General features: G+C 75.1%; 151 protein-coding genes, 1 tRNA gene and 1 pseudogene (1 of these 153 only partly in view). 98 read left to right on the top strand and 55 right to left on the bottom strand.

The genetic code is table 11. From position 1 onward, the window contains the following. Window positions 1-405 precede the first annotated feature (405 nt). The gene (locus ACFSJS_RS18640; RefSeq protein WP_380901817.1) at window positions 406-1,251 is read left to right on the top strand and encodes a tetratricopeptide repeat protein; all 846 of its coding nucleotides are present in this window, start codon (window positions 406-408) and stop codon (window positions 1,249-1,251) included. A gap of 127 nt (window positions 1,252-1,378) precedes the next feature. On the opposite strand, the gene ACFSJS_RS18635 is transcribed toward ACFSJS_RS18640, so the two are convergent. Beyond that, window positions 1,379-2,704: a DUF1015 family protein gene (locus ACFSJS_RS18635; RefSeq protein WP_380901774.1), complete on the bottom strand. Its 1,326-nt coding sequence runs from the start codon at window positions 2,702-2,704 to the stop codon at window positions 1,379-1,381. An 84-nt stretch (window positions 2,705-2,788) separates the two neighbouring features. Between ACFSJS_RS18635 and ACFSJS_RS18630 the strand changes: the two genes are divergently transcribed. Further along, window positions 2,789-3,853, top strand: coding sequence for an HAD hydrolase-like protein (locus ACFSJS_RS18630; protein ID WP_380901772.1), 1,065 nt, complete (start codon window positions 2,789-2,791; stop codon window positions 3,851-3,853). Between the two features lie 27 nt (window positions 3,854-3,880). On the opposite strand, the gene ACFSJS_RS18625 is transcribed toward ACFSJS_RS18630, so the two are convergent. Further along, window positions 3,881-4,228: a sterol-binding protein gene (locus ACFSJS_RS18625; protein WP_380901770.1), complete on the bottom strand. Its 348-nt coding sequence runs from the start codon at window positions 4,226-4,228 to the stop codon at window positions 3,881-3,883. Window positions 4,229-4,298: 70 nt separating this feature from the next. Here ACFSJS_RS18625 and ACFSJS_RS18620 point away from each other — a divergent pair, with 70 nt between their 5' ends. From ACFSJS_RS18620 to ACFSJS_RS18600, 5 genes are all read left to right on the top strand, one after another. Next, window positions 4,299-4,634, top strand: coding sequence for a hypothetical protein (locus ACFSJS_RS18620; protein ID WP_380901768.1), 336 nt, complete (start codon window positions 4,299-4,301; stop codon window positions 4,632-4,634). Between the two features lie 7 nt (window positions 4,635-4,641). After that, complete coding sequence (locus ACFSJS_RS18615; RefSeq protein WP_380901766.1) at window positions 4,642-5,472, top strand: TlyA family RNA methyltransferase; 831 nt, start codon at window positions 4,642-4,644, stop codon at window positions 5,470-5,472. Continuing rightward, entirely contained in the window at window positions 5,469-6,440 is a 972-nt protein-coding gene (locus tag ACFSJS_RS18610) for an NAD kinase (protein WP_380901764.1), read from the top strand. Before ACFSJS_RS18615 ends, ACFSJS_RS18610 begins: the two co-directional genes overlap by 4 nt. 111 nt (window positions 6,441-6,551) lie before the next feature. Then, window positions 6,552-8,303, top strand: a complete 1,752-nt coding sequence (gene recN, locus ACFSJS_RS18605; protein ID WP_380901762.1) for a DNA repair protein RecN — start codon at window positions 6,552-6,554, stop codon at window positions 8,301-8,303. Window positions 8,304-8,540: 237 nt separating this feature from the next. Then, window positions 8,541-9,674 (top strand): glycosyltransferase family 4 protein, encoded by a 1,134-nt coding sequence (locus ACFSJS_RS18600; protein ID WP_380901760.1) that lies wholly within the window; start codon window positions 8,541-8,543, stop codon window positions 9,672-9,674. Between the two features lie 39 nt (window positions 9,675-9,713). On the opposite strand, the gene ACFSJS_RS18595 is transcribed toward ACFSJS_RS18600, so the two are convergent. Together ACFSJS_RS18595 and ACFSJS_RS18590 are read right to left on the bottom strand one after the other, a co-directional pair. Beyond that, window positions 9,714-10,754 (bottom strand): LacI family DNA-binding transcriptional regulator, encoded by a 1,041-nt coding sequence (locus tag ACFSJS_RS18595; protein ID WP_380901758.1) that lies wholly within the window; start codon window positions 10,752-10,754, stop codon window positions 9,714-9,716. 184 nt (window positions 10,755-10,938) lie between these two features. Then, window positions 10,939-12,750, bottom strand: coding sequence for a glycoside hydrolase family 15 protein (locus tag ACFSJS_RS18590; protein ID WP_380901756.1), 1,812 nt, complete (start codon window positions 12,748-12,750; stop codon window positions 10,939-10,941). Window positions 12,751-13,173: 423 nt separating this feature from the next. Between ACFSJS_RS18590 and ACFSJS_RS18585 the strand changes: the two genes are divergently transcribed. The 14 genes from ACFSJS_RS18585 (at window position 13,174) to der (ending at window position 29,311) form a co-directional block, all read left to right on the top strand. Continuing rightward, the gene (locus ACFSJS_RS18585; RefSeq protein WP_380901754.1) at window positions 13,174-14,838 is read left to right on the top strand and encodes a CTP synthase; all 1,665 of its coding nucleotides are present in this window, start codon (window positions 13,174-13,176) and stop codon (window positions 14,836-14,838) included. A 3-nt stretch (window positions 14,839-14,841) separates the two neighbouring features. Continuing rightward, window positions 14,842-15,504, top strand: a complete 663-nt coding sequence (locus ACFSJS_RS18580) for an NUDIX domain-containing protein (protein WP_380901752.1) — start codon at window positions 14,842-14,844, stop codon at window positions 15,502-15,504. 131 nt (window positions 15,505-15,635) lie between these two features. Beyond that, the gene (locus ACFSJS_RS18575) at window positions 15,636-17,819 is read left to right on the top strand and encodes a hypothetical protein (RefSeq protein ID WP_380901750.1); all 2,184 of its coding nucleotides are present in this window, start codon (window positions 15,636-15,638) and stop codon (window positions 17,817-17,819) included. 284 nt (window positions 17,820-18,103) lie between these two features. Next, window positions 18,104-19,219, top strand: coding sequence for an alanine dehydrogenase (ald, locus tag ACFSJS_RS18570; RefSeq protein ID WP_380901815.1), 1,116 nt, complete (start codon window positions 18,104-18,106; stop codon window positions 19,217-19,219). Between the two features lie 436 nt (window positions 19,220-19,655). Then, on the top strand, window positions 19,656-20,795 hold the full coding sequence (locus ACFSJS_RS18565; protein WP_380901748.1) for a ParA family protein: 1,140 nt from the start codon (window positions 19,656-19,658) through the stop codon (window positions 20,793-20,795). Continuing rightward, window positions 20,792-21,379: a hypothetical protein gene (locus ACFSJS_RS18560; protein WP_380901746.1), complete on the top strand. Its 588-nt coding sequence runs from the start codon at window positions 20,792-20,794 to the stop codon at window positions 21,377-21,379. Before ACFSJS_RS18565 ends, ACFSJS_RS18560 begins: the two co-directional genes overlap by 4 nt. Before the next feature lie 26 nt (window positions 21,380-21,405). Continuing rightward, window positions 21,406-22,476: a segregation and condensation protein A gene (locus ACFSJS_RS18555; protein ID WP_380901744.1), complete on the top strand. Its 1,071-nt coding sequence runs from the start codon at window positions 21,406-21,408 to the stop codon at window positions 22,474-22,476. After that, entirely contained in the window at window positions 22,473-23,201 is a 729-nt protein-coding gene (gene scpB, locus ACFSJS_RS18550) for an SMC-Scp complex subunit ScpB (protein WP_380901742.1), read from the top strand. Before ACFSJS_RS18555 ends, scpB begins: the two co-directional genes overlap by 4 nt. 22 nt (window positions 23,202-23,223) lie before the next feature. After that, entirely contained in the window at window positions 23,224-24,390 is a 1,167-nt protein-coding gene (locus tag ACFSJS_RS18545) for a pseudouridine synthase (RefSeq protein WP_380901813.1), read from the top strand. A gap of 285 nt (window positions 24,391-24,675) precedes the next feature. After that, on the top strand, window positions 24,676-25,038 hold the full coding sequence (gene aroH / locus ACFSJS_RS18540; RefSeq protein WP_380901740.1) for a chorismate mutase: 363 nt from the start codon (window positions 24,676-24,678) through the stop codon (window positions 25,036-25,038). Then, window positions 25,035-26,132, top strand: a complete 1,098-nt coding sequence (locus ACFSJS_RS18535; protein ID WP_380901738.1) for a prephenate dehydrogenase — start codon at window positions 25,035-25,037, stop codon at window positions 26,130-26,132. The genes aroH and ACFSJS_RS18535 overlap by 4 nt, the downstream gene beginning before the upstream one ends. A 135-nt stretch (window positions 26,133-26,267) precedes the next feature. Next, the gene (gene cmk / locus ACFSJS_RS18530; protein WP_380901736.1) at window positions 26,268-26,999 is read left to right on the top strand and encodes a (d)CMP kinase; all 732 of its coding nucleotides are present in this window, start codon (window positions 26,268-26,270) and stop codon (window positions 26,997-26,999) included. Between the two features lie 125 nt (window positions 27,000-27,124). Beyond that, entirely contained in the window at window positions 27,125-27,715 is a 591-nt protein-coding gene (locus ACFSJS_RS18525) for a lysophospholipid acyltransferase family protein (protein WP_380901811.1), read from the top strand. 129 nt (window positions 27,716-27,844) lie between these two features. Next, window positions 27,845-29,311, top strand: a complete 1,467-nt coding sequence (gene der, locus ACFSJS_RS18520; protein ID WP_380901734.1) for a ribosome biogenesis GTPase Der — start codon at window positions 27,845-27,847, stop codon at window positions 29,309-29,311. A gap of 123 nt (window positions 29,312-29,434) precedes the next feature. On the opposite strand, the gene ACFSJS_RS18515 is transcribed toward der, so the two are convergent. Together ACFSJS_RS18515 and ACFSJS_RS18510 are read right to left on the bottom strand one after the other, a co-directional pair. Beyond that, window positions 29,435-29,755, bottom strand: a complete 321-nt coding sequence (locus ACFSJS_RS18515) for a hypothetical protein (RefSeq protein ID WP_380901732.1) — start codon at window positions 29,753-29,755, stop codon at window positions 29,435-29,437. A 67-nt stretch (window positions 29,756-29,822) separates the two neighbouring features. After that, window positions 29,823-30,659 carry a hypothetical protein gene (locus ACFSJS_RS18510; protein ID WP_380901730.1) on the bottom strand — a complete coding sequence of 279 codons (837 nt, stop codon included), beginning with the start codon at window positions 30,657-30,659 and terminating at the stop codon, window positions 29,823-29,825. Between the two features lie 971 nt (window positions 30,660-31,630). On the opposite strand from ACFSJS_RS18510, the gene ACFSJS_RS18505 reads away from it, so the two are divergent. From ACFSJS_RS18505 to ACFSJS_RS18495, 3 genes are all read left to right on the top strand, one after another. Then, complete coding sequence (locus tag ACFSJS_RS18505) at window positions 31,631-32,911, top strand: glycosyltransferase family 4 protein (RefSeq protein WP_380901728.1); 1,281 nt, start codon at window positions 31,631-31,633, stop codon at window positions 32,909-32,911. Beyond that, complete coding sequence (locus ACFSJS_RS18500) at window positions 32,908-33,891, top strand: hypothetical protein (RefSeq protein ID WP_380901726.1); 984 nt, start codon at window positions 32,908-32,910, stop codon at window positions 33,889-33,891. Before ACFSJS_RS18505 ends, ACFSJS_RS18500 begins: the two co-directional genes overlap by 4 nt. 69 nt (window positions 33,892-33,960) lie before the next feature. Continuing rightward, complete coding sequence (locus ACFSJS_RS18495; protein ID WP_380901724.1) at window positions 33,961-34,941, top strand: helix-turn-helix transcriptional regulator; 981 nt, start codon at window positions 33,961-33,963, stop codon at window positions 34,939-34,941. A 33-nt stretch (window positions 34,942-34,974) separates the two neighbouring features. Here the strand turns inward: ACFSJS_RS18495 and ACFSJS_RS18490 are convergent, their stop codons facing one another. From ACFSJS_RS18490 to ACFSJS_RS18465, 6 genes are read right to left on the bottom strand one after another with little or no spacing between them, the layout of a single operon-like run. Further along, window positions 34,975-35,616 (bottom strand): SRPBCC family protein, encoded by a 642-nt coding sequence (locus ACFSJS_RS18490; protein ID WP_380901722.1) that lies wholly within the window; start codon window positions 35,614-35,616, stop codon window positions 34,975-34,977. Beyond that, window positions 35,609-36,295: a hypothetical protein gene (locus tag ACFSJS_RS18485; protein ID WP_380901720.1), complete on the bottom strand. Its 687-nt coding sequence runs from the start codon at window positions 36,293-36,295 to the stop codon at window positions 35,609-35,611. The genes ACFSJS_RS18490 and ACFSJS_RS18485 overlap by 8 nt, the downstream gene beginning before the upstream one ends. A gap of 1 nt (window position 36,296) precedes the next feature. Further along, window positions 36,297-36,554: a gas vesicle protein GvpG gene (locus ACFSJS_RS18480; protein ID WP_380901718.1), complete on the bottom strand. Its 258-nt coding sequence runs from the start codon at window positions 36,552-36,554 to the stop codon at window positions 36,297-36,299. Window positions 36,555-36,569: 15 nt separating this feature from the next. Next, complete coding sequence (locus tag ACFSJS_RS18475) at window positions 36,570-37,334, bottom strand: GvpL/GvpF family gas vesicle protein (protein WP_380901716.1); 765 nt, start codon at window positions 37,332-37,334, stop codon at window positions 36,570-36,572. Next, window positions 37,331-37,756, bottom strand: coding sequence for a gas vesicle protein GvpJ (gene gvpJ / locus ACFSJS_RS18470; protein WP_380901714.1), 426 nt, complete (start codon window positions 37,754-37,756; stop codon window positions 37,331-37,333). Before gvpJ ends, ACFSJS_RS18475 begins: the two co-directional genes overlap by 4 nt. A gap of 31 nt (window positions 37,757-37,787) precedes the next feature. Continuing rightward, window positions 37,788-38,111, bottom strand: coding sequence for a gas vesicle protein GvpO (locus tag ACFSJS_RS18465; RefSeq protein WP_380901712.1), 324 nt, complete (start codon window positions 38,109-38,111; stop codon window positions 37,788-37,790). Window positions 38,112-38,416: 305 nt separating this feature from the next. Here ACFSJS_RS18465 and ACFSJS_RS18460 point away from each other — a divergent pair, with 305 nt between their 5' ends. Continuing rightward, window positions 38,417-38,632, top strand: a complete 216-nt coding sequence (locus ACFSJS_RS18460) for a proteinase inhibitor I78 (protein WP_380901710.1) — start codon at window positions 38,417-38,419, stop codon at window positions 38,630-38,632. 141 nt (window positions 38,633-38,773) lie between these two features. On the opposite strand, the gene ACFSJS_RS18455 is transcribed toward ACFSJS_RS18460, so the two are convergent. Next, a complete protein-coding gene (locus tag ACFSJS_RS18455) occupies window positions 38,774-39,781 on the bottom strand; it encodes a phosphatase PAP2 family protein (RefSeq protein WP_380901708.1) in 1,008 nt (335 codons plus the stop codon). Window positions 39,782-40,705: 924 nt separating this feature from the next. On the opposite strand from ACFSJS_RS18455, the gene ACFSJS_RS18450 reads away from it, so the two are divergent. Both ACFSJS_RS18450 and ACFSJS_RS18445 read left to right on the top strand, forming a co-directional pair. Continuing rightward, on the top strand, window positions 40,706-42,472 hold the full coding sequence (locus tag ACFSJS_RS18450; protein WP_380901706.1) for an MFS transporter: 1,767 nt from the start codon (window positions 40,706-40,708) through the stop codon (window positions 42,470-42,472). A gap of 43 nt (window positions 42,473-42,515) precedes the next feature. Next, the gene (locus ACFSJS_RS18445; RefSeq protein ID WP_380901704.1) at window positions 42,516-43,703 is read left to right on the top strand and encodes an acyl-CoA dehydrogenase family protein; all 1,188 of its coding nucleotides are present in this window, start codon (window positions 42,516-42,518) and stop codon (window positions 43,701-43,703) included. A gap of 50 nt (window positions 43,704-43,753) precedes the next feature. On the opposite strand, the gene ACFSJS_RS18440 is transcribed toward ACFSJS_RS18445, so the two are convergent. Beyond that, a complete protein-coding gene (locus tag ACFSJS_RS18440; protein WP_380901702.1) occupies window positions 43,754-44,197 on the bottom strand; it encodes a cell division protein SepF in 444 nt (147 codons plus the stop codon). A gap of 308 nt (window positions 44,198-44,505) precedes the next feature. Between ACFSJS_RS18440 and ACFSJS_RS18435 the strand changes: the two genes are divergently transcribed. From ACFSJS_RS18435 to ACFSJS_RS18425, 3 genes are all read left to right on the top strand, one after another. Further along, window positions 44,506-45,738, top strand: coding sequence for a DUF5685 family protein (locus ACFSJS_RS18435; RefSeq protein ID WP_380901809.1), 1,233 nt, complete (start codon window positions 44,506-44,508; stop codon window positions 45,736-45,738). Window positions 45,739-45,945: 207 nt separating this feature from the next. After that, on the top strand, window positions 45,946-46,845 hold the full coding sequence (locus ACFSJS_RS18430; protein ID WP_380901700.1) for a S1 family peptidase: 900 nt from the start codon (window positions 45,946-45,948) through the stop codon (window positions 46,843-46,845). A gap of 245 nt (window positions 46,846-47,090) precedes the next feature. After that, window positions 47,091-48,158: a S1 family peptidase gene (locus tag ACFSJS_RS18425; RefSeq protein ID WP_380901698.1), complete on the top strand. Its 1,068-nt coding sequence runs from the start codon at window positions 47,091-47,093 to the stop codon at window positions 48,156-48,158. Between the two features lie 174 nt (window positions 48,159-48,332). Here the strand turns inward: ACFSJS_RS18425 and ACFSJS_RS18420 are convergent, their stop codons facing one another. Both ACFSJS_RS18420 and bdeA read right to left on the bottom strand, forming a co-directional pair. Beyond that, complete coding sequence (locus ACFSJS_RS18420) at window positions 48,333-49,361, bottom strand: aspartate-semialdehyde dehydrogenase (RefSeq protein ID WP_380901696.1); 1,029 nt, start codon at window positions 49,359-49,361, stop codon at window positions 48,333-48,335. 245 nt (window positions 49,362-49,606) lie between these two features. After that, on the bottom strand, window positions 49,607-50,554 hold the full coding sequence (bdeA, locus tag ACFSJS_RS18415; RefSeq protein WP_380901694.1) for a bis(hydroxyethyl) terephthalate hydrolase: 948 nt from the start codon (window positions 50,552-50,554) through the stop codon (window positions 49,607-49,609). A 238-nt stretch (window positions 50,555-50,792) separates the two neighbouring features. Here bdeA and ACFSJS_RS18410 point away from each other — a divergent pair, with 238 nt between their 5' ends. The 3 genes from ACFSJS_RS18410 to ACFSJS_RS18400 all read left to right on the top strand — a co-directional run bounded on the left by ACFSJS_RS18410 (window position 50,793) and on the right by ACFSJS_RS18400 (window position 54,146). Then, window positions 50,793-51,974, top strand: a complete 1,182-nt coding sequence (locus ACFSJS_RS18410) for an acyl-CoA dehydrogenase family protein (RefSeq protein WP_380901807.1) — start codon at window positions 50,793-50,795, stop codon at window positions 51,972-51,974. After that, on the top strand, window positions 51,971-53,104 hold the full coding sequence (locus ACFSJS_RS18405; RefSeq protein WP_380901692.1) for an acyl-CoA dehydrogenase family protein: 1,134 nt from the start codon (window positions 51,971-51,973) through the stop codon (window positions 53,102-53,104). The genes ACFSJS_RS18410 and ACFSJS_RS18405 overlap by 4 nt, the downstream gene beginning before the upstream one ends. Window positions 53,105-53,240: 136 nt before the next feature. Next, window positions 53,241-54,146 (top strand): esterase/lipase family protein, encoded by a 906-nt coding sequence (locus tag ACFSJS_RS18400; RefSeq protein ID WP_380901690.1) that lies wholly within the window; start codon window positions 53,241-53,243, stop codon window positions 54,144-54,146. 95 nt (window positions 54,147-54,241) lie between these two features. On the opposite strand, the gene ACFSJS_RS18395 is transcribed toward ACFSJS_RS18400, so the two are convergent. Beyond that, window positions 54,242-55,078, bottom strand: a complete 837-nt coding sequence (locus ACFSJS_RS18395) for an MOSC domain-containing protein (protein WP_380901688.1) — start codon at window positions 55,076-55,078, stop codon at window positions 54,242-54,244. An 89-nt stretch (window positions 55,079-55,167) separates the two neighbouring features. After that, a complete protein-coding gene (locus ACFSJS_RS18390; RefSeq protein ID WP_380901686.1) occupies window positions 55,168-55,989 on the bottom strand; it encodes a MerR family transcriptional regulator in 822 nt (273 codons plus the stop codon). A 123-nt stretch (window positions 55,990-56,112) separates the two neighbouring features. Between ACFSJS_RS18390 and ACFSJS_RS18385 the strand changes: the two are divergent. Then, window positions 56,113-56,619 (top strand): annotated as a pseudogene (locus ACFSJS_RS18385) (NUDIX hydrolase); the annotation flags it as partial. 47 nt (window positions 56,620-56,666) lie between these two features. Here the strand turns inward: ACFSJS_RS18385 and ACFSJS_RS18380 are convergent. After that, complete coding sequence (locus ACFSJS_RS18380) at window positions 56,667-57,488, bottom strand: dioxygenase family protein (RefSeq protein WP_380901684.1); 822 nt, start codon at window positions 57,486-57,488, stop codon at window positions 56,667-56,669. A gap of 86 nt (window positions 57,489-57,574) precedes the next feature. Further along, the gene (locus ACFSJS_RS18375) at window positions 57,575-58,132 is read right to left on the bottom strand and encodes a DoxX family protein (RefSeq protein ID WP_380901682.1); all 558 of its coding nucleotides are present in this window, start codon (window positions 58,130-58,132) and stop codon (window positions 57,575-57,577) included. 99 nt (window positions 58,133-58,231) lie between these two features. On the opposite strand from ACFSJS_RS18375, the gene ACFSJS_RS18370 reads away from it, so the two are divergent. The 4 genes from ACFSJS_RS18370 to ACFSJS_RS18355 all read left to right on the top strand — a co-directional run bounded on the left by ACFSJS_RS18370 (window position 58,232) and on the right by ACFSJS_RS18355 (window position 61,152). Further along, window positions 58,232-58,690: a MarR family winged helix-turn-helix transcriptional regulator gene (locus ACFSJS_RS18370; protein ID WP_380901680.1), complete on the top strand. Its 459-nt coding sequence runs from the start codon at window positions 58,232-58,234 to the stop codon at window positions 58,688-58,690. Between the two features lie 193 nt (window positions 58,691-58,883). Beyond that, window positions 58,884-60,131, top strand: coding sequence for a helix-turn-helix domain-containing protein (locus tag ACFSJS_RS18365; RefSeq protein WP_380901678.1), 1,248 nt, complete (start codon window positions 58,884-58,886; stop codon window positions 60,129-60,131). 115 nt (window positions 60,132-60,246) lie between these two features. Beyond that, window positions 60,247-60,627, top strand: coding sequence for a GntR family transcriptional regulator (locus tag ACFSJS_RS18360; protein WP_380901676.1), 381 nt, complete (start codon window positions 60,247-60,249; stop codon window positions 60,625-60,627). A gap of 261 nt (window positions 60,628-60,888) precedes the next feature. Next, window positions 60,889-61,152, top strand: coding sequence for a hypothetical protein (locus ACFSJS_RS18355; RefSeq protein WP_380901674.1), 264 nt, complete (start codon window positions 60,889-60,891; stop codon window positions 61,150-61,152). A gap of 115 nt (window positions 61,153-61,267) precedes the next feature. On the opposite strand, the gene ACFSJS_RS18350 is transcribed toward ACFSJS_RS18355, so the two are convergent. The 3 genes from ACFSJS_RS18350 to hmgA all read right to left on the bottom strand — a co-directional run bounded on the left by ACFSJS_RS18350 (window position 61,268) and on the right by hmgA (window position 64,848). Next, entirely contained in the window at window positions 61,268-62,572 is a 1,305-nt protein-coding gene (locus ACFSJS_RS18350; RefSeq protein WP_380901672.1) for a type ISP restriction/modification enzyme, read from the bottom strand. A gap of 73 nt (window positions 62,573-62,645) precedes the next feature. After that, window positions 62,646-63,395, bottom strand: coding sequence for a GntR family transcriptional regulator (locus ACFSJS_RS18345; RefSeq protein ID WP_380901670.1), 750 nt, complete (start codon window positions 63,393-63,395; stop codon window positions 62,646-62,648). Window positions 63,396-63,498: 103 nt separating this feature from the next. Further along, the gene (hmgA, locus tag ACFSJS_RS18340) at window positions 63,499-64,848 is read right to left on the bottom strand and encodes a homogentisate 1,2-dioxygenase (protein WP_380901668.1); all 1,350 of its coding nucleotides are present in this window, start codon (window positions 64,846-64,848) and stop codon (window positions 63,499-63,501) included. 212 nt (window positions 64,849-65,060) lie between these two features. On the opposite strand from hmgA, the gene ACFSJS_RS18335 reads away from it, so the two are divergent. The 3 genes from ACFSJS_RS18335 to ACFSJS_RS18325 all read left to right on the top strand — a co-directional run bounded on the left by ACFSJS_RS18335 (window position 65,061) and on the right by ACFSJS_RS18325 (window position 70,129). Next, the gene (locus ACFSJS_RS18335; RefSeq protein WP_380901666.1) at window positions 65,061-67,469 is read left to right on the top strand and encodes a molybdopterin oxidoreductase family protein; all 2,409 of its coding nucleotides are present in this window, start codon (window positions 65,061-65,063) and stop codon (window positions 67,467-67,469) included. Window positions 67,470-67,487: 18 nt separating this feature from the next. Then, on the top strand, window positions 67,488-68,906 hold the full coding sequence (locus ACFSJS_RS18330; RefSeq protein ID WP_380901664.1) for an aldehyde dehydrogenase family protein: 1,419 nt from the start codon (window positions 67,488-67,490) through the stop codon (window positions 68,904-68,906). Window positions 68,907-69,022: 116 nt separating this feature from the next. Continuing rightward, the gene (locus ACFSJS_RS18325; protein WP_380901662.1) at window positions 69,023-70,129 is read left to right on the top strand and encodes a zinc-binding dehydrogenase; all 1,107 of its coding nucleotides are present in this window, start codon (window positions 69,023-69,025) and stop codon (window positions 70,127-70,129) included. Window positions 70,130-70,169: 40 nt separating this feature from the next. Here the strand turns inward: ACFSJS_RS18325 and ACFSJS_RS18320 are convergent, their stop codons facing one another. Next, window positions 70,170-70,829, bottom strand: a complete 660-nt coding sequence (locus tag ACFSJS_RS18320; protein ID WP_380901660.1) for a TetR/AcrR family transcriptional regulator — start codon at window positions 70,827-70,829, stop codon at window positions 70,170-70,172. Window positions 70,830-70,896: 67 nt separating this feature from the next. Between ACFSJS_RS18320 and ACFSJS_RS18315 the strand changes: the two genes are divergently transcribed. Both ACFSJS_RS18315 and ACFSJS_RS18310 read left to right on the top strand, forming a co-directional pair. Continuing rightward, the gene (locus tag ACFSJS_RS18315; RefSeq protein ID WP_380901658.1) at window positions 70,897-72,048 is read left to right on the top strand and encodes an acyl-CoA dehydrogenase family protein; all 1,152 of its coding nucleotides are present in this window, start codon (window positions 70,897-70,899) and stop codon (window positions 72,046-72,048) included. 155 nt (window positions 72,049-72,203) lie between these two features. Continuing rightward, complete coding sequence (locus ACFSJS_RS18310; protein ID WP_380901655.1) at window positions 72,204-72,953, top strand: TetR/AcrR family transcriptional regulator; 750 nt, start codon at window positions 72,204-72,206, stop codon at window positions 72,951-72,953. A 50-nt stretch (window positions 72,954-73,003) separates the two neighbouring features. On the opposite strand, the gene ACFSJS_RS18305 is transcribed toward ACFSJS_RS18310, so the two are convergent. Both ACFSJS_RS18305 and ACFSJS_RS18300 read right to left on the bottom strand, forming a co-directional pair. After that, entirely contained in the window at window positions 73,004-73,468 is a 465-nt protein-coding gene (locus ACFSJS_RS18305; protein WP_380901653.1) for a MaoC family dehydratase, read from the bottom strand. A gap of 262 nt (window positions 73,469-73,730) precedes the next feature. Further along, window positions 73,731-74,246, bottom strand: a complete 516-nt coding sequence (locus ACFSJS_RS18300) for a hypothetical protein (RefSeq protein WP_380901651.1) — start codon at window positions 74,244-74,246, stop codon at window positions 73,731-73,733. Between the two features lie 201 nt (window positions 74,247-74,447). On the opposite strand from ACFSJS_RS18300, the gene ACFSJS_RS18295 reads away from it, so the two are divergent. The 3 genes from ACFSJS_RS18295 to ACFSJS_RS18285 are packed head-to-tail and all read left to right on the top strand — an operon-like array spanning window position 74,448 to window position 76,902. Then, a complete protein-coding gene (locus ACFSJS_RS18295) occupies window positions 74,448-75,218 on the top strand; it encodes an SDR family oxidoreductase (RefSeq protein WP_380901649.1) in 771 nt (256 codons plus the stop codon). A gap of 36 nt (window positions 75,219-75,254) precedes the next feature. Continuing rightward, a complete protein-coding gene (locus ACFSJS_RS18290; protein WP_380901647.1) occupies window positions 75,255-75,860 on the top strand; it encodes a TetR/AcrR family transcriptional regulator in 606 nt (201 codons plus the stop codon). A 49-nt stretch (window positions 75,861-75,909) separates the two neighbouring features. After that, on the top strand, window positions 75,910-76,902 hold the full coding sequence (locus ACFSJS_RS18285) for an NADPH:quinone oxidoreductase family protein (RefSeq protein ID WP_380901645.1): 993 nt from the start codon (window positions 75,910-75,912) through the stop codon (window positions 76,900-76,902). 57 nt (window positions 76,903-76,959) lie between these two features. On the opposite strand, the gene ACFSJS_RS18280 is transcribed toward ACFSJS_RS18285, so the two are convergent. After that, window positions 76,960-78,180 (bottom strand): acyl-CoA dehydrogenase family protein, encoded by a 1,221-nt coding sequence (locus tag ACFSJS_RS18280; protein WP_380901643.1) that lies wholly within the window; start codon window positions 78,178-78,180, stop codon window positions 76,960-76,962. A 6-nt stretch (window positions 78,181-78,186) separates the two neighbouring features. Beyond that, a complete protein-coding gene (locus tag ACFSJS_RS18275; RefSeq protein ID WP_380901641.1) occupies window positions 78,187-79,209 on the bottom strand; it encodes a phosphotransferase family protein in 1,023 nt (340 codons plus the stop codon). Window positions 79,210-79,339: 130 nt separating this feature from the next. Between ACFSJS_RS18275 and ACFSJS_RS18270 the strand changes: the two genes are divergently transcribed. Then, window positions 79,340-80,293 carry a hypothetical protein gene (locus ACFSJS_RS18270; protein ID WP_380901639.1) on the top strand — a complete coding sequence of 318 codons (954 nt, stop codon included), beginning with the start codon at window positions 79,340-79,342 and terminating at the stop codon, window positions 80,291-80,293. Window positions 80,294-80,327: 34 nt separating this feature from the next. Here ACFSJS_RS18270 and ACFSJS_RS18265 read toward each other — a convergent pair whose 3' ends face one another. Genes ACFSJS_RS18265 through ACFSJS_RS18250 form a run of 4 tightly spaced genes read right to left on the bottom strand, consistent with a single transcriptional unit; the run spans window position 80,328 to window position 82,119 of the window. Continuing rightward, entirely contained in the window at window positions 80,328-80,807 is a 480-nt protein-coding gene (locus tag ACFSJS_RS18265) for a gluconokinase (RefSeq protein WP_380901805.1), read from the bottom strand. 17 nt (window positions 80,808-80,824) lie between these two features. Next, complete coding sequence (locus ACFSJS_RS18260) at window positions 80,825-81,166, bottom strand: DUF202 domain-containing protein (RefSeq protein WP_380901637.1); 342 nt, start codon at window positions 81,164-81,166, stop codon at window positions 80,825-80,827. Further along, window positions 81,163-81,561 carry a YidH family protein gene (locus ACFSJS_RS18255; RefSeq protein ID WP_380901635.1) on the bottom strand — a complete coding sequence of 133 codons (399 nt, stop codon included), beginning with the start codon at window positions 81,559-81,561 and terminating at the stop codon, window positions 81,163-81,165. Before ACFSJS_RS18255 ends, ACFSJS_RS18260 begins: the two co-directional genes overlap by 4 nt. A gap of 9 nt (window positions 81,562-81,570) precedes the next feature. Next, the gene (locus tag ACFSJS_RS18250; RefSeq protein WP_380901633.1) at window positions 81,571-82,119 is read right to left on the bottom strand and encodes an NUDIX domain-containing protein; all 549 of its coding nucleotides are present in this window, start codon (window positions 82,117-82,119) and stop codon (window positions 81,571-81,573) included. A 96-nt stretch (window positions 82,120-82,215) separates the two neighbouring features. Between ACFSJS_RS18250 and ACFSJS_RS18245 the strand changes: the two genes are divergently transcribed. Beyond that, a complete protein-coding gene (locus tag ACFSJS_RS18245; protein ID WP_380901631.1) occupies window positions 82,216-83,871 on the top strand; it encodes an FAD-binding dehydrogenase in 1,656 nt (551 codons plus the stop codon). A gap of 112 nt (window positions 83,872-83,983) precedes the next feature. Here ACFSJS_RS18245 and ACFSJS_RS18240 read toward each other — a convergent pair. Continuing rightward, window positions 83,984-84,068: transfer RNA gene (locus ACFSJS_RS18240), tRNA-Leu, on the bottom strand. Window positions 84,069-84,170: 102 nt separating this feature from the next. Between ACFSJS_RS18240 and ACFSJS_RS18235 the strand changes: the two genes are divergently transcribed. The 3 genes from ACFSJS_RS18235 (at window position 84,171) to ACFSJS_RS18225 (ending at window position 87,014) form a co-directional block, all read left to right on the top strand. After that, the gene (locus ACFSJS_RS18235) at window positions 84,171-85,541 is read left to right on the top strand and encodes a M20/M25/M40 family metallo-hydrolase (RefSeq protein ID WP_380901629.1); all 1,371 of its coding nucleotides are present in this window, start codon (window positions 84,171-84,173) and stop codon (window positions 85,539-85,541) included. A 161-nt stretch (window positions 85,542-85,702) separates the two neighbouring features. Beyond that, window positions 85,703-85,936, top strand: coding sequence for a chaplin (locus ACFSJS_RS18230; RefSeq protein WP_380901627.1), 234 nt, complete (start codon window positions 85,703-85,705; stop codon window positions 85,934-85,936). Between the two features lie 166 nt (window positions 85,937-86,102). Beyond that, window positions 86,103-87,014, top strand: a complete 912-nt coding sequence (locus tag ACFSJS_RS18225; RefSeq protein WP_380901625.1) for a chaplin — start codon at window positions 86,103-86,105, stop codon at window positions 87,012-87,014. A 98-nt stretch (window positions 87,015-87,112) separates the two neighbouring features. Here the strand turns inward: ACFSJS_RS18225 and ACFSJS_RS18220 are convergent, their stop codons facing one another. Then, window positions 87,113-87,301: a DUF5703 family protein gene (locus ACFSJS_RS18220; protein ID WP_380901623.1), complete on the bottom strand. Its 189-nt coding sequence runs from the start codon at window positions 87,299-87,301 to the stop codon at window positions 87,113-87,115. Window positions 87,302-87,348: 47 nt separating this feature from the next. Here ACFSJS_RS18220 and ACFSJS_RS18215 point away from each other — a divergent pair, with 47 nt between their 5' ends. After that, window positions 87,349-88,029: a hypothetical protein gene (locus ACFSJS_RS18215; RefSeq protein WP_380901621.1), complete on the top strand. Its 681-nt coding sequence runs from the start codon at window positions 87,349-87,351 to the stop codon at window positions 88,027-88,029. A gap of 153 nt (window positions 88,030-88,182) precedes the next feature. On the opposite strand, the gene ACFSJS_RS18210 is transcribed toward ACFSJS_RS18215, so the two are convergent. Beyond that, entirely contained in the window at window positions 88,183-90,129 is a 1,947-nt protein-coding gene (locus tag ACFSJS_RS18210) for a helix-hairpin-helix domain-containing protein (RefSeq protein ID WP_380901803.1), read from the bottom strand. A gap of 122 nt (window positions 90,130-90,251) precedes the next feature. Further along, window positions 90,252-91,235 (bottom strand): aldo/keto reductase, encoded by a 984-nt coding sequence (locus ACFSJS_RS18205; RefSeq protein WP_380901619.1) that lies wholly within the window; start codon window positions 91,233-91,235, stop codon window positions 90,252-90,254. 75 nt (window positions 91,236-91,310) lie between these two features. On the opposite strand from ACFSJS_RS18205, the gene ACFSJS_RS18200 reads away from it, so the two are divergent. Together ACFSJS_RS18200 and ACFSJS_RS18195 are read left to right on the top strand one after the other, a co-directional pair. Next, window positions 91,311-92,360, top strand: coding sequence for an LLM class F420-dependent oxidoreductase (locus ACFSJS_RS18200; protein WP_380901617.1), 1,050 nt, complete (start codon window positions 91,311-91,313; stop codon window positions 92,358-92,360). Window positions 92,361-92,603: 243 nt separating this feature from the next. After that, the gene (locus ACFSJS_RS18195) at window positions 92,604-93,482 is read left to right on the top strand and encodes a ferritin-like domain-containing protein (protein WP_380901615.1); all 879 of its coding nucleotides are present in this window, start codon (window positions 92,604-92,606) and stop codon (window positions 93,480-93,482) included. On the opposite strand, the gene ACFSJS_RS18190 is transcribed toward ACFSJS_RS18195, so the two are convergent. Continuing rightward, entirely contained in the window at window positions 93,460-94,443 is a 984-nt protein-coding gene (locus ACFSJS_RS18190; protein WP_380901801.1) for a magnesium and cobalt transport protein CorA, read from the bottom strand. The genes ACFSJS_RS18195 and ACFSJS_RS18190 overlap by 23 nt on opposite strands. Window positions 94,444-94,546: 103 nt before the next feature. Between ACFSJS_RS18190 and ACFSJS_RS18185 the strand changes: the two genes are divergently transcribed. From ACFSJS_RS18185 to mshC, 4 genes are all read left to right on the top strand, one after another. Next, a complete protein-coding gene (locus tag ACFSJS_RS18185; protein WP_380901613.1) occupies window positions 94,547-95,251 on the top strand; it encodes a histidine phosphatase family protein in 705 nt (234 codons plus the stop codon). A 159-nt stretch (window positions 95,252-95,410) separates the two neighbouring features. Continuing rightward, the gene (locus ACFSJS_RS18180; protein WP_380901611.1) at window positions 95,411-96,001 is read left to right on the top strand and encodes a DUF3090 domain-containing protein; all 591 of its coding nucleotides are present in this window, start codon (window positions 95,411-95,413) and stop codon (window positions 95,999-96,001) included. Beyond that, window positions 95,965-96,888: an SCO1664 family protein gene (locus tag ACFSJS_RS18175; RefSeq protein WP_380901609.1), complete on the top strand. Its 924-nt coding sequence runs from the start codon at window positions 95,965-95,967 to the stop codon at window positions 96,886-96,888. Before ACFSJS_RS18180 ends, ACFSJS_RS18175 begins: the two co-directional genes overlap by 37 nt. 70 nt (window positions 96,889-96,958) lie before the next feature. Next, complete coding sequence (gene mshC / locus ACFSJS_RS18170) at window positions 96,959-98,188, top strand: cysteine--1-D-myo-inosityl 2-amino-2-deoxy-alpha-D-glucopyranoside ligase (protein ID WP_380901607.1); 1,230 nt, start codon at window positions 96,959-96,961, stop codon at window positions 98,186-98,188. Between the two features lie 142 nt (window positions 98,189-98,330). On the opposite strand, the gene ACFSJS_RS18165 is transcribed toward mshC, so the two are convergent. Continuing rightward, window positions 98,331-99,389: a PAC2 family protein gene (locus tag ACFSJS_RS18165; protein ID WP_380901605.1), complete on the bottom strand. Its 1,059-nt coding sequence runs from the start codon at window positions 99,387-99,389 to the stop codon at window positions 98,331-98,333. Between the two features lie 308 nt (window positions 99,390-99,697). On the opposite strand from ACFSJS_RS18165, the gene ACFSJS_RS18160 reads away from it, so the two are divergent. Then, window positions 99,698-100,696 carry an aldo/keto reductase gene (locus tag ACFSJS_RS18160; RefSeq protein ID WP_380901603.1) on the top strand — a complete coding sequence of 333 codons (999 nt, stop codon included), beginning with the start codon at window positions 99,698-99,700 and terminating at the stop codon, window positions 100,694-100,696. A gap of 32 nt (window positions 100,697-100,728) precedes the next feature. Here the strand turns inward: ACFSJS_RS18160 and ACFSJS_RS18155 are convergent, their stop codons facing one another. From ACFSJS_RS18155 to ACFSJS_RS18135, 5 genes are all read right to left on the bottom strand, one after another. Next, a complete protein-coding gene (locus ACFSJS_RS18155; RefSeq protein ID WP_380901601.1) occupies window positions 100,729-101,244 on the bottom strand; it encodes a DinB family protein in 516 nt (171 codons plus the stop codon). A gap of 174 nt (window positions 101,245-101,418) precedes the next feature. Then, the gene (locus tag ACFSJS_RS18150; protein ID WP_380901599.1) at window positions 101,419-103,041 is read right to left on the bottom strand and encodes a glycerol-3-phosphate dehydrogenase/oxidase; all 1,623 of its coding nucleotides are present in this window, start codon (window positions 103,039-103,041) and stop codon (window positions 101,419-101,421) included. 4 nt (window positions 103,042-103,045) lie between these two features. Beyond that, the gene (gene glpK / locus ACFSJS_RS18145; protein WP_380901597.1) at window positions 103,046-104,563 is read right to left on the bottom strand and encodes a glycerol kinase GlpK; all 1,518 of its coding nucleotides are present in this window, start codon (window positions 104,561-104,563) and stop codon (window positions 103,046-103,048) included. An 89-nt stretch (window positions 104,564-104,652) separates the two neighbouring features. After that, a complete protein-coding gene (locus ACFSJS_RS18140; RefSeq protein ID WP_380901595.1) occupies window positions 104,653-105,426 on the bottom strand; it encodes an MIP/aquaporin family protein in 774 nt (257 codons plus the stop codon). A gap of 355 nt (window positions 105,427-105,781) precedes the next feature. Next, entirely contained in the window at window positions 105,782-106,546 is a 765-nt protein-coding gene (locus ACFSJS_RS18135) for an IclR family transcriptional regulator (RefSeq protein WP_380901593.1), read from the bottom strand. A gap of 222 nt (window positions 106,547-106,768) precedes the next feature. Between ACFSJS_RS18135 and metH the strand changes: the two genes are divergently transcribed. From metH to ACFSJS_RS18115, 4 genes are all read left to right on the top strand, one after another. Continuing rightward, on the top strand, window positions 106,769-110,326 hold the full coding sequence (metH, locus tag ACFSJS_RS18130) for a methionine synthase (RefSeq protein ID WP_380901591.1): 3,558 nt from the start codon (window positions 106,769-106,771) through the stop codon (window positions 110,324-110,326). A gap of 97 nt (window positions 110,327-110,423) precedes the next feature. Beyond that, window positions 110,424-111,245, top strand: coding sequence for an HAD family hydrolase (locus tag ACFSJS_RS18125; RefSeq protein ID WP_380901589.1), 822 nt, complete (start codon window positions 110,424-110,426; stop codon window positions 111,243-111,245). 385 nt (window positions 111,246-111,630) lie between these two features. After that, window positions 111,631-113,229: an ABC transporter substrate-binding protein gene (locus tag ACFSJS_RS18120; RefSeq protein WP_380901587.1), complete on the top strand. Its 1,599-nt coding sequence runs from the start codon at window positions 111,631-111,633 to the stop codon at window positions 113,227-113,229. Window positions 113,230-113,328: 99 nt separating this feature from the next. Further along, window positions 113,329-114,918: an ABC transporter substrate-binding protein gene (locus ACFSJS_RS18115; RefSeq protein ID WP_380901585.1), complete on the top strand. Its 1,590-nt coding sequence runs from the start codon at window positions 113,329-113,331 to the stop codon at window positions 114,916-114,918. A gap of 81 nt (window positions 114,919-114,999) precedes the next feature. Here ACFSJS_RS18115 and ACFSJS_RS18110 read toward each other — a convergent pair whose 3' ends face one another. Further along, entirely contained in the window at window positions 115,000-115,674 is a 675-nt protein-coding gene (locus tag ACFSJS_RS18110) for a response regulator (RefSeq protein WP_380901583.1), read from the bottom strand. A gap of 8 nt (window positions 115,675-115,682) precedes the next feature. Continuing rightward, on the bottom strand, window positions 115,683-116,726 hold the full coding sequence (locus ACFSJS_RS18105) for a RecB family exonuclease (protein ID WP_380901581.1): 1,044 nt from the start codon (window positions 116,724-116,726) through the stop codon (window positions 115,683-115,685). A 136-nt stretch (window positions 116,727-116,862) separates the two neighbouring features. Between ACFSJS_RS18105 and ACFSJS_RS18100 the strand changes: the two genes are divergently transcribed. From ACFSJS_RS18100 to ACFSJS_RS18090, 3 genes are all read left to right on the top strand, one after another. Further along, entirely contained in the window at window positions 116,863-118,092 is a 1,230-nt protein-coding gene (locus ACFSJS_RS18100; RefSeq protein WP_380901579.1) for a site-2 protease family protein, read from the top strand. Between the two features lie 68 nt (window positions 118,093-118,160). Next, window positions 118,161-119,072 carry a tRNA (adenine-N1)-methyltransferase gene (locus tag ACFSJS_RS18095; RefSeq protein ID WP_380901577.1) on the top strand — a complete coding sequence of 304 codons (912 nt, stop codon included), beginning with the start codon at window positions 118,161-118,163 and terminating at the stop codon, window positions 119,070-119,072. Between the two features lie 326 nt (window positions 119,073-119,398). Further along, the gene (locus tag ACFSJS_RS18090; protein ID WP_380901575.1) at window positions 119,399-119,959 is read left to right on the top strand and encodes a hypothetical protein; all 561 of its coding nucleotides are present in this window, start codon (window positions 119,399-119,401) and stop codon (window positions 119,957-119,959) included. A gap of 37 nt (window positions 119,960-119,996) precedes the next feature. On the opposite strand, the gene ACFSJS_RS18085 is transcribed toward ACFSJS_RS18090, so the two are convergent. After that, window positions 119,997-120,311 (bottom strand): ferredoxin, encoded by a 315-nt coding sequence (locus tag ACFSJS_RS18085; RefSeq protein ID WP_380901573.1) that lies wholly within the window; start codon window positions 120,309-120,311, stop codon window positions 119,997-119,999. 277 nt (window positions 120,312-120,588) lie between these two features. On the opposite strand from ACFSJS_RS18085, the gene arc reads away from it, so the two are divergent. The 5 genes from arc to prcA all read left to right on the top strand — a co-directional run bounded on the left by arc (window position 120,589) and on the right by prcA (window position 126,278). Then, window positions 120,589-122,355 (top strand): proteasome ATPase, encoded by a 1,767-nt coding sequence (gene arc / locus ACFSJS_RS18080; protein ID WP_380901571.1) that lies wholly within the window; start codon window positions 120,589-120,591, stop codon window positions 122,353-122,355. Window positions 122,356-122,609: 254 nt separating this feature from the next. Next, window positions 122,610-124,121 carry a depupylase/deamidase Dop gene (dop, locus tag ACFSJS_RS18075; RefSeq protein WP_380901569.1) on the top strand — a complete coding sequence of 504 codons (1,512 nt, stop codon included), beginning with the start codon at window positions 122,610-122,612 and terminating at the stop codon, window positions 124,119-124,121. Window positions 124,122-124,310: 189 nt separating this feature from the next. Beyond that, window positions 124,311-124,529, top strand: a complete 219-nt coding sequence (locus tag ACFSJS_RS18070; RefSeq protein ID WP_380901567.1) for a ubiquitin-like protein Pup — start codon at window positions 124,311-124,313, stop codon at window positions 124,527-124,529. A 125-nt stretch (window positions 124,530-124,654) separates the two neighbouring features. Next, window positions 124,655-125,500 (top strand): proteasome subunit beta, encoded by an 846-nt coding sequence (prcB, locus tag ACFSJS_RS18065; RefSeq protein WP_380901565.1) that lies wholly within the window; start codon window positions 124,655-124,657, stop codon window positions 125,498-125,500. A gap of 22 nt (window positions 125,501-125,522) precedes the next feature. Beyond that, window positions 125,523-126,278: a proteasome subunit alpha gene (gene prcA, locus ACFSJS_RS18060; protein WP_380901563.1), complete on the top strand. Its 756-nt coding sequence runs from the start codon at window positions 125,523-125,525 to the stop codon at window positions 126,276-126,278. Between the two features lie 73 nt (window positions 126,279-126,351). Here the strand turns inward: prcA and ACFSJS_RS18055 are convergent, their stop codons facing one another. Next, window positions 126,352-127,413: a LacI family DNA-binding transcriptional regulator gene (locus tag ACFSJS_RS18055; RefSeq protein WP_380901561.1), complete on the bottom strand. Its 1,062-nt coding sequence runs from the start codon at window positions 127,411-127,413 to the stop codon at window positions 126,352-126,354. A gap of 145 nt (window positions 127,414-127,558) precedes the next feature. On the opposite strand from ACFSJS_RS18055, the gene ACFSJS_RS18050 reads away from it, so the two are divergent. The 12 genes from ACFSJS_RS18050 to ACFSJS_RS17995 all read left to right on the top strand — a co-directional run bounded on the left by ACFSJS_RS18050 (window position 127,559) and on the right by ACFSJS_RS17995 (window position 141,129). After that, complete coding sequence (locus tag ACFSJS_RS18050; protein WP_380901559.1) at window positions 127,559-128,824, top strand: MFS transporter; 1,266 nt, start codon at window positions 127,559-127,561, stop codon at window positions 128,822-128,824. Between the two features lie 157 nt (window positions 128,825-128,981). Next, complete coding sequence (pafA, locus tag ACFSJS_RS18045) at window positions 128,982-130,343, top strand: Pup--protein ligase (RefSeq protein WP_380901557.1); 1,362 nt, start codon at window positions 128,982-128,984, stop codon at window positions 130,341-130,343. A 196-nt stretch (window positions 130,344-130,539) separates the two neighbouring features. Further along, complete coding sequence (locus ACFSJS_RS18040) at window positions 130,540-131,562, top strand: FKBP-type peptidyl-prolyl cis-trans isomerase (protein ID WP_380901555.1); 1,023 nt, start codon at window positions 130,540-130,542, stop codon at window positions 131,560-131,562. A gap of 99 nt (window positions 131,563-131,661) precedes the next feature. Next, window positions 131,662-132,033, top strand: a complete 372-nt coding sequence (locus ACFSJS_RS18035) for an FKBP-type peptidyl-prolyl cis-trans isomerase (RefSeq protein WP_380901553.1) — start codon at window positions 131,662-131,664, stop codon at window positions 132,031-132,033. A gap of 121 nt (window positions 132,034-132,154) precedes the next feature. Further along, entirely contained in the window at window positions 132,155-133,141 is a 987-nt protein-coding gene (locus tag ACFSJS_RS18030; RefSeq protein ID WP_380901551.1) for a helix-turn-helix transcriptional regulator, read from the top strand. A gap of 15 nt (window positions 133,142-133,156) precedes the next feature. Then, a complete protein-coding gene (locus tag ACFSJS_RS18025; RefSeq protein WP_380901549.1) occupies window positions 133,157-134,119 on the top strand; it encodes a helix-turn-helix transcriptional regulator in 963 nt (320 codons plus the stop codon). Between the two features lie 79 nt (window positions 134,120-134,198). Then, a complete protein-coding gene (locus ACFSJS_RS18020) occupies window positions 134,199-134,402 on the top strand; it encodes a hypothetical protein (protein ID WP_380901547.1) in 204 nt (67 codons plus the stop codon). 265 nt (window positions 134,403-134,667) lie between these two features. Continuing rightward, window positions 134,668-134,952, top strand: a complete 285-nt coding sequence (gene tatA, locus ACFSJS_RS18015; RefSeq protein WP_380901545.1) for a Sec-independent protein translocase subunit TatA — start codon at window positions 134,668-134,670, stop codon at window positions 134,950-134,952. Between the two features lie 67 nt (window positions 134,953-135,019). Continuing rightward, entirely contained in the window at window positions 135,020-135,982 is a 963-nt protein-coding gene (tatC, locus tag ACFSJS_RS18010; protein ID WP_380901543.1) for a twin-arginine translocase subunit TatC, read from the top strand. Between the two features lie 16 nt (window positions 135,983-135,998). Further along, window positions 135,999-136,904, top strand: coding sequence for a diacylglycerol kinase (locus tag ACFSJS_RS18005; RefSeq protein WP_380901541.1), 906 nt, complete (start codon window positions 135,999-136,001; stop codon window positions 136,902-136,904). Between the two features lie 45 nt (window positions 136,905-136,949). Further along, on the top strand, window positions 136,950-139,757 hold the full coding sequence (locus ACFSJS_RS18000) for a DEAD/DEAH box helicase (RefSeq protein WP_380901539.1): 2,808 nt from the start codon (window positions 136,950-136,952) through the stop codon (window positions 139,755-139,757). Between the two features lie 211 nt (window positions 139,758-139,968). After that, on the top strand, window positions 139,969-141,129 hold the full coding sequence (locus ACFSJS_RS17995) for a phosphatidylinositol-specific phospholipase C1-like protein (RefSeq protein ID WP_380901537.1): 1,161 nt from the start codon (window positions 139,969-139,971) through the stop codon (window positions 141,127-141,129). Window position 141,130: 1 nt separating this feature from the next. Here the strand turns inward: ACFSJS_RS17995 and ACFSJS_RS17990 are convergent, their stop codons facing one another. Continuing rightward, window positions 141,131-141,973 carry a siderophore-interacting protein gene (locus ACFSJS_RS17990; protein WP_380901799.1) on the bottom strand — a complete coding sequence of 281 codons (843 nt, stop codon included), beginning with the start codon at window positions 141,971-141,973 and terminating at the stop codon, window positions 141,131-141,133. Window positions 141,974-142,096: 123 nt separating this feature from the next. Next, complete coding sequence (locus ACFSJS_RS17985; RefSeq protein WP_380901797.1) at window positions 142,097-143,005, bottom strand: 5'-3' exonuclease; 909 nt, start codon at window positions 143,003-143,005, stop codon at window positions 142,097-142,099. A 258-nt stretch (window positions 143,006-143,263) separates the two neighbouring features. On the opposite strand from ACFSJS_RS17985, the gene ACFSJS_RS17980 reads away from it, so the two are divergent. Further along, entirely contained in the window at window positions 143,264-144,019 is a 756-nt protein-coding gene (locus tag ACFSJS_RS17980) for a helical backbone metal receptor (protein ID WP_380901536.1), read from the top strand. On the opposite strand, the gene ACFSJS_RS17975 is transcribed toward ACFSJS_RS17980, so the two are convergent. After that, on the bottom strand, window positions 143,979-144,707 hold the full coding sequence (locus ACFSJS_RS17975; RefSeq protein ID WP_380901534.1) for a gamma-glutamyl-gamma-aminobutyrate hydrolase family protein: 729 nt from the start codon (window positions 144,705-144,707) through the stop codon (window positions 143,979-143,981). The two genes, ACFSJS_RS17980 and ACFSJS_RS17975, sit on opposite strands and share 41 nt — an antisense overlap. A gap of 31 nt (window positions 144,708-144,738) precedes the next feature. Continuing rightward, window positions 144,739-146,238, bottom strand: coding sequence for an ethanolamine permease (gene eat / locus ACFSJS_RS17970; protein WP_380901532.1), 1,500 nt, complete (start codon window positions 146,236-146,238; stop codon window positions 144,739-144,741). A gap of 351 nt (window positions 146,239-146,589) precedes the next feature. On the opposite strand from eat, the gene ACFSJS_RS17965 reads away from it, so the two are divergent. The 4 genes from ACFSJS_RS17965 (at window position 146,590) to ACFSJS_RS17950 (ending at window position 151,249) form a co-directional block, all read left to right on the top strand. After that, window positions 146,590-147,957, top strand: coding sequence for a glutamine synthetase family protein (locus ACFSJS_RS17965; RefSeq protein WP_380901530.1), 1,368 nt, complete (start codon window positions 146,590-146,592; stop codon window positions 147,955-147,957). Window positions 147,958-148,043: 86 nt separating this feature from the next. Next, the gene (locus ACFSJS_RS17960) at window positions 148,044-149,399 is read left to right on the top strand and encodes an aldehyde dehydrogenase family protein (protein ID WP_380901795.1); all 1,356 of its coding nucleotides are present in this window, start codon (window positions 148,044-148,046) and stop codon (window positions 149,397-149,399) included. A gap of 53 nt (window positions 149,400-149,452) precedes the next feature. Next, window positions 149,453-150,256, top strand: coding sequence for a 3-oxoacyl-ACP reductase (locus ACFSJS_RS17955; protein ID WP_380901793.1), 804 nt, complete (start codon window positions 149,453-149,455; stop codon window positions 150,254-150,256). An 81-nt stretch (window positions 150,257-150,337) separates the two neighbouring features. After that, window positions 150,338-151,249: a DUF2510 domain-containing protein gene (locus ACFSJS_RS17950; RefSeq protein WP_380901791.1), complete on the top strand. Its 912-nt coding sequence runs from the start codon at window positions 150,338-150,340 to the stop codon at window positions 151,247-151,249. 24 nt (window positions 151,250-151,273) lie between these two features. On the opposite strand, the gene ACFSJS_RS17945 is transcribed toward ACFSJS_RS17950, so the two are convergent. Beyond that, entirely contained in the window at window positions 151,274-152,488 is a 1,215-nt protein-coding gene (locus ACFSJS_RS17945; protein ID WP_380901528.1) for an amino acid deaminase/aldolase, read from the bottom strand. 250 nt (window positions 152,489-152,738) lie between these two features. Between ACFSJS_RS17945 and ACFSJS_RS17940 the strand changes: the two genes are divergently transcribed. The 3 genes from ACFSJS_RS17940 to ACFSJS_RS17930 are packed head-to-tail and all read left to right on the top strand — an operon-like array spanning window position 152,739 to window position 155,841. After that, window positions 152,739-153,770: a hypothetical protein gene (locus ACFSJS_RS17940; RefSeq protein ID WP_380901526.1), complete on the top strand. Its 1,032-nt coding sequence runs from the start codon at window positions 152,739-152,741 to the stop codon at window positions 153,768-153,770. Beyond that, the gene (gene mycP / locus ACFSJS_RS17935; RefSeq protein WP_380901524.1) at window positions 153,767-155,059 is read left to right on the top strand and encodes a type VII secretion-associated serine protease mycosin; all 1,293 of its coding nucleotides are present in this window, start codon (window positions 153,767-153,769) and stop codon (window positions 155,057-155,059) included. The genes ACFSJS_RS17940 and mycP overlap by 4 nt, the downstream gene beginning before the upstream one ends. Window positions 155,060-155,079: 20 nt before the next feature. Next, entirely contained in the window at window positions 155,080-155,841 is a 762-nt protein-coding gene (locus tag ACFSJS_RS17930) for an SseB family protein (RefSeq protein WP_380901522.1), read from the top strand. 19 nt (window positions 155,842-155,860) lie between these two features. On the opposite strand, the gene ACFSJS_RS17925 is transcribed toward ACFSJS_RS17930, so the two are convergent. Next, complete coding sequence (locus tag ACFSJS_RS17925; RefSeq protein ID WP_380901520.1) at window positions 155,861-156,256, bottom strand: DUF1844 domain-containing protein; 396 nt, start codon at window positions 156,254-156,256, stop codon at window positions 155,861-155,863. Between the two features lie 376 nt (window positions 156,257-156,632). On the opposite strand from ACFSJS_RS17925, the gene infC reads away from it, so the two are divergent. From infC to pheT, 7 genes are all read left to right on the top strand, one after another. Beyond that, window positions 156,633-157,247 carry a translation initiation factor IF-3 gene (infC, locus tag ACFSJS_RS17920; RefSeq protein WP_380901789.1) on the top strand — a complete coding sequence of 205 codons (615 nt, stop codon included), beginning with the start codon at window positions 156,633-156,635 and terminating at the stop codon, window positions 157,245-157,247. Between the two features lie 144 nt (window positions 157,248-157,391). Then, window positions 157,392-157,586, top strand: a complete 195-nt coding sequence (gene rpmI, locus ACFSJS_RS17915) for a 50S ribosomal protein L35 (RefSeq protein WP_380901518.1) — start codon at window positions 157,392-157,394, stop codon at window positions 157,584-157,586. A 139-nt stretch (window positions 157,587-157,725) separates the two neighbouring features. Further along, window positions 157,726-158,109, top strand: coding sequence for a 50S ribosomal protein L20 (rplT, locus tag ACFSJS_RS17910; protein WP_380901516.1), 384 nt, complete (start codon window positions 157,726-157,728; stop codon window positions 158,107-158,109). Window positions 158,110-158,273: 164 nt separating this feature from the next. Then, entirely contained in the window at window positions 158,274-159,134 is an 861-nt protein-coding gene (locus ACFSJS_RS17905) for a TrmH family RNA methyltransferase (protein WP_380901514.1), read from the top strand. A gap of 36 nt (window positions 159,135-159,170) precedes the next feature. Then, window positions 159,171-160,268 (top strand): sensor histidine kinase, encoded by a 1,098-nt coding sequence (locus tag ACFSJS_RS17900; protein WP_380901512.1) that lies wholly within the window; start codon window positions 159,171-159,173, stop codon window positions 160,266-160,268. Between the two features lie 184 nt (window positions 160,269-160,452). Beyond that, window positions 160,453-161,586 (top strand): phenylalanine--tRNA ligase subunit alpha, encoded by a 1,134-nt coding sequence (pheS, locus tag ACFSJS_RS17895; RefSeq protein WP_380901510.1) that lies wholly within the window; start codon window positions 160,453-160,455, stop codon window positions 161,584-161,586. Next, window positions 161,586-164,093, top strand: a complete 2,508-nt coding sequence (pheT, locus tag ACFSJS_RS17890; protein ID WP_380901508.1) for a phenylalanine--tRNA ligase subunit beta — start codon at window positions 161,586-161,588, stop codon at window positions 164,091-164,093. The genes pheS and pheT overlap by 1 nt, the downstream gene beginning before the upstream one ends. A 102-nt stretch (window positions 164,094-164,195) precedes the next feature. Here pheT and ACFSJS_RS17885 read toward each other — a convergent pair whose 3' ends face one another. Together ACFSJS_RS17885 and ACFSJS_RS17880 are read right to left on the bottom strand one after the other, a co-directional pair. Further along, complete coding sequence (locus ACFSJS_RS17885; RefSeq protein WP_380901506.1) at window positions 164,196-165,056, bottom strand: 3-hydroxybutyryl-CoA dehydrogenase; 861 nt, start codon at window positions 165,054-165,056, stop codon at window positions 164,196-164,198. Between the two features lie 153 nt (window positions 165,057-165,209). Continuing rightward, on the bottom strand, window positions 165,210-166,362 hold the 3' portion of the coding sequence (locus ACFSJS_RS17880) for a cellulose binding domain-containing protein (protein ID WP_380901504.1). 1,523 nt of this gene lie beyond the right edge of the window; 1,153 of the gene's 2,676 nt are visible here — the last part of the coding sequence; the start codon falls outside the window, past its right edge; its stop codon occupies window positions 165,210-165,212.

Raw genomic sequence — 166,362 nt, 5'->3', positions numbered from 1 at the left:
CGTGGGTTCCGCCGTGATGACGAGCGCGGTGAGCGCGGTGGGTTCCGTAGGGACGACCGCCGGGATGACCGGCCCGCTTACCGCCGTGACGACCGCAGGGACGAGCGGCCGGCCTACCGTCGCGATGACCGGCGTGACGACCGGGACGAGGGCAGGGAGCGCACCGACCGTCCGCGCGGGCCGCGCAGGGGCGACGACCGGAGCCGGCGCCCCTACGGTCAGGGCTTCGGCCGGGGACGTGACGACAGGGGCGGCTACCGCGGGAACCGTGACGGCGGTCGGTCCGGCCCCCGGCGCGACGACCGCGGGCGCGACCGCGGCCAGGAGCGCGAACCGCTGACGCGGCTGCCGATCCCCGAGGACGTCACCGGCGACGAGCTGGACAAGGACGTACGGCAGGAGCTGATGAGCCTGCCCAAGACGCTCGCCGTGGATGTCGCCAGGAATCTCGTCATGGTGGCGAAGGTGCTGGACGAGGACCCGGAGCAGGCCTACGGCTACGCGAAGGTCGCCCTGCGGCTGGCGTCCCGCGTCGCCGCCGTGCGTGAGGCAGCGGGGTTCGCCGCTTACGGTGTCGGCAAGTACGCCGAGGCGCTGGCCGAGTTCCGCGCGGCTCGCCGGATGACCGGCTCCTCTCACCTGTGGCCCGTGATGGCCGACTGCGAGCGCGGGCTGGGGCGTCCGGAGAAGGCCCTCGCCATGGCGGGCGAGCCCGAGGTGCAGAAGCTCGACAAGGCCGGCCAGGTGGAGATGCGGCTGGTCGCCGCCGGAGCGCGCCGTGACATGGGGCAGGTCGAGGCCGCCGTGGTCACCCTCCAGAGTCCCGAGCTGGCCTCGAACTCCGCGCAGCCCTGGACGGCGCGCCTGCGGTACGCGTACGCCGACGCGCTGCTCGCCGCGGGCCGTGAGGAGGAGGCCCGCGACTGGTTCGCCCGGGCTCTCGAGGCCGACCAGAGCGGGGCGACCGATGCCTCGGACCGACTGGCTCAGCTGGACGGGGTGGAGTTCGTGGACGCGCTCGACCCCGAGGCGGACGCCGTCCCCGCGGAGGACGAGGAGCCGGCGGGGAGGGCGGCCGAGGGCGATGCCCGGGAGGAGGGCCGGGAGACGCCCCCGCTCGACGAGGCGGCGGACCCCGCCGTGACCTCCGGTGGCGTTCCGGGCGGGTCCGGAGGGACCGTCGGACGTGAGGATGACTCCGACGGCTCCGACGGCTCCGACGCCGCGGGCGCTGCGGACGGCAATCGCTGAGGACGGTCGCCGCAGGCGGTCGCCGGCCGCCTGACGCGGGGTGACGTGGGACGAGGAGGGTGGTTCCGCCGGACACGGCGGAACCACCCTCCTCCGCTTTCCGGACCGGCGCCCGGCCGCCGGCCGTTCAGCTGCCGGGGCCCGCCGTCCCCCCGTCCGCCGGGCCGTCCTCCAGGGCGCGCAGCACCAGACCGGTGGCCGGCTTGGGCCCGAAGGACGTCGACTTGCGGGGCATGGTGACGCCCCTGCGGGCCAGCTCGCGGACGGTCTCCTCGGCGGCCGCGCGCATCAGCACCGCCGTCCCGCCCCGCCGCTCGGCCTGCTCCACGGCCGCGGCCGCGTCGTGGAGGTACCCGATCTCGGCGGGGTGGTCCGGAACGCGCCAGACGGAACCCAGCAGGGTGGAGTGCAGCACAGTGGCGTCCAGCCGCCGCCACAGCTCCGGCCGGTCGTCCCGGACGGTGCGGGCGAGCAGCGCCGGATCGGGGTCGTGGAGCAGGTGGAAGGCGCCGTCGCCGGCCAGTAGGAAGGCGTTGCCGGGCACGTTCTCCAGGGCTTCCAGGGCGCGCGGCAGGGGACCGTCGACCGGGCGGGCGCGGAAGGCGCCGTCCAGCCGGGCGAGGGCGCCGGACGGCGGCAGTCCGTACAGGACGCGGTGGATGGCCTGCACCCGCAGCGGATGGCGGGCGGTGTCGACCAGCAGCACCAGGCCGTGGTCCCAGAAGCCGCCGTTCCCCCCGGACCCGCCGTGCTCGGCCCTCAGCCGCAGGTAGGTGGCCCAGCGGTGGTGACCGTCGGCGATGAGCGCCTGGCGGCCGGAGAGGTCGCGGTCGGCCTCGGCGAGTTCGCCGGGGTCGGTGACCGCCCAGAGCCGATGGGAGAAGCCGTCCTCGGTGGTGGTGGAGAGCAGCGGGGGGCCGGCGGCGGCGCGCTCGACGACGGCGGTGGCGCCGGTCGCGGTGCCGTCGCCGCGGTAGGACAGCAGCAGCGGTTCGAGGTTGGCGGCGGTCGCGCGCATCAGGGCCGCGCGGTCCTCCACGACCTCCGGCATCACGTCCTCGTGCGGCAGGACGACGCCCTCCTCCGGCGGGCTCAGCCGCAGGGCGCCGATCAGGCCGCGTTGGAGGGCGTCGCCGCGGCGCTGCTCGTACACGTAGAGCGCCGGGCGGGGATCGCGGACGAGGACGCCCTCGGCCTGCCAGCGGCGCAGGGTGTCGGCGGCCTGGCGGTGGCGGACGGCGGGGTCGGCGGCCTCGGGGAGGATCAGCCGGACGATGTTGTGCGGATCGGCGGTCTGGAGGTGGTGCAGGCCGTCGGGCCGCACGACGACGTCGTACGGGGGCGAGGTCACGGCGGCCAGGCTGCCGACCCGGTCGGGGGCGTAGCGCAGGCCGCGGAAGGGGGCGAGGCGGAGGCCGCCGGAGGGGTGGTCGGGGCCCGGGGTACGCAGCATTGGTGCATGTTATGCCTCGGGTGCGGGGTGGGGGATGATCGGGGGGAAACCGGGGGCACGACCGGCGCGAGGAGCGGAGCGACGATGACGACGACAGGACCCCACCGCCCGATACGCACCCGGCCCGAGGGCTGCGGAAGCCCGCTGAGCGGGGTGTACGACACGGCGCTGCTGGACCTGGACGGGGTGGTCTACGCGGGCGGCGAGGCCGTGGAGCACGCCGTCGGGTCGCTCGCGGCGGCCCGGGAGGCCGGGATGCGGCTGGCGTACGTGACCAACAACGCCGCGCGCACCCCCGCCACCGTCGCCGGGCACCTGACGCGGCTGGGAGTGCCCGCCGGACCGGAGGAGGTGGTCACCTCGGCGCAGGCGGTGGCGCGGATGATCGCCGAGGAGCTGCCGCCGGGCTCGCGGGTGCTGTGCGTGGGCGGTGAGGGCCTGGTCGTGGCGTTGCGCGAGCGCGGTCTGGAGCCGGTGGAGTCGGCGGACGACGGTCCGGTGGCGGTCGTGCAGGGGTACGGCGGCCCGCAGATGCCCTGGGGGCGGCTGGCGGAGGCGGCCATCGCGGTGGGCCGCGGGCTGCCGTGGTTCGCCTCCAACACGGACCTGACCATCCCCAGCGGGCGCGGCATCGCCCCGGGCAACGGCGCGGCCGTCGAGGCGGTGCGGATCGCGACGCGGTGGATGCGCCCCGCGCCGGAGCCGAAGGTGGCGGGCAAGCCGCTGCCGCCGATGCACCGGGAGACGATCCTGCGCACGGGCGCGGAACGGCCGCTGGTGGTGGGGGACCGGCTGGACACCGACATCGAGGGCGCCCACGCGGGCGGGGTGGACTCGCTGCTGGTGCTCACCGGGGTGACGGACGCGGCGCAGCTGCTCCTGGCGCGCCCCGAGCACCGGCCGACGTACGTGGCGGCCGACCTGCGGGCGCTGCACCGGCCGCAGCCCGAGGTGGAGGGCGGCCGGGGCGGCGGGTTCGCGTGCGGCGGCTGGACGGCCGCGGTGCGCGGCGGCGCCCTGGTGCTGGAGGGCGGGGGAGCCGACCCGCTGGACGGGCTGCGGGCGCTGTGCGCCGCGGCGTGGACGGAGGCGGGGGCGGGCGTGTGCCGGGCCGGGGCGGACGAGGCGCTCCGCGCGCTCGGGCTGTGAGCGCGGGCGCCGAGGGCGGCGGACGGCTCACAGCAGCGAGCGCAGCCTCAGCAGATCCCGCAGCCCCGCCTCCAGCCGGATCCTGCCCCGGGCCCAGGCGCGGGGGAAGTCCAGCCGGCCGTCCACCAGGGAGACGAGGTCGTCACCGGTCATGACCAGCCTGACCTGGGCGCGCTCGGCGGGCGGCCCGGGGGTGGCGGTGACGTCCTCGATGCGGCCGTGCACGAGCCGCCCGGTGAAGGTGGTGTCCAGGTCGGTGAGGTGGCAGCTGACCGAGCGTTCCAGGGCCGCGGCCCCGCGCACGTCGTCGTTCGCCCGGGCGAGGTTCCCCGCCAGCCGCTCCAGGGCCTTCCGGCACTGCTCCGTGGTCGCCATCGCCCCTCGACGGTACCGCAGGGGAGCGCCCAGCGCCGCGGACGGCCCCGCGCAGGGTAGCGTCGGAGGCATGGACGAGCCGAGGTCCGGCGGGGCGCCGGAGACGGAGACGCGGGCGGCGGCGGAGCCCGGGGCGGAGGGCGCGGAGCCGGCGGCCGGTGCGCCGGGGCAGGAGGGGACCGGAGGGGAAGGCGGGCCCCGTCCCCTGGGACTGGCCGTGGCCCCGACCGGGCACGCCGGGGTCGACGCGCAGCTGCGGCGCCTGGCGGACGCCGACCACCTCGCCGTCTCGGGCCATCTGGGGGTGTACGAGGATGTGCACCGCGGTCTGCGCGACACCCTGACCGCGCTCGACCGGCGATCCGGGCCCCCCGCGCCCGGCGCACCGCACGACCCCGGGAGCTGAACCGCACGTGGCAGCGTCACGAAACCAGCGCGGCCGGCGCAGCCGGCTCGACGCCGAGCTGGTGCGCCGCAGGATGGCCCGCTCGCGCGAGCACGCCAGCCAGCTGATCTCCGCAGGGCGGGTGACCGTCGGCGGCACCACGGCGACCAAACCCGCCACCCAGGTGGAGACCGGCGCGGCCATCGTGGTGGCCGAGGACGCCGGCGACCCGGACTACGTCTCGCGCGGCGGCCACAAGCTGGCCGGCGCCCTGGCGGCGTTCACCCCGCGCGGCCTGGCCGTGGCGGGGCGGCGGGCGCTGGACGCGGGGGCCTCCACCGGCGGCTTCACCGACGTGCTGCTGCGCGCCGGTGCCGCGCAGGTCGTCGCGGTGGACGTGGGGTACGGGCAGCTGGCGTGGTCGCTGCAGAGCGACGAGCGGGTGGTGGTCAAGGACCGCACCAACGTCCGGGACCTGACTTTGGAGGACATCGGCGGGGAGCCGGTGGACCTCGTCGTGGGCGACCTGTCCTTCATTCCGCTCGGCCTGGTGCTGCCGGCCCTGGCCCGGTGCGCCGCCCCCGGCGCCGATCTGGTGCTGATGGTCAAGCCGCAGTTCGAGGTGGGTCGGGAGCGGCTGGGCAGCGGGGGGGTGGTGCGCAGCCCGCGGCTGCGCGCCGAAGCGGTCCGCACCGTCGCCGGCCAGGCGCTCGAACTGGGCCTCGGCGTGCTCGGCGTGACCGCCAGCCCCCTCCCGGGGCCCTCGGGTAACGTCGAGTACTTCCTGTGGCTGCGGGCCGGGGCCCCCGAGCTCGATCCAGCCGATGTCGACCGAGCCGTGGCGGAGGGTCCCCAGTGACGACACGGAGCACGCACAGCGCACAGACCGGGCCGGAGGGGGCGCGCCCCGCCGGCGCGTCCGGCACCGAGCGGACGGTCCTGCTGCTCACCCACACCGGGCGCCCCGCCGCGATCCGCAGCGCCGAACTCGTCGTCCAGGGGCTGCTGCGCAACGGCATCGGCGCCCGCGTCCCGGTGGACGAGGCGGCCGACCTGTCGCTGCCGCCGTCGGTGGAGACCGTCGAGGCGGCCGAGGAGGGCCACAGGGACGTGGTCGAGGGCTGCGAGCTGATCGTCGTCCTCGGCGGCGACGGGACGCTGCTGCGCGGCGCCGAGTTCGCCCGTGCCTCGGGTGTGCCGATGCTGGGCGTCAACCTCGGCCGGGTCGGCTTCCTCGCCGAGGCCGAGCGCGACGACCTGGACAAGGTGGTGCGCCGGGTCGTCGCGCGCTCCTACGAGGTCGAGGAGCGGATGACCCTGGACGTCCTCGTCCGCACCAACGGTGCCGTCGTGCACCGCGACTGGGCGCTGAACGAGGCGTCGGTGGAGAAGGCGGCCCGCGAGCGGATGCTGGAGGTCGTCGCCGAGGTCGACGGCCGCCCGGTCTCCCGCTTCGGCTGCGACGGCGTCGTGTGCGCCACGCCGACCGGTTCCACCGCCTACGCGTTCTCCGCCGGGGGCCCGGTGGTCTGGCCGGAGGTCGAGGCGCTGCTGATGGTGCCCATCAGCGCCCACGCGCTGTTCGCCAAGCCGCTGGTGACCACACCCGACTCGGTGCTGGCCGTCGAGGTGCAGCCGCAGACCCCGAACGGCGTCCTGTGGTGCGACGGGCGGCGCACCGTGGAGCTGCCCGCCGGCGCCCGGGTGGAGGTGCGGCGCGGTGAGGTGCCGGTGCGGCTGGCGCGGCTGCACCACGCCTCGTTCACCGACCGCCTGGTGGCCAAGTTCGCCCTGCCGGTGGCCGGTTGGCGCGGGGCGCCCCACTAGCGGTTCCGGGGCCCGGCCCCGGGGGCGGCGGACGGCGGGTGACCGGTGGGCGGGCGGCGGCCGGGTGCGCGGCCCCGGACCGCGAGTGGGGATCCGGTCGCGGAACCTCGTATGGTCGTATCCGTGTTGGAGGAGATGCGGATTCGGGCCCTGGGCGTGATCGATGACGCCGTCGTCGAGCTGTCCCCCGGCTTCACCGCGGTGACCGGTGAGACCGGCGCGGGCAAGACCATGGTCGTCACCAGCCTGGGGCTGCTGCTCGGCGGGCGTGCGGACGCCGCCCTGGTGCGGGTGGGGGCCAAGGCCGCCGTGGTGGAGGGCCGGATCCAGCTCCCGCCCGGCGCCCCCGCCCTGCGGCGGGCCGAGGAGGCCGGGGCGGAGCTGGACGACGGGGCGCTGCTGGTCAGCCGGACGATCTCGGCCGAGGGGCGCTCGCGCGCCCACGTCGGCGGCCGCGCGGCGCCCGTCGGGCTCCTGGGGGAGCTGGGCGAGGACCTGGTGGCCGTGCACGGGCAGACCGACCAGCAGGGGCTGCTGCGTCCGGCCCGCCAGCGCGAGGCGCTGGACCGGTACGCGGGCGAGGCGGTCTCCGCCCCCCTGGCGGAGTACACCGAGGCGTACCGGCGGCTGCGCGAGGTCCGTGCCCGCCTGGCGGAGCTGACCACCCGCGCCCGCGAGCGCGCCCAGGAGGCCGACCTGCTGCGCTTCGGCCTGGAGGAGATCGCCGCCGCCGAGCCGAGGCCGGGTGAGGACGCCGAACTGGCCGCCGAGGCCGAGCGCCTGGGCCACGCCGAGGCGCTGGCGTCGGCCGCGGCCACCGCCCACGGCGCGCTGGTCGGCGATCCGGCCGACCCCGAGGCCGTGGACGCCACCGCCCTGGTCGCCGGCGCCCAGCGGGCCCTGGAGGCCGTGCGCTCGCACGACCCGGCGCTGGCCGCCCTGGCCGACCGGCTGGGCGAGGTGGGCATCCTGCTCGCCGACGTCGCCGGCGAGCTGGCCGGCTACGCCGACGACCTGGACGCCGACCCGCTGCGGCTGGCCGCGGTCGAGGAGCGGCGGGCCGTGCTGGCCCACCTGACCCGCAAGTACGGCGAGGACGTCGACGCCGTGCTGGCGTGGGCCGAGGAGAGCGCCACCCGCCTGGGCGAGCTGGAGGGCGACGACGAGCGGATCGGCGCTCTGACCGCCGAACGCGACGAACTGCGGGCCCGTCTCTCCGGCCTCGCCCAGCGGCTGACGGACGCCCGGGCGGAGGCGGCCGAGCGGTTCGCCGAAGCGGTCACGGCCGAGCTGGCCGAGCTGGCCATGCCGCACGCCCGGGTCACCGTGGAGCTGCGGCAGCACGAGACCGCGGACGAGGACGCGGGGATCGAGGTCGGCGGGCGGCTGGTCACCTTCGGCCCGCACGGCGTGGACGACGTCGAGCTGCTGCTCGCCCCGCACCCGGGAGCCCCGCCCCGTCCGATCGCCAAGGGCGCCTCGGGCGGCGAGCTGTCGCGGGTGATGCTGGCGGTGGAGGTCGTCTTCGCGGGCACCGCTCCGGTGCCGACGTACCTCTTCGACGAGGTGGACGCGGGAGTCGGCGGCAAGGCGGCCGTCGAGGTCGGCCGGCGCCTGGCGCGGCTGGCGAAGTCGGCGCAGGTCGTGGTGGTCACCCACCTGCCGCAGGTCGCGGCGTTCGCCGACCGGCACCTGGTGGTGGAGAAGACCTCCGACGGCTCGGTGACGCGCAGCGGCGTCAAGACGCTCCGGGACGACGAGCGGGTGCGGGAGCTGTCCCGGATGCTGGCCGGGCAGGAGGACTCCGAGCTGGCCCGCGCCCACGCGGAGGAACTGCTGGAGGCGGCCCGGGCGGGCATCTGAGGGCGCCGGGTCCGGGCCCGGCGCCGGTGCGGCCCGGGGGTTGACCCGTACGGCGCGGAACGGCGTGGCGAGAGGGCCGCGGATGGCATCCTGGACCCGGCACACCGCACGTCCCGCACCGCACCGTGTGCCGCCACCCGCCGCCGCGCGCCGTGCGGCCCCGCACCGCCGGCCCGCGGGACCTCGCGGTCCGGGTCCCGGCCGCCCCCGAGTCCCGACCAGGAGCCCGACGCCCCCGTGAGCAGCCCGCAGGTACCGCAGCACGGCCGGCCGCCCCTGCACGTGGTGCAGGTGACCGGTGGCCGCAACGTCCGCGTCCTGGCCCATGTGCGCTCCCTGGCGGCCGGGATGACCGCGCGCGGGGTGCGGGTGACCGTCTGCGCCCCGCACGGCACCGACCGGGACCACGGCTTCACCGCCGCCGGCGCCCGCTTCGTCGCCCTCTCCGGCCGTACGGACGCCGAGACGGTCAGGGTGCTGCGCGCGGTGTGCGCGGACGCCGACGTGGTGCACGCCCACGGGCTGCGGGGCGGGGCGCCGGCCGCCCTGGCGCTGTGCGGGCGCGGGCGGGCGCCGCTGGTGGTCACCTGGCACGCCCGGGCGCAGGCGGCGGGTGTGCGGGGCCGCCTGGTGCGGCTGCTGGAGCGCAGGGTGGTGCGGTCGGCCCGGGTGGTGCTCGCCACCACCTCCGACCTGGTGGACCGGGCCCGCCGCCACGGCGCCCGCGACGCCCGGCTGACGCCCGTGTCGCTGGCCGTGCCGCCCACCGGCCCCCGCGGGGCCGCGGCCGGCGCGGAGGAGGACCGGGACAAGCTCCGCGCAGACCTCGGCGTCACCGGGCGGCCGCTGGTCCTGGCCGTCGGCCGCCTCGTGCCCCGCCGGGGCCACGCCACCTTGCTGACCGCCTCCCGCGCCTGGCGCCGGCTCGACCCGCCGCCGCTGCTGGCCGTCGTGGGGGAGGGGCCCGAGCGGCAGGCGCTGCAGCACCGCATCGAGGCCGAGGAGCTGCCGGTGCGGCTGCTGGGCCGGCGCGACGACGCGCCGGAACTGCTGGCCGCCGCCGACGTCGTGGTGCTGCCCGCCCGCTGGGAGGGCCGGGCGGCGGTGGCGCAGGAGGCGCTGCGGGCGGGGGTGCCGCTGGTGGCGACGGCGGTGGGCGGTCTGCCCGAACTGGTCGGCGAGGGGGCGCTGCTGGTGCCCTACGGCGACGCGGACGCGCTGGCGGAGGCGGTGACCGGGCTGCTGGCCGACCCCGGCCGGCGCCGTCGGCTGGCCGAGGCCGGGCGCGCGCAGGCGGCCACCTGGCCCAGTGAGGACGAGACGGTGGCCCAGACACTGGGCGTGTACGACGAGCTGGTGCCGGGGCGGTGACGGCCGCCGGCGGCGGTTCCGGGGCCGGGGCGGGCCGGTTCAGCCGGAGTCGCGCACGATCAGCCGGGCCGGGGTGACGACCGGGGCCGTCGGACCGTCGGGAGGGGTGCCGTCGGCCGGCAGCCCGAGCCGCCGCAGCAGCAGGCCCGCCATCATCCGGCCCATCTCCTGGACGTCCTGGCGCACGGTGGTCAGCGCCGGGTCGGCCCAGGCGGCCGGCTCCAGGTCGTCGTAGCCGACGACCGCGACGTCCTGCGGGACCCGGCGCCCCCGGGCGCGCAGCGTCCGCAGCGCGCCCGAGGCCATCAGGTCGCTGCCGGCGAACACCGCGTCCAGGTCGGGGGAGCGGTCCAGCAGTTCGGCCATGGCGCGCTCGCCGCCCTCGGCGGTGAAGTCGCCGTGGGCGACCAGTGCGGGGTCGGCCTCGGCGGCGCCCAGGGCGTCGAGGTAGCCGTCGAGCCGGTCCTGGGCGGAGGTCTGGTCCAGCGGGCCGGTGATGACGGCGATCCGCCGCCGCCCGCGCCGTAGCAGGTGCTCCACCGCCTGCCGGGCCCCGCCCCGGTTGTCGGTGTCCACGTACAGCAGGTCGGGGTCGTCCTCGGCGCCGGGCCAGCCCGGCCGTCCGCCGAAGACCGTCGGCAGGCCGGAGGCGGCGGCCATCGCCGGGAGCGGGTCGTCGCGGTGCAGGGAGAACATCAGGGCGCCGTCCACGTGCCCGCCCGCCAGGTAGCGGCCGATGCGGTCGTAGTCGGTGCGGCCCTCCAGCAGCAGGAGCAGCAGCTGCGTGTCGCAGGCGGACAGCTCGCGGCTGATGCCGCGCAGCTGCTGGGCGAAGAAGGGGTCGGAGAACACCCGGGTCTCCGGCTCGGCGATCACCACGGCGACCGCCCCCGTGCGGCGCGTGACCAGGCTGCGGGCCGCGCTGTTGGGGACGTAGCCGAGCTCGGCCACGGCCGCCTGGACCCGGTCGCGCAGGGCCTTGCGGACGCCCGCTCCCCCGTTGACCACGCGCGACACGGTGGCCCGGGACACCCCGGCGTGGGCGGCGACCGCTTCGAGGGTGGGTCTGGGACCGTGCACGGTGAAACTCCTTCTCTCGCGGAATCCCGACGCTACCCCCAACCGGGGACGGTGTGCAGAGCCGTTGGTGAGAGCGCTCTCCCCGCGGCCGCGCCCCGCTCGCGCGAAGGCCCGGCCCCGCCCCCGGCGGAGGGGGGCGGGGCCGGGCCGGTGGTCCGGGCCGGAGCGCCGGAGGGCCGGTGCCTCAGCCCCCGTAGGCGCCCGAGGCCGTCAGCCGCAGGGCGGTGTCGATCAGGGGCACGTGGCTGAAGGCCTGCGGGAAGTTCCCCACCTGCCGCTTCAGGCGGGGGTCCCACTCCTCCGCCAGCAGCCCCAGGTCGTTGCGGAGGGCCAGCAGCTTCTCGAAGAGGCGGCGCGCCTCGTCCACCCGGCCGATCATCGCCAGGTCGTCGGCCAGCCAGAACGAGCAGGCCAGGAACGCGCCCTCGTCGCCGGCCAGTCCGTCCAGGCCCGCGTCGTCGCCCGCGGTCGGGTACCGCAGCACGAAGCCGTCCGGCGTGGACAGCTCGCGCTGGATGGCCTCGATGGTGCCGATGACCCGCTTGTCGTCCGGCGGCAGGAAACCCACCTGCGGGATCAGCAGCAGCGCGGCGTCCAGCTCCTTCGACCCGTAGGACTGGGTGAAGGTGTTGCGCTCGGGGTCGTAGCCCTTCTCGCACACGTCGCGGTGGATGTCGTCGCGCAGCCGCTTCCAGCGCTCCAGCGGCCCGTCGGCCTCGCCGGACTCGATCAGGCGGATGGTGCGGTCCACCGCGGTCCAGGCCATCACCTTGGAGTGGACGAAGTGCCGGCGCGGGCCGCGCACCTCCCATATCCCCTCGTCGGGCTCCGTCCAGTGGTTCTCCAGGTAGGTGATGAGCTTGATCTGGAGGAGGCTGGCGTAGTCGTTGCGGGCCAGGCCGGTCATGTGGGCCAGGTGCAGGGCCTCGATGACCTCGCCGTAGACGTCGAGCTGGAGCTGGGAGGCGGCGCCGTTGCCGACCCGCACCGGCTTCGAGCCCTCGTACCCCGACAGCCAGGACAGCTCCGTCTCGCCCAGCTCGCGCTCACCGGCGATGCCGTACATGATCTGGAGGTTCTCCGGGTCGCCGGCGACCGCCCGCAGCAGCCACTCGCGCCAGGCCAGCGCCTCCTCCCGGTAGCCGGTGCGCAGCAGCGACGACAGCGTGATCGCCGCGTCCCGCAGCCAGGTGAAGCGGTAGTCCCAGTTGCGCACGCCGCCGATGTGCTCGGGCAGCGAGGTGGTGGGCGCGGCCACGATGCCGCCGGTGGGGGAGTAGGTGAGCGCCTTGAGGGTGATCAGGGAGCGGATGACCGCCTCCCGGTAGGGCCCGTGGTACGTGCACTGGGCCACCCAGCCGTGCCAGAACTCCTCGGTCGCCGCCAGCGCCGTCTCCGGCTCGGCCGGCGGCGGGGCCCCCTTGTGGGAGGCCTGCCAGCTGATGGTCATCGCCACCCGGTCCCCGGGCGCGACGGTGAAGTCGGCGTAGGTGGTCAGGTTCTCGCCGTAGGTCTCCGCGTCGGAGTCCACCCATACGGAGTCGGGGCCGGCGACGGCGACGGTGCGGCCGTCCACCTTGTGCACCCACGGCACCACCCAGCCGTAGGAGAACCGCATCCGCAGCGCCGAGCGCATGGGCACCCGTCCGCTGACGCCCTCCACGATGCGCACCAGCTGCGGGGCGTGGTGCTCGCGCGGCGGCATGAAATCGATCACACGTACGGTGCCGCGGGGGGTGTCCCACTCCGACTCCAGGACGAGGGAGTCGCCCCGGTAGCGGCGGCGGGTGGCGGTCGGCGGTTCCTGCCCGGCGGGGTACGCGGGCCCCAGCCGCCAGAAGCCGTTGTCCTCGGTGCCCAGGAGCCCGGCGAAGACGGCATGGGAGTCGAACCGGGGCAGGCACAGCCAGTCGACCGATCCGTCCCGGCAGACCAGGGCGGCGGTCTGCATGTCCCCGATGAGTGCGTAATCCTCGATGCGCCCGGCCACGAGCATCTCCAGTCGAACTGCGGTACGCCCCGTGGGACGTGCGGTGCGGTCTTTCCCTCTCGCCACGCGGCCGCCGCGCACGGCGGCATGCGGCCGCGCGCACGGGTCACGTGGATAGTCTGAGCAGGATACGACGCGGTCCGGTGTACCGCGCCGAGGTCACCATAGGGGGGAAACCCCTTCCGGGTGACCACTTCCGCGGGGATCGGCGGTCACGGAGGTGTCCGCGGAACCCCGCTCCGGCAACTGTGCCACGTCCGGCGCCCCGGCGGCGCCGCGCCTCCGCACCTCGGACGCGCCGCTGATACCCTGGTAGCCCGTGGAGCGGAGGGCACAACAACCCCCGAACCGCAGCGACGGCACCCCCGCCGGACGGCCGGGGCGCCCAAGCGCACGTCACCTCGCGACCACGGGAGCCCCCTCTTGGCCATGCCGCCCAAATCCATGACGACCAAGCACCTCTTCGTCACCGGGGGTGTCGCCTCCTCGCTCGGCAAGGGCCTGACCGCCTCCAGCCTGGGCGCGCTGCTCAAGGCGCGGGGGCTGCGGGTCACCATGCAGAAGCTCGACCCGTACCTCAACGTCGACCCCGGCACGATGAACCCCTTCCAGCACGGTGAGGTGTTCGTCACCAACGACGGCGCCGAGACGGACCTGGACATCGGCCACTACGAGCGCTTCCTCGACGTCGACCTCGACGGCTCGGCCAACGTCACCACCGGCCAGATCTACTCCACCGTCATCGCCAAGGAGCGGCGCGGCGAGTACCTGGGCGACACCGTGCAGGTCATCCCGCACATCACCAACGAGATCAAGCACCGCATCCGCCGGATGGCCACCGACGAGGTGGACGTGGTGATCACCGAGGTCGGCGGCACCGTCGGCGACATCGAGTCGCTGCCCTTCCTGGAGGCCGTGCGGCAGGTGCGGCACGAGGTCGGCCGCGACAACGTCTTCGTCGTCCACATCTCGCTGCTGCCCTACATCGGGCCCTCCGGCGAGCTGAAGACCAAGCCCACCCAGCACTCGGTGGCCGCCCTGCGCAACATCGGCATCCAGCCCGACGCGATCGTGCTGCGCGCCGACCGGGACGTGCCCGTCTCCATCAAGCGCAAGGTCTCGCTGATGTGCGACGTGGACGAGGAGGCGGTGGTGGCCTGCAAGGACGCCCCGTCCATCTACGACATCCCCAAGGTGGTGCACGGCGAGGGCCTGGACGCCTACGTGGTGCGCCGCCTGGGCCTGCCCTTCAGGGACGTGGACTGGACCCAGTGGGACGACCTGCTGCGCCGCGTCCACCAGCCCGAGCACGAGGTGACCGTCGCGCTGGTCGGCAAGTACATCGACCTGCCCGACGCCTACCTGTCGGTCACCGAGGCGCTGCGCGCGGGGGGCTTCGCCAACGACGCGCGGGTGAAGATCAAGTGGGTCACCTCCGACGACTGCCGGGTCCCCGGCGGCGCGCGGAGGCAGCTCGGCGACGTGGACGCGATCTGCATCCCGGGCGGCTTCGGCGAGCGCGGCGTGGAGGGCAAGGTGGCGGCGATCACCTACGCCCGCGAGAACGGCGTCCCGCTGCTGGGCCTGTGCCTGGGCCTGCAGTGCATCGTGATCGAGGCCGCCCGCAACCTGGCCGGCATCGAGGGCGCCAACTCCACCGAGTTCGACCAGGCCGCCCCCCACCCGGTGGTCTCCACCATGGAGGAGCAGCTCGACATCGTCGCCGGCGAGGGCGACATGGGCGGCACCATGCGGCTGGGCCTGTACCCGGCCAAGCTCGCCGAGGGCTCCATCGTCCGCGAGGTCTACGGCGGCGAGCCGTACATCGAGGAGCGCCACCGCCACCGCTACGAGGTCAACAACCACTACCGCGCCGAGCTGGAGAAGACCGGGCTGGTGTTCTCCGGCACCTCCCCGGACAACAAGCTGGTGGAGTTCGTGGAGTACCCGCGCGAGACCCACCCGTACCTGGTGGCCACCCAGGCCCACCCCGAACTGCGCTCCCGGCCGACCCGCCCGCACCCCCTCTTCGCCGGCCTGGTCAGGGCCGCCGTCGAGCGGCAGCGGAACGGCGCCGGACGCGGGGAGGCCTGAGCCGTGGCGGGAGCGGAGGGAAGGACGGAGCGGGGGCGTCTGCGGGACGTCCCCCAGGAGTGGACCATCACCGCCTCCGAGACGCCGTTCACGGGGAACAAGACCGGCGTGCGCACCGACCGGGTGGTGATGCCGGACGGCTCGGTCGTCAGCCGCGACTACCAGGTCCACCCCGGCTCGGTGGCCGTCCTGGCGCTGGACGAGCAGGACCGGGTGCTGGTCATCAGCCAGTACCGCCATCCGGTGCGGCACAAGCTGTGGGAGATCCCCGCCGGACTGCTCGACGTCCCCGGCGAGAACCCGCTGCACGCCGCGCAGCGGGAGCTGTACGAGGAGGCGCACGTCAGGGCCGAGGAGTGGCGGGTGCTGGCCGACGTGTACACCTCGCCCGGCGGCTCCGACGAGGCGGTGCGGATCTTCCTGGCCCGGGGGATCTCCGACGTGGAGGGCGAGCGCTTCGCCGCCGCCGAGGAGGAGGCGGACATGGAGGTGGCCCGTGTGCCGCTGGCCGAGCTGGTCCGCGGCGTCCTGGCGGGCGACCTGCACAACAACTGCCTGGTGACCGGCGTCCTGGCGCTGAGCGCCGCCCGCGCCGGCGGCCCGGAGGGGCTCGGGGCGCTGCGCCCGGCCGAGGCGCCCTGGCCCGCGCGGCCGTTCGAGGGCTGAGTGCGGTGCGGCCCCCGGGCGGATGACGTCCGGGGGCCGCACCGCGGTCCGGGCGGCCCGGCCCGTGCGCCCGCGGCGGCACCGGGCCGCCGCGCCCGGACGGGGCGGCCGGGGTGAACTACCCTCGTGCCGTGACGGATCAGGCGGTGCACACCGGCGGGCCGGCCCCCGCCGCCGACGCCGTGCCCGGAGCCGCCGCGGCGTACGGAGCGACCGAATCCACCGGCCCGGCCCGGTTCACCGGACGGCGGCGCGAACTGGACCGGCTGCGCGCGGAGATCGGGCGCGCCGGCCCGGACACCCTCTCCGGCCGGCCCGCACCCCGCTGCCGCGTCCTGCTCGTCGCGGGCCGCCCCGGCTCGGGGCGCACCGCGGTGGCCGAGGAACTGGCGCGGCAGGTGGCCGCCGACTATCCCGACGGCATCCTCCGCGCCCGGCTCACCGAGCCGGACGGCACCCCCGTCCCCGTCGAGCACACCGTCCGCGACCTGCTCGGCGCCCTCACCGGACCGGTGCCCGCCGTACCGGCCGGAGCGGGGGAGCAGGAGCTGACCGGGGCGCTGCGCGCCGCCCTGGCCGGCCGGCGCGCCCTGCTGCTCCTGGACGAGCCGGCCGACTCCGGCCGGCTGCCGGACCTCCTCCCCGACAACCGGGAGTGCCTGGTCCTGGCCGTCTCGCGGGGGCCGCTGAGCGGTGTGCCGGACGTACGGGCCTGCACGCTCGGCGGGCTCGACACCGCCTCGGCCGTCGCCCTGCTGGACCGGTGGGCCGGGGACACCCCCCGCGTCACCGTCGACCCGCGCGCCGCCGAGGCGCTGGCCGAGGCGTGCGGGGGGCGGCCCGCGGCCCTGGTCCTGGTGGGCGGCTGGCTGGCGGCCCACCCCGGCGCCTCCGTCGCCGAGGCGCTGCGGCGCTTCGAGGCCCTGCCCGACGAGCTTCCCGGCGCCGTGGACGACGACGCCGCCGACGCCGAGCCGGCCGGGGACGCGGACGACGCCTCGGGCCGTTTCCCCGGAGCGGCCCCCGGCTCGCTCGCCGGCTCGGCACCGGGCTCCGCACCGGACGCGGTCCGTGCCGCGGTGCCCCGCCCCCGCACACGCCCGGTGATCGCCGCCCGGCCGCTGGTGAGGGCGTTCCGGCTGGTCCACGACTCGCTGCCGCCCGCCGCGGCCCGCACCCTGCGCCTGCTGGCCCTCGCTCCCGGCGGGCTCGCCGACTCCCACACCGCGGCGGCCCTGGCCGGCTGCCCGCCCGAGAGCGCGGGGGCCGCCCTGGCGGGCTTCGCACGGCTCGGCCTGCTGAACGCCACCGCCGTCCCCGGGCTGTACACCGTCCCGCGCTGCCTGGCGCCGATGCTCGCGGCGGCGCTGGCGGACGGGGAGCGCCCCGCCGACGTGCGGCTGGCGCGGGCCAGGGTGCTGGAGCGCCTGGTGCGGCTGCTGGGGTCCTGCCGCGCTGCCGCCGAGCCCCCCGGCTCGCCGGTGCGCAAGAGGGCGGACGGACTGCCGCGCGCGCTGCGCTTCGCCACCTCCGCGGCCGCGGCGGCCTGGCTGGACACCCGGCTGCCCGCCCTGCGCGCCGCCGTCCGCACCGCCGTCGGCGACGGCGAGCTGGACACCCTGGCCCGGCGGCTGGCCGCGGCACTGGCCCGGGCCCTGGCCGTCCACCGCGGCCCCGAGGCGGCCGCCCCCGAGCTGTACCGGCTCTGCGAGCTCCTGCTGCCGGTCACCGAGCGGCGCGGGCTGCACGCCGAGCGCGCCGCGGCCCTGCTCGACCTCGGCGACCTCGACGCCGACGCCGGCCGCCCCCACCGGGCCCTGGTGCGCTACCGGGCCGCCCTGGAGGCCGCGCGCGCCGGCGACGGGGGCCCGGGCGGCGGGCGGGGGGAGGCCACGGCCGTGAGGGCCATGGAGTCCCTCGGCGACACCTACGGGCACCTGGGCGACGGACAGCGGGCGACCGACTGGTACGGGCGGGCCCTGGCCCTGTGCCAGACCCGCGGCGATCTGGCGGGCGAGGCCCGCCTGCACGGCCGGATCGGCGCCGAGCACCTGCGCGCGGGACGCTGGGAGGAGGCGCTGCGGGCGCTGCGGGCCGCGGCGGCGGCCTGCCGCCGGGCGCGGGACGTCCGGGCGTACGCCCGGGCCCTGGAGGAGGTCGCGGCCGTCCAGGAGCGCGCCGGGTGGACCGAGGACGCGCTGCGCACCCGGCGGGAGGCCCGTCGGTGGGCCTCCCGCGCGGAGGGCCGGGAGCCCGGTTCGCGGCCCGCGCCGGTCCGTCGGATGCTGGAGGAGGGGCCGGGGCCCGCGAGCTGAGCCGGGACGGCGGACGGGCCCGGCCCGCCCGCCGGGCCGGGCCCGTCCGGAACCGGATCGGGGACGGACCGGAAACACACCGGAAGCGAACCGGGGTGACCTACGAAACACTGGCGATCCAAGGAAAAGCTGGCCCTTTGCAAGGCTAGACAGCGTGAAATCCTTCATTAGACTGGCCGAGCTGCGGCTGTTCCGCTGCGTCCGGGCGTTTACCCGATGTACCGGTCCGGTGGGATACGCCCCGGTCCAACCCCGTAACCCCTCAGACAAGGACCGTGATCGACGTGAAGGTCGGCATCCCCCGCGAAGTCAAGAACAACGAGTTCCGCGTGGCCATCACCCCGGCCGGTGTGCACGAGCTCGTACGCAACGGCCACCAGGTCTACGTGGAGCGGAGCGCCGGAGAGGGCTCCGCCATCCCCGACCGGGAGTACACCGACGCCGGTGCCGTCATCCTGGACACGGCCGACGAGGTGTGGGCCACCGCCGATCTGCTGCTGAAGGTCAAGGAGCCCGTGGCCGAGGAGTACCACCGGCTGCGCAAGGACCAGACGCTGTTCACCTACCTCCACCTCGCCGCCTCCCGCGAGTGCACCGACGCGCTGCTGAACTCGGGCACCACCGCCATCGCCTACGAGACGGTGGAGACCGCCGACCGCGCCCTGCCCCTGCTGGCCCCCATGTCCGAGGTGGCGGGCCGGATCGCCCCGCAGGTCGGCGCGTACCACCTGATGCGCTCGGCCGGCGGCCGGGGCGTGCTGCCCGGCGGCGTGCCGGGCGTCGCGCCGAGCCGGGCGGTGGTCATCGGCGGCGGCGTCTCGGGCTGGAACGCCACCCAGATCGCCATCGGCATGGGCTTCCACGTCACCCTGCTCGACAAGGACGTGCGCAAGCTGCGCGAGGCCGACCGCATCTTCGGCACCCGGGTGCGGACGGTCACCTCCAACGCCTACGAGCTGGAGAAGGCCGTCCTGGACGCCGACCTGGTCGTCGGCGCGGTCCTGATCCCCGGCGCCCGGGCGCCGAAGCTGGTCACCAACGAGCTGGTGTCGCGGATGAAGCCGGGCAGCGTGCTGGTCGACATCGCGATCGACCAGGGCGGCTGCTTCGAGGACTCGCGGCCCACCACCCACGCCGAGCCGACCTTCACCGTCCACGACTCGGTCTTCTACTGCGTGGCCAACATGCCCGGCGCGGTGCCGAGCACCTCCACGTACGCGCTCACCAACGCCACGCTGCCGTACATCGTGGAACTGGCCAACCGCGGCTGGCGCGAGGCGCTGCGCCGTGACCCGGTGCTCGCACGCGGGCTCAACGTCCACGACGGAGAGGTCGTCTACGGGCCGGTCGCCGAGGCGCACGGACTGCCGATGAGGGACCCGGCCGCCCTGATCGGTTGACGATCGTGTTGACAAATCGTCACACGAACCGTCGACGATCGGTCAACCGTTCACGTCAACACCATTCGTCAACATGACCACTTGACGTCACCGCCGGCTCCGGGAGCGCCCCCGGAGCCGGCGGTGACGTGCGCGACGGGCCGGCACCCCTGGTCAAGCAGGTGCCAACTCGTGGCGATCGTCGCGCTTTGACCCTTTCGCGCCCCTGTTCGGGCTCCCCCGTGCGGCTGTTACGCCCTTGACAGACGGGTACTTGACCTCCGACACATCCCGCCGTCTGCGGCGGATTGTGTTGCTGCGGACCGCCGACACGCCATAGAGTCGCCAATCATCGGCATGGTGCCACGCTGACCTGTCTAGAAGTTTCCTGGTCACCAAGGAGGTAGGACGACTTGTGAATGAGTCGACATTTACTCCCGAGGGTGGTCGACCAGGGATGCCTTCGCGGGGCCAAGGCCCCTCGGGACTCAAGGCCGTCGGCTCCGTCGCTGTCCAGACTTTCGCAGCCCACCAGAACCAGGCGAGCATGACAGCCCACCAGAGCATGGACGGCCACCACGCGAACGCCACGGCCGCCGACCGCACGGGCGGCGCAACAGGCCGGCCGGACGACCACGCGGACCCCCACTACGACGGACTCCCCGAGGGGCACTTCTACGACCCCGACGCGGAGTACGAACCCGACCCCGAGTACGCGGCCACCCTCGCGCCCGACGCCGCCCGGCAGCGCCGCGAGCGCATCGGTCCGACCGGACGCCCGCTGCCGTACTTCCCGATCCCCGGACCGGTCACCGAGCACGGCCCGGCGAAGATCATCGCGATGTGCAACCAGAAGGGCGGGGTGGGCAAGACCACCTCGACCATCAACCTGGGGGCAGCGCTCGCCGAGTACGGACGCCGGGTGCTGCTGGTCGACTTCGACCCGCAGGGCGCCCTCTCGGTCGGGCTCGGCGTCAACCCGATGGAGCTGGACCTGACGGTCTACAACCTGCTCATGGAGCGGGGCATGTCGGCGGACGAGGTGCTGCTGAAGACCGCGGTGGCGGGCATGGACCTGCTGCCCAGCAACATCGACCTGTCCGCCGCCGAGGTGCAGCTCGTCAGCGAGGTCGCCCGGGAGTCGACGCTCCAGCGCGCCCTGGCGCCGCTGCTGCCCGACTACGACTTCATCGTCATCGACTGCCAGCCGTCCCTCGGCCTGCTCACCGTCAACGCGCTCACCGCCGCGCACAAGGTGATCGTGCCGCTGGAGTGCGAGTTCTTCGCGCTGCGCGGTGTGGCGCTGCTGACGGAGACGATCGAGAAGGTCCAGGAGCGGCTCAACCCGGAACTGCGGCTCGACGGCATCCTGGCGACGATGTACGACTCGCGCACCGTGCACAGCCGCGAGGTCCTCGCGCGCGTCGTCGAGGCGTTCGACGACAACGTGTACCACACGGTCATCGGGCGCACGGTCCGCTTCCCGGAGACCACGGTCGCCGGAGAACCGATCACCACCTACGCCTCCAACTCCGTCGGCGCCGCCGCCTACCGCCAGCTCGCCAGGGAGGTGCTCGCCCGGTGCCACGCCGAGTGAGTCTCCCGGCAGCCGACGAACTGTTCCGTTCCACCGGGGGGTCCCCGGTCCAGCCGTCGACCCCCCACCAGCACACCGGCGGCGACGCCGCCCCCGCGGCCCCCGCACCCGGCGGGCCGGGCCTCCCGGACGAGCACGCCCCGGCGGGCGGCGGCCCGGAGCGCGCGGCGGACGCCGCCCCGGCCGCGGCCGGCCGCGGCGGACGCGAGCCCCGTCCGGCCCAGGTGCCCGGCCAGGTTCCCGGACGCGTCGGGCAGGAGGCCGCGGAGCGGTCCGCCGCCGGCGGCTCCGCCACCCGCTGCCAGGCCGCCAGGGGCCGTCCGGCAGCGGCCGGCGCGCCCCGGCGCGGCCGGGCCGGGGCCCGCCGGCCCAGCGGACGCGAGCGCCACGACGAGAAGATCACGGTCTACGTCTCCGCGGAGGAGCTGATGGACCTCGAGCACGCCCGGCTGGTGCTCCGCGGCGAGCACGGCCTGGCCGTGGACCGCGGCCGGATCGTCCGCGAGGCGGTCGCGGTGGTCCTGGCCGACCTGGAGGCCCGCGGCGACGCGAGCATCCTCGTGCGCCGCCTGCGCGGGCACTGAACCGCGGGGCGGTAGCCTGCCCGGCGATGCCGACCGCCGACGAACCCGCGCCGAGCCCCCGCCCCCGCCGCCCCCTGGGCCGGGGGCCGGGGGCGGCGCCGTCCGTCCCGGCCGCACCGCCCGAGCCGGTCTCCGTCCCCGAGCCGGTCTCCGTCCCCGAGCCGGTCTCCGCGGCCGGAGCACCCCGGGAACCGGCCGGCGGCGTCGGGGACCCCCGGGCCGGGGAGACGGGAGGGGCCGCAGCGGACGGCGGTCCGCGGGAGGCCGGCGGGGAGCCGGGCGGCAGCCGCTTCACGGTCGTCCTGGACAACTTCGAGGGCCCCTTCGACCTCCTCCTCCAGCTGATCTCCAAGCACAGGCTGGACGTCACCGAGGTGGCGCTGTCGAAGGTCACCGACGAGTTCATGGCCCACATCCGCGCCATGGGGCCCGACTGGGACCTCGACCAGACCACCGAGTTCCTGGTCGTCGCCGCCACCCTGCTCGACCTCAAGGCGGCCCGGCTGCTGCCCGCCGCCGAGGTGGAGGACGAGGCCGACCTCGCGCTGCTGGAGGCACGCGACCTGCTCTTCGCCCGGCTGCTGCAGTACCGCGCGTACAAGCGGGCCGCCGCGGTCTTCGAGGAGTGCCTGGCCGCCGAGGACCGCCGCCACCCCCGCACGGTCGGCCTGGAGCCGCACCACGCCGAACTGCTGCCCGAGGTGGTCATCGGCATCGGTCCCGAGGGCTTCGCACGGCTCGCGGTCAGGGCGATGCAGCCCAGACCGGAACCGCAGGTGTACGTCGACCACATCCACGCCCCGCTGGTCAGCGTCCGCGAGCAGGCGCGGATCGTGGCGGCCCGGCTGCGGGAGACGGGCGAGGCGAGCTTCGCGGAGCTCACCGGGGACGCCCCCGACACCCTCACCGTCGTCGCCCGCTTCCTGGCCCTGCTGGAGCTGTACCGGGAGCGGGCCGTCGTCCTCGACCAGAGCGAGGCGCTGGGCACCCTCACCGTGCGCTGGGCCGGCGGCGAGGGGGCGGTTCCCCAGGTCACCGACGAGTTCGACGCGCACGACGGAGGGGGACGGACGCGAGGAGAGGACGCCAAGGGATGAGTGCGAACCCCCCGGACCCCGGGACCCCACCGGACGGGGCCGGAGCCGCCGCCCCCCACCCGCCGGCCGGCGCGTCCGCCGTCGCCGGGTTGGACCTCAAACCGGCCCTGGAGGCCGTCCTGATGGTCGTCGACGAGCCGGCCACCGAGGAGCACCTGGCCAAGGTCCTCCAGCGCCCCCGCCGGGCCGTCGCCGTGGCGCTGCGCGAGCTGTCCGAGGAGTACACCCGCCAGGGCCGCGGCTTCGACCTGCGGCTGGTCGCGGGCGGCTGGCGGTTCTACACCCGCCCCGAGTACGCCGACGCGGTCGAGGGCTTCGTCCTGGACGGCCGGCAGGCCCGGCTCACCCAGGCCGCGCTGGAGACCCTGGCCGTGGTCGCCTACCGGCAGCCGGTCAGCCGCTCGCGGGTCTCGGCCGTGCGCGGAGTGAACTGCGACGGGGTCATGCGCACCCTCCTCCAGCGGGGTCTGGTCGAGGAGGCGGGCACGGAACCCGAGACAGGTGCGATCCTGTACAGGACGACGAACTACTTCCTGGAGCGGATGGGCCTGCGCGGCCTGGACGAGCTTCCGGAGCTGGCGCCCTTCCTCCCCGAGGCGGACGCCGTCGAGGCCGAGAGCCAGGAGGGCGTGCCGTCGTTCGACGTCGACGACGACCACGGCGGCGACGGCCACGGTGGCAGCGGCGACCGGGCCGCCGGCGCCGGCGGCGGATCCCAGCCCTAGAGACAGTTAGACGGAAACCTTGATGCGAAGCAGCGGCAGGAACAGCAACCGGAACTACCGGGGCGCGGGCAACAGCCGCGACGACAGGCAGAAGCGCGCGGGCCGTCCCCGCCCCGAGGAGCGCACGTACGACGTGGGGGCCGGCGGGCAGGACCGGGCCGGCAAGCCCGGCAAGCCCGGCAAGCCCGGCAAGCCCAAGGGGGCCGCCGGGGGCAGGGCCGGAGCCAAGGCAGGCCCCAGGACGGGCCCCAAGGCAGGCCCCGGGACGGGCGCAGGCCCGAGGACGGGCTCCAAGGCAGGCCCGAGGACGGGCCCCAAGGCCGCCGGCGGCAGGGGCGCGGACCGCGGGGACAGCCGCGGGCGCCCCGCCCCGGCGCGCCCCCGCGAGTACGAGGCCCAGGTCGAGGAGCGCAACCGCGCCCGGCACGCCAAGCCGCCGCTGAAGCTCCCCAAGACCTTCGGGGAGCCGGAGGGCGAGCGGCTGCAGAAGGTCCTGGCCCGGGCCGGGATGGGGTCGCGCCGCGCCTGCGAGGAGCTGATCGACCAGCGCCGCGTGGAGGTCAACGGGAAGGTCGTCACCGAGCAGGGCCTGCGCGTGGACCCGGAGAAGGACGAGATCAAGGTCGACGGGCTGACGATCGCCACCCAGTCCTACCTCTTCTTCGCGCTCAACAAGCCCGCCGGCGTCGTCTCCTCCATGGAGGACCCCGAAGGCCGGCAGTGCCTGGGCGACTACGTGACCAACCGCGAGACCCGGCTGTTCCACGTCGGACGCCTGGACACCGAGACCGAGGGCCTGATCCTGCTCACCAACCACGGCGAGCTGGCCCACCGCCTCACCCACCCCCGCTACGGCGTGACGAAGACCTACCTGGCCGCCATCCAGGGCCCCATCCCGCGCGACCTGGGCAAGCAGCTCAAGGAGGGCGTGCAGCTGGAGGACGGCTACGCCCGGGCCGACCACTTCAAGGTGGTGGAGAACACCGGCAAGAACTACCTCGTCGAGGTCTCCCTCCACGAGGGTCGCAAGCACATCGTCCGCCGCATGCTCGCGGAGGCCGGCTTCCCGGTCGACAAGCTGGTCCGCACCCGCTTCGGCCCCATCGCCCTCGGCGACCAGAAGTCCGGCTGGCTGCGCCGCCTGACCAACACCGAGGTCGGCATGCTCATGCGGGAGGTCGGCCTCTAGGCCGCCGCCCGCCGCGGACGACCACCCGCCCCGGCCGCGGGGAACTCCCCGCGGCCGGGGCGGGCGGGGCGGCCGCCGGACCGGGCCCCGCCCACCTGCCCGGACCGCACCCCGTGCCCACCCGGCGCCACGCGGCCGCCCGCGGGACGGCAGGGGCGCCCGTCTCGCAGAACGGGCGGCGGACACGGCGGCCGTCCGGCGCATCTACGCTGGTGGGCAGCAGTCGTGACAGACCGGCGGCGCGCGGTCCAGGGACGCGGGCCGCGGACGCAGGGGAGCGAACAGGTGGCGGTACGAGCGGTGCGGGGCGCCGTCCAGTTGGACCGGGACGAGGCCGGCCACATGAACGAGAAGGTGGCGGAGCTGCTCACCGCCGTCCTGGAGCGCAACGCGCTGACGGCCGACGACCTGATCAGCGTCTGGTTCACCGCCACCCCCGACCTGCACAGCGACTTCCCGGCCGCCGCGGCCCGCAAGCTCGGCATCGTGGACGTGCCGCTGATCTGCGCGCAGGAGTTGGACGTCGCCGGCGCCATGCCGCGCGTGGTCCGCGTCCTCGCCCACATCGAGACCGACCTGGCCAGGTCCGAGGTCTCCCACGTCTACCTCGGCGCCGCCGCGGCCCTGCGCAAGGACATCGCGCAGTGAGGACGGCGCTGGTCATCGGCACCGGGCTGATCGGGACGTCCGTCGCGCTGGCCCTGTCCGGGCGCGGGGTACGGGTGCACCTGGAGGACCGCGACCCCGCCCAGGCCCGCACCGCCGCCGCCCTGGGCGCCGGCACCGACCGCGCCCCCGAGGACCGGGTGGACCTGGCCGTGGTGGCCGTGCCGCCCGCCCACATCCCCGCCACCGTCGCCGAGGCGCAGCGCCGGGGCGGCACCGGGTGCGCCCGGGGCTACATCGACGTCGGCAGCGTCAAGGGCGGGCCGCGCCGGAAGGCCGAGGCCCTGGGCTGCGACCCGGCCACCTACCTGGGCACCCACCCGATGTCCGGGCGGGAGACCTCCGGCCCGCTGGCCGCCACCGCCGACCTCTTCGAGGGGCGCCCCTGGGTGCTCACCCCCACCGCCGAGACCGACACCGAGGTGCTCAACCTGGCGCTGGAGCTGATCTCGCTGTGCCGGGCCGTGCCCGTGGTGATGGACGCCGACGCCCACGACCGGGCCGTCGCGCTGGTCTCGCACACCCCCCAGCTGCTGTCCAGCATGGTCGCCGCCCGCCTGGAGGGCGCGGACGAGACGGCCGTGCGGCTGTGCGGGCAGGGGATCCGCGACGTGACGCGGATCGCCGCCTCCGACCCGGGCATGTGGATCGACATCCTCTCCGCCAACCCCGGGCCCGTGGCCGACGTGCTGGCCGCCGTGGCCGAGGACCTCCAGGGGACGGTCCGGTCCCTGCGCGCGCTGCAGTCCGCCGACGACGCCGAGCGCACCGGGGGAGTGGCGGGCATCGAGGACGTGCTGCGCCGCGGCAACAGCGGCCGGGCCCGCATCCCGGGCAAGCACGGGCAGGCCCCCGCCGTGTACGAGACCGTCGCGGTGCTCATCGGCGACCGGCCCGGCGAGCTGGCCCGGATCTTCGCCGACGCCGGGCAGGCCGGGGTCAACATCGAGGACGTCCGCATCGAGCACGCCACCGGTCAGCAGGCCGGCCACGTCCAGCTCATGGTCGAGCCGAGCGCCGCCCCCGTCCTGACGGCGGCGCTGCGCGAGCGGGGCTGGGCCATCCGGCAGCAGTAGGGGGCGCCCGCCGGCGGTAGCCTGGTGCCGGGCGGGCGGCCGCCCGGCGGCCCCCGCGTCCGGCGTCCCGTGCGGCCGTCGCGCGCCCGCGACGACATCCGTGTTCCGAGCAGTACGAGAAAGGTGCCCGACACCGTGGCAGCAACCTCCCGGCAGGCGTCCTCCGTGTCCCCGGACGCCCCGGTTCCCGTCATCGTCGCCATCGACGGACCGTCCGGCACGGGCAAGTCGAGCACCTCGCGTGCCGTCGCGGCGAAGCTCGGCCTGAGCTACCTGGACACCGGCGCGCAGTACCGCGCGATCACCTGGTGGATGCTCACCCACGGCATCGACGTCGACGACGCCGCGGCCGTGGCCGCCGCCGCCGACCGCCCCGAGATCCTCTCCGGCACCGACCCGGCCGACCCCACCATCACCGTGGACGGCACGGACGCCTCCGGACCGATCCGCACCCAGGAGGTCACCGCCGCGGTCAGCGCCGTCAGCGCGGTCCCCGAGGTGCGCGCCCGGATCACCGAGCTCCAGCGCGCCATCGCCGCCGGCGCGCCCACCGGCATCGTCGTCGAGGGCCGGGACATCGGCACCACGGTCCTGCCCGACGCCGACCTGAAGGTCTTCCTGACGGCCTCGCCCGAGGCCCGCGCCGCCCGCCGCGGCGGCGAGCTGAAGGGCAACGGCGAGCAGGGCGTCGACCTGGAGGCCACCCGCGAGGCGCTGCTCCGGCGGGACGCCGCCGACTCCACCCGCAAGACCTCCCCGCTGAAGAAGGCGGACGACGCGGTCGAGGTGGACACCACCGAGCTCACCCTGGAGCAGGTCGTCGAGTGCGTCGTCACCCTGGTCGAAGAGAAGCAGCAGGCCAGGTGAGCGGAGCGGACGGAGGCACCGCGCGCGGACGCGGCGCTGCGCCCGGCGCCCGCGCCGGCTCCGGTGCGCCAAAGGCGCCCAGCGCGCGCGGCGCGGCGGTCGGGCGCCGCATCGGACTGGCCCTGATGCACGGGCTGTGGCGGCCCAGGGTGCTGGGCGCCTGGCGGGTCCCGGCCACCGGCCCGGTCATCCTCGCCGTCAACCACGCCCACGCCGTGGACGGTCCGATGCTGATGGGGACGGCGCCGCGCCCGGTGCACTTCCTGATCAAGAAGGAGGCGTTCACCGGGCCGCTCGACCCCTTCCTGCGCGGCATCGGCCAGATCGCGGTGGACCGGACCACGGCCGACCGCCGGGCGATCACCGGGGCGCTGGCGGTGCTGGAGCACGGCGGGGTGCTGGGGATCTTCCCCGAGGGCACCCGGGGCGAGGGCGACTTCGCCTCCCTGCGCTCGGGGCTGGCCTACTTCGCCGTGCGGTCGGGCGCGCCCGTGGTGCCTGTGGCGGTGCTGGGCACCGCCACGGCCCGCAGCCGGGCCGTCCCCGCACTGCCCCCGCTGCGCGGCCGCGTCGACGTCGTCTTCGGCGAGCCCTTCGCGGCGGGGGACGGCGGCGGCCGGCGGACCAGGGCGGCGCTGGACGAGGCGACGGTGCGCGTCGGGGAGCGGCTGGCGTCCCACCTGGCCGAGGCCCGGCGCGTCACCGGGCACGCTTAGGGGACACTGGAACCTTCGCACCCGTGCGCACGGCGCCCCGCGCCGGCCGCCCCGGCACCGCCGCGGGCCGGGGCGGCGCGGGGCGCCCCGCGGACACACCGACACACGGACACACGAGGACAGGACTTCATGAACGAGCAGGACCACACCGGCGACGGGCACGGGCACGGTGAGCTCGGCGACGCCGAGTACGCGGAGTTCATGGAGCTCGCCGCGCAGGAGGGGTTCGACGCCGAGGACGTCGAGGGGGCGCTGAGCGAGGCCGGGCACGGCCCGCTGCCGGTGCTGGCCGTCGTCGGCCGCCCCAACGTCGGCAAGTCGACCCTGGTCAACCGCATCCTCGGCCGCCGCGAGGCCGTCGTGGAGGACCGCCCGGGCGTCACCCGGGACCGGGTCACCTACGAGGCCGAGTGGGCGGGCCGCCGCTTCAAGGTGGTCGACACCGGCGGCTGGGAGCAGGACGTCCTGGGCATCGACGCCTCCGTGGCGGCCCAGGCGGAGTTCGCGATCGAGGCCGCCGACGCGGTGGTCTTCGTCGTGGACGCCACCGTGGGCGCGACCGACACCGACGAGGCCGTGGTGCGGCTGCTGCGCAAGTCGGGCAAGCCCGTGGTGCTGTGCGCCAACAAGGTGGACGGCCCCTCCGGCGAGGCCGACGCAGCCCTGCTGTGGTCGCTGGGCCTGGGCGAGCCGCACCCGGTCTCCGCCCTGCACGGCCGGGGCACCGGCGACCTGCTGGACGAGGTGCTGGAGGTGCTGCCCGAGGCCCCGCCGCAGACCTTCGGCACCGGCCCCGGCGGCCCCCGCCGCGTGGCGCTGATCGGCCGGCCGAACGTGGGCAAGTCCTCCCTGCTGAACAAGGTGGCGGGCGAGGAGCGGGTGGTCGTCAACGAGCTGGCGGGCACCACGCGCGACCCGGTCGACGAGCTGATCGAGCTCGGCGGGAAGACGTGGAAGTTCGTCGACACCGCCGGCATCCGGCGCCGGGTCCACCTGACCGAGGGCGCCGACTACTACGCCTCGCTGCGGACGGCCGCCGCGCTGGAGAAGGCCGAGGTCGCGGTCGTCCTCATCGACGTCAGCGAGCCGATCAGCGTGCAGGACACCCGCATCATCACGATGGCGGTCGACGCCGGGCGCGCGCTGGTCCTGGCCTTCAACAAGTGGGACACCCTCGACGAGGAGCGCCGCTACTACCTGGAGCGCGAGATCGAGACCGACCTCGGCCAGGTGAAGTGGGCGCCGCGGGTCAACGTCTCGGCGCGGACCGGCCGCCACATGGAGAAGCTGGTGCCGGCGATCGAGACGGCCCTGGCCGGCTGGGAGACCCGGGTGCCCACCGGGCGGCTCAACGCCTTCCTGGGCGAGCTGGTCGCCGCCCACCCGCACCCCGTCAGGGGCGGCAAGCAGCCGAGGATCCTCTTCGGCACGCAGGCGGGCACCCGCCCGCCGCGCTTCGTGCTGTTCGCCTCCGGCTTCCTGGAGGCGGGCTACCGCCGCTTCATCGAGCGGCGGCTGCGCGAGGAGTTCGACTTCGAGGGCACGCCGATCCACATCTCGGTGCGGGTGCGGGAGAAGCGCGGCCGCAAGAAGTAGCGGTGACGCAGCGGGAGGGGCGGTGCGGTCGTGGGATCACGACCGCACCGCCCCTCCCGCTGCGTGCCGCCGGGGCCGGCCGCTCCCGTGCCGCGCGGAGGCCGCGCCCCGGGGGGCGCGGCCTCACCGGCCGTAGGCGCGGCCGTCGCGCCGGGCGGGCGGCAGGACGGCCGGGAGCACGGCGGGGAGGGAGCCGCCGTGGTGTGTCCCGCTCCAGTGGGCGGTCCCGGTGCCGAAGCCCGTGAACCGCAGCTCCTCCTCGCCGGTCCGGTCCCCGGGGAGGGCCCGGAACAGCCGCCGGTACTCGGCGTACAGCGCGTCGTAGATCGGAGTGGCCGGGAAGCGGCCCTGACCCGACATGGGCTCGTGGGGGGCGCGCATCCCCGGGATCTGGCCCCGGTTGAGGTGCGCGTTGTGGTGGCGGGAAGGTTCGTAAGGCTGCACGTGAGTGCCAACGATCACGCCGCCCGGCGGATGCGGGCCCAGGTGGGGGAAACGGGAGCGCGGGTGCTCAGGAGGTGCCCGCCAGCGGCATGACGGCGCCCACCAGGACCCCGCTCGCGGCGGCCTTCTCCAGCGCCTCGCGGAGCAGGTCCTCGCGCGGCTGCTGGCCGATGGTGCCGGCCGGGGCCGCGTAGACGTGGACGGTGTGGGTGCGGTTGGCGGCCGTGCGCCACTCGTCGGTGACCGGCAGCGGCTGGTGCGCCTGCCACCAGGACGTCTGGCGGCCGCCGGCCGGCCCCGGCTGGAGGATGGCGTGGAGCTTCCCCACGGCGAGCAGAACGGACCAGCCGGCGATCGGCAGGGGGGCCCGGGAGACGTCGTTGACCGGGATGAAGCCCTGCTCGATGAGCAGGGGGAGGAACTCGTCCGACGTCCCCCGGGAGCCGGGACGGGCGATGGGGGCGGTGGGCTCGACCACGAGCGCGGGGTGGAGCTGGTCGCCGACGAGCACCTGGCCGCAGGTGACGCCCAGGACCGCCTGGCGGGGAGCGGTGGCGGGACCGGCGGGCGCGCCGGCCGGGGGACCGGCCGGCGCCGGGACGCCGAGGGGCGGCACGGGCACGCCGGCCCGTTCGCCGGTGCCGGTGATGGTGCGCACGGCGTCTTGGAGCTGCTCCTCCGAGACCTGGACGACCTGCGACGACAGGCAGCTCGCGTGGGCGAAGGCGAGGACGGCCGTCTCGTCGCCGACGAAGAGCACGGTGCTGGTGGGCTCCTGCTCCGGATCGCCGGGGGCGCGGCAGGAGGTGCAGTCGTAGCTGCCGGGGGCGCTGTCGCCGGCGATCAGCCGGGCGGCCTCCTCCTCGCCGATCTCGGCGCGGACGTCGTCGCTGACATCGAGCATGGGGGACAAGGGTGAACTCCTGGCGTTCGGTTCCGGTTCACATGCACAACGGGGGACCGGACCCCCGGTCACGCGCTGGGGGGAGTGAGGCAGCGTTCCAGGGGGCGTTAACAGGAACGTGCGCCGGTGCGTCCCACCATCCGCCCACAGGCCGCAGGACGGCCCGCGGGGCGGCCCGGCGCGGGCGTGCGGACCGCCGCGCGCCTCCGCCGACCGGGTGGGCGCCCGGCCCGCCCCTGGCGCGTTGGCGTCGGCGGAACGGCGGCCCGGACCTAGCGTGGAGCAGTGCCGCACACGTCTCCCCGCTCCCGCACCGGGCCCCGCCCGGCGCGCGCCGCGCCGTCCCCTCCCCGGCCCCGGACGGGGCGCCGAGGGGCCGGACGGGGACCGGAACCGGGCGCGGACGCGGTACGGTCCGTCGGCGCCGCCGGAGCGCATCGCACCGGCGCGCCCGAGGACACGGGGACCACCGAGGGGGCCCGACGGGCCTGCGGTGACCGGTGAGCGGGACCGCGGCCGGGGGCGCCCCCCGGTGCGGACGCCCGCACCACCGGTGACGCCGGTCCGCCGGGACCGCCGGCGGACGTCCCCGGCGACCACGCACTGACCCCAAGGGGCGCCGCCGCCCCGCCCGCCGTCCCGCCCGCCGTCCCGCCCGCCGGGGCGGCCGCGGGACGGCGGGCGGGACGGCGCGCGCACCGGCGAAGACGAACGGAGGACACGCCCGAGCTGCCCCACGCCCGGCCAGGGCCGCCCGGCTCCGGCCGGGACGGACCGGAACCGCCGCGGACGCACGGAGGGACCACCGAGTTCCCGGAGAACGCTCACGATGAGCGAACCGTTCGAGTACAAGGTGGTCAAGCGGCCCAACCGGCCGCGGCCGCCGGCGGTCCTACCGGAGGGAACGCGGAACTCCGGGATCCCGGCGACGGGGCGGCGCACCGGCGCGCCTCCGTGGAACATGGAGACGGATGCATATCTCTTTCCTGCTGCATCACGGGTACGGCATCGGTGGAACGATCCGCACCACGTTCAACCTGGCGTGCGCGCTCGCGGAGCAGCACGACGTCGAGATCGTCTCGGTGTTCCGGCACCGCGACCGCCCCGTCTTCGACCTGGCGCCCGGCGTGCGCCTGCGGCACCTGGTGGACCTGCGCAGACACAGCCCGGACTACGACGGGGACGACCCCGAACACGCCCGGCCCTCGCGGCTGTTCCCGCGCGCCGACGGCAACTACCGCAAGTACAGCGCGCTCACCGACCGCCGGATCGGCGAGCACCTGGCCGGCACCGACGCCGACGTCGTCATCGGGACCCGCCCGGGCCTCAACACGATGCTCGCCACCCGGACCAGGCCCGGCCCGGTCCGCTTGGGGCAGGAGCACCTGACGCTCGCCACCCACTCGCGCGCCCTGCGGCTGACCCTGCGCGGGGTCTACCCGCGCCTGGACGCCCTGACCACCGTCACCGAGGCCGACGCCCGCGACTACCGCCGCATGATGCGCCTGCCCGGCGTGCGGGTGCAGTCGGTGCCCAACGGCGTGCCGGCCCCCAAGGTGCCGCCCGCCGACGGCACCGGCAAATGGGTGGTGGCCGCCGGGCGGCTGGCCCCGGCCAAGCGCTACGACGTGCTGCTGAGAGCCTTCGCCAGGGTCGTCGAGGAGCGGCCCGACTGGCGGCTGAGGCTCTACGGCGGGGGGCGCGAGGAGGCGAGGCTGCGGGCCCTGGTCGAGGAGCTGGGCCTGTACAACCACGTGTTCCTCATGGGCCCCGCCCACCCCATCGAGGCCGAGTGGGTCAAGGGCTCGGTCGCCGCCGTCACCTCCAGCCTGGAGTCCTTCGGCATGACGATCGTGGAGGCGATGCGCTGCGGCCTGCCCGTGGTGGCCACCGCCTGCCCGCACGGACCGGGCGAGATCATCGCCGACGGGGTCGACGGGCGGCTGGTGCCCACCGGGGACGTCGGCGCCATCGCCGGTGCCCTGCTGGAACTGATCAACGACGACGACCTGAGGCAGCGGATGGGGCGGGCCGCGATCGCGGACGCCGCGCGCTACGACCCCGCGCGGATCGGCGAGATGTACTCGTCGCTCTGCGAGGAGCTCGTCGCACGCGGCGGACGGAGCGGCGTCGGACGGCTGCGCTCCTCCCTGCACCGCGCCCGGGGAGCCCTGCTCGGCGGCGCGTACGCCACCAAGGACGCCCTGGCCCGCACCCGCGGGGGCGCCCTGAGAGGAGGAAAGACCGCATGACCGCGACCACCCGCAGACCCGCCGACACATCCGAGACCTCCGGAGCCGAGGCGCCGCGCGCCGACTGCACGGCGGACAGCGCGGGCGGCCTCAGCTTCGACGTCGGGGTGCCCGGTGTCGCCGAGCGGTGGGACGCAGCCCTGCTGCTGCGCCTGCGCGGATCGGAGCCCGAGGAGTCGGTGCGGCTGCCGCTCGTACCGCTCGCCGGCCGGGCCGAGGGCACTGTGCTGCGTGCCGCCCTGCCCAGCACGGTACCGCTGGCGGAGGGGCGCTGGGACGTGTACCTGGCGCTGGGCGAGGACGAGCCGCGCCGGCTGCTGCCCGGGTGCAACGACCTGCGCTCGCTGATGGACCGCGTCCCGCGCACCGACCGCACCTGGCTGGGGGTGCGCATCCCCTACGCCACCAAGTACGGCAACCTCTCGGTCCGCTCCTGGCTGCGCTGGCCGCACGCGGAGGCGGGGGAGGTGTGGCCCGCGGACGGCGGCGTGACGGTGCACGGACGGCTGTACGGGGCCGCCCTCGCCCCGGACGCCCGGCTGGAGGCCCGCCCCCGGGGGCGGGCGGGCACGGCGACCGGGCCGGTGGTCACCGCCGCGCTCACCGTGCTGGAGGGGCAGGCCGAGGGGCACGGCTTCACGGCGCGGCTGGACTACGGCGACCTGCTCCGCGCGGCGGCGGAGGAGGACGAGTGGAGGCTGTGGCTGCATCCCGGCGGGGAGGCCGAGCCGGTGCGGCTGGCCCGCATCCTCGACGACATCGCCGACAAGGCGAAGGTGCTGCGCTATCCGGCGCTGCCCGTCGGCCCCGCCGGCGACGGGGCGGCGGCGGACGACGGGGCGGCGGACGGGGACGCCGGAGCGCCCGCGGGGGGCGGGGGCGGCACGGACGGAAGCGGGACGGTGTGGGCCCGCCCCTACTACACCGGCTCCAACGACCTGGCGGTGCGGCTGGAGCCGACCCCGCCGGCGGGCGGCTGACGGGTGCGGGTCCGCCCGGGCGGACCCGCACCCGGGGCGGCGGCCACCGGGGATGACAGACTCGGTCGCATGCTGGAGACATCGGCACGACTGCTGCGGCTGCTCTCCCTGCTCCAGGCCCACCGCGAGTGGACCGGCGCGGAGCTGGCCGGACGCCTCGGGGTGACCCCGCGGACGGTGCGCCGCGACGTGGACCGGCTGCGGACCCTGGGCTACCCGGTCCACTCCACCACCGGGACGGCCGGAGGCTACCGGCTCGGCGCGGGCGCGCAGCTGCCGCCCCTGCTCCTGGACGACGACGAGGCGGTGGCCGTCGGCGTCGGCCTGCGCACCGCCGCGGCGGGGGGCGCGGTGCGGGGCATGGAGGAATCCTCGGTACGGGCCCTGGCCAAGCTCGAGCAGGTGCTGCCGCACCGGCTGCGGCGGAGGGTGGGCGCGCTGGCCGCCTTCACGGACCCCATCGGCGGACGGGGACCGGCCGTGGACGTGGAGACCATCACCGAACTGGTGGCCGCCTGCCGGGACCGCCTGCGGGTCCGCTTCGCCTACCGGGGCCACGACGGGACGTCCTCGCGGCGCGACGCCGAGCCCTACCGGCTGGTGTACGGCGGCCGCCGCTGGTACCTGGTGGCCTGGGACACCGGCCGCGCCGACTGGCGCACCTTCCGCGTCGACCGCGTCGCCCTCTCCCCGCCGCACGGGCCGCGCTTCACCCCCCGCGAGCCGCCCGCCGACGACTGGGGGACCTACGTCTCCGAGGGCATCTCCACCGGGGCGTACCGGGAGCGGGCCACCGTGCTCCTGCACGCGCCGGCCGAGCGGGTGGCCGAGAGGACCACGCCCGCGGCGGGCGTGCTGGAACCGGTCGACGAGCACACCTGCCTGCTGCGCACCGGCGCCCACTCGCTGGAGGAGCTGGCCTACCACGTCCTGGCGCTGGGGTTCGACTTCGAGGTGCGCTCCCCCGACGCGCTGGTGCGGCACATGGAGGCGCTGGCCGAGCGCCTGGCGCGGGCGGTGGCGGCGGGCCGGGCCGGCGGCGGGAGCTGAGGGGCCGAGAGGACGGGGGAGGGGCCGCGCGGGTCAGCCGGCGCGGCGGAGTCCGCCGGCCTCCGGCTCCCCGTCCCCGGCGGGTCCGTCCCCGCCGTGCGCGGCGGCGCCGCCGTCGATCTCGATGCCCATCGTCACCGAGCGCTGGAAGTCCGCCAGGTCCAGCCGCGCGCGGCGGGCCCGCAGGCGCCGCAGGAGCCCGGTTCCGGTCGGCAGTCCCGCCGAGCGCGGGCGGCACTCCAGGACCAGCAGTACGCGGGTCAGGTTCTCGGCCAGCCCGTGGAAGGTCGCCGTGCCCCTGGCCGTCTCCCGGGCGGTGCCGGCGGTCCAGGAGACGAGGTCGTCGGTGATCCGCTCGGTGACGCGCACCGTCCGGCCGGGGGCGGGCCACAGCAGCCGACCGCCGCGCGGCCCGTCGCCGGAGCCGCCGGACTCCAGGAAATCCAGCCACCGGTCGTAGGCCTCGCGCACCGGCACGCCGACGTCGACGGACTCGCCCACCGTCACGTGCCGCCGCGCGCCGCCCAGGCGCGCCGTGAGGCCGCCGGCCCCGCGGGTACCGGCGGCCAGCAGCGAGCGGGCGCGTGCCGCGGCCCGGCCGCCGGCCGCCTCGGCGAGACGGCCGGCGGCCGGGCCGCGGGCGAGGGCCTTCCGCAGGCCGACGCCGTCAGTCACGGCGGCTGCCTCCCGTGCGCTTGCCCCCGCCGGCGTTCCCCGCCGTCTTCTCGGCGGTGCCGGCGGCCTTGCCGGCCGCGCCCCCCGCCGTCCTGCGCGAGGAGGACGAGGGCTTCCGGGACGGGGCCGTCTTCTTCCCCGCGGAGGCGGCCTTCTTCGCCGGTGCGCGGCCGGAGGCGGCCTTCTTGGCGGTGCCGGACGCACCGGACGCCTTCCGGGAGCGGCCGGAGGCCGAACCGCCCGTGCGGGAAGGGCTGTCACCGCCGCTCCCGGTGTCCCCGGTGTCCTCGGTGTTCCCGCTGTCCTCGGTGTTCCCCTCGGCCTCCCCGGCCGTCGCGTCCGCGTCGCCGCCCCTCCTCCAGGGCAGCGCGCCGAGCCTCCCGCGCACACCGTCGGACGAGGCGCCGGAGAGCGGGGAGGCCAGGGCCCCGGCAGCCCCCCGGACGTTCTCCCGCAGCCTGTCGGTGGTCCCGGCCAGCCGGGGGGTCCTCTCCTTGAGCTGCGCACCGAGCCGGGACGGGTCCACGCCCAGGCGCCTGCCCACCACCGCACCGGCCGCCCCGAGCGGCAGTCCCAGTTTCCTCGTGCTGCCCACCACGTAGCCCGTGGCGAAGGCCAGCGCCACGGCCGACCCGTTCACCGACCGGCCGGCCGACCGGTTCGTCCACCGGTTCGTCATCTCAGTACTCTCCTTGGTCTTGCCGCCGCCGCTCCTGCACGGCCTGGAGCCGGTCGAGCAACTCGTCCTCCCGGCGGTCGAACTCCTCCTCGCCGATCAGCCCTTCGTCCAACTGCCGTGACAGCTCCTGGAGTTCGCGCTGGATCGCCGACGGGTCGTAGTACTGCCGCTCCGCTTCCGCCACCACCTGCCGCAGCACCCATCCGGCGCCGCGCAGCGGTGCGGCGGGCAGCATCAGGATCTCGCCGATCAGCCCCACGCCGCGCCGCCCCGGTCAGCCGGCCGGGGACGGGGCGGGCTGCCGGGCCTCGTCCTGCACGGGCCGCTCCACGAAGCTGTAGGGCGGCAGCGGACCGGTCGCCCGGATGTCCAGGTGGGGGTTGCCGCGCACCAGTTCCGCGACGGCGGCGGTGAACTCCTCGGACGCGTCGTGGTCCAGGAGGAAGGAGAGGTTGGCCAGCCAGCCGGAGCCGTCCGGTCCGGGCACGCACCGCTTCGCCAGCGGCGCCAGCGTGCTCTCGATCAGGTGGGCGTCCCGCTCCTCGCGTTCGCGCACGGCGGTGGCCAGCATCTCGCCGAGCCGCAGCTTGTCCTCGTGGGAGCCGCCGCCGGAGGCGCGGTTGCGCTGGGCCAGGGCGCGCGCCTCGTCGTCCTCGGACAGGACCAGGCGCAGCACCTCCTCCTCGTGGTGGACGGCCTTGACGTTGTACTCGGAGCGGCCGTCGAGCTCCTCCAACTGCCGCAGGTAGTGGTCGGCGTGGTCGGAGAGGACCCCGCGCACGGTCCCCTCGTCGTCGGAGAGGCTGCCGAAGCGCAGCGGGAGCACCGGGCCCGCGGCGCCGGCCTCGGTCAGCACCCGCTGGTGGGCGAGGAGGTCGCGCCGCTTGGGACGCAGGTCCTCCGGGCAGTCGCTGACGATCGCGGCGAGGCCGCCCTCGCGCACGATCCGCACCTCGCACGGCGGTTCGCCGACGCCGGGTGCCTTCTCGGGCAGCGCGGGGTGGTCCGCGCGCGCCATCCCGTACACGTAGACGCTCACTCGCTCTCCTCCTTGCGGCGGGAGGCGGCGCGGCGCCTGCGGGGCTCCGCCTCCTCCTCCTCGTCGGAGCGGCCCGAGCGGAAGGCGTCGGAGATGCTTTCCGCCGCTCCGGCCAGGGCGCCCCTGGTCTTGCTGCTCGCGCCGCTCTCGGTGGCGTTCTCCAGGACCTCGGGCAGGCCGGGCGACTTCTTCGGCCCGGACTCCAGGTCGAGGCGGTTGCACGCCTCGGCGAACCGCAGGTACGTGTCGACGCTCGCGACCACGACCCGTATGTCCACCTTCAGGATCTCGATGCCGACCAGCGAGACGCGGACGAACGCGTCGATCACCAGTCCGCGGTCCAGGATGAGTTCCAGGACGTCGTAGAGGCCGCTGCTGCCGCCGCCTCCGCCGGAACGTTGTGCGGGAACTGCCGTAGTCATCTACGGAGCACTCCTCTCGGTCTCGCGGTGGTCAACCGCGGCGGGACGGGTCGGCCCGGCCGCGCTCGTAGCGCCGGACACGGCGGTAGCCGCTGAGGTGGCCGTCGCCGTCGAGGGTCACCTCGTACGAGGCCATCAGGCTCATCGTGTCCGGAACCCGCTCGAGCTCCAGGACCTCCACTTCCAGGGCCCAGCCGTCACCGGTCCTCTCGAACCGGGAGACACTCTCGGCGTGCAGGCCCGTGAGGTCGGTGAACTCCGACCGGGCCGAGCGCAGCACCTCGCCGGGCGGGAGGGAACGCCGGCCGTCCTCCGCCGCGTCCGCGCTGTGGTCGTCTGCCGTCTTCTCTGTCATGGGGCTCCTCCCGCCTCCGCATACCGCGAAACTATTTTCGTAAACGTAGGCTTGTCCGAAGGGAATTGGGGAACACGATGGGAATTTGCCCTTTCCCGCGGGGAAGCGGAAGCGCGCGGTGGAAACCGGAAAACTCCGGAGGGAAACGGAAATCGGCGGAGCGGGAAGTGCACCGGTGCGCGGTCGGCGCGCACGCACGGCGGCGTGACACCGGACACGCTCCGCAGTGTTGTGACGCGGATGTGACCGGGCCACGACCCGGCCGGAACTTCCCGGTGCCCGCCCGCCGTCGTACGGTGGCCGGTATGGCACCGGTACCCACGAACCCGCAGACGCCGGACGACGACCCGGACGGCTACGTCGGCCTCGACGTCCGCACCGCCGAGGAGCAGGCCCGCGACCGCGGCTGGAACACCGTGCGGTCCCTGCCGCCGGACGCGGTCATCACCCTGGAGTACCTGTCCGGGCGGCTCAACTTCACCGTCGAGGACGGCACCGTGACCCGCAGTTGGAAGGGGTGAGGAACGCGAAGCGGCCTGCGCACCCCGGCGGGGTGCGCAGGCCGCTTCGCGTCTGCCGCCGGAGCGGGGCAGGGTGGGGCGGGGGGGTGCGTACCGTCCGTCCGCCCCGCCGTCACGCCGCCGCCGGCGCGCCCGCTCCGCTCACTTCCGCGGGCCTATCGGCGCGGTGCGCGACACCGTCCGCTCGCCGTAGGAGCGCCGGGCGCCGCCCGGGGCGACGGGCGCCCGGTCCGGGCGGACCGGATGCCGGCCGGTGTGCGGGCCGTGGTGGCGGGGATCCGCCGGGCGGCCGGGCCGCTCGGCGGGCCGGGAGGCGACGGCCGGCTCCCGGGAGGCCACCGGACGGGGGGAGCCGGGGAGCCCCGCCGCCTCCGCGCCGGCGCCCGCGGGCCGCAGCCGCACCGACAGCGGAGCCGATCCCGCCCGGAAGCGGTACCAGTAGCCCAGCAGACGGGCCTCGACACGGGCCACCAGGGGCTCGAACCAGGGCAGCGCCAGCAGGATGAGCAGCCCCGACGTCCACCCCAGCAGCACGTCGCTGACCCAGTGGGTGCCGATGTAGACGGTGGTGGCGCCCACCCCGAGGGCGAAGACCGCGGCGACGACCGACAGCCGGCGCCTGGCCCGCGGCGTGGTGGCCAGGTAGGCCAGGATGCCCCAGGTCACCACGGCGTTGGCCGTGTGCCCGGAGGGGAATATGTCGCCGGTCAGGAACATCTCGTTCGCGCCGACGCGGTTGGCGTAGTGCGGGCCCTCACGACCCGTGCCCAGCTTCGCCGCGCCCACGGTCAGGTTCAGCAGCAGCAGGGAGGTGCCCAGGGTCAGCAGCGGCCGCAGGGTCCGCTGCCGCCAGGAGCGCCAGCCCAGCCACGCGGCGACCAGCACGGCGGTGGGGCCGCGCTGGCCGAGCACCACGAAGTAGTCCAGGAAGGCGTGGAGCTCCGGCCACTGCTTGTACGGACGGAAGAGCATGACCCGCCAGTCCAGCCGCACGAGCTGGGAGGTGGTCAGCACCGCGGCCACGATGGCGGCGTAGAGGCCCAGCGTGGCGAAGAAGAGCGCTTTGCGGGTACCGCTCATCCCCGGCGGGGGGGTGAGCGGTCGCGCCGGCTCCTGTTCCAGGCGGGCGAAGATCCGATCGGTACGCACCCAATCGAGATTACAGGCGGTGACCTTCGGCACCGAACCGGCCACCGGCTTCGTAATGCCTATGTGATGTGGAATGCACTTGCCCTCCGGGTCGGGAGGTCCTTATTTCCGGCCGCGACATGGGTTTTCCGGCATTCTGGCGGCTGCTTCCCGCGGAAGGTATTGGAACGGCCCCGCGCCTTCTGCTTTCCCTCGATGACGCGCGCAATCCACCGGTCATTAACCCAGCGTGCCCCGCGGGCGGTCAGGGCGGCCCCGAACCGTGCAGCCGCACGGCCCCGTACACCGCCGGGGCGGCCGCCGCCGCACGCACGGCACGCACAGCCACCGCGCCGGGACCACCCCGGCGAGCAGCGCCGGTCCGGCGGCCGTCCGGCCGGTCGGATGCGCCCAGGCGAACGCGGCGAACGCCGCGCCGCCGTCGAAGCCGTTGCCCCACCGACCCTGGACGTCCCGCTGGCCCGGGGGACTCCCGGTCCGCAGCCCCATCCGGCCGACGTAGGCGAACCAGCCGAGCGGGGCGAGCAGCGTCCCGGCCACCGCGCGCGGCGGCAACCCCGGCCCCCGGTCGGCCCGTTCGGCCGCCGCCGCCCGCACCGCCGCCACGACCGCGGCCCCCACCGGGCGCGTCAGCCCGGCGAGCGCGGCCGGCGGGCTTCCCGGAGGCGGGCGTGGAGGGCAGGAGGTGGCTCGCCGGCACGGAGGAGGAGCGCAACGGGCCCGGGCGAAGCGGTGGGGCGGGTCTCGGCCGCCCCCGGCGTGAGGTGGGCCACGCGGCCGCCGGAGGGTCTCGCGTACGCTGGCGGACCGACTCGTCCCTCCACACCGGGCCGTACGCCGCCCGCGTACCGGCACTTCCCCACCGCCGGAGCGGGGCCGGCCCGGAAGGTCTCCCCAGGGGCGAGCGCAACAGGAGGTGCGTACATGTCCGGGACGACCACGGCCGGAGCCACCAGGGCGGCGGACGTCCCCCGGCAGGGACGGCGAGGGACGGAGCGGGCCGGGCGCCCGCCGGGCGGGGGCGGCCGCCTTGCTCCGGGGGGCGCCGCGAACCGCTGGACGGTGCTCGTCGTCCTCTGCGTCAGCCTGCTCCTCGTCGCCGTCGACGCCACCGTGCTGCACGTCGCGGTCCCCGCCGTCTCCCAGGCGCTGCGGCCCGGCCCCGTGGAGCTGCTGTGGATCGTGGACGCCTACCCGCTGGTCTGCGCGTCCCTGCTGATCCTCTTCGGCACCCTGGGCGACCGGGTGGGACGGCGCCGGGTCCTGGTGGCCGGATACGCCACCTTCGGTGCCGCCTCGGCGCTGGCCGCCTACGCCCACACCCCCGAGGTGCTGGTGGCGGCCCGCGCGCTGCTCGGGGTCGGCGGCGCGATGATCATGCCCGCCACCCTGTCGATCCTGCGGCACGTCTTCCCCGACCGCCGCGAGCGGGCGCTGGCCGTCGGGGTGTGGAGCGCGGTCGCCGCCGTGGGCGCCGCCATCGGGCCACTGGTCGGCGGGGCGCTGCTGGAGCACTTCTGGTGGGGGTCGGTCTTCCTGGTCAACATCCCCCTGATGCTGCTGTGCGTCCCCGCCGGGCTGCGGCTGCTGCCGGAGTCCACCGGCGACCGGGAGGGCCCCTGGGACGTGGTGGGCGCCCTGCTGGCCGCCGCCGGGCTGTGCGCGCTGATCCTGGGCGTCAAGCAGGCGGCCGACGGCGGTCCGCTGCGGCCCGGGGTGCTGCTGCCGGGGCTGCTGGGCGCGGCGCTGCTGGCGCTGTTCGTGCGCCGGCAGCGCCGCTGCCGCCACCCCCTGGTGGACTGCGCCGGCCTGACCAGGCCCGCCTTCGGCACCGCCGTGGCCTGCATCGTGCTGACGGTGCTGGCACTGGTGGGCCTGGCGCTGATCGCCGCCCAGTACCTCCAGCTGGTCCTCGGGCTCAGCCCGCTGCAGACCGGGCTGCGGCTGCTGCCCCTCAGCCTCGCCGCGATCGCCGCGGGCCTGGCAGGCTCCCGGATGCTGCGCCGCCTGGGGCCGCGCACCATGGTCTGCCTCGGCTTCCTGACCACCGCCGCCGCCGTGCTGGCCCTGACCGGCGCCGGTCAGCAGGACCGGCCCGTCCTGCTGGTCGGCGGCTTCGTCCTGCTGGGGTTCGGCCTGGAGACGACGCTCTTCGGCTCCTACGAGTCGATGCTCAGCGACGCCCCGGCCGAACGGGCGGGGGGCGCGGCCGCGATCGGCGAGACCGCCTACCAGCTCGGCGCGGGCATCGGCATCGCGGTCCTGGGCACCGTCGTGAACGCCGCCTACGCCCCCGGGGTGCGGGCGGCCGACGGAGTGCCGCGGGAGGCCGCGGCGGACGCCGCCCGCTCGCTGGGCGAGGCGTACGAGGTGGCCGGGCGGCTCGGCGGACCGGAGGGGGAGGCGCTGCGCGCGGCGGCGCGGGAGTCCTTCGTCCAGGGCCTGCACGTGGCGCTGCTGGTCAGTGCCGGCCTGCTGCTGCTCGGCGCGCTGGCCGCGCTGCGGCTGCCGCGCACCATGGCGGCCGCGGCGCAGGAGGGGGAGCGGGGCGGGACGCCGCGGGGTGCGGCTCAGGACGCGCCGGAGGGCGAGCGCCCCGGCGCGGACGGCGCCCGCCGGGAGCCGGAACCGGGGGAGCGGACCGGACGCCCGGGGGGATCCCTCTTGTCCGGCGGTATTACCCGGCCGTAACGTCGGGCGCGACCCTCGAAGAGCACCCGCCGGAGGCCCTACCGTGTCCAGCTCCGCCCTCCCGCCGTTCGACCCCGCCGACCCGCTCGGCCTGGACGACCTGCTCGACCCGGAGGACCTGGCGGTGCGCGACACCGTCCGCTCCTGGGCCGCGGACCGGGTGCTGCCGCACATCGCCGGCTGGTACGAGGACGGGGAGCTGCCCGGCATCCGGGAGCTGGCCCGCGAACTGGGCTCGATCGGCGCCCTGGGCATGTCCCTGCAGGGCTACGGCTGCGCGGGAGCCTCCGCCGTCCAGTACGGGCTGGCCTGCCTGGAGCTGGAGGCGGCCGACTCCGGCATCCGCTCGCTGGTCTCGGTGCAGGGCTCGCTGGCGATGTACGCCATCCACCGCTACGGGTCGGAGGAGCACAAGCGCCGGTGGCTGCCGCCGATGGCGTCCGGCGAGGCGATCGGCTGCTTCGGCCTCACCGAACCCGACCACGGCTCCGACCCGGCCGGGATGCGCACCTCGGCCCGGCGCGACGGGGGCGACTGGGTGCTCGACGGCCGCAAGATGTGGATCACCAACGGCTCGGTGGCCTCCGTGGCCGTCGTCTGGGCCCGCACCGACGAGGGGATCAGGGGCTTCGTCGTCCCCACCGACACCCCCGGCTTCTCCGCCCCGGAGATCCGGCACAAGTGGTCCCTGCGCGCCTCGGTCACCAGCGAGTTGGTGCTGGACGGCGTACGGCTGCCCGCCGACGCGGTGCTGCCGGAGGCCATCGGGCTGCGCGGGCCGCTGAGCTGCCTGAACCACGCCCGCTACGGCATCGTGTGGGGGGCGATGGGCGCGGCCCGCTCCTGCTTCGAGGCGGCCCTGGAGTACGCGCGCACCCGCGAGCAGTTCGGCAGGCCGATCGGCGGTTTCCAGCTCACCCAGGCCAAGCTCGCCGACATGGCCCTCGAACTCCACAAGGGCGTGCTCCTCGCGCACCACCTGGGCCGGCGCATGGACGCCGGGCGGCTCCGCCCGGAACAGGTCAGCTTCGGCAAGCTCAACAACGTGCGTGAGGCGATCGGGATCTGCCGCACCTCCCGGACGATCCTGGGAGCCAACGGGATCTCGCTGGAGTACCCGGTGATGCGGCACGCCACCAACCTGGAGTCGGTGCTCACCTACGAGGGCACGGTGGAGATGCACCAGCTCGTCCTGGGCAAGGCGCTCACCGGGGTCGACGCCTTCCGGTGAAGCCGTCACGGGCCGGGGCGGGGACGCCGCCCCGGCCCGGCCGGAACCGGTCAGCTCTGGTTGAAGAAGCCGCCCTCGCCCACCCGGCGCGTCTCACCGCTGATCACCCGGTAGTCCGGCGGGGTGAGCAGGAAGACGCGGTTGGCCACGCGCTCGATCGAACCGCGCAGGCCGAAGGTGAGGCCGGCGGCGAAGTCGACGACCCGCTTGGCGTCGGCGGGCTCCATGGACGTGAGGTTGACGATCACCGGCACGCCCTCGCGGAAGAGCTCGCCGATGCCCCGGGCGTCCCGGAAGCCGTCGGGGGTGACCGTCGCGATCCGGGTGCCCTGCCCCTGGGCGGTCTCGGCGGTCACACGCACCCGCGGATCGGTGACCCATGTGTCGCGGACGTCCTCGGACTCGGGTCCCTCGGCGTACTCGTCGTCGTAGTAGCGCATCTCGCTGTCGTCGACGAGGCCCAGCCACGCACTCGCCCTGCGCACCGATCCCATGGACGCCTCCTCTCACAAGCACGGTCCACCGTGTCTGGCAGCGCCTCCGCCTCGGGGCCCGCACCCCTATGGTTGTCCATGATGCTGACAACGCGCCAAACAGTTACCCGTTCCGCACGGGATTCGTGACGGTTCTGGTGCACAAACGGCGTGCTGCGCGCCGCCGGAGCGGGACGCGGAACCGCACCCGAGGGGCGGCTCCGCGGGGAACCGGGCGGTCCCGCCGGACGGGTGGTCACCAAAGGCATACGGGTGAGGTGCCCGGTATCGTGACCGCCACTCACGCGTTCGTGGTATCGGGGGACAGTTTGTTCGGAATCATCAGGCCGTGCCGGCACCGCCTGGGCGAGGAGCTGCGGACGGCCTGGACGGCCCACCTGTGCGGCCTCTGCCTCGCGCTGCGCGGCGACCACGGCCAGTTCGCGCGCGTCGTCACCAACTACGACGGCATCCTCGTCTCGGCCCTGACGGAGGCGCAGACCGCGCTCCCGGACGGCGGTTCCGGCCGGCTGCGGCGCACCGCCGGGCCGTGCCCGCTGCGCGGCATGCGCACCGCCGCCGTGGCCCGGGGCGAGGGGGCCCGGTTGGCCGCGGCGGTCTCGCTCGTGCTGGCCTCGGCCAAGGTGCGCGACCACGTGGCCGACGGGGACGGGGTCCTGGCGCGCCGTCCGGTGGCGGCCGCGGCGCGCCGGGTGGCGGCGGGCTGGGACCGCGCCGGTGCCCGCACCGGCGCCGAACTGGGCTTCGACACCGCGGTGCTCACCGGGGCCGTGGAGCGTCAGCCGCTGGTGGAGGCCGCCACGGGCCCGGGCGGCTCCCTGACGGCGGTCACCGAGCCGACGGAGACCGCCACCGCCGCGGCCTTCGCCCACACCGCCCGGCTGGCCGAGCGGCCCGGCAACGAGGCGCCGCTCGCCGAGGCGGGGCGGCTCTTCGGCCGGCTGGCGCACCTGCTGGACGCGGTGGAGGACCTGCGGGCCGACGCGGAGTCGGGTGCCTGGAACCCGATCGCCGTCACCGGCACGTCCCTGGCCGAGGTGCGGCGGCTGTGCGACGACGCGGTGCACGGCGTGCGACTGGCCCTGGACGACGTGGAGTTCGCGGACGAGCGGGGCGCCGCGCTGGTGCACGCCCTGCTCGGGCGCGAACTGCGGCACGCGGTGGACCGGGCCTTCGCCGCGGCCCACCCCGGACCGCCCCGGACCGGCGACCCCCGGCATCCGGCCTGGCCCGGCGACCCCGGCCCCGGCCACCCCGGTCCGCCGCCCCCGGGCCGCAGACGGGGGCCGCTGGCCGGCTGCGCGGTGTGGACGGTGCTGTGCTGCACCGGCCAGGTCTGCTGCCGCGGCGCGTACGAGGACCCCTGGACGAGGAGGAGGCGCCGGGGGCTGTGCCGCTCCTGCGACTGCTCCGACTGCGCGGACTGCTGCGACTGCTGCAACCAGTGCGGGAAGTGCTGCAACGCCAGTTCGAACAGCTCGGGCGGCTCGGGCGGCTCCGGGGGCGGCGGATGCGACTGCGGTTGCGGGGGGTGCGACTGACGCACCGGGATGTCCGGTATGTGGGGCGCGAAGTGCGCTCAGCGTTGAACTCGGCCGGGATGCACCCTTGCGCGCTCAGAACGGGCGTGTGAATACTCCATCCCAGCGCTTGTCAGGAACGCGTCGAACAGCGGGTTCCGGAAGCGCTGCGTGCCCGTGCCCCCATCACGGGTATCCCCCCATCATCCTTCACAGGAGGAACAGCCAGTGAGGATCAAGCGTACCGCCGCCCCCCACGACACCTCGGTCAGACGGGGCCGCGTCCGCCTCATCGCTGCCGCGTCCGCCGTCGTCGCCGCGGCCGCCATGGCCGTGCCGGCGTCGGCCAGCGCCGCCCCCACCCCCTCTCCCGCCGCCAAGGTGGCCATGGCCGACAAGGCCATGAAGACCGCCGACGTGGGCGGCACCGCCTGGTACACCGACCAGGAGACCAACACCCTGGTCGTCACGGTGGACAGCACCGTCTCCCAGGCGGAGATCGCCAAGATCAAGAAGACCGCCGGGGCCGGCGCGGACTCGATCCGCATCGAGCGCACCCCCGGCAAGTTCAACAAGCTGATCTCCGGCGGCGACGCCATCTACAGCGGCGGCGGGCGCTGCTCGCTGGGCTTCAACGTCCGCTCCAGCAGCGGTGTCGACTACTTCCTCACCGCGGGCCACTGCACCAACGGCACCTCCACCTGGACCAACGGTTCCTCCACCCTCGGCACGACGGCCGGCTCCAGCTTCCCGGGCAACGACTACGGCATCGTCCGCTACACCAGCTCGATCAGCCGTCCCGGCCAGGTCGGCAGCCAGGACATCACCCGTGCGGCCAACCCGTCCGTGGGCCAGACCGTCACGCGCCGCGGCAGCACCACCGGCACCCACAGCGGCCGCGTCACCGGCCTGAACGCCACCGTGAACTACGGCGGCGGCGACATCGTCTACGGCCTGATCCAGACCACCGTCTGCGCCGAGCCCGGCGACAGCGGCGGCCCGCTCTACTCCGGCACCACCGCCTACGGCCTGACCTCCGGCGGCAGCGGCAACTGCCGCACCGGCGGGACGACCTTCTTCCAGCCGGTCGTCGAGGCGCTGAACGCCTACGGCGTGAGCGTCTACTGATCCTCGCAGGCGCACGAGCCCCCGTCCGCACCCCATGCCGGGCGGGGGCTCCGCCGTGTCCGCGCCGCCCGGAGGGGGCCGTCCCCGGCCCAGGGCGCCGGCGGAGCACGCGGGTGGTGACGGAAGGTGGCGGTGCTCCTACTCGACGTGTGCGATCCCGTCGGCTGAGGCAGGATGACGGAGCCGGACATTCCTCCGGAGTCGTCCTGTTATGGGCGTCTCCTTCCCCCACGGGAGGCATCGAGTTGGAACACCGACGGAAACTCACCCGGCGCACGGCCGTCGCGGGCGCGGGCCTGGCGGCGCTGCTGGCCGGACCGCTCGCCCCGGCGAACGCGGAGACCGCAGCCGCGCCCAGACCTCTCACCCCCACCGCCGCCACCGAACTGGCCACCACCCTCGCCGGAGACCTCAGGGACGACATGGCGGGCGCCTACTACGACGCCGAGGGCCGCGTGCTGGTGGTCAACGTCCTCAGCGACGCGGGAGCGGCGAAGGTCCGGCAGGCCGGCGCCGAGCCCCGCCTCGTGCGGCACTCCCTGGCGCAGTTGGGCGCCGCGCAGAAGGACCTGACCGCCAAGAGCCCCCCCGGCACCGCGCGCGCCGTCGACCACCGGCTCAACAAGGTCGTGGTCACCGCGGACGAGACGGTGCGGGGCGCCGCCCTGGAGAGGCTGCGCGACCGGGTCGCCGCGCTGGGCGACAAGGCGGTCCTGAAGCAGGCCGAGGGGGCGTTCACCCCGATGCTGGCGGGCGGCGACGCGATCTGGCGCGACGACGGGGCGCGCTGCTCGCTCGGCTTCAACGTCGTCCGGCACGGCCGGCCGTACTTCCTGACCGCGGGCCACTGCGGCCGGCCCCACGACGGATGGTCGGCCACGCGGCAGGGCCGGACCGTCGGGATCACGGTGGCCAGCAGCTTCCCCGGCGACGACCACGCCCTGGTGCGCTACGTCCGCGCCGTGGACCGCCCGAGCGAGGTGAACCTCGGCGAAGATGCCGCCCAGGACGTCAACCGGGCGGCCGACCCCATCGTGGGGCAGCCCGTCCGGCGCAGCGGCAGCACCACGGGTGTCCGCGAGGGGCAGGTCGTGGCGCTGAACGTCTCCGTCACCTATCCGCAGGGCAGGGTCGACGGCCTGATCCAGACCACCGTCTGCGCCGAGCCCGGCGACAGCGGCGGCCCGCTCTTCTCGGGCGGTACCGGGCACGGGCTGACCTCCGGCGGCCGGGGGGACTGCACCAGGGGAGGCGAGACCTTCTTCCAGCCGCTGACCGAGGCCCTGGAGAGGTACGGGGCCCGGCTCGGCTGAGCCCCGCAGCCGTTCCGCGGTCCCGCGTCCGGCGCCCTGGGGCCGCGGAACGCCGACGGCCCCGCACCCGCCGGGAGGCGGGTGCGGGGCCCGTCGGTGGTGCGGGCGCACCGGGCGACGCCGGCCGGTGCGCGGCGGTCCCCCGGGCGCGTCCGGTGCCCGGGGGACGGGGGGTCAGCGGGACTCGGCGGCGACCAGCTCCGCGATCTGGACGGCGTTGAGCGCCGCGCCCTTGCGGAGGTTGTCGCCGGAGCAGAACAGGGCCAGGCCGTTCTCCACGGTCTCGTCGGCGCGGATCCGGCCCACGTAGGTCGGGTCCTGGCCGGCGGCCTGCTGCGGGGTGGGGATGTCGGTCAGGACCACGCCGGGAGCGCCCTCCAGCAGCTCCGCCGCCCGCCGCGGGCTGATCGGGCGCTCGAAGCGGGCGTTGATCTGGAGCGAGTGGCCGGTGAAGACCGGCACCCGCACGCAGGTGCCCGAGACCCTCAGCTCCGGAATGCCGAGGATCTTGCGGCTCTCGTTGCGGAGCTTCTGCTCCTCGTCGGTCTCGTTCAGGCCGTCGTCGACGACGGATCCGGCCATCGGCAGCACGTTGAAGGCGATGGGGCGCGCGTACTTGCCCGGCGGCGGGAACTCCACGCCCGAACCGTCGAAGGTCAGCCGGGTGGCGTCCCCCTCGACGGCCTTGCGGACCTGCTCGTCCAGCTCGGCGACGCCGGCCAGGCCGCTGCCGGAGACCGCCTGATAGGTCGAGACGACCAGGGCCGTCAGTCCGGCCTCGGCGTGCAGCGGGCGCAGCACCGGCATCGCGGCCATGGTGGTGCAGTTCGGGTTGGCGATGATCCCCTTGGGGCGCTCGGCGGCGGCCTGGGGGTTCACCTCGGACACCACCAGCGGGACCTCGGGGTCCATCCGCCAGGCCGAGGAGTTGTCGATGACGACCGGCCCGTCGGCGGCGACCTTCGGGGCCAGGGCCTTCGAGGTCGAGCCGCCCGCGGAGAACAGCACGATGTCCAGCCCCGTGTAGTCGGCCGTGGCGGCGTCCTCGACGGTGACCTCGCCGCCCTTCCAGGGCAGGGTCCGTCCCGCCGAGCGGGCCGAGGCGAACAGCCGCAGCTGCTCCACCGGGAAGTCGCGCTCGGCCAGGATCTCGCGCATCACTCCACCGACCTGGCCGGTGGCTCCGACGATGCCGATTCTCATGGGGCTCCTTCGTGTCGTGCGTGTCCCGCTGCGTCTGCGTCGGCCTTCTACCCTGCCACTGCCGGGTGCGCAGGGGCCAATCCCTTTGGCGTACGTCACACCGGCGGGCGCGGCCGCGGGCGGGCGCGTCCCGCACGGGGGCCGGACACGGCGGTGGCGGCCGCCGGAGGCGACCGCCACCTTCCCCGGGGAAGCCGTCCGGGGCGGTGTGCCCGCGCCGGAGCGTCCGCTCCGGCGCGGACCCGTCAGTGCGGGCAGTTGCCGCGGAACTCCTCGATCCGCAGGCTCGGCCGCGGCAGCGGGCACAGGAACTGCTCGTAGCGGGTGTCGTTGTCCACGAAGCGCTTCAGCCAGGAGATGCTGTACTTCGCGATCTCGGTGTTGGAGGTGTTCGGCGTGAAGTGCGACGCGTTGTTCAGCTCCATGTACGCCCGGTCCGTGGAGCTGGGCAGGCTCTCGTAGAACGGCTCGGCGTGCGAGCTGACCGAGGCGATGCTGTCGCCGTCGGCGCCGATGATGAACGTCGGCACGGTGATCTCGCGCCAGCTCTTGTCCAGGTTCCACGGGGTGAGCGGGATCGACGCCTTCAGCGAGGGCCGTTCCTTGGTGGCCTCCAGGCTGCCGCCGCCGCCCATGGAGTGGCCCATGACCGCCAGTCTGCCGCTGTCGATCCGGCTGCGGACCGAGCTGCGCTGGGTCAGGTAGTCCAGCGCGGCCAGCAGCTGGTCGCCGCGGCTGCCGGGCTGGTCGTAGCGGCTGTTGGTGTCGATGGTGAAGACCACGAAGCCCTGCGAGGCCAGCCGGGGGCCGTACCAGGCCATGCTGGACTGGTCGGCGGTGTAGCCGGGGGAGATCGCCACGGCGCCGAAGGTGCCGTCGGCGGTGGTGGTCGGGTAGTAGATCGTTCCGCCGCCGAAGCCGGTGACCGACAGGGACGAGACGCGCGTCTCCGAGACCGCGTAGGGCCCGCGGACGGCCTCGATGCTCTGCTCGGTCGGGTTCGGGCCGCGCTCGTAGGGGTTGTCGGCGGCGGCCTGCACGGCGGCGGTGGCCGGGGCGGCCTGGGCGGTGGGCAGGGCGACGCCTGCGGCGCCGAGGACCATGGTCAGGGCCAGGGCCAGCTTCGTCGTCCGGCGGGGGGCGCGCTCGTGCCGGTCCGCGACCGGGGCGGCGTCGTGCTGCTGCGGCTCCATGAGGGTGTGTTCTCCCTTGTGTGAGGGGATGCCCGAGGGGGGTGGACAGGCGTCATCGTGAGGTCGGAGCGGGGGCTTCCGCATCGGTGAAATCACCGGTCTCCGCCGTGCGTCCCGAAGGCCGCCCGGCCGGCCGGGCGCACCGGACCGTTGACGTACCGGTCGGTATGCCATGAGGATGAGCAAGCGCTTAGTCGTGGCCCGTGAAGGAGATGCCGTGCCCTCTGAGAACGTCCCCGTGACCGATCCCGACGAGTTGCGCCGCCGCGCCCGGGCGCTGCTCGACGCGCACGACCCGGCCGTCACCGGCCGGCTCGACTTCCTACGCGCCCGCTACGACGCCGGCCTCGCCTGGGTGCACTTCCCCCACGGCCACGGCGGGCTCGGCGCCCCGCGCGCCCTGCAGGCCGTCGTCGACGCCGAACTGGCCGCGGCCGGCGCCCCCGACAACGACCCCGGCCGCAACGGCATCGGACTGGGCATGGCCGCTCCCACGATCCTGCGGTACGGCACCGAGGAGCAGAAGGAGCGCTTCCTGCGTCCGCTGTGGACGGGCGAGGAGGTGTGGTGCCAGCTCTTCAGCGAACCCGGCGCGGGATCCGACCTGGCCGCCCTCGCCACCCGCGCGGTGCGCGACGGCGGCACCTGGGTGGTCGACGGCCAGAAGGTGTGGACCTCCAGTGCCCACAACGCCCGCTGGGCCATCCTGATCGCCCGCACCGACCCGGGCGTCCCCAAGCACCACGGCATCACGTACTTCGTCTGCGACATGACCGACCCCGGGGTCGAGGTGCGGCCGCTGCGCCAGATCACCGGCGAGGCGGAGTTCAACGAGGTCTTCCTCACTGGCGTCCGCATCCCCGACGCCCACCGCCTGGGCGGGGTGGGGGAGGGGTGGAGGATCGCCCAGACCACCCTCAACAACGAGCGCGTCGCCATCGGCGGGCAGCGCCTGCCGCGTGAGGGCGGCATGGTCGGCAAGGTCGCGGCCACCTGGCGCGAGCGCCCCGAGCTGCGCACCCACGGGCTCCACCAGCGGTTGCTGTCCGGCTGGGTGGGGGCCGAGGTCGCCCGGCTCACCGGCGAGCGGCTGCGCCAGCAGCTCACCGCCGGCCACCCCGGGCCCGAGGGCGCCGGGACGAAGCTGGCCTTCGCCCGGCTGGCGCAGGAGCTCAGCGGGCTGGAGGTCGAGCTGCTGGGCGAGGAGGGCCTGGCCTACGACGACTGGAGCATGCGCCGCCCGGAGGCCGTGGACTTCACCGGCCGCGGCGCCGGCTACCGCTACCTGCGCGCCAAGGGCAACTCCATCGAGGGCGGCACCTCGGAGATCCTGCGCAACATCATCGCCGAGCGGGTGCTGGGACTGCCCGCCGAGGCCCGCACCGACAAGGACGTCCCCTGGAAGGAGCTCGCCCGATGACCGGCCTGCTGTACTCGGAGATCGAGGAGGAGCTGCGCTCCAGCGTCCGCGCGCTGCTGACCGACCGCAGCCCGTACCAGACCGTCCTGGCCCGCTGCGAGACCGCCGAGCCGTACGACCGCAAGCTGTGGCAGGCCCTCGCCCGGGACCTGGGCGCCGCCTCCCTCCCGGTGCCGGAGGAGGCCGGGGGAGCGGGGGCCTCGGTGCGCGAGACCGCCGTGGTGATGGAGGAGCTGGGCCGCGCCGCGGCGCCCACCCCCTACCTGGGCAGCGCCGTGCTCGCCACCACCGCCCTGCTCGCCCTGACCGGCGACGGCGGGGCGGACGAGCTGCTGGCCGCCCTCGCCGCCGGGGAGCGTACCGCCGCCCTGGCGGTGCCCCTGTCCACCGCGCCGGGCGCGGGCCCCCGGCCCCCGGCCGTGCGGGCCGACAGCGCGGGCACCCTGACCGGTGCGGTCACCTCCGTCGCGGACGCGGCCGCCGCCGACGTGCTGCTCGTGCCCGCCGAGGGCCGGGACGGCCCGGGGCTCTACGCCGTGGAGGCGAGCGCCGCGGCGCTGTCCGTCGTCCCGCGCACCTCGCTCGACCTGACCCGTCCGCTCTCCGACGTCACCCTCGCCGGCACCGCCGCCCGGCGCCTGGCCGGACCCGACCGGGCGCCGCGGGCCCTGGAGCGGGCCCTGCTCACCGGCGCCGGACTGCTCGCCTCCGAGCAGCTCGGCATCGCCGAGTGGTGCCTGGAGAGCACGGTCGCCCACCTGAAGGAGCGGCGCCAGTTCGGCCGGACGCTCGGCTCGTTCCAGGCGCTCAAGCACCGGCTGGCCGATCTCTGGCTGGACGTGGTGGGCGCACGGGCCGCCGCCCGGTACGCCGCCGGGACCCTCGCCGAGGGCGACCCGGATGCCCCGGTGGCCGTGGCGGTGGCCGCCTCCCACTGCGGGGACCTGGCGGTGCGGGCGGCCGAGGAGTGCGTCCAGCTGCACGGCGGCATCGGGATGACCTGGGAGCACCCGGCGCACCTGTACCTCAAGCGGGCCAAGGCCTGCCAGATCGCGCTGGGCACCCCCGACCGCCACCGTGCCGCGCTCGCCTCCCTGGTGGACCTGCCGGGGCCGGTGGCGGCGGCCTGAACCGGGTCCGGCCCGCCGGACGCCCCGCCCGCCTCCCCGCCGGTCCCGCGCCGCGATGTTCCGCCCGGGGTGTGGCCCGTTGCGCTACCCGTCAGTATCTTGACATGAACGCAACATTCCAGGGCGAGGAGGTCCCATGAAGCCGTCCGTACGACGTCCCCGAAGACCGCTCCGGCTGCTCACGGCGGTGCTGCTCGCCGTCCTCGCGGCGACGGCGCCGACGGCCGCCCGGGCCGTGGAGCCCGCGGCCGGCGCGGTGGCCGCGGCCCCGGCGTCCGCCTCCGGCGGCGGCTGGAACGACCGCTCCTGCACCCCGTCCGACCGGCGCCCCCGCCCGGTGGTACTGGTCCACGGCACCTTCGGCAACTCCGTCGACAACTGGCTCGGACTGGCCCCGTACCTGGCCGCACGCGGCTGGTGCGTCTTCTCCCTCGACTACGGGAGGCTGCCGGGCGTCCCCTTCTTCCACGGCCTCGGCCCGGTGGAGGACTCCGCGCGGGAGCTGGCCGCGTACGTCGACGGGGTGCTGGAGGACACCGGCGCGCGGGAGGCCGACATCGTCGGCCACTCCCAGGGCGGGATGATGCCCCGCTACTACCTGAAGTTCCTCGGCGGGGCGGAGAAGGTCAACGCCCTGGTCGGCATCGCGCCGAGCAACCACGGCACCGACCTGCTCGGGCTCACCCGGCTGCTGGAGCACTTCCCCGGCGCGGAGGACCTGCTGGGCACCCACACCCCCGCCCTGCGCGACCAGGTGGCCGGGTCGGACCTCCTGCGCCGCCTCAACGAGGGCGGCGACACCGTGCCGGGGGTGGCGTACACGGTGATCGCCACCCGCCACGACCAGGTCGTCACGCCCTGGCGCACCCAGTTCCTCGACGGGCCGGGCGTGCGCAACATCCTGCTCCAGGAGGTGTGCGCCCTCGACCTCTCCGGGCACCTGACCGTCGCGCTGGCCGACCGCCTCGCCTTCCACCTGACGGCCAACGCCCTCGACCCGGCGAACGCCCGGCCGGTGAACTGCCTGTCCGCCTTCTCCTGACCTCCTCCCGGCCTCCGGCGGCCGGTGCGGGCCCGCACCGGCCGCCGGAGGGGATCGGCCGCGGGGAGCGGTCCGCGCGGCGCCGCCCGGAGGGGTCAGGGGCGGTCCGCGTCCCACGCGGTGACGCCCACCTCGTCCCCCACCGCCAGCCGCCCGGTCCGGACCACCGAGAACTTCGCACCGAACATGACGCCCGACAGGCCGTCCCGGACGGCCCTGCGGTACAGGGCGAGCGTCCGCAGCGGCTCGGGCCCGGACCGGGCGCCGGTGCGCTGGTCGACGAGCGTCACCGCGCAGCGCACAGCCGGCTTGGCGTACGCCAGTTCGGCCTCCCCGAGGACCGCCCGGAGCACGCGGTCCTCGGTGTGGGGCTCGTCCCAGCCGTCGACGACGACGTTCGGGCGGAACCGGTCCATCGTGAGCGGGCCGCCCCCGGCCTCCGCGATCCTCCGGTTCAGCTCGTCCAGCGAGGAGCGCGACAGGATGTGGACGGGACTGCTGTCGGCGTACCCGGAGACCCCCGGCGTCCGCCCGTCCACCACCCGGCGCTGCTCCGGCGGAACGCGCACCAGCCTGCTGGGGGCGCCGAGCACCTCCGACAGCCACGCGGCGGCCCCGGGCCCCTGGTCGACGCCTTGCAGGGGCTTGCCGAAGAGCCGCACCTCGATCCGTTCCGCGGCCGGGTCCACCTCGACCGCCAGGAGCTCGGCGCCCGGCGCCCGCAGGGTGAGCCGCCCGCCGTCCGCACCGACGGAGGGGCGGACGAGGGCCAGCCGCGGATCGCTCCGCTGGGTGCGGAACACCCCGTCCTCGCCGACCACCATGAACGTCCGGTCGTGGGCGAGGCCCGCCTCCGTCACGAGGGCCGCCGGCACGGAAACGCCCGCACAGCCCTTGACCGGATAGGAGATCAACTCGCTCACACAGGCCACGGCGCCAGCCTAGCCCCGCCCGGTCCGGGACGTGCCCCGTTCCGCGGGGGCGGCCCGCCTCCCGCGGCCCGTCCGGGGGCGCGGGCTCCTCAGGCGGTCCCCCCGACGGGACGGGCGACATCGGCGACGTGCTCGCCCGGCCCCGCGGTCGCCCAGTTCGGGTGGTAGACCTCCCGCACGGAGTCGCTCGGGGGCAGTCCGCGCGAGGCCAGCCAGGCGGCGAGCGCGTCGTGGGCCGGGAGCATGGCGGGATGGCCCCGTTCCGGTCTGGTCAGGGCGACGAACGCCTCGCGGTGCGCGGCCTCCAGGCGCACACCGATGCCGCCCGAGGGCTCCACGGCCGCCTCGGTCGGGGCGCACACCTCGACCAGGGCGGCGGAGTCCTCGCTCACCAGGCCGTGGTACACCGCGAACACCGGGCCGGAGAGGCACGCCCCGACCGCGTGCAGGCGGGAGAACAGCGTCCCGGACGCCTCGGCGAGGTAACCGGGCAGCTCGTGCGCCGAGACGTGGCGCCGGGTGTGGAGGACCTTCTGCTCGGGGACGTTCCGCTCGGAGACCTCGTACGGGGCCGGTCCCCCTCCCGCGAGGACGAGGCGCGCATGGGCCACGAGTGCCCGGCGCGCGCCCTGCTCCGCCTCCTGCCGGCGCCAGTACGCGTCGAGGCGGCGCACCGACTCCTCACCGCCCGGCGCGAGCACCGCCGCGATCTCCGGGAGGGGCATGCCCACGGCCCGGAGCAGCGCGATGCGGCGGGCGCGCTCCACCTGCTCGGGGCCGTAGCGGCGGAACCCCGTCGCCGGGTCGACGCGGACGGGCGGCAGCAGCCCCCGGTCCCCGTACAGACGAAGGGCTTTCCGGCTGAGTCCGGTTCGGGCGGCGAGTTCGCCGATCGTGATCGAGTCGCGCACCCCGCCACTGTGGACCCTCCCCCAGGGGCACGGGCAAGCCGGTCCGCGCGGGACGCCCTCCGGGCGCACCGCGGCCGCCCGGGTGCGATGATCCCCGGCATGAGGATTCCCCGGGTGAACAGGCGGCACAGGGAGATCGTCGACGTCCACCTCTTCCTGCGGCGCGGCGGCGAGGTGCTGCTCGCGCGGCGGGCGAACACCGGTTACGCCGACGGACTGCTGCACGCCCCGTCGGGACACGCCGAGGACGGCGAGGACGTGCGGGAGGCGGTGCTGCGGGAGACGCGGGAGGAGATCGGGCTGCGGCTGGATCCGCGGGAGCTGCGGGTCGCCCTGGTGATGCAGCACCGCTCACCGGCGGGCGAGCCGCGGATGGGGTGGTTCTTCGAGGCGTGGCTGGGGGAGGGGCGCGAACCGGTCAACGCCGAGCCCCACAAGTGCTCGGAGCTGGGCTGGTATCCCCTGGAGGCGCCGCCCGCCGACATGGTGGCGTACTGCCGGGCGGGGCTGGACGCCTACCGGGCCGGCGAGCGCTTCGTACTGCACTGGCACCGGCCCGGGGACTCCGTCGCCCACGACCCGGACGCACCCTCCCGCGCCGTGGTCCTGCCGCCGGCGGTCCGGGGCTGAGGCGGGGCCGGGGACCGCCCGCCCGCCCGGCCGCCCGTCCGGGCCGGTCAGCCGAACTGGACGGAGCGCTTGGCCAGTCCCGCCCAGAAGCCGTCGATGACGGTGCGCTGGGAGGCCAGGGAGTCCTCGCCCGCCCCCAGCGCGACGAACAGCGGCGCGAAGTGGTCGCTGCGGGGGTGGGCGATCCGGCTCGCCGGGGCCCGCCGGCCGAAGTCCAGCAGGGCGTCGACGTCCGCCCGGGCCAGGGCCTCGGCGCCCCACGCGTCGAACTCCCGCGACCAGCCGGGCGCCTCGTCCGGTCCCGCGCCCCACGCCAGGCCGCGCAGGTTGTGGGTGAAGAAGCCGCTGCCGACGACGAGTACGCCCTCGTCGCGCAGCGGGGCCAGCCGGCGTCCCAGCCGCAGCAGCTCCCCGGGGTCGAGGGTGGGCATGGACAGCTGGAGCACGGGGACGTCGGCCTCCGGGAACATCTCCGCCAGCGGCACGTACGCACCGTGGTCCAGGCCCCGGTCCGGGGCGTCGTGCACGGCGCCGCCGGGGCCGGAGAGCAGCCCCCGCACCGTCTCGGCCAGGGCGGGGGCGCCGGGGGCCGGGTAGGCGACCCGGTAGTAGCGCTCGGGGAAGCCGTGGAAGTCGTACACCAGCGGAACGGTCCGGGTGGCGCCCAGCACCACGGGTGCGGACTCCCAGTGCGCGGAGACGACCAGGACGGCCCGCGGGCGCGGCAGTTCGCGGGCCCAGGCGGCGAGCTGCGCGGTCCACAGGGCGTCGTCGGCCAGGGGCGGGGCGCCGTGGCCGAGGTACAGCACGGGCATGCGGCCGGCCGCGGCGGGACGCGGGGGCGGTGGGGTGGGCGCGGTCGTGGTCATGGTGGTGCCTTCCGTCTCGTGCCTCGTGCGGTTCCCCGGTGCCGGGGCCCGGCGGCCGGTGCCGGGCCCCGGCGGGGGTGCGGGCCTCAGGAGCGGAGCAGCAGGGTCGCGCCCGCCGCCGCGAGACCGAGCGCCACGGCGGCGGCGCCGTGGGAGAGCCGGTGGGAGCGCAGGACGGGCAGGGCGCGGTCGGCGGCCCAGCGGCCCGGGCCGGAGAGGGTGAGCGCGGCGGCGCCGGCGGTGAGGAGGACCTCGTACTCCACGCCCTGGGGCGAGAAGAAGCCGCCGCCCCACTTCACCGCCACCGCGTTGGCCATGGTGCCCAGGACCGCCGCCCCGGCCAGCGGGGTGAGCAGCCCGAGGGCCAGCCCGATCCCGCCCAGGGTCTCGGTGAGGGCGGCCACCAGCGCGAACGCCTCCGGTGACGGGTAGCCCAGCGAGGCGAAGAACATCCCGGTGCCCTCCAGGCCTCCACCGCCGAACCAGCCGAAGAGCTTCTGCGCGCCGTGCACGGCCATCGTCAGACCGATCGCCAGTCGCAGCACCAGGAGTCCGGCGTCCTGGGCGGGGAGCGCGGACGCCGGGGGTCCGCCGGGGCCGGAGGCGGTGTCGGGGCGGGGATACGTGCTGGTGGGAGTGGCCATGCGGGGACCTTCCTGGAACGGGTGATTCAAATTCGAATTACTCGGTCCCCGGGAGCGTACAGCGAGGTTCGAATTTGAACAACCGCGTAGGATGGGGACATGAAAGAGCCCCGATGGCTGGACGAGCTGGAGATGGCGGCCTGGCAGGGCTTCCTCCAGGCCAGCAACCGCGTCGCCCGACGGCTGGAGCAGCAGCTCAAGGACGAGGCGGGCCTGTCCCACCCGCAGTACGAGACCCTGGTCCACCTCGCCGCCGCCCCCGGCGGCCGGATGCGCATGACCGAGCTGGCCGAGCGGCTGATCACCTCCAAGAGCGGCCTCACCTACCAGGTCGGCCAGCTGGAGCGGCGCGGGCTGGTGCGGCGCGAGGCCTGCCCCACCGACGTCCGCGGTGTCCTCGCCGTCCTCACCGAGGAGGGCCGGGCGCTGCTGCGCGCCGCCGCGCCCGGCCACGTGGCGGCGGTGCGCGAGGCGCTCATCGACGTCCTCGACCGCGACCAGCTCGCCGTGCTCGCCGAGGCGCTCGGCGAGGTCGGCCGCCGGCTGCGCCGCGCCTGACCGGCCCGCCCCGTCCGTCCCGGCGCGCCCGCCGCGCCCGCCGCGCCCGGTGCGCCACGGGCCTGTCCCCTGTGTCATACGGCGGCGGCGGATGCCGGAAGGACCGGGGCGGCCGGCTGTCCTCGCCTAGGCTGACCAGCGGGAACGGGCGCGTCTGGAACGCGCTTCCGGAACGGGGGAGGAGAGGGCGAAGGTGGCCGTGCGGGAGACGGAGGAGTTCGCCGCGTACCTCAGGGGGCTCAAGGAGCGCTCGGGGCACAGCTACGGCACGCTGGCCCGGAGGCTGCACACCAGCACCTCCACGCTGCACCGGTACTGCAACGGCGCCTCGGTGCCGGCGCGGTACGCCCCGGTGGAGCGGCTGGCGCGGCTGTGCGGCGCGGGCCCGGAGGAACTGCTGGAACTGCACCGGCGGTGGCTGCGGGCCGACGCGGTGCGCGGACGGGCGGAACCGGAGCGGCCGGCCCCGGGCCGCGGAGCCGCACCCGGGTCCGCACCCGGGCCCGTGCCGGAGTCCGGCCGCGTCGACGGCGCCGCCGGAGCCGGGGCGCTGCCCGGTTCCCGGGAGCGGACCGACCCGCCCGGCCCCCCGGCCTCCGGACCGGCCCGCGGGCGGCGGCTCCTGTGGCCGGCCGCCGCCGTGCTCGCCCTGGTCCTCGCCCTCTCCGTCGCGGCCGCCGTGCGGTTCGACGCCGGCCGCCTGGGACGGGAGCCGCCCACCGCCTCCGGCGCGTCCCCGTCCGCCGTGCCGCCCTTCGCCTCCTCCGCCCCGCCCCGGGCCGCCGGCGGGCCGGGGAAGGCCCCCCGCGACGGCGTGCCGGCCGCCCCGCTGGAGTGGACCGCCCGCTCGCACGTCTGGCGGCACGGCTGCGACCACCGCTACCTGTCCGACCTGCCGCCGTCCCGCGTCCCGCCGCCCCCCGCCGAGCAGGACGCCTCCGCCTGGGCCGGCTCCCTCGGCGCGGTGCACGGCGGCGAGACCATCGTGGAGGCCACCGTGCGCGCCGCCGGACCGGCCCCGGTGGTGGTCGAGGCCGCGCACGTCCGGGTGACGGCCCGCCGGACGCCCCTGGCCTGGTCGTCCTACGGGATGAGCAACGGCTGCGGCGGCTCGCTCACCCCGGCCGCCTTCTCCGTCGACCTGGACGCCCCCCGGCCGCTGGTCCGGCCCGTGGCCGGCTACGACGGCGAGGGGGGCAGGGAGCTGCCCGCCGTCCGCCTCCCGTACCGCGTCACCGCCGGCGACCCCCTGGCGCTGCGCGTCGAGGCGCGGACGGAGGGTTGCGACTGCGACTGGCACGTCGAGCTGGAGTGGAGCAGCGGGGGCGACAGCGGCACCCTCCGCGTCGACGACGGCGGCCGGCCCTTCCGCACCAGCGCCGCCGAGGGCCGCCCGGCCTACGGCTGGTCCCTGGAGGAGGGCGCCTGGACGGGCGGCTGAGCCCGGACCGCCCCGTCCCCGGCCGCGCCCCCGCCTGGTGCACAATCGGGGCGCGGCCCGGCGCGCCGGACGGCCCGGGCCGCAGGGACCGCCCCGCACCACCCCAGGAGACCGCGTGCCGCCGAACCTCGCCCTCGACCCGGAGGACCCCGCCCCGCCCTACGAGCAGGTGTACGCGCGGATCGCCGAGCAGGCCCGCAGCGGGGCGCTGCCGGCCGGGCACCGGCTGCCGACCGTGCGCGGTCTCGCCGGGGAGCTGGGGCTGGCGCCCAACACCGTCGCCAAGGCCTACCGGGCGCTGGAGGCCGACGGGGTGATCGAGACCCGCGGCCGCCACGGCACCTTCGTCGCCGCCGCGGGCGGCACCGCTGAGCGGGAGGCGGCGGCCGCGGCGCGGGCGTACGCGGCGCGGGTGCGCCGCCTGGGGCTGGACCGGTCCGCGGCGCTGGCCGCCGCCGATGCGGCGCTGGAGGCCGAGTACGGGCAGGACGGCTGAGGCCCGGACGGTTCCGGCGCCCCGGCGCGTACCGGTTCCGTCACGATCCGCGGCGCGGTTCCCCGCCCCGGCCTCCCCGGGAGCCGCGCACCGGCCGCGTGCCCGGTCCCGGACGCCCGGCCGCACGCGGCCGTCTCGTACGGTGTTCGCCAACCCCCTTGCGGGGAAGGTGAATCGAGTGACCGGAATACCCGTGGGTCACGGTCGGGAGATAGGGTTACCCTGCCCGGGCCGGGAGCCCTCGTTTGGGTGGGGAGTGTCATGGAACAGATAACGGTGCGCAGGGCGCGGATCCCTGCGATCCAGTGCGGGAGTGGCGCGGTCAGCGCCCGTCTCGACCGGCACCTGAGCGTGCTGGCCGGACCGGCCGTCCCCCGGGACGACACCGCGGAGGCGACGACGCTGATGCGCGAACTGACCACGCGGGACAGGACGCACGCCCGCTCGGAGAGCCGGGGCGCGCGGGTCTCGCTGTTCGCTCCGCTGCGCCGGCTGCGGCGCTCCCTCTTCGGCGAGCGCGCCTGACGGCCGCGCCCGGACCGGCACTCCCGCGACCGTCCCACCGAGGGCCGGGCGACGCCGCCCGGCCCTTCGGCGTGCCCCCGTCCGGCCGGCCCGGGGGCGAACCGGGCCGCAGCGGTCACAGCAGCGCGAGCTGCCCCTCCGGCCCCTCCTCGCGGTGGTCCAGCACGGTCGCCGGGCGCCGCGCGCCCGGCGGCACCGGGAGCACTCCCGCCCCGCGCAGTTCGGCGGCGCCGACGCGGGGCCCCTGAGCCACCCGTCCGGCCAACTCCGCCCGGGGGCCGCGGAGCCGGTCCAGGAGGGTGAGCACGGTGATCAGCTCCAGCAGGTCCGAGGTCCACTCCTGCGGCCAGGCACCCGGGCGCACGGCCTCCAGCGTGCCGGGCGGGGCGGGCGCCGTGCGCCGCCCGAACCACTCCTCCACAACCCGCACGCCGCCCGCCCGGAACTCCCAGGCACCGCGCTCCACCGGTGCCACCCGGCCCTCCCCCACCCACAGGCACTCCTCCTGCGCGTCGTAGCGCAGCCACCCCGGCTCGGGACGTGCGGGCAGCGCGGCCCGCACGTAGGGGCGGCGTCCGCCGGGCAGGCGCGGACGGCTCCCGTCGCCGCAGCGGGCGCCGCGGGTCTGGACCCGCAGCACCCGGCGCCCCAGCTCCACCCCCTCCCGCCACACCTCGCGGTCCGCGGTGAGGGGGACGGCGGGCCCGGCGGGTGCGGGGCCCACCGCCGCGGCGGTCCAGGCCAGCAGGTCCTCGGCCTCCACCGGGGTGCCCAGCCGCCGCGCCAGGTGCTCCCGCAGGCCCGGGGCGAAGTTGGGCTCGCGGCCGCCGGGGCGCCGGTAGAGCGGGCGTATCCGGCCCGGCCGGCCCGCAGGGGAGCGGCCGGCGGGCAGCAGGGCGGTGAAGGACGGCTCGGGGGCGGGGCCGCGGGGCGCGGGGCCGGGCTCCACCAGGTGGATCTGGTGCCCGTCGCAGACGCGCCACAGCTCCGGGCGGGCGGCGTCGATGAGGCGGTGGTCCGGTATGAGCCACTGGTGGTCGTGGAGGGAGTGCAGCACCCGCACCGGCTCGGGGCACGGCCCGTCCTCGCGTTCCAGCCGCACGGTGGCGGCGGCCGCCCCGGCCGGTCCGGGCAGCCGGGGCACCGGGGTGCGCGGGGTGCGGGCGCGGGTCGGGCCGAACAACGCCTCGCGCTCCTCCTCCCCGGCCCGCAGCAGCGCGGCCCAGCGGGCCTTCAGGGACGCCGCGTCGGGGGCCATCACCCAGTCGCGCCCCAGCCGCAGCGGCCGCACCGACCAGGGCATCAGATCGTCCAGCGGGAGCGCCCCGCCGTCCGCCCCGGCCCGCCCTCCGCCGTCCTCCCCGCGACGGGCGCCGCCGCCGGCGCCGTCGGCCATCACACCGCTCGTCACCGTCCGCATGCTACGGACTCCGCGGGCCGCGGCGCCGGTGCGGTGGGCGGCTCCGCGCGGTGCGGGCCGGCCCGGCGGGGGGTCAGTCCGCCTCCACGGTCACGGAGAAGGAGAAGCGGTCGCCGCGGTAGTGGATGCGCGCGACGTCCACCACCCGGCCGTCCTCGTCGTAGGTGACGCCCGTGTAGTGCAGGATCGGGCTGAGGAGCGGGACCTGGAGCAGTTCGGCCGTCTCCGGGTCGGCGAGCCGGGCCTGGACGGTGTCGGTGATGCGGCTGATCCGCACCCCCACCGCGTCGCGCAGCACCTTCGTCATCGGCCAGCGGACCAGGTCCTCCAGGCCGATGCGGCCGGCCACCTCCGGACGGACCAGGTTCTCCGCCCAGTTGGTCGGCTCGCCGCTCTCCCGGTCGCGGCGCAGCCGCCGGTAGGACACCGCCTCGGCGAGGCCGGGGAAGTACTCGGCCAGGTCGCCCGGCACGGGCTGGACGCCGTGGTCCAGCAGCTCGGTCTCCTCGCCCGACTGCTGGGCCACGATGGCGTCCACCGAGCCCAGCAGCCGCACCGGGGACCCGCTGCGGGCGCTGGGCTCGATGAAGGTGCCGCGCCGGCGGTGCCGGGTGATCAGCCCCTCGTTCTCCAGCTCCTTGAGCGCCTGCCGCATCGTCAGGACGCTGACGCCGTAGTGCTCGGCGAGCTGCTCCTCGGTCGGCAGGCGCAGGGGCGCGCCGGGGGAGCGGCCGAGTATGGAGGCCCGCAGCGACTGCGAGACCTGGTACCACAGCGGCAGCTTGCGGTTGAGCGCGAGCGAATCCGGGGCGAAGGTGGTCACGGCGACCTCCGGGGACGGCCGGGCCGGCGGCCTGCGGCGGTACGGGCGGCGGCGGAGGGGGCCGCCGGACGTCACGGTACGCGCCGCGGCCCGGTCCGGCGTGTCAGGGCCTGAAGTGGCGCTCCAGACCCTGCCACACGTCGTCGTAGCCGCGCTGGAGGTGTCCGGCGTCGCGGGCCCGCGCGGTGAGCGCGACCGGCCAGCGGGTCTCGAACATGAAGGCCAGGCCGTCGTCCACCTTCTGCGGCACCAGTTCGGCGGCGCCGGCCCGCTCGAAGGTCTCCCGGTCCGGCCCGTGCGCCGACATCATGTTGTGCAGCGATCCGCCGCCCGGCACGAACCCCCCGGGCCCGGCGGTCTTGGCGTCGTAGGCGCCCTCGATCAGGCCCATGTACTCGCTCATCACGTTGCGGTGGAAGTAGGGCGGGCGGAAGGTGTCCTCGCCCACCAGCCAGCGCGGGGCGAAGACCACGAAGTCCACGTTGGCCAGGCCCGGGGTGTCGGTGGGCGAGGTGAGGACGGTGAAGATCGACGGGTCGGGGTGGTCGTAGCTGATGCTGCCGATCACGTTGAAGCGGCGCAGGTCGTAGACGTAGGGGACCAGGTTGCCGTGCCAGGCGACGACGTCCAGCGGCGAGTGGTCCCAGGTGGCGGTCCACAGCGTGCCGCAGAACTTGTTGACCACCTCCACCGGCCCCTCGACGTCCTCGTACGCGGCGGTGGGGGCCATGAAGTCCCGCGGGTTGGCCAGGCCGTTGGCGCCGATGGGGCCGAGGTCGGGGAGGGTGAAGGGCCGGCCGTGGTTCTCGCAGACGTAGCCGCGCACCACCGCGTCCAGCGGCTCGACGCGGAAGCGCACCCCGCGCGGGATCAGCGCGACGTGGCCCGGCTCGGCGCGCAGCAGCCCGAACTCGGTGCGCAGCAGCAGCCCGCCGCGTTCGGGGACGATCAGCAGCTCGCCGTCGGCGGAGCCGAACACCCTCCGCTCCATGGGGGAGTCGGCGGCGTAGAGGTGGATGGACACGCCCTCGCGCCGGGCGGCGTCGCCGTTGCCGCCCAGGGTCCACAGCCCGTCGAGGAAGTCGGTGCCGGGGGCGGGGTCGGGCAGCGGGTCCCAGCGCAGCCGGTTGGGGTCGGGCTCGGTCTCGGTGAAGGGGGCGCCGCGCAGGGCGGGCCCGGTGGAGGCGTCCGCGCGGACGAAGCGCGGGTGGGCGGCCGAGGGGCGGATGCGGTACAGCCAGGAGCGGCGGTTGTGGGCGCGCGGCTCGGTGAAGGCGGTGCCGCTGAGCTGCTCGGCGTAGAGGCCGAGGGGAGCGCGCTGGGGGGAGTTGCGGCCGATCGGGAGCGCTCCCGGAACGGCCTCGCTCGCGTGCTCGTTGCCGAACCCGGAGGAGTACGCCAGCCCTTCCGCGGTCTTCCGCGCCTGCTCGAAACCGCTCGTGGTGCCACTCATCGCAACGCTCCCGGTGCTCAGGGTTTCCTGTGGGAAACCATAGGAATCAGAGGGTGTGCACGTCAACGGCGAATCTCCGACGGACGTGGCGCCGTTTCGGATCCCGCCCCTGGGCAGGACGGGGGCCGCGGGGCTAGGGTGCGCTTACCGGCCGGTCGGTATGGAGTCGCGTCCGGGCCGGATCCGCCGGACACCGCCTGGGAGGGGAACCGATGACGGAGAACGCCGGCCCGGGAACGGCCGCCGCGGACGGCGGGACGGGGGCGCACGCCGGTGCGCGCACCCGCACGGCCCTGCGGATCTGCCCGCTGTGCGAGGCCACCTGCGGTCTGACCGTCACCGTCGCCGCGGCGGACGGCGGCGGAGGCGGCCGGGCCGGCCGGGAGCGGATCACCGCCGCGCGCGGCGACCGCGACGACGTCTTCAGCCGCGGCTACGTCTGCCCCAAGGGCGCCCTCTTCGGCGAACTGGACGGCGACCCCCACCGCCTCACCCGCCCCCTGGTCCGCCGCGGCGGCGAACTGCGGGAGACCGGCTGGGAGGAGGCGTTCGCCGCGGTCGCCGAGGGGCTGGGCGGCGTCCTGGCGGACGGCGACCCCCGGGCCGTGGCCCTCTTCCTGGGCAACCCCAACGTCCACACCGTCGCCGGGGCCCTCTACCCGCCCCTGCTGCTGAAGGCGCTGCGCACTCCCAACCTCTTCACCGCCTCCACCCTGGACCAGATGCCCAAGCACGTCGCCTGCGGACTGCTGTACGGCGACCCGCTGGCCGTCCCCGTCCCCGACCTGGACCGCACCGACCACCTGCTGGTCGTCGGCGCCAACCCCGTGGAGTCCAACGGGAGCCTGTGCACCGCCCCCGACTTCCCCGGCCGGCTCAGGGCGCTGCGGCGGCGCGGCGGGACCCTCACGGTGGTCGACCCGCGCCGCACCCGCACCGCCCGCCTGGCCGACCGGCACGTGGCGGTGCGCCCCGGCGGCGACGCCCTGCTGCTGATGGCGATGGTGCAGGTCCTCTTCGCCGAGGACCTGGTCGGGACGGGGCCGGCCGGGGCGCACCTGAGCGGTGTGGCGGACGTGGCGCGGCTCGCCGCGGACTTCGCCCCCGAGGCGGTCGCGGAGGCGTGCGGCGTGGCGCCGGAGGAGATCCGCGTCCTCGCCCGCGAGCTGGCCGCCGCCGAACGCGCCGCCGTCTACGGGCGGATCGGCAGCACCGCGGTGGAGTTCGGCACCCTGGCGAGCTGGCTGGTGGACGTCCTCAACGCGCTGACCGGCAACCTCGACCGGCCCGGCGGCGCGATGTTCCCGCTGTCGGCCACCGCCCGCCCGCCCCGGCCCGGGCCGGGGCGGGGCTTCGCCACCGGCCGCCGGCGCAGCCGGGTGAGCGGACACCCCGAGGTCAAGGGCGAGTTCCCGGCCGCCGCGCTGGCCGAGGAGATCGACACCCCGGGCGGGGGGCGGGTGCGCGCGCTGGTCTGCGTCGCCGGCAACCCCGTGCTCTCCGCCCCCGACGGGGCCCGGCTCGAACGCGCCCTGGCCGGCCTGGACTTCATGGTCAGCGTCGACCCGTACCTCAACGAGACCTCCCGCCACGCCCACGTCGTCCTGCCACCGCCCCGCCCCTCCCGCAGCCCGCACTTCGACTTCTCCTTCAACGCCCTGGCCGTCCGCAACCAGGTGCGCTACACCCGTCCCGCGATCCCCTTGGAGGAGGGGGAGAGGGGCGAGGACGAGATCCTGGCCCGGCTGGTGCTGTGCGCCGCCGGCGCGCCCGGCGCGGACCCGGCGTCCGTCGACGCCGCGGTCGTCCGGCAGACCCTGGCCGCCGCCGTCGCCGACCCCCGCTCCCCGGTCCACGGCCGGGACCCGGCCGAGCTGGAGGGCCTCCTGGCCGGCGAGGGGGGCGCCGAGCGCCGGCTGGACCTGATGCTGCGGCTGGGCCCCCACGGCGACGGCTTCGGCGCCGACCCGGACGGCCTCACCCTGGCGGGACTGCTGGAGCATCCGCACGGCATCGACCTCGGCCCGCTGCGCCCGCGGCTGCCCGAGGTGCTGCGCACCCCCTCCGGCACCGTCGAGCTGTGCCCGGAACCGATCGCCGCCGACGTCGCCCGGCTGCGCCGGTCCCTGGCGGACCGCCGGACGGGCCCCGGCGGCCTGGTGCTGGTGGGCCGCCGGCACCTGCGCTCCAACAACAGCTGGATGCACAACCTCCCCGGGCTGCGGGGCGGTGCCAACCGCTGCACCCTCCACGTCCACCCCGACGACGCCGCCCGGCTCGGCCTGGCCGACGGCGCCCTCGCCCGGATCTCGGGCGACGGGGGCGCGGTGGAGGCGCCGGTGGAGGTGACCGGCGCGGTGCGCCCCGGGGTGGTCAGCCTGCCGCACGGGTGGGGCCACGACCGGCCCGGCACCCGGACGCCGGTGGCCTCCGCCGAGCCCGGTGCCAACGTCAACCAGCTGCTGGACGGGCGGCTGCTCGACCCGCTCTCCGGGACGGCCGTGCTCAACGGCTTCCCGGTGGAGGTGGCCCCCGCGGACGCACCCGCCGGCCCCTCGGGGACGGCTGGGCGGCCCCGCGTGACCCACGGCACGCGCCACCCTGCTGACACCTCAAACTAGCGCCGCTAGTTTGGGTCCATGCAGGCACACAACGGCATGTACATCGACGGGGAATGGCGTCCCGCCGCGGGCGGCGGGACCATCGAGGTCGTCAACCCGGCCACCGAGGAGGTCATCGGCGCCGTCCCGGCGGGCACCGCCGAGGACGTCGACGCGGCCGTGCGCGCCGCCCGCGCGGCCCTGCCCGCCTGGGCCGCCACGCCGCCCGCCGAACGCGCGGCGCGGATCGGCGCGCTGCGCGACGCCCTCGCGGCCCGGCGCGAGGCGATCGCCGCCACCGTCACCGCGGAGCTGGGCGCCCCCCTCTCCTTCTCGCAGGCCGTCCACGCCGACCTGCCCGTCACGGTCGCCGGGACGTACGCCGCGCTCGCCGCCGAGCACCCCTTCGAGGAGGAACTGGGCACCTCCCGGGTGCTGCACGAGCCGGTCGGCGTCGTCGGCGCCATCACGCCCTGGAACTACCCGCTGCACCAGATCGTCGCCAAGGCCGCCCCGGCGCTCGCCGCCGGCTGCACCGTGGTCCTCAAGCCCGCCGAGGACACTCCGCTGGTGGCGCAGCTCTTCGCCGAGGCCGTCGCCGAGGCGGGGCTGCCCGCCGGGGCGTTCAACCTCGTCACCGGGCTCGGTCCGGTCGCCGGACAGGCGCTGGCCGAGCACGAGGGCGTGGACATGCTCTCCTTCACCGGCTCCACCGCCGTCGGGCGCCGCATCGGCGCCCTGGCGGGCGGCGCGGTCAAGCGCGTCGCCCTGGAACTGGGCGGCAAGTCCGCCAACGTGATCCTGCCGAGCGCCGACCTGGTGAAGGCCGTGAAGATCGGCGTGGGCAACGTGATGGCCAACGCGGGCCAGACGTGCAGCGCCTGGACGCGGATGCTGGTCCACGCCGACCGCTACGACGAGGCCGTGGAGATCGCCGCGGCGGCCGCCGCCAAGTACGTCCCCGGCGACCCCACCGACCCCGCCACCCGCCTGGGCCCGGTGGTCAGCGCCGCCCAGCGCGAGCGCGTCACCGGCTACGTCCGCACCGGGATCGCCGAGGGCGCCGCCGTCGCCGCGGGCGGCCCCGAGGCGCCCGAGGGGGTGGAGCGCGGCTACTACGTGCGGCCCACCGTCCTCGCCGGCGTCACACCGGGGATGACCGTCGCCCGGGAGGAGATCTTCGGGCCCGTGCTGTGCGTCATGCGGTACGAGGACACCGAGGACGCGGTGCGCATCGCCAACGACTCCGAGTACGGTCTGGCCGGTGCCGTGTGGGCCGCGGACGACGAGGAGGCCATCGCCGTCGCCCGCCGCCTCCAGACCGGGCAGGTGGACGTCAACGGCGGCCGCTTCAACCCGCTGGCGCCCTTCGGCGGCTACAAGAGGTCCGGCGTGGGGCGCGAGTTGGGGCCGCACGGCCTGACCGAGTACCTCCAGACCAAGTCCCTGCAGTTCTGACCGCCGTCCGGCCGGTCCCGGCAAGGGCCCGCGCCCCCGGCCCCCGGTCCGTCCCCCGCCCGGGATCCGTCCCCGCCCGTCCGATCCGTCCGCAAGGAGAGGTCCCCTTCCGGGACATGAGAGGAACGCCTGTGGTCCGCGCCGTCGTACTGCCCGCCCCCGGGGCCCCGCTGGAGCTGGGGGAGATAGAGCTGCCGGAGCCCGGTCCCGGGCGGGTGAGGGTCCGCCTCGCCGCCGCCGGGGTCTGCCACTCCGACCTGTCGCTCTCCAACGGGACCCTGCGCCAGCCCGTCCCCGCCGTCCTCGGCCACGAGGGGGCGGGCACCGTGACGGCCGTGGGCGAGGGCGTCACGGCCGTCTCCCCGGGGCAGCGGGTCGTGCTCAACTGGGCCCCCTCCTGCGGGGCGTGCCCCTTCTGCGCCCGGCTGGGGGAGCCCTGGCTGTGCACCGAGGCCAACGCCGCCAGCGGTGTGCCCTACGCCCGCGCCGCCGACGGCACGGAGCTCCACCCGGGCCTGGGCACCGCCGCGTTCGCCGAGGAGACGGTGGTCGCCGAGCGGGGCGTGCTGCCGCTGCCCGACGGCGTGCCGCTGGTGGACGCCGCCCTGCTGGGCTGCGCGGTCCTCACCGGGTACGGGGCGGTCCACCACAGCGCGCGCGTCCGCGAGGGCGAGTCGGTGGCCGTCTTCGGTGTCGGCGGGGTGGGGCTCGCGGTGATCCAGTCGGCGCGGATCGCGGGCGCCGGGGCGATCGTGGCCGTGGACGTCTCCCCGGAGAAGGAGGAACTGGCGCGCCGCGCCGGCGCCACCGACTTCCTGACCGCCTCCGACACCACGGCCAGGGAGATCCGGGGGATCACCGGCGAGCTGGGCGCCGACGCGGCGATCGAGTGCGTGGGGCGCGCGGAGACGATCCGGGCGGCCTGGTCCTCCACCCGGCGCGGCGGCCGCACCTCGGTCGTCGGCATCGGCGGCAAGGACACCCGGGTCTCCTTCTCGCCGCTGGAGATCTTCCACTTCGCCCGCACCCTGTCCGGCTGCGTCTACGGCAACTGCGTCCCCGAGCGGGACCTGCCGGTGCTCGCCGCGCACGTGCGGGCCGGGCGGCTGGACCTGGGCGCGCTGGTCACCGACCGGATCGGCCTGGACGGCGTGCCGGCGGCGTTCGAGGCGATGCTCGCCGGGCGCGGGGGCCGGGCGCTGGTGGTGTTCGGACAGGAGTGAGGCGCCGCCGCGGGGCACCGGACCGGCGCCCCGCGGCGTCTCACGATCCCTGGGCGTCCCCGGAGCCCCCGGCGTCCGCGCCGGGGAACCGGAGCGCCAGCCCGTCGACGAGGGCGCGCAGTCCCGTCTCGAACGCTCCCTCGTCGACGCGCTGCTGGTGCTCGGCCAGCAGGTGGGCCTGGTCCAGGTGCGGGTAGTCCCGCTCGTACAGCGCGGCGTCGTCGACGAAGCCGCGGGCGAAGGAGCCCAGCGCCGATCCGGCCACGAAGTACCGCATCAGCGCGCCGATGCGGGTCGCCTGGGCGCGGGGCCAGCCCGCGTCGAGCATCGCGCCGTACACGGCGTCGGCCATGCGCAGCTGGCTCGGCCGCCGCCCGGGCCCCTGGGCCAGGTAGGGGACGATGTTCGGATGGGCGGCGAGCGCCGCCCGGTAGGAGCGGGCCCAGGCCACCAGCGCCTCGCGCCAGCCGGTGCCGTCCCCGAACATCGACAGGTCGACATCGGCGCACACGGCGTCGGCGACCGCGTCCAGGATCTCGTCCTTGGTGCGGAAGTGGTTGTACAAGGACGGGCCGCTGACGCCCAGTTCGGCGGCGAGCCGGCGGGTGGAGACCGCCGGCAGGCCCTCGGCGTCCACCAGGGCGAGGGCCGCCGCCACGATCCGCTCGCGGCTGAGCAGGGGGGTGCGCGGGCGTGCCACGGATCACATCCTCGAAGGTTCGTACGGGGTCTACGACGCGGTAACTAGCGGTGTTAGTTTAATGGGTATGGATCTGGAGCTGTCCGAGGAGCAGGCCGCCGTCCGACGGCTGGCCAAGGAGTTCGTCGACCGCGAGATCGCGCCGCACGCGGCCGAGTGGGACCGTGCCGAGAGCGTCGACCGGTCGGTGGTGAAGTCCCTGGGCGACCTGGGCTTCCTGGGGCTGACCGTCCCGGAGGAGTACGGCGGCTCCGGCGGCGACCACCTGGCGTACTGCCTGGTCACCGAGGAGCTGGGGCGCGGCGACTCCGCCGTGCGCGGCATCCTGTCCGTCTCCCTCGGCCTGGTCGCCAAGTCGGTCGCCGCGTGGGGGAGCGAGGAGCAGAAGCGGCACTGGCTGCCCCGCCTCTGCGCCGGCGAGGCGGTCGGCTGCTTCGGCCTCACCGAGCCGGGCACCGGCTCCGACGCCGCGCACCTCACCACCCGCGCCCGGCGCGACGGCGGCGACTGGGTGATCGACGGCACCAAGATGTTCATCACCAACGGCACCTGGGCCGACGTGGTGCTCCTCTTCGCCCGCAGCGGGCCCGAACCCGGCCACCGGGGCATCACCGCCTTCCTCGTCCCCACCGACACCCCCGGCCTGACCCGCCGGGAGATCCACGGCAAGCTCGGCCTGCGGGGGCAGGCCACCGCCGAGCTGGTGCTCGAGGGCGTCCGCGTCCCGGACGACTGCCGGATCGCCCCCGAGGGCAAGGGATTCTCCGTCGCGATGTCCGCCCTTGCCAAGGGCCGCATGTCGGTGGCGGCCGGATGCGTCGGCATCGCGCAGGCGGCACTGGACGCGGCCGTCGCCTACGCGGGGGAGCGCGAGCAGTTCGGCAGGCCCATCGCCCACCACCAGCTCGTGCAGGAGCTGATCAGCGACATCGCGGTCGACGTCGACGCCGCCCGGCTGCTGACCTGGCGGGTGGCCGACCACATCGACCGCGGGCTGCCCTTCGCCACCGAGTCCTCCGTCGCCAAGCTCTACGCCTCCGAGGCCGCGGTGCGGGCCGCCAACAACGCCCTCCAGGTCTTCGGCGGCTACGGCTACATCGACGAGTACCCGGTCGGCAAGCTGCTGCGCGACGCCCGGGTGATGACGCTGTACGAGGGCACCAGCCAGATCCACAAGCTGCTCATCGGGCGCTCGCTGACGGGGGTCTCCGCCTTCTGAGGGCGCCCGCGCCCGCGGCCCGCCGCCGGGTGCGGGCGCCCCGGTCCGCCGGTCCCGCCCGGCGTACGGAGCCCGCACCCTAAGCGGCTGCTCAGCCATGCCGGTCCGCCGATGTATCGTGTTCGCCCGGTCGATCCACACGGGGCGAGGTGCGCATGACGGCGGAGACGGGGCCCGGGGCCGCGGAAGGGCCCGGGAGCGGCACGGCGGCAAAGGACGCGGCCGGCGCCGGCGGGCCGGAGGACGCGGCCGCGGCGCGGACGGCCGGGGCCGACCCGGACGACTCCTGGGGCGGCGTCGAGCCCGACGCGGCCCGGCGGCTGCTGCTGGCGGCGGTCGAGGCGTTCGCCGAGCGGGGCTTCCACGCCACCACCACCCGCGACATCGCCTCACGGGCCGGGATGAGTCCCGCCGCGCTCTACATCCACTACCGCACCAAGGAGGAGCTCCTCTACCAGATCAGCCGGGTCGGCCACGAGCGCTCCGTGCGCATCCTCACCGAGGCCGCCGACAGCGCCACCGGCCCCGCCGGGCGCCTGGCCGCCGCCGTGCACGCCTTCGTGCGCTGGCACGCCGAGCGGCACACCACGGCCCGGGTGGTGCAGTACGAGCTGAACGCGCTGGCCGAGGAGCACTACGCCGAGATCGTCGCCCTGCGGCGGCGCAGCGAGGAGATCCTGCGCGGCATCCTGGCGGACGGGGCGGCCACCGGGGAGTTCACCGTCACCGACCTGCGGGGCACCGCCCTGGCGGTGCTCTCGCTCTGCATCGACGTCGCCCGCTGGTTCCGCTCGGGGGGATCGCGCTCCCCCGAGGAGATCGGCGCGCTCTACGCCGACCTGGTGCTGAGGATGGTCGGCGCCCCGCCCGACGCCCCCGGGCGGGAGGACCGGCCCGGGCGGTAGCCCTGCCCGGTCCCCGCAGGCCGCCGGGCCGGCGGCCTGCGGGGAACGCCTCACAGGTAGTAGCGGACGACGCTCTCCGCGACGCACACCGGCTTCTCCCCGCCCTCGCGCTCGACGGTGACCACCGTGGTGAGCTGGGCGCAGTCCTCCGAGACCTCGGACACCTCCGCGATCCGCGCGGTGGCGCGCACCCGGGAGCCGACCGGCACCGGGGAGGGGAAGCGGACCTTGTTGACGCCGTAGTTGATGCCCATCCGCACTCCCTCGACCCGGATCAGCTGCGGCACCAGCACGGGCAGCAGCGAGAGGGTCAGGTAGCCGTGCGCGATGGTCGTGCCGAACGGCCCGGCGGCCGCCTTCTCCGGATCCACGTGGATCCACTGGTGGTCACCGGTGGCCTCCGCGAACAGGTCGATCCGCTTCTGGTCCACCTCCAGCCAGTCGCTGGTGCCCAACTCCTCGCCGACCGCCGCCCGCAGTTCCCCGACCGACGTGAAAACCCTGGGCTCCGCCATGGAAGCTCGCCTCCCCAACCGTGGTGGTTCGTGGTCCCGATCTGCGACTAAGCGCTTGCTCAGCATGCGGGGGAGGGTGCGGCCTGTCAACGGCGGCCGCATGCCGGGCCGCCGCGACGCGCCACGGCGGGCCCCGTCGCAGCGGGACCCGCCGTGGCGCATCGCTCGTGCCCGTGTCGTGCTTGTGCTCCTGCCGTGTCCGTGTGTCCGTGCCCTCGCTCCGTGCGGACCCCGGGACCCGTGCCCTGCTCACCCGCGGCCGTCAGTGGGGCACGGCCACCTTCCCGGCCGGGCGGTGCCGGGCCGTCGCCTGGCGGATGCGGTGCATCGCCTGCGCAGCGCACCGCGCCTCGCGCGCCTCCGCCTCCCGGACCAGTCGGCGCAGCACCTCCGCCAGCGGGGCGCGGGGCGCGGCCTCGGGATCCTCGACGGGCAGGAGCCCGCGGCCGCCCCAGCAGCGGCGGTGCCAGTCGTCGGGCCCCGGCGGCTGCCGGATGCCGTCGTACTTCTGCTCCCTGCGCCGCCGCGCGAAGTCGCGCTCGTACGCCAGCCAGACCTCCCGCGCCTCCTCGAGTTCCTCCAGGGCGGCCACCAGCCGCTCCGGATCGGGGAAGCGGTCGTCGGGGGAGATGCCCGCCCGGGCGCACAGGTGGTGCCAGGTGGCGCGGTGCCCGTACGGCGCGAACCGCTCCAGGCACTTGCGCAGCGCCTGCCGGCGCTGGGAGGGATCTCTGCCAGGATCACGAACCTGTTCGGCCAGGGCATTGAAACCGGCCAACGCGTACCACCTCCGACGGAGTCGCCGATCGTCATCGTTGGGACGTACCGGACCCTCTGTGGGATCCGTCTTCCCCGGAATCTTCCTAAGCCACATACCGACTGGTTAGTCTGTGCGGGTCCGGCGGCCCGGCCGCCGGAGGGCGCCGCGCGGGCCGCGGGGCGAGGGACGGACACAGGCGGAGCGAGCCGAGGAGCGGGCATGGAGGACATGCGGGACAAGGCGGTCGTGGTGACCGGAGCGGGCGGCGGCATCGGCGCGGCCCTCGCCCGCGCCTTCGCCGCGCGCGGCGCCCGGGTCGCCGTCAACGACCTCGACGCCGACCGGGCGCGGACCGTGGCCGGGGAGGTCGGGGGCGTGGCCGTCCCCGGCGACGCCTCGGGGATCGTCCCCGCCGCCCGCGAGGCGCTCGGCGGCACGATCGACGTCTTCTGCGCCAACGCCGGCATCGCCCCCGCCGGCGGCCCCGAAGCGCCCGAGGACGCCTGGGAGGCGGCCTGGGACGTCAACGTGATGGCCCACGTCCGCGCCGCCCGCGACCTGCTGCCCGCGTGGCTGGAGCGCGGCCGCGGCCGGTTCGTCGCCACCGTCTCGGCCGCCGGGATGCTCACCATGGTCGGCTCCGCGCCCTACAGCGTCTCCAAGCACGCCGCCCTCGCCTTCGCCGAGTGGCTGTCGGTCACCTACCGGCACCGCGGGATCGACGTCCACGCCGTCTGCCCGCAGGGCGTGCGCACCGACATGCTCGCCTCCGCCTCCACCGCCGGGGAGCTGGTGCTCCAGCCGACGGCCATCGAGCCGGAGGACGTGGCCGCCGCCGTGCTGGAGGCCGTCGACGAGGGGCGCTTCCTGGTCCTGCCGCACCCCGAGGTCGGGCGCTACGCCGTGGCGCGGGCCTCCGACACCGACGCCTGGCTGGGCGCGATGAATCATGTGCAGCGCAAGCTGGAGACAATCCAGCGGGACCGGTAGGTCCGGCAAAGCCCCGAAGGACCAGGAGGAAGCGCCATGACGAGCCCGGCGACCCAGCGGCGGAGCACCAACGACCAGCCGGTCCCGCAGCGGCTGCTGGCCGCCGCCACCCGGCTGTTCGCCGACCGCGGCTACGACCGCACCTCGGTGCAGGAGATCGTGGAGGCGGCGGGCGTCACCAAGGGCGCCCTCTACCACTACTTCGGCTCCAAGGACGATCTGCTGCACGAGATCTACGGCCGGGTGCTGCGGCTCCAGCAGGAGCGGCTGGACGCCTTCGCCCAGGCCGACGCGCCCGTGGAGCGGCGGCTGCGCGACGCGGCCGCCGACGTCGTCGTCACCACCATCGAGAACCTGGACGACGCGTCGATCTTCTTCCGCTCCATGCACCAGCTCAGCGAGGAGAAGCAGAAGCAGGTCAGGGCCGAGCGGCGCCGCTACCACGAGCGGTTCCGCGCCCTGATCGAGGAGGGTCAGAAGGCCGGGGTGTTCAGCACCGCCACCCCGGCCGACCTGGTGGTGGACTACCACTTCGGCTCCGTCCACCACCTCAGCACCTGGTACCGGCCCGGTGGCCGCATGTCCCCGCAGCAGGTCGCCGACCATCTGGCGGACCTGCTCCTGCGGGCCCTGCGGCCCTGACCGGCCGGCCGGCGGTGGCGAGAGCAGCGACGAGGGTGGAGGTCCCCCGGTGAAGGCATGGCGTGTCCACAGCAACGGTGAACCGCGCGAGGCGATGCGGCTGGAGGAGGTCCCGGACCCCGAGCCCGGCCCCGGCCGGCTGCTGGTGCGCGTACGGGCCGCGAACGTCAACTTCCCCGACGCGCTGCTGTGCCGCGGCCACTACCAGGTCCGGCCCCCGCTCCCCTTCACCCCCGGGGTCGAGCTGTGCGGCGAGGTCGTGGCGGCGGGGGAGGGGACGGCCACCGCGGCCGGCACCCGGATCATCGCCCAGCCCGACCTGCCCCACGGCGCCTTCGCCGAACTGGTGGCGGTCGACGAGGCCCGGTGCGCGCCCGCCCCCGCGGCGCTCGACGACGCCGAGGCCGCCGCCCTGCACATCGGCTACCAGACCGGCTGGTTCGGCCTCCACCGCCGCGCCCGCCTCCGCAGCGGCGAGACGCTGCTGGTCCACGCCGCCGCCGGGGGCGTGGGCAGCGCCGCCGTCCAGCTCGGCAGGGCGGCGGGCGCGACCGTGATCGGCGTGGTCGGCGGCCCGGAGAAGGCGTCGGTGGCCCGGGAGCTGGGCTGCGACGCGGTGATCGACCGGCACGCGGTCGACGGGGTGCGGGGTCTGGCCGAGGCGGTCAAGGAGGCCACCGGCGGGCACGGCGCCGACGTGGTCTACGACCCCGTCGGCGGCGACGCCTACACCGCCTCCACCAAGTGCGTCGCCTTCGAGGGCCGCATCGTGGTCGTCGGCTTCGCGAGCGGCACCATCCCCGCCCCCGGCCTCAACCACGCCCTGGTGAAGAACTACTCGGTCCTCGGCCTGCACTGGGGCCTGTACAACACCCACGACCCGGCCGCCGTGCGCGCCTGCCACGGGGAACTGGTCGCGCTCGCCGAGCGGGGCGCGGTCAAGCCGCTGGTGAGCGAGCGGGTGCCGATGGAGGGCGCGGCCGACGCCGTCCAGCGCGTCGCCGACGGCACCACCACCGGCCGGGTCGTCGTCCGGCCCTGAGCCCCGGCCCCGCCGCACCGCGCCCCCGGACCGTCCACCGGCCCGGGGGCGCTGCGCTCAGTCCTGTGCGTGGCGCTTCAGCTCGCGGCGCGCCAGGGAGCGCTGGTGGACCTCGTCGGGCCCGTCGGCGAGCTGGAGCGTGCGGGCCGCCGCCCACAGCTCCGCCAGCGGGAAGTCCTGGCTGACCCCGCCCGCGCCGTGCAGCTGCACCGCCCGGTCCAGGATGCCCACGACCGCCCGCGGCACCGCGATCTTGATGGCCTGGATCTCGGTGTGCGCGCCCCGGTTGCCGACGGTGTCCATCAGCCAGGCCGTCTTGAGCACCAGCAGCCGCAGCTGCTCCACCGTCACCCGGGCGTCGGCGATCCACTGCTGGACGACGCCCTGCGCGGCCAGCGGCCCGCCGAAGGCGGTACGGGTGGCGGCACGGCGGCACATCAGCTCGATCGCCCGCTCGGCCATGCCGATCAGCCGCATGCAGTGGTGGATGCGGCCCGGACCGAGGCGGGCCTGGGCGATGGCGAACCCGCCGCCCTCCTCGCCGATCAGGTTGGCCACGGGCACGCGGACGTCGTGGAAGAACACCTCGGCGTGGCCGCCGTGGTCGTGGTCCTCGTAGCCGTAGACCTTCATGGCGCGGCGGACCTCCACGCCCGGGGTGTCGCGCGGCACCAGCACCATCGACTGCCGGCGGCGGATGTCGGCGGCGTCCGGGGCGGTCTTGCCCATGACGATGAAAATCTCGCAGTCGGGGTGCATCGCGCCGGAGATGTACCACTTGTGGCCGGTGACGACGTACTCGTCGCCCTCCCGCCGGATCCGCGTCCGGATGTTGGTGGCGTCCGAGGAGGCGACCTCCGGCTCGGTCATGGCGAAGGCCGACCGGATCTCCCCGGCCAGCAGCGGCTTCAGCCACCGCTCGCGCTGCTCGGCGCTGCCGAACTGCGCCAGCACCTCCATGTTGCCGGTGTCCGGCGCGGCGCAGTTGGTCGCGGTCGGCGCGAGCCGCGGGCTGCGGCCGGTGATCTCCGCCAGCGGCGCGTACTGGAGGTTGGTCAGCCCCGCGCCGTACTCGGTGTCCGGCAGGAAGAGGTTCCACAGGCCCCGCTCGCGGGCCGCGGCCTTCAGCTCCTCCACCACCGGCGGGACCTGCCAGGGGGAGTCCAGCCGCGCGCGCTGCTCCTCGGCCACCGCCTCGGCCGGGTGGACGTGCTCGTCCATGAAGGTCAGCAGCCGCTTCCGCAGCTCCTCGGTACGGGCGTCGAATGCGAAGTCCATGGCTGCCTAGCCCTTCCGGAGCGTGGTGAGGCCGTTCTCGACGAAGAGGGGGACGAGGGCGCCGATGCGGTCGAAGCCCGCGCCGACGGTCTGCCCCAGGGTGTAGCGGTAGTGGATGCCCTCCAGGATCACCGCGAGCTTGAAGTAGGCGAACGCGGTGTACCAGGCGATGGCCGACACGTCGCGCCCCGAGAGCGCCGCGTACCGCTCGACGAGCTCCTCGGGCCCGGGGTGGCCGGCCGCCTCGCGCGTGGTCGCGATGGGCGCGCCGGGCACGTGCCGCTGGCTGCTGTACATCACCAGCAGGCCGAGGTCGGTGAGCGGGTCGCCGAGCGTGGACATCTCCCAGTCCAGGACGGCGGCGATCGTGCCGTCCGGGCCGGCGAGCACGTTGTCCAGCCGGTAGTCGCCGTGGACGACCGCGGGCGCGGGCGAGGCCGGCAGCCGTGCGCCGAGGGAGGCGTGCAGCTCGTCGATGCCCGGCAGGTCGCGGTTGCGGGAGGCGTCCAGCTGCTTGCCCCAGCGCCGCAGCTGCCGCTCCAGGAACCCCTCGGGCCGTCCGAAGTCCGCCAGGCCGACGGAGGCGGGGTCGACCGCGTGCAGCTCGACGAGGGTGTCCGCCAGGGAGAGCACCAGCTCGCGGGTGCGCTCCGGGCCGAGCGGGGCGAGCTGCTCGGCGGTGCGGTACGGGGTGCCCTCCACGTACTCCATCACGTAGAAGGGCGCCCCGAGGACGGACTCGTCCTCGCACAGCAGCACCGTGCCGGGGACGGGGACGCCGGTCGGGCCCAGCGCGCTGACCACCCGGTGCTCGCGGGCCATGTCGTGCGCGGTGGCCAGCACGTGCCCCAGCGGCGGACGCCGCACCACCCAGCGGGAGGTACCGTCGGTCACCCGGTAGGTCAGGTTCGACCGCCCGCCCTCGATCAGCTCCGCGCTCAGCTCCCCCCGGACGAGCCCGGGGCGCTCGCGGTCCAGGTGCGCGCGCAGCCGCGCGGGATCGAGGCCCGGTGGATGGTGCTCGGTCATCGGATGGCTCCTCGCGGGGAGAGGGTGGTCGTACGGTACCGAGCCATGATGCCGACCAGTCGGTATGGAGTCCAGAGGGGTCGGGAAAACGGGATGACCGCGCGGCCCGCCGGATGGTCCACTCGGACCCATGGCCCGGACGACGCACTCGACCGCATCCGCCGCCGCCCCTTCCCCGCCGCGGCCCTTCCGCTGGAACCTGGCCCGCTCCCCGGAGCGGGGCCGCCCCGACCGGCTCGGCGCGCTCGCGGCGCGGGACGGGGCGGCCGACCTGTGGTACCTGGAGGAGCTCACCGCCTGCGCCGCCAGGGTCCTCGCCCGCTCCGGCGCCGGGGACCTGTGCTTCGTCGGCCGCTCCCTGGACAGCATGTACGACCTGCTCACCGGCGCCGTCGAGGACGTGCCGCCGCGGGACCGGCCGGTCCTGCGGCGGCTCCCGGTCTCCAGCCTCGGCCTCCTGCACGGGATGGCGCCCGAGGTCCGGACACGGCTGCGCGAGCACCTCGCGGCGGCCGGCCTGAGCCCGTACGACCTGGCCCGCCGCGGGCGGCCGGTCGCGCTGGTGGACGTGGTGCACTCCGGCGGCACCTTCGCCCTCCTGCACCGCGAGCTCGCGGACTGGATCGAGGAGAGCCGCGAGCCCTGGCCGGTGATCCGCCGCGTGCTGCGGTACGTCGGGGTCACCGAGCGCGGCAGGACCAGTCCCCACCACTGGCGCTGGCAGCAGCACGAGGACCACGCCTGGACGCGCACGCTGCCCGCCGGCCACGTGGTGAACGTCTCGCTGCACGGGGCGGTGTGGGACTGGCTGGGGAACCGGCAACCGAAGGTGAACCACTCGTTCCACCTGGGGCGCTGGTTCGACGAGGACGCCGGCCGGCCGCCCCGCCACCCCGAGCTCCCCCGGGCGCTCGCCGAATCCCTGGCCCTGGTCGCCGCGGGCCGCACGCCGGCGGTGCGCGAGGCCCTGGCCCGGGGCGCGCTCGCCGACCCCGCCGCGGACCGCGCGGTCCGCTCCCTGGCCCACCGGCTGCGGCACGCCCCGCGCCGCCGCCCGAAGGGGGTCCGGCGGCGGGCGCGCTGAGGCGGCACCCGGGAAGGCGCCGGGGAGGCGGCCGTCAGCGGGAGCCGGGGAGGGCGGCGCGCGCCAGGGAGACGGTCTCCTCGGGTGTGCCGTCGATGGGGACGACGGCGCCCGCCTCGTCCTCCGCCAGCGGCTCCAGGGTGTCGAGCTGGGAACGCAGCAGCTCCGGCGGCATGAAGTGGCCCCTGCGTGCCGACATGCGCGAGGCGATCAGCTCCGGGGAGCCGTCCAGGTGGACGAAGAACAGCTCCGGGGCGGCCTCGCGGAGCCGGTCCCGGTAGCGGCGCCTGAGCGCGGAGCAGGTCACCACCCCGCCGCGCGCGCCCCGCTCCCGCAGCCACTCGGCGATGGCGTCCAGCCAGGGCCGGCGGTCCTCGTCGGTCAGCGGAACGCCCGAGCTCATCTTCTCCACGTTCGCGGGAGGGTGGAAGTCGTCGGCGTCCGCGTACGGCACGCCCAGCGCCCCGGCCAGACCGGTGCCCACCGTCGTCTTGCCGGAACCGGACACACCCATCACCACGACGAGCGGGCTCACCACAGCAACACCACCACCCCACAGATCGGCACGGCCAGCGTACAGATGACCGCGGACAGCGCCCCGGAAACCCCCAGCGGCACCGGCCGGGGAACGGCCAGCTCCCGGGAGCGGCGGGCCGCCGAGGCCGCCAGCGCCACCCAGGCGGCCGCCGACACCGCCGCCCACCACACCGCGTCCCCGGCACCGTGCGCCGCCCGGCGCGCCGCCAGCACCGCCACCACGGCGGAGGCCAGCACGGTGCGCCGCCACGCCAGCCGGGTGCGCTCGGGCTGCGCGGCCGGGTCGCGCGCGGGACCGCCCGAAACCGCCGGTCCCCCCGCCCGCTCCCGGCTCACCGGCCGAGCCCGCCCAGCAGCACCCCGGTGCCCACCAGCAGCGCGGCCAGCGCCGTGCCCAGCGCCAGCAGGACGGGGAAGCGCGACATCGGCAGGTCCTCGCCGCGCCGCATCGCCCGTTCGGTGCGCAGCCAGTGGTTGACCGCCCGCACCGCGCACAGGGCGCCGCCGGCCAGCAGCACCACGGCGGTCGCCGTCCGCACCCCGGCGCGCATCCCGGTCAGGAACTGGTCCACTGCCAGCCCGCCGCCCACCAGCGCCAGCGAGGTGCGGATCCACGCCAGGAACGTCCGCTCGTTGGCCAGGGAGAACCGGTAGTCCGGGGTCTCGCCCTCGGCCCGCATCCGCTCCGGCGCCCACCACAGCCGCGCCGCCGCCCGGAAACCGCTGATCATGCCCCGACCCTAGACGGCCCCGGCGCCGCGGCGCGCCCGGTGCCACGCCCCCAGGCGCCGGTGGCACTCCAGCCCGTCGGGCACCACGTCCCACTCCGGCAGCCGGCGCTCCACCTCCTCCTCCGGCAGGAACGCCCACCAGGCGACCTCCTCGGCCTGCGGGGCCACCGGCAGCTCGCAGCGCACCTCGTACACCGACAGGAACCAGGCGTGCTCCGGCGACTCGTACAGGAACTTCAGCCGGTACTCCGGGCGCGGCAGCCCGCTCACCCCCAGCTCCTCCTCGGCCTCCCGCAGCGCCGCCTCGCCGTACTCCTCGCCGGCGCCGACCACGCCCCCGACCACCACGTCGTACAGCGAGGGGAAGACCGGCTTCCCCGGGGTGCGGCGGTGCACGAAGATCCGCCCCTCGGCGTCGTACACCCGCACCGAGACGCAGCGGTGCCGCAACCGCCGCGCGGTGGCCTCACCGCGCCGCGCCCGCCCGACCACCCGGTCGTGCTCGTCCACGACGTCCAGCAGCTCGTCCGCGGACCGGCCCGCGATCTCCTCGGTCATCCGGCCATCAAAGCAGCTCCGGGGGGGTGCCGCGCACCGGGAGCGGGGGCTACCCTCCGGTTCACCAGCGAGGGCGGACCGGGGACGGGTGGGCCGATGGCGTACGACGCCGACGTGATCGTGATCGGGGCGGGACTGGCCGGGCTCGCGGCCACCGCCGAGCTGGCCGACGCGGGCCGCAGGGTGATCCTGCTCGACCAGGAGCCCGCGGGCTCCCTCGGCGGCCAGGCGCACTGGTCCTTCGGCGGCCTGTTCCTCGTCGGCTCGCCCGAGCAGCGCCGCCTGCGCGTCCGCGACAGCCGGGAGCTGGCCTGGCAGGACTGGCTCGGCACGGCCGGCTTCGACCGCGAGGAGGACGCCTGGCCGCGCCGCTGGGCCGAGGCGTACGTCGACTTCGCCGCCGGCGAGAAGCGGGCCTGGCTGCGCGCCCAGGGGGTGCGGTTCTTCCCCGTCGTGGGCTGGGCCGAACGCGGCGGCTACGGGGCCACCGGCCACGGCAACTCGGTACCGCGCTTCCACATCACCTGGGGCACCGGGCCCGGCCTGGTCGAGCCCTTCGCGCGGCGCGTGCGGCAGGGGGCCGGCCGGGGCCTGGTGGACCTGCGCTTCCGGCACCGCGTCACCTCCCTGACCCGCAGCGCCGGCGCGGTGGACACCGTCGCCGGCGAGGTGCTGGCCCCCAGCGACGCCCCGCGCGGCGCCGCCACCGGCCGCGAGGTGGCCGGCACCTTCGAGCTGCGCGCCCAGGCCGTGATCGTCGCCTCCGGCGGCATCGGGGGCAACCACGAGCTGGTCCGCGCCAACTGGCCGGAGCGCCTGGGCACCCCGCCCGGGCGGATGCTCTCCGGTGTCCCCGCCCACGTCGACGGCGCCATGCTCGGCATCGCGGAGGGGGCCGGCGGCCGGGTCGTCAACCGCGACCGGATGTGGCACTACACCGAGGGCATCGAGAACTGGGACCCCGTCTGGGACCGGCACGGCATCCGCATCCTGCCCGGACCGTCGTCGCTGTGGCTGGACGCCACCGGGAAGCGGCTGCCGGTGCCGCTCTTCCCCGGCTTCGACACGCTCGGCACCCTGGAGCACATCATGCGGACGGGCCACGAGTACACCTGGTTCGTCCTCACCCGGAAGATCATCGAGAAGGAGTTCGCGCTCTCGGGCTCCGAGCAGAACCCCGACCTCACCGGCCGCAGCGTCCGCCGGGTCCTCGGCCGCGCCCGCTCCGGCGCCCCCGGGCCGGTGAGGGCCTTCATGGACCGGGGAGCCGACTTCGTCGTCGAACGCGACCTGTCCGCCCTGGTGCGCGGCATGAACGCCCTCACCGGCGACGACCTGATCGACGAGGACGCCCTGCGGCGCGAGATCACCGCCCGCGACCGGGAGATCGGGAACCCCTTCACCAAGGACCTCCAGATCACCGCCGTCCGCGGGGCCCGCACCTACCTCGGCGACAGGCTGATCCGGGTCGCCCCGCCGCACCGCCTGCTGGACCCGCAGGCGGGGCCGCTGATCGCGGTGCGCCTGCACGTCCTCACCCGCAAGACCCTCGGCGGACTGGAGACCGACCTGTCCGCCCGCGTCCTGACCGGTGACGGCACGCCGCTGCCCGGCGTCTACGCGGCCGGGGAGGCCGCCGGGTTCGGCGGCGGGGGCATGCACGGCTACCGCTCTCTGGAGGGCACCTTCCTGGGCGGCTGCCTGTTCTCGGGCCGCACCGCCGGACGGGCGGCGGCGCGGGCCCTGGGCTGACGGCCCGCCCGCGCCGCGGGCGGTGAGGGGCCCCTGCCGGGGAGCGGCCCCGGAGGAGGCCGGACAGCGCGGAGCCCCCCGCGGACCTCCGCGGGGGGCTCCCCTACTGCCGTGTCCGGAGGGGGACTTGAACCCCCACGCCCGATAAAGGGCACTAGCACCTCAAGCTAGCGCGTCTGCCATTCCGCCACCCGGACAGGTGAACGCCGCCGACAGCGACGTGTAAACCATAGCACTGCGCCGGGTCCGGGCGATCACCCCCGCCCCGGTCCTGTGCGGCGGCGGCCGCAGGCGGGAGGATGGGTCCGGATCCCGCAACAGGAGGAGGCAGTGTGAGCGAGCCGAACGCGGCCACGACCGCGGCGGACACCGTCAGGGGCGAGGACGAGGTCGTGGACCTGTGCCGCGACCTCATCCGGATCGACACCAGCAACTACGGAGACCACTCGGGGCCGGGCGAGCGGGCCGCGGCCGAGTACGTGGCGGAGAAGCTCGCGGAGGTGGGGCTGGAACCGGAGATCATCGAGTCCCACCCGGGCCGGGCCTCGACCGTCGCCCGGATCGAGGGGGAGGACCCCTCCCGGCCCGCCCTCCTCATCCACGGCCACACCGACGTCGTCCCGGCGAACGCGGACGACTGGACCCACCACCCGTTCTCCGGCGAGATCGCCGACGGCTGCGTGTGGGGCCGCGGGGCGGTCGACATGAAGGACATGGACGCGATGACGCTGGCGGTCGTCCGCGACCGGCTGCGCACCGGCCGCAGGCCCCCGCGCGACGTCGTGCTGGCCTTCCTCGCGGACGAGGAGGCCGGCGGCACCTACGGGGCCCGCCACCTGGTGGAGCGGCGCCCGGAGCTGTTCGAGGGCGTGACCGAGGCGATCGGCGAGGTCGGGGGCTTCTCCTTCACCGTCAACGAGAAGCTGCGGCTGTACCTGGTGGAGACCGCCGAGAAGGGCATGCACTGGATGCGCCTGACGGTGGAGGGGACCGCCGGGCACGGCTCGATGACCAACACCGACAACGCGATCACCGAGCTGTGCGAGGCCGTGGGGCGGCTGGGCCGGCACCGGTTCCCCGTGCGGGTCACCAAGACCGTCCGCTCCTTCCTCGACGAGCTCTCCGACGCCCTCGGCGTCGAGCTGGACCCCGAGAACATGGACGAGACCCTGGAGAAGCTGGGCGGCATCGCCAAGCTCGTCGGGGCGACCCTGCGCAACACCGCCAACCCGACGATGCTCGGCTCGGGCTACAAGGTCAACGTCGTCCCCGGCCAGGCCACCGCCCACGTCGACGGGCGCTTCCTGCCGGGCCACGAGGAGGAGTTCCTGGCCGACCTGGACCGGATCCTGGGGCCGCGGGTGCGGCGCGAGGACGTGCACGCCGACAAGGCGGTGGAGACCACCTTCGACGGCGCGCTGGTGGACGCCATGCAGACCGCGCTGCGGGCCGAGGACCCGATCGCCCGCGCCGTCCCCTACATGCTCTCCGGGGGCACGGACGCGAAGTCCTTCGACGACCTGGGCATCCGCTGCTTCGGCTTCGCCCCGCTGAAGCTGCCGCCGGAGCTGGACTTCGCCGGGATGTTCCACGGCGTGGACGAGCGGGTGCCGGTGGAGGGCCTGAGGTTCGGCGTGCGGGTGCTGGACCGCTTCCTCGACCGGTGCTGAGGCCCGGGGCCGGACGCCGGCGCCCGGCCCCGTTATTCGCCCTTGTGTGCGTCTGTCACCAGGACGGGTGAAAGCCGCCGGCGGCCGTAGCTCGGTTCCTCCCCTGTCGTTACAGGGAGTGCGGTCCGCGGCTGGGATCGCATTGCCAACTAGGAGGAACAATGATCAAGAAGGTTGTCGCTGTTGCGGCCGCCACCGGCGGCCTGGTGCTCGCGGGCGCGGGTGTCGCCGCCGCCGACTCCGGCGCGGCGGGCGCCGCCGTCGGCTCCCCCGGTGTGGTCTCCGGCAACGTCGTTCAGGTGCCGATCCACATCCCGGTGAACGCGTGCGGCAACACGGTCAGCGTGATCGGGCTGCTGAACCCCGCCTTCGGCAACTACTGCGTCAACAAGTGACGTTGCGGCCGGGCGTCTGAGTGCCCGGCGCGCGGCGGCCCCGGAGCGCACCCCGTGCGCTCCGGGGCCGCCGCTTCGGCGGGTGGGAGATCGAGGAGTGCCCTCCGCCCGCGTCGCAACCGTAGAACGCAAGGCACCCGCACAGTAAGGGCAAGGGGAAGTACACATGCGACAGGTCACCAGGAAGGGCCTGATCACCATCGCCGCGGCCGGCGGAGTGCTGGCCATCTCGAGCGGCCAAGCCCATGCCGACGCCGGTGCCCAGGGCGCGGCCGTCGGTTCGCCGGGCGTGCTGTCGGGCAACACCGTCCAGGCTCCCGCGCACGTGCCGGTGAACGCCTGCGGCAACACCGCGACGGTCGGCGGCGGTCTCAACCCCGCCTTCGGCAACCGCTGCGCCAACGAGGGTTCCCACCCGGGCGGCCACGACCACGGCGGTCAGGACTGGGGTGGCCACGACCAGGGCGGCCACCAGGGCGGCCACGACCAGGACGGCCGGGACTGGGACGGCCACGACCAGGGCGGCCACGACCAGGGGCACGAGGGCGGCCACCGCGGCGGCCACCGGTCCCCGGACACCCACCGGCCGGCCGACGGCGGTGCCAGGGCCGAGGGCGGCTCCAAGGGCTCGCCGGGCGTGCTGTCGGGCAACACCGTCCAGGTTCCGGTGCACGTGCCGGTGAACGCCTGCGGCAACACCGTGGGCGTGGTCGGCGCCCTCAACCCGGCCATGGGCAACTCCTGCACCAACGACTCCGGGCCCGCCCCCGAGAAGCCGGGCGAGCCGGAGGAGCCGAACGAGCCCGGCGAGCCGGAGGAGCCGAACAAGCCCGGCAAGCCCGAGCGGCCGGAGGAGCCGAACAAGCCCGGCAAGCCCGAGCAGCCGAAGGACCAGGACAAGCCCCGCCCCGAGGCCCCCGGGCACGAGGCCGGAAAGCCTGCTCCCGAGGTGCTCGGCGGCGAGCTGGCCAAGACCGGCGACTCGGTCCTGGGCGCCGTCCTGCCGGTCGGCGCCGGCGTCATGCTCGGCGGCGCCCTGCTCTACCGGCGTGCACGGGCGCGGCTCGTGCGCCGCTGAACCGTCCTGCCACGGGGTCTCCCGGCGGCAGGGCACGGCAAGGAGCGGGTCCGCCCCCGATCACCACGGGGCGGGCCCGCTCCGCGCCGTGTCGCACATCACCAGGTGGCGTGCAGTTGGCGGATGATCCGCCGGCGCAGCCGCACCTGGCGGCTGCCGTCGGAGTTGAGCCTCAGGCGGTCCAGTTCCCAGTGTCCGTACTCGGCGTGGTCGGTCAGCAGACGCGTGGCGGCCCGGCGGGACACCCCGCGCGGGACGTAGACATCGCGAAATTCGTATTCCGGCATCACATCTATTGTGCGGGCAGGGGCCCGGTACGGATAGCGTCTGCTCTATGTCTGATGCTGCGCAGCCCGGTGCTGCCGAGGTACGAGCCGCCGCCGAAGCCCTGAAGAACGCGCTGGACCGTCACCTCGAAGCCGTCGAACGACGGTCCGCCGAGGGGGACGACGCCGCCGGCGCCGCCCGGGCCGAGGCCGCCGTCCATGCCGCGTTCGACGAGCTCGCCGCGGCGGGAGAGGCGTACGACGAGCTGTTGTACGAGGTCTACGACGAGGTCACCCCCTTCGAGATCCCGGGGGGCGAGGGCATGCCCCCCTACGCCGGGCCGGAGGAACCCGGCTCCCTCAGCGTCCTCATCCGCCGCGACTACGCCGTCGTCGAGCCGCAGCGGCTGATGGCCCAGGCCCAGCGCGTCACCGCCCTCGACCCGGACTCGGCGGACGCCGACGAGGCGGCACTGGAGGGGCCCTTCGCCGGAAGCGGCGTGCACGCCGCCCTCAGCGTGCTCTTCGGCGAGTACGAGCCCGACGAGATCGCCACCCGGCACGAGGAGTTCGGGCTGGAGGAGGGCGACTCCACGCTGTGGGTGATGGCGGGCGAGGAGCCCGCCGAACCGGGGGAGTGGCTGGCCTCGCCCTTCGAGGCGGCCGACCCCGAGCGGGTCGTCTGCCGCTTCGACGTCAGCACCGTCTTCGACGACGAGGAGGACGGCTTCTACGGCAAGGGCGACTAGGGGCCGGGGCCGACGCGGACGGGGACGGACGCGCGGGGGCGGCGGGCGACCGGCCCGGCCCCTTCCCGTCCGGCCTCCCCGGGCCGGGCGGAGAGAGGGGCCGGGCCGCTCCGTCAGCCCGCCGGCCGCTCCGTCAGCCCGCCGGCCGCTCCGTCAGCCCGCCGACCGCTCCGCGGCCGCCTGTGCGCGCAGCAGCGTGCGCAGGCGGGTCGTGCGCTGCCGGGCCGGCCCCTGGGCCACCGCCTGCGGCAGCGCCTGATCCACCCCGTGGACCACGGACAGATGGCGCTCGCCCCGGCTGAACGCCGTGTACACCCAGGCCCGGTCCAGGAGCTGGGCCGCGTCCCCCGGCAGCACCACCACGGCCGCCGGCCAGCGCATGCCCACGGCCTGGTGGGCGGTGATCGCCCAGCCGTGCCGCACGGTGTCCGCCACCCGCTCGCGCGGGACGGTGACGGTGCGCCCGGCGCACTCCAGCCGCAGCCCCTCCGCGTCGCCGGAGACCACCGTGCCCGGCGCCGTGCGGCCGGGGCCCGGGGAGTGGACGACCCGGTCGCCCGGATCGAAGCCGCCGAACCGGCCCGGACCGGGGTTGAGCCGCTCCTTGAGCGCGGCGTTGAGCACCCGCGTCCCCGCGGCGCCACCGTGGCCGGGAGTGATCACCTGGGTCTGCTCGGCGGGCACCCCGATCGCCCTCGGCACCGAGTCGCAGACGAGCTGCACGGTGCGGTGCACCGCCTCCCCGGCGTCGCGCACGGGGACGATCACGACCTCCCTGCCGGGCGCCTCCACCCGGTTCAGCTCGCCGGCGCCGATGCCCGACACCAGTTCGCCGACCGGCCCCGGATCGGGGGTGCGGGAGACGACCTGGGGGCAGACGCGCGCGGCGACCAGATCGGCCAGCACCTGGCCGGGGCCGGCGGCGCCGAGCAGGTGCGGATCGCCGCTGAGCACCAGCCGGGCCCCGTCCGGCAGCGACTCCACCAGGGCCGCGGCGCGTTCGACGTCGAGCTGGGGGGCGTCGAGCACGACGAGCAGGTCCAGCGCGTACGCTCCCTCCTCGTCCCGGCCGGGGCCCTCCCGCCCGGCCAGCAGGCCGTCGACGGTCAGCGCGGCCGGCCCCGGCCCCGCGTCCCCGCCGTCCCCGGCGGCGCCGTCCGGCGGGCCGAGCAGCTCCGCCAGCCGCCGCCGGCCGTCCTCGCTGTGGGCGGCGGCGTAGGCCCGCAGGCCCAGCGAGCGGGCCGCGGCCACCAGCGCCGCGGGCTCGGCGCGGGCGGCCTCGCCCCCGGTGTGCACCACCAGGCCGCTGCGGGCGGCCGCGCCGACCAGTTCGGCCGCCGACGGGGTGGGGGCGGCCGCCGCGGCCCTCCGCCACCCCTCGGCCTCCTCCCCGCCGGGCGGGACGAAGGTGGAACCCAGCCGGGCCAGCCCCTCGGCCAGGCCCTCCTCGGCGAGGGCGTACCGGTCCAGGCCGAGCAGCAGCCGCACGGGCCGCCCGCCGTCCTCCCCGCCGTCCTCCGGCTCCCCGGGTCCGCCGGCCGTGCCCGCGGACCCGGTGCCGTCCTCCTCCGCGTCGTCCTCGAAGGCCAGGACGGCTCCCTCGTCGACGGCCGAGCCCACGGCGCCGTCCGGATCGGGGACGGCGTACCGGCCCAGGCCCTCGGCGAGGGCGGAGGGCGGCAGGACGGTGTGCCCCGACAGCGCGGCCCGCTCCAGCAGCCAGACCGCCAGGGCCCCGGTCCGCCGCTCGTCCCCCGGGCCGCACGCGGGCCCCAGCAGGGCGCGGGCGAAGCCGTCCGCCTGCTCCGGCAGCACGCCGGGGACCGCCAGCAGCTGCCACGGATCCGCGCGCAGGACCTCCTCGGCCCCCTCGCCCAGGGCCCGGACCGCCCGGGCGCCCAGTGCGGCGGGCGCCCCGCCCTCGGCGAGCAGCCCGGCGAGCCCCTCCGGCACGGCGACCGGCCCCTCCGCCTCCGGCCCGCCGGGGGCGGGTGCGGGACGGGGGGCGGCGGGGCGCCGGGTGCGCGGGGCGGGCCGGGGCTCGGCGAAGAACTCGGCGGCGGAGCGCTCCCCGCTCTCCACGGCCCGCACGGCGGCCATCAGCTCGGCCGCCGTGTTCCGGGCGGCGGCCGGCGGGCCGTCCCGTCCCGGACGGCCCGCCGGCCGCGGGTCGTCGTGGTCCGTGCCGTCCGTGCGGTCGGGGTGGTCGGCGCTGGACGCGGTCACAGCGTGCTCCAGTCGTGATCGGGGTAGCGGTGCACGGGCGCCGACACGTCGTCCAGCGCCCGGCAGATCTCGTCAGGAAGAGTAAGGCTCTCCACTGACAGGGCCTCCCCGAGCTGCTGCGCCGTGCGTGCTCCGACCACCGGCGCGGCCACGCCGGGCCGGTCCCGGACCCAGGCCAGCGCCACCTGGAGCGGGGTGACGGCCAGCCCGTCGGCCGCTATGGCCACCGCGTCCACGATCCGCGCCGCCGCCTCGTCCAGGTACGGCTCGACGAAGGGCGCCAGGTGCTCCGAGGCGCCGCGCGACCCGGGGGGCGCGCCGCCCCGGTACTTGCCGGTGAGCACGCCCCGCCCCAGCGGTGAGGACGGCAGCAGCCCGATCCCCAGGTCCAGGGCGGCCGGCAGCACCTCCCGCTCCACGCCGCGCTGGAGCAGGGAGTACTCCATCTGGGTGCTGGCCAGCCGGGTGCGCGTTCCGGGTGCGGCGAGCTGCCAGGTGGCCGCCTTGGCCAGCTGCCAGCCGCAGAAGCCGGCCACCCCCGCGTAGCGGGCGCGGCCGCTGCTCACCGCGGTGTCCAGGGCCTGGAGGGTCTCCTCCAGCGGGGTGCGGGGGTCGTAGGCGTGGATCTGCCACAGGTCCACGTAGTCGGTGCCCAGCCGCTCCAGGGAGGCGTCCAGCGCGGACAGCAGGTGGCCGCGCGAGCAGTCGGAGGGCCGGTCGGGGTCGGCGACGCCGCCGGCCTTGGTGGCGATGACCAGGTCCCGGCGCGGCACCAGGTCCGCCACCAGCCGTCCCAGGAGGTACTCGGCCCCGCCGTCGGCGTACACGTCCGCGGTGTCCACCAGCGTGCCGCCGGCCTCCCAGAAGGCCTTCAGCAGACCGGCCGCCTCCCGCTCCCCGGTGTCCCGCGCCCAGGTGAGGGTCCCCAGCCCGATCCGGGATACGCGGAGGCCGGTGTGGCCCACGTGCCTGTGCTCCATGGGCGTTGAGCGTACTTGCGGTGCGCGCTAGAGTCCCGGGGACAGGCACGTTACTGATCGGTAAGGGGAGCGCGGATGCGGCTCGGGATCAACCTCGGCTACTGGGGAGCCGGGATGGACGCGGACAATCTCGCGGTCGCCAAGGAAGCCGACCGCCTCGGCTACTCCGTCTGCTGGGCGGCGGAGGCCTACGGATCGGACGCGGCCACCGTGCTCGCCTGGGTCGCCGCCCAGACCGAGCGGATCGACGTGGGCTCGGCCATCTTCCAGATCCCGGCCCGCACCCCCGCCATGACGGCCATGACCGCCGCCACCCTCGACACCCTCTCCGGCGGCCGCTTCCGGCTGGGGCTGGGCGTCTCCGGCCCGCAGGTCTCCGAGGGCTGGTACGGGGTGCGGTTCGACAAGCCGCTCGCCCGCACCCGCGAGTACGTGGAGATCATCCGCAGGGCGATGTCCCGCGAGCGCCTGACCCACACCGGCGAGCACTGGACCCTGCCGCTGCCCGACGGCCCCGGCAAGCCGCTGAAGCTGACCGTGCACCCGGTGCGCGAGCACATCCCGCTGTACATCGCCGCCATCGGGCCGAAGAACCTGGAGCAGACCGGCGAGATCGCCGACGGCGCCCTGCTGATCTTCTTCTCGCCCGACCACGCCGAGGAGACCACCCTCGGCGCGCTGCGCGCCGGGCGCGAGAAGGCGGGCAAGACCCTCGACGGCTTCGACGTGGTGCCCACCGTGCCCCTGGCCGTCGGCGACGACGTCGACGCCCTGGCCGACGCCTTCCGCCCCTACACCGCGCTGTACGTGGGCGGCATGGGCAGCCGCAAGCAGAACTTCTACAACAGGCTCGCCCAGCGCATGGGGTACGAGAAGGAGGCCGCCGAGATCCAGGACAGGTACCTGGCCGGCGACAAGGAGGGCGCCGCGGCGGCCGTGCCCCGGCAGCTCATCGACTCCACCGCGCTGCTCGGGCCGGTCGACCGGATCGCCGACCGGATGCGGGCCTACGCCGAGGCCGGGGTGACCACCCTGTCGCTCTCGCCGGCGGGCTTCACCCTGGAGGAGCGGATCGCCGCGCTGCGCGCCGGCGTGGAGGCCCTGGAGCGCTCCGGCACCGCCTGACGGCGCGCGCGGAGCGGCCGGACGCCGGCGCGGCCGCCCGCCCGCGGCGCTCCACGGCCGTGGCGGGGGCTCGGGGTCTCCCCGCCACGGCCGTCTCCCGGCACAACGCCCCCGGGCCCCGGAGGTCACGCCCGGCGCCCGGGGCACCTCCGTTCGGCGCAGGCGGCGCGGTGAGCTGTTGCCGACGCCCGTCCGCGCGGCTTGACTCGTCTTCTGCGGACGCGTCCATGGAGGTACCGGGCCATGTTCTGGACGAGGGACCTGCCGGGGGAGGTCCTCGGCGACGGCGAGACGTTCCGGCTGCTGTGCTCCCTGGCCGCCGCCGCACTGGCCCGCGAGGGCCGCGAGACCTGCCGGATCGCCGCGCTCGTCCCCGACGGGCTGCGCGACCTGGCGCCCGCGATGGCCCGGCACGGCGCCCGGCAGGAGCGGGACGCCCGGCTGCTGGGCGCGCTGCCCGCGGCCCGCGGCCTGGAGGCGGTGGAGGTCCCCCCGGAGGCGGACCACGCCCGGCTCCTGGAGCGGCGGGGGAGCTGCCCGGTGCACGTCAGGACGTACCGCGGCGGACCGGTCAGCGAGCGGGACGTCCTCGCCCACCTCGCCCACGGGTACGTCACCGCCGCACGGGCGGCGGCCCGGCTGGAGGGCGCCGCCGCCCGGCTCACCGAGTGGCCGCAGGCCGCCGGCGCGGTCCTGGAGGCCGCCGCGGCCGCCCGGGACCGCCTCGCCCACTGCCGTGAGGGGCTGCTGCGCTTCGCGCGGGCCGGGCACGGCGCCGCCGTCCGGCTGGTGGTGCGGGAGAACACGCTGGCGGAGGCCGCCGTCCACCGGGACGTCTCCCTGGCCGTGCTGGCCCGCGCGGGCCGGCTGCTGGGCTGGAGCACGGCCCGGTCGGTGGCGCTGGAGGCGCGGGTCCAGGCGGCGTACGCGTACGAGCGGGCGGCCGGCCGGCACCGTGCGGCGCCCTTCCTGCCGCCCCTGCCGCCCGGCCCCACCGCCCGCCCCGCCGCGCCGCGGGAGCCCGGCGGGAGCGGCGCGCCCGCCGGAGCCGGCGCCCCCGGTGCCCCCGGCGGTCCGCCCGGGGAGGCCGCCGGGACCGCTACAGCCAGCCGCGGCGCCTGAAGAACCGGTACAGGCCCAGGCTCGCGGCCGCCGTCAGCGCCAGCACCGCCGGGTACCCCAGCGGATGGTGCAGTTCGGGCATGTGGGCGAAGTTCATGCCGTAGACCCCGGCGATCATGGTGGGGACGGCCGCCATGGCCGCCCACGCCGAGATCTTGCGCATGTCGTCGTTCTGCTGGACGCCCACCTGCGCCAGGTAGGCGGAGAGGATGTCCGACAGCAGCCGGTCCAGCGCCTCGACCTGGTCGCCGGCGCGGGTCAGGTGGTCGGCGACGTCCCGGAAGAACGGGCGGGAGCCCTCGGGCACGAACGGCATCCGGGTGCCGGCCAGCCGCTCCACCGGGTCGGTCAGCGGCCCGGTGGCCCGGCGGAACCGCAGCACCTGCCGCTTGAAGGCGTAGACGCGGCCCGCGGTGTCGCCCCCGGCCCGGCCGTCCGGTGTGAAGACCGCCTCCTCCAGCTCCCCCAGATCGGCCTGGAGCCGGGCCGCCACCTCCAGGTACTGGTCGACGACCGCGTCGCTCACCGCGTACATCACCGCGGCCGGCCCGTGCCGGAGCAGCTCGGGCCGGTGCTCCAGCCGTTCGCGCACCCCGTCCAGCGGGTTGACGTCGCCGTGCCGCACGGAGATCACGAAGGAGTCGCCGACGAGCAGCATCAGCTCCCCGGTGCGCACCCGCCCCGGGGGCGAGTCGTAGGCCACCGGTTTGAGCACCAGGAACAGCGAGTCCCGGTAGAGCTCCAGCTTGGGGCGCTGACGCGCCGAGAGCACGTCCTCCACCGCCAGCGGGTGCAGTCCGAACTCCTGGGAGAGACGGGCGAGTTCCTCGCCGGTGGGCTCGTGCAGCCCGATCCACAGGAAGGAGCCGCCGAAGCCGCGGGCCGTGCGGAGCGCCTCGGCGAGGCCGGCCGGCTCCTCGGCCCGCCGGCCGTCCCGGTAGACCGCGCAGTCGACTATCACCTCGCCATTCTGCCCGCGCCGGCCGCGGACCGGTACGGGCGCCGCCCGCTCCGGGAAACTCCCGCCCGCCGGGCCGCCCGCGGTCTCGCCTACGCTGGCAGCCATGCCCACGCTGCTCCTCGTCCGGCACGGCCGGTCCACCGCCAACACCTCGGGATTGCTCGCCGGCCGCACCCCCGGCGTCCGCCTGGACGACCTGGGCGCCGCCCAGGCCGCCGCGCTCCCCGGACGCCTGGCCGCGCTGCCGCTGGCCGCCGCCGTCCACAGCCCGCTGGAACGCTGCCGCCAGACCCTGGAGCCGCTGTCGCGGGCCCGGCCGGAGCTGCCGCTGCACACCGAGGAGCGCATCGGGGAGTGCGACTACGGGGACTGGACCGGCCGCAAGCTCGCCGAGCTGAACGACGAGCCCCTGATGGCGGCCGTCCAGCAGCACCCCTCCTCCGTCGCCTTCCCCGGCGGGGAGACGATGCGCGGCATGCAGGCGCGCGCGGTGGAGGCCGTACGGGAGTGGAACGAGCGGATCGAGCGGGAGCACGGCGCCGACGCCGCCTACCTGATGTGCTCCCACGGCGACATCATCAAGTCCCTGGTGGCCGACGCCCTCGGCCTGCACCTCGACCTCTTCCAGCGCATCCACGTCGAGCCCTGCTCCGTCACCGCCATCCGCTACACCCCCGTGCGCCCCTTCCTGCTGCGCCTGGGCGACACCGGCGACCTCGCCTCCCTGGCGCCCCGCGAGCCGGACGGAGCCGCGGGAGGGCAGGCGGCCGGCGACGGGGGCAACGCGGCCGTCGGGGGCGGGGCTTAGCGTCCGCGGGCGTCCGCGGGCGTCCGGGGCGTCCGCGGGCGGCCGGCGGATCCGCGGGCTTCGCGCCCGGGTACCGCGTACGGGCCCGGCGGACGGCACGGTGATCGCCGGGCGCAGTAGGGTGCCAGTGACCCAGCAGTCGAGCCGATGGAGCAGGACGTGTCCCGTCAGGTGTTCCTCTACGACCCTCCGGAACGCTTCGTGGCCGGCACGGTCGGGCTGCCTGGCCGCCGGACGTTCTACCTCCAGGCGTCCGGGGCCGGCCGCACCACCAGCGTCGCCCTGGAGAAGGCGCAGGTCGAGGCGTTGGCCGAGCGCATCGACGAACTCCTCGACGAGGTCGTGCGGCGCACGGGGGGGAGCGCGCCGGTGCCGGCCGTCGCCCCCGCCGAGACGGCCGACAACGCGCCGCTGGAGACCCCGGTGGAGGAGGAGTTCCGGGTCGGCACCATGGCGCTGGCCTGGGACGGCGAGGACGAGTGCGTGGTCGTCGAGGCGCAGGCCCTGGTGGCGCTGGAGGCCGAATCCGACGAGGAGCTCGCCGAGGCCGAGGAGATGCTGCTGAGAGACGACGAGAACGGCCCCCCGATGCTGCGGGTGCGGATCAGCGGGGCCATGGCCAGGGCCTTCGCCAAGCGCGCCCTGGAGGTCGTCCGGGCCGGCCGGCCGCCGTGCCCGCTGTGCAGCCTGCCGCTCGACCCGGAAGGACACGTGTGCCCGCGCCAGAACGGATACCGCCGACAGCCGTGACACGCGCCGGGACCGGGGCGACGGACCCCTCGCAGCCGCCGCGGCCGCCGGCCCCACCGGAGGCCGCCCTGCTGGCCGGGGGCGGGCTGACGGTGCGCGGACGGCTCCGCGAGGCGTCCAACGCGGTGCTGTACTGCACGGTCGGGGACGGCGGGCGCGAAGTGCCCTGCGTGTACAAGCCGGTGCGCGGGGAGCGGCCGCTGTGGGACTTCCCCGACGGCACCCTGGCGCGGCGCGAGGTGGCGGCGTACGAGATCTCCGAGGCGCTGGGCTGGCACCTGGTGCCGCCGACCGTGCTGCGTGACGGCCCGTACGGCGAGGGCATGTGCCAGCTGTGGATCGGGCCCCGGCCCGACGGGCCCGGCGGAGCGGAGGGGCAAGGCGGGGAGGAGCCCCGCGAACCGGGCGGCGGGCTCCTGGCCCTGGTGGAGGACGGAGACCCCGGGGAGGGGTGGAAGCCGGTCGGCCTCGTCGACGTGGGGGAGGGGCGCACCGCCCTGCTGGTGCACGCCGACGACGCGCGGCTGCGCCGCCTCGCCGTCCTCGACGCGGTGATCAACAACGCCGACCGCAAGGGCGGCCACCTGCTGGCCACCGCCGACGGACGCCTGTACGGCATCGACCACGGTGTGACCTTCCACACCGACGACAAGCTGCGCACGCTGCTGTGGGGCTGGGCCGGCGAACCGCTGCCCGCCGAGGTCCTGGAGCCGCTGCGGAGGCTGTCGGCGGCCCTGGACGGCGGCCCCCTGGCAATCCGGATGGGCGAGCTGATCAGCCCCGCGGAGCTGGACGCCCTGCGCGGGCGGGTCCGCGGGCTCCTGGAGACCGGGCGCCACCCGCTGCCCGGCGGCGACTGGCCGGCCGTCCCCTGGCCGCCGATGTGACCGGGGCGCGACCGGCGGTGGCTCGGATCCCACTCGTGGGCTCCACCAATCGCCGGTTACGCTCGTGACCATGCATGCCTGGCCCGCTTCCGAGGTGCCCGCCCTGCCAGGTCAGGGCCGCGACCTCAGCCTCCACGACACCGCGACCGGCGGACGGGTGACCCTCGCCCCCGGCCCCGTCGCCCGCCTCTACGTCTGCGGCATCACGCCCTACGACGCCACCCACATCGGGCACGCGGCGACCTACAACGCCTTCGACCTCGTGCAGCGCGTGTGGCTCGACACCAAGCGGCAGGTTCACTACGTGCAGAACGTCACCGACGTCGACGACCCGCTGCTGGAGCGGGCCGCCGCCACCGGTGAGGACTGGACGGCCCTCGCCGAGCGCGAGACCGCCCTCTTCCGCGAGGACATGACCGCCCTGCGGATGCTCCCGCCGCGGCACTACGTCGGCGCCGTCGAGGCCATACCGCGGATCGTCCCGATCATCGAGCGGCTGCGCGAGGCCGGCGCCACCTACGAACTCGACGGCGACGTCTACTTCTCCGTCTCCGCCGACCCCCGCTTCGGCTCGGTCTCCCGGCTGGACGCCGACACGATGCGGCACCTGTCGGCGGAGCGCGGCGGCGACCCCGACCGGCCCGGCAAGAAGAACCCGCTGGACCCGATGCTGTGGATGGCCGCCCGCGAGGGCGAGCCGGCCTGGGACGGCGGATCGCTCGGCCGCGGCCGCCCCGGCTGGCACATCGAGTGCGTCGCGATCGCCCTGGAGCACCTGGGCATGGGCTTCGACGTCCAGGGGGGCGGTTCCGACCTGGCCTTCCCCCACCACGAGATGGGTGCCTCGCACGCCCAGGCCCTCACGGGCGAGTACCCGATGGCCAAGGCGTACGTGCACGCCGGGATGGTCGCCCTGGGCGGCGAGAAGATGTCGAAGTCCCGGGGGAACCTGGTCTTCGTCAGCAGACTGCGCGGCGACGGGACGGACCCGGCCGCGATCCGCCTGGCGCTGCTGGCCCACCACTACCGCTCCGACTGGGAGTGGACGGACGCCGTCCTGGACGAGGCGGTCGCGCGCCTGGACCGCTGGCGTGCCGCCGTCTCCCGCCCCGACGGCCCTCCGGCCGACGAGCTGGTGGAGGAGATCCGCGAAGCCCTCGCCGACGACCTGGACGCCCCCGCCGCGCTGGCCGCCGTCGACCGCTGGGCCGAGCACCAGCGCACCGGCGGCGGCACGGACACCGGGGCGCCCGGCCTGGTGTCGCGGGCCGTGGACGCCCTGCTGGGCGTCGCACTCTGACGGACGGACCCCGGCGGAGCGGACGGACGGCACCGCCCCCGTCCCCGCCGCCGCCGCCCGCCGGGCGGCGGGACGGACGCGCTCGGGGCCGGCGGTGAGCGCCGCACGCCCCCGCCGGCCCCGCGGCACCCTGCGCCGGCGGTCAGCCGTCCTTCCCCGGGGAACCGCCGTCCCCCTCGTCGTCGGACGCCTCGTCGTCCTCGCCGCGCCCCCCGGGGGGCCCGGACTCCCCGGCGCCCTCGCCGGGCGCCTTCGGCGTGCGCCCCAGCCCCCCGGAGGGGTCGCGCAGGTACGAGCCGCCCTCGGACGCCGTCGCCCCGCCCCCGGCGTGCCCGTGGGCGCCGGGCTGGCCGTCCCGCCGCCGCAGGTAGCGCTCGAACTCCTTGGCGATCGCCTCGCCCGACGCCTCCGGCAGCTCCGCGGTGTCGCGGGCCTCCTCCAGCGACTGCACGTACTCGGCGACCTCGCTGTCCTCGGCGGCGAGCTGGTCCACGCCCAGCTGCCAGGCCCGCGCGTCCTCCGGCAGCTCGCCCATCGGGATCCGCACGTCCAGCAGGTCCTCCAGCCGGTTGAGCAGGGCGAGCGTCGCCTTGGGGTTGGGCGGCTGCGAGACGTAGTGCGGCACCGCGGCCCACAGGCTCACGGCCGGCACCCCCGCGTGCGCGCACGCCTCCTGCAGGACGCCGACGATGCCGGTGGGGCCCTCGTAGCGGGACTCCTCCAGGTCCATCGTGCGGGCCAGGTCCGGGTCCGAGGTCGTGCCGGTGACCGGCACCGGCCGGGTGTGCGGCGTGTCGCCGAGCAGCGCGCCGAGCACGACGACCATCTCCACGCCGAGTTCGTGGGCGAAGCCCAGGATCTCGTTGCAGAACGACCGCCAGCGCATGCTCGGCTCGATGCCGCGCACCAGCACCAGGTCGCGGGCGCGGCCCCGGCCGTCGGCGTCGCCGATCCGCACCACCGACAGCCGGGTCGTCGGCCAGGTGATCTTGCGCACACCGTCCTCCAGCCACACCTGGGGGCGGTTGACCTGGAAGTCGTAGTAGTCCTCGGCATCCAGCGCCGCGAAGACCTCGCCCTTCCACTCCCGCTCCAGGTGGGCGACCGCGGCGGAGGCGGCGTCACCGGCGTCGTTCCAGCCTTCGAACGCGGCCACCATGACCGGGTCAACCAGCTCGGGAACCCCCTCGAGCTCGATCACCCAGTGCCTCCTTCCGGCCGACCGGAGCACCTGCTCCGTACCGGCTGACGTTCCTCTACCGTGCGGGCCCAGCCTACGGCGTGACCGTGCCCGCGCCGCAGCCCCCGCATTCCTCCCGGGAGGCTTTTCGGGACGAGGGGGACGCGGATGCGTCCGGATAAGGGCGCGGGTGCCCCGAGACGTCCGGCGGTTTCCGGAGGGCCGCCGGACCAGCACTGAACCGGTGTATTGCGGCGGGCGGCACGGCCGTCGGAGGATCGCCTGGAGCCGCCGGGCACTGCCGGGGACCACCGCAGGAGGGCACGAGGATGACCGGACACACCGGAACGCGGGAGATCGGCCGCACCGGGGTGCGGCTGCCGCCGCTGGGCCTGGGCTGCGCGCCCATCGGCAACTTCCGCCGCCCCGTGGACGGGGAGCAGGCCCGCGCGGTCGTCGAGGCGGCCCTGGAGGAGGGCTGGAGCTACCTGGACACCGCACCGCACTACGGCGTGGGCCTGTCCGAGGAGCGCCTCGGCCGGGCCCTGGCCGGACGCGACCGCGCCTCGTACACGCTCTCCACCAAGGCCGGACGGCGGCTGCGCCCGCTGGGCGAGGGCGAGGCCCCGCCCGACGGCGAGGGCTTCGTCGACACCCCGCCGCGCGTCCGCGTGTGGGACCTGAGCCGCGACGGCATCCGGGCCACCGTCGAGGCGTCCCTGGAGCGGCTGGGCACCGACCGGGTGGAGATCGTGCTGCTGCACGACGTGGAGAACCACGTCCGCGAGGTGTACGAGACCGGCTTCCCCGCGCTGGCCGAGCTGCGCGCCGAGGGGCTGGTGCGGGCGATCGGCTTCGGCATGAACCACAGCGACCACCTCGCCCGCCTCACCGCCGACCTCGACGTCGACGTGGTGCTGTGCGCGGGCCGCTGGACGCTGCTGGACCACCGCGCCGCCGCCGACCTGCTGCCCGTCTGCGAGCGGCGCGGCACCTCGGTCGTCGTCGGCGGGGTCTACAACTCCGGGCTGCTCGCCGACCCCCGCCCCGGCGCCCACTTCGACTACCGCGAGGCGCCGCCGGAACTGGTGGAGCGGGCGCGGCGCATCCAGGAGGTGTGCGGGGAGTTCGGCGTGCCGCTCCGGGCGGCCGCGCTGCGCTTCCCCTTCGGCCACCCGGCGGTGGCCTCGGTGGTCGTCGGGTGCTCCAGCGCGGCGGAGGTGCGGGACAACGCGCGGATGTTCGCCCGCGAGGTCCCGGAGGAGCTGTGGCACGCGCTGGTCGAGCGCGGCCTGCTGGCGGAGGGGATCCCGCTGCCGGTGGGCTGAGCGGGCCGGCCCCCGGCCACCGGCCCGGGGGCTCACCCGTGCACGTCGTGGAGGTGGTGGACGGGGTCGTGGATCATGTAGCGGGCGAGGGACTCCACCGTGAAGCGGGAGCCGTCGCTGCGGGTGCCGGTGCGCTCCCACTGCTCCCCCGCCACTGCGGCGAGCCGGGCCGCCAGCGCCTCGCCCGCCTCCGACAACTCCCCGGCGACCCGGCGCGGGTCCTGCTCGCCGTAGCGCTCGGCGACGGCGGTGGCGTCCTGGTCCCAGTCGGGGAAGGCGGGATCGTCCTCGGTGAGCATCAGCCGCAACCGCTCGTCGAAGATCCGGAAGACGTCCCGGACGTGGCAGGCGTACTCCAGCGGGGACCACACGTCCGGCGCGGGGCGCTCGCGCACGCCGGGGCGCTCCAGCACCGGGAGCCAGGCCGCGGCGTTCTCGCGCAGCAGCGCCGGCACGTCACCGCCCCGGACGGGACGGGTGTCGAGGCCGCACTCGGGACAGGGGCGCTCCAGCACCCAGGTCCAGTTCTTGGTGTCGGGTGTGATCATGTCCCGAGCATCCCGCGGCCGGGGCCGCCGGCACCAGCGAGACCTCCTTCACCCGACGGTGTAGCGGCTCTTACCGGTGGCCGCCGCCGGATGCGGGGCGGCGGCCGCCGGCAGGAGCCGCGGCGCCGGATGCGGGGGCCCGCGGACGCGTCCGCGGGCCCCCGCCGGGCGGGGTCAGCCCCGGCGCTCCGCCAGCAGCCGCTCGACCTTCCCGCGGACCTCCCCGGTGTCCAGGCCCCGCACGGTGAGCGTGGTGCGGCGGCGCAGCACGTCGTCCGCGGTGGCGGCCCACTCGTGGTCCCGGGCGTAGACCACCTGCGCCCAGATCTCCGGGGCGTCGGGGTGGACGCGCTCGCCCAGCGACGGGTCCTCGTGCACCAGGCGGGCGATGTCGAAGGCCAGCGCGCCGTAGTGGGTGGCCAGGTGCCGGGCGGTCAGCGGGTCGAGCCGGGTGCCCGGTTCGCGGTCCGCCAGCAGCCGGTGGGCGACGGCGTCCGGATTGGCCACGCCGGGCAGCGGCACCCGCCGCACCAGCCGGGAGACCGGCACGGCGTCTTCGGCGAACCCGCCGCGCACGCTGCCGGGCAGCGCCGCCAGCTTCCGCAGCACCGTGCGGCCGATGTGCCGGTAGGTGGTCCACTTGCCGCCCGCGACCGAGAGCATCCCGCCGCGCCCCTCGGTGACGACCGTCTCCCGCCGGGCCGACTCCACGCCCCCGGGGCCGCCGGGCAGCACCCGCAGGCCCGCGAAGGCGTACGTCACCAGGTCGGGGGAGAGCTGCTCGTCCCGGACGGAGAACGCCGCCTCGTCCAGGATCTGCCGGACGTCGGCGTCGGTGGCCGACACCTCGGCCGGGTCCCCCTCGTACTCCTCGTCGGTGGTGCCCAGCAGCAGGTGGTCCTCCCAGGGGAGGGCGAAGGTGATGCGGTACTTGTCGACGGGCGTGGCCATCGCGGCCCGCCACGGCGCCGTCCGCTTCAGCACCAGGTGGGCTCCCTTGGAGAGCCGGATGCTGGGGGCCGCGCCCGCGTGCTCCATCCGCCGCAGGTGGTCCACCCACGGGCCGGTGGCGTTGAGCACCAGCCGGGCGTCGACGCCGAACTCGGTGCCGTCCAGGCGGTCCCTCAGCTCGGCGCCGGTGACCCGGCCGCCGGTGAAGCGCAGCCCCGTGACCTCGGCGTGGTTGAGCACCACGGCGCCCGACTCCACGGCGGCGCGGACGGTCATCACCGCGACCCGGGAGTCGTTCATCTGGTGGTCGCCGTAGACCGCGACGGCCTTGAGGTTCTCGGTGCGCAGCGCCGGGTTGTCGGCCGCGGCCCGCGACGGGGAGATCAGCCGCCCCACCCCGTCGCCGAAGGCGGACAGGGCGGAGTAGGCGAAGACGCCGGCGCCCAGCTTGGCCGCGCCGTGCGGCCCGCCCTTGTAGACCGGCAGGTAGAAGGTGAGCGGGTTGACCAGGTGCGGTGCCACGTCCTTGGCCAGCACCCGCCGTTCGTGGTGGTTCTCGGCCACCAGCTTCACCGCGCCGGTCTGCAGGTAGCGCAGGCCGCCGTGGACGAGCTTGGAGGAGGCCGAGGAGGTGGCCCCGGCGAAGTCGCCGGCGTCCACCATCGCCACCCTCAGTCCCGACTGCGCGGCGTGCCAGGCGACGGAGGTGCCCAGGATGCCGCCGCCGACGACCAGCAGGTCGAAGACGGCGCCGGCCAGCACCTCCCTGGTCTCGGCGCGGCTGGGGACGATGCCCGCCGCCGGACGCGCCCCGAGGGTGGGAACGCCTCGCATGGTGCTGCTCATGGGGTCACTTCTCCTCTTCGATCCAGCCCATGGTCCGCTCCACGGCCTTGAGCCAGTTCTTGTACTCGCGTTCCCGCACGTCCTGTTCCATCCGGGGGGTCCACTCCGCGGCCCGGCGCCAGTTGGCGCGCAGGGCGTCGGTGTCGGGCCAGAAGCCGACGGCCAGGCCGGCGGCGTAGGCGGCTCCCAGGCAGGTGGTCTCGGCGACCATCGGCCGCACCACCGGAGCGTCCAGGACGTCCGAGATGTACTGCATCAGCAGGTTGTTGCTGGTCATGCCGCCGTCCACCTTCAGGGCGGTCAGCTCGACGCCGGAGTCCTTCTCCATCGCGTCGACGATCTCGCGGGTCTGCCAGGCGGTGGCCTCCAGCACCGCGCGGGCGAGGTGGGCCTTGGTGACGTACCGGGTCAGGCCCGCGATGACGCCCCGGGCGTCGGAGCGCCAGTAGGGGGCGAACAGCCCCGAGAAGGCGGGGACGAAGTAGGCGCCGCCGTTGTCCTCGACCGAGCTGGCCAGCGTCTCGATCTCGGCGGCGCTGTTGATCAGGCCCATCTGGTCGCGCATCCACTGCACCAGCGAGCCGGTGACGGCGATCGAGCCCTCCAGCGCGTACACCGGGTCCTGGCCACCGATGCGGTAACCGACGGTGGTCAGCAGCCCGTTGTAGGAGTTGACGGCCTCGGTTCCGGTGTTGAGCAGCAGGAAGGTTCCGGTGCCGTAGGTCGACTTGGCCTCGCCCGGCGCGAAGCAGGTCTGGCCGAAGAGCGCGGCCTGCTGGTCGCCGAGGGCGGACGCCACCGGCACGCCCGCCAGCTCGCCCCGGGCCTCGCCGTAGACCTCGGCGGAGGACCGGATCTCGGGCAGCATCGCGGCGGGCACGCCCATGGAGTCGCAGATGCGCCGGTCCCAGTCCAGGGTGCGCAGGTTCATCAGCAGCGTCCGGGAGGCGTTGGTGACGTCGGTGACGTGCACGCCGCCGTCGGGGCCGCCGGTGAGGTTCCAGACGACCCAGGAGTCCATGGTGCCGAAGAGGATCTCGCCGGCCTCGGCGCGCTCGCGCAGGCCCTCGACGTTGTCGAGCAGCCAGCGGATCTTCGGGCCGGCGAAGTAGGAGGCCAGCGGCAGGCCGGTCTCGCGGCGGAAGCGGTCCTGGCCGACGTTGCGCGCCAGTTCCTTGCAGAGGGCGTCGGTGCGGGTGTCCTGCCAGACGATGGCGTTGTGGACCGGCTCGCCGGTGGTCCTGTCCCACAGCAGCGTCGTCTCGCGCTGGTTGGTGATGCCCAGGGCCCGCACGTCCTCACGGGTGATCTCGGCCTTGCGCAGGGCCTCGGAGACGACCTCCTGGACGTTGGCCCAGATCTCGGCGGCGTCGTGCTCGACCCAGCCCGGTTCGGGGAAGATCTGCCGGTGCTCCTTCTGGCCGACGGAGACGATGCGGCCGTCCCGGTCGAAGACGATGCAGCGGCTGGAGGTGGTGCCCTGGTCGATGGCGGCGATGAACTCGCGGCGGGTGTCGCTCATGTCGGGGTGCTCCAAGGGGTGGGCGGGGTTGCACGGGCAGGGGCGGGGGGCCGGGCGGTGCCTCCTCGGCGGCCGGGGTGCTCCGGGAGTCAGGCGAACGCGAGCTGGTAGATGCCGCCCGCGGCGGCCCCGCCCAGCAGGGGGCCGGCCACCGGCACCCAGGCGTAGCCCCAGTCCGAGCCGCCCTTGTTCGGCAGCGGCAGCAGGGCGTGCACGATGCGCGGCCCCAGGTCGCGGGCGGGGTTGATGGCGTACCCGGTCGGGCCGCCCAGGGAGAGGCCGAGCCCGACGACGACCAGGGCGGTGATCAGCACGCCGGTGCCGGACAGGGCCAGCCCCTCGGTGAGCCCCTGGGTGAGGATGGCCAGGACCAGGACGGCGGTGGCGACGGTCTCGGTGGCCAGGTTCTGCACCGGGTGGCGGATCTCGGGGGCGGTGGAGAAGACCCCGAGCACCGGGCCGGGGCCGCCGGGGCGCCGCCCGTCCGCCGCGCCGGATCCACCGGTGGCCTCGTGGTCGGTCAGGTGGGCCGTGAAGTGGCCGTAGTAGCAGATCCACACCAGCACGGCGCCGGCCATGGCGCCGAGCAGCTGGCCGGCGAAGTACAGGGGGACGTCGCCCCACTCGCCGCTCTGCACGGCTATGCCGACGGTGACGGCCGGGTTGAGGTGGGCTCCGGAGAGGCCCAGGGCGATGTAGGCGGCGGTGAGGACGGCGAAGCCCCACCCGAAGGTGATGGCGACCCAGCCCGCTCCGACGGCCTTGGAGCGCTTGAGGGTGACGGCGGCGCAGACGCCCCCGCCGAGCAGGATGAGCACGGCGGTACCGATGGTCTCGCCCAGGAATATGTCGGAGCTGGACACCCGCGACTCCTTAGTTCGTGTCCGGAGGGAGCCAGATGGAGGACGTGGGGAGGCGGGCCGATTCCGTTCGGTGTTCGACATTGTCGACCGCCGAACGGCAGTTTTATGCCAGGCGAACATCCCGTCAAGGGCATGGGCGACGGCCTGTCGCCCAGCAGGTGCGACACAAGGGGCAAATGCCCGCAAAGGGTGCGCGGGACGTGTCCGAGGGAACAGCGAGGGCCTTCGGAGTCTGCCCGCGGCCGGAACCCGCGAACCGGCGCGGGACGGCCTCCCGGAGGGAGGCGGGGAGGGGCGGACGACGCGCCGGGCCGGCGGAGGGGCCGGCTCCGGGCGGACGGCCCGCGGGAAGGGGTCAGAAGCGTCCCGCGCCCAGATCGCGGGAGACGGCCCGGGCGCAGTCCCGTACGGCCGCCACCAGGCGCGGCTGGATCGCCCCGTCGGCGCACACCCGCTCCACCGCGCCCGTGACGGCCACGGCGCCCACCGGCATCCGCCTCCGGTCGTGGACGGGGGCGGCTATGGAGGCCACGCCCTCCCAGGTCTCCTCCACGTCGGCGCCCCAGCCGCGGGCCCGGGTCAGCTCCAGGACCTGCTCGAAGGCGTCCGGCTCGGTGACCGTGCGGGGCGTCAGCGCCTTGCGCTCGGCGTCCATGGCCTCGCTGTGCGCCACCGGGTCGTACGCCGCCAGCACCTTGCCCAGGGCGGTGCTGTGCAGCGGCTGCATCGCCCCCACCTCCAGCACCTGGCGGCTGTCGTCGGGGCGGAAGACGTGGTGCACGATCAGCACGCCCTGCTGGTGGAGCACGCCGAGGTAGACGCTCTCGCCGCTGGAGCGGGCCAGGTCGTCGGTCCACACCAGGGCGCGGGCGCGCAGCTCGTGGACGTCCAGGTAGCTGTTGCCCAGCCGCAGCAGCTCCGCGCCCAGCTGGTACTTGCCGGAGGCCGGGTCCTGCTCGACGAAGCCCTCCTGCTGGAGCGTGCGCAGCAGTCCGTGGGCGGTGCCCTTGGCCAGGCCCAGGGTGGAGGCGATGTCGGACAGCCCGAGGCGCCGCTCGCCTCCGGCGAGCAGCCGCAGTACGGCGGCCGCCCGCTCCAGCGACTGGATGGTCCGGGCCATCGGCGCACCTCTCCTCGCGTTCGGTTCTCCGGTGGACATGAGACAGCATTCGACAATGTCGAACGCTAGCGGATCATGCCGATGTCGTGGTAGCCGTCCGCTGTCCGGAGTCCACGTCTCGGAATGCCCGCACCCCGCGGAGCGCCGACGGATACCCTGGCCGGGTGCGCTTCCCGATGGAAGACGCAAAGCCGACAGCCGTCGCACCCCTGGGAGCCCTTCATGGCAGCCTCGACGCCCTCGTACGCCTCCGGCCGGACGCCCGCCGCCGACCAGCCCGCGGACCCGCCGGAGACCCTCCGGAACCGGGTCGCCGCCTTCCGTGAGGCGCTGGCCTCGCGGGTGGTGGTGGCCGACGGGGCGATGGGGACGATGCTGCAGGCGGCCGAGCCGACGCTGGAGGACTTCCAGCAGCTGGAGGGCTGCAACGAGGTCCTCAACGTCACCCGGCCGGACATCGTGGCCGCGGTGCACGAGGCGTACTTCGCGGTGGGTGTGGACTGTGTGGAGACCAACACCTTCGGCGCCAACCACGCGGCGCTCTCGGAGTACGACATCGCCGGCCGGATCGGGGAGCTGTCCGAGGCCGGGGCGCGGATCGCGCGGGAGGTGGCGGACTCCTTCGCCGCCTCCGACGGCCGGGTGCGGTGGGTGCTGGGGTCGATGGGGCCGGGCACCAAGCTGCCCACGCTGGGGCACATCGGGTACGCCACCGTGCGGGACGGCTTCCAGGCCAACGCCGAGGGCCTGATCGCCGGTGGTGCGGACGCGCTGCTGATCGAGACCACCCAGGACCTGCTGCAGACCAAGGCGGCGGTGCTGGGGGCGCGGCGGGCGCTGGAGGCGCTGGGGGTGGAGGTGCCGGTGCTGTGCTCGCTGGCGTTCGAGACCACCGGCACGATGCTGCTGGGCAGTGAGATCGGTGCGGCGCTGACGGCGCTGGAGCCGCTGGGCATCGACGCGATCGGCCTGAACTGCTCGACCGGTCCGGCGGAGATGAGCGAGCACCTGCGCCACCTGTCCCGCCACGCGCGCATTCCGCTGCTGTGCATGCCCAACGCGGGCCTGCCGGTGCTGACCGCCGACGGCGCGCACTTCCCGCTGGACGCCGAGGGGCTGGCCGAGGCCCAGGAGGATTTCGTCGCCGAGTACGGGTTGTCTTTGGTGGGGGGGTGCTGCGGGACGACGCCGGAGCACCTGCGGGCGGTGGTGGAGCGGGTGCGTGGTGTGGTGCCGGCCGCGCGGGATCCGCGTCCGGAGGCGGGGGCGGCGTCGTTGTACCAGGCGGTGCCGTTCCGGCAGGACACGGCGTACCTGGCGATCGGGGAGCGGACGAACGCCAACGGGTCGCGGAAGTTCCGCGAGGCGATGTTGGAGGGGCGCTGGGACGACTGCGTGGAGATCGCGCGGGAGCAGATCCGTGAGGGCGCGCACATGCTGGATCTGTGTGTGGACTATGTGGGCCGTGACGGGGTGGCGGACATGGCCGAACTGGCGGGGCGGCTGGCGACGGCCTCGACGTTGCCGATCGTGCTGGACTCCACCGAGCCGGCGGTGATCGCGGCGGGGTTGGAGAAGCTGGGCGGCCGGGCGGTGATCAACTCGGTGAACTACGAGGACGGCGATGGGCCCGACTCGCGGTTCGCGCAGGTGACCGCGTTGGCCAGGGAGCACGGGGCGGCGTTGATCGCGTTGACCATCGACGAGGAGGGTCAGGCGCGTACCGCCGAGCACAAGGTGGCCGTGGCCGAGCGGCTGATCGCGGACCTGACGGGGAAGTGGGGGATCCGCGAGGAGGACATCCTCATCGACTGTCTGACGTTCACCATCTGCACCGGGCAGGAGGAGTCCCGCCGGGACGGGGTGGCCACCATCGAGGCGATCCGCGAGCTGAAGCGGCGGCATCCGCGGGTGCAGACCACGCTGGGGTTGTCGAACATCTCCTTCGGGTTGAACCCGGCGGCGCGGATCCTGTTGAACTCGGTGTTCCTGCACGAGTGCGTCAAGGCCGGGCTGGACTCGGCGATCGTGCACGCCTCCAAGATCCTGCCGGTCGCCCGGTTCGACGCCGAGCAGGTCGAGGTGGCGCTGGACCTGATCTACGACCGGCGGCGGGAGGGGTACGACCCGCTGCAGCGGTTGATGGAGTTGTTCGAGGGGGCCACGGCCTCGTCCCTGAAGGCGGGCAGGGCCCAGGAGCTGGCGGCGCTGCCGTTGGAGGAGCGGCTCAAGCGGCGGATCATCGACGGTGAGCGGGTCGGTCTGGAGGCGGATCTGGATGCCGCGCTGGCCGAGCGGCCGGCGTTGGAGATCGTCAACGACACGCTGCTGGCGGGGATGAAGGTCGTCGGGGAGTTGTTCGGCTCCGGGCAGATGCAGCTGCCGTTCGTGCTGCAGTCGGCGGAGGTGATGAAGAGCGCGGTGGCCCATCTGGAGCCGCATATGGACAAGGTCGAGGGAGCCGAGGGCAAGGGCACGATCGTGCTGGCCACGGTGCGCGGGGACGTGCACGACATCGGCAAGAACCTGGTGGACATCATCTTGTCCAACAACGGCTACACCGTGGTCAACCTCGGTATCAAGCAGCCGGTGTCGGCGATCGTGGAGGCCGCCGAGCAGCACGGCGCGGACGTGATCGGGATGTCCGGGCTGCTGGTGAAGTCCACCGTGATCATGAAGGAGAACCTGGAGGAGCTCAACGCCCGCAACCTGGCCGCCAAGTACCCGGTCATCCTCGGCGGGGCGGCGTTGACCCGCGCCTATGTGGAGCAGGACCTCCACGAAATCTACGACGGGGAGGTCCGCTACGCCCGTGACGCCTTCGAGGGGCTGCGGCTGATGGACGCCCTGATCGCCGTCAAACGCGGCGTGCCCGGCGCGAAACTGCCCGAACTGCGCCAACGCCGGGTGAAGGCCACGGCGACAGCGGTACAGGAGCCGGCCGAGACCGGGCCGGTGCGCTCGGACGTGGCCGTCGACAACCCCGTCCCCACCCCGCCCTTCTGGGGCACCAGGGTCGTCAAGGGCATCCCGCTCAAGGAGTACGCGAGCTGGCTGGACGAGGGCGCGCTGTTCAAGGGGCAGTGGGGGCTGAAGGCGCCCCGCACCGGTGAGGGCCCCTCCTACGAGGAGCTGGTGGAGAGCGAGGGCCGCCCGCGGCTGCGCGGCTGGCTGGACCGGCTGCACACCGAGAACCTGCTGGAGGCGGCCGTCGTCTACGGCTACTTCCCCTGCCACTCCCAGGGCGACGACCTGGTGATCCTGGACGAGGCCGGATCCGAGCGCTGCCGGTTCACCTTCCCCCGCCAGCGCCGCGGCCGCCGGCTGTGCCTGGCGGACTTCTTCCGCCCGGAGGAGTCGGGCGAGAGGGACGTCGTCGGCTTCCAGGTCGTCACCGTCGGCTCCCGCATCGGCGAGGCCACCGCCGAGCTGTTCGCCGCCGACGCCTACCGCGACTACCTGGAGCTGCACGGCCTGTCCGTCCAGCTCGCCGAGGCACTGGCCGAGTACTGGCACGCCCGCGTCCGCGCCGAACTCGGCTTCGCCGGGCAGGACCCGGCGGCGATCGAGGACATGTTCGCCCTCAAGTACCGCGGCGCCCGCTTCTCCCTGGGCTACGGGGCCTGCCCGGACCTGGAGGACCGCGCCAAGATCGCCGAACTCCTCCGGCCCGAGCGCATCGGGGTGAAGCTGAGCGAGGAGTACCAGCTCCACCCCGAGCAGTCCACCGACGCCATCGTCCTCCATCACCCCGAGGCGAAGTATTTCAACGCGCGGTAGTCGGCTGACCGACGTACACTGATCTGTCCGGTACAGGCCGGTCGGCCACCCCTCGGGGTGGCCGACCGGCCTTCGCGTCCCTTCAGGAGGCACACGGATGACCCGCTCCCGTTCCCGCGCCGACGTTCCCCCCGCCCTCGACGGCGACGCGCCCACCCCCGCGTTCGACGGCGGGGCGCCGGCGGCGGGGTCCGTGGCGGCCGGCGGCAGACAGCCGTCGGCGCCCGCGGCGGTCCGCGCCGCCGTCCCGAAGGCTCCGGCCGGTGTACTCCAGGCGGTGCTGCTGGACATGGACGGCACCCTGGTGGACACCGAGGGCTTCTGGTGGGAGACCGAGGTCGAGGTGTTCGCCGAGCTGGGGTACGAGCTGGCCGAGGAGTACCGCGAGGTGGTGGTCGGCGGGCCGATGAGCCGCAGTGCGACGTACCTGATTCAGGCCACCGGGGCGGACATCTCCCTGGCGGAGTTGACGGCCGTGCTCAACTCCCGGTTCATCGAGCGCGTCGGGCGGGGCGTGGACCTCATGCCCGGCGCCCGGCGGCTGCTGACGGAGCTGGCCGCGCACGGTGTGCCGGCGGCGCTGGTGTCGGCGTCCCACCGCAAGGTGATCGACCGGATGCTGGTGTCGCTGGGGCCGGAGCACTTCGCCCTGACGATCGCGGGCGACGAGGTGGAGAGGACCAAGCCGTACCCGGACCCCTATCTGGCGGCGGCGGCCCGCCTGGGTGCGGACCCGGCCCGCTGCGTGGTGGTGGAGGACACCGCCACGGGGGTGGCGTCGGGGGAGGCGGCGGGCTGCCCGGTGGTGGCGGTGCCGTCGGTGGCGCCGATCGAACCGGCCGCCGGGCGCACCGTCGTGCCGTCCCTGGAGGAGGTCGACCTGTCCTTCCTCCGCTCGCTGGTGGCGGCCGGGCACTGAGCGTGCGGGGATCGCTGCATGGTGAATACAGTTGGGACCGTGAGCAGCGGCCCGCTCATTATCCGTGACGAATGCCGTGGCTGAATTCCCGCTTTTCATCCAGCAGTTGAGCGCGTGATGTTTGTCACCCCCCGGACGGTCGGCGGTCGCCGTCCGCCGGGCTCGCGGAGGCGTTTCGCCCCTTTTCGAAGCCGGCGGATGTCCCTGTTGCGGCAGTTCAGAGCGATTGTCTCCGTGTCCGGCTATCGGATTGTGTGACCGTGCTATCGGAGCGTGATAATTCCGCGGCGCCGACCCGTGCGAGTGGCGGAGTTCACGGCGGCTAATGTCTGTGCCCCGGCCAGAAATTCGGCAACAACCCGGCCGGACAAGGAGACCGTCACCGATGAACCGTAAGACGCTGGTAGTGCCCGCCGTGGTGGGCCTGCTCGCTCCCCTCCTGGCCGCCTGCGGCGGCGAGGACGCCGGGGGAGGAAACGGCGGAGCGATCGTTGTCGGTACCACCGACCGCATTGCGGCCACGGCGGAGACACCTGCTCCGCTCGACCCCGCGGCGGTCTACGACGTCAGCACCTGGAACGTCTTCCGCAACACCTTCCAGACCCTGCTCAGGCTGCCCCGCGCGGGCAACCAGCCGGAGGCGGAGGCCGCCGAGGAGTGCGGCTTCACCGACAAGCGCAGCGCCCGCTACCGCTGCACCCTCCGCGAGGGCCTGACGTTCTCCAACGGTCACGACCTGACCGCCGAGGACGTGGTGTTCTCCCTCGAACGCATGACCGGCATCGACGACCCGGGCGGTCCGGCGTCACTGCTGGACAACCTCGACCGCGTCGAGGCCCCCTCCGAGCGGGAGGTGGTCTTCCACCTCAAGAAGCCCGACGCCACCTTCCCCTACAAGCTCGCCACCCCGGCCGCGGCGATCGTCGACAGCGAGGTCTACCCGGCCGACGGGCTCCTGGAGGGGTACGAGATCGCCGGCTCGGGGCCGTACGTGCTGGAGTCCTTCGACGCCGACAGCGGCAAGGTGGTACTGGCCCGCAACCAGAAGTACCGCGGCGGGGTGGAGCCGGCGAACGACCGGGTCGAGCTGCGCTTCTTCAAGGACTCCGGTGCCCTGGAGGAGGCCTTGCGCGACGGCAGCGTCGACGTGGTCAACCGCACCCTGTCGCCCGAGCAGATCGGCCGGCTGGAGAGCGACCGCGACGACGGCGTCGAGGTCGTCGAGATGTCCGGCCAGGAGATCCGCTACCTCGTCTTCGCCACCGACGACGGCACCGTCGGCGAGACCGCCGTGCGGCAGGCCATCGCCCAGGTCGTGAACCGCGGCGAGCTGGTGCGCGACGTGTACGACCGCACCGCCGAGCCGCTGTACTCCATCGTGCCCAGCGGTCTGACCGGCCACCACAACTCCTTCTTCAACGCCTACGGCGAGCCGGACGCGAAGGCCGCGCGCTCCACCCTGGAGCGCGCCGGCGTCCGGACCCCGGTCGAGGTCGAGCTCACCTACACCACCGACCACTACGGGCCCGCCACGGAGAAGGAGTTCAAGACGCTCGCCAAGCAGCTCAACGCGACGGGGCTGTTCAAGGCCACCGTCAAGGGCGTGCCGTGGAAGACGTACCTGCCCACCTCCCGGAAGCAGCAGTACCAGATCTACGGCATGGGCTGGTTCCCCGACTTCCCCGACCCGGACAACTTCGTCGCGCCCTTCTTCGGCGAGGACAACTTCCTGGGTTCCCCGTACGAGAACAGCGAGATCCGCGAGCAGCTCATCCCGCGGACCCGGGTGAAGGACCAGCGCGACACGGCGGTGGAGGACTTCATCCGCGCCCAGGACATCGTCGCCAAGGAGGTCCCGGTGCTGCCGCTGTGGCAGGGCAAGCAGTACGTCGCCGCCCGTGAGGACATCACGGGCGTGGAGTGGGCGCTCAACTCAGCCTCGGTCCTGCAGTTGTGGGAACTGGGGCGCGGAGTGCAGGTGTGAGGCGGCGGCCGTGCGGCTCCGGGAGTGGTCCCGGGCCGCACGGCCGCCGCGCGAAACGGGGGCAGGAGCAGTCGAACAGGTCACGGATGGGATGGACACGTGAGGAAAACGGCTCGTTGGGGGGCGCTTCCGGTCGGAGTGGGCCTGCTGGCCGCGCTGCTCGCCGGATGCGGTGAGGAGGAGAGCGCCGACGCCGGCCAGGGCGGGCGGATCGTGATGGGCATGACCGACGAGGTCCTGTCCGTCGATCCCGCCTCCGGCTACGACCCCGGCTCCTGGCTGGTCTTCAACAACGTCTTCCAGTCGCTGCTCAGCTTCCCCAAGGACGGGAGCACGCCGCAGCCCGAGGCCGCCGAGGAGTGCGCCTTCACCGACTCCCGCAGCCAGGTGTTCCGCTGCACCCTGAAGGACGGGCTGAAGTTCACCAGCGGCACCCCGCTCACCTCGCAGGACGTGAAGTTCTCCTTCGAGCGGACCTTGCGGATCAACGACCCCGAGGGCCCGGCCGTGATGCTCTCCACCATCGAGAGGATCGACACCCCCGACGAGCGGACCGTGGTCTTCCACCTGGACCGGCCCGACGCCACCTTCCCGCAGAAGATCGCCTCCGGCGCCGGCTCGATCGTCGACAGCGAGTCCTACCCGGCCGACGAACTGCGCACCGACGGCAAGGCCGTCGGCTCGGGCGTCTACCGGCTGGACTCCTACGGGGAGGAGGAGGCGGTCTTCTCCGTCAACCCGGACTACGACGGGCCCGCCGAGGTCCAGAACTCCGGGATGACCATGAAGTTCTTCCGGGGCGACCAGGCGGCGCTGAAGAAGGCCCTGCAGAACGGCGAGGTGGACCTCGCCTACCGCGGTCTGGCCATGGAGGACATCGCCGACCTGGAGGCGGCCGGCGGCGAGAACGGCATCGAGGTCGTCCAGGGCACCGGTGCCGAGGTGCACCACCTGGTGTTCAACATGGACCACCCGGTGACCGGGAAGAAGGGCGTCCGCCAGGCCGTCGCCTACCTGCTGGACCGCTCCACGCTGGTGCGCGACGTCTACCGGCGCACCGCCGAGCCGCTGTACTCGATCGTCCCCGCCGGGATCACCGGCCACAACACGGCCTTCTTCGACGCCTACGGCGAGCGCCCGCAGCCGCAGAAGGCCAGGGCCGCGCTGCGGGCCGAGGGCATCACCGAGAAGGTGGAGCTGACGCTGTGGGGCACCCCGGTGCGCTACGGGCCCGCCAAGATCCGGGAGCTGGAGGAGATCGCCCAGCAGCTCAACGCCTCCGGCCTGTTCGACGCCGACGTCAAGAGCGTGGAGCTGGAGCAGTACGAGAAGGACATCGACGCGGGCAAGTACGGCGTGTACGTCAAGGGCTGGGTGCCCGACTACCCCGACGCCGACAACTTCACCGCGCCCTTCTTCGGCAAGGACAACGTGCTGCGCAACGGCTACGAGGCGGGCCGGATCACCTCCGAGCTGCTGCCGCGCACCGCGGGGATCGGCGACCGGGCCGCCACCGTCGAGGACTTCGAGGCCGTCCAGGACGCGGTCGCCCGCGACGTGCCGTTCCTGCCGGTCTGGCAGGGCAAGCAGTACGCCGTGGCGCACGAGGACGTCTCCGGTCTGGAGTGGACGCTGGACGCCTCGACCGTCTTCCGCTTCTGGGAGATCAAGAAGGGCACCGAGGGCTGACCCGCGGCCCCGCCGGCACCGCGGCGGCCCGGTACCGCCCCGCACGGGGACGGCACCGGGCCGCCGCTTCGCGCGGGGCCGCTACTGCTGGGCGCCCGGCCGCACCAGTCCGCTCTCGTAGGCGTACACCGCCGCCTGCACCCGGTCGCGCAGGCCCAGCTTCGTCAGCACGTGCCCGACGTGGGTCTTCACCGTCGTCTCGCTGACGAAGAGGTCCGCGGCGATCTCGGCGTTCGACAGGCCGCGCGCCACCAGCTTCAGGACCTCCACCTCGCGCTCGGTGAGCGTGCCCAGGGTGTCGGGCACCTGCTCCTCGCCCGAGGGGAGCTTCCCGGCGTACTTGTCCAGCAGGCGGCGGGTGATGCTGGGGGCCAGCATGGCGTCGCCGGCGGCCACCACCCGGATCGCCTGCACCAGCTCGGCGGCGGGGGCGTCCTTGAGCAGGAAGCCGGAGGCGCCCGCGCGCAGCGCCTCCACCACGTACTCGTCCAGGTCGAACGTGGTGAGCACCAGCACCTTGGCCGGACCGTCCTTGGCCGGACCGGTGATCTGCCGGGTCGCCTCCACGCCGTCCATCCGCGGCATGCGGACGTCCATCAGCACCACGTCCGGCTGGAGCGCCCGCACCTGCTCCAGCGCCTGGAGCCCGTCTCCGGCCTCACCCACCACGGCGATGTCTCCCTCGGCCTCCAGGATCATCCGGAAACCGGTGCGCAGCAGTGGCTGGTCGTCCACCAGCAGGACGCGGATTGCCACGGGAACTCCTAACGGGGCGTGGGACCTGGGCCGTCCCATTCTCGCCCAGCGGACCCCGGCCTCCGCTCCCGGGCCCCGCGGGCCGCACCGCCCGCGCCGCCCCCGGTGCCCGCCTCCGGGCCGCCGCCCTCCGCGGGCGGGACACCCTCCGAGGGCCCGTCGGGGAGGTCGTACGGCAGCCGGGGCTGGATCATCAGCGGGTACGGCGGGGGAGTGCCCCCGAACTCCGGGCAGAGCGCCTGATGGGCGCACCAGCCGCACAGCGGCCCCCGCTTCGGCTGCCACTCGCCGGTCTCGGTCGCGCGCCGGATGGCGTCCCACAGGGCCAGCAGCTTGCGCTCCACGCCGCGCAGGTCGCCCTCGTCCGGGTCGTAGGTCAGCACGTCGCCGCTGCCCAGGTAGACCAGCTGCAGCCGGCGCGGGACGGTGCCGCGCAGCCGCCACAGCACCAGGGCGTAGAACTTCATCTGGAACAGCGCGTCGGCGGCGTACTCCGGACGGGGGGCCCTGCCCGTCTTGTAGTCGACGATCCGCACCTCGCCGGTGGGCGCCACGTCCACGCGGTCGATGATGCCGCGCAGCCGCAGCCCCGACTCCAGCCTCGCCTCCACGAACAGCTCGCGCTCGGCCGGTTCCAGCCGCGTCGGGTCCTCCAGGGAGAACCAGCGCTCCACCAGCTCCTCGGCCTGCGCCAGCCAGCGGGCCAGCTCGGCGCCGTCCGCCGCGCCCTCGCCGCCGTCCTGCGCGTCGCCGGTGAACAGCTCCGCCAGCTCCGGGCGCCGGGCCAGCAGCCGCTCCCACTCCCGGGCCACCATCGCCCGGGCCCGCGGCGCGCTGCGCTCGCGGGCCGGGGCGTCGAACAGCCGCTCCAGGACCGCGTGCACCACCGTGCCCCGGGTGGCCGCCGGGGTCGGCTTCTCGGGCAGTCTGTCGATCACCCGGAAGCGGTACAGCAGCGGGCACCGCATGAAGTCCGCCGCTCGCGAGGGTGACAGGGAGTCGGGCGGCGAAGCCTGCGAGGACGCCGCGCCGGGTGCCGGATGGGAGACCATGGACCACGACCCTACGACCCCGCACCGACACGCCGCCGCTTACCATCGGTGGCGTACCCCTTCGCACCCCCCTCGCACCGCACGGCCGCGGGGGCAGCACCGGCGGGCGCGAGGGCACCTTCTACGAGGGGAACCCGTGGCGGACGCGGACAACAGCGGACGGCAGGAGCCCGGCTCCGGCCCGGCGGCGGGCGGCAGGCCGAGGCGTCCGCGCGAGAGCGGCGGCGGCATCCTCATGGGCCGCCCCTTCGGCGTGCCCGTCTACGTCGCGCCGAGCTGGTTCGTCGTCGCCGCGCTGATCACCTGGGTCTTCGGCGGACAGCTGGAGCGCGTCCTGCCCGAGCTGGGCGGCGCCCGCTACCTGGTGTCGCTGTTCTTCGCGGTCGCCTTCTACGCCTCCGTCCTGGTCCACGAGCTGGCCCACACCGTCGCCGCCCTCCGCTTCAGGCTCCCGGTCCGCCGCATCCAGCTGCAGTTCTTCGGCGGCGTCTCGGAGATCGAGAAGGAGACGGAGACCCCCGGCCGGGAGTTCGTCCTGGCCTTCGTCGGGCCGCTGCTCTCCCTGGTCCTGTCGGGGCTGTTCTACCTCGCCCTGTTCGCGGTCGAGCCCGGCACCGTGCCCGCGGTGCTGCTGGCCGGCCTGATGGTCTCCAACCTGATCGTCGCCGCGTTCAACCTGCTGCCCGGCCTCCCCCTGGACGGCGGCCGGATGCTGCGCGCGGTGATCTGGAAGCTCAGCGGCAGGCCCATGGCCGGCACCGTCGCCGCGGCCTGGACGGGCCGGGCGCTGGCCATCGCCGTCCTGGTGGGGATGCCGCTGCTCAGCTACGCCGGCGGGTACACCGGGGAGGGCTTCGGCAGCAGCGACTCCCTGATCGACGCCCTGCTGGCCGCGATCCTCGCCGCGATCATCTGGACCGGGGCCGGCAACAGCCTGCGGATGGCCCGGCTGCGCGAGCGCCTGCCCGAGCTGAGCGCCCGCGCGCTGACCCGCCGCGCCGTGCCCGTGGCCTCCGACACCCCGCTGTCGGAGGCGCTGCGCCGCGCCAACGAGGCCGGAGCCCGCGCCCTGGTGGTCGTCGATGGCCAGGGCGACCCGGTCGCCATCGTCCGCGAGTCCGCCATCGCCGGCGTGCCCGGGCACCGCCGCCCCTGGGTGGCGGTGAGCACCCTCGCCCAGGACATCACCGAGGGCATGCGGGTGTGGGCGGGGCTGGCCGGGGAGGAGCTGCTGGACCACCTGCGGGCCGCCCCCGCGACCGAGTACCTGGTGGTCGAGGAGAACGACGAGGTCTACGGGGTGCTCTCGGCCGGTGACGTCGAGCGGGCCTTCGTGGCCGCGATGGCCAAGCCCACCCCCTCCTGAGCCGCCCCGGCCCGGCCCCGGGGACCTCGATTACGGACCGGGGCCCGGCCTGGACTACCCTTGCCCCCATGTCCGAACCGACCGGTGCCGCCCGCCGTCGCGGGCCCTTCCAGGTCGGGGACCAGGTCCAGCTCACCGACCCCAAGGGACGCCACTACACCTTCACGCTCGAGGCGGGGAAGAGCTTCCACACCCACAAGGGAGCCTTCCCCCACGACGAGCTGATCGGTGCTCCCGAGGGCACGGTCGTCCGTACCACGGGAAACGTCGCCTATCTCGCGCTGCGTCCCCTGCTCCCCGACTACGTCCTGTCCATGCCGCGCGGCGCGGCCGTCGTCTACCCCAAGGACGCGGGGCAGATCCTGGCGATGGCCGACATCTTCCCCGGCGCGCGCGTCGTCGAGGCGGGCGTCGGCTCCGGCTCGCTGAGCACGTTCCTGCTGCGCGCCGTCGGCGACCAGGGCATGCTGCACTCCTACGAGCGCCGCGCCGACTTCGCCGACATCGCCCGGCAGAACGTCGAGCGCTACTTCGGCGGCCCGCACCCGGCCTGGCAGCTGACCGTCGGCGACCTGCAGGACAACCTGTCGGACACCGACGTCGACCGGGTCATCCTGGACATGCTCGCCCCCTGGGAGTGCCTGGAGGCCGTCTCCAAGGCGCTGGTGCCCGGCGGCATCCTGTGCGCCTACGTCGCCACCACCACCCAGCTCGCCCGCACCGTGGAGTCGATCCGCGAGCACGGCACCTTCAACGAGCCGACGGCCTGGGAGACCATGGTCCGCACCTGGCACGTCGAGGGCCTGGCCGTCCGCCCCGACCACCGCATGATCGGGCACACCGGCTTCCTGCTCACCGCCCGCCGCCTCGCCGACGGCGTCGAGCCCCCGATGCGCCGCCGCCGTCCGGCCAAGGGCGCCTACGGGGAGGACTACACCGGCCCCGGAAGCGAGTCGGGCGGCGGCTCGGGCCGGAGCTGACCGGAGCCCTGCGCCGCTCGCCGGGCCGGGAACACCGGCCCCGCCCGCGTCCCGGCGCCCCCGGAACCCTCGCGGTCCGGGGGCGCCGGCCGTGCCGGAGCCGAACCGGTACCCGGCGTTCCGTCCCGGTGTGACGTATGGCACGATGCTGGCACCCCCGGCCGCCCGCACCCCCAGGAGTCGACCGCGTGCAGCTTCCGGCAGGCTCTGCGCCCTCCCCGTCGGACCCCTCCGCCGCCTCCGCACCCCCCCGCTCCGGCCCCGCCACGGCCTCCGGCGTCCCCCGCCAGCCGGGCCCCGGCACCCGGGACGCCCCTTCCTCCCCGGTGCCTTCCCCCCGCGGGCCGTCCCACGCCCGCTCCCGTCCGCTGCACTGGCTGGTGACGGCCGCCGCGCTGGGCGGGGTACTGGGCGGCGCGGCGCTCCTGGAGCCCGCCGGCGCCGCGTCGACGCCCTCCGCGGAGAAGGCCGCGGTGACTCCCGGTCCGGACGCGGACACGGCGCGCTACCCGCTGGACTGCGGTCCGGTGGAGGCGCAGGTGGTCGACCGCGCGGCCGCGGACCTCGACGGCGACGGGCGGGCCGAGACGGTGGCGGTGGTGCGCTGCGCCGCCGGGATCGGCACCCCGCCCAGCGGGGTGTACGTGCTGGCCCACCCCGCGGCCGCGGGGGAGCGGCCGCGGATCGCCGAGACCCTGGTGGACCCGGGCGAGGGCATGACGGTGCAGGATTTGGCCGTCCGCGGCCGAACGATCTCCGCCAGACTGCTGGGCTACTCCTCGCCGGACGTGCCCCGCTGCTGCCCGGACAGGGCGCGCGACGTCGAATGGGACTGGCGGGGAGGGAAGTTCGTGCTCCGGGCGGCGCCGCCGGCCGGAAGCGTGTGAGCCCGCGGCGGCCGGCGGCGGCCGGCGCCGCGCCGCGTCACCCGGCGGCGTCGGGCCCGTAGACCTCGACGCCGTCCGCGGCGCGCCGCACGTGGATGCACTCGCCCGGGCACTCCTTGGCGGAGTCCACCACGTCGTTCAGCAGCGGGAGCGGCACGGGGGCGGTCGCCCCGGGGGCGGTCAGCAGCTCCGCCTCCCCGCCCACGGGGGCCGGGGGCTTGACGTAGGCGAGGCCGTCGATGTCCAGCTCGAAGACGTCCGGCGCGTACTGCGCGCAGATGCCGTCTCCGGTGCACAGGTCCTGGTCGATCCAGACTTCCAGTTCCGAGAGCTGCTCGTGCTGCGCGCCCATGTACTGCCTGCCGTTCCTGCGCTCGTGGCCGGTTCGTGTGCCGGAATTCCGGTGTGATCTTGGCGGAATAGAGCCCCTCGTGAGGGGGGTTGACGCCTCCGACGATACAACCGGCCGCTTTCCGGAGAGGTTGGGTGGGTATTCACCCGGGGTAAGGGAGTGCGCAAGGGTGAAGATCAGACACACCCCGACCGTGTTTGTGATCTAGGGGTTTCAACCCCCGCGGGTCCAGGTAGGGTCAGGAAGCGTCCAGCTCCCCTTGGAGGAGGTGAGGACCGTGGCAGCCCACGACGACGACATCAACCGCGGCATCCGGCCCGAACGGGGTTCCGACGACCCGGCAGGCCAGGTTGCCCATCTCGAGCAGGAGATCGCCGTCCTGCGCCGCAAGCTCGCCGACTCTCCGCGGCACACTCGGATTCTCGAGGAGCGGATCGTCGAGCTGCAGACGAACCTGGCCAGCGTGTCCGCGCAGAACGAGCGGCTCGCCAACACCCTCCGTGAGGCCCGCGACCAGATCGTGGCCCTCAAGGAGGAGGTCGACCGGCTGGCCCAGCCGCCGGCCGGCTTCGGGGTCTTCCTGCAGGCGAACGAGGACGGTACGGCCGACATCTTCACCGGCGGGCGCAAGCTCCGGGTGAACGTCAGCCCCAGCGTCGACCTCGGCGAGCTCAAGCGTGGCCAGGAGGTCATGCTCAACGAGGCGCTGAACGTGGTCGAGGCGATGGAGTTCGAACGGGCCGGGGACATCGTCACCCTCAAGGAGGTCCTGGAGGACGGCGAGCGGGCCCTGGTGATAGGACACACCGACGAGGAGCGCGTGGTGAGGCTCGCCGAGCCGCTTATGGACACCACGCTCCGGGCCGGTGACGCACTGCTGCTGGAGCCTCGCTCCGGGTACGTCTACGAGGTCGTGCCCAAGAGCGAGGTCGAGGAGCTCGTCCTCGAAGAGGTCCCGGACATCGACTACACCAAGATCGGTGGCCTGGGCGGGCAGATCGAGCTGATCCGCGACGCGGTGGAGCTGCCCTACCTCTACCCGGACCTGTTCAAGGAGCACGAACTCCGCCCGCCCAAGGGCGTGCTCCTGTACGGTCCGCCCGGCTGCGGCAAGACGCTGATCGCCAAGGCCGTGGCCAACTCCCTGGCGAAGAAGGTCGCCGAGGTGACGGGGCAGCCCCAGGGGAAGAGCTACTTCCTCAACATCAAGGGCCCCGAGCTGCTCAACAAGTACGTCGGCGAGACCGAGCGGCACATCCGGCTGGTCTTCCAGCGCGCCAGGGAGAAGGCGAGCGAGGGCACGCCGGTCATCGTCTTCTTCGACGAGATGGACTCCCTCTTCCGCACCCGCGGCTCCGGTGTCAGCTCGGACGTGGAGAACACCATCGTCCCGCAGCTGCTGTCGGAGATCGACGGTGTGGAGGGCCTGGAGAACGTCATCGTCATCGGCGCCTCCAACCGCGAGGACATGATCGACCCGGCGATCCTGCGCCCCGGCCGGCTGGACGTGAAGATCAAGATCGAGCGTCCGGACGCCGAGGCGGCCAAGGACATCTTCTCGAAGTACCTGACCCCGAACCTCCCGCTGCACGCTGACGACCTCGCGGAGCACAACAACGACCCCGAGGCCACCGTCGCCGGGATGATCCAGTCGGTCGTCGAGCAGATGTACGCCGAGTCCGAGGAGAACCGCTTCCTGGAGGTCACCTACGCCAACGGTGACAAGGAGGTCCTGTACTTCAAGGACTTCAACTCCGGCGCGATGATCCAGAACATCGTCGACCGGGCGAAGAAGATGGCGATCAAGGCCTTCCTGGACCACAACCAGAAGGGCCTGAGGGTCGCCCACCTGCTCGCCGCCTGCGTGGACGAGTTCAAGGAGAACGAGGACCTGCCCAACACCACCAACCCCGACGACTGGGCCCGCATCTCCGGCAAGAAGGGCGAGCGGATCGTCTTCATCCGCACCCTGGTCACCGGAAAGCAGGGCGCGGACACCGGACGCTCCATCGACACGGTGGCCAACACCGGCCAGTACCTGTAGAAGACACCGTCCGGCTGCGGACACCGCCCCCGTCGCGAGACGGGGCGGGTGTCCGCAGCCGGACCTTTGTCCACCACCGGATCCCCACGACCACACCGGGAGGTCCCCGCCGACCTCCCATCCACGCTCCGGCCGTCCTAGGCTCGACCCCACCGCCGCGTGCGGCGCGGGACAGCGGGCCGTCCACGGGCCGGTGCGCAGCGGGACACGAGCGGAGGCCCGACGGCGGGCCGCCGCCGGGCAAGGAGGGCCGCATGACCGTACGGCGAGTAATGGGCATCGAGACGGAGTACGGGATCTCCGTGCCCGGCCATCCGAACGCCAATGCCATGCTCACCTCGTCCCAGGTCGTCAACGCCTACGCGGCGGCGATGCACCGGGCGCGGCGTGCCCGCTGGGACTTCGAGGAGGAGAACCCGCTGCGGGACGCCCGCGGTTTCGACCTGGCGCGCGAGGTCGCCGACGCCAGCCAGCTCACGGACGAGGACATCGGCCTGGCGAACGTCATCCTCACCAACGGTGCGCGCCTGTACGTGGACCACGCCCACCCCGAGTACAGCGCCCCGGAGGTCACCAACCCGCGCGACGCGGTGCTGTGGGACAAGGCGGGCGAGAGGATCATGGCCGAGGCCGCCCGGCGGGCCGCCGAGCTGCCCGGCGGACAGCAGATCCACCTGTACAAGAACAACACCGACAACAAGGGCGCCTCCTACGGCACGCACGAGAACTACCTGATGAAGCGGGAGACCCCCTTCACGGAGATCGTGCGCCACCTGACGCCCTTCTTCGTCTCCCGCCAGGTCGTCACCGGCGCCGGCCGCGTCGGCATCGGCCAGGACGGCTCCGAGCACGGCTTCCAGATCAGCCAGCGGGCCGACTACTTCGAGGTCGAGGTCGGCCTGGAGACCACGCTCAAACGGCCGATCATCAACACCCGGGACGAGCCGCACGCCGACGCGGGGAGGTACCGCCGGCTGCACGTGATCGTGGGCGACGCCAACCTGTCGGAGATCTCCACCTACCTCAAGCTGGGCACCACCTCCCTGGTGCTGTCCATGATCGAGGACGGCTTCATCGCCGTGGACCTCGCCGTCGACCAGCCCGTGCGCACCCTGCACCGGGTCAGCCACGATCCGTCGCTGCGCCGCCCGGTCACGCTCCGCAGCGGCCGGACGCTGACGGCCGTACAGCTCCAGATGGAGTACTGCGAGCTGGCCCGCAAGTACGTGGAGGAGCGCTGGGGCGCGGACGCGGACGAGCAGACCCTCGACGTGCTGGCCCGCTGGGAGGACGTCCTGGGGCGCCTGGAGAGGGACCCGATGAGTCTGGCCGGCGAACTGGACTGGGTGGCCAAGAAGGAGCTGATGGAGGGCTACCGGCGCCGCGACGGCCTGGACTGGGACGCCGCCCGGCTGCACCTGGTGGACCTACAGTACGCCGACGTACGGCCGGACAAGGGCCTGTACAACCGCCTGGTGGACCGCGGCAGGATGAAGCGGCTGCTGGACGAGGCGGAGGTGGACCGGGCCCGTGTCGCCCCGCCGGAGGACACCCGGGCGTACTTCCGCGGGCGCTGCCTGGAGCAGTACGCCGACGCCGTGGCGGCCGCCTCCTGGGACTCGGTGATCTTCGACCTGCCCGGCCGGGACTCCCTCCAGCGGGTGCCCACCATGGAGCCGCTGCGCGGCACGCGCGCCCACGTCGGCGAGCTGCTGGACCGGTGCCGCACGGCCGAGGAGCTGGTCCGGGCGCTCTCGGGGAGGTGACGGCCGCGAGCTCGGCGTGCGGAACGCGGCTGAACACCCCCGGATGCGGGAATCATCAGGACGGCTTCCGGACGTGGCGGCAGTTGCGGGAAGTGAGACAAGTGCTTGTCAGTGGCAGTAAAAGGGCCGATGTCGGACCCGGCTTGTAGGCTCTGATCTTGTACCGTCCAACCGAGCGGGGTGAGGTATATGGCGACCAAGGACACCGGCGGCGGTCAGCAGAAGGCGACGCGGTCCACCGAGGAGGTCGAGGAGCAGGCGTCGGAAGCGCAGGTCTCGGAGGACCTCAAGGAGCGCCACGAGGCGCTGTCGGACGAGGTGGACTCCGTGCTGGACGAGATCGACGACGTCCTGGAGGAGAACGCGGAGGACTTCGTGCGCAGCTTCGTCCAGAAGGGCGGGGAGTAAGACGCGGGCGTCCGTCCCGCACCCCCGCAGCGGCGGGGGTGCGGGACGGATGACATCCGCCGCCAGGGGTAAGGTCCGTGCAGGACCTCCAAGATCCGGTCCCACGATCTGGTGGAAGGAAACGTGTGGAAGCCAACACCCGTAGCTCAGGGCGTCTGCCTGCCGCCTTCCTGACGCCGGGCTCGTCCTCGTTCATGGACTTCCTGTCCGAGCACGCGCCCGAGCAGCTCCCCGGCAACCGCCCGCTGCCCCCCGTGAAGGGCGCCGTCGAGGCGCCGCACGGCACGACGATCGTCGCGGCCACCTTCCCCGGCGGCGTGGTGCTGGCCGGCGACCGGCGGGCCACGATGGGCAACATGATCGCCCAGCGCGACATCGAGAAGGTCTTCCCGGCCGACGAGTACAGCGCGGTCGGCATCGCCGGGACGGCCGGGCTGGCGGTGGAGATGGTCAGGCTCTTCCAGCTGGAGCTGGAGCACTTCGAGAAGGTCGAGGGTGCCCAGCTCTCCCTGGAGGGCAAGGCCAACCGCCTGTCCACGATGATCCGCGGCAACCTCGGCATGGCCATGCAGGGCCTGGCGGTGATCCCGCTGTTCGCCGGGTACGACATGGACCGGGAGAAGGGCCGCATCTTCTCCTACGACGTCACCGGCGGCCGCTCCGAGGAGCAGGGCTTCGCGGCGGTGGGCTCCGGCTCGGTCTTCGCCCGCGGCTCCCTCAAGAAGCTCCACAAGGAGGGCCTCACCGAGGAGCAGGCCGTCACCGTGGTCGTCCAGGCGCTCTACGACGCGGCCGACGACGACTCCGCCACCGGGGGACCCGACCTGGTCCGCCGGATCTACCCCGTGGTCGCGGTGATCACCGACGAGGGCTTCCGCAGGCTCGGCGAGGACGAGGTCGCCGACATCGCCCGCTCGGTGCACGACGGCCGGCTCCAGTCGCCCAACGGGCCGCAGGCCCCGGTGCTCTAGAACAGGAAGGGACGGATAGCCGGTGTCGACGCCGTTCTATGTCTCACCCCAGCAGGCCATGGCGGACCGTGCCGAGTACGCCCGCAAGGGCATCGCGCGCGGCCGCAGCGTGGTCGTGTTGCAGTACGCCGACGGCATCGTGTTCGTCGCCGAGAACCCCTCTCGGGCACTGCACAAGGTCAGCGAGATCTACGACCGGATCGCCTTCGCGGCGGTGGGCAAGTACAACGAGTTCGAGAACCTGCGCATCGGTGGTGTGCGCTACGCGGACCTGCGCGGCTACACCTATGCCCGCACCGACGTCACCGCGCGCGGTCTGGCCAACGTCTACGCCCAGACGCTGGGCACCATCTTCTCCAGCGCCGCGGAGAAGCCCTACGAGGTGGAACTGATCGTCGCCGAGGTCGGGGAGGGCCCCGAGGACGACCAGATCTACCGGCTGCCGCACGACGGCTCGATCGTCGACGAACACGGCTCGGTGGCGGTCGGCGGCAACTCCGACCAGATCGGCAGCTACCTCGACCAGCGCCACCGGGACGGCATGACCCTGTCCGAGGCGCTGAAGCTCGCGATGGAGTCGCTGAGCCGGGACAGCAACGGCGGGGAGCGCACCCTCACCGCCGACCAGCTGGAGGTGGCCGTGCTGGACCGCACCCGCCCCCAGCGGCGCAAGTTCCAGCGTGTCCTGGGCAGCCGGCTCTCCCGGCTGCTGGAGGAGGACGGCGCCTCCGGCGAGTCCTCCGGGGCCTCGGGGGCCCCGGACGGCTCCGGGGAGTGAGCTGAGCGTCGGGGCGGGCCGGTGACGGCCCGCCCCGAGTGCGTTCCGCCCGCGCCCGGCTCGCCGGCGGCCCTCAGCGCCCGCCGGGGGCCGCCGGCGAGCCGGGCGCGGGGGCGGTGGAGCCGCGCACGGCCAGCTCCACCGGCAGGGTGGTGACGTCCGCCTCCCGGCCCCCGGCGGTCCCCGCGGCGGGGCCGTCCAGCACCCGCAGCAGGGCCCGCATCCCGGCCGCGCCGGCCTCCTCGGCCGGCAGCCGCACCGTCGTCAGCTCGGGTTCGACCGCGCAGGCGAGCGCCAGGTCGTCGAAACCGGTGACGGACACGTCCTGCGGCACCCTCAGCCCCAGCCGCCGCACCGCCTTGCAGGCGCCCGCGGCCAGGACGTCGTCGTCGCAGACCAGGGCGGTGGGACGCGGGTCGGCGGCCAGGGCCTCCGCCGCGGCCCGCGCCCCCTCCGCCACTCCCAGCGCGGAGGGGACGGTGACCGGCGGCGGGCATCCGGCCGCGCGCAGCGCGCCGGCCAGCGTCCCGGCCCGCACCTCGAAGGTCCACGAGTCCACCGCCGCGGCGATGTGGGCCACCCTGCGGTGGCCCAGCCCCAGCAGGTGCGCCGCCACCTGCCGCGTGCCGTCGGCGATGTCGAGGTTGACGGTGGCCGCCGCCTGGGTGCGCTCCGGATCGCTGTCGAGCATCACCAGCGGCAGCCTGCCGCCGGGCCGCAGCGCGGCCAGCGCCTCGGAGGCCATGGAGGAGGCGATCACGCCGTCGAGCGCGGCCCCGGCGGAGCCGAAGGGGTCCGGGGCGGGGCCGGTCCCCTCCGGGGAGGGGTAGAGCACCACGCCGAAGCCGTGCTCGGCGGCGATCCGGGCGGCGCCCGCGTGGAGCCGGGCGAAGAACTCGTTGGTCAGTGCCGGGACCACCAGCAGCGCGGTGCGGGTGCGCCCCAGCCGCAGGCTGCGGGCGGCGAGGTTGGGGCGGTAGCCCAGCTCGCGGGCGGCCCCGCGCACCGCCTCGGCCTTCGCCGCCGACACCCGGCCGTGCCACTTCCCGCCCAGCACCAGCGAGACGGCCGCCTGCGAGACCCCGGCGGCGCGCGCCACGTCCCGGCTCGTGGGGCGGGGGCGTCCAGTGGTCACGGGCGGGCTCCTGGGGTGCGGGCGGGGGAGGGGCCGGGCGGAAACGGCGTGGACCCCGGGGCTGACTCATGGTACGTATGGCGAGCCAAGTTATACGTAACACCCGAGGGAGCCGCCGGCAGGGCCGGCAGAGGAGGAGGCCGGCATGGCGACGGGCTACGCCGAGCTGCTGCGCGCCAGGCACGCGGTGCGGCTGCTCGTGGGGACCCTGGTCGGACGGCTGCCGAACGCCACCGCCCCCCTGGCGATCGTGCTGTTCACCCGGGCCGAGGGAGGCAGCTACACCCTGGCGGGCGTCCTGTCGGCCGTCTACGGCCTGTCCAACGCGGTCGGCCAGCCGCTGCTGGGCCGCGCCGTGGACCTGTGGGGCCAGCTGAGGGTGATGCTGCCCGCCGCGCTGCTGTCCGGGCTCGGCACGGCCGTCTTCGCCCTGGCCGGCATCGACCCGCTCCCCCTGGCCTGGGCCGCGATGGCCGTCGCCGGGTTCTTCACCCCGCCGCTGGAAGGGGGCCTGCGCGCCCTGTGGCCGTCCGTCCTGAAGGCGCCCGACCGGGTGCACGCCGCCTACGCGCTGGACGCGGTCGCCCAGGAGGTGATGTTCACCGCCGGCCCGCTGGCCGTCACGGTGCTGGTGGCCGTCTGGAACGAGGCGGCGGCCCTGCTGGTGATCAACGCGCTCGGGGTGCTGGGGGCCCTGTCCGTGGTGGTCTCGCCGCCCTCCCGCCGGTGGCGCTCCGCTCCGCGCGAGGCCCACTGGCTGGGCGCCCTGCGCTCGGGCGGACTGCTCTGCCTGCTCGGCGCGTTCTTCTTCGTCGGCCTCGCGCTCGGCTCGATCGCCGTGGCCGCCGTGGCCTACGCCGACGGCCACGGTGACGGCATGATCTCCAGCTATCTGCTCTCGGCCCTCGGCGCGGGCGCGCTGGTGGGCGGTGTGGTCTACGGCGGACGGGTGTGGGCCGGGGAGCCCGAGGCGCGGCTGCGCGTCCTGGTGGCGGCCCTGGCCGCCGGCTACCTGCCGCTGGTGCTGGTGCCCGCCCCGGCGGCGATGACCGCCCTGACCGGGGTCGCGGGCGTCTTCCTCGCCCCCGCGCTCGCCTGCGCCTTCGTCGTGGTGGACCGCCACGCGCCCGCCGGCACGGTCACCGAGGCGTTCTCCTGGCTGGTGACCGCCTTCGGTGTCGGCGCCGCGGCGGGCACGGCCGTGGTCGGGCCGGTGATCGAGCACGGCGGGACGGCGGCGGGCTTCGGGGTCGCGGGCGCCGGCGGCCTCGCCGCCCTGCTGGTGCTGCTCGCCACACGCCGCGTCCTGGCGGCTCCGCCCGCACCGCTCCCCGGCGCCCCCCTCGACCGGGTGGAAACGGATCACGGCGGGAGCGTCGGAGCCGGTTCCGGAACCGGCCGTCAGGCGTAATGTTCCTCATGACTCCGCTCCCGTCCGGGGAAGGGGGCCTCCGTCCCGCGGCCGCGGTCCTGCCGGACCGGTCCCGGGGGACTGACGTAAACCGCCACGTACCGGGGAATGATCCTCCCCACCGGCCAGAACCGGTGGTTACCTCGTTAGGAGTCTGATGGACCGCCGAATCTTCGGACTGGAGAACGAGTACGGCGTCACGTGTACGTTCCGGGGGCAGCGGCGCCTGTCTCCCGACGAGGTGGCGCGGTACCTCTTCCGCCGTGTCGTGTCGTGGGGCCGCAGCAGCAACGTCTTCCTGCGCAACGGCGCCCGCCTGTACCTGGACGTGGGATCGCATCCGGAGTACGCCACCCCCGAGTGCGACGACCTGGTGGAGCTCGTCACCCACGACAAGGCGGGCGAGCGCATCCTGGAGGGCCTCCTCGTCGACGCCGAGCGCCGCCTGCACGAGGAGGGGATCGCCGGCGACGTCTACCTGTTCAAGAACAACACCGACTCCGCCGGCAACTCCTACGGCTGCCACGAGAACTACCTCGTGGCCCGGCACGGGGAGTTCTCGCGCCTGGCGGACGTCCTCATCCCCTTCCTCGTCACCCGGCAGCTGATCTGCGGCGCCGGGAAGGTGCTCCAGACGCCGCGCGGCGCGGTCTACTGCGTCAGCCAGCGCGCCGAGCACATCTGGGAGGGGGTCAGCTCCGCGACGACCCGCTCCCGCCCGATCATCAACACCCGCGACGAGCCGCACGCCGACGCCGAGCGCTACCGGCGCCTGCACGTCATCGTCGGCGACTCCAACATGTCCGAGACGACCATGCTGCTCAAGGTCGGCTCCACCGACCTGGTGCTGCGCATGATCGAGGCGGGCACGGTCATGCGCGACCTCACGCTGGAGAACCCGATCCGGGCCATCCGCGAGGTCAGCCACGACACCACCGGCCGCCGCAAGGTCCGGCTGGCCAACGGACGCGAGGCCTCCGCGCTGGAGGTGCAGCGGGAGTACTACGAGAAGGCCGTCGACTTCTGCGAGCGCCGCGGCATCCGCACGGGGGTGGTGGACCAGGTCCTGGAGCTGTGGGGGCGGACCTTGGACGCGGTGGAGTCCCAGGAGCTGGACAAGGTCGCCACCGAGATCGACTGGGTGATGAAGCACCAGCTCATCGAGCGGTACCGGGCCAAGAACAACATCACCATGTCGCACCCGAGGATCGCCCAGATAGACCTCGCCTACCACGACATCCACCGCCGCAGGGGGCTGTACTACCTGCTGGAGCGCAAGGGGCAGGCGGCCAGGGTCTGCAACGACCTGAAGATCTTCGAGGGCAAGTCCGTGCCGCCGCAGACCACCCGGGCCAGGCTGCGCGGCGACTTCATCCGCCGCGCCCAGGAGCAGCGCCGGGACTTCACCGTCGACTGGGTGCACCTGAAGCTCAACGACCAGGCCCAGCGCACGGTGCTGTGCAAGGACCCCTTCCGCTCGGTGGACGAGCGGGTGGAGAAGCTCATCGCCGGCATGTGACGCCCACGGGAGCGCCGCGGCCGGCCCCGGCCGCGGCGCTCCCGCGAGCCGCGCGGACCCCCGGATCACCACGCGGCGGTTCCCGGCGGGAACGAAAACGGGCCTTCCGCGAGTTGTGGGAGGAGGGACGGGCGGCCTCTAGAGTGGCCGACGCGCCCGGAACGCCCGGACACCTCCTACACCACGAGTTGGACTGATGCTGCAAAACCGAGGGGGACGCCCCCCACACCCCCGCCACCTCGCGACGTTCGGCCGCCGTGTCGCCGCGGTCCTGGTCGTCCCCGCCCTGCTCTTCACCGCCGCCTGCGGCTCCGAGGGCGACGGATCCGACGGGTCCGCCGCCTCGGTGAAGGTCGCGGGCGAGGTCGGAGAGAAGCCGAAGGTCACCGTTCCGGAGGACGCCGAGGCCCCCGACAAGGCCGCCGTGCGCACCCTCGCCGAGGGCAAGGGCGACCCGATGGCCGAGGGCGACTACGTCCGGATGGACGTCTACGCCCGCATGACCGGCAGCGACCAGGAGCTGATCAACACCTGGAACCAGCAGGCCGGCGCGCCCGCCGAGGGAGACGCCCACACCCAGATGGTCGTCCGCCTCGGCGAGCAGCAGCAGACGCTGCCCGACTCGGTGATGGACGCGCTGGTCGGCAAGCGCACCGGAGGCCGCGTCCTGGTCGAGGGCACCGCCAAGGCGATCATCGGCGACCGGCTCAACCCGCAGGCCGGGATCAAGGAGACGGACGGCATGGTCTGGGTGGTCGACGCCGTCGCCGCCGCCAAGGCCGACGCCGAGGCCGAGGTCAGCGGTGAGCAGGCCGAGCCCGAGCAGGGCATGCCCGAGGTGAAGGCGGAGGGGAAGAAGGCCGCCGCCATCACCGTCCCCCGGGGTGAGAAGGCCCCGGGGAAGCTCAGGCAGCAGGTGCTGATCGAGGGTGACGGCCCCGAGGTCAAGGCCGGCGACGGCCTGATCGTCCAGTACACCGGGGTCAAGTGGGAGGACGGCGAGAAGTTCGACTCCTCCTGGGACCACGGGGGCGCCACGGCCTTCCAGATCGGCACCGGCTCGGTCGTCAAGGGCTGGGACCAGGGCCTGGTCGGCAAGAAGGTCGGCGACCGCGTCCTGCTGGTCATCCCGCCGGAGCTGGCCTACGGCGGCAACCCGCAGTCGGAGCTGGCGAAGAACACCCTGGTCTTCTCCGTCGACATCGTCGGCAAGGTCTGACGCGCCCCCGGCCGCCGGCGACCGCCTCGGACGCCGGCGGCCGGCGGGGTCTGCGAGACTGGCACGGTTGACCGGAAGAAACTTCGTAGGAGCCTTTTCGTGAGCATCGACAAGCCCGAGATCGACTTCCCGGGCGGCGAGCCCCCGGCGGACCTGGAGATCAAGGACATCTGGGAGGGCGACGGCCCCGTCGCCAAGGCCGGGGACCGCGTCTCCGTGCACTACGTGGGTGTCGCCTTCTCCACCGGCGAGGAGTTCGACGCCAGCTGGAACCGCGGCACCCCGCTCCAGTTCCAGCTCGGCGTCGGCCAGGTCATCGCCGGCTGGGACCGGGGCGTGCAGGGCATGAAGGTCGGCGGCCGCCGCCAGCTGACCATCCCGCCCCACCTGGCCTACGGCGACCGCGGCGCCGGCGGCCGGATCAAGCCGGGCGAGACCCTCATCTTCGTCTGCGACCTGGTCGCCGTCTGAGGCGTCGGCGCGGCGCGCACACGGTGCCGGGGCCCGGACCGAACGGTCCGGGCCCCGGCTTTGTCCCCGGCGTGTCCGGAGCGGTACGGTCGAGCCGGAACGAGCACGAGAGAGGGCGTCGATGGCCATTGCCAAGGCCGAGCGGCTGATGAACCTGGCGCTGTGCCTGCTGGGGACCCGCCGCCCGCTGACCAAGCGCGAGCTGCGGGCGTCGATCGAGGCCTACCTGGAGGTCGGCGGCGGGCCGGGCAGGACCGGGAGCGACGACGCCTTCAACCGGATGTTCGAGCGCGACAAGGACGACCTGCGCGAGCTCGGCCTGGTCATCGAGACGGTGGAGAACCTGGACGGCGAGATCGCCTACCAGGCCCGCCGCGACAGCAACCGCCTGCCTCCCATCACCCTCGACGCGGAGGAGGCCGCCGCCCTCACCCTGGCCGCCAAGGTCTGGCAGCAGGCCCGTCTGGCCGGAGCCGCCAGCGGCGCCCTGCAGAAGCTGCGCGCCGCGGGCATGCCGCTGGCCGACGCCGCCGAGGACGACCCCTACGGCGGGCACAGCGCCCTGGAGCCGCGCATCCCCGCCCGCGAGCCGGCCTTCGAGCCGCTGATGGTCGCCTGCCGCGACCGGCGCCCGGTGACCTTCGCCTACCGCAGGTCCAACGCCGCCCGCCCCGAGACCCGGCACGTCGAGCCGTGGACCCTGGAGTGCTGGCGCGGCCACTGGTACCTGGCGGGCTTCGACCGCGACCGCGGGGCCGAGCGGGTCTTCCGGCTCTCCCGCATCACCGGCCCGGTCCGCTCCCGGGCCGGGGCCTACACCGCCGAGGTGCCCGACCACGTCACCGTGCGCGAGACCGTCGAGCGCTGGGCCGGGGAGATCGCCACCGCCACCGCCCGCATCCGGCTGCGGCAGGGCGCCGGCTACCCGCTGCGGGCCCGGGCCACCGAGGTGCGGGAGGCCGGGGACGGCTGGGACGAGCTGGAGATCCCCTACGGCCACGGACTGGATGCCTGGCTGGTGGAGTTCGGCCCGGACGTGGTCGTGCTGGAACCCGCCGAGCTGCGGGCCGACGTGGTGGACCGGCTGCGCGCCGTCGCCAAGGACTGAGGGAGGGCACCCGACATGGCCGCCAACGCCATCGACCAGACGCGCCGGATGCTGTCCCTGGTGACCTACCTGCGCGAACGCCCCGGCGCCCGCGTGGAGGACGTCGCCCGCGCCTTCGGCATCACCACCGACGAGCTGATCTCCGACCTCCACGTCCTGCCGATGTGCGGCACCAGCTTCCGCGGCGGCGACCTGCTGGACATCGACACCGACGGTGAGCGCATCTGGTGGCACAACGCCGACGCGGTCGGCTCCGGCACCGGCGAGCCGCTGCGGCTGGCCGCCGACGAGGCCACCGCCCTGCTGGTCGCGGCGCGGGCCGTCGCCACCCTGCCCGGTCTGCGCGAGAGCGACCGCGACGCCCTCCAGCGCGCCACGGCCAAGATCGAGACGGCGGCGGGGGACAGCGCCGGGGCCAGCTCGCGGGTGTCGGTCACCTTCGAGTCCGAGGGCGGGGTCTTCGCCGACGTAGACCGGGCCATCGCCGAGCGGCGCCGGCTGTGGATCCGCTACTACTCGCCGGCGCGCGACGAGCTCACCGAGCGCGAGATCGACCCGATCCGGCTGTTCGCCGTCGGCCACACCTACGTCGAGGCCTGGTGCCGGCTGACCGAGGCGCGCCGCACCTTCCGCCTGGACCGGGTCGCGGAGATCAGGCTGCTCGACGCGCCCTCCGACCCGCCGCCCATCGAGCTGCGCGACCTGTCCGAGGCGCTGGTCCAGCCCTCCGCCGAGGACCCCGAGGTCGTCATCGAGGTCGGCCCCGGCGGACGCTGGGTGGCCGAGTACTACCCCCACGACAGCGCCGAGGAGCTGCCCGACGGGGGACTGCGCATCACCCTGCGCGCCTCCGACCCGGCCACCCTGCGCAGGCTGGCCCTGCGGCTGGGCCGCGACGGACGGATCGTCTCCCCGGCGGAGCTGGCCGACAGCGCTCGGGAGGCGGCGCTGGCGGCGCTGGCGGCGTACGGGGACTGACCGCCGCCCGCACCGGGCCGGGCCTGCGGCCGCGGGTCCCGGCCCGGTGCGGAACGGGGGTGTCCACTACGCTCGCCCCATGCTCTGGCCGATGTTCTTCCTGGTACTCGCCTTCTGCGGAATCACCGTGCTCGGCGTCCTGGCCGTGCGTGTCGGCCTGGAGGTGCGGCGGCTCGCCCGCGCGGTCGGCGACGGCTGCGAGCGCCTCGCGGTGGCCGCCGACGAGCTGGAGCGGGCCGCGGCCCCGCTGGCGGCGCGGGCCGGCCGGGCGGCCGAGCGCTGAGCGCCGCGGCCGGAACCGGTTCCCCCCGTACGGGGCGTACAGGGGGGCGGCGGGCGCCGCACCCTCCAGCTCCGGGCGCCGGGACGGTACCCTTCAGAAGGTGTGTGAACAGTGGTCGGCCCCGGCACCGGGATGACGCAGAGGCATTGCCTCCCGTTCACCTCCCGGGGTTACGATCGCTGCCGGCGCACCAGCACGAGTGAAGCCCGTCCACATCAGTAGGCAGGCACGAGGAACGCCTCCCCCGGCGAGAAGGTAGTGGCACATGATCGGCAATCTGCGGCCCATGGAGATCGTCCTGATCCTCCTTGTCATCCTGCTGCTGTTCGGCGCCAAGAAGCTCCCGGACATGGCCCGTTCGCTCGGCAAGTCGGCCCGGATCCTCAAGAGCGAGGCCAAGGCCATGAAGAAGGAGAGCGAGAACGAGGCCGCCCAGCAGCCGGACGCCTCGACGCAGCAGCCCGCTCCCAAGACCATCCAGGCCGCTCCCGGCGACGTCACCAGCTCCCGTCCGGTCGGCGAGCCGAACCAGCAGACCACCAAGAACTGATCCGGCCGCGCTCCGGCGCGACCGCCGCCCAGACGACCGATCAGACCACTGACACCGAGGACGTGGGTTGCTCAAGTCCGCCCGCAAGCAGGGGAAGCCGCAGAAGGATCCCGAAGGGCGCATGCCGCTCGCGGAGCACCTGCGGGAGCTGCGCAACCGCCTGATGAAGTCGGTGCTGGCCATCCTGGCCGTCACCGTCGTCGGGCTGGTCTACTACAAGCAGATCGCCGACTTCCTCACCGAGCCCCTCCGCGACGCCGTCGGGTGCACCGAGGGCTTCGGCAGGGCCGCCGACGAGGGCGAGGCCTGCGCCGAGATCACCCTCAACGGTCTGATCGCCCCCTTCACCGTCATGCTCAAGGTGGGCCTCACCACCGGCCTGGTGCTCGCCTGCCCGGTCTGGCTCTACCAGCTGTGGGCCTTCCTCGCCCCCGGCCTGCACAGCCATGAGAAGAAGTACGCGCGCGGTTTCGTGGCGGCCGGTGTGCCGCTCTTCCTCGGCGGCGCCTACCTGGCCTACATCGTCCTGCCGGCGATGGCCTCGACCCTGATCGAGTTCACCCCCGAGGGCACCGGCAACCTCGTCCCGCTGGACGACCTCCTCGACATCATCACGCGGATGGTGGTCGTCTTCGGCCTGGCCTTCGAGCTGCCCCTGGTACTGGTGATGCTGAACCTCAGCGGTGTGATCACCGGCCGCCGGATGCTCGGCTGGTGGCGGATCATGGTGGTCTCCATCGCCGTGTTCGCCGCCGTCGCCACCCCCAGCGGCGACCCGCTGACCATGGGGGCCCTGGCCGCGCCGATCGTCGTGCTCTACTTCGCCGCCACCGGCATCAGCCTGATCAACGACCGCCGGCGCAGGCGCAAGGACCCCTACGCCGGACTGGACGACGACGAGGCGTCCCCGCTCGACCACACTCCGGAGGCGGTCGGCGTGGCCCCGCCGGTCGACACGCCCGCCGCGCTCTCCGAGAACGCCGCCGACGACGGCCCGGCCCGGCGCAGCGGTTACGACGACGCCACCTGAGCGGTATCGTCCGCGCGTGACCGGCGAGATCACCCTCTTCGTCAACCCCGCCGCGGGCCGCGGCCGCGGCCGTGACGCGGCACAGCCCGCCGCACGCGCCCTGCGCGGGGCGGGCTTCTGTGTGCGCACGGTCGTCGGCACCGATGCCGACGACGCCCTCGCCCGCGCCCGCGCGGCCGTCCGCGGCGGCACCGGCGCGCTGATCGCCGTCGGCGGGGACGGCATGACCTCCCTCGCCCTCCAGGCGGTGGCGGGCACCGGCACCCCGCTCGGCGTCGTCGCGGTCGGCACCGGCAACGACATCGCCCGCGCCCTCGGCCTGCCCGTCCGCGACCCGGCCCGGGCCGGACGGATCGCCGCGGCGGCGCTGAAGGAGCACCGCGGCCGCCCCGTCGACCTCGGCCGGGTGGGCGGCCGCTGGTTCGGCAGCGTGCTGGCGTCGGGCTTCGACTCCCGCGTCAGCGACCGCGGCAACCGCATGCGGTGGCCCGCCGGCCGCCTCCGCTACGACCTGGCGATCCTCGCCGAACTGGCCGCGCTGCGCCCGATCCCCTACCGGATCACGCTCGACGGCGGGCCCGCGCTGGAGGTGGAGGCGACCCTGGTCGCGGTCGGCAACGGCCCCTCCTACGGCGGGGGGATGCGGATCTGCGGCGGCGCCGAGCTGGACGACGGGCTGCTGGACGTCACGGTGGTGGGGGAGTGCAGCCGCGCCACCCTGCTGCGGGTCTTCCCCCGCGTCTACCGCGGCACCCACCTCGGCCACCCCGCCGTCACCGTCCACCGGGCCGCGACGGTCGCCCTGGAGGCGCCCGGCGTGACCGGATACGCCGACGGAGAGCCGCTGGGTCCGCTGCCGCTGACCGCCGAGGCGGTGCCGGAGGCGGTACGGGTCCTCGTCCCCGCACCCGCCGTCCCGTGAAGATCATGTCCTCTGTCGGCGGTGGCCGGTAGGCTCGTACGTACGATGACCGAGGACATGTCTCCCGCAGAGCGCTACGCGGCCGCCCGGCGACGGGCCGCCGAGGAGGCAAGCGCTCTGGCACCCTTCCGTGAGATGTACGACTTCGAGCTGGACGCGTTCCAGATCGAGGCGTGCAAGGCCCTGGAGGCCGGGAAGGGCGTGCTGGTCGCCGCGCCCACCGGCTCCGGCAAGACGATCGTGGGCGAGTTCGCCGTCCACCTGGCCCTGGCGCAGGGCCGCAAGTGCTTCTACACCACCCCCATCAAGGCGCTGTCCAACCAGAAGTACAACGACCTGGTCAAACGCTACGGCGGGAAGCAGGTCGGCCTGCTGACCGGTGACAACAGCATCAACTCCGGTGCGCCGGTGGTCGTGATGACCACCGAGGTGCTGCGGAACATGCTCTACGCCGGCTCCCAGGCCCTCCAGGGCCTGGGCTACGTGGTGATGGACGAGGTCCACTACCTCTCCGACCGCTTCCGCGGGGCCGTCTGGGAGGAGGTCATCATCCACCTCCCCGACTCGGTGACCCTGGTGTCGCTCTCCGCGACCGTCTCCAACGCCGAGGAGTTCGGCGACTGGCTGGACACCGTCCGCGGCGACACCGAGGTGATCGTCTCCGAGCACCGGCCCGTGCCGCTGTGGCAGCACGTGCTGGCCGGGCGGCGGATGTACGACCTCTTCGAGGAGAAGGGCGGCCGCCGCGAGGTCAACCCCGACCTGCTGCGCATGGCCCAGATGGAGAACAGCCGCGTGCTCTCCTTCCGCGACCGCCGCCGCGGCAAGCCGATGCGCGAGGCGGACCGCGAGCGGGAGCGGCGCCAGCGCAGCAGGATCTGGACGCCCGGCCGGCCCGAGGTGATCGCGCAGCTCGACTCCCAGGGACTGCTGCCCGCGATCACCTTCATCTTCAGCCGCGCGGGCTGCGAGGCGGCCGTCCAGCAGTGCCTGTTCGCCGGACTCCGCCTCAACGACGCGGCGCAGCGGGCGCGGGTGCGCGAGATCGTGGAGGAGCGCACCGCCTCCATCCCCGACGAGGACCTCCACGTGCTCGGCTACTTCGAGTGGCTGGAGGGCCTGGAGCGGGGCATCGCCGCGCACCACGCGGGCATGCTGCCCACCTTCAAGGAGGTGGTGGAGGAGCTGTTCGTCCGCGGGCTGGTCAAGGCCGTCTTCGCCACCGAGACCCTCGCGCTGGGCATCAACATGCCCGCCCGGTCGGTGGTGCTGGAGAAGCTGGTCAAGTGGAACGGCGAGCAGCACGTCGACATCACCCCCGGCGAGTACACCCAGCTGACCGGGCGCGCCGGGCGGCGCGGCATCGACGTCGAGGGCCACGCGGTGGTGCTGTGGCAGCGCGGCATGGACCCGGGGGCCCTGGCCGGTCTGGCCGGCACCCGCACCTACCCGCTGCGCTCCTCCTTCCGGCCCTCCTACAACATGGCCGTCAACCTGGTCTCGCAGTTCGGTCGGCACCGCTCGCGCGAACTGCTGGAGACGTCCTTCGCGCAGTTCCAGGCCGACCGCGCGGTCGTGGGCATCTCCCGCAGGGTGCAGCGCAACGAGGAGGGCCTGGCGGGCTACCGCGAGGCCATGACCTGCCACCTGGGCGACTTCGACGAGTACGCGCGGCTGCGGCGCGAGCTGAAGGAGCGGGAGACCGAACTCGCCCGGCAGGGCGCCGTCCAGCAGCGCGCGGCGGCCGCCGACGCGCTGGAGAAGCTCCGGCCCGGCGACGTGATCCACGTTCCCACCGGCAAGTTCGCCGGGCTGGCGCTCGTGCTGGACCCGGGCGTCCCCGCCGGACGCAGCCACGGCAACCGCGGCTGGGACCACCACGACGGGCCGCGCCCCCTGGTGCTGACCGCCGCGCGCCAGGTCAAGCGGCTGGCGTCGGTGGACTTCCCCGTGCCCGTCGAGCCGCTGGAGCGGATGCGGATCCCCAAGTCCTTCAACCCGCGCAGCCCGCAGTCCCGCCGCGACCTGGCCTCCGCGCTGCGCACCAAGGCCGGCCACCACGAGCCGGCCCGCACCCGGCGCAGGCAGCGCTCGGAGGCGGCCGACGACGCCGAGATCGTGCGGCTGCGCAAGGCGATCCGCGCCCACCCCTGCCACGGGTGCGACGAACGGGAGTCCCACGCCCGCTGGGCCGAGCGCTACCACCGCCTCAAGCGCGACACCCGCCAGCTGGAGCGCCGCATCGAGGGCCGCACCAACACCATCGCCCGCACCTTCGACCGGGTCTACGCCCTCCTGTCGGACCTGGGCTACCTGCGCGGCGACGAGGTGACCGAGGACGGCAGGCGGCTGGCCCGGCTCTACGGCGAGCTGGACCTGCTGGCGAGCGAGTGCCTGCGCGAGGGCGTCTGGGAGGGGCTCTCCCCGACCGAACTGGCCGCCTGCGCCTCGGCCCTGGTCTACGAGTCCCGCTCCGCCGACGACGCGCTGCCCCCCACCCTGCCGGGCGGCGGGGCCAAGCACGCGCTGGGCGAGATGGTCCGCATCTGGGGCCGGCTGGACGCGCTGGAGGAGGAGCACCGCATCGACCAGGCCGAGGGCGTCGGCCAGCGCGAGCCCGACCTCGGTTTCGCCTGGGCCGCCTACCGCTGGGCGGAGGGCGACGGCCTGGACGCGGTGCTGCGGGAGGCCGAGATGCCCGCGGGCGACTTCGTGCGCTGGTGCAAGCAGCTCGTCGACGTGCTCGGCCAGATCGCGGCGGCGGCTCCCGAGGGCGGCACCGTCGCGCGCAACGCCCGCAAGGCGTCGGAGAAGCTGCTGCGCGGCGTGGTGTCCTACAGCTCCGTGACCTGACGGCCGCCGACCGCCCGGCGGTCCGGGCCCGGTGCGCGGTGCCGTCCGCGCGCCGGGCCCGCGGCGTGTTCAGCCGGGCGTCATCCGCCGGGCACGCGCGGGTCGTCCGGCCGGGGGAGCATCGCGTCACGTCCCGCCGGGTTCCCGCGCGTCCCGCCGCGCCTCCCACGGCCCCGCGCCCCGGCGGCCCCGCGTCCCACCGGAGGCCGATGTGCGCACCCCGAACAGAGACCGGCTCCGCCGCTGGGCCGCCGCCGCGACCGCGCTCGCCGCCGTCGCGGCGCTGTCCCCGGCGGCCCAGGCCCGCCCCGGCGCCTCTGCCGGGCACCTCAGGCTCAACCACGTCCAGGTGGTGGCCACGCACAACAGCTACCACCGCGAGGTCTCCTTCGCCGAGCAGAAGGTGATGGAGCGGTACGACCCGAACGTCGGCACCCTGCTGTACAGCCACGCCTCGCTGCCCGTGCAGTTCGCCGAGCAGCGCGTCCGCGGCATCGAGCTGGACGTCTTCCCCGACCCCGACGGGGGCCTGTACGCCGACCCCCTGGTCCGCCGGGCCGCGGGCCTGCCCGCGCCCGCCGACCCGGCCTGGCGCCGACCCGGTTTCAAGGTGCTGCACTGGGCCGACTTCGACCCCGGGACGAGCTGCGTCACCCTGCGCGGCTGCCTCACCCAGGTCAGGGACTGGTCGCGGCGGAACCCCGGCCACGTCACCGTGCCGATCCTGCTGGAGCTCAAGCGCACCGACCCGCGCCTGGAGGAACGGGGCGGCGCGAAGAGCCCGCCGTGGGACACCGCGATGCTCGACGCGCTGGACGCGGAGATCCGCACCGTCTTCGGCGACCGGGACACCGTCACCCCCGACGACGTCCGCCGCCGGGGCGAGACCCTGGAGCAGTCGGTCCTCCGCCACGGCTGGCCGACCCTGGCCGCCTCCCGCGGGAAGGTGATGTTCCTGATGGACAACGACGACCGAGGGATCCAGGACGCCTACCGGGCCGGGGGCCGCGAGAGCCTCCGGGGGCGGGTGCTGTTCACCGACTCCCGTCCCGGGCGCCCGGACGCCGCCTTCGTCAAGTGGAACGACCCGACCGGGGGGAACCGGGCCGTCATCGAGGACCTGGTGGAGCGCGGCTACTTCGTCCGCACCCGCTCCGACGTGCCGCTGGAGGAGGCGGCCTCGGGGGACACCTCCCGGCTGCGGGCCGCGCTGGGTTCGGGCGCCCAGATGGTGAGCACCGACTTCCCCGCCCCCGGCATGGCGGCACGCCACGGGTCGGACTACACCGCGCGGCTGCCGGAGGGGACCGCCGCCCGCTGCACCCCGGTCGGCGCGCCGCCGGGCTGCCGGACGGAACGGCTGGAGCGCTGACTCAGGACGGGGGAGCGGGCGGGCCCGCGGAGGGGGCGCCGGGCGTCCCGCCCGCCTCCGCCCCCTCCTGCTCCGCCTCCACCTGCGCGTTCCACTCCCGCTTCGACGCCTGCCAGCCGTCCTCGTCGTGGCCCAGGCGCCAGTAGCCGGAGATCGACAACCGCTCGCGCGGCACCTTCCGCTCGGTGCGCAGGTGGCGGCGGAGCTCCTTCACCCAGCCCGCCTCGCCGTGGACGAACGCCTGCACCCGTCCGGGCGGGAAGTCCAGCGCGCGCACCGCCTCGACCAGCAGGTCCCCCACCCGCGCGGTGCCGCGGTGCAGCCACCGCAGTTCGGCGTCCGGGGGCAGGTCGAGTTCCAGCTCCTCCTCCGGGCCGGCCACCTCGACGAAGGCGCGCACCGGTGCCCCGCCGGGAACGGCCTCCAGGGAGGCGGCGACGGCCGGCAGCGCGCTCTCGTCGCCGACCATCAGGTGCCAGTCGGCCTCGGGGGAGGGGCGGTAGCCGCCGCCGGGGCCCAGGAAGAGGACTTCCTCACCGGGCTCGACGCGGTCGGCCCAGGGCCCGGCCAGGCCCTCGTCGCCGTGGAGGACGAAGTCCAGGGCCAGCTCCCGCGTCCGCGGGTCCCAGGAGCGCACGGTGTAGGTGCGGGTGACGGGCCACCGGTCGCGCGGGAGGCTCTGCCGGACGGCGGCCAGGTCGAAGGGCTCGGGGTAGCGCACGCCCTCGGGCGGGAACAGCAGCTTGACGTAGTGGTCGGTGTACTCGCCCGCCGGGAAGTCCGCCAGGTCCTCGCCGCCGAGCACCACGCGGACCATCCGCGGGCCGAGCCGCTCCTTGCGCATCACCCGGGCCCGGTTGGCACGCGGTGCACGGCGCGTCGGACGTCCTTCTGCCACGGGACTCCCTCGAACAGTTGGTTAGGTCTGCCTAACCAACCTAGCATCCGGTGCGCCGGACCGCCGGTGTCACTCCGCCAGGGCGTCCAGCAGCCGCCTCAGGGAACCGCCCAGGCCCCACCGGCCGGCCAGCTCCTCCAGCTCCCGGGCGCGGAGGGGCTCGGCCGGAAGCGCCGCGTCGACCTCCGGCAGGGGCACCTCGTCCGCGACGCGCACCACCTTCGGCGCCACGGCCAGGTACTCCCGCGCCGCCTCCAGCTTCCTGCGCTGGGCGGGGGTCAGGCCGGAGGAGGGGTCGCCGACCGCGGCCAGGACGCCCGCCAGGTCCCCGTGGGCCCGGAGCAGCCTCGCCGCGGTCTTCTCCCCGACGCCCGGGACGCCCGGCAGGCCGTCGCTCGGGTCGCCGCGCAGCAGCGCCAGGTCCGCGTAGGCCGGTCCGCTCTCCACGCCGTACCTCTCGCGCAGCGCCGCCTCGTCCACGACCGCCGGGTCGCCCATGCCCCTGACCGGGTAGAGCACCCGCACCCCGCGGGCGTCGTCGACGAGCTGGAACAGGTCGCGGTCGCCGGTGACGACGTCCACCGGGCCGGCGGCGCGGCGGGCGAGGGTGCCGATGACGTCGTCGGCCTCGTAGCCGTCCGCGCCCAGGCGGGCGATGCCGACCGCGTCCAACACCTCCTCGATCACCGGGACCTGGGGGGAGAGGGTGTCGGGGGCCTCCTCCACGTCCGGTCCGGCGGAGGTCTCCTCGGCGACGCGGTGCGCCTTGTAGGAGGGGATCAGCTCCACCCGCCACGCGGGCCGCCAGTCGTTGTCCATGCACGCGACCAGGTCGTCCGGGCGGTGGTCGCGCACCAGCCGGGCGATGAAGTCCAGCAGCCCGCGCACCGCGTTGACCGGGGTGCCGTCGGGGGCCCGCACCGACTCCGGGACCCCGAAGTAGGCGCGGTAGTACAGGGATGCGGTGTCGAGGAGCATCAGGCGTCGCGTGGTCACGCCCCGATCATGCCGCACGGCGGTGACAGCCCGGGGCCGGGACGCCCGCCCCTAGGCTGTCCGCATGGCACCCGTCCGCCACCGCGCACCCGTCCGCCACCGCGCACCCGTCCGCCACCGCGCACCCGTCCGTCACGGGGTGCCGGTCCCGCCCCGCCGGGGCGCCGGCACCGGCGGGGCGCTCCCCGCGGCCCGCCCGGCGGCTTCCCTCCGGTCCGGGCCGGAGGGGGCGGTGGCGCCGTGAGCGGCACCGTGCGCCGGGTCGTCTCGCTCGTCCCGTCGCTGACCGAGGCCGTGGCCGCCACCGCGCCGGAACTGCTGGTCGGGGCCACCGACTGGTGCACCCGCCCGCCCGGCCTGGACGCCGTCCGGGTGAGGGGCACCAAGAACCCCGACCTGGGGCGGATCGCCGCCCTCGCCCCCGATCTCGTCGTCGCCAACGAGGAGGAGAACCGCCCGGCCGACCTCGCCGCCCTGCGGTCGGCCGGGATCGAGGTGCTGGTCACCGAGGTCCGCACCCTCCCGCAGGCGTTCGCCGAGCTGGACCGGGTGCTCACCGGCGGCTGCGGGCTGCCCCGGCCGGCCTGGCTGGAGGAGGCCGAGGACGCCTGGCGGGACGTGCGCCCCGTCGTCGACGCCGCCGTCGTGGTGCCGGTCTGGAGGCGGCCGTGGATGGTGCTGGGCCGGGACACCTTCGCCGGCGACGTCCTGGCCCGTCTCGGCGCGCGCAACGCCTACGCGGACCACTGTGAGCGCTACCCCCGCGTCCCCCTGGGAGAGCTGAACGAGCCGGGGCGCGCCGGGCTCGTCGTCCTCCCCGACGAGCCCTACCGGTTCACCGCCGACGACGGGCCCGAGGCCTTCCCCGCACTGCCCGCGGCCCTCGTCAGCGGGCGGCACCTGACCTGGTACGGGCCCTCGCTGGCCGAGGCCCCGGCCGTGCTCGGTGCGGCGCTCACCGCCGCGCTCGGCCCCGGCGGTCCTCCGCCGCGCTGACCAGGGCGCGCATCACCCGCACGTCCTCCCCGGCGCCGGCCTCCGGGTGCCACTGCACCCCCAGCGTCCAGCCCGGCGCCCCCGGCAGTTCGACCGCCTCGACGGTGCCGTCGCCGGACCGGGCGCAGACGACCAGCCCCTCGCCGAGCCGGTCCACGGCCTGGTGGTGGTAGGTCGGCACCGCGACCCCCCGGGCGTCCCCCTCGCCCAGCACCCGGGCCAGCTCCGTGCCCGGCACCGGGACGACGGTGTGCGTGCCGAAGACGCCGGGCGGGCCGGTGTGGCCCTCCAGATGCTGGACCAGCGTGCCGCCCAGGGCGACGTTGAGCAGCTGCATCCCGCGGCAGACGCCCAGCAGCGGCACCCCGGCGGCCAGTGCGGCGTCGACCAGGGCCAGCTCCCAGGAGTCCCGCTCCCGCGCGGGCGGCCCGGTCTCGGGACGCGGCTCGGCACCGTAGCGCACGGGTTCGACGTCCGGGCCGCCCGCGACGACCAGCCCGTCCAGCCGCTCCACCGCCGCGGCGGCGGCCCCGGGCGCGCCGTCCGGCGGCAGCAGCGCGGCCAGGCCGCCCGCCCGCTGCACCAGCCGGTGGTAGCCGGCGGGCAGCAGCGCGGCGGGCTGGTCCCACACCCCCCACCGCACCGAGGGCTCCAGATAGGTGCTGACACCGATGAGCGGGGCGGGCACGGGGACCTCCGGTCGGTCGGTCGGGACGCGGTCAGTCGCGTTCCAACTCTGCCTCGGCCTGCGCCAGCGCCGCGAACTCCTCCTCCGGCGCGGCGGCCACCAGGCGGTGGCGGCTGTAGAACGCGAAGTAGCAGGCGGCCGCGGCGTACAGCACCACGGCGATGCCCGCCGCCTCCGGGTCCACCAGGAAGGTGGCGACCACGGCGGCGCACGCCAGCACCAGGGCCACCGAGGAGGTCAGGACGCCGCCGGGGGTGCGGTAGGGGCGGTGCAGTCCCGGCTCGCGGCGGCGCAGCACGATGTGCGACAGCGCCATCAGCACGTACGACACCGAGGCGCCGAACACCGCGATGTTGAGCATCCGCGCGCCGTCCCCGGTGTACGCGGCCAGGGCGAAGCCGATCGCGCCGGACACCACCAGGGCGGGCCAGGGCGCCTTGCGGCGGCTGGTGAGGGACAGGACGCGGGGCAGGTAGCCGGCGCGCGAGAGGGCGAACAGCTGCCGCGAACCGGCGTAGACCAGGGAGAAGAAGGAGGCCACCAGACCGGCCAGCCCGGCGTGGTTGACGATCCGGCTGAGTGCGGTCGGCTCGCCGCCGTTCGCCGCCTCCACCGCCGCGACCAGCGGGTTGTCGGCGTCCTTGATGGCGTTCGAGCCCGCCGCGCCGGCCGCACCCAGGAGGGTGACCGCGGCCAGGACCAGCAGCACGCCGATGGCCCACGCCATGGCCCTGGGCATCGTCCTGGCCGGGTCGCGGGTCTCCTCGGCGGCCAGCGGAACCCCCTCGACCCCCAGGAAGAACCACATTCCGAACGGGACGGCGGCCCAGACGCCCAGCAGTCCGAACGGCAGCCAGGAGTTCGCGCCGAAGGCCGTCCCGTCGGCGGCCACGTCGGTGAGGGAGGCCGCGTCGAAGGTGGAGAAGGCGGCGACGGCGAAGACGGCCAGGGCGGCGACCGCGACACCGGTCACCGCGAAGCTGAAGCGCAGCGCCTCGCCGACGCCCCACAGGTGGACGCCGGTGAAGACGGTGAAGCAGGCCAGGTGGACCGGCCAGCCGGAGGTCAGGCCGAACAGCCCGAGGGACTCCACGTAGCCGCCGATGAACACCGCGATGGCGGCGGGCGCCAGCACGTACTCGACCAGGACGGCCGTCCCCGTCAGGAAACCGCCCCAGGGGCCCAGCGCGCGCCGGGCGAAGCCGTAGCCGCCGCCCGCGGTCGGCAGCACCGAGGAGAGCTCGGCCAGCGAGAGGACCAGGCAGGTGTACATCAGCCCCATCAGGGCGGTGGCCGCGGCCAGCCCGCCGAAACCGCCCTCGGCCAGGCCGTAGTTCCAGCCCGCGTAGTCGCCGGAGACGACGTAGGCCACGCCCAGGCCCGCCAGCAGCAGCGGGCCGGCGCTGCCGCGGCGCAGCGAGCGGCGGCGGAGGTAGTCGTGTCCGGGGGAGCCCGGCGGTGCCTGGCCGCCGGGCGGCGCACCGCCGGAGGCGGCCGTCCGCGCGGGGCGGGGGCGGGTGCCGTCGGTCATGGGCCGCTCCTGCCGGGGGCCGGTGGGACGTGGGACGCGCACGGGCAGAGGTCCCGACGCACACCATCGCGGCTCGCGGCGGCCGCGCACAAGTCCCGTGCGCGGAGGGAACGTTCCGGCGGCGGGACGCGGTCCGGCAGGCCGTCGGGCCGACCCGCGGAGGCCGCCGACGCGCCGTGCGCGCCGTGCGCGCCGTGTGCGCCGAAGGTGCGGTACGCGCCGTGCGCGCCGGGTAGGCGGGACGCGCCGGGTGTGCCGACCCGGCCGCCGGGGGATCCGTTCACGGCGCCCACTTTCATCCAAAGATGCGGATGAATACCTTATGGCTCACGGCCAACCGCAGGAGGCCCCGTGGCAGACCGCAGACCCCCGCTCACCGTCGAGGAACTGAGGCGGCGCGTGGACTCCGGGGACGTCGACACCGTCGTCCTCGCCTTCACCGACATGCAGGGCCGCCTCCAGGGCAAGCGGTTCGCCGCCCGGTTCTTCCTGGACGAGGTGCTGGAGCACGGCACCGAGGGGTGCGACTACCTGCTCGCCGTGGACGCCGAGATGAACACCGTCGACGGCTACGCCATGTCCTCCTGGGAGAAGGGCTACGGCGACTTCGCCCTGCACGGTGACGCCGCCACCTTGCGCCTGACCCCCTGGAACCCCGGCACCGCGCTGATCACCGCCGACCTGGCCTGGCACGACGGCTCGCCGGTGGCCGCCTCGCCCCGCCAGGTGCTGAGCCGCCAGCTCGACCGGCTCGCCGAACGCGGCTGGACGGCCTGCGCGGGCACCGAGCTGGAGTTCATCGTCTTCCGGGACACCTACGAGTCGGCCTGGGAGCGCGGCTACCGCCACCTGACCCCGGCCAACCTCTACAACGTGGACTACTCCGTCCTCGGCACCGGCCGGATCGAGCCGCTGCTGCGCCGCATCCGCAACGAGATGGGCGCGGCCGGGATGGCGGTGGAGTCGGCCAAGGGCGAGTGCAACCTGGGCCAGCACGAGATCACCTTCCGCTACAGCGACGCGCTCACCACCTGCGACCAGCACTCCGTCTACAAGACCGGTGCCAAGGAGATCGCCGCCCAGGAGGGGATGGCGCTCACCTTCATGGCCAAGTACGACGAGCGCGAGGGCAACTCGTGCCACATCCACCTCTCCCTGCGCGACGAGGACGGCTCGCCGGTCCTGGCGGACGACGGCGCGCCCCACGGCATGTCGGAGCTGATGCGGCACTTCCTGGCCGGACAGCTCGCCGTGCTGCGCGAGTTCACCCTCCTCCACGCGCCCAACATCAACTCCTACAAGCGCTTCCGGCCCGGCTCCTTCGCGCCCACCGCCGTCGCCTGGGGCCCGGACAACCGCACCTGCGCCCTGCGGGTGATCGGCCGCGGCCCCTCGCACCGGCTGGAGAACCGCCTCCCCGGCGGGGACGTCAACCCCTACCTGGCGGTCGCCGGCATGGTCGCGGCCGGGCTGTACGGCATCGACAACGCCCTCGACCTCCCCGAGCCCTGCACCGGGAACGCCTACACCGGCGGCGCCGCCCGCGTCCCGGCCACCCTGCGCGAGGCCGCGGAGCTGTGGGAGGGGAGCGGGCCGGCGCGTGCCGCCTTCGGCGACGAGGTCGTCGAGCACTACGCCACCATGGCGCGCGTCGAGCAGGAGGCGTACGACACGGCCGTCACGGACTGGGAGCGCTACCGCTCCTTCGAACGCATGTGAGGGGAACGACCGTGCCCGACACCGCGACGGGGACCGGCCGGCGCGGCACCGCCGCAGCCGCGCCCGAACACCCCCGCGAGCACCAGGTGGTCGATCCCGCCACCGAGGAGGTGATCGCCACCGTCCCGGCCACCCCGCCCGCCGCGGTCGACACCGCCGTGCGCCGGGCCGCCGCGGCCCAGGAGCGCTGGGCGGCCCTCGCCCCCGCCGACCGCGCCCGGCTGCTGCGCCGCTTCGCCGCCGCCGTCGACGACCACCTGGAGGAACTGGCCCGCCTGGAGGTCCGCGAGGCCGGCCACCCGATCGGCAACGCCCGCTGGGAGGCGGGCAACGTCCGCGACCTGCTGGAGTACTCGGCCGGCGGAGTGGAGCGCCTGACAGGCCACCAGATCCCCGTCCCCGGCGGCATCGACGTCACCTTCGCCGAACCGCTCGGCACCGTCGCCGTCATCGCCCCGTGGAACTTCCCCCTGCCCGTCGCCGCCTGGGGCACCGCCCCCGCACTGGCCGCGGGCAACGCCGTCCTCCTCAAACCCGCCGAGGCCACCCCGCTCACCGCGCTGCGCCTCGCCGGACTCGCCCTGGAGGCGGGCCTGCCCGAGCACCTGTTCCAGGTGCTGCCCGGCGCCGGGCCGGTCACCGGCACCGCCCTGGTGGACCACCCCGGGGTCGCCAAGGTCGTCTTCACCGGGTCGACGCCCGTGGGCAGGGAGATCATGGCCCGGTGCGCGGCGCGGGTGAAGCGGGTGACGCTCGAACTCGGCGGCAAGAGCCCCAACATCGTCTTCGCCGACGCCGACCTCGAACGGGCGGCGGCCGCCGCCCCCGCCTCCTTCCTGGACAACACCGGCCAGGACTGCTGCGCCCGCAGCCGCATCCTCGTCCAGCGCCCGGTGTACGACCGGTTCATGGAGCTGCTGGAGCCGGCCGTGAGGGCGTTCACCGCCGGAGACCCGGCCGACCCCGCCACCGACATGGGCCCGCTGATCTCCGCCGCCCACCGCGAGCGGGTCCGCTCCTACGTCCCCGAGGACGCCCCCGCCGCCATCCGCGGCGCGGTGCCCTCCGGTCCCGGCTACTGGTACCCGGCCACCGTCCTGACGGCGGACCAGGCCGGCGACCGGGCCGCCGCGGAGGAGGTCTTCGGCCCGGTCGCCGTCGTCCTCCCCTTCGACGACGAGGCCGACGCCGTCCGCCTGGCCAACGCCACCGACTACGGGCTGGCGGGCTCGGTGTGGACCCGCGACGCCGGCCGCGCCCTGCGCACGGCGCGCGCCGTCGCCGCGGGCAACCTCTCCGTCAACTCCCACAGCAGCGTGCGCTACTGGACCCCCTTCGGGGGCTACAAGCAGTCCGGCCTGGGGCGCGAGCTGGGCCCCGACGCGCTGGCCGCCTTCACCGAGACCAAGAACGTCTTCATCGCCACCGAGGAGCAGCAGTGACCGGATCAGCAGCAGGAGCGGCGGGCGGCGCGGCCGGGGCCGTCGGGGAGGCGGTGGGGGCGGAGACGGCCGTGGCCGCCTCGGCGCCCGTCTGCCGCCGCCTGGTGGGGCGCACCGCCGTCGTCACCGGAGCCGGCAGCGGCATCGGGCGGGCCGCCGCCCGCCGGCTGGCCGCCGAGGGCGCCGCCGTCGTCTGCGGCGATGTCGACGAGGAGGCCGGCCGGGCCGCGGCCGAGGAGGCCGGCGGCACCTTCGTGTCCGTCGACGTCACCGACCCCGGGCAGGTGGAGGCGCTGTTCGCCACGGCGCACGGGACGTACGGAAGCATCGACGTCGCCTTCAACAACGCCGGCATCTCCCCGCCCGAGGACGACTCCATCCTGGAGACCGGCCTGGCGGCCTGGAGGCGCGTGCAGGAGGTCAACCTCACCTCCGTCTACCTGTGCTGCAAGGCCGTCCTGCCCTACATGCGCCGGCAGGGGAGGGGGTCGATCGTCAACACCGCCTCCTTCGTGGCCGTCATGGGCGCGGCCACCTCGCAGATCAGCTACACCGCCTCCAAGGGCGGGGTGCTGGCGATGTCGCGCGAGCTGGGCGTGCAGTTCGCCCGCGAGGGGATCCGCGTCAACGCCCTGTGCCCCGGCCCGGTCAACACCCCGCTGCTCAGGGAGCTGTTCGCCGCGGACCCCGAGCGGGCCCGGCGGCGGCTGGTCCACGTCCCCGCGGGCCGGTTCGCCGAGCCGGAGGAGATCGCCGCCGCCGTCGCCTTCCTGGCCAGCGACGACTCCTCGTTCGTCAACGCCGCCGAGTTCCTGGTGGACGGCGGGATCTCGGGGGCGTACGTCACCCCCCTGTGACCCCGTGCCCCTCGGGCGGGGGCAGCCGGGGCGCACCCCTGCTGCCGGGCGCCGGTTGCCGCTACTGTGCACGGGGTGAGCATGACGACACCGCCCGGCTGGTACCCGGACCCCGGGCACACGGGCTCCGGTCCGGCACCGGAGCGCTGGTGGGACGGTTCGGCCTGGACGGGGCACACCCGGGCCGCCCCCGCCCCCCACGACGCGGCGTGGGGGACGTACACCCCCCACGCGGCGGCACTCCCCCACGACGGGCCGCAGGAGGGCGACCGGCCGCGGCGCGGTCCGCTGGTGGCCGCCGTCATCGCCGCCGCGGTCGTGGTGAGCGCGCTGATGGCCGGCGGCCTCCTGCTGCTCGGCGGCGGTGGCGGCGACGGCGCGGACCGGGCGCACCCCGCCCCCGCCGGCAGCACACCCGGCGGAGGCGGGACCGACGACGGCCCGGACGGCGGGCGGCCCCCCGGTGACGGCACCCCCGGCACCGCGGTCGACCGGGCCAACGGCGTCAGCGTGCCCGTCCCGGAGGGCTGGACCGAGGCGGAGACGGACCGGGGGATCTGGCTCTCCACCGGCCCCTACCCCTGCCCCGCCGACCCCTCCTTGAACTGCGTGCGGGGCGGGGTCTCCCTGCGCGCCTCCGGGGAGCCGCCGGGGACGGACGCCAGGGAGGCGGCCGAGGCGGACATCGCCCGCAACGCGGAGGAGACCTACGACGCCACGGGGTACGGCGGGGTGCGGGACCACCGGGTGGTCTCCTCGGAGGAGGTCACCGTCGCGGGGCAGAAGGGCCACCGCGTCCGCTGGCGGATCACCAACGAGCGGAAGCCGGACGCGTACGTGGAGTCCGTGGCCTTCCCGGCGCCCGACGGCAGCGGCCGGCTGCTGGTGCTGCGTCTGGGCGTCGACATCCACGCGGAGGCGCCGGGCACCGGCGACATGGACCGCATCGTGGCGGGCGTCCGGGCCGCCCGGGGGCCGGGCGTGGCGGTCTGAGGCCCGGCCGCCCCCGGGGGCGGCTCACAGGAAGGTGCGGCCCTCCCCGCGGTACGTCGGCACCACCGCCGTCACCCGGTCCCCCTCGACCAGGTGCAGCGCATCGAAGCGCTCGCACAGCTCGCCGGCCTTGGCGTGCCGGAACCACACCTTGTCCCCGAGCAGCAGATCGTCCGCGGGCGGCCCCAGCAGCGGCGTCTGCACCTCGCCCGGGCCCTCCGCGGGGTCGTAGCGCAGCCCGGCCGGCAGGTACGGCACCGGCAGCCGGTCCCGCCCGGCCGGACCGGAGGCCGGGTAGCCGCCGCCGAGCACCGTCACCACACCCATCCCGGGCCGCCGCACCACCGGCTGGGCGAACAGCGCCGCGGGGCGGCCGGAGAAGCAGGTGTAGTGGTCGAACAGCCGCGGCATCAGCAGCCCCGAGCCCGCGGCGACCTCGGTGACCGCCTCCTCGGCGGCGGTGTGCTGCACGCTGCCGGTGCCGCCGCCGTTGACGAACTCCAGCTCCGGGGCGACCGCGCGCACCGCGCGGACCGCCGCCGCCCGCCGCCCGGCCAGCTCGCGCCGCGCGGCCGACTGCATCAACCGCACCGCCGCCGCCCGCAGCGGGCGCCCGGGCGGCGCGTCGCCCACGCCCGCGACGTGCCCCTCGTACGCCATCAGCCCCACCAGCCGGAAACCGGGGCGGCGCACCACCGAGCGGGCCAGGTCGGCCAGGCGCGCGGGGGAGTGCAGCGGCGAGCGGCGGGCGCCGACCCGCACCCGGCCGCCCAGCAGCCGCAGGGAGGTGTCCAGCTCCAGGCAGACCCGGATCTCCTCGCGCCCGCCGCCGCGGGAGGCGTCGATCAGGGCCAGCTGCGCCGGGTCGTCCACCATCACCGTCACCGACGCGGCCAGCTCCGGGTCGCGGGCCAGTTCGGCGTACCCGGCCCGGTCCGCCGAGGGGTAGGCGAGCAGGACGTCGCCGACGCCGGAGCGGGCCAGCCACAGCGACTCGGCGAGCGTGAAGGACATGACCCCGGCGAACCCGTCCCGCGCCAGGACGCGCTCCAGCAGGGCGCGGCACCGCACCGACTTGCTCGCCACCCGAACCGGCTTCCCGCCCGCGCGGCGCACCAGGTCGGCGGCGTTGGCGTCGAACGCCGCCAGGTCGACGATCGCGAGCGGCGCGTCGAGGTGGGCGGTGGCCCGGTCGTAGCGGGCCCGGTCGGCGGCGGGGGAGGCGGTCGCGTCGAACACGCGGGCAGCATGCCAGAGCGGGACCGGTCCGGACAGCCCCTGCCCGGCGCGCAGCCGCGGGACCGCTCCCGGCCCCGGCCGCCGGGGAGGCCGGGCCGGGGCCGGGAGCGAGTTGCCGTGACCGTGCCGGAGCACCGTAGAGTGACGCGCACACCACCGTCCGGCGCTGGTCGGCGGTGTGATGTCCTTATCGAACCGGCCTGCCCCGCAAGGGAGTCGACGGGGCGGCACAGAACGCGAGGGGGTGCCGGTGAGCACTGAGGCCGACCCGGCCCGGACTCCGCTCCCGCCCGTCGTACCGCCGCGGCCCTCCGCACGGCCGTGGGCCCCGCGCACCGCCGCCGGTGCGCCCCCCATACCGACGGGGCCGCCCCCGGCGTCCCGGGCCCCCGCCCCTCGGACGCCGCTGCCGCCCCCGGTACCGCCCGGTCCCGGCGCCTCCGCGGCGGCCTCCGGCGCGTCCGGTGCCCGTCCCGGGGCGGACGCCGCGGACGCCCCCGCGGCGGGCGGGGACGGGGAGGGCCGGCGGGGACGCGGACCGGTCCGCACCGCCGCCGCGGTCCTCTGCCTCGTCCTCGGCTTCGGGCTGCTCGGCGGCGCCGCCGCCGGCACCTGGCTCGTCGACGGCTCCGACGCCGGCCCCGGGGCCGGCTTCGCCCGCGCGCGCTCCCTGTGGCACGAGATACCCGTCGACACGCTCTTCCCCCGCACCATCGAGGGCGGGGGAGCCGGACCGGGGGGAGCCGACCGGCACTGGATCCGGGTCGGGGTGGCCCCCGACGACGACTGCACCGGGGCCTTCGACCCCGCGCTGGCCGCAGTGCTCGCCCCGGCCGGCTGCGCCCGGCTGCTGCGCGCCACGTACGTGGACGAGACCAGCAGCAGCGTCACCACCGTCGGCATGCTGTTCACCGAGGCCGACGAGCGGGCCATGCGCGCCCTGCGCGAGCGGTTCGACCGCGACGGCCTCCACCGGCGCACCGACCTGATGCCCCGCCCGTACGCCGTGCGCGGCACCGCGGCCGCCCGCTTCGGCGACGCCCAGCGCGCGAGCTGGACGGTACGGCTGCTCACCGACGTCCCCGTGGTGGTCTACGCCGTGTCGGGCTTCGCCGACGGCCGTACCGTCAGCGGGCCGCAGGCGGCCGACGAGGCCGTCGTCGAGGGACAGACCGCCGCGCCCGCGCAGGCCGGCCTCGGACACGACGCCCGCGGCATCGCCGACCGCGTCGAGCGCGGTCTGCGCCGCACCGCCGCCGAGGAAGCCGAACAGGACCGATGAACGCCACGGACCCTTCCACCACGCCCGGCCCCGCCGGCGCACCCCGCGCCCCGCTCCACCGCCCCGGCGGCGCGTCCCGCCGCCGCACCGCACCCCTGGGGGCCGCCCGGCTCCTGGCGGCCCTCCTGGCGGCGCTGGCGGTGCTCTGCGCGCACGCCGCCGCCGCGCCGCCCGCGAGCGCCGACGAGGTGCGGCACCGGCAGTGGGGCCTGGACGCGGTGGGCGCCCGGGACGCCTGGAACACCACCAAGGGCGAGGGCATCACCGTCGCGGTGCTCGACACCGGTGTCGACGCCGACCACCCCGACCTGCGCGGCCGGGTCCTGGAGGGCAGGGACCTCATCGGCTTCGGCGCCGGTCCCGGCGACCGGCACTGGGCCCGGCACGGCACCGCCATGGCGGGGATCATCGCCGGACGCGGCCACGGCCCCGGCGACCGCCTGGGGGTCCTCGGCGTCGCGCCCGAGGCGCGGATCCTGCCGGTCCGGGTGCTGCTGGAGGACGGCGACCCCCAGCGCAAGAAGGCCCGCGAGGAGCGCGGCGGCGCCCTGGCCGAGGGCATCCGCTGGGCCGCCGACAACGGCGCGGACGTCATCAACCTCTCGCTCGGCGACGACAGCGCCTCCGCCCACCCCGACCCGGCCGAGGACGCCGCCGTCCGCTACGCGCTGCGCAAGGGCGCCGTGGTGGTCGCCTCCGCGGGCAACGGGGGAGAGGACGGCGACCGCGTCTCCTATCCCGCGGCCTACCCCGGGGTGATCGCCGTGGCCGCCGTGGACCGCGACGGCGACCGCGCCCCCTTCTCCACCCGCCGCTGGTACGCCACCGTCAGCGCTCCCGGTGACGACGTGGTCATCACCTACCCCGACCGCGAGTACTACGAGGGCTGGGGGACCAGCGCGGCCGCCGCCTTCGTCTCCGGGTGCGCGGCCCTGGTCCGGTCCGCCCACCCCGACCTCAGCCCGGCGCAGGTCAAGGAGCTGATCGCGCAGACCGCCCGGAACACCCCGCCCGGCGGCCGCAGCGACGAGCTGGGCACCGGCATCGTGAACCCGGCGGCCGCCATCGAGCTGGGCGCGGGCGTCGAGCCGCGCCGCCAGCGGCCGCAGGCCGAGGCGTACCCGGAGGAGTACTTCGGCGCCGGGCCCGCCCCCGAGCCCGGCGGCGGCCTGCTGGCGCCCGCCGCCGCCGGGGCGGGCGTGCTGCTGGTGGTCTGCGCCGTCCTCCTGCTGCGCGGCGGCCGGGGCTCCGGGCGGACCGGGCGGACCGGGGCGCCGACCGCCGGATGAGGGCGGGATACCCTCGGGGCGTGGCGCTCAAGAACATCCCCGACCCCGGTTTCGCAGACGACGACGGATCCGCCGACCCCGCCCTGGCCGCGGCGCTGGAGGCGTGGTCCGCGGACCGCTCGGCCGAGCCGGAGGTGCTGGCCGCGCTGGCGGGGGCCCGGCTGCTGGTGCCGGTGGTCGCCGTGCTGGGCGAGGCGGAGGAGGACGAGCGGGGGCTGCGGCGCGAGAAGACCAGCGACATGGCGGTGCCCACGCTCAACGCCCCCGGCGGACGGCGGGCCCTGCCCGCCTTCACCTCCACCGACAGCCTCGCCCGCTGGCGTCCGGACGCCCGTCCGGTCGCGGTGCCCCTGCACCAGGCGCTGCGGGCCGCCGCCCAGGAGGGCGCCGACACCCTCGTCCTCGACCTGGCGGGCCCGGTGACCTACCAGCTCACCGGCCCCGCGCTGCGCGCGCTCGCCGAGGGCCGCACCGCGCCGGCCGACCCCCTGCGGGACCCGGACGTCACCGGGGCGCTGCGCGCGGTGCTCGCCGCCGAGCCCGCCGTGCGCGCCGCCCGGCTGGGTCCCGGCCGCGGCACCGACGGGACACTGGCCCTGCGCCTGGATCCGGCGGTGCCGCCCCGCGAGGCGGCCGGGCGGGTGGCGGCGGCCCTCGCGGCGGACGAGACGCTGCGCGCCCGGCTGGTGCGCGGCCTGGACCTGGCGCTGCTGCCTCCGGACGGCCCGCTGCCGGGCAGCCCGCTGTACGACCGGGACGCCGGGGAGGCGGGCCGGGGCTGAGCGCGCCGGGGCGGCGCGCTCAGCCGAAGACCGGGCCGGTGAACTTCTCGCCCGGGCCCTGGCCCGGCTCGTCCGGCACCACCGAGGCCTCGCGGAAGGCGAGCTGGAGCGACTTCAGGCCGTCGCGGAGCGGACCCGCGTGGTAGGAGCCGATCTCGGTGGCGGCGGCGGTGACCAGCCCGGCCAGGGAGTGGATCAGCTTGCGGGCCTCGTCCAGGTCCTTGTGCTCCTCGCCGCCCTCGGCCAGGCCGAGGTGGACGGCGGCCGAACTCATCAGGTGCACCGCGACGGTGGTGATCACCTCGACCGCGGGCACGTCCGCGATGTCGCGGGTCAGGTTCTCGAAGTCGGGTGTCCCGCCGCTCCCGGAGGGGCCGGGGGAGGACGGGGACGGGGTGCCGCTGGTCTCGCTCATCGTCGTTCATCGCTTCCTGCTGGACGGTGCGCCCCAGCCTAGGTCCCGCGGTGCGGGGGTGCGCACCGCACCCGGGGAGGGGTTCCCGCCCGACCCTGCTATGCTGGGAAATCGACCGGCCGGACACGTCTCCGTCACAGGAGCGCGTTCCGGCCCGCAAGTGGAGGCTCCGAAGCTCCCACCCGACCGGCCCGCGGCCGGCGGGTCCACGGTCAGGCTGCGCCCCGCGGTGTTTCGCGGCGGTGCTCCCGGTCAGCGAGGAGCCCCGCCTGCGTTCCGTCCGGGGCGTTTTCGCGTCTTGGTCCGGTGGTCAACCCATACGTAACCGTGCGCGGCTGTCCGCCAGACATCCGCGTGGCGCAACCGAGGAGGCCCCATCAGCGCCGAGCCCCGCATCAACGACCGGATTCGCGTCCCCGAGGTGCGACTCGTCGGTCCCAGTGGCGAGCAGGTCGGCATCGTGCCGCTCGCCAAGGCCCTGGAGCTTGCCCAGGAGTACGACCTCGACCTGGTCGAGGTCGCGGCGAACGCCCGTCCGCCGGTGTGCAAGCTCATGGACTACGGGAAGTTCAAGTACGAGTCGGCCATGAAGGCCCGTGAGGCGCGCAGGAACCAGGCGCACACGGTCATCAAGGAGATGAAGCTCCGGCCGAAGATCGATCCGCACGACTACGACACCAAGAAGGGTCACGTCGTCCGGTTCCTCAAGCAGGGGGACAAGGTCAAGATCACGATCATGTTCCGCGGCCGCGAGCAGTCCCGTCCCGAGCTGGGCTACCGCCTGCTCCAGCGGCTCGCCGAGGACGTCCAGGACCTGGGCTTCGTGGAGTCGAACCCCAAGCAGGACGGCCGCAACATGATCATGGTCCTCGGTCCTCACAAGAAGAAGACCGAGGCGATGGCCGAGGCCCGAGAGGCGCAGGCCGCCCGCAAGGCCGGCCGCCAGCAGCAGGAGGAAGACTCCTCCGCACAGGAGCGCGCCGAAGCGTGATCCGGCGGGCCGGGAGACCGGCCGCCGGGGCGCGAACGGGACCCCCCGGGGCCCCGGACAGCAACCGAAACAGCTGACGTCGCCGCACGCCGACCCGACGGTCGGCGTGGCCGGCGGTGCCACCGACGAGGAGAGAACGGCGACATGCCGAAGAACAAGACGCACAGTGGTGCACGCAAGCGCTTCAAGATCACCGGCTCCGGCAAGGTGATGCGCCAGCGCGCCGGTCGCCGCCACTACCTCGAGCACAAGCCGTCCACGCTGACGCGCCGCCTCGCCGGCACGACCGAGATGGCTCCGGCCGACGCCAAGAAGATCAAGAAGCTTCTCGGCAAGTGAGCCGCGCCGCCCACCGGTCCCCGGACCGGGCGGGCGCGGACACCGACGACCGGGACCCCATCGAACCTTCGGGTCGGCGGCGGCGCCGTAGCACGGCAGCCGGACCACCACGCCGGCCCCGCGACAAGGAGTAACTCACGTGGCACGCGTCAAGCGGGCGGTCAACGCCCACAAGAAGCGCCGGGCGATCCTCGAGCAGGCCAGCGGCTACCGCGGCCAGCGCTCCCGCCTGTACCGCAAGGCGAAGGAGCAGGTCACCCACTCCCTCGTCTACAACTACAACGACCGCAAGCGCCGCAAGGGCGACTTCCGGCAGCTGTGGATCCAGCGGATCAACGCCGCCGCCCGCGCGAACGGCATGACCTACAACCGCTTCATCCAGGGCCTGAAGGCCGCCGAGATCGAGGTGGACCGCAAGATCCTGGCCGACCTGGCGGTCAACGACCCGAACGCGTTCGCCGCGCTGGTCGAGGTGGCCCAGAAGGCGCTGCCGGGCGACGTCAACGCCCCGAAGGCCGCCTGAGACGCCGCCTGACAGCGCCCGTCCGCCCGACGGCGGCGGGTGACGCACCACGACGGACCCGCGGGCCCACGAGCCCGCGGGTCCGGCCGTTTCCCGCCGCCCCGCGCCGGGCGCCCCGCCCCACCACAGTCAGCGACCCGTCACAGAAGCGAGAACGCCGCACCATGGCCGCCGCCCCGGAACTGACCTCCCCGCGCTCCCCGCGGGTCACCGCCGTCCGGCGGCTGGCCCGCCGCAACACCCGCGGCCGGGAGCGCCGCTTCCTGGCCGAGGGACCCCAGGCCGTGCGCGAGGCGGTCGGCCACCGGGGCGAGGACGGGCCCACGCTCACCGAGCTGTTCACCACCCCGGAGGCGGCCGAGCGGCACGCCGACGTCGTCGCGGCCGCCCGCGCCGCGGGAGCCCGGGTCCGCACCGCCACCGACGAGGTGATCGCGGAGCTCTCCCAGACCGTCACCCCGCAGGGCCTGGTGGGCGTCTGCCGCTTCCTGGACCTGCCCTTCGCGCGGATACTGGCCGCCCGGCCCCGGCTGGTCGCCGTCCTGGCCCACGTCCGCGACCCCGGGAACGCCGGGACGGTGCTGCGCTGCGCGGACGCCGCCGGCGCCGACGCCGTGGTGCTCACCGACGCCTCGGTGGACCTGTACAACCCCAAGGCCGTGCGGGCCTCGGTGGGCAGCATCTTCCACCTCCCCGTCGCCGTCGGGGTCCCCGCCGAGCAGGCCGTGGCGGGGCTGCGGGAGGCCGGGGTGCGGGTGCTGGCCGCCGACGGCGCGGGCGAACGCGACCTGGACACGGAGCTGGACGAGGGCCGCATGGGCGGCCCCACCGCCTGGGTCTTCGGCAACGAGGCGTGGGGGCTGCCGGAGGAGACCCGCGCCCTGGCCGACGAGGTGGTGCGCGTCCCCATCCACGGGCGCGCCGAGAGCCTGAACCTCGCCACCGCGGCCGCCGTGTGCCTCTACGCCTCCGCCCGTGCGCAGCGCGCTGCCGGAGGGTGCCGCTCCGTCACGCCGAGCCAGTAGGGTGACGTGCCCGGACCCGAAGGAGGGCGAGCGGGAGTGGACGTGAGGACTTCCGGTGGACAGGGCGGCGCGCCCGCCGACGGCCCGGGCCCGCACCCCGACGAGCTGCCCGACGGCCTGGTCGTCGCCGACGCCCGCGGCCTGGTCGTCTGCTTCAACGCCGCCGCCGCCCGCATCACCGCCACCCCGCCCGCCCGGGCCCTGGGCCGCCCCCTGGAGCAGGTGCTGCCCCTGGAGGACCTGGAGGGGCGCCGCTGGTGGAGGCTGACCGACCCCTACGGGGGCCTGGCCATCCGCACCGGCCAGCCCGAGCGCAACCTCTTACTGCCCGGAGGCCGGGAGGTCCTGGTCTCCGCCCGGTACGTCCGCGCCCGCCCCGCCGGCCCCCTGCAGCGGCTGGTGGTCTCCCTGCGCGGCACGGAGGCCCGGCGGCGCACCGAGCGGAGCCACGCCGAGCTGATCGCCACCGTCGCCCACGAACTGCGCTCCCCGCTGACCTCCGTCAAGGGCTTCACCGCGACCCTGCTCGCCAAGTGGGAGAGGTTCACCGACGACCAGAAGCGGCTGATGCTGGAGACGGTGGAGGCCGACGCCGACCGCGTCACCCGGCTCATCGCCGAGCTGCTGGACATCTCCCGCATCGACTCCGGGCGCCTGGAGGTGCGCCGCCGGCCCGTGGACCTGGTGGCCGCGGTGGACCGGCACGTGCGGGCGCACATCGCCGCGGGCCAGCCCCAGGACCGCTTCGTCCGCCGGATCACCGGACCGCTGCCGAAGCTGTGGGCCGACCCCGACAAGATCGACCAGGTGCTGGGCAACCTGCTGGAAAACGCCGTGCGCCACGGCGCGGGAACCGTCACCATAGAAGTGGCACCGACACGCACGAAGGCGGGCGACGAAGGGACGGCGGTCACGGTGAGCGACGAGGGCCCCGGCATTCCCGAGGAGTCGATGAGCCGCGTCTTCACCCGCTTCTGGCGCGGCAGCAAGCGCGGCGGCACCGGTCTGGGCCTGTACATCGTCAAGGGAATCGTCGAGGCCCACGGCGGGGCGATCACGGTCGGCCGCTCGCCGGCCGGCGGCGCCGAGTTCCGGTTCACCCTGCCCGTGGGCACCCCCGCCGTCCTGGCCTGAACCGCAGACGCCGGGGCCACGGGCTCCACCGAGTCCGTGACGATCTTCCGCGCCCCGTAGACTCGACATTCGGCACCTTCCAGCGGCCCCGGGAAACGGCTCCGCCTCGGCGAGGTGCCGAAGCGCCGGAGCGGGGCGGATCAGCCACCCGAAACCACGGGCCAACCGAGAAGCACGGGAAGAGATGTCGGCACCCAACAAGTCGTACGACCCTGTCGAGGTCGAGGCACTGAAACCGGAAGAGATCGACCGGGCACGGGATGCGGCCCTCGCCGCGATCGCCGCGGCCGGCGATCTGGAGGCACTGCGCGAGGTGAAGGCCGCCCACGCAGGCGACCGCTCCCCGCTGGCGCTGGCCAACCGCGAGATCGGCGCCCTGCCGCCGCAGGCCAGGGCGGAGGCGGGCAAGCGCGTCGGCCAGGCCCGCGGCGCGGTGGGCCAGGCCCTCAAGAAGCGCCAGGAGGAGCTGGAGGCCGAGCGCGACGAGCGCGTGCTGGTCGAGGAGGCGGTGGACGTCACCCTGCCCCACGACCGCACCCCCGCCGGCGCGCGGCATCCGCTGACCACTCTGTCGGAGCGGATCGCGGACGTCTTCGTCGCGATGGGCTACGAGGTCGCCGAGGGCCCCGAGGCCGAGGCCGAGTGGTTCAACTTCGACGCCCTCAACATCGCCCCCGACCATCCCGCCCGCACCATGCAGGACACCTTCTTCGTCCAGGGGGCCGAGGGCTCCGCGGGCGCCGGGGAGGAGGGCGGGGTGGTGCTGCGCACCCACACCTCGCCGGTGCAGATCCGCTCCCTGCTGGAGCGCGACCTGCCGGTGTACGTGGTCTGCCCGGGGCGCGTCTACCGCACCGACGAGCTGGACGCCACCCACACCCCGGTCTTCCACCAGGTCGAGCTGCTGGCGGTGGACGAGGGCCTGACCATGGCCGACCTCAGGGGCACCATCGACCACATGGTCCGCTCGCTGTTCGGCGAGGGCCTGGACACCCGGATGCGTCCGTCGTACTTCCCGTTCACCGAGCCGTCGGCCGAGGTGGACATGGTGTGCTTCGCCTGCCGCGGCGACTCCGTCGGCAACCCCGACCGGCCCTGCCGCACCTGCTCCTCCGAGGGCTGGATCGAGCTGGGCGGCTGCGGCATGGTCAACCCGCGGGTGCTGACCGCCTGCGGGGTGGACCCGCAGCGCTACAGCGGCTTCGCCTTCGGGTTCGGGATCGAGCGGATGCTGATGTTCCGCCACAACGTCGAGGACATGCGAGACATGGTCGAAGGTGACGTCCGGTTCACCCGGCCGTTCGGGATGGAGATCTGATGCGGGCCCCGCTTTCCTGGCTGCGGGAGTACGTCGACCTGCCGGCCGGCGAGACCGGCCGCGACGTCGCGGCGAAGCTGATCGCCGCCGGGCTGGAGGTCGAGACCGTCGAACAGCTCGGCGCCGGGCTGGAGGGCCCGCTCGTCGTCGGGCGGGTGCTGGCGATCGAGGAGCTCAGCGGCTTCAAGAAGCCGATCCGCTACTGCCAGGTGGACGTCGGCGACGCCAACGGCACCGGCGAGCCGCAGAACATCGTCTGCGGCGCCACCAACTTCGCCGTCGGCGACAAGGTCGTGGTGATCCTCCCCGGCGGCAGCCTGCCCGGCGGCTTCAGGATCGGCGCCCGCAAGACCTACGGCAGGATGTCGGAGGGCATGATCTGCTCGGCCAGCGAGCTGGGCATGAGCGACGACCACGACGGCATCATCGTCCTCCCCCCGGAGCACGAGGCGGGCACCGACGCCATCGAGCTGCTGGAGCTGGTGGACGAGGTGCTCGACATCGCCGTCACCCCCGACCGCGGCTACTGCCTGTCCATGCGCGGCATCGCCCGGGAGGCGGCGATCGCCTACGGCCTGCCGCTGCGCGACCCGGCGCTGCTGGACGTCCCGGTCCCCAACGGCCACGGCCACCCGGTGCAGATCGAGGACCGGCTCGGCTGCGACCGCTTCACCGCCCGCACGGTCACCGGGGTGCGCCCCGACGCGCGCTCCCCGATCTGGCTCCAGCGGCGGCTGCAGAAGGCGGGCATGCGCCCGATCTCGCTGGCCGTGGACATCACCAACTACGTGATGCTCGAACTCGGCCAGCCCCTGCACGCCTACGACCGCTCCCGCGTCAACGGGACGATCGGCGTGCGCCGGGCCCGGGCGGGCGAGAAGCTCACCACCCTCGACGGCACCAAGCGCGAGCTGCACCCCGAGGACCTGGTCATCACCGACGACGGCGGGCCGATCGGCCTGGCCGGGGTGATGGGCGGCGCCGACACCGAGATCGCCGACACCGGGGCGGCGGTGGGCACCACCGAGATCGTGATCGAGGCCGCGCACTTCGACCCGGTCGCCATCGCCCGCACCTCCCGGCGCCACAAGCTCTCCTCCGAGGCCTCCCGCCGCTTCGAGCGCGGCGTGGACCCGCAGGCCACCTCCGCCGCCGCCCAGCGCACCGTCGACCTGCTGGTGCTGCTGGCGGGCGGCACCGCCGAGGCGGGCGTCACCGAGATCGTCTCGCCCAGCGGCCCGCACACCATCAAGATGCGCGCCGACCACCCGGACAGGGTGGCGGGCACCGCCTACGGCCGCGAGACCGTCGCGCGCCGCCTCCAGCAGGTGGGCTGCGACGTCTACGGCACCGACGAGCTGACGGTGACCGTGCCCTCGTGGCGGCCGGACCTGACCGACCCCAACGACCTGGCCGAGGAGGTCATCCGGCTGGAGGGCTACGAGAACCTGCCCTCCACCCTGCCGCGGCTGCCCTCGGGCCGCGGGCTGACCGAGCGGCAGCGGCTGCACCGCCGGGTCGGCCGCGCGCTGGCCGGGGCGGGCTACGTCGAGACGCCGACCTACCCGTTCGTCGGCGACGCCGCCCTCGACCGGCTGGGCCTGGAGCCGGGCGACGACCGCCGCCGCACCGTGCGGCTGGCCAACCCGCTCTCCGACGAGGAGCCGGCGCTGCGCACCACGCTGCTGCCGGGCCTGCTCGCCGCGCTGCGCCGCAACGACGGCCGGGGCTCCCACGACCTGGCGCTGTTCGAGACGGGCCTGGTCTTCCTGCCCACCGGCGAGGAGACGCCCGCCGCGCGGCTGCCGGTCGACCGCCGCCCCACCGACGAGGAGATCGCCTCCCTCCGCGCCGCGCTGCCGAGGCAGCCGCGCCGGGTGGCGGCCGTCCTGGCCGGGGCGCGCGAGCAGGACGGCTGGTGGGGCAAGGGCCGCCCGGCGACCTGGGCCGACGCGGTCGAGGCCGCCCGCACCGTCGCCCGCGAGGCCGGCGCCGAGCTGACCGTGACGGCCGCCCGGTACGCCCCCTGGCACCCGGGGCGCTGCGCCGCGTTCCACACCGTGGTCGACGGGGAGCGCGTCCTCGTCGGACACGCCGGCGAACTCCACCCGCGGGTGGTCAAGGCGATGCACCTGCCCGCCCGCACCTGCGCGATGGAGATCGACCTCGACCTGCTGGAGCGCGCCTCCTCGGGTGTCCCGCAGGCCCCGCACGTGTCCGCCTTCCCCGTCGCCACCCAGGACGTGGCGCTGGTGGTGGACGGCTCCGTCCCGGCCGCCGAGGTCGAGGCGGCGCTGCGCGAGGGCGCGGGGGAGCTGCTGGAGTCGCTGCGGCTGTTCGACGTCTTCACCGGCGAGCAGCTCGGCGAGGGGAAGAAGTCCCTGGCCTATGCGCTGCGCTTCCGCGCCGCCGACCGCACCCTGACCGCCGAGGAGGCCTCCGCCGCGCGCGAGGCGGCCGTGGCGGCCGCGGTCGAGCGCACGGGCGCGGTGCTGCGCGGGGCGTAGCGCCGGCGGACGGCACGGACGCCGGAGGGCCGGCCCGCGCGGGCCGCCCCTCCGGCGTTCCGCGGCCCGGCGCCGGGCCGCGCGGGCGCGTCCGGCCGGGCCTCAGACGTAGGTGTAGAAGCCCGCGCCGGTCTTGCGGCCCAGCCGCCCGGCGTCGACCATCCGCTGCAGCAGCGGCGGGGCGGCGTACAGCGGCTCCTTGTACTCCTCGTACATCGAGTGCGCGACGGAGGCGACGGTGTCCAGGCCGATGAGGTCGGCGAGCTTCAGCGGCCCCATGGGGTGGGCGCAGCCCAGCTCCATGCCGTTGTCGATGTCCTCGCGGCTGGCGATGCCCGTCTCGAACATCCGGATCGCGGAGAGCAGGTACGGGATCAGCAGCGCGTTGACCACGAAGCCCGAGCGGTCCTGGGCCCGGATGGCGTGCTTGCCGAGCACCTTGGCCACCATGCTCTCGGCGCGGGCGACGGTGTCGTCGGAGGTGGTCAGCGCGGGGATCAGCTCCACCAGCTTCTGCACCGGGGCCGGGTTGAAGAAGTGGATGCCGATCACCCGGTCCGGGCGGGCGGTCGCCACGGCGAGCTTCACCAGCGGGATGGAGGAGGTGTTGGAGGCCAGGATCGCGTCAGGACGGGTGACCACCTGATCCAGGATCTGGAAGATCTCGGTCTTGATCTGCTCGTTCTCCACGACCGCCTCGATCACCAGATCACGGTCGGCGAACTCGCCCAGATCGGTGGTGAAGGAGAGCCGCTCCAAGGTGGCGTCCCGCTCCGCCTCGCTGATCTTTCCGCGCGCGGCGGCCTTCTCCAGGGAGGTCACCAGCCGGGTACGGCCTATCTCCAGGGCCTCGCCGGTGGTCTCGGCGACCATGACGTCCAGACCGGCCCGGGCGCACACCTCGGCGATACCCGAGCCCATCTGGCCGCAGCCCACCACTCCGACGCGTTCGATGTCGGTCACATCGTGCCTTTCGCTGATCCACTGGTCGGTGGCACCGCCCCCGTACGGTTCCGGCCGCGGCGCCTCGCCGACCGACGTTACCCCGCCGCGCCGGTGGACCGGTCGGCCGGGGCCGTGGTGCCCCGGCCGACCGGGCGGGGACCGCCCCCGCGATCAGCCCGTGGTGCAGGCCGCGCCGTTGACCCGGAAGGCCTCCGGGGCGCCGTTGGCCTCCGACCAGGAGCCGGTGAAGCCGAAGGCCGCCGAGGCGCCCGGTTCCAGCCGTGCGTTCCAGCCCGCCGAGGACGCCGTGACCTTGTCACCGCTCTGGGTGAAGGAGGCGTTCCACATCTGGTTCACCCGCTGGCCGTCGGCGAAGGACCAGTCCGCCTTCCAGCCGTCCAGGGCGGCCGTTCCGGTGTTCCGCACGGTGACGTCCGCCTGGAAGCCGCCCTGCCACTGGTTGGTGACCCTGTAGGTGACGGCGCACCCGGACGGGCCCGGTCCGGGCGGGTCCGTCGGGTCGCCCGGGTCGGTCGTCCCGGCGGTGTCGCCGCGGAGGATGCCGCGGCCGTTGGTGCCGACGTACACCCGTCCGTACACCCGCGGGTCGCCGGTGATGTCCGCACCGGTCCAGCCCCACTGGCGGGCGTCGTCGTTGATCCGCACCCAGCTCCCGCCGGCGTCGTCGGAGCGGTAGATCCCCCGCACCCCGCCGATCTTCGCGCTGGTGTACAGCGCCTGGTACGAGGCGCCCGGCGCGGCCTTGCCGAAGCCGATGGTGTCGGCCTCCTCGACCCCGTCGACCCGGGCGAAGCTCCGCCCGCCGTCGGTGGAGCGCCACAGCCCGTAGGCGTCGCCGCTGCCTCCCGCGAGCCAGACGTGGCCCTGCCTGCCGGGAACGGCCTTGAAGCGGACGCTGCCGCCGGTGGGCAGTCCGGCGGCACCGGAGGCGGTGAAGGTCGCCCCGCCGTCGGTGCTCACGTAGAAGGTGCCGCCGGAGAATCCGTAGAAGACGTCCGGGTCCACCCGGTCGGCCTCGACGCGCGCGCCCGCCGGGATGCCCCGCGAGGCCGTCCAGGAGTTCCCGTGGCCGGTGGTGCGGTGCACTCCGGCGCCCTCCGGGCTCCAGACGAAGCCGCTCGCGTCGGCCGCCGCCGCCACGGTCCCGCCGCCGGTCACGCCCGCGGGCTGGCTGCCGCCGGCGAACCAGTTGGCGCCGTTGTCGGTGGAGAAGGCGATGTTCCGGCCGGTGTCGCTGCTGCCGACCCGGACCACCGTGTCCGGGCTGCCCTCGGCGTAGTCCAGGCTGCTGACGCTGCCCATG

It is taken from the genome of Streptomyces desertarenae, assembly GCF_042681365.1.
Classification (GTDB): Bacteria; Actinomycetota; Actinomycetes; order Streptomycetales; family Streptomycetaceae; genus Streptomyces; species Streptomyces desertarenae.
Note: the sequence above shows the minus strand (reverse complement) of the source record. Positions and strands in the feature narration are given on the sequence as shown.

Excerpts from the sequence above, each read along its gene's own strand:
- ACFSJS_RS18635 (WP_380901774.1), bottom strand. The coding sequence starts at position 2,704 with ATGCTGCGTACCCCGGGCCCCGACCACCCCTCCGGCGGCCTCCGCCTC.
- hmgA (WP_380901668.1), bottom strand. The coding sequence starts at position 64,848 with ATGAGTGGCACCACGAGCGGTTTCGAGCAGGCGCGGAAGACCGCGGAA.
- ACFSJS_RS18070 (WP_380901567.1), top strand. The coding sequence starts at position 124,311 with ATGGCGACCAAGGACACCGGCGGCGGTCAGCAGAAGGCGACGCGGTCC.
- tatA (WP_380901545.1), top strand. The coding sequence starts at position 134,668 with ATGATCGGCAATCTGCGGCCCATGGAGATCGTCCTGATCCTCCTTGTC.
- ACFSJS_RS18150 (WP_380901599.1), bottom strand. The coding sequence starts at position 103,041 with ATGAGCAGCACCATGCGAGGCGTTCCCACCCTCGGGGCGCGTCCGGCG.
- ACFSJS_RS18085 (WP_380901573.1), bottom strand. The coding sequence starts at position 120,311 with ATGGGCGCGCAGCACGAGCAGCTCTCGGAACTGGAAGTCTGGATCGAC.
- metH (WP_380901591.1), top strand. The coding sequence starts at position 106,769 with ATGGCAGCCTCGACGCCCTCGTACGCCTCCGGCCGGACGCCCGCCGCC.
- ACFSJS_RS18040 (WP_380901555.1), top strand. The coding sequence starts at position 130,540 with ATGCTGCAAAACCGAGGGGGACGCCCCCCACACCCCCGCCACCTCGCG.
- mycP (WP_380901524.1), top strand. The coding sequence starts at position 153,767 with ATGAACGCCACGGACCCTTCCACCACGCCCGGCCCCGCCGGCGCACCC.
- bdeA (WP_380901694.1), bottom strand. The coding sequence starts at position 50,554 with ATGGAGCCGCAGCAGCACGACGCCGCCCCGGTCGCGGACCGGCACGAG.
- ACFSJS_RS18315 (WP_380901658.1), top strand. The coding sequence starts at position 70,897 with ATGGATCTGGAGCTGTCCGAGGAGCAGGCCGCCGTCCGACGGCTGGCC.
- ACFSJS_RS18245 (WP_380901631.1), top strand. The coding sequence starts at position 82,216 with ATGGCGTACGACGCCGACGTGATCGTGATCGGGGCGGGACTGGCCGGG.
- ACFSJS_RS18195 (WP_380901615.1), top strand. The coding sequence starts at position 92,604 with ATGTTCTGGACGAGGGACCTGCCGGGGGAGGTCCTCGGCGACGGCGAG.
- ACFSJS_RS18505 (WP_380901728.1), top strand. The coding sequence starts at position 31,631 with ATGCATATCTCTTTCCTGCTGCATCACGGGTACGGCATCGGTGGAACG.
- ACFSJS_RS17985 (WP_380901797.1), bottom strand. The coding sequence starts at position 143,005 with ATGCTCCTCGACACCGCATCCCTGTACTACCGCGCCTACTTCGGGGTC.
- dop (WP_380901569.1), top strand. The coding sequence starts at position 122,610 with ATGACCGTACGGCGAGTAATGGGCATCGAGACGGAGTACGGGATCTCC.
- pheT (WP_380901508.1), top strand. The coding sequence starts at position 161,586 with ATGCGGGCCCCGCTTTCCTGGCTGCGGGAGTACGTCGACCTGCCGGCC.
- rpmI (WP_380901518.1), top strand. The coding sequence starts at position 157,392 with ATGCCGAAGAACAAGACGCACAGTGGTGCACGCAAGCGCTTCAAGATC.
- ACFSJS_RS18400 (WP_380901690.1), top strand. The coding sequence starts at position 53,241 with ATGAAGCCGTCCGTACGACGTCCCCGAAGACCGCTCCGGCTGCTCACG.
- ACFSJS_RS18125 (WP_380901589.1), top strand. The coding sequence starts at position 110,424 with ATGACCCGCTCCCGTTCCCGCGCCGACGTTCCCCCCGCCCTCGACGGC.
- ACFSJS_RS18000 (WP_380901539.1), top strand. The coding sequence starts at position 136,950 with ATGACCGAGGACATGTCTCCCGCAGAGCGCTACGCGGCCGCCCGGCGA.
- mshC (WP_380901607.1), top strand. The coding sequence starts at position 96,959 with ATGCATGCCTGGCCCGCTTCCGAGGTGCCCGCCCTGCCAGGTCAGGGC.
- ACFSJS_RS18210 (WP_380901803.1), bottom strand. The coding sequence starts at position 90,129 with ATGGCCGCCGTGCGGGCCGTGGAGAGCGGGGAGCGCTCCGCCGCCGAG.
- ACFSJS_RS18305 (WP_380901653.1), bottom strand. The coding sequence starts at position 73,468 with ATGGCGGAGCCCAGGGTTTTCACGTCGGTCGGGGAACTGCGGGCGGCG.
- ACFSJS_RS18135 (WP_380901593.1), bottom strand. The coding sequence starts at position 106,546 with ATGGCCCGGACCATCCAGTCGCTGGAGCGGGCGGCCGCCGTACTGCGG.
- ACFSJS_RS18335 (WP_380901666.1), top strand. The coding sequence starts at position 65,061 with ATGACGGAGAACGCCGGCCCGGGAACGGCCGCCGCGGACGGCGGGACG.
- ACFSJS_RS18380 (WP_380901684.1), bottom strand. The coding sequence starts at position 57,488 with ATGACCACGACCGCGCCCACCCCACCGCCCCCGCGTCCCGCCGCGGCC.
- scpB (WP_380901742.1), top strand. The coding sequence starts at position 22,473 with ATGAGTGCGAACCCCCCGGACCCCGGGACCCCACCGGACGGGGCCGGA.
- ACFSJS_RS18555 (WP_380901744.1), top strand. The coding sequence starts at position 21,406 with ATGCCGACCGCCGACGAACCCGCGCCGAGCCCCCGCCCCCGCCGCCCC.
- ACFSJS_RS18590 (WP_380901756.1), bottom strand. The coding sequence starts at position 12,750 with ATGCTCGTGGCCGGGCGCATCGAGGATTACGCACTCATCGGGGACATG.
- ACFSJS_RS18120 (WP_380901587.1), top strand. The coding sequence starts at position 111,631 with ATGAACCGTAAGACGCTGGTAGTGCCCGCCGTGGTGGGCCTGCTCGCT.
- ACFSJS_RS18020 (WP_380901547.1), top strand. The coding sequence starts at position 134,199 with ATGCTCTGGCCGATGTTCTTCCTGGTACTCGCCTTCTGCGGAATCACC.
- ACFSJS_RS18155 (WP_380901601.1), bottom strand. The coding sequence starts at position 101,244 with ATGATCACACCCGACACCAAGAACTGGACCTGGGTGCTGGAGCGCCCC.
- ACFSJS_RS18375 (WP_380901682.1), bottom strand. The coding sequence starts at position 58,132 with ATGGCCACTCCCACCAGCACGTATCCCCGCCCCGACACCGCCTCCGGC.
- ACFSJS_RS18250 (WP_380901633.1), bottom strand. The coding sequence starts at position 82,119 with ATGACCGAGGAGATCGCGGGCCGGTCCGCGGACGAGCTGCTGGACGTC.
- ACFSJS_RS18640 (WP_380901817.1), top strand. The coding sequence starts at position 406 with ATGAGCCTGCCCAAGACGCTCGCCGTGGATGTCGCCAGGAATCTCGTC.
- ACFSJS_RS18310 (WP_380901655.1), top strand. The coding sequence starts at position 72,204 with ATGACGGCGGAGACGGGGCCCGGGGCCGCGGAAGGGCCCGGGAGCGGC.
- ACFSJS_RS18230 (WP_380901627.1), top strand. The coding sequence starts at position 85,703 with ATGATCAAGAAGGTTGTCGCTGTTGCGGCCGCCACCGGCGGCCTGGTG.
- ACFSJS_RS18290 (WP_380901647.1), top strand. The coding sequence starts at position 75,255 with ATGACGAGCCCGGCGACCCAGCGGCGGAGCACCAACGACCAGCCGGTC.
- ACFSJS_RS18355 (WP_380901674.1), top strand. The coding sequence starts at position 60,889 with ATGGAACAGATAACGGTGCGCAGGGCGCGGATCCCTGCGATCCAGTGC.
- ACFSJS_RS17925 (WP_380901520.1), bottom strand. The coding sequence starts at position 156,256 with ATGAGCGAGACCAGCGGCACCCCGTCCCCGTCCTCCCCCGGCCCCTCC.
- ACFSJS_RS18440 (WP_380901702.1), bottom strand. The coding sequence starts at position 44,197 with ATGGGATCGGTGCGCAGGGCGAGTGCGTGGCTGGGCCTCGTCGACGAC.
- ACFSJS_RS18510 (WP_380901730.1), bottom strand. The coding sequence starts at position 30,659 with ATGCTCGATGTCAGCGACGACGTCCGCGCCGAGATCGGCGAGGAGGAG.
- ACFSJS_RS18465 (WP_380901712.1), bottom strand. The coding sequence starts at position 38,111 with ATGACAGAGAAGACGGCAGACGACCACAGCGCGGACGCGGCGGAGGAC.
- ACFSJS_RS18185 (WP_380901613.1), top strand. The coding sequence starts at position 94,547 with ATGCCCACGCTGCTCCTCGTCCGGCACGGCCGGTCCACCGCCAACACC.
- ACFSJS_RS18265 (WP_380901805.1), bottom strand. The coding sequence starts at position 80,807 with ATGGGTGTGTCCGGTTCCGGCAAGACGACGGTGGGCACCGGTCTGGCC.
- ACFSJS_RS18295 (WP_380901649.1), top strand. The coding sequence starts at position 74,448 with ATGGAGGACATGCGGGACAAGGCGGTCGTGGTGACCGGAGCGGGCGGC.
- ACFSJS_RS18270 (WP_380901639.1), top strand. The coding sequence starts at position 79,340 with ATGGCCCGGACGACGCACTCGACCGCATCCGCCGCCGCCCCTTCCCCG.
- ACFSJS_RS18500 (WP_380901726.1), top strand. The coding sequence starts at position 32,908 with ATGACCGCGACCACCCGCAGACCCGCCGACACATCCGAGACCTCCGGA.
- ACFSJS_RS18275 (WP_380901641.1), bottom strand. The coding sequence starts at position 79,209 with ATGACCGAGCACCATCCACCGGGCCTCGATCCCGCGCGGCTGCGCGCG.
- ACFSJS_RS18585 (WP_380901754.1), top strand. The coding sequence starts at position 13,174 with ATGCCGCCCAAATCCATGACGACCAAGCACCTCTTCGTCACCGGGGGT.
- ACFSJS_RS18420 (WP_380901696.1), bottom strand. The coding sequence starts at position 49,361 with ATGAGAATCGGCATCGTCGGAGCCACCGGCCAGGTCGGTGGAGTGATG.
- ACFSJS_RS18030 (WP_380901551.1), top strand. The coding sequence starts at position 132,155 with ATGGCCATTGCCAAGGCCGAGCGGCTGATGAACCTGGCGCTGTGCCTG.
- eat (WP_380901532.1), bottom strand. The coding sequence starts at position 146,238 with ATGACCGACGGCACCCGCCCCCGCCCCGCGCGGACGGCCGCCTCCGGC.
- ACFSJS_RS18405 (WP_380901692.1), top strand. The coding sequence starts at position 51,971 with ATGACCGGCCTGCTGTACTCGGAGATCGAGGAGGAGCTGCGCTCCAGC.
- glpK (WP_380901597.1), bottom strand. The coding sequence starts at position 104,563 with ATGAGCGACACCCGCCGCGAGTTCATCGCCGCCATCGACCAGGGCACC.
- ACFSJS_RS17990 (WP_380901799.1), bottom strand. The coding sequence starts at position 141,973 with ATGCGCAAGGAGCGGCTCGGCCCGCGGATGGTCCGCGTGGTGCTCGGC.
- ACFSJS_RS18025 (WP_380901549.1), top strand. The coding sequence starts at position 133,157 with ATGGCCGCCAACGCCATCGACCAGACGCGCCGGATGCTGTCCCTGGTG.
- gvpJ (WP_380901714.1), bottom strand. The coding sequence starts at position 37,756 with ATGACTACGGCAGTTCCCGCACAACGTTCCGGCGGAGGCGGCGGCAGC.
- ACFSJS_RS18255 (WP_380901635.1), bottom strand. The coding sequence starts at position 81,561 with ATGATCAGCGGTTTCCGGGCGGCGGCGCGGCTGTGGTGGGCGCCGGAG.
- recN (WP_380901762.1), top strand. The coding sequence starts at position 6,552 with ATGGTCGTATCCGTGTTGGAGGAGATGCGGATTCGGGCCCTGGGCGTG.
- pheS (WP_380901510.1), top strand. The coding sequence starts at position 160,453 with ATGTCGGCACCCAACAAGTCGTACGACCCTGTCGAGGTCGAGGCACTG.
- ACFSJS_RS18565 (WP_380901748.1), top strand. The coding sequence starts at position 19,656 with ATGCCTTCGCGGGGCCAAGGCCCCTCGGGACTCAAGGCCGTCGGCTCC.
- ACFSJS_RS18050 (WP_380901559.1), top strand. The coding sequence starts at position 127,559 with ATGGCGACGGGCTACGCCGAGCTGCTGCGCGCCAGGCACGCGGTGCGG.
- der (WP_380901734.1), top strand. The coding sequence starts at position 27,845 with ATGAACGAGCAGGACCACACCGGCGACGGGCACGGGCACGGTGAGCTC.
- ACFSJS_RS18370 (WP_380901680.1), top strand. The coding sequence starts at position 58,232 with ATGAAAGAGCCCCGATGGCTGGACGAGCTGGAGATGGCGGCCTGGCAG.
- ACFSJS_RS18200 (WP_380901617.1), top strand. The coding sequence starts at position 91,311 with ATGCGGCTCGGGATCAACCTCGGCTACTGGGGAGCCGGGATGGACGCG.
- ACFSJS_RS18460 (WP_380901710.1), top strand. The coding sequence starts at position 38,417 with ATGGCACCGGTACCCACGAACCCGCAGACGCCGGACGACGACCCGGAC.
- ACFSJS_RS17905 (WP_380901514.1), top strand. The coding sequence starts at position 158,274 with ATGGCCGCCGCCCCGGAACTGACCTCCCCGCGCTCCCCGCGGGTCACC.
- ACFSJS_RS18525 (WP_380901811.1), top strand. The coding sequence starts at position 27,125 with ATGCACGGGCTGTGGCGGCCCAGGGTGCTGGGCGCCTGGCGGGTCCCG.
- ACFSJS_RS17950 (WP_380901791.1), top strand. The coding sequence starts at position 150,338 with ATGACGACACCGCCCGGCTGGTACCCGGACCCCGGGCACACGGGCTCC.
- ACFSJS_RS18105 (WP_380901581.1), bottom strand. The coding sequence starts at position 116,726 with ATGGTCTCCCATCCGGCACCCGGCGCGGCGTCCTCGCAGGCTTCGCCG.
- ACFSJS_RS18350 (WP_380901672.1), bottom strand. The coding sequence starts at position 62,572 with ATGCGGACGGTGACGAGCGGTGTGATGGCCGACGGCGCCGGCGGCGGC.
- ACFSJS_RS18280 (WP_380901643.1), bottom strand. The coding sequence starts at position 78,180 with ATGGACTTCGCATTCGACGCCCGTACCGAGGAGCTGCGGAAGCGGCTG.
- ACFSJS_RS18495 (WP_380901724.1), top strand. The coding sequence starts at position 33,961 with ATGCTGGAGACATCGGCACGACTGCTGCGGCTGCTCTCCCTGCTCCAG.
- ACFSJS_RS18205 (WP_380901619.1), bottom strand. The coding sequence starts at position 91,235 with ATGGAGCACAGGCACGTGGGCCACACCGGCCTCCGCGTATCCCGGATC.
- ACFSJS_RS18160 (WP_380901603.1), top strand. The coding sequence starts at position 99,698 with ATGACCGGACACACCGGAACGCGGGAGATCGGCCGCACCGGGGTGCGG.
- ACFSJS_RS18485 (WP_380901720.1), bottom strand. The coding sequence starts at position 36,295 with ATGACGAACCGGTGGACGAACCGGTCGGCCGGCCGGTCGGTGAACGGG.
- ACFSJS_RS18630 (WP_380901772.1), top strand. The coding sequence starts at position 2,789 with ATGACGACGACAGGACCCCACCGCCCGATACGCACCCGGCCCGAGGGC.
- ACFSJS_RS18625 (WP_380901770.1), bottom strand. The coding sequence starts at position 4,228 with ATGGCGACCACGGAGCAGTGCCGGAAGGCCCTGGAGCGGCTGGCGGGG.
- ACFSJS_RS18545 (WP_380901813.1), top strand. The coding sequence starts at position 23,224 with ATGCGAAGCAGCGGCAGGAACAGCAACCGGAACTACCGGGGCGCGGGC.
- ACFSJS_RS18220 (WP_380901623.1), bottom strand. The coding sequence starts at position 87,301 with ATGCCGGAATACGAATTTCGCGATGTCTACGTCCCGCGCGGGGTGTCC.
- ACFSJS_RS18325 (WP_380901662.1), top strand. The coding sequence starts at position 69,023 with ATGAGAGGAACGCCTGTGGTCCGCGCCGTCGTACTGCCCGCCCCCGGG.
- ACFSJS_RS18215 (WP_380901621.1), top strand. The coding sequence starts at position 87,349 with ATGTCTGATGCTGCGCAGCCCGGTGCTGCCGAGGTACGAGCCGCCGCC.
- ACFSJS_RS18235 (WP_380901629.1), top strand. The coding sequence starts at position 84,171 with ATGGGTCCGGATCCCGCAACAGGAGGAGGCAGTGTGAGCGAGCCGAAC.
- ACFSJS_RS18095 (WP_380901577.1), top strand. The coding sequence starts at position 118,161 with ATGTCCGAACCGACCGGTGCCGCCCGCCGTCGCGGGCCCTTCCAGGTC.
- ACFSJS_RS18620 (WP_380901768.1), top strand. The coding sequence starts at position 4,299 with ATGGACGAGCCGAGGTCCGGCGGGGCGCCGGAGACGGAGACGCGGGCG.
- ACFSJS_RS18450 (WP_380901706.1), top strand. The coding sequence starts at position 40,706 with ATGTCCGGGACGACCACGGCCGGAGCCACCAGGGCGGCGGACGTCCCC.
- pafA (WP_380901557.1), top strand. The coding sequence starts at position 128,982 with ATGGACCGCCGAATCTTCGGACTGGAGAACGAGTACGGCGTCACGTGT.
- ACFSJS_RS18225 (WP_380901625.1), top strand. The coding sequence starts at position 86,103 with ATGCGACAGGTCACCAGGAAGGGCCTGATCACCATCGCCGCGGCCGGC.
- ACFSJS_RS18330 (WP_380901664.1), top strand. The coding sequence starts at position 67,488 with ATGCAGGCACACAACGGCATGTACATCGACGGGGAATGGCGTCCCGCC.